212 protein-coding genes, 1 tRNA gene, 2 rRNA genes and 5 pseudogenes (2 of these 220 cut by a window edge) are annotated in these 230,686 nt (G+C 56.5%); 116 read left to right on the forward strand and 104 right to left on the reverse strand.

Annotated elements, in window-relative coordinates:
- The 3 genes from DHN10_RS04470 to DHN10_RS04480 all read left to right on the forward strand — a co-directional run.
- Positions 1–2,267 (forward strand): 23S ribosomal RNA (locus tag DHN10_RS04470) (it extends 564 nt beyond the left edge of the window).
- Positions 2,268–2,388: 121 nt separating this feature from the next.
- Positions 2,389–2,503 (forward strand): 5S ribosomal RNA (gene rrf / locus DHN10_RS04475).
- Positions 2,504–2,571: 68 nt separating this feature from the next.
- A tRNA-Met gene (locus tag DHN10_RS04480) sits at positions 2,572–2,648 on the forward strand.
- A 504-nt stretch (positions 2,649–3,152) separates the two neighbouring features.
- Here the strand turns inward: DHN10_RS04480 and DHN10_RS04485 are convergent.
- Positions 3,153–3,284 (reverse strand): annotated as a pseudogene (locus DHN10_RS04485) (IS5/IS1182 family transposase); the annotation flags it as partial.
- Between the two features lie 162 nt (positions 3,285–3,446).
- On the opposite strand from DHN10_RS04485, the gene DHN10_RS19650 reads away from it, so the two are divergent.
- A complete protein-coding gene (locus DHN10_RS19650; RefSeq protein WP_159086912.1) occupies positions 3,447–3,587 on the forward strand; it encodes a hypothetical protein in 141 nt (46 codons plus the stop codon).
- 316 nt (positions 3,588–3,903) lie between these two features.
- Here DHN10_RS19650 and DHN10_RS04490 read toward each other — a convergent pair whose 3' ends face one another.
- From DHN10_RS04490 to DHN10_RS04500, 3 genes are all read right to left on the reverse strand, one after another.
- On the reverse strand, positions 3,904–5,034 hold the full coding sequence (locus DHN10_RS04490; RefSeq protein WP_159086913.1) for an MFS transporter: 1,131 nt from the start codon (positions 5,032–5,034) through the stop codon (positions 3,904–3,906).
- Between the two features lie 118 nt (positions 5,035–5,152).
- Entirely contained in the window at positions 5,153–5,977 is an 825-nt protein-coding gene (locus DHN10_RS04495) for a hypothetical protein (RefSeq protein ID WP_159086914.1), read from the reverse strand.
- A 55-nt stretch (positions 5,978–6,032) separates the two neighbouring features.
- Positions 6,033–6,893: a helix-turn-helix domain-containing protein gene (locus DHN10_RS04500; protein WP_108814058.1), complete on the reverse strand. Its 861-nt coding sequence runs from the start codon at positions 6,891–6,893 to the stop codon at positions 6,033–6,035.
- A 1,202-nt stretch (positions 6,894–8,095) separates the two neighbouring features.
- On the opposite strand from DHN10_RS04500, the gene glgB reads away from it, so the two are divergent.
- The 6 genes from glgB (at position 8,096) to DHN10_RS04535 (ending at position 19,237) form a co-directional block, all read left to right on the forward strand.
- Positions 8,096–10,330, forward strand: a complete 2,235-nt coding sequence (gene glgB / locus DHN10_RS04510) for a 1,4-alpha-glucan branching protein GlgB (RefSeq protein WP_108814060.1) — start codon at positions 8,096–8,098, stop codon at positions 10,328–10,330.
- Between the two features lie 13 nt (positions 10,331–10,343).
- Complete coding sequence (glgC, locus tag DHN10_RS04515; RefSeq protein ID WP_108814061.1) at positions 10,344–11,600, forward strand: glucose-1-phosphate adenylyltransferase; 1,257 nt, start codon at positions 10,344–10,346, stop codon at positions 11,598–11,600.
- Complete coding sequence (gene glgA / locus DHN10_RS04520) at positions 11,597–13,030, forward strand: glycogen synthase GlgA (protein ID WP_108814062.1); 1,434 nt, start codon at positions 11,597–11,599, stop codon at positions 13,028–13,030. Before glgC ends, glgA begins: the two co-directional genes overlap by 4 nt.
- Positions 13,031–13,032: 2 nt before the next feature.
- Entirely contained in the window at positions 13,033–15,123 is a 2,091-nt protein-coding gene (gene glgX, locus DHN10_RS04525; protein ID WP_108814063.1) for a glycogen debranching protein GlgX, read from the forward strand.
- A 13-nt stretch (positions 15,124–15,136) separates the two neighbouring features.
- Complete coding sequence (locus tag DHN10_RS04530) at positions 15,137–16,765, forward strand: alpha-D-glucose phosphate-specific phosphoglucomutase (protein WP_108814064.1); 1,629 nt, start codon at positions 15,137–15,139, stop codon at positions 16,763–16,765.
- 78 nt (positions 16,766–16,843) lie between these two features.
- Positions 16,844–19,237 carry a glycogen/starch/alpha-glucan phosphorylase gene (locus DHN10_RS04535; RefSeq protein ID WP_108814065.1) on the forward strand — a complete coding sequence of 798 codons (2,394 nt, stop codon included), beginning with the start codon at positions 16,844–16,846 and terminating at the stop codon, positions 19,235–19,237.
- Here the strand turns inward: DHN10_RS04535 and DHN10_RS04540 are convergent.
- Positions 19,234–20,100 carry a LysR family transcriptional regulator gene (locus tag DHN10_RS04540; RefSeq protein ID WP_234417009.1) on the reverse strand — a complete coding sequence of 289 codons (867 nt, stop codon included), beginning with the start codon at positions 20,098–20,100 and terminating at the stop codon, positions 19,234–19,236. The genes DHN10_RS04535 and DHN10_RS04540 overlap by 4 nt on opposite strands.
- Positions 20,101–20,195: 95 nt before the next feature.
- Between DHN10_RS04540 and DHN10_RS04545 the strand changes: the two genes are divergently transcribed.
- Positions 20,196–21,752: a trimethylamine methyltransferase family protein gene (locus DHN10_RS04545; protein ID WP_234417011.1), complete on the forward strand. Its 1,557-nt coding sequence runs from the start codon at positions 20,196–20,198 to the stop codon at positions 21,750–21,752.
- A gap of 19 nt (positions 21,753–21,771) precedes the next feature.
- On the opposite strand, the gene DHN10_RS04550 is transcribed toward DHN10_RS04545, so the two are convergent.
- From DHN10_RS04550 to DHN10_RS04590, 9 genes are all read right to left on the reverse strand, one after another.
- Positions 21,772–22,656, reverse strand: coding sequence for an alpha/beta fold hydrolase (locus tag DHN10_RS04550; RefSeq protein WP_234417013.1), 885 nt, complete (start codon positions 22,654–22,656; stop codon positions 21,772–21,774).
- A 26-nt stretch (positions 22,657–22,682) separates the two neighbouring features.
- Positions 22,683–23,441, reverse strand: coding sequence for a hypothetical protein (locus tag DHN10_RS04555; RefSeq protein WP_108814068.1), 759 nt, complete (start codon positions 23,439–23,441; stop codon positions 22,683–22,685).
- A 29-nt stretch (positions 23,442–23,470) separates the two neighbouring features.
- On the reverse strand, positions 23,471–23,782 hold the full coding sequence (locus DHN10_RS04560; RefSeq protein WP_234417015.1) for a hypothetical protein: 312 nt from the start codon (positions 23,780–23,782) through the stop codon (positions 23,471–23,473).
- Positions 23,783–23,915: 133 nt separating this feature from the next.
- The gene (locus tag DHN10_RS04565; RefSeq protein ID WP_108814070.1) at positions 23,916–24,788 is read right to left on the reverse strand and encodes a dynamin family protein; all 873 of its coding nucleotides are present in this window, start codon (positions 24,786–24,788) and stop codon (positions 23,916–23,918) included.
- Positions 24,785–26,878, reverse strand: coding sequence for a dynamin family protein (locus tag DHN10_RS04570; protein ID WP_108814071.1), 2,094 nt, complete (start codon positions 26,876–26,878; stop codon positions 24,785–24,787). Before DHN10_RS04570 ends, DHN10_RS04565 begins: the two co-directional genes overlap by 4 nt.
- Before the next feature lie 157 nt (positions 26,879–27,035).
- On the reverse strand, positions 27,036–28,517 hold the full coding sequence (locus tag DHN10_RS04575) for a hypothetical protein (protein ID WP_108814072.1): 1,482 nt from the start codon (positions 28,515–28,517) through the stop codon (positions 27,036–27,038).
- Positions 28,517–29,545 (reverse strand): PP2C family protein-serine/threonine phosphatase, encoded by a 1,029-nt coding sequence (locus tag DHN10_RS04580; RefSeq protein WP_108814073.1) that lies wholly within the window; start codon positions 29,543–29,545, stop codon positions 28,517–28,519. Before DHN10_RS04580 ends, DHN10_RS04575 begins: the two co-directional genes overlap by 1 nt.
- Positions 29,529–30,383, reverse strand: a complete 855-nt coding sequence (locus DHN10_RS04585; RefSeq protein ID WP_108814074.1) for an FHA domain-containing protein — start codon at positions 30,381–30,383, stop codon at positions 29,529–29,531. Before DHN10_RS04585 ends, DHN10_RS04580 begins: the two co-directional genes overlap by 17 nt.
- 58 nt (positions 30,384–30,441) lie before the next feature.
- On the reverse strand, positions 30,442–32,730 hold the full coding sequence (locus tag DHN10_RS04590; protein ID WP_108814075.1) for a serine/threonine-protein kinase: 2,289 nt from the start codon (positions 32,728–32,730) through the stop codon (positions 30,442–30,444).
- A 541-nt stretch (positions 32,731–33,271) separates the two neighbouring features.
- Between DHN10_RS04590 and DHN10_RS04595 the strand changes: the two genes are divergently transcribed.
- The 6 genes from DHN10_RS04595 (at position 33,272) to uvrC (ending at position 38,880) form a co-directional block, all read left to right on the forward strand.
- On the forward strand, positions 33,272–34,198 hold the full coding sequence (locus tag DHN10_RS04595; RefSeq protein ID WP_108814076.1) for an ABC transporter ATP-binding protein: 927 nt from the start codon (positions 33,272–33,274) through the stop codon (positions 34,196–34,198).
- On the forward strand, positions 34,195–34,956 hold the full coding sequence (locus DHN10_RS04600) for an ABC transporter permease (protein WP_108814077.1): 762 nt from the start codon (positions 34,195–34,197) through the stop codon (positions 34,954–34,956). The genes DHN10_RS04595 and DHN10_RS04600 overlap by 4 nt, the downstream gene beginning before the upstream one ends.
- A gap of 38 nt (positions 34,957–34,994) precedes the next feature.
- The gene (locus DHN10_RS04605; protein WP_108814078.1) at positions 34,995–35,789 is read left to right on the forward strand and encodes a S49 family peptidase; all 795 of its coding nucleotides are present in this window, start codon (positions 34,995–34,997) and stop codon (positions 35,787–35,789) included.
- Positions 35,786–35,953 (forward strand): hypothetical protein, encoded by a 168-nt coding sequence (locus tag DHN10_RS19655; protein WP_159086916.1) that lies wholly within the window; start codon positions 35,786–35,788, stop codon positions 35,951–35,953. The genes DHN10_RS04605 and DHN10_RS19655 overlap by 4 nt, the downstream gene beginning before the upstream one ends.
- Positions 35,950–36,726 (forward strand): SDR family oxidoreductase, encoded by a 777-nt coding sequence (locus tag DHN10_RS04610; protein ID WP_234417064.1) that lies wholly within the window; start codon positions 35,950–35,952, stop codon positions 36,724–36,726. Before DHN10_RS19655 ends, DHN10_RS04610 begins: the two co-directional genes overlap by 4 nt.
- A 285-nt stretch (positions 36,727–37,011) precedes the next feature.
- Positions 37,012–38,880, forward strand: a complete 1,869-nt coding sequence (gene uvrC / locus DHN10_RS04615; protein WP_108814080.1) for an excinuclease ABC subunit UvrC — start codon at positions 37,012–37,014, stop codon at positions 38,878–38,880.
- Positions 38,881–38,894: 14 nt separating this feature from the next.
- Here uvrC and DHN10_RS04620 read toward each other — a convergent pair whose 3' ends face one another.
- Positions 38,895–39,731 carry a hypothetical protein gene (locus tag DHN10_RS04620; RefSeq protein ID WP_159086917.1) on the reverse strand — a complete coding sequence of 279 codons (837 nt, stop codon included), beginning with the start codon at positions 39,729–39,731 and terminating at the stop codon, positions 38,895–38,897.
- Between the two features lie 509 nt (positions 39,732–40,240).
- Here DHN10_RS04620 and DHN10_RS04625 point away from each other — a divergent pair.
- From DHN10_RS04625 to DHN10_RS04640, 4 genes are read left to right on the forward strand one after another with little or no spacing between them, the layout of a single operon-like run.
- Positions 40,241–40,999, forward strand: a complete 759-nt coding sequence (locus tag DHN10_RS04625) for an HpcH/HpaI aldolase family protein (RefSeq protein WP_108814082.1) — start codon at positions 40,241–40,243, stop codon at positions 40,997–40,999.
- A gap of 56 nt (positions 41,000–41,055) precedes the next feature.
- The gene (gene pgsA / locus DHN10_RS04630) at positions 41,056–41,724 is read left to right on the forward strand and encodes a CDP-diacylglycerol--glycerol-3-phosphate 3-phosphatidyltransferase (protein WP_108814083.1); all 669 of its coding nucleotides are present in this window, start codon (positions 41,056–41,058) and stop codon (positions 41,722–41,724) included.
- Entirely contained in the window at positions 41,721–41,966 is a 246-nt protein-coding gene (moaD, locus tag DHN10_RS04635; protein WP_108814084.1) for a molybdopterin converting factor subunit 1, read from the forward strand. Before pgsA ends, moaD begins: the two co-directional genes overlap by 4 nt.
- Positions 41,966–42,406, forward strand: coding sequence for a molybdenum cofactor biosynthesis protein MoaE (locus DHN10_RS04640; RefSeq protein WP_108814085.1), 441 nt, complete (start codon positions 41,966–41,968; stop codon positions 42,404–42,406). The genes moaD and DHN10_RS04640 overlap by 1 nt, the downstream gene beginning before the upstream one ends.
- Before the next feature lie 18 nt (positions 42,407–42,424).
- On the opposite strand, the gene DHN10_RS04645 is transcribed toward DHN10_RS04640, so the two are convergent.
- Positions 42,425–43,021, reverse strand: a complete 597-nt coding sequence (locus DHN10_RS04645) for a DNA-3-methyladenine glycosylase I (RefSeq protein WP_108814086.1) — start codon at positions 43,019–43,021, stop codon at positions 42,425–42,427.
- Positions 43,022–43,088: 67 nt separating this feature from the next.
- Between DHN10_RS04645 and DHN10_RS04650 the strand changes: the two genes are divergently transcribed.
- The 4 genes from DHN10_RS04650 (at position 43,089) to DHN10_RS19845 (ending at position 46,362) form a co-directional block, all read left to right on the forward strand.
- Entirely contained in the window at positions 43,089–43,895 is an 807-nt protein-coding gene (locus DHN10_RS04650) for an EAL domain-containing protein (protein ID WP_108814087.1), read from the forward strand.
- Positions 43,896–44,049: 154 nt separating this feature from the next.
- Entirely contained in the window at positions 44,050–45,225 is a 1,176-nt protein-coding gene (locus DHN10_RS04655) for an acetyl-CoA C-acetyltransferase (RefSeq protein WP_108814088.1), read from the forward strand.
- 79 nt (positions 45,226–45,304) lie between these two features.
- Positions 45,305–46,030 carry an acetoacetyl-CoA reductase gene (phbB, locus tag DHN10_RS04660; protein WP_108814089.1) on the forward strand — a complete coding sequence of 242 codons (726 nt, stop codon included), beginning with the start codon at positions 45,305–45,307 and terminating at the stop codon, positions 46,028–46,030.
- Between the two features lie 101 nt (positions 46,031–46,131).
- A complete protein-coding gene (locus tag DHN10_RS19845) occupies positions 46,132–46,362 on the forward strand; it encodes a hypothetical protein (RefSeq protein ID WP_199910632.1) in 231 nt (76 codons plus the stop codon).
- Between the two features lie 35 nt (positions 46,363–46,397).
- On the opposite strand, the gene DHN10_RS04670 is transcribed toward DHN10_RS19845, so the two are convergent.
- From DHN10_RS04670 to DHN10_RS04680, 3 genes are all read right to left on the reverse strand, one after another.
- The gene (locus tag DHN10_RS04670) at positions 46,398–46,565 is read right to left on the reverse strand and encodes a YdcH family protein (RefSeq protein ID WP_108814090.1); all 168 of its coding nucleotides are present in this window, start codon (positions 46,563–46,565) and stop codon (positions 46,398–46,400) included.
- Positions 46,566–46,684: 119 nt separating this feature from the next.
- Positions 46,685–47,398 carry a tRNA1(Val) (adenine(37)-N6)-methyltransferase gene (locus DHN10_RS04675; protein ID WP_234417065.1) on the reverse strand — a complete coding sequence of 238 codons (714 nt, stop codon included), beginning with the start codon at positions 47,396–47,398 and terminating at the stop codon, positions 46,685–46,687.
- A 34-nt stretch (positions 47,399–47,432) separates the two neighbouring features.
- Entirely contained in the window at positions 47,433–47,651 is a 219-nt protein-coding gene (locus tag DHN10_RS04680; protein ID WP_108814091.1) for a putative signal transducing protein, read from the reverse strand.
- Between the two features lie 55 nt (positions 47,652–47,706).
- Between DHN10_RS04680 and DHN10_RS04685 the strand changes: the two genes are divergently transcribed.
- Positions 47,707–48,705, forward strand: coding sequence for a polyprenyl synthetase family protein (locus DHN10_RS04685; protein WP_108814507.1), 999 nt, complete (start codon positions 47,707–47,709; stop codon positions 48,703–48,705).
- A gap of 36 nt (positions 48,706–48,741) precedes the next feature.
- Here DHN10_RS04685 and DHN10_RS04690 read toward each other — a convergent pair whose 3' ends face one another.
- The 4 genes and pseudogenes from DHN10_RS04690 to DHN10_RS19975 form a co-directional block, all read right to left on the reverse strand.
- Entirely contained in the window at positions 48,742–49,785 is a 1,044-nt protein-coding gene (locus tag DHN10_RS04690; protein ID WP_373456664.1) for a TRAP transporter substrate-binding protein, read from the reverse strand.
- 123 nt (positions 49,786–49,908) lie between these two features.
- Positions 49,909–50,721: a type I methionyl aminopeptidase gene (map, locus tag DHN10_RS04695; protein ID WP_234417018.1), complete on the reverse strand. Its 813-nt coding sequence runs from the start codon at positions 50,719–50,721 to the stop codon at positions 49,909–49,911.
- Positions 50,722–50,775: 54 nt separating this feature from the next.
- A pseudogene (locus DHN10_RS04700) lies at positions 50,776–51,085 on the reverse strand (DNA/RNA nuclease SfsA); the annotation flags it as partial.
- Positions 51,085–51,252 (reverse strand): annotated as a pseudogene (locus tag DHN10_RS19975) (transposase); the annotation flags it as partial. The pseudogenes DHN10_RS19975 and DHN10_RS04700, both read right to left, overlap by 1 nt.
- Positions 51,253–51,390: 138 nt before the next feature.
- Here DHN10_RS19975 and DHN10_RS04710 point away from each other — a divergent pair.
- The 10 genes and pseudogenes from DHN10_RS04710 (at position 51,391) to DHN10_RS04755 (ending at position 63,899) form a co-directional block, all read left to right on the forward strand.
- Complete coding sequence (locus tag DHN10_RS04710; RefSeq protein WP_108814094.1) at positions 51,391–51,984, forward strand: alginate O-acetyltransferase AlgF; 594 nt, start codon at positions 51,391–51,393, stop codon at positions 51,982–51,984.
- A gap of 136 nt (positions 51,985–52,120) precedes the next feature.
- A complete protein-coding gene (locus tag DHN10_RS04715) occupies positions 52,121–53,386 on the forward strand; it encodes an MBOAT family O-acyltransferase (protein WP_234417020.1) in 1,266 nt (421 codons plus the stop codon).
- A gap of 10 nt (positions 53,387–53,396) precedes the next feature.
- Positions 53,397–54,428, forward strand: coding sequence for an alginate O-acetyltransferase AlgX-related protein (locus DHN10_RS04720; protein WP_159086918.1), 1,032 nt, complete (start codon positions 53,397–53,399; stop codon positions 54,426–54,428).
- The gene (locus DHN10_RS04725; protein ID WP_108814097.1) at positions 54,425–55,756 is read left to right on the forward strand and encodes an alginate O-acetyltransferase AlgX-related protein; all 1,332 of its coding nucleotides are present in this window, start codon (positions 54,425–54,427) and stop codon (positions 55,754–55,756) included. Before DHN10_RS04720 ends, DHN10_RS04725 begins: the two co-directional genes overlap by 4 nt.
- 161 nt (positions 55,757–55,917) lie before the next feature.
- On the forward strand, positions 55,918–57,309 hold the full coding sequence (locus DHN10_RS04730) for an HlyD family secretion protein (RefSeq protein WP_108814098.1): 1,392 nt from the start codon (positions 55,918–55,920) through the stop codon (positions 57,307–57,309).
- A 356-nt stretch (positions 57,310–57,665) separates the two neighbouring features.
- On the forward strand, positions 57,666–58,901 hold the full coding sequence (locus DHN10_RS04735) for a glycosyltransferase (protein WP_234417066.1): 1,236 nt from the start codon (positions 57,666–57,668) through the stop codon (positions 58,899–58,901).
- A gap of 227 nt (positions 58,902–59,128) precedes the next feature.
- A pseudogene (locus tag DHN10_RS04740) lies at positions 59,129–59,464 on the forward strand (cupin domain-containing protein); the annotation flags it as partial.
- Between the two features lie 266 nt (positions 59,465–59,730).
- Positions 59,731–61,122 (forward strand): nucleotide sugar dehydrogenase, encoded by a 1,392-nt coding sequence (locus DHN10_RS04745; RefSeq protein ID WP_234417022.1) that lies wholly within the window; start codon positions 59,731–59,733, stop codon positions 61,120–61,122.
- Positions 61,123–61,162: 40 nt separating this feature from the next.
- Complete coding sequence (locus DHN10_RS04750; RefSeq protein ID WP_108814101.1) at positions 61,163–61,348, forward strand: hypothetical protein; 186 nt, start codon at positions 61,163–61,165, stop codon at positions 61,346–61,348.
- Between the two features lie 76 nt (positions 61,349–61,424).
- Entirely contained in the window at positions 61,425–63,899 is a 2,475-nt protein-coding gene (locus DHN10_RS04755) for a calcium-binding protein (RefSeq protein ID WP_108814102.1), read from the forward strand.
- 19 nt (positions 63,900–63,918) lie between these two features.
- Here the strand turns inward: DHN10_RS04755 and DHN10_RS04760 are convergent, their stop codons facing one another.
- The 3 genes from DHN10_RS04760 to DHN10_RS04770 all read right to left on the reverse strand — a co-directional run bounded on the left by DHN10_RS04760 (position 63,919) and on the right by DHN10_RS04770 (position 67,630).
- The gene (locus DHN10_RS04760; RefSeq protein ID WP_108814103.1) at positions 63,919–64,533 is read right to left on the reverse strand and encodes a response regulator transcription factor; all 615 of its coding nucleotides are present in this window, start codon (positions 64,531–64,533) and stop codon (positions 63,919–63,921) included.
- Between the two features lie 96 nt (positions 64,534–64,629).
- Entirely contained in the window at positions 64,630–67,062 is a 2,433-nt protein-coding gene (locus DHN10_RS04765) for a PAS domain-containing hybrid sensor histidine kinase/response regulator (RefSeq protein WP_159086919.1), read from the reverse strand.
- Between the two features lie 82 nt (positions 67,063–67,144).
- Complete coding sequence (locus DHN10_RS04770; RefSeq protein WP_108814105.1) at positions 67,145–67,630, reverse strand: molybdopterin-dependent oxidoreductase; 486 nt, start codon at positions 67,628–67,630, stop codon at positions 67,145–67,147.
- Between the two features lie 242 nt (positions 67,631–67,872).
- On the opposite strand from DHN10_RS04770, the gene DHN10_RS04775 reads away from it, so the two are divergent.
- From DHN10_RS04775 to DHN10_RS04790, 4 genes are read left to right on the forward strand one after another with little or no spacing between them, the layout of a single operon-like run.
- Positions 67,873–68,595 (forward strand): competence/damage-inducible protein A, encoded by a 723-nt coding sequence (locus DHN10_RS04775; RefSeq protein WP_108814106.1) that lies wholly within the window; start codon positions 67,873–67,875, stop codon positions 68,593–68,595.
- Positions 68,592–69,317, forward strand: coding sequence for a GNAT family N-acetyltransferase (locus DHN10_RS04780; protein WP_108814107.1), 726 nt, complete (start codon positions 68,592–68,594; stop codon positions 69,315–69,317). Before DHN10_RS04775 ends, DHN10_RS04780 begins: the two co-directional genes overlap by 4 nt.
- Positions 69,318–69,321: 4 nt before the next feature.
- Positions 69,322–69,888 (forward strand): peroxidase-related enzyme, encoded by a 567-nt coding sequence (locus DHN10_RS04785; protein WP_108814108.1) that lies wholly within the window; start codon positions 69,322–69,324, stop codon positions 69,886–69,888.
- Positions 69,885–70,823 (forward strand): OmpA family protein, encoded by a 939-nt coding sequence (locus DHN10_RS04790; protein WP_108814109.1) that lies wholly within the window; start codon positions 69,885–69,887, stop codon positions 70,821–70,823. The genes DHN10_RS04785 and DHN10_RS04790 overlap by 4 nt, the downstream gene beginning before the upstream one ends.
- 4 nt (positions 70,824–70,827) lie before the next feature.
- On the opposite strand, the gene DHN10_RS04795 is transcribed toward DHN10_RS04790, so the two are convergent.
- The 3 genes from DHN10_RS04795 to DHN10_RS04805 all read right to left on the reverse strand — a co-directional run bounded on the left by DHN10_RS04795 (position 70,828) and on the right by DHN10_RS04805 (position 74,840).
- Complete coding sequence (locus DHN10_RS04795; protein ID WP_234417023.1) at positions 70,828–71,499, reverse strand: GGDEF domain-containing protein; 672 nt, start codon at positions 71,497–71,499, stop codon at positions 70,828–70,830.
- Positions 71,500–71,705: 206 nt separating this feature from the next.
- Positions 71,706–72,611: a LysR family transcriptional regulator gene (locus DHN10_RS04800; protein ID WP_108814110.1), complete on the reverse strand. Its 906-nt coding sequence runs from the start codon at positions 72,609–72,611 to the stop codon at positions 71,706–71,708.
- A 201-nt stretch (positions 72,612–72,812) separates the two neighbouring features.
- Positions 72,813–74,840, reverse strand: coding sequence for an NADPH-dependent 2,4-dienoyl-CoA reductase (locus tag DHN10_RS04805; RefSeq protein ID WP_108814111.1), 2,028 nt, complete (start codon positions 74,838–74,840; stop codon positions 72,813–72,815).
- Between the two features lie 160 nt (positions 74,841–75,000).
- Here DHN10_RS04805 and DHN10_RS04810 point away from each other — a divergent pair, with 160 nt between their 5' ends.
- The 3 genes from DHN10_RS04810 to DHN10_RS04820 all read left to right on the forward strand — a co-directional run bounded on the left by DHN10_RS04810 (position 75,001) and on the right by DHN10_RS04820 (position 77,260).
- Positions 75,001–75,984 carry a fatty acid desaturase gene (locus DHN10_RS04810; protein ID WP_108814112.1) on the forward strand — a complete coding sequence of 328 codons (984 nt, stop codon included), beginning with the start codon at positions 75,001–75,003 and terminating at the stop codon, positions 75,982–75,984.
- On the forward strand, positions 75,981–76,823 hold the full coding sequence (locus tag DHN10_RS04815; RefSeq protein WP_234417025.1) for a sugar phosphate isomerase/epimerase family protein: 843 nt from the start codon (positions 75,981–75,983) through the stop codon (positions 76,821–76,823). The genes DHN10_RS04810 and DHN10_RS04815 overlap by 4 nt, the downstream gene beginning before the upstream one ends.
- A 230-nt stretch (positions 76,824–77,053) precedes the next feature.
- Entirely contained in the window at positions 77,054–77,260 is a 207-nt protein-coding gene (locus DHN10_RS04820) for a hypothetical protein (RefSeq protein WP_108814114.1), read from the forward strand.
- 497 nt (positions 77,261–77,757) lie between these two features.
- On the opposite strand, the gene DHN10_RS04825 is transcribed toward DHN10_RS04820, so the two are convergent.
- From DHN10_RS04825 to DHN10_RS04850, 6 genes are all read right to left on the reverse strand, one after another.
- Complete coding sequence (locus DHN10_RS04825; protein WP_108814115.1) at positions 77,758–78,567, reverse strand: NAD-dependent epimerase/dehydratase family protein; 810 nt, start codon at positions 78,565–78,567, stop codon at positions 77,758–77,760.
- Positions 78,555–79,445 (reverse strand): hypothetical protein, encoded by an 891-nt coding sequence (locus tag DHN10_RS04830; protein WP_108814116.1) that lies wholly within the window; start codon positions 79,443–79,445, stop codon positions 78,555–78,557. Before DHN10_RS04830 ends, DHN10_RS04825 begins: the two co-directional genes overlap by 13 nt.
- Before the next feature lie 53 nt (positions 79,446–79,498).
- The gene (locus DHN10_RS04835; RefSeq protein WP_108814117.1) at positions 79,499–80,494 is read right to left on the reverse strand and encodes a substrate-binding domain-containing protein; all 996 of its coding nucleotides are present in this window, start codon (positions 80,492–80,494) and stop codon (positions 79,499–79,501) included.
- A gap of 58 nt (positions 80,495–80,552) precedes the next feature.
- The gene (locus tag DHN10_RS04840; protein WP_108814118.1) at positions 80,553–81,545 is read right to left on the reverse strand and encodes an ABC transporter permease; all 993 of its coding nucleotides are present in this window, start codon (positions 81,543–81,545) and stop codon (positions 80,553–80,555) included.
- Positions 81,542–83,044, reverse strand: a complete 1,503-nt coding sequence (locus DHN10_RS04845) for a sugar ABC transporter ATP-binding protein (RefSeq protein WP_234417027.1) — start codon at positions 83,042–83,044, stop codon at positions 81,542–81,544. The genes DHN10_RS04840 and DHN10_RS04845 overlap by 4 nt, the downstream gene beginning before the upstream one ends.
- A gap of 186 nt (positions 83,045–83,230) precedes the next feature.
- A complete protein-coding gene (locus tag DHN10_RS04850; RefSeq protein WP_108814120.1) occupies positions 83,231–83,902 on the reverse strand; it encodes a GntR family transcriptional regulator in 672 nt (223 codons plus the stop codon).
- Positions 83,903–84,011: 109 nt separating this feature from the next.
- Between DHN10_RS04850 and DHN10_RS04855 the strand changes: the two genes are divergently transcribed.
- The 13 genes from DHN10_RS04855 (at position 84,012) to DHN10_RS04915 (ending at position 94,717) form a co-directional block, all read left to right on the forward strand.
- Positions 84,012–84,881: an SMP-30/gluconolactonase/LRE family protein gene (locus DHN10_RS04855; protein ID WP_108814121.1), complete on the forward strand. Its 870-nt coding sequence runs from the start codon at positions 84,012–84,014 to the stop codon at positions 84,879–84,881.
- 25 nt (positions 84,882–84,906) lie between these two features.
- Positions 84,907–85,941 carry a sugar ABC transporter substrate-binding protein gene (locus tag DHN10_RS04860; protein ID WP_108814122.1) on the forward strand — a complete coding sequence of 345 codons (1,035 nt, stop codon included), beginning with the start codon at positions 84,907–84,909 and terminating at the stop codon, positions 85,939–85,941.
- A gap of 87 nt (positions 85,942–86,028) precedes the next feature.
- Positions 86,029–87,552 carry a sugar ABC transporter ATP-binding protein gene (locus DHN10_RS04865; RefSeq protein WP_108814123.1) on the forward strand — a complete coding sequence of 508 codons (1,524 nt, stop codon included), beginning with the start codon at positions 86,029–86,031 and terminating at the stop codon, positions 87,550–87,552.
- Positions 87,549–88,535 carry an ABC transporter permease gene (locus DHN10_RS04870; protein ID WP_108814124.1) on the forward strand — a complete coding sequence of 329 codons (987 nt, stop codon included), beginning with the start codon at positions 87,549–87,551 and terminating at the stop codon, positions 88,533–88,535. Before DHN10_RS04865 ends, DHN10_RS04870 begins: the two co-directional genes overlap by 4 nt.
- Before the next feature lie 15 nt (positions 88,536–88,550).
- Entirely contained in the window at positions 88,551–89,339 is a 789-nt protein-coding gene (locus DHN10_RS04875; protein WP_108814125.1) for an SDR family NAD(P)-dependent oxidoreductase, read from the forward strand.
- 24 nt (positions 89,340–89,363) lie between these two features.
- Positions 89,364–89,858, forward strand: a complete 495-nt coding sequence (locus tag DHN10_RS04880; RefSeq protein ID WP_108814126.1) for a lactoylglutathione lyase family protein — start codon at positions 89,364–89,366, stop codon at positions 89,856–89,858.
- A gap of 40 nt (positions 89,859–89,898) precedes the next feature.
- Positions 89,899–90,882 (forward strand): C-terminal binding protein, encoded by a 984-nt coding sequence (locus tag DHN10_RS04885; RefSeq protein WP_234417029.1) that lies wholly within the window; start codon positions 89,899–89,901, stop codon positions 90,880–90,882.
- A 12-nt stretch (positions 90,883–90,894) separates the two neighbouring features.
- The gene (locus DHN10_RS04890; protein WP_108814128.1) at positions 90,895–91,584 is read left to right on the forward strand and encodes an RraA family protein; all 690 of its coding nucleotides are present in this window, start codon (positions 90,895–90,897) and stop codon (positions 91,582–91,584) included.
- The gene (locus tag DHN10_RS04895; RefSeq protein ID WP_108814129.1) at positions 91,565–92,485 is read left to right on the forward strand and encodes a 2-dehydro-3-deoxygalactonokinase; all 921 of its coding nucleotides are present in this window, start codon (positions 91,565–91,567) and stop codon (positions 92,483–92,485) included. The genes DHN10_RS04890 and DHN10_RS04895 overlap by 20 nt, the downstream gene beginning before the upstream one ends.
- On the forward strand, positions 92,482–93,108 hold the full coding sequence (locus DHN10_RS04900) for a 2-dehydro-3-deoxy-6-phosphogalactonate aldolase (protein WP_108814130.1): 627 nt from the start codon (positions 92,482–92,484) through the stop codon (positions 93,106–93,108). Before DHN10_RS04895 ends, DHN10_RS04900 begins: the two co-directional genes overlap by 4 nt.
- Positions 93,105–93,806, forward strand: coding sequence for an SDR family NAD(P)-dependent oxidoreductase (locus DHN10_RS04905; RefSeq protein WP_108814131.1), 702 nt, complete (start codon positions 93,105–93,107; stop codon positions 93,804–93,806). The genes DHN10_RS04900 and DHN10_RS04905 overlap by 4 nt, the downstream gene beginning before the upstream one ends.
- A gap of 10 nt (positions 93,807–93,816) precedes the next feature.
- The gene (locus DHN10_RS04910; protein ID WP_108814132.1) at positions 93,817–94,332 is read left to right on the forward strand and encodes a 2,4'-dihydroxyacetophenone dioxygenase family protein; all 516 of its coding nucleotides are present in this window, start codon (positions 93,817–93,819) and stop codon (positions 94,330–94,332) included.
- Positions 94,333–94,336: 4 nt separating this feature from the next.
- Positions 94,337–94,717: a methylglyoxal synthase gene (locus DHN10_RS04915; protein WP_306419255.1), complete on the forward strand. Its 381-nt coding sequence runs from the start codon at positions 94,337–94,339 to the stop codon at positions 94,715–94,717.
- A 33-nt stretch (positions 94,718–94,750) separates the two neighbouring features.
- Here the strand turns inward: DHN10_RS04915 and DHN10_RS04920 are convergent, their stop codons facing one another.
- The 4 genes from DHN10_RS04920 to DHN10_RS04935 form a co-directional block, all read right to left on the reverse strand.
- The gene (locus DHN10_RS04920) at positions 94,751–95,896 is read right to left on the reverse strand and encodes an alpha-hydroxy acid oxidase (protein ID WP_108814134.1); all 1,146 of its coding nucleotides are present in this window, start codon (positions 95,894–95,896) and stop codon (positions 94,751–94,753) included.
- Positions 95,897–95,921: 25 nt separating this feature from the next.
- The gene (locus DHN10_RS04925) at positions 95,922–97,205 is read right to left on the reverse strand and encodes a TRAP transporter large permease (RefSeq protein WP_108814135.1); all 1,284 of its coding nucleotides are present in this window, start codon (positions 97,203–97,205) and stop codon (positions 95,922–95,924) included.
- A gap of 10 nt (positions 97,206–97,215) precedes the next feature.
- Positions 97,216–97,701: a TRAP transporter small permease gene (locus tag DHN10_RS04930; protein WP_108814136.1), complete on the reverse strand. Its 486-nt coding sequence runs from the start codon at positions 97,699–97,701 to the stop codon at positions 97,216–97,218.
- Between the two features lie 75 nt (positions 97,702–97,776).
- Positions 97,777–98,775: a TRAP transporter substrate-binding protein gene (locus DHN10_RS04935; RefSeq protein ID WP_108814137.1), complete on the reverse strand. Its 999-nt coding sequence runs from the start codon at positions 98,773–98,775 to the stop codon at positions 97,777–97,779.
- An 80-nt stretch (positions 98,776–98,855) separates the two neighbouring features.
- Here DHN10_RS04935 and DHN10_RS04940 point away from each other — a divergent pair, with 80 nt between their 5' ends.
- The gene (locus DHN10_RS04940; protein WP_234417032.1) at positions 98,856–99,566 is read left to right on the forward strand and encodes a GntR family transcriptional regulator; all 711 of its coding nucleotides are present in this window, start codon (positions 98,856–98,858) and stop codon (positions 99,564–99,566) included.
- A gap of 313 nt (positions 99,567–99,879) precedes the next feature.
- On the opposite strand, the gene DHN10_RS04945 is transcribed toward DHN10_RS04940, so the two are convergent.
- Positions 99,880–100,179 (reverse strand): response regulator, encoded by a 300-nt coding sequence (locus DHN10_RS04945; RefSeq protein ID WP_159086920.1) that lies wholly within the window; start codon positions 100,177–100,179, stop codon positions 99,880–99,882.
- An 85-nt stretch (positions 100,180–100,264) separates the two neighbouring features.
- Here DHN10_RS04945 and DHN10_RS04950 point away from each other — a divergent pair, with 85 nt between their 5' ends.
- Complete coding sequence (locus tag DHN10_RS04950; protein WP_159086921.1) at positions 100,265–100,687, forward strand: hypothetical protein; 423 nt, start codon at positions 100,265–100,267, stop codon at positions 100,685–100,687.
- On the opposite strand, the pseudogene DHN10_RS04955 reads toward DHN10_RS04950, so the two are convergent.
- The 12 genes and pseudogenes from DHN10_RS04955 to hydA form a co-directional block, all read right to left on the reverse strand.
- Positions 100,630–101,747 (reverse strand): annotated as a pseudogene (locus tag DHN10_RS04955) (IS3 family transposase). The gene DHN10_RS04950 and the pseudogene DHN10_RS04955 sit on opposite strands and share 58 nt — an antisense overlap.
- 108 nt (positions 101,748–101,855) lie before the next feature.
- Positions 101,856–102,365: a DUF3299 domain-containing protein gene (locus DHN10_RS04960; protein WP_108814140.1), complete on the reverse strand. Its 510-nt coding sequence runs from the start codon at positions 102,363–102,365 to the stop codon at positions 101,856–101,858.
- Positions 102,359–102,883 carry a DUF3299 domain-containing protein gene (locus DHN10_RS04965; RefSeq protein ID WP_108814141.1) on the reverse strand — a complete coding sequence of 175 codons (525 nt, stop codon included), beginning with the start codon at positions 102,881–102,883 and terminating at the stop codon, positions 102,359–102,361. Before DHN10_RS04965 ends, DHN10_RS04960 begins: the two co-directional genes overlap by 7 nt.
- A complete protein-coding gene (locus tag DHN10_RS04970) occupies positions 102,880–104,130 on the reverse strand; it encodes an ABC transporter permease (RefSeq protein ID WP_108814142.1) in 1,251 nt (416 codons plus the stop codon). Before DHN10_RS04970 ends, DHN10_RS04965 begins: the two co-directional genes overlap by 4 nt.
- Complete coding sequence (locus DHN10_RS04975; protein WP_108814143.1) at positions 104,127–104,822, reverse strand: ABC transporter ATP-binding protein; 696 nt, start codon at positions 104,820–104,822, stop codon at positions 104,127–104,129. The genes DHN10_RS04970 and DHN10_RS04975 overlap by 4 nt, the downstream gene beginning before the upstream one ends.
- 6 nt (positions 104,823–104,828) lie before the next feature.
- Positions 104,829–105,452, reverse strand: coding sequence for a zinc uptake protein ZrgA (gene zrgA / locus DHN10_RS04980; RefSeq protein ID WP_108814144.1), 624 nt, complete (start codon positions 105,450–105,452; stop codon positions 104,829–104,831).
- Between the two features lie 31 nt (positions 105,453–105,483).
- Positions 105,484–105,870, reverse strand: a complete 387-nt coding sequence (locus tag DHN10_RS04985) for a Fur family transcriptional regulator (protein WP_108814145.1) — start codon at positions 105,868–105,870, stop codon at positions 105,484–105,486.
- Positions 105,871–106,058: 188 nt separating this feature from the next.
- The gene (locus DHN10_RS04990) at positions 106,059–106,331 is read right to left on the reverse strand and encodes a hypothetical protein (RefSeq protein ID WP_108814146.1); all 273 of its coding nucleotides are present in this window, start codon (positions 106,329–106,331) and stop codon (positions 106,059–106,061) included.
- Between the two features lie 657 nt (positions 106,332–106,988).
- Positions 106,989–107,906, reverse strand: a complete 918-nt coding sequence (locus DHN10_RS04995) for a dihydrodipicolinate synthase family protein (protein WP_108814147.1) — start codon at positions 107,904–107,906, stop codon at positions 106,989–106,991.
- Positions 107,899–108,576 (reverse strand): aspartate/glutamate racemase family protein, encoded by a 678-nt coding sequence (locus tag DHN10_RS05000; RefSeq protein ID WP_108814148.1) that lies wholly within the window; start codon positions 108,574–108,576, stop codon positions 107,899–107,901. Before DHN10_RS05000 ends, DHN10_RS04995 begins: the two co-directional genes overlap by 8 nt.
- Positions 108,573–108,962 (reverse strand): VOC family protein, encoded by a 390-nt coding sequence (locus tag DHN10_RS05005; protein WP_108814149.1) that lies wholly within the window; start codon positions 108,960–108,962, stop codon positions 108,573–108,575. The genes DHN10_RS05000 and DHN10_RS05005 overlap by 4 nt, the downstream gene beginning before the upstream one ends.
- Positions 108,963–108,971: 9 nt before the next feature.
- A complete protein-coding gene (gene hydA / locus DHN10_RS05010; protein WP_108814150.1) occupies positions 108,972–110,387 on the reverse strand; it encodes a dihydropyrimidinase in 1,416 nt (471 codons plus the stop codon).
- A 209-nt stretch (positions 110,388–110,596) separates the two neighbouring features.
- Between hydA and DHN10_RS05015 the strand changes: the two genes are divergently transcribed.
- Positions 110,597–111,538 carry a hydrogen peroxide-inducible genes activator gene (locus DHN10_RS05015; protein WP_108814151.1) on the forward strand — a complete coding sequence of 314 codons (942 nt, stop codon included), beginning with the start codon at positions 110,597–110,599 and terminating at the stop codon, positions 111,536–111,538.
- A 53-nt stretch (positions 111,539–111,591) separates the two neighbouring features.
- Here the strand turns inward: DHN10_RS05015 and DHN10_RS05020 are convergent, their stop codons facing one another.
- Positions 111,592–112,161: a YcbK family protein gene (locus DHN10_RS05020; protein WP_108814513.1), complete on the reverse strand. Its 570-nt coding sequence runs from the start codon at positions 112,159–112,161 to the stop codon at positions 111,592–111,594.
- Between the two features lie 346 nt (positions 112,162–112,507).
- On the opposite strand from DHN10_RS05020, the gene DHN10_RS05025 reads away from it, so the two are divergent.
- From DHN10_RS05025 to DHN10_RS05040, 4 genes are all read left to right on the forward strand, one after another.
- On the forward strand, positions 112,508–114,109 hold the full coding sequence (locus DHN10_RS05025; RefSeq protein ID WP_108814152.1) for a L,D-transpeptidase family protein: 1,602 nt from the start codon (positions 112,508–112,510) through the stop codon (positions 114,107–114,109).
- Positions 114,110–114,140: 31 nt separating this feature from the next.
- Positions 114,141–115,202: a UDP-3-O-(3-hydroxymyristoyl)glucosamine N-acyltransferase gene (lpxD, locus tag DHN10_RS05030; protein WP_108814153.1), complete on the forward strand. Its 1,062-nt coding sequence runs from the start codon at positions 114,141–114,143 to the stop codon at positions 115,200–115,202.
- A gap of 69 nt (positions 115,203–115,271) precedes the next feature.
- A complete protein-coding gene (locus tag DHN10_RS05035) occupies positions 115,272–115,532 on the forward strand; it encodes an acyl carrier protein (protein WP_108814154.1) in 261 nt (86 codons plus the stop codon).
- Positions 115,533–116,741 carry a beta-ketoacyl-[acyl-carrier-protein] synthase family protein gene (locus DHN10_RS05040; RefSeq protein WP_108814155.1) on the forward strand — a complete coding sequence of 403 codons (1,209 nt, stop codon included), beginning with the start codon at positions 115,533–115,535 and terminating at the stop codon, positions 116,739–116,741. It begins immediately after the preceding gene.
- Here the strand turns inward: DHN10_RS05040 and DHN10_RS05045 are convergent.
- The 3 genes from DHN10_RS05045 to DHN10_RS05055 all read right to left on the reverse strand — a co-directional run bounded on the left by DHN10_RS05045 (position 116,719) and on the right by DHN10_RS05055 (position 119,466).
- Positions 116,719–117,810, reverse strand: a complete 1,092-nt coding sequence (locus DHN10_RS05045; protein ID WP_108814156.1) for an acyltransferase family protein — start codon at positions 117,808–117,810, stop codon at positions 116,719–116,721. The genes DHN10_RS05040 and DHN10_RS05045 overlap by 23 nt on opposite strands.
- Positions 117,807–118,787 carry a sterol desaturase family protein gene (locus DHN10_RS05050; RefSeq protein ID WP_108814157.1) on the reverse strand — a complete coding sequence of 327 codons (981 nt, stop codon included), beginning with the start codon at positions 118,785–118,787 and terminating at the stop codon, positions 117,807–117,809. Before DHN10_RS05050 ends, DHN10_RS05045 begins: the two co-directional genes overlap by 4 nt.
- A gap of 70 nt (positions 118,788–118,857) precedes the next feature.
- Positions 118,858–119,466 (reverse strand): invasion associated locus B family protein, encoded by a 609-nt coding sequence (locus DHN10_RS05055; RefSeq protein WP_108814158.1) that lies wholly within the window; start codon positions 119,464–119,466, stop codon positions 118,858–118,860.
- A 391-nt stretch (positions 119,467–119,857) separates the two neighbouring features.
- On the opposite strand from DHN10_RS05055, the gene DHN10_RS05060 reads away from it, so the two are divergent.
- Positions 119,858–121,402: a helicase HerA-like domain-containing protein gene (locus DHN10_RS05060; protein WP_108814159.1), complete on the forward strand. Its 1,545-nt coding sequence runs from the start codon at positions 119,858–119,860 to the stop codon at positions 121,400–121,402.
- Positions 121,403–121,585: 183 nt separating this feature from the next.
- Here DHN10_RS05060 and DHN10_RS05065 read toward each other — a convergent pair whose 3' ends face one another.
- The gene (locus DHN10_RS05065; RefSeq protein ID WP_234417034.1) at positions 121,586–122,227 is read right to left on the reverse strand and encodes a hypothetical protein; all 642 of its coding nucleotides are present in this window, start codon (positions 122,225–122,227) and stop codon (positions 121,586–121,588) included.
- Between the two features lie 46 nt (positions 122,228–122,273).
- Between DHN10_RS05065 and DHN10_RS05070 the strand changes: the two genes are divergently transcribed.
- Positions 122,274–123,017, forward strand: a complete 744-nt coding sequence (locus DHN10_RS05070) for an endonuclease/exonuclease/phosphatase family protein (RefSeq protein ID WP_108814515.1) — start codon at positions 122,274–122,276, stop codon at positions 123,015–123,017.
- Between the two features lie 86 nt (positions 123,018–123,103).
- On the opposite strand, the gene DHN10_RS05075 is transcribed toward DHN10_RS05070, so the two are convergent.
- The 4 genes from DHN10_RS05075 to DHN10_RS19850 all read right to left on the reverse strand — a co-directional run bounded on the left by DHN10_RS05075 (position 123,104) and on the right by DHN10_RS19850 (position 127,067).
- Positions 123,104–124,405, reverse strand: coding sequence for an HlyC/CorC family transporter (locus DHN10_RS05075; protein WP_108814160.1), 1,302 nt, complete (start codon positions 124,403–124,405; stop codon positions 123,104–123,106).
- Between the two features lie 52 nt (positions 124,406–124,457).
- A complete protein-coding gene (locus DHN10_RS05080; protein WP_108814161.1) occupies positions 124,458–125,399 on the reverse strand; it encodes a site-specific tyrosine recombinase XerD in 942 nt (313 codons plus the stop codon).
- Entirely contained in the window at positions 125,396–126,844 is a 1,449-nt protein-coding gene (locus DHN10_RS05085; RefSeq protein ID WP_108814162.1) for a hypothetical protein, read from the reverse strand. The genes DHN10_RS05080 and DHN10_RS05085 overlap by 4 nt, the downstream gene beginning before the upstream one ends.
- 70 nt (positions 126,845–126,914) lie before the next feature.
- Complete coding sequence (locus DHN10_RS19850; RefSeq protein ID WP_199910633.1) at positions 126,915–127,067, reverse strand: hypothetical protein; 153 nt, start codon at positions 127,065–127,067, stop codon at positions 126,915–126,917.
- A 151-nt stretch (positions 127,068–127,218) separates the two neighbouring features.
- Here DHN10_RS19850 and DHN10_RS05090 point away from each other — a divergent pair, with 151 nt between their 5' ends.
- Positions 127,219–127,773: a shikimate kinase gene (locus tag DHN10_RS05090; protein WP_108814163.1), complete on the forward strand. Its 555-nt coding sequence runs from the start codon at positions 127,219–127,221 to the stop codon at positions 127,771–127,773.
- A gap of 3 nt (positions 127,774–127,776) precedes the next feature.
- On the forward strand, positions 127,777–128,886 hold the full coding sequence (aroB, locus tag DHN10_RS05095; RefSeq protein ID WP_108814164.1) for a 3-dehydroquinate synthase: 1,110 nt from the start codon (positions 127,777–127,779) through the stop codon (positions 128,884–128,886).
- An 85-nt stretch (positions 128,887–128,971) separates the two neighbouring features.
- Here aroB and DHN10_RS05100 read toward each other — a convergent pair whose 3' ends face one another.
- Positions 128,972–129,295, reverse strand: coding sequence for a hypothetical protein (locus DHN10_RS05100; protein WP_108814165.1), 324 nt, complete (start codon positions 129,293–129,295; stop codon positions 128,972–128,974).
- A 5-nt stretch (positions 129,296–129,300) separates the two neighbouring features.
- The gene (ssb, locus tag DHN10_RS05105; RefSeq protein ID WP_108814166.1) at positions 129,301–129,825 is read right to left on the reverse strand and encodes a single-stranded DNA-binding protein; all 525 of its coding nucleotides are present in this window, start codon (positions 129,823–129,825) and stop codon (positions 129,301–129,303) included.
- Positions 129,826–129,974: 149 nt separating this feature from the next.
- On the opposite strand from ssb, the gene DHN10_RS05110 reads away from it, so the two are divergent.
- Positions 129,975–130,556, forward strand: a complete 582-nt coding sequence (locus DHN10_RS05110) for a lytic transglycosylase domain-containing protein (RefSeq protein WP_373456666.1) — start codon at positions 129,975–129,977, stop codon at positions 130,554–130,556.
- A gap of 42 nt (positions 130,557–130,598) precedes the next feature.
- Here DHN10_RS05110 and DHN10_RS05115 read toward each other — a convergent pair whose 3' ends face one another.
- The 6 genes from DHN10_RS05115 to miaA form a co-directional block, all read right to left on the reverse strand.
- A complete protein-coding gene (locus DHN10_RS05115) occupies positions 130,599–132,671 on the reverse strand; it encodes a dipeptide ABC transporter ATP-binding protein (RefSeq protein ID WP_108814167.1) in 2,073 nt (690 codons plus the stop codon).
- A 4-nt stretch (positions 132,672–132,675) separates the two neighbouring features.
- A complete protein-coding gene (locus DHN10_RS05120; protein ID WP_108814168.1) occupies positions 132,676–134,121 on the reverse strand; it encodes an ABC transporter permease in 1,446 nt (481 codons plus the stop codon).
- Between the two features lie 15 nt (positions 134,122–134,136).
- Positions 134,137–135,183 (reverse strand): ABC transporter permease, encoded by a 1,047-nt coding sequence (locus tag DHN10_RS05125; protein ID WP_108814169.1) that lies wholly within the window; start codon positions 135,181–135,183, stop codon positions 134,137–134,139.
- Positions 135,184–135,311: 128 nt separating this feature from the next.
- Positions 135,312–136,970, reverse strand: coding sequence for an ABC transporter substrate-binding protein (locus tag DHN10_RS05130; RefSeq protein WP_108814170.1), 1,659 nt, complete (start codon positions 136,968–136,970; stop codon positions 135,312–135,314).
- A 235-nt stretch (positions 136,971–137,205) separates the two neighbouring features.
- Complete coding sequence (locus DHN10_RS05135) at positions 137,206–138,015, reverse strand: helix-turn-helix transcriptional regulator (protein WP_108814171.1); 810 nt, start codon at positions 138,013–138,015, stop codon at positions 137,206–137,208.
- Positions 138,016–138,074: 59 nt separating this feature from the next.
- Positions 138,075–138,977 carry a tRNA (adenosine(37)-N6)-dimethylallyltransferase MiaA gene (gene miaA, locus DHN10_RS05140; protein ID WP_108814172.1) on the reverse strand — a complete coding sequence of 301 codons (903 nt, stop codon included), beginning with the start codon at positions 138,975–138,977 and terminating at the stop codon, positions 138,075–138,077.
- A 104-nt stretch (positions 138,978–139,081) separates the two neighbouring features.
- Between miaA and pyrH the strand changes: the two genes are divergently transcribed.
- From pyrH to lpxB, 12 genes are all read left to right on the forward strand, one after another.
- Entirely contained in the window at positions 139,082–139,807 is a 726-nt protein-coding gene (gene pyrH / locus DHN10_RS05145) for a UMP kinase (RefSeq protein WP_108814173.1), read from the forward strand.
- A gap of 199 nt (positions 139,808–140,006) precedes the next feature.
- Entirely contained in the window at positions 140,007–140,570 is a 564-nt protein-coding gene (gene frr / locus DHN10_RS05150; protein WP_108814517.1) for a ribosome recycling factor, read from the forward strand.
- Positions 140,571–140,603: 33 nt separating this feature from the next.
- Entirely contained in the window at positions 140,604–141,335 is a 732-nt protein-coding gene (gene uppS / locus DHN10_RS05155) for a polyprenyl diphosphate synthase (protein ID WP_108814174.1), read from the forward strand.
- Positions 141,332–142,135 carry a phosphatidate cytidylyltransferase gene (locus DHN10_RS05160; RefSeq protein ID WP_108814175.1) on the forward strand — a complete coding sequence of 268 codons (804 nt, stop codon included), beginning with the start codon at positions 141,332–141,334 and terminating at the stop codon, positions 142,133–142,135. Before uppS ends, DHN10_RS05160 begins: the two co-directional genes overlap by 4 nt.
- A complete protein-coding gene (gene dxr, locus DHN10_RS05165) occupies positions 142,132–143,301 on the forward strand; it encodes a 1-deoxy-D-xylulose-5-phosphate reductoisomerase (protein ID WP_108814176.1) in 1,170 nt (389 codons plus the stop codon). Before DHN10_RS05160 ends, dxr begins: the two co-directional genes overlap by 4 nt.
- Before the next feature lie 4 nt (positions 143,302–143,305).
- Positions 143,306–144,640 (forward strand): RIP metalloprotease RseP, encoded by a 1,335-nt coding sequence (gene rseP / locus DHN10_RS05170; RefSeq protein WP_234417035.1) that lies wholly within the window; start codon positions 143,306–143,308, stop codon positions 144,638–144,640.
- 95 nt (positions 144,641–144,735) lie between these two features.
- Positions 144,736–147,042 carry an outer membrane protein assembly factor BamA gene (gene bamA / locus DHN10_RS05175; protein ID WP_108814178.1) on the forward strand — a complete coding sequence of 769 codons (2,307 nt, stop codon included), beginning with the start codon at positions 144,736–144,738 and terminating at the stop codon, positions 147,040–147,042.
- Positions 147,042–147,563 carry an OmpH family outer membrane protein gene (locus DHN10_RS05180; protein ID WP_108814179.1) on the forward strand — a complete coding sequence of 174 codons (522 nt, stop codon included), beginning with the start codon at positions 147,042–147,044 and terminating at the stop codon, positions 147,561–147,563. Before bamA ends, DHN10_RS05180 begins: the two co-directional genes overlap by 1 nt.
- A gap of 122 nt (positions 147,564–147,685) precedes the next feature.
- The gene (gene fabZ / locus DHN10_RS05185; protein ID WP_108814180.1) at positions 147,686–148,147 is read left to right on the forward strand and encodes a 3-hydroxyacyl-ACP dehydratase FabZ; all 462 of its coding nucleotides are present in this window, start codon (positions 147,686–147,688) and stop codon (positions 148,145–148,147) included.
- A complete protein-coding gene (gene lpxA / locus DHN10_RS05190) occupies positions 148,147–148,929 on the forward strand; it encodes an acyl-ACP--UDP-N-acetylglucosamine O-acyltransferase (RefSeq protein WP_108814181.1) in 783 nt (260 codons plus the stop codon). Before fabZ ends, lpxA begins: the two co-directional genes overlap by 1 nt.
- Positions 148,929–149,720 (forward strand): LpxI family protein, encoded by a 792-nt coding sequence (locus tag DHN10_RS05195; RefSeq protein WP_108814182.1) that lies wholly within the window; start codon positions 148,929–148,931, stop codon positions 149,718–149,720. Before lpxA ends, DHN10_RS05195 begins: the two co-directional genes overlap by 1 nt.
- Positions 149,717–150,868 (forward strand): lipid-A-disaccharide synthase, encoded by a 1,152-nt coding sequence (gene lpxB / locus DHN10_RS05200; protein ID WP_108814183.1) that lies wholly within the window; start codon positions 149,717–149,719, stop codon positions 150,866–150,868. Before DHN10_RS05195 ends, lpxB begins: the two co-directional genes overlap by 4 nt.
- Here lpxB and DHN10_RS05205 read toward each other — a convergent pair.
- From DHN10_RS05205 to DHN10_RS05215, 3 genes are all read right to left on the reverse strand, one after another.
- Positions 150,794–151,717 carry a DMT family transporter gene (locus DHN10_RS05205; RefSeq protein WP_108814184.1) on the reverse strand — a complete coding sequence of 308 codons (924 nt, stop codon included), beginning with the start codon at positions 151,715–151,717 and terminating at the stop codon, positions 150,794–150,796. The genes lpxB and DHN10_RS05205 overlap by 75 nt on opposite strands.
- A gap of 114 nt (positions 151,718–151,831) precedes the next feature.
- A complete protein-coding gene (locus DHN10_RS05210) occupies positions 151,832–152,875 on the reverse strand; it encodes an OmpP1/FadL family transporter (RefSeq protein ID WP_108814185.1) in 1,044 nt (347 codons plus the stop codon).
- Positions 152,876–153,032: 157 nt separating this feature from the next.
- Entirely contained in the window at positions 153,033–153,899 is an 867-nt protein-coding gene (locus tag DHN10_RS05215; RefSeq protein WP_108814186.1) for a DMT family transporter, read from the reverse strand.
- An 81-nt stretch (positions 153,900–153,980) separates the two neighbouring features.
- Between DHN10_RS05215 and DHN10_RS05220 the strand changes: the two genes are divergently transcribed.
- Positions 153,981–154,589, forward strand: a complete 609-nt coding sequence (locus DHN10_RS05220) for a hypothetical protein (RefSeq protein ID WP_159086922.1) — start codon at positions 153,981–153,983, stop codon at positions 154,587–154,589.
- Here the strand turns inward: DHN10_RS05220 and DHN10_RS05225 are convergent.
- Together DHN10_RS05225 and guaA are read right to left on the reverse strand one after the other, a co-directional pair.
- Positions 154,586–155,275, reverse strand: a complete 690-nt coding sequence (locus tag DHN10_RS05225; protein ID WP_159086923.1) for an FkbM family methyltransferase — start codon at positions 155,273–155,275, stop codon at positions 154,586–154,588. The genes DHN10_RS05220 and DHN10_RS05225 overlap by 4 nt on opposite strands.
- Positions 155,276–155,523: 248 nt before the next feature.
- Complete coding sequence (guaA, locus tag DHN10_RS05230) at positions 155,524–157,083, reverse strand: glutamine-hydrolyzing GMP synthase (protein ID WP_108814189.1); 1,560 nt, start codon at positions 157,081–157,083, stop codon at positions 155,524–155,526.
- Between the two features lie 115 nt (positions 157,084–157,198).
- On the opposite strand from guaA, the gene DHN10_RS05235 reads away from it, so the two are divergent.
- Both DHN10_RS05235 and DHN10_RS05240 read left to right on the forward strand, forming a co-directional pair.
- Positions 157,199–157,999 carry a GMP synthase gene (locus DHN10_RS05235; RefSeq protein ID WP_108814518.1) on the forward strand — a complete coding sequence of 267 codons (801 nt, stop codon included), beginning with the start codon at positions 157,199–157,201 and terminating at the stop codon, positions 157,997–157,999.
- Positions 158,000–158,103: 104 nt separating this feature from the next.
- Complete coding sequence (locus tag DHN10_RS05240; protein WP_108814190.1) at positions 158,104–159,654, forward strand: trimethylamine methyltransferase family protein; 1,551 nt, start codon at positions 158,104–158,106, stop codon at positions 159,652–159,654.
- 24 nt (positions 159,655–159,678) lie between these two features.
- Here the strand turns inward: DHN10_RS05240 and DHN10_RS05245 are convergent, their stop codons facing one another.
- Positions 159,679–159,975 (reverse strand): DUF6477 family protein, encoded by a 297-nt coding sequence (locus DHN10_RS05245; protein ID WP_108814191.1) that lies wholly within the window; start codon positions 159,973–159,975, stop codon positions 159,679–159,681.
- A gap of 251 nt (positions 159,976–160,226) precedes the next feature.
- Here DHN10_RS05245 and DHN10_RS05250 point away from each other — a divergent pair, with 251 nt between their 5' ends.
- The 3 genes from DHN10_RS05250 to DHN10_RS05260 all read left to right on the forward strand — a co-directional run bounded on the left by DHN10_RS05250 (position 160,227) and on the right by DHN10_RS05260 (position 163,776).
- The gene (locus DHN10_RS05250) at positions 160,227–161,348 is read left to right on the forward strand and encodes a DUF6456 domain-containing protein (RefSeq protein WP_108814519.1); all 1,122 of its coding nucleotides are present in this window, start codon (positions 160,227–160,229) and stop codon (positions 161,346–161,348) included.
- 107 nt (positions 161,349–161,455) lie between these two features.
- A complete protein-coding gene (gene lipA / locus DHN10_RS05255) occupies positions 161,456–162,415 on the forward strand; it encodes a lipoyl synthase (RefSeq protein ID WP_108814192.1) in 960 nt (319 codons plus the stop codon).
- 314 nt (positions 162,416–162,729) lie between these two features.
- A complete protein-coding gene (locus DHN10_RS05260) occupies positions 162,730–163,776 on the forward strand; it encodes a hypothetical protein (protein ID WP_159086924.1) in 1,047 nt (348 codons plus the stop codon).
- 27 nt (positions 163,777–163,803) lie between these two features.
- Here the strand turns inward: DHN10_RS05260 and hpt are convergent, their stop codons facing one another.
- Positions 163,804–164,355 carry a hypoxanthine phosphoribosyltransferase gene (hpt, locus tag DHN10_RS05265; RefSeq protein ID WP_108814520.1) on the reverse strand — a complete coding sequence of 184 codons (552 nt, stop codon included), beginning with the start codon at positions 164,353–164,355 and terminating at the stop codon, positions 163,804–163,806.
- Positions 164,356–164,440: 85 nt separating this feature from the next.
- Between hpt and DHN10_RS05270 the strand changes: the two genes are divergently transcribed.
- Positions 164,441–164,884 carry a type II toxin-antitoxin system RatA family toxin gene (locus tag DHN10_RS05270; RefSeq protein WP_108814194.1) on the forward strand — a complete coding sequence of 148 codons (444 nt, stop codon included), beginning with the start codon at positions 164,441–164,443 and terminating at the stop codon, positions 164,882–164,884.
- Between the two features lie 148 nt (positions 164,885–165,032).
- On the opposite strand, the gene DHN10_RS05275 is transcribed toward DHN10_RS05270, so the two are convergent.
- The 4 genes from DHN10_RS05275 to DHN10_RS05290 form a co-directional block, all read right to left on the reverse strand.
- Positions 165,033–166,214 (reverse strand): ammonium transporter, encoded by a 1,182-nt coding sequence (locus tag DHN10_RS05275; protein ID WP_108814195.1) that lies wholly within the window; start codon positions 166,212–166,214, stop codon positions 165,033–165,035.
- A gap of 143 nt (positions 166,215–166,357) precedes the next feature.
- Complete coding sequence (locus DHN10_RS05280) at positions 166,358–166,840, reverse strand: CinA family protein (RefSeq protein ID WP_108814196.1); 483 nt, start codon at positions 166,838–166,840, stop codon at positions 166,358–166,360.
- Entirely contained in the window at positions 166,837–167,325 is a 489-nt protein-coding gene (locus DHN10_RS05285; protein WP_108814197.1) for a phosphatidylglycerophosphatase A family protein, read from the reverse strand. Before DHN10_RS05285 ends, DHN10_RS05280 begins: the two co-directional genes overlap by 4 nt.
- Complete coding sequence (locus tag DHN10_RS05290) at positions 167,322–168,455, reverse strand: bifunctional 2-C-methyl-D-erythritol 4-phosphate cytidylyltransferase/2-C-methyl-D-erythritol 2,4-cyclodiphosphate synthase (protein WP_108814198.1); 1,134 nt, start codon at positions 168,453–168,455, stop codon at positions 167,322–167,324. Before DHN10_RS05290 ends, DHN10_RS05285 begins: the two co-directional genes overlap by 4 nt.
- A gap of 188 nt (positions 168,456–168,643) precedes the next feature.
- Between DHN10_RS05290 and dusB the strand changes: the two genes are divergently transcribed.
- The 10 genes from dusB to DHN10_RS05340 all read left to right on the forward strand — a co-directional run bounded on the left by dusB (position 168,644) and on the right by DHN10_RS05340 (position 180,933).
- Entirely contained in the window at positions 168,644–169,642 is a 999-nt protein-coding gene (dusB, locus tag DHN10_RS05295) for a tRNA dihydrouridine synthase DusB (protein ID WP_234417036.1), read from the forward strand.
- Complete coding sequence (locus tag DHN10_RS05300) at positions 169,639–170,715, forward strand: two-component system sensor histidine kinase NtrB (RefSeq protein ID WP_108814200.1); 1,077 nt, start codon at positions 169,639–169,641, stop codon at positions 170,713–170,715. Before dusB ends, DHN10_RS05300 begins: the two co-directional genes overlap by 4 nt.
- Positions 170,715–172,088 carry a response regulator gene (locus DHN10_RS05305; RefSeq protein WP_108814201.1) on the forward strand — a complete coding sequence of 458 codons (1,374 nt, stop codon included), beginning with the start codon at positions 170,715–170,717 and terminating at the stop codon, positions 172,086–172,088. Before DHN10_RS05300 ends, DHN10_RS05305 begins: the two co-directional genes overlap by 1 nt.
- A 103-nt stretch (positions 172,089–172,191) precedes the next feature.
- The gene (locus DHN10_RS05310) at positions 172,192–174,441 is read left to right on the forward strand and encodes a sensor histidine kinase (RefSeq protein ID WP_234417037.1); all 2,250 of its coding nucleotides are present in this window, start codon (positions 172,192–172,194) and stop codon (positions 174,439–174,441) included.
- A 7-nt stretch (positions 174,442–174,448) separates the two neighbouring features.
- On the forward strand, positions 174,449–175,852 hold the full coding sequence (ntrX, locus tag DHN10_RS05315) for a nitrogen assimilation response regulator NtrX (RefSeq protein ID WP_108814202.1): 1,404 nt from the start codon (positions 174,449–174,451) through the stop codon (positions 175,850–175,852).
- Positions 175,849–177,225 carry a Trk system potassium transporter TrkA gene (gene trkA, locus DHN10_RS05320; RefSeq protein ID WP_108814203.1) on the forward strand — a complete coding sequence of 459 codons (1,377 nt, stop codon included), beginning with the start codon at positions 175,849–175,851 and terminating at the stop codon, positions 177,223–177,225. Before ntrX ends, trkA begins: the two co-directional genes overlap by 4 nt.
- On the forward strand, positions 177,225–178,745 hold the full coding sequence (locus DHN10_RS05325) for a TrkH family potassium uptake protein (RefSeq protein WP_108814204.1): 1,521 nt from the start codon (positions 177,225–177,227) through the stop codon (positions 178,743–178,745). Before trkA ends, DHN10_RS05325 begins: the two co-directional genes overlap by 1 nt.
- Positions 178,746–178,862: 117 nt before the next feature.
- Complete coding sequence (gene hfq / locus DHN10_RS05330; RefSeq protein WP_007204924.1) at positions 178,863–179,096, forward strand: RNA chaperone Hfq; 234 nt, start codon at positions 178,863–178,865, stop codon at positions 179,094–179,096.
- Positions 179,097–179,098: 2 nt separating this feature from the next.
- Complete coding sequence (hflX, locus tag DHN10_RS05335) at positions 179,099–180,373, forward strand: GTPase HflX (protein WP_108814205.1); 1,275 nt, start codon at positions 179,099–179,101, stop codon at positions 180,371–180,373.
- A 155-nt stretch (positions 180,374–180,528) separates the two neighbouring features.
- The gene (locus tag DHN10_RS05340; RefSeq protein ID WP_108814206.1) at positions 180,529–180,933 is read left to right on the forward strand and encodes a hypothetical protein; all 405 of its coding nucleotides are present in this window, start codon (positions 180,529–180,531) and stop codon (positions 180,931–180,933) included.
- A 409-nt stretch (positions 180,934–181,342) separates the two neighbouring features.
- Here the strand turns inward: DHN10_RS05340 and DHN10_RS05350 are convergent, their stop codons facing one another.
- The 10 genes from DHN10_RS05350 to DHN10_RS05390 all read right to left on the reverse strand — a co-directional run bounded on the left by DHN10_RS05350 (position 181,343) and on the right by DHN10_RS05390 (position 192,445).
- Positions 181,343–183,805, reverse strand: a complete 2,463-nt coding sequence (locus DHN10_RS05350) for a penicillin acylase family protein (RefSeq protein ID WP_108814207.1) — start codon at positions 183,803–183,805, stop codon at positions 181,343–181,345.
- A 57-nt stretch (positions 183,806–183,862) separates the two neighbouring features.
- On the reverse strand, positions 183,863–185,164 hold the full coding sequence (locus DHN10_RS05355) for a branched-chain amino acid ABC transporter permease (RefSeq protein WP_108814208.1): 1,302 nt from the start codon (positions 185,162–185,164) through the stop codon (positions 183,863–183,865).
- Positions 185,161–186,171: a branched-chain amino acid ABC transporter permease gene (locus tag DHN10_RS05360; RefSeq protein ID WP_108814209.1), complete on the reverse strand. Its 1,011-nt coding sequence runs from the start codon at positions 186,169–186,171 to the stop codon at positions 185,161–185,163. The genes DHN10_RS05355 and DHN10_RS05360 overlap by 4 nt, the downstream gene beginning before the upstream one ends.
- A gap of 32 nt (positions 186,172–186,203) precedes the next feature.
- Complete coding sequence (locus DHN10_RS05365; RefSeq protein ID WP_159086925.1) at positions 186,204–186,542, reverse strand: hypothetical protein; 339 nt, start codon at positions 186,540–186,542, stop codon at positions 186,204–186,206.
- A gap of 2 nt (positions 186,543–186,544) precedes the next feature.
- Entirely contained in the window at positions 186,545–187,372 is an 828-nt protein-coding gene (locus DHN10_RS05370) for an ABC transporter ATP-binding protein (RefSeq protein ID WP_199910634.1), read from the reverse strand.
- Positions 187,369–187,527: a hypothetical protein gene (locus tag DHN10_RS19855; RefSeq protein ID WP_199910635.1), complete on the reverse strand. Its 159-nt coding sequence runs from the start codon at positions 187,525–187,527 to the stop codon at positions 187,369–187,371. The genes DHN10_RS05370 and DHN10_RS19855 overlap by 4 nt, the downstream gene beginning before the upstream one ends.
- Before the next feature lie 79 nt (positions 187,528–187,606).
- Positions 187,607–188,386, reverse strand: coding sequence for an ABC transporter ATP-binding protein (locus DHN10_RS05375; protein WP_108814523.1), 780 nt, complete (start codon positions 188,384–188,386; stop codon positions 187,607–187,609).
- A 100-nt stretch (positions 188,387–188,486) separates the two neighbouring features.
- Positions 188,487–189,680, reverse strand: coding sequence for an ABC transporter substrate-binding protein (locus DHN10_RS05380; RefSeq protein ID WP_108814211.1), 1,194 nt, complete (start codon positions 189,678–189,680; stop codon positions 188,487–188,489).
- 160 nt (positions 189,681–189,840) lie between these two features.
- Positions 189,841–191,466 (reverse strand): DUF1963 domain-containing protein, encoded by a 1,626-nt coding sequence (locus DHN10_RS05385; RefSeq protein WP_108814212.1) that lies wholly within the window; start codon positions 191,464–191,466, stop codon positions 189,841–189,843.
- Positions 191,444–192,445: a GlxA family transcriptional regulator gene (locus DHN10_RS05390; protein WP_108814213.1), complete on the reverse strand. Its 1,002-nt coding sequence runs from the start codon at positions 192,443–192,445 to the stop codon at positions 191,444–191,446. The genes DHN10_RS05385 and DHN10_RS05390 overlap by 23 nt, the downstream gene beginning before the upstream one ends.
- A 193-nt stretch (positions 192,446–192,638) precedes the next feature.
- Here DHN10_RS05390 and DHN10_RS05395 point away from each other — a divergent pair, with 193 nt between their 5' ends.
- Positions 192,639–194,009 (forward strand): class II 3-deoxy-7-phosphoheptulonate synthase, encoded by a 1,371-nt coding sequence (locus DHN10_RS05395; protein ID WP_108814214.1) that lies wholly within the window; start codon positions 192,639–192,641, stop codon positions 194,007–194,009.
- Here DHN10_RS05395 and DHN10_RS05400 read toward each other — a convergent pair whose 3' ends face one another.
- Positions 194,010–194,639 carry a PAS domain-containing protein gene (locus tag DHN10_RS05400; protein WP_108814215.1) on the reverse strand — a complete coding sequence of 210 codons (630 nt, stop codon included), beginning with the start codon at positions 194,637–194,639 and terminating at the stop codon, positions 194,010–194,012.
- A 184-nt stretch (positions 194,640–194,823) separates the two neighbouring features.
- On the opposite strand from DHN10_RS05400, the gene DHN10_RS05405 reads away from it, so the two are divergent.
- Genes DHN10_RS05405 through DHN10_RS05415 form a run of 3 tightly spaced genes read left to right on the forward strand, consistent with a single transcriptional unit; the run spans position 194,824 to position 196,874 of the window.
- A complete protein-coding gene (locus DHN10_RS05405; protein WP_108814216.1) occupies positions 194,824–195,714 on the forward strand; it encodes a YicC/YloC family endoribonuclease in 891 nt (296 codons plus the stop codon).
- A gap of 3 nt (positions 195,715–195,717) precedes the next feature.
- On the forward strand, positions 195,718–196,356 hold the full coding sequence (gene gmk, locus DHN10_RS05410) for a guanylate kinase (RefSeq protein ID WP_108814217.1): 639 nt from the start codon (positions 195,718–195,720) through the stop codon (positions 196,354–196,356).
- Positions 196,353–196,874, forward strand: a complete 522-nt coding sequence (locus DHN10_RS05415) for a gamma carbonic anhydrase family protein (RefSeq protein ID WP_108814218.1) — start codon at positions 196,353–196,355, stop codon at positions 196,872–196,874. The genes gmk and DHN10_RS05415 overlap by 4 nt, the downstream gene beginning before the upstream one ends.
- Here DHN10_RS05415 and DHN10_RS19660 read toward each other — a convergent pair.
- On the reverse strand, positions 196,798–197,274 hold the full coding sequence (locus DHN10_RS19660) for a hypothetical protein (protein WP_159086926.1): 477 nt from the start codon (positions 197,272–197,274) through the stop codon (positions 196,798–196,800). The two genes, DHN10_RS05415 and DHN10_RS19660, sit on opposite strands and share 77 nt — an antisense overlap.
- A 148-nt stretch (positions 197,275–197,422) precedes the next feature.
- Here DHN10_RS19660 and DHN10_RS05420 point away from each other — a divergent pair, with 148 nt between their 5' ends.
- From DHN10_RS05420 to phoB, 7 genes are all read left to right on the forward strand, one after another.
- The gene (locus DHN10_RS05420) at positions 197,423–198,460 is read left to right on the forward strand and encodes a sensor histidine kinase (RefSeq protein ID WP_108814219.1); all 1,038 of its coding nucleotides are present in this window, start codon (positions 197,423–197,425) and stop codon (positions 198,458–198,460) included.
- Between the two features lie 105 nt (positions 198,461–198,565).
- The gene (locus DHN10_RS05425) at positions 198,566–199,591 is read left to right on the forward strand and encodes a substrate-binding domain-containing protein (protein WP_108814524.1); all 1,026 of its coding nucleotides are present in this window, start codon (positions 198,566–198,568) and stop codon (positions 199,589–199,591) included.
- 123 nt (positions 199,592–199,714) lie between these two features.
- Positions 199,715–201,196: a phosphate ABC transporter permease subunit PstC gene (pstC, locus tag DHN10_RS05430; RefSeq protein ID WP_108814220.1), complete on the forward strand. Its 1,482-nt coding sequence runs from the start codon at positions 199,715–199,717 to the stop codon at positions 201,194–201,196.
- Positions 201,196–202,545, forward strand: a complete 1,350-nt coding sequence (gene pstA, locus DHN10_RS05435) for a phosphate ABC transporter permease PstA (RefSeq protein ID WP_108814221.1) — start codon at positions 201,196–201,198, stop codon at positions 202,543–202,545. Before pstC ends, pstA begins: the two co-directional genes overlap by 1 nt.
- Positions 202,546–202,589: 44 nt before the next feature.
- On the forward strand, positions 202,590–203,360 hold the full coding sequence (gene pstB, locus DHN10_RS05440; RefSeq protein ID WP_373456669.1) for a phosphate ABC transporter ATP-binding protein PstB: 771 nt from the start codon (positions 202,590–202,592) through the stop codon (positions 203,358–203,360).
- Positions 203,361–203,372: 12 nt separating this feature from the next.
- On the forward strand, positions 203,373–204,080 hold the full coding sequence (phoU, locus tag DHN10_RS05445; protein WP_108814223.1) for a phosphate signaling complex protein PhoU: 708 nt from the start codon (positions 203,373–203,375) through the stop codon (positions 204,078–204,080).
- Between the two features lie 4 nt (positions 204,081–204,084).
- The gene (gene phoB / locus DHN10_RS05450) at positions 204,085–204,771 is read left to right on the forward strand and encodes a phosphate regulon transcriptional regulator PhoB (RefSeq protein WP_108814224.1); all 687 of its coding nucleotides are present in this window, start codon (positions 204,085–204,087) and stop codon (positions 204,769–204,771) included.
- Between the two features lie 64 nt (positions 204,772–204,835).
- Here phoB and gndA read toward each other — a convergent pair whose 3' ends face one another.
- Positions 204,836–206,236, reverse strand: coding sequence for an NADP-dependent phosphogluconate dehydrogenase (gene gndA, locus DHN10_RS05455; protein WP_108814225.1), 1,401 nt, complete (start codon positions 206,234–206,236; stop codon positions 204,836–204,838).
- 151 nt (positions 206,237–206,387) lie between these two features.
- On the opposite strand from gndA, the gene DHN10_RS05460 reads away from it, so the two are divergent.
- The 4 genes from DHN10_RS05460 to DHN10_RS05475 are packed head-to-tail and all read left to right on the forward strand — an operon-like array spanning position 206,388 to position 210,373.
- Entirely contained in the window at positions 206,388–207,356 is a 969-nt protein-coding gene (locus tag DHN10_RS05460; RefSeq protein WP_108814226.1) for a 3-oxoacyl-[acyl-carrier-protein] synthase III C-terminal domain-containing protein, read from the forward strand.
- The gene (locus tag DHN10_RS05465; protein WP_108814227.1) at positions 207,356–208,342 is read left to right on the forward strand and encodes an NAD-dependent epimerase/dehydratase family protein; all 987 of its coding nucleotides are present in this window, start codon (positions 207,356–207,358) and stop codon (positions 208,340–208,342) included. The genes DHN10_RS05460 and DHN10_RS05465 overlap by 1 nt, the downstream gene beginning before the upstream one ends.
- A complete protein-coding gene (locus DHN10_RS05470) occupies positions 208,339–209,130 on the forward strand; it encodes an MBL fold metallo-hydrolase (RefSeq protein ID WP_108814228.1) in 792 nt (263 codons plus the stop codon). The genes DHN10_RS05465 and DHN10_RS05470 overlap by 4 nt, the downstream gene beginning before the upstream one ends.
- Positions 209,087–210,373: a CoF synthetase gene (locus DHN10_RS05475; protein ID WP_159086927.1), complete on the forward strand. Its 1,287-nt coding sequence runs from the start codon at positions 209,087–209,089 to the stop codon at positions 210,371–210,373. The genes DHN10_RS05470 and DHN10_RS05475 overlap by 44 nt, the downstream gene beginning before the upstream one ends.
- Here the strand turns inward: DHN10_RS05475 and DHN10_RS05480 are convergent.
- The 5 genes from DHN10_RS05480 to DHN10_RS05500 form a co-directional block, all read right to left on the reverse strand.
- Entirely contained in the window at positions 210,348–211,316 is a 969-nt protein-coding gene (locus DHN10_RS05480) for a calcium/sodium antiporter (protein ID WP_108814525.1), read from the reverse strand. The genes DHN10_RS05475 and DHN10_RS05480 overlap by 26 nt on opposite strands.
- A gap of 171 nt (positions 211,317–211,487) precedes the next feature.
- Entirely contained in the window at positions 211,488–213,707 is a 2,220-nt protein-coding gene (locus DHN10_RS05485; RefSeq protein WP_108814526.1) for a TRAP transporter permease, read from the reverse strand.
- A 115-nt stretch (positions 213,708–213,822) separates the two neighbouring features.
- Positions 213,823–214,803: a TAXI family TRAP transporter solute-binding subunit gene (locus DHN10_RS05490; protein WP_108814230.1), complete on the reverse strand. Its 981-nt coding sequence runs from the start codon at positions 214,801–214,803 to the stop codon at positions 213,823–213,825.
- 220 nt (positions 214,804–215,023) lie between these two features.
- Positions 215,024–216,352 carry a sigma-54-dependent transcriptional regulator gene (locus DHN10_RS05495; protein ID WP_108814231.1) on the reverse strand — a complete coding sequence of 443 codons (1,329 nt, stop codon included), beginning with the start codon at positions 216,350–216,352 and terminating at the stop codon, positions 215,024–215,026.
- On the reverse strand, positions 216,349–218,127 hold the full coding sequence (locus DHN10_RS05500) for a sensor histidine kinase (RefSeq protein WP_108814232.1): 1,779 nt from the start codon (positions 218,125–218,127) through the stop codon (positions 216,349–216,351). Before DHN10_RS05500 ends, DHN10_RS05495 begins: the two co-directional genes overlap by 4 nt.
- 494 nt (positions 218,128–218,621) lie before the next feature.
- On the opposite strand from DHN10_RS05500, the gene DHN10_RS05515 reads away from it, so the two are divergent.
- Entirely contained in the window at positions 218,622–219,689 is a 1,068-nt protein-coding gene (locus DHN10_RS05515; RefSeq protein ID WP_159086928.1) for a glycosyltransferase family 2 protein, read from the forward strand.
- Between the two features lie 9 nt (positions 219,690–219,698).
- On the opposite strand, the gene DHN10_RS05520 is transcribed toward DHN10_RS05515, so the two are convergent.
- Positions 219,699–222,011 carry a glycosyltransferase family 2 protein gene (locus DHN10_RS05520; RefSeq protein WP_234417038.1) on the reverse strand — a complete coding sequence of 771 codons (2,313 nt, stop codon included), beginning with the start codon at positions 222,009–222,011 and terminating at the stop codon, positions 219,699–219,701.
- A 93-nt stretch (positions 222,012–222,104) separates the two neighbouring features.
- Between DHN10_RS05520 and DHN10_RS05525 the strand changes: the two genes are divergently transcribed.
- Entirely contained in the window at positions 222,105–224,318 is a 2,214-nt protein-coding gene (locus tag DHN10_RS05525) for a hypothetical protein (RefSeq protein ID WP_108814528.1), read from the forward strand.
- A gap of 10 nt (positions 224,319–224,328) precedes the next feature.
- On the opposite strand, the gene DHN10_RS05530 is transcribed toward DHN10_RS05525, so the two are convergent.
- Together DHN10_RS05530 and DHN10_RS05535 are read right to left on the reverse strand one after the other, a co-directional pair.
- Positions 224,329–224,835 carry a hypothetical protein gene (locus tag DHN10_RS05530; protein WP_159086929.1) on the reverse strand — a complete coding sequence of 169 codons (507 nt, stop codon included), beginning with the start codon at positions 224,833–224,835 and terminating at the stop codon, positions 224,329–224,331.
- 215 nt (positions 224,836–225,050) lie between these two features.
- Complete coding sequence (locus DHN10_RS05535; protein ID WP_159086930.1) at positions 225,051–225,689, reverse strand: class I SAM-dependent methyltransferase; 639 nt, start codon at positions 225,687–225,689, stop codon at positions 225,051–225,053.
- Between the two features lie 250 nt (positions 225,690–225,939).
- On the opposite strand from DHN10_RS05535, the gene aroQ reads away from it, so the two are divergent.
- Together aroQ and DHN10_RS05545 are read left to right on the forward strand one after the other, a co-directional pair.
- The gene (aroQ, locus tag DHN10_RS05540; RefSeq protein WP_108814237.1) at positions 225,940–226,383 is read left to right on the forward strand and encodes a type II 3-dehydroquinate dehydratase; all 444 of its coding nucleotides are present in this window, start codon (positions 225,940–225,942) and stop codon (positions 226,381–226,383) included.
- On the forward strand, positions 226,383–227,144 hold the full coding sequence (locus DHN10_RS05545) for a helix-turn-helix transcriptional regulator (RefSeq protein WP_108814238.1): 762 nt from the start codon (positions 226,383–226,385) through the stop codon (positions 227,142–227,144). Before aroQ ends, DHN10_RS05545 begins: the two co-directional genes overlap by 1 nt.
- Before the next feature lie 383 nt (positions 227,145–227,527).
- Here DHN10_RS05545 and tsf read toward each other — a convergent pair whose 3' ends face one another.
- The 3 genes from tsf to DHN10_RS05560 form a co-directional block, all read right to left on the reverse strand.
- Positions 227,528–228,400: a translation elongation factor Ts gene (tsf, locus tag DHN10_RS05550; RefSeq protein ID WP_108814239.1), complete on the reverse strand. Its 873-nt coding sequence runs from the start codon at positions 228,398–228,400 to the stop codon at positions 227,528–227,530.
- 74 nt (positions 228,401–228,474) lie between these two features.
- Positions 228,475–229,266 carry a 30S ribosomal protein S2 gene (gene rpsB, locus DHN10_RS05555; RefSeq protein ID WP_108814240.1) on the reverse strand — a complete coding sequence of 264 codons (792 nt, stop codon included), beginning with the start codon at positions 229,264–229,266 and terminating at the stop codon, positions 228,475–228,477.
- Positions 229,267–229,439: 173 nt separating this feature from the next.
- Positions 229,440–230,686: the 3' portion of a HupE/UreJ family protein gene (locus DHN10_RS05560; protein ID WP_234417039.1), read on the reverse strand. 82 nt of this gene lie beyond the right edge of the window; only the last 1,247 of its 1,329 coding nucleotides appear in the window; the start codon falls outside the window, past its right edge; it ends in the stop codon at positions 229,440–229,442.

The following is a 230,686-nucleotide window of genomic DNA, read 5'->3' on the forward strand; positions in this document are numbered from 1 at the left end:
ACCCTTGAGGTCTGACAGCGTACCTTTTGTATAATGGGTCATCGACTTAGTGTATCTAGCAAGCTTAAGCCGTTAGGTGTAGGCGCAGCGAAAGCGAGTCTTAATAGGGCGACTGAGTTAGATGCATTAGACCCGAAACCGAGTGATCTAGGCATGTCCAGGATGAAGGTAAGGTAACACTTACTGGAGGTCCGAACCCACACCTGTTGAAAAAGGTCGGGATGAGGTGTGCCTAGGGGTGAAAGGCCAATCAAACTCGGAGATAGCTGGTTCTCTGCGAAATCTATTTAGGTAGAGCGTCGGACGAATACCCTCGGGGGTAGAGCACTGAATGGGTAATGGGGGCCCACAGCCTTACTGATCCTAATCAAACTCCGAATACCGAGGAGTAATATCCGGCAGACACACAGCGGGTGCTAACGTCCGTTGTGGAGAGGGAAACAACCCTGACCTACGACTAAGGCCCCTAATTCATGGCTAAGTGGGAAAGCAGGTGGGACGACCAAAACAACCAGGAGGTTGGCTTAGAAGCAGCCATCCTTTAAAGATAGCGTAACAGCTCACTGGTCTAAATAAGTTGTCCTGCGGCGAAGATGTAACGGGGCTCAAGCCATGAGCCGAAGTCTAGGATGCACATAGTGCATGGTAGCAGAGCGTAGTGTGACATAATTCCATGCGTCCTTAGTGCCTTCGGGTACATTGGACGCAAGGAATTTTCTGTGAAGCCGGCGTGTGAGCGATCCGGTGGAGAGATCACTAGTGAGAATGATGACATGAGTAGCGACAAAGGGAGTGAGAGACTCCCTCGCCGAAAGTCCAAGGGTTCCTGCTTAAAGCTAATCTGAGCAGGGTAAGCCGACCCCTAAGGCGAGGCCGAAAGGCGTAGTCGATGGGAACCAGGTTAATATTCCTGGGCCAGGAGGATGTGACGGATCTCGAAGGTTGTTTTCCCTTATCGGATTGGGAAGGCTGCTTAGAGGTTCCTGGAAATAGCCCTCCATGAGATCGTACCCTAAACCGACACAGGTGGACTGGTAGAGAATACCAAGGCGCTTGAGAGAACCACATTTAAGGAACTCGGCAAAATACCTCCGTAAGTTCGCGAGAAGGAGGCCCGTTCAGAAGGCAACTTTTGGGCGGGGGCACAAACCAGGGGGTGGCGACTGTTTACTAAAAACACAGGGCTCTGCGAAGTCGCAAGACGACGTATAGGGTCTGACGCCTGCCCGGTGCCTGAAGGTTAAAAGGAGGAGTGCAAGCTCCGAATTGAAGCCCAGGTAAACGGCGGCCGTAACTATAACGGTCCTAAGGTAGCGAAATTCCTTGTCGGGTAAGTTCCGACCTGCACGAATGGCGTAACGACTTCCCCGCTGTCTCAAATGTGGACTCAGCGAAATTGAATTTCCTGTCAAGATGCAGGATACCCGCGGTTAGACGGAAAGACCCCATGCACCTTTACTATAGCTTCGCATTGGCATCAGGCACAGTATGTGCAGGATAGGTGGTGGGCTTTGAAGCAGTGACGCTAGTCATTGTGGAGCCTCCCTTGAGATACCACCCTTATTCTGCTTGATGTCTAACCGCGGCCCGTTATCCGGGTCCGGGACCCTGCGTGGTGGGTAGTTTGACTGGGGCGGTCGCCTCCCAAATTGTAACGGAGGCGCGCGAAGGTTGGCTCAGAGCGGTCGGAAATCGCTCGTTGAGTGCAATGGCAGAAGCCAGCCTGACTGCGAGACTGACAAGTCGAGCAGAGTCGAAAGACGGCCATAGTGATCCGGTGGTCCCGAGTGGAAGGGCCATCGCTCAACGGATAAAAGGTACGCTGGGGATAACAGGCTGATGGTGCCCAAGAGTCCATATCGACGGCACCGTTTGGCACCTCGATGTCGGCTCATCTCATCCTGGGGCTGGAGCAGGTCCCAAGGGTACGGCTGTTCGCCGTTTAAAGAGGTACGTGAGCTGGGTTTAGAACGTCGTGAGACAGTTCGGTCCCTATCTTCCGTGGGTGTAGGATATTTGAGAAGAGTTGCCCCTAGTACGAGAGGACCGGGGTGAACGATCCACTGGTGGATCAGTTGTCGTGCCAACGGCAGTGCTGAGTAGCTATGATCGGACAGGATAACCGCTGAAGGCATCTAAGCGGGAAGCCCCCTTCAAAACAAGATATCCCTGAGAGCCGAGGTAGACCACCTCGTCGATAGGCCAGAGATGTAAGCGCTGTAAGGCGTTCAGTTGACTGGTACTAATTGCTCGATAGGCTTGATTTGATCCAGTAATAGTAAGACTGGCAAATCAAAGTTCATACACACACAATCATCAGTATACGATGATCAAGGAACAACGCGGTTCACAGCGTGAACCAGCTGATGTTTTGTACTTCTTTTTTGGTTTGGTGATCATAGCGCGAGCAAAACACCCGATCCCATCCCGAACTCGGCAGTTAAGTGCCGCAGCGCTGATGGTACTGCGTCTTAAGGCGTGGGAGAGTAAGTCATTGCCAAACCTAATAAGAAGTACAAGTTATCTCTCTATCGATGCACCTCATATCTATACATTGAGGTGCGCTTTTGGCGCGGGATGGAGCAGCCCGGTAGCTCGTCAGGCTCATAACCTGAAGGTCGTAGGTTCAAATCCTACTCCCGCAACCAAAATAACGGAATAATATCAGTATGTTAAGCGCCGCCCTCGGGTGGCTCTTTGCGTTCCCGTTCCCGCGCTGGAAGCACTGTGGAAGCAAGCGGAGCGCATTCAGGACTGTGGCGACAGCGCAACGCGTGGACAGATTACAGCTCGGCTCCGTCACGCCTCACCAGTGATTAGCCGTTCAAACGGTGAAAATCCGTCACCCATCGCATACCAGCGAAAACAACGTAGATTCTCCAACCGTTCGAATCCCCTATCCTGATCGTCCAGAACCGTTCAACCAAACCGTTGCAAACGGTTCGAGAAAAGTCACAAATGAAAAGGGATACGAAAATGAACGATACAGCAAAACTCGGGCTGACATTGCCCGCGCTTCTCAATCCAGCAACAGCGACTGTCGTTGGTCTCGGGCTAGGACTGCTCTGGTTGCTGCGTGACGACGAAGAAGAAACAACCGTTGAACCCGTGAAGATCAAGCGCCTTCCGCCGCCTGTGCCAACCGCAGTGAAGCCGTTGCGATTGATGAAGGTATCGCCGCTTGATACACGCCCATCATCAACGCGTGGTCGACCTCGGCTCTTTGAAAAGAACGGTCGAAGCCGCACCATCTGCGCTTCAGTCAGCCAATAGAGATTACTCATCTGTCTCCAATTCATTGGGGTTCGTGGATCATCCCAACAACCCAGCATCAAGCCGAATATTGGGTCCTGACCCAAGTGTTTGAGAGTTCATGATGCCTGTTTCCTTTTGGATGCATCATAGACTTCTAGGCGGCTTCGAGTCAGGCGCGATTTCAGGCCCAGATGCAACGCTTACGGTGCTACTGTGGTGGGACGTCCAGTAATGCCGGCCGTGACATGCGCCTCATCGACACCAAGGAAACGCTGGAGATGGCATTGGACGCCGGGCCCGAAGAGAACGTGGCAGTAGATCGTTTTCTGTGATGATGAGATTCGAATCTCTTGCACCGGTTTGGTGCGTTGGAGGCGAGGGGTAAGGCGCAGCTGCGTCCTTCCTGCCGCAACGTTAAGCGAACTAAGGCAGGTATCAGCGACAAAAAGTCTTGGGCCGCAGAAATTGGGCGCAGTTTTCGCAAATTTTGGCCACATTCAAGTGTTGTTTTGGACTAAATCGCGACACACCCGGTTTACACTCACCCCCTGACCATCCCAGCAAGGCGCCGCTTTTTCGAAAGCGGCGCCTATCCTGTTCAGGACGTATGGCTGCCGACTCTGTGCCGCAAGACACCGTTGGCGATGATCAGTTGCTGATCATTTCGCGTTCTTGATTGTCGATCTGATGGAGCTTCTTTGTTGCCCTATAGGCAAAGAGGAGGGCCAAAGCGGACAGGATGCTGACGCCGGTGACCGCTAGAAGTGGCATAGATTGAGCCAGAGTAAGGATCGTAACAACACCACCTACACGCGCAAATGAGATATCAAGGCTTGCAGAAAGGGCGGATGTCCCCTTGGGGGCAAATTTCAAAACCAGCATGGTCGAGGGGGCGTTGCTGCAGGCCAAGCCAGCCCCCACCAGCATGGATGACACCGCCCACAGGACAAAGGTGTCGGCGTAGTAGGCAAGACCAAAGCCTACAGCGATGAAGACCGGTGCAATTGTCAGGATGCTGCGAATATGCGGTTCATCCACGGCATTTCTTAGCAGCGCGCTCGCGGTGGAGAATGTCAACCACATGATCGACAGTGCAAACCCGATGCTCACGACCGAGACATCGCTTTGTGCCAATCGAATAGGGATACAAAAGAGGTAAAAGGAGATCGCGCCATATGTGCAGAAGATATAGCCAAACATCAGCCATAGATCAGGGGTGCGCAGGGCTTTTACCTGGTTCTTGCGGGCTGCGGGCCTAGCTCGGGTTTCAGTCGGGATGCGGGCGCTTTGAACAACGGCGAGCGCTGCCAGAGAGACGACAGCAAAAATTCCGAAGGCAAAGCCCCAGCCAAATCCTACAAGAACACGGCTGTAAAGCAGTGGTGCAAGGGCAGCTGCATAGCCGGCTACACTCCCCCAGAGAATAAGTATCTTTCCCGGTTTGTCCGGCGACGCCCGTGTCAAAAGGACGGGCACCAAAGGCGAGAACATCCCACCCCCAAACCCCTGCAGTGCTCGCGCACTGATCACGTGCTGATAGCTCTCTGCCAAAGCGACAAATGCCGATCCCAATGCAAAGCAAAGCACGCCCACGGCAAAGACCATCTTGGCTTCAAGCTGATCACCGAGCCATCCACCCAGAAGCACCCCAACAGCCACGGCAATGCCGTAGGAGTTGAAGAACCAGGTCAGTTCACGGATTGTCAGCCCGAATTCAGCCTGGATCGTCGGCAGAAACAACGGAACCAGTGTGAGCTCCATCACGAATGCGATGCTCACAGCAATGGATCCGATTATTGTTCTGCGGGATGACACTAAAGACCGGCCAATCGAAGTGGTTTCAATAAAATAATAGGGGTCTTGTTACACGCTCAACCTAAGGTTGAAAGCCAAAAAGCTAACCTTTTGAATCTACAGGTGTCAAAGTTGCACGAATGGCTGCCACTTGGGCGCCTTCCTGAAGTGTTTCTGCTTCATGTGACAGTGCGTTTGCCATGTCGTTGGCATTCATCCAGATCAAGTAATCTTCATCTGTGACCTGCTGATCTGGGCCGATCCATTTACCGGGCTCACAATGACTATAGCCATAGCGCAAATGCGCACCCTTCGCCGCCAACTGTTTGGGCACAAGCGCAAACATGTAATCTGGCGTCCAGGTCTGCTGCACAATCTCAAACAGCAGGCGCGACAACAGATTTGTTGCACCACGGCTGCGCGGCCCACCCAACCCACGGTTCGGCAACCAGAAATCGCCTTGATAGCAAACCCGACCGGTGACGGATTTTAGCGCCTCTGGCCCGCGGTAGAATGTCAGGTCAGGATCCGGCGTTGTGTCAGGTGTAATATATTTGTGGCGATGCACCTCGAAATGCTTGCCTAGCGAGATGCCCGGCAGGTCCAGCAGGCGCACGGCTTGCGTGTGGATCACCTCGTTGGCGTCATTGAAACCACAGATCCAGAACCCGTTGGTTTCATCAATGAAAGAGCTGGCGGTATCAAAGATTGGATACAAGCCACCGCGATCAATCTGAGAGTTCCGATGGGACCGGTACACTGAAAAATCACCGCCAACCTCGACCCGCATTCCTGCGTCTTCGAGTTCACGGAGAATACCGGATACGTTCTTGATCATGCCAAAAATACTGCGCGCTGACATCTCTGGTTCCTTCATCGCCTCGTGCGAGTTGAGCAACACTACTATCAGATCGTAAATATTGTGCACTACTTTTTGGCGAAATTACCGAAATTATTGGACAATTTCGCCATGAACGGTGCAGTTAGGACACCTCGTCCGCGAATTCGGGTAGCGAATCCATCACGATGTGATCCGGCAAGACCGGCGGTGCGATGTCTTTGACTGCATCAATTTCGACTTGATTGGTGATGGCGGCAAGCACGGTCAGGCCAGGCGTGCCATCTGGAAACACGCACCCAAGAAGCAAACGTTGGAACGTGACGGGCAACGGCTCTCCACCATCTTTGGCAAGATAGGCGTAGATGTGGTCAAGGCGCACGCCGCCTTCTTCATAGATGCGGGAATAGGCGCCAGCGATGAATTCGTTATATTCGTCGCCGACGTCATCTTCGTTCATCAACTTGCCGATGGCACTTCTGGACCATGTCCAGCCGAACCATCTCGCATAGGCCGATTCCGATCCAACATCGACAAAGACCCAACCCGCCGGGCTCATCCGGTAAAGGAGCGAATAAGGTCGAATGACCTCCATTTGTTCATGTTCGATACGGGTTTCCGCATTGCCCCATGCCACAAAGGCCCTGCGCATCAGTGGCAAACCTTTCAGCGCAACCTGCGAAACCGAATGCTGCTGCGAGAAAAACATCAGACCATTTTCGTCGGTGTACTGGAACTTTTCGAGGCCATGTGAAGAGTTCTTCTTCAACGAAGATTGGCCAGCCCACAAATCCAGCTGCAAAAGCAGCGACTTGGCATCGTCGAGCGAGCCTAGGCCTTCGGGTGTCAGGTGGTAGTGGCGATCCACTACTTCAAACAACTTCTCGCCTCGGATCGTCTCCAGATCAGTGATGTGACGTCGCACGGTTTGACGGGTGGCACCAAGCTCGGCACAGGTCTTGGACAGGTTGAGGTTCTTACTCATGCACACAAACGCGCGCAGCATGGCTACCGTAACACCGCCGTTGTTTTTCGATTGGTACAACTTGTCTCCAAGGTATTCGCAGGACTTAAACGCAGTGGATCAACAAAATCGGATCCGGCGACAAGCGTATCGTAGGTTGGGATAATTAATAGGGGCTGAAACAATGCATTTGCGACAGCTTGGCCATTTTGTTACACGAAGGCACCGATTTTTTGTAATATTTTTCCACACGTACCATTCAAACGAACACCATTCAACCGACCGCTCCTTACTCTTGATGTCCGAAATCGACAGACAGGCAGAGATTCTTCAAACTGTCGCCATCGTTTGAACACTTTGCTTTGGAGTATCGAGCAGCGAAAGGAGTTGCCATGAATATCATTAATTTTCTTAGTAAATCTGCAACGCTCTCAAGTCCACCACCTGGGTCCATCAACGTTCTTTTGGGAACCAAGATCGATGGACCGGGCGGAAAATGGATCCCATGTGCCACGAAAACGGTTGATGGATCCTATTATTCGGGGTTGTTTCAAGTAGGGCCCGGCAAACGGCAGGTCTGTGCGGCCAGCGTGCCATTGCGTTGCCCAAGGGAAGCCCTGTCTCGTGCGATCGAGTTGGCATCCTCAGCCGCCGCATAAGCCGTTACCGAAAGTCTTTCGTCACATAGTGCGGCTCTACCGCAATTTTGTTGTGCGCATCTGTACAAAGCAGAAGAACAGTGCCCCCAGCAGGGCACTGTTCTCATGATACGATCTAGCGATGCCGCAACGGGCGCCAAACGCAAAACACTTTCAATCGTCACCTTAGACCTGACAGCTCCCGCAGACTCACACAACTGTGGGTCCCATCAAATCAACACTCTTGCCCACTGGCAAAAACTACACTCGTACAACAAATCGCTAAACCACGATCACTCACTACGTTCACTCGTTATACTATCGGACACACCACTCCCGTCCGATGATTCAGTTTTGAAGAAAATCCAGCTTCATAACAATTCTCCAAATTTGTAACTTCGCTGGGTTAATTTTCATCCATCTATGGATGATTTTTCATACATCAAGTCGATCGTTTCAAACCTTCGGTCGCCCTCGACCAAGCGGCCGATCAAAGCCCAAGCCTTGTTCCCTTATTGCCTTGCGTCGATTTGGCATAGTGCATCGAATGCGTTTAGGGTGAAGCGACCGGGCACTTGCAGCGCCCGCAAGTTAGGGAGCGCGTCGATGGCAACAGATCCAAAGACGGATCAATCAAGACCAAAGCCAACGGGCGCAGCCCAACCTGAGCATCTATCGACAGAAACACTGAGCGCGCTGAACGCGGGTACCCATCAAAGCCCCTTTGATGTGCTGGGGCCGCATAAATCAGGCAATCGCCGCTGGGTCGTGACACTACAACCTGGCGCACAGTCGGTCTCTGCGCGCGTCGGCACGAAGGAAACGCCGCTTGCGCGCATATCTGGTGATGTCTTTGCCGCCGTTGTGCCCGGAAAAACCTATCAGCTTGTCGTGGTTTACCCCGATGGGAACATGATCACGCTGCAAGATCCCTATGCCCTTGGTCCGGTGTTGGGCGATATTGACGCCTACCTGCTGGGTGAGGGCACCCACAAGCAGCTTTGGCGTGCGCTTGGGGCGCATGTCATAAAACACCAAGGTGCGAAGGGCGTGCATTTTGCGGTCTGGGCGCCCAATGCCCAGCGGGTCTCGGTTGTTGGAGACTTCAACCTTTGGGATGGCCGCCGACATGTGATGCGACCGGTCGGCGAGACCGGGGTTTGGGAAATCTTCTTGCCCGGACTGACTGAGGGTACGCTCTACAAATACGAGGTTATTGGGCAGGACGGCGCTGCGCGCCTCAAGGCAGACCCTGTGGGGTTCGGTTCGCAGCATCCCCCCGAGAAAGCCTCGGTTGTGCGCGATATCGAGGGCTACGGCTGGAAAGACAGCGGATGGATGCAGGGCCGAAAGGCTGCGAGTGGTGTCGCGGCACCGGTCTCTATCTACGAAGTCCATCTTGGGTCTTGGCGGCGCAGGTGGGACGAGGCGGGGCGTCCGCTTTCGTACAAAGAACTAGCACAAGAGTTGATCGACTACGTCAACGACATGGGCTTTACCCATATTGAACTTCTGCCGATCTCTGAATTCCCGTTTGATGGGTCCTGGGGGTATCAGCCGGTTGGGCTATATGCGCCTACGATCCGTTTTGGCCTGCCACACGAGTTTCGGGACCTGATTGACGCCGCCCATGGCGCAGGCATCGGAGTGCTGCTGGATTGGGTGCCGGGGCATTTCCCTAACGATGACCACGGTTTAGCGCAGTTTGATGGCACCCCGCTTTATGAACACGCCGACCCGCGCGAGGGGTTTCATCAGGACTGGAACACGCTGATCTACAACTACGGGCGCACCGAGGTGAAGAACTATCTGGTGTCCAACGCGTTGTACTGGATCGAAGAATACCACCTTGACGGGCTGCGCGTCGATGCTGTGGCATCAATGCTTTACCGCGACTATTCGCGCGATGAGGGACAATGGGTGCCCAACAAGGATGGCGGACGCGAAAACTACGAGGCAATCGATTTCCTCAAGGAAATGAACACCGCCGTCTACGCAGCCCACCCCGATGCGATGACCGTAGCCGAGGAAAGCACGTCTTTTCCAGGTGTGTCGCGGCCTGTTGATCACGGCGGGCTGGGCTTTGGCTACAAGTGGAATATGGGTTGGATGAACGACACGTTGTCCTACATGCAGCACGATCCGATCCACCGCCAGTATCACCATGACAACATGACCTTTGGCATCCACTATGCCTTTTCCGAGAACTTTATCCTGCCCATCAGTCATGATGAGGTGGTGCATGGCAAAGGGTCGATGTTGACCAAGATGTCAGGGGACGATGAAGAGAAGTTCGCGAACCTGCGCGCTTACTATGCTTTCATGTGGACCCACCCGGGCAAGAAGTTGCTGTTCATGGGGTGCGAATTTGCCCAACCCGAGGAATGGAATCACGATGCTGCGCTAAATTGGGAGGCGGCCGATCAACCCGCCCACAAGGGCGTGCAAAATCTGGTCCGTGATCTGAACCGGCTTTATCGCGAAACGCCTGCATTGCATGTGATGGATTGCGAGGCAGACGGCTTCCAGTGGCTGAATGGTGATGCCGCGCAATCCACGATGGGGTACATGCGCATGGGTGCGAAGGGTGATCCGCCTGTGATTGTCATGTGCAACTTCACACCAGTCACGCGGTCCGAATTCCGCGTAGGAGTTCCCTTGGCCGGACATTGGGAAGAAGTGCTGAACACTGACGCTGCTGCCTATGGCGGTGGCAATAGGGGCAATCTTGGCGGTGTGGACAGTGTGCCAGAGGCAGCCGACGGTCAGGAGCAATCTGTTCAACTTGTGCTGCCGCCGCTTTCTGTGGTGGTGCTGCGCTTGCGGACAAAAGAGACTTAAGGGGAGAGAGACGATGGAAACCAAACGGCTTTCACAACGCGCAATGGTGTTCGTGCTGGCAGGTGGACGCGGCAGCCGCCTGAAAGAACTGACGGACAGACGGGTGAAACCGGCGGTCTATTTTGGAGGCAAGGCGCGGATCATCGACTTTGCTCTGTCTAACGCACTCAATTCTGGTATTCGCCGTATGGCGATTGCCACGCAATACAAGGCGCACAGCCTGATCCGACACATGCAGCGCGGTTGGAGCTTTTTCCGGGCCGAACGCAACGAGTACCTTGATATCCTGCCCGCCTCGCAACGCACGGGCAATGAAAACTGGTATCTGGGCACGGCAGATGCAGTAACCCAGAACATTGATATCGTCGACAGTTACGGCATGGATTATGTGATCATCCTTGCGGGCGACCACATTTATAAAATGGACTATGAGATTATGCTGCGCCAGCATGTAGAAAGCGGCGCAGACGTGACCGTTGGCTGCTTGACAGTGCCCCGGATGGAGGCGACGGCCTTTGGTGTCATGGCCACTGACAAATCCGGGCAAATCACCTCGTTTCTGGAAAAGCCCGCCGATCCCCCCGCCACCCCAGAGGATCCCGATCAGGCGCTGGCCTCGATGGGGATCTACGTCTTTAAATGGTCGTTCCTGCGGGACCTTTTGTTGAAAGACGCCGAAGACCCCAATTCATCACACGATTTTGGCGGTGACCTGATCCCCGAGATTGTGAAGAACGGCAAAGCGGTAGCACATCGATTTACCGATAGCTGCGTGCGTGCCGAAGGTGCGCCAGCCTATTGGAAAGATGTGGGCACGGTTGATGCCTTCTGGGAAAGCAACATCGACCTGACAGACTTTACACCGGAGCTGGACCTCTGGGACAAGCAATGGCCGATCTGGACATACTCAGAAAGCGTGCCGCCGGCGAAGTTCATCCATGATGAACGCGACCGGCGCGGCATGGCGATTTCATCGATGGTGTCGGGTGGGTGCATCATTTCGGGGACGGAGGTACGCAATTCGGTGCTCTTTACCAATGTGCATACAAACTCTTACGCTGTCCTCGATCATGCTGTGGTCATGCCGAACGTCGTTGTGAACCGCTCCGCGCGCCTGCGGCAGGTTGTCATCGACAGTGGTGTGACGATCCCCGAGGGGCTGGTGGTTGGTGAGGATCCGGCAGAAGATAACAAGTGGTTCCGGGTGACCGAACGCGGTACGACACTGATTACGCAAGATATGCTGAACAAACGAGCTGCAGGAAAATGACACGTGTTCTGTCGGTTGCATCGGAATGTGTGCCACTGGTGAAAACTGGTGGGCTGGCGGATGTCGTGGGGGCCTTGCCTGCGGCAATGGCGCAGTTGGGTTACGAGATGCGCGCGCTCATTCCGGGCTACCGATCGGTGATGAAGCAGGTCAAAACATCCAAAGCGGTTGTCGCCTTTGATGATCTTTTTGGTGGTCCGGCGCGTGTGGTTGCCGCCAAAGTGGCTGGATTGAATTTGCTGGTGCTGGATGCACCACATCTATTCGACCGTGCCGGATCGCCGTACTTGGATGATAGCGGCGCAGATTGGGAAGACAATGCAGAACGCTTTGCAGCGCTCAGCTATGCGGCCGCGCATATCGCCCAGAACGGTGCCGATGGCTGGCAGCCTGACATTGTGCATGGCCATGATTGGCAGGCCGGATTTGTGCCCGAATTCATGCACCGATTGGCCGACGGGCAACCGACGGCACCTTTTGTCTTTACCGTCCACAACATCGCGTTTCATGGCAATTGCGCGGCGGACCGGCGCGCGGCGCTTTTACTGGATGAAGGGCGTTTCAACGCGGATCATTTCGAGTTCTGGGGGCAAATCTCTGCGCTCAAGGCTGGATTGACCGGGGCGCAGCGGATCACAACCGTGTCGCAGACCTATGCGGAAGAATTGATGACGCCCGAGTTCGGCATGGGGATGGATGGGGTCTTGCGGGCAAGGCGCGGTGATCTGTCAGGGATCGTCAACGGTATTGATCTGGATGTCTGGAACTCAGAAACGGACGCGGAGATCACCCCCTACAAAACCCCTCGTGGCAAGGCCGCCAACAAAGCGGCATTGCAGGCAGAGTTCGGATTGGGGCAGTCAGATGGCCCACTGTGCGTTCTGGTGTCACGACTGACCGAGCAGAAGGGCATCGACCTTTTGATTAAGGCCGTGCCGACGCTGCTGGGCCGGGGTGGGCAGCTGGCGCTGCTTGGTTCGGGTGCAGCGCAATTAGAAGTGGCCTTACACGCGTTGGCGGCACAGAATGAAAACGTCGCGGTCAAAATCGGCTATGACGAGGCTTTGGCCCACCGCATGATCGCGGGTGGTGATGCCATTCTTGTGCCATCGCGGTTTGAACCTTGCGGGCTGACCCAGCTTTATGGGCTGCGCTATGGGACCGTCCCTTTGGTGGCGCTGACGGGTGGTTTGGCGGATACGGTGATCAACGCTAGCCCGGCGGCATTGGCCAAGAACGCCGCCACTGGCGTGCAGTTCTTCCCGATCACGGCAGAGGCGCTATCAAATGCGTTCACCCGGCTTTGCGACCTTTATCACGCGCCAAGAACCTGGGGCGTTCTGCAACGCAACGCCATGAAGCAACCCGTCGGATGGGAGACGTCGGCCAAGGCCTATGGCCAGCTTTACAGTGATCTGACACAAGGCTGACAATGGCAGGCAGTTTCCCCATCCGACCGGGCACATCGTCGCCTCTTGGTGCGACGTTTGATGGCGACGGCGTCAATTTCGCCGTCTACTCGCGCCATGCGACGCGGGTGTCGCTGTGTCTGTTTGACGACAATGGGATTGAGACGCAGATCGTCATTCTGCCTGAACGCGAAGGTCATGTCTGGCACGGCTATATTCCGGGGATGCATCCCGGCCAGCAATATGGGTTTCGGATGCATGGACCTTATGCGCCAGAAGAGGGGCACAGGTTCAACCACAATAAGCTGCTGATCGATCCATACGCCAAGAAGCTGACCGGCCATCCTGTCTGGCATGATGCGCTTTTTGGCTATGAGGCGGATCACAAGGACCGCGACCTCAGCTTTGACGCACGCGACAGCGCGCCGTATATGCCACGCTCTGTCGTCGTGGATCCCGCGTTTACGTGGGGTAGCAGCACCCCACCCAAGACCCCGCTGGATGACACGATTTTCTATGAAGGCCATGTCAAAGGCCTGACTGCCGGGCGGCGCGATGTGGAATTCCCCGGCACATACCGTGGTCTTGCGTCAGAGCCGATGCTGGATCACCTGACCGATCTTGGCGTTACCGCGATCGAGTTGCTACCGGTGCAGGCCTTTCTGAATGACCAGTTCCTTGTCCGAAAAGGGTTGAGCAACTATTGGGGCTATATGACCTACGGGTTTTTCGCGCCTGATCCGCGGTATATGCAAGGCAGCGAAATCACCGAATTTCAGCAGATGGTTGCCCGTTTTCACAGCGCCGGGATCGAAGTGATTTTGGACGTGGTCTATAACCATACCGCCGAAGGATCCGAGATGGGTCCCACATTGGCCTTCCGAGGTCTTGATAACGCGAGCTATTATCGGCTGGCTGACAACCCGCGCTTTTATCAAGACACGACGGGCTGTGGCAATGCGCTCGATTTCGACAATCCGTTTGTACTGCGTCTGGTGTTGGACTCACTGCGTTATTGGGTTGAGGTCATGGGGGTTGATGGATTCCGGTTCGATCTGTGTTCGACACTGGGGCGTACCGATGGCGTCTTTGACCGCACTGGCCCATTTTTCAGCGCGATCCGGCAGGACCCTGTGCTGAACCGGACCAAGCTGATTGCAGAGCCTTGGGACTTGGGGCCCGATGGTTATCAATTGGGTGCCTACCCTGCGCCATTCGCCGAATGGAACGACAAGTTTCGTGACGACACCCGCCAGTTCTGGCGCGGCGATAAGGGCATGGTGGCCGGGATCGCGGCGCGGTTGGCAGGGTCTGCGCAGTTCTTTGACCACGATGGGCGCGCACCCAATGCATCAGTGAATTTCCTGACAGCGCATGACGGTTTCACGATGACCGATACGGTCAGCTATGCCGAAAAGCACAATGAGGCGAATGGCGAAGGCAATCGCGATGGGCATTCCGAAAACCACGCGGATAACATGGGCGTTGAAGGGCCAACGGATGATCCCGACATCAACGCCGCCCGCGCGCGACGGCGGCGCAATTTGATGGCAACATTGCTGTTCTCGCAGGGCACACCGATGATCCTTGCGGGGGATGAGATCGGGAACTCGCAACAGGGTAACAACAACGCCTATTGTCAGGATAACGAGATTGGCTGGCTTGATTGGGCTAACAAGGACACGGATTTTCTGGCTTTCACCAAACAGGCCATCGCCTTTCGCAAGGCCCACCCGATCCTGCGCCAACGGCGGTTCTTGCACTCGCAGGCGCGGCTTGTCGATGGCGCGCCTGATTTGTTCTGGCGCCGCGCCGATGGGCAGGCCATGGCGCAAAAAGACTGGGACGACCCCGATCTGCGCACCATCGTGGCCGAGATGCGCATGGCCTCGGGCACACCGGAATATGTCGAACGCGAAGGCGCGCTGCTAATTGTGCTGAATGCCGGGCCAGAGGTGGATATCACCTTGAGCGCACCAACGCCGGGCAGTCACTGGTTACGTGCATTTGACACTGCGCAGCCTGATGCCTGGGGCCACCACGAGGGCGCCCAAATTGCGGCTACATCTGTTGTTGTCTTTGTTGAAAAGCGCGACAGCACACCATCACCATAGGGGGAGACGGACCATGTCTGAGACAGTCACCACACAACCGATCGAAGGGCAAAAACCCGGCACCAGCGGTTTGCGCAAGAAGACCAAGGTCTTCATGCAACCCCACTACCTTGAGAACTACGTGCAGGCGATCTTTGATGGCACCGGTGGTGTCATCGGCAAGACCCTGGTGGTTGGTGGCGACGGGCGCTATTTCAATGACCGCGCCATTCAGGTGATCCTGCGCATGGCTGCGGCAGGCGGTGCTATGCGCTGTATCTTGGGGCAGGGTGGTTTGCTGTCGACACCTGCGGCCTCTCATCTGATCCGCAAACGCAGTGCGGATGGCGGGCTGATCCTGTCGGCCAGCCATAATCCAGGTGGACCGGATGCCGATTTCGGATTGAAATACAACGGGCATAACGGAGGCCCGGCGAGCGAGGCAGTGACCGCCAGGATATTTGCCCGCACGCAGGATATTTCTGCATATCAGATCATGACCGCCGCAGACGCTGATCTTGGATCATTGGGCGAGACATCTCTGGGCGACATGGTGGTCGAGATTGTTGATCCGGTGACCGATTATGCGGCACTGATGGAAGAGTTGTTTGACTTTGACGCCATCGCTGGGCTGTTCCAATCGGGCTTTCGCATGCGTTTTGATGCGATGCATGCTGTGACCGGCCCTTATGCCACAGCGATCCTCGAAGAGCGATTGGGCGCATCCGCTGGAACCGTGATGAACGGCATCCCAAGTCCTGATTTTGGCAAGGGTCACCCTGATCCCAACCCGATCTGGGCCAAGGACCTGATGGACACCATGTATGCCGAGGATGCCCCGGACTTTGGCGCAGCCTCTGACGGGGACGGGGACCGCAATATGATCGTAGGCAAGGGGGCGTATGTCACGCCCTCTGACAGTCTGGCGCTGCTGGCGGCCAAGGCGCATCTCGCGCCGGGATACCGTAATGGGCTTGCCGGTGTCGCACGTTCCATGCCGACCTCGGGTGCCGTGGACCGCGTGGCCAAAGGGCTGGGGATTGCGTGCTATGAAACCCCGACCGGGTGGAAATTCTTTGGCACACTATTGGACGCGGGCAAGGCCACGTTGTGTGGCGAAGAAAGTGCGGGCACCGGCAGCGACCATGTGCGCGAAAAGGATGGTCTTTGGGCGGTGCTCTTGTGGTTGAACATACTCGCGGCCTCTGGGAAATCAGTGCAGGAACTGATGACCGATCTTTGGTCAGAGTACGGGCGCTGCTATTATTCGCGCCACGATTACGAAGATGTAGATGCGGGTAAGGCCAATGCGATGATGGACGCCCTGCGCGCGCGGCTTGTTACGCTGCCGGGGCAGGTGTTCGCTTGGCAAACGGTGGCTTGGGCGGATGAGTTTGCCTATGACGATCCGGTAGACGGGAGCCATGCAGCTGCCCAAGGTCTGCGCATCGGATTTGAAGGCGGCGCGCGCGCCGTGTTCCGGCTTTCTGGCACAGGCACGGTTGGGGCAACGATCCGCCTGTACCTTGAAAACCCTGAAACGAACCCGGCGCGCTTTGCACTTTCGCCCGAGGATGTGCTAGCCCCGATCAATGCTGCAGCGCTGGCATTGTCGGATATTAAGGCCATGACGGGACGTGAAGCGCCGAATGTAATCACCTGACCACGTCTGAGGCTTTTCAAGTCCTCTCAGGAATGGCAACAGTTCAGGGCCAAACCCGCCCCGAGAAAGAAAAGCCATATGAACGCTGTCACACCAATTGCTGCAGATGCCCTGCGCGACCAAATCCAGCGGCATCTGACCTATACGATCGGCAAAGACAAAGGCCACGCCAGCCATTTTGATTGGCGTATGGCGGTCAGCTATGCCGTGCGCGATCTGATTGTGGACAGCTGGTTTGCAGCCACCCGTAAGACCTATGAGGCGAAGGGCAAGCGTGTCTACTACCTGTCGATGGAGTTTCTGATCGGCCGCATTCTGGATGATGCGGTTGTGAACCTTGGACTGCATGATCAGATTAAGGCGGTGCTTGCCGAGGATGGCATCGCCCTGGATGATGTGATCGCGGATGAACCTGACGCGGCGCTGGGCAACGGTGGATTGGGGCGGTTGGCGGCCTGTTTTCTGGAAAGCCTGTCCACCCTGGGCTGCCCCGCACATGGCTATGGCATCCGCTACGAACACGGGCTCTTCCGCCAGCGGTTTTCGGGCGGGCAACAGGTTGAATCTCCAGAAGATTGGCTGAACCAACCTCACCCGTGGGAATTCGAACGGCCAGAGGCCAGCTATACCATCCCTTTCAACGGCTATGTGACCGATGAAGATGGGCAGAGCGTCTGGCACCCGGCAGAAACGGTTCATGCCCGCGCCTATGACACCCCAGTTGTTGGTTGGCAGGGGCGGTGGTCCAATACCTTGCGCCTGTGGGGTGCGCATCCCACAGAATTGTTCGATCTGGAGCGTTTCAACTCGGGCGACCACACCGCCGCCGCCGCACCAGAGGCGCTCGCGCGGACGTTGTCGCGGGTGCTCTACCCAGAAGATACGACGGATAGCGGGAAGGAATTGCGTCTCAAACAGGAATTCTTTCTGACCTCTGCTGCTTTGCAGGATATCCTGCGTCGCTTCCTGTCGGAATATGATGACCTATCGTTGCTGCCTGAAAAGGTAGCGATCCAGATGAACGACACCCACCCAGCGCTGGCCGGGCCAGAGCTGATCCGGCTATTGGTCGATGTGCATGGGCTGGATTGGGCGCGCGCGCGCGACATTGCGGGGCGGACGCTGAACTACACCAACCACACGCTTTTGCCTGAAGCACTGGAACGGTGGTCGACTTGGCTGATGGGGCGGGTGCTGCCGCGCCATATGCAGATTATCGAACGGATTGATGCCGAACATGCGCAGGCGACTGGCTGTGCGCCACATCTACGGATCGTGTGGCAGGATCAGGTGCTGATGGGCACGCTGGCCTTTGTCATGGCGCAGCATGTGAACGGGGTCTCGGCGCTGCACACGGAATTGATGAAAGATACCGTTTTTGCCGATCTGCACATGCTTTATCCGGGGCGCATACTGAACCAAACCAACGGGGTTACGCCCCGCCGTTGGATGCGGCTGTCAAACCCTGCGTTGTCTCGCGTCATCACCGACCGGATTGGATCTGGCTGGGAAAGCGATTTGGGGCGGCTTAGCGCGTTGGTCGATCACGCCGAGGATGCAGGATTGCATGGCGATATCCGTGCCGCCAAGACAGCAAACAAACAGGCCTTTGCCACATGGTTACAAAACACGACCGGCCAGATCATCAATCCAGATGCGATGTTCGATGTGCAGGTCAAACGCATCCACGAATACAAACGTCAGTTGATGAATATCTTCGAGACGATTGCACGCTGGAGCGCCATCCGCAGCAACCCGGATGCAAACTGGACACCACGGGTTAAGATTTTTGGGGGCAAGGCCGCGCCGGGGTATTTCACGGCCAAGGATGTCATCAGACTGATCAATGATGTGGCGAACGTCGTGAACAACGATCCAGCGACGGCGCACCTGTTACAGATTGTCTATCCGGCCAACTATAACGTCTCCATGGCACAGCGGTTGATCCCGGCGGCTGATCTGTCTGAGCAGATATCGACCGCTGGTAAAGAGGCGTCGGGCACAGGGAATATGAAGCTGACCATGAATGGTGCGCTGACCATCGGCACGCTTGACGGGGCCAACGTGGAAATTCTTGAGCACGTCGGCGCAGAAAACTTCTTCCTATTTGGTATGACCGCGCAGCAAGCCGCCGCAAGAGGCGCAAACCCCGGCCACGCACGCAGCGCGATCCTGGCCAGCAAACCATTGCAGGATGTTTTGCAGATGATCGCAGAGGGACGATTCAGCCCCGAAGATCCATCGCGCTATCATGGTCTGGTTGACCATACCTGGAACCATGATCCGTTTCTGGTGACCTCTGATTTCGATGCCTATTTGCAATGCCAAAAACAGGTTGATGTCGCCTACCGCGATACCACCCGCTGGGATCAGATGGTGTTGCGCAACATCGCAGGGTCAGGGTTCTTTTCCTCTGATCGGACGATCAAGGGCTATATGAACGACATCTGGCATACGCAGAGTTTACTCTAACGGCCACGCCGGGGCCCGCTGCGGTTTCCGTAGTGGGCGCGCAGAATGCTGACCAGTTTGCGATAGGCCGCGCGGTGCCGGTTACGCAGGTTGAGCCCGACAAAGACCGGCTGTGCGATCACCGGGGCATCGGCGACATGCCTGCATGTACCAGCATCAACCAGCGTCTGTGCGGAATGTCGCAGCACATAGGCCGTGCCTGACAAAGACGTCAGCAAATCCACCATCGCCGCGTTCTGCCCGATGGAAAGCGAAACATTGGCAAGCTGTGGGAGTAACGCCGCGTGGTTCGCCGAAAAGGCAGGGGCATAATTTGCAAGGATATAGGTGTCTGGGTCGACGTCGCTTAGGCGGGTGCTGTTGGTCGACACCATGACATAGCTGACCTCACCCAGCGTTTCAAAATGAAGATCGGGTTGTGTTTTAGGGGTATACAATACAGCCACATCTTGCGCGCCAGACATCAAATCAACACACATTTGTTCGGAGTAATCCGCTTCGAACAGAAACGCTGTATCAGGCATGGCGCCACGAAACTGGCTAATCAACCTGTCGATTGCGAGGCTCACCAAATCATGCTGTAGGCCGACACGCATCGTCACACCGACAATCGCTGAATCGCGCGTGGCATTGAGTGCGGTCACCCAGTTGTGGCGTAGACTGCGGGCGTGCGGTTCAAACCGCAAACCTTCTGTCGTGAGTGCCGTGCCAGACCGTGAGCGTTGAAAAAGGCGTACGCCCATCGTTGTTTCCAACGATCGGATTCGGCCAGAAACCGTCGATTGTGTAACCTCCAGACGCTCTGCCGTCTGGTTAAAACTCCGTGTTTCGCACAGGTCGAGGAAAGTTTCGATCAATTCCATCTGCATCGCAATACTTTGCACTAATCGGAAATCGCGATCAATAATAAGCGGCCTGCCTGATTGAAGCGATGCCGACACGGATCAATACTGAGCATATGCAGGAGGGTTCAGCGATGATCGAGGAAAAGCCGAAACAACGACGCAGCGGTGGGCGCGCGGCAAGGGTTGCCTTGCGCAACGCACCTTTGGCCGAAGACCTGCGACCCATTCGGCCCGGCCTGCCCGGTGGGCAGTATAAACCCCTGTCCGATGCGGATGTGCTGCGCATTCACCACGCGGCCCTTGATGCGCTGGAACAAATCGGGCTGTCACAGGCCCCGCCATCGGGCATTGAGGCGATGACGAAAGCCGGGGCGATCCTTGGTGATGACGGGCGCCTGCGGTTCCCCCGCGCGCTGGTCGAAGACATGTTGGCCAAGGCGGCGCGTGACATTACGCTTTGCGGACGCGACGAAAAATATGACCTGCACCTTACCGGATCAAACGTGCATTTCGGCACGGCGGGCGCCGCTGTGCATGTGGTTGATCTGGAAACCAACATCTATCGCGACAGCACTGCGCAAGACCTGCACGATGCCGCACGGATCACACAGACGCTCGACAACATTCATTTTTTCCAACGCGCGATGGTCGCGCGCGATGTGGCCGATAGCCGCGAGCTGGACCTGAACACGATCTATGCCAGCTGTGCCGGCACAACCAAGCATATCGGCACGTCATTCAGTGAACCGGAAAACGTGCCGTCGGGGATCGATATGCTGCACCGCATCGCAGGCGGCGAAGAGGCGTGGCGCGCGCGCCCCTTCATGTCGAATTCGAACTGCTTTGTCGTTCCACCAATGAAATTCGCCGAAGAAAGTTGCCTTGTGATGGAGGCCTGCATTCGTGCGGGTATGCCAGTGCTGCTTTTGTCGGCCGGGCAGGCGGGTGCTACGGCACCTGCGCCTATCGCCCTGACCATCGTACAGGCGGTTGCAGAGTGCCTGGCCGGTGTCGTCTACGTTAACGCCATCGCGCCGGGGCACACGGCGGTCTTTGGCACATGGCCGTTTGTATCTGATCTGCGGACCGGAGCGATGTCAGGCGGGTCGGCAGAACAGGCGTTGCTTACTGCGGGATGCGCCCAGATGCACCGCTTCTACAATCTGCCGGGTGGCGCCGCTGGTGGGATTTCTGATTCCAAGCTGCCTGACATGCAGGCCGGATGGGAACAGGGCATCACCAATGTTCTGGCGGGATTGTCAGGGCTGAATATGGTCTACGAGGCCGCCGGGATGCACGCCTCACTGTTGGGCTTTTGCCTAGAGTCGCTTGTTTTGGGCGATGATATCATCGGGCAGGTGTTGCGCACCGTGCGCGGGATCGATGTGACCGAGGACAGCACATCAATTGAGGCGATGAAGGCCGTTTGCCTGGATGGACCCGGTCATTACTTAGGGTCGGATCAAACGCTCCAACTGATGCAAACCGAATATGTCTATCCAACACTTGGCAACCGGATGAGCCCCAAGGAATGGAACGAGGCGGACCGTCCGTTGCTGATCGACAAGGCGATTGAGCGCAAGAATGAGATTCTCAAGAATGCCAAGATCACCTTTGATCCGGGCTTTGATGCGGCGATCCGCGAGGATTACAAAATCTACTTCAAGTGACGGAGTAGTGCTGGCGACCCTAGTTTGCCGCAAAGAACGCAAGCCACGCCGCCAGCACTGCATCGGGGTTTTCTTCGGCCAGATAGTGCCCGCCTTGCAAGGCGCGACCTTCAACATGTGCAGCCCGTTCACGCCACAGTGCAAGGCAGTCGAAATGCGCGGCAATCACCCCATTCGAACCCCACAGCGCAAGCAAAGGCATCTGTAGTTTTGCCGTCTCAGCATGGTCATGGGCGATGTCGATTGTCGCGGCGGCACGGTAGTCTTCGCAGGCACCATGGATGGCGTCCGGCTTTGAAAAGGCGGTTAGGTATTCGTCGAGCGCCGGTTGGACAAAGGGCGACAGTCCCGCGCTGCCTGCCCCGCATTTGCTGAGCCAGAAAAACGCAGGATCCGCACCAATCATCGTTTCGGGGAATGGGTGCGGCAGCGTCAGCCAATACCAATGCCAATAGGCATGGGCAAAGTCGCTTTTCGCCTCGCGGTACATTTCGCGGGTGGGGGCGATATCCAGAACAGAAAGAGAGGTCACCCTCTCTGGATGATCAGCCGCCAAACGGTGTGCGACACGCCCGCCGCGATCATGCGCGCCGATCCTAAAGCGATCATGGCCCAGATGATCCATCAGCGCGATGATGTCACCCGCCATGGCACGTTTGGAATAGGGGGCATGTGCAGCATCAGTCTTTGGCTTGAGCGATCTGCCATAGCCGCGCAAATCGGGGCAGATCACTTGATAAGTCTTTGCCAGTTCTGGCGCAGTGGCATGCCACATAGCAGAGGTTTGCGGGTAGCCATGCAACAAGACTAGCGGTGGCCCATTGCCGCCGATGCGATAAAAGACCGGGCCGTTCGGCGTGTGAAAGACCCGCTCTTCAAACCCCGCAAAGAAGTGTGGCGCCATCGGAGCAGAGTGCGCCGCGGGATGCATCAGCCCAATATGGCGCGCCAGGACGCGTGCAATGCACCCAGGTGGTCGGGCTGATAGGCAATCAGGGCGACGTCGTCTTCGTGAATAGCCAAGGCAGCGGCCGAACCATCGGACAGTGCGCCTTCGAGGCAGATCAACTGCGCACCACCACCAAGAGTTTGCAAACCGCGGAAATCGGCCAACTGCGTGTCCAAAATGGATTGCAGGGCGGTTACATCGCCCGCGCTCGATTGCATCTCACCATCGGTCATATGGATCATGGCGATAGCGGCGCTGCGATTGGTGCTCAGGAACCGCTCCATCGGAGGTTTGGGGACCTCATCAAGATCAATCTTCCAAAGCGCGGCCAACCCTTTGGCAGAGATACCCCGTTCGCCGCCTTTGCCAAATGGTTGTGGCGCCAGATAGCGGACGGTCAACCGTTGGGCCCGACCGCACAACTCAGAAAGCAGCACGAATGCGGCGGCAACCATATCGGGTTCTTCGCGGGACAGGACATGCCCCACAACATCGTCCGCGCCCGATGATGCAGCCGCGATACCACGCAGACGCCGGCCCGAGACGATCAAATTGACGATTGCGCCATCAGCCTGGATTTCAAGATCACGTTCCAGAATGGTGTCATCGATTTCATTGAGGATCGCAACGATTGGGCTCGGCTCGCCGCCAGTTGAAATCACCCGCGCGCCGGTCTCAAAAACCGTGTCTTTTGCTGCAAGAGCCGAGATTTTTTGCGCCAGTTCGGCAAGGTCGCTCATTCAGTTTGTTCCAGCTTCGTCTTCGTCTTTTAGGCACCACTGCTGATGCGGTTCAATCTTTCCCGAGCGTCAGCGACAAATGCTTCCACGTCGAGTTCGGGTGCGCAAACACAGCAAAGAACGTCATTTGGTTCATCTGCTGCACGCAAGAACACGCGCACCCCTTTTGAATTGGCCACAAGAGCGGTTGTGCTGGGTTCTTCACCCAAAACCACTTTGCGACCAGCACCAAGCATCATCACCGCTTCATTGCACAACCGATCAAGCGTTTCGCGCGGGGCATTTGCAGCGGTATCAGTCACCAGAATCATCTGGGTCGACAAATCTGCAAAAGCCAGCATTTCACAGCCCTGATTAGCATCTCGCAATGCGTCCAACTCATCAACAACCATCTGCGGCCTACTTTTCTGCTACTGATGAAACCATTACGCCAATTCGCAAGGGCTGTAAAACACGACTGTAGCGTACACCCGGTTAAGAAGTGCGAATGATCCTGCCCGAGGCGTCCGTTTGGGCACCTTCTGGCGTTGTTGGTCGCGCAGGTCTTTCGTTGCCCTCTGCATTGCGCTGCACGCGGCGCGGCACAACAGGGGCAACCACAGCTTCGGGAATTGCCGTGTCATTTCCATAATTATACAGCGGCAGTTCTGTGCGTGCGGCCAGTTTGGTCAATACGTCGATAGTGTCGATCAGGTGTTGCGTGAACGGGCCCGCGCCGCTGGCGTCCCACAGGTCATAGTCTTCGCCCGCCTGAATAGCCTTGAGCAACGACACTGGGAACACCGCGCCAAACTGCCCTTTCGTTTCGCGGTTGACGCGCTTGAGCACGCGCAAACGGTCCCGGTCCGTGATCAGCTTGTCGTAGCGAGTGATCAGCAGGATCGAGTTTTCGCGCACGGCATCGGGCATCGTTTCCCAGACCGCCGCCTCTGACTGTCGCCAGGCTTGGGTGGCGTGGGTACACCAGATCACAGCGTCGACCTCAGTCAGCATCCGTTCCCACACCTCTGACGACATATTGGGATCCGAAATGCCGGGAAAGTCGATCAGGTCGCAGACCTCAAGAATATCGCATTCCATGAAAAGACGGATGACGCGGGTTTCCTGAACCGGGATGTCTTCAAGGTTTTCGAGCGACACAGGTTCAGCCGTGCCATCAACATCAATCCGGTATGGATCGCCGGTGCCCATCGAAATCCAAACCGGTGACAGACGCGTCGCTGTGACCTTTTCGGGCAAAGGACGCGCGCCCATCAGCAGGTTGGACAGGGTACTTTTGCCAGCGCTAAATTCCCCCATCAGGGCAACGCGGGGCTTGCGGGGCGCTGCGGCGCTTTCGTCGGTCATTCAGCCTGTCCTTCGGATGCGTCTTCGATGGCTGCGTTGTCGCTGAGTTCATCGAAGATGTAGTCGAACAATTCGTCCCGCTCTTGCTGGGCCTTGATCCCGAAAATGCTTTCGAGGTCATCCATGTCAATTTCTGTCTTGGTGCTGATATCGCCCAAAAGTGCGCGTTGATCGGTGATGAATTCCTGCAATTCATGCACGGCTTTGGCGCGGATATCTTCGGCCTGGCGAATTTTCAGCTCATCGACAATCGGCGCTGTTTCAGCTTCGATCAGGTCATAGAACCCGCTGGCAAAGGCGCGATAGCCTTTGCGGCGCTTCCACCAGCCCTTCCACCAGGATGACTGCAGGTCGAGCGCGATAGTCTGACCCAATGAAACAGGTGCAGGGATTTCAGGTGCGGCGGGTGGCGTAATGGTGAAGTTTTCGACAGCAACGCCAAAGGCGGCGCGATAAGTCTCAGCCAAATCAGCCGCAGTTGCGCCATAGGCTTGCTGGCAGGTCGATGTCACGTTGCGGCGCATCACCTGATAGCTGGTGCGCAACAGCATGCGCAGGCCATCCGGGCTATATTGCCAAATCTCGTCTTCACCGTTGCTTTCCAGGTGTTGCAGCAGCGATTCCAGCGCGCGATCAAGGAAACGTTTGTGCGACTGGTCAACGCGCGATCCAAATTGCTGGAACACAATATCCAACCGATCGTTGAGGAACTTGAGGTTTTCTGTTTCCAGCTTTGCAAGATGCTCGCCCAACTCGGCCGGGGGCATCATCTCAAGCGTGTCGCCGTCAAGACGCATTGTCACCACGGCGTTGGATGCACGCACGCCGCCAACAAGGTTCAATGCGCGCTTACGTGACGCAGACAGAATCTCTGCGCCGGGGCCTTCGGAAATCCGTTCTGATATCGCACGGTAAAGCTGCGGCATGCCAGACAAATGCCAAACCATTTCATTGGTTTCCATCGTCGCTGTTTCGGCGCTCAGCGCGACTTCGGCCCAGTTGAACATGGCCTCGGCGCTGTCATCGACGATATCATCCATGTCTTCGCCAAGGGCGATATTGGCCCAATAAGCGCTGCCAAAGATCACTTCGGGGTTTTCGGGGCCATTGTTGTCAGCCAGCGTCTGCAGAATGCTGTCGCGGATTTCCGGGACTTGCTCTGCTGGGTTCGACAACTCGTCGATCCGGTTCACGAAAATGATGACTTCGCGCGCCTTCACGTTCGAGATCAGGCGGATCAGACCCATATCCATGGAGCTAAGCGCCTGGTGGGCCGACAGAACCACCACACAGTTGCGGCTGTCGCGCAGCGCATTGATGGTGATCTGTTCGCGCATCATGAAGGTATCGTTCACACCGGGTGTGTCACGGATACACAACGGCATCGGAACGGCCTTCGCCTCTAGATACAGATCAGCGGACTTTGTAATATCGGCAAAGCGACCCTGCTGGTCCTCTTCTTCGAGGTCCTCAAAATCGTCGCCCATGCAGACATAACGCTGCACCAGATCATCGGTCAGGTCGGCGTAGTTGTGTTTTTGGCCCAGCAACAACTCAAACTTGCGGCCAAGACGCATTTTGGTTTTGTCGCGCATCTCGTTGATTTGCTGTCGGACTTTTTCAAGCTCATCGTCAGCGCCGGCACGCGCAGAAAGCTCACCGATTCGCCCGCCATTCTCAACAAGGTGATCCCATTCGCCTTGGCTGAAAAACTGGAAACTCGCGGTCGGGGCATCCTCGGCCAGTGGCGTGTTGAGGTGCAAAGAAGTAACCACAGAGGTCCACGGATTGACGTCAGCGGGCAGCAGTTCAGGCCGGCCCACCATCGCATTCACCAGCGAGGTCTTACCTGCCTTGATCTGTCCGATCATCGTGATGCTAGGTTCAAATGTGCGTAACTGCTTGATAAGTTTTGTTGATTTCTTTTCGGCATCCTGGCCGCCAAGCTTCACGACGTCGGCAAGCGTCGCTTCCAGATCGGTCGCATCGTCATGGAAACCTTCAAGTTTTTCCAGGCCAAGTCGCATGAACGGGTGGTGTGCTGCCGGGACTTTATAACCGTCCCCTTTCGCCAGCTCTTCCATCTTCATTCTTGTCCGTCCTCAATTCCTATCCGAACCACCCTTATCAGGTGTTCGGCTCGCCGCCAAATCACGAGCATAACACTGTTTTATTGCCATAACGGAAACAGACCCAAGGGGCAAAAAAGTGACACTATTTACAACAACATTGCACCTGCTGCGCCACTCAGGCGGCGAGGTCTGCCTGCAACTCTTTCTTTATTTGGAGCATTAAGCTCACGGCTTCAAGGGCTGCGCTGTCGCGTTTTTCCATCTGCATCAGCTGAACCATATCGGCGGCATCAAATGCAGTGTCGCGAGCCCTTAGCAAGGACGGGTCCGAGTCGTCACCATTCTCATTAAGATAGTCTGTAAGCCATTGAATTTGCTCAACTGTCAGCGCCATGATCGCAGATGGGGCGTTTTTGCCGCTGGTTTCAATGGTCTGCGCCAACACATCGCCTTGTTCCTCAAGGTAAGCGACAACATGCTCGTAGGCATCGCGGGTCGCGTCAGAGAGAATGACTTGCACCGGGGCTGGAGCAGCAGCAGGTGCGGCGGGGGCTGGTTCCGGCTCAGGATCGGTTGCCGCTTGCTTGGCCGCAGTTTTCTTCTCGGCGATGGCTCGCAAACGGGTCATGGCCGGGCTCTCACCCGGCGTTGCACGGTCTTGTGGCGGGGCAACCGATTCTGGGGTTGGCGCCGGCTCTGGCTTTGGTTCTGCGGCCGGTTCTGGCGCAGGTGCTGCAGCTTCTGGTTCAGGCGGCGCCAGCGTTTCTTCCTCTGGTGCGCTGGCGGGTTCTGGTATGGGTTCGGGCGTTTTTTCTGCAGTTTTCAGTGCAGCCAAGTCGTCAGCGTGTTGGTGCAAGAGTACATCGGCCATATCAACGACGGATTGTCGGCCCATCTCAACCTGTTTCAATACGGCCGAGATCAGTGCAAGCCCGCCGCTTCCGCGCATTTTGTCTTTGTTGACGCTGCCATCTGCCTGTCTTGAGGCAATTGCGCTCAACGTGGCGATGGGCAGGATTTGATTGAATTCATCCTTCGCCATTGACTGCACAGAGGCCACTGTGGCGTCGAGAACACCCTCATCCTGCAGCTCATCGGCCTTTGTGATCATCAGGAACGCATGATCCTTCAGCGTATCTGGCATAGCGGCCCAGATACCGCGCTCAACATCGCCAAAGCCTTGGGTGCACCAAAGAGCCACATCACTGCGTTTGGCAGCCCATTGGCTGGCTTTATGGACAGCGGTGGGATCATCAGGGGCCACGACCTCGAGCACGGTGATCTTGGCCAAGGCGGGCAGCGGCAGTTGCATATCCACAAAAACCGGCGTCAGCGCGGCGATGGCATGGGGATCCGCACCCGCAACAACTTGTTTGCTGCCATCGGGCAAGGTGCAGGTCGCGCTGGGCGTCTCACCATGAGAAAGCTGCATCGTTGGCAGGGAAAGCCCTTCGAGCAGCACGTCACTGCCCACCAAAAGGTTCAGAACAGCCGACTTTCCCGACTTTGGCATGCCCATAATGGCAAGGCGCACCGGCTTTTGCAGGCGCGCCAAAAGCGTTTCCGCTTTTCCATGAACATCATCTGGAAGCAGGCCGCTTTCCACGGCCAACTTCAATTCGGCCTGGACCCGGTTCCCCAGTGATTGATTCGACATTACTTACCTCCGGCGGCGAGTTTAGCCGGCGGCTCTGCCGCTTCAACCTCCTGTGTGCTGTCTGGTTTATTTCCGGTGACTTTGACGGTCTTGATCGGGCGCACTTCCTTGATCGCGGGGGTGTCCGCCTTGGCGGCAACCTTTTCTACTCCATCAAGTTCAACAACGCGGGTGATGGTTGCTGTGTGGCTGTCCACATGGCCGACAGGCTTGGCGCGGATGGCGCGGATAACCGGCTTGTTGTGGTTTAGTTTGATGACAGAGAACGTGCAGTTGTCCTGATCAGGATCGGCCAGAGCCTCAATCGCTTCAAGAAGATGTCCTGCAATCTCTGCTGCCTTCTTGCGGCGGTAGCGTTGCAGGATCTTCTGGATCTGCGCTTCTTCCAGATATTGCAAGCCATCGCTTGAGACGACGACGATATCACCAACCTGAAGTTCAAATGGTGTCTTTGGGCAATCCGATTTTGCAACGCGATCACCTAGAATCACCGAAGTAAGACAGTTGCGATCTGGGTGGTTGCGCCCGGCCTCTTCATCCAGAAGGCCCGATTGCACCATGAAATCAATCTGAGGAGCCATCGAATGGTCCTCATTGAGTTGCTTCATCTTGCCGCCACGGAAATGGTACAGCGGGCTGTCACCAATCGACATCCAGTACATGCGGTTTTCCACCAACACGAGCGAAACAAGGGTTGCACCCATGCCGCGTGTATCGGGGTGCCGCTTGACGTGATCACGCACAACTTCGTTGGCGTTGCGTGCGGCGGTTGTCAGATACTGTGGGATTTCGCCTTCAAAGTCACCAAAGTTTGCACTTTCAAACTTCAGCTCACTAAAGACTTCGGTCACGACGATCTTACTCGCCACATCACCTGCGGCATGGCCGCCCATACCGTCAGCAAGAACGACGACCCCACTATCCGCCCCAAAGGGGAAGTCAGCAACAATTGCGTCTTCTTGGTAGTCTCGTCCGCCTTGGCAAATAGCCGAGGCTACATCAAAACGAGGTTCAGGCGATCGCCACATCTTCGTCCTCCCCGGCAGCGCCGTCGGTCCAATTAAATGATTTTCCACACAATCCAATAAAGCGAAGCGTTGTTTCACCGATACGGATCACGTCGCCTGTTTTCAGCGTTTCATTGCTGATCAAGGGCTTGTTGTTCAAGCGCACGATATTTGATTTACCACCATGGCCCAGCAGGAATTCCTTGCTGTCTTCGTCGTAAACGATTGCCGCATGGTTCATGCGTGAAATGGAGTTGTCGCCAAAATCAAGCTGCACGGCCTGATCCTCGCCACGTCCAATCTGTGACATGCCTGACATCAACGAAAAACTCTCACCGCGGCCTGGGCCATCAGCCACAACAATCCAGCCAACAGGAAACTTTACGCTTTTGGTGGGGGCTGCTTTCGGCGCGTCATTGAACAGATCAACAACCTCGCCGTCGGATTTATCAAAGCCGATCAATCGGGTCTTTGTGCGGCGCGACCGGGCAGGCGAGCGTGACGCGGCGGCGGATGCCGCTGCGGACGCAGGTGTAGGTACTGCGGGGGCTTCCACCACTGGTGCAGCAGGTGCCGGTGCAGGCGTTGCAGCCGCGGGCGCCACATCATCGTCTTCAAGATCCCAAATGTTTACGGCAGGCTGTGCTGGTGCGCTCTTGGGTTCTTCGACCTCAACAACGCGTACCTCGGATTTGACCCGATCGGTCACATCTGCCAGATCAGCATTTGCGGCGTCGGCCTCACTGACCATGGATCCGATGGTCTCTCGGTAGGATTGCTCAAGGGATTCAACGCCTTGCGCGCGCCGTTTTGCGGGCTCGTTGCGCTTCTTTCCGAGCAGATCACGAATGAATTTCATCTTACCAACCTTCCAAATTACGTCGCTGTCGGGATGCTTACACAAACCGCCTGCGAATTTACTCTGCCGCGCCCTCATAGGCGAATGATGCAACCCACAGGCTGCCTTCGCGTTGAACCGCGAACATAAACTGCTCTGTCCCTCCACCGATTTCACGGTCGAGGATCGTCATAAGTGTATCACGTTCATCCACTGTTTCGCCTGTTGGGATGTATGATGTGATCACGTCACCAATGCGCAGGCCGCCTTCTTGCTCGCTTGGCAAAGATGCAACCTTGGTCAACCAGCCAGAACCAGCAAAGACCGTTTCAAATTCCGTACCATCGGTCAGGGCAACTTCCTGAATGACAGGAAGGAACCATGCATGCTGCGCTGTTTCGCCAGATGATGGGTTCAGCGTGTCGAATGTCACGCTGACAGTCGGTGACAGTTCTTCAGCAGGAGTTTGAGCGCGCAGTACGTCCGCAATATCTGCAATTGCGTCAACGGAGATCCCGTTCACGCCGGTAATCACCAGGCCGGGTTCAACCCAGATAGGGGAGACAGGTCCAGCCTCGGCAATAATGTTGGATTGCTGGCCTGCCGCAACAAATGGCAGTTGCACAGTCCAGTCGGCGGAAACATCGCTGACTTCGGGGAGGATTTCATTGCCTGGTGTAACAGCCGCGATCTCAACCTCTGGACCTGCGCCAATTTCGGCCACTGTGTTTGGCGTAGCGGGCAGGGTCATCGCTGCAGTGTCGGCATCAGCGACAGGACGATTTGCCGTCTGATCAGGGAATTCAGCGTTCGCAACAGGCTCTGTCGCCGCAGGGCGCGGTGTTTCGACCGGCTCTGGCAGCGGTTCTGGCGCTGGAACGGTTGCCAGCTCTACGCTTTCAGGGCGTGCGGATGGGCGCACAACAGGTGTCGGCGCATCCGCAATTTCAGGGCCTTCAACAACAGCCGGAGTTTCTGCAACCGGATCAGTTTCGGCCTGTGTTTCAGCAGGGGCCGCAGGTGGTTCGACAGCGACCTCTGGGGCAGCTGCTACGATTTCTTCCTCAGCGGGCAGCACTGCCACAAACGAATTCTCGGGCACTTCAACAACCTCAGGCTCCGCAGGCGTTTCGGCCACAACTGGGTCCGCAGGTGTTTCAGCAACAACTGGTGCTTCTGGCGTTTCGACGACGGTTGTTTCAGGTGCCGGTGTCTCAACAACAGGCGTTGCAGCCTGCTCAACCACAGGAGCGGCTTCTTCGCCACCGCCCATGACAAATACGCCAACGCCAACCAGCAGAGCAACAGCCGCAGCAGAGCCAAGCAGAATAGGCATTTTCGACTTCTGCTCGGACGCAGTGGCCGGGGCAGCGGCGGCAGGTGCTGCGGCTGTTTCAACAGCAGCAGCGGTGGCAACCTTCAGCGGAGTAACATTGCCTTGCGCCCCGTCAATCATTGCAACCCACTCTTTGGCGGATTGAACGCGGTTCTTTGGCAGAACGGCAAGCGCCTTGTCCATAGCGGCGAGGAAATCGTTCTCATAGTCAGCGAAGCGACCTGAAAGCGGCTCATATGGATCGGCTTCACCAGAGGCGATAGCGGCCAGGCGAGCTTGCGAGTTTGGTGGCACATCGCCGGAAATCAGGTGGTAGAACGATGCACCCAGTGCATAAAGGTCACTGCTTGGGCTTTGCTCTGACCCGGCAATGTAGAATTCCTGTGGCGAATAGCCGTCTTTGACAACGCGCAGTGCGGAAAGGACACGGCTTTGCTTCGTCGCTTCTTCGCGGGCAGCACCAAAATCGATCAGAACAGGGTGGAATTCCTTGTTGATCAGAATGTTGTCGGGCGAAATGTCGCGGTGCAGGATGCCCTGGTCGTGGATAAAGCCAACAGCGCCCAGAACTTCCTTGAGGATCGATTTGATCTGTACCGGTGTCAGACCGTGGTTGGGATCTTCGATTGTATCAAGCAGGTCGCGACCTTCAACAAAGTCGAGCGCCATATAAGCTGTGTCGTTGTCCTCAAATACCTGATGGACGCCAACGATATTGGGGTGATCCAGCTTTGCCAGGCTACGGGCCTCTTGCACGAACAGACGGACAATTGACTTCAACTCATTCTGGTGCGCACGCGAACGGGCTTGCACCACGTAGCGGCTGCGACGGCAGAAAGCGCCGGGGAAACACTCTTTGATGACGATCTTCCGATCAAGGCTGTCATGGGCCAGATAGGTAATGCCGAACCCGCCAGCATTCAGGAAGCTCTCGATGGTGTACTGGCCGTGCATCAACTTGGTGCCGGGCTTCAGTTCATCGACAAAGTTGTCCTTGTCGTCAGAGTTCTCTTTTTCTTGCGCCTTCGCCATTCTTACATCCAGCTCTCAACATCCCATGGCCAATAAGACTCACCTATTGGCCGCTATTTTTAGGTCTCACTCAAATTAGGCCAAAAAGTGACGCTAACTTGTTGTTTCGTGGTTCTTAATCGACGTATTTCGCGGTCATTACAGCCCGCATTTGAAACAGTGACCGGCAAGTTTTCGCCGATTCACCCCTATTTTAACTGAAAACTCACCATTTCTATGTCGATGGTGTGTTCGAAAAAAAATGACTTGGAAACATACGCTCTTCTCATGCTCTCTCCCGGTTTGGTCCGGGTTTTGTCTGTGCTTTGCACATTTGTCAGGCACGGGTGTCACGCTTTGTTGAGTCTTTTCACCCGATTCGATCCGTTGAGTATAGCCGCGGGAATGTTGCAGATGCAGCATCAGTGCTACGGAATGTCTCATACTGTTGCATAGGCTCCCCTGACGGATTTCTGCCCTCCAATGTCAGCAGCCTGACTGCGCACCCTTTTCCTTCCGGCATCGCCACACTAGGTTCGTCTGACCAAATAAAGGTCATCCCATGTCCACAATCGTATCTGTCCAAAATCTGCGCAAGGCATACGCCGGTGGGTTTGAGGCGCTCAAGTCAGTCAACCTTGATATCGAGGAGGGTGAAATCCTCGCTCTGCTGGGGCCAAATGGTGCGGGCAAAACGACATTGATCTCAACCATCTGCGGGATCACATTGCCCACGTCGGGTAGCATCACCGTAGGCGGGCATGACACGATCACTGATTTTCGCGCGGCCCGCGCGCTGATCGGGTTGGTCCCACAAGAGATCAACCTTGAACCGTTTGAGACGGTGATGAACACCGTCAGCTTTTCGCGCGGACTGTTTGGCAAGTCGCGCGACGATGCCTTTGTTGAGAAACTGTTGGGGCAGCTTTCGTTGGCCGATAAGAAGAACAACAAGGTCATGACGCTGTCGGGCGGTATGAAACGCCGGGTGCTGATCGCCAAAGCGCTGGCCCATGAACCGCGAGTGCTGTTCCTTGATGAACCGACCGCTGGTGTGGACGTCGAGTTGCGTAAAGACATGTGGGACGTGGTGGCGGACCTGAAGGCCTCTGGCGTCACGATCATCCTGACGACCCACTATATCGAAGAGGCGGAAGCCATCGCTGATCGCGTTGGCGTTATCAACAAGGGTGAGATTCTGTTGGTACAGGACAAAGCAGACCTGATGGCGCAGATGGGCAAGAAGCAGTTGCGCATCGAGCTGGCCACACCTGCCGCCGAAATCCCGGCGGCACTTGGCAACTACGATCTTGTCCGCGCTGAAGATGGCCTGAGCATCACCTATTCCTACGACAGCACCGGCGAGCGGACCGGGATCACAACGCTGCTGAATGATTTGCAAAAGGCGGGGTTGCAGATGACAGACATCCAGACCCAACAAAGCAGCCTTGAGGATATCTTTGTCGGCCTCGTAAAGGAAACAGCATGAACCTGAACGCCGTCCTGACCATCTATGTCTTCGAGATGAAGCGCTTCTTCCGCACCCTGACGCAAAGCTTTATCTCGCCTGTACTGTCGACCTCGCTCTACTTTGTCGTCTTCGGCGCCGCCATCGGCAGCCGCATCGAAACGGTTGAAGACGTCAGCTATGGCGCGTTCATTGTGCCGGGGTTGATCATGCTGTCTGTGATGACGCAGGCAACCGCGAACGCAAGCTTTGGCATCTACTTCCCAAAATTCATCGGGACGATCTATGAGTTGCTGTCGGCACCTGTCAGCTTTCTTGAGATTGTCGCAGGTTACGTTGGTGCAGCTGCGACCAAGGCGCTGTTCATCGGGGTGATCATTCTTGTGACGGCTTTCTTCTTTGTCGATATCCAGATTGCGCACCCGTTGGCGATGATTGCATTCCTCGTGCTGACCTGTGTCAGCTTTGCCCTACTGGGCTTTATCATCGGCATCTGGGCGGGCAATTTCGAACAACTACAACTGATCCCATTGCTGGTGATCACACCGCTCGTTTTCCTGGGTGGGTCGTTTTATTCGATCACCATGTTGCCTCCGATCTGGCAGAAGGTGACGCTGTTCAATCCGGTGGTTTATCTGATCAGCGGGTTCCGCTGGTCGTTCTTCGGCACTGCTGATGTCAGCATAGGTGTCTCACTCTTAGCCATTGCGCTGTTTACCGGCGCGTGCCTTGCCTTCATCTGGTGGATTTTCCGTACCGGCTGGCGGATCAGGCAGTGAGACTTGTGCGGGAACAATGAAAGTCTAAATACTCAGATATGAAAAGATTTATCCCCTTCATGAAATCAGATCCTTTTGTCGCCGTCATTCGGCTGCAGGGGGCTATCGCCAATTCCGGACGCGGGCTGGACAATCCCAGCCTTGGACCGGTCATTGAAAAAGCCTTCTCCAAGGGCAAACCCTCTGCCGTCGCGCTTGAGATCAACTGCCCCGGTGGTTCGCCAGTGCAGTCGTCGCTGATCGCCTCGCGTATCCGGCGGCTGGCGGATGAGAAAAAGATCCCGGTCTTCGCCTTTGTCGAAGATGTCGCGGCCTCTGGTGGCTATTGGCTGGCCTGTGCTGCGGATGAGATTTTCATCGACAGCTGTTCCATCACGGGTTCAATCGGTGTGATCAGTGCGGGTTTCGGCGCGCAGGACGCGATTGAAAAACTCGGTGTGCAGCGCCGGGTGCATACCGCTGGCAAATCGAAGTCGATGATGGATCCGTTCAAACCCGAAAAGCCTGCGGATGTGAAAAAACTCAAAGGCTGGCTGGAAGACCTGCACGCGACCTTCATCGACTATGTGAAATCGCGGCGCGGAACAAAGCTGTCTGACAATCCTGACCTGTTCACCGGCGAAGTCTATATCGGTCAGAAGGGAATTGATGAGGGGCTTGTTGACGGTATCGGCCACTTGGCGCCCGTGATGAAAGACCGCTTTGGCGACAAAGTGCAATTCCGCCGCTACGGTCAGAAAAAACCCCTGCTGGCTTGTTTCGGCGCGCAGATTGTGGATGATGCCGTCGCGGGCATCGAAGAACGCGCAGCTTTTGCGAGGTTCGGTCTTTGATCATCAAAGCCATCTTTTTCTTTCTGGCTTTCATGCTGGTGCTGGCGATGTTCGGCAAATGGCGGTTTCCGGGTCAAGAACGTCTGGCGCAGGCCAAATGCCCCAAATGCCTGCGCTATCGCATCGGCAAAGGACCATGCCAATGCGAGAAACCTCGCAAATGAGGGCGCTGGTGACAGGTGCAGGCGCGCGGCTTGGTCAGGCGATGGCGCTCTATCTGGGGCAACGCGGTTATGATGTGGCTATACACTACGCAGGTTCTGAGGCAGGCGCGCGGGATACTGTGGCTGGGCTCGAAGCGTTGGGTCGTTCCGGCGTCGCCTTGCAGGCGGACCTGTTGGACGAAGATGCTACTCAGGCTTTGGTCGACAGTGCGGCAGATGCGCTGGGCGGTCCGCTGACATGTTTGGTGAACAACGCGTCAATCTTTGAATATGACAGCCTTGAGAGCGCCAGTCGCCAAAGCTGGGACCGGCATATGGAATCCAATCTGCGCGCGCCTTTCGTCCTGACGCAGAATTTTGCAGCACAAGTGCCTGATCCGGTGATTGATGACATGGGCGAGCCGGTGGCGCAGGGGCTCATCGTCAACATGCTGGATCAGCGCATCCACAAACTGACCCCCGAATTCATGAGCTACACCATCGCCAAGATGGGTCTCTGGACGATGACCCGCACAACGGCACAGGCGTTGGCGCCAAAGGTCCGGGTCAATGGTATCGGGCCGGGGCCAACCTTGCAGGGCCACAGACAAAGCAAGAGTCACTTTGACAGACAGCGGGCTGCAACGATCCTCAAGCGCGGTGCAAACCCTGCGGATATCACCGCAGCCTTGGGATACTTCCTTGATGCACCCGGTGTGACAGGTCAAATGCTGGCCGTTGATGGCGGTCAACACCTCGCATGGGAGACCCCGGATGTCCTTGGCGTGGAGTAGCAGCCGCAGCAAGTTGTACACGGCCTAGCTCATGCATTCACGAAACTGTCACAAAGCGCCTATTTTTCAATGCTTTAAGCATATATCAATAAAAATATTGTTGATTATCAATTATTTACAAAACTGCCTATTTTTTAGGCAATTCGTGGAAACCTGCCAAATACAACGGAAAAATCACGCTCGTGGGGATTTGCCCACGGAGTTATCCACAGAAACCGTGGATGCCTTTTCTCTTGTCCTAGCCGCGTTACCATTGCAGCCAATGAAGAATCACAGAAAAATCTCATGACAGTCTCGCAAACCCCACCAACCAAGTCTGGATACGACGTGATCCAGGGATACTTGCGGACGCTGGACGCGTCGCCGGGTGTTTACCGGATGCTCGATGCGGATAGTCGTGTGCTCTACGTTGGTAAGGCGCGAAACCTCAAGGCGCGCGTGTCGAACTATGCGCGCCCTGGCCAGCATTCGCCGCGGATTACACGGATGATCCGCGAAACTGCCAGTATGATGTTCCTGACTACCCGGACCGAGACAGAGGCGCTGTTGCTTGAACAGAACCTGATCAAACAACTCAAACCGCGTTACAACGTCCTGCTGCGCGACGACAAATCATTCCCCAATATTCTGGTCACCAAGGATCACTCCTTTCCGATGATCAAGAAGCATCGCGGCGCAAAGAAGCAGAAGGGCGATTACTACGGCCCCTTTGCTGGGGCGGGCGCGGTCAACCGCACGCTGAACCAGTTGCAGCGTGTGTTTCTGCTGCGCAACTGCACTGACAGCGATTTTGAAACGCGGACGCGACCATGTCTGCAATATCAGATCAAGCGGTGCTCTGGTCCTTGCTGCGGGTTGATCTCGGCGGAGGACTACGCAGCCTCTGTGCAGGACGCGCAGAAATTCCTGCAAGGCCGGACCAAAGGTATTCAGGAAGCGCTCGCCAATCAGATGCAGGCCGCAAGCGCCGAGATGGAGTTCGAGCGTGCCGCTGCCCTGCGCGATCGGATCAAGGCGCTGACGCAGGTGCAATCGGCGCAAGGCATCAATCCGCAAAGCACGCCAGAGGCTGATGTGATTGCCCTGCATACCGACGGTGGCCAAGCGTGCGTGCAGGTATTCTTTATCCGCGCCAACCAGAACTGGGGCAACCACGACTACTATCCGCGTATCTCGGGTGACGAAGATGCGTCCGAGGTGATGGAAGCCTTCGTTGGCCAGTTCTATTCCAACCGCGAGCCGCCAAAGATGCTGATCTTGTCGCATGGTTTGGACAATGACGATCTGATGGCGCAGGCCTTGGCTGAAAAGGCCGCGCGCAAGGTCGAGATCATCGTGCCCCAACGTGGTGAAAAGGCGGAGCTGGTCCATTCCGCCCTGCGCAACGCTCGCGAAAGCCTTGCGCGTAAGATGTCGGAAACGGCCACCCAAGCGCGGTTGCTCAAGGGTGTGGGAGAGGCGTTTGAACTGGACGAGGTGCCGCAGCGGATCGAGGTCTATGACAACTCGCACATTCAAGGCGCCCATGCCGTTGGGGCCATGGTTGTGGCCGGGCCTGATGGTTTCGACAAAAACCAGTACCGCAAGTTCAATATCAAGGACGCAACCCTTACCCCCGGCGATGACTTTGGCATGATGAAAGAGGTCCTGACCCGCCGCTTCCAACGCCTGCTGAAAGAAGACCCCGAGCGCACGCAAGGCACATGGCCTGATCTGCTGCTGATTGATGGGGGGCAAGGGCAGGTGAGTGCTGTGCGCGAAATCATGGACGATCTTGGCGTCAGCGATATCCCAATGGTTGGCGTGGCCAAGGGCGAAGACCGCGACGCAGGCAAAGAAGAGTTCCACCGCACGGGCAAGCCGGTGATGGCGCTGCGGCACAACGACCCTGTGCTCTATTTCATCCAGCGGATGCGGGACGAGGTCCACCGCTTTGCCATTGGCACGCACCGGGCCAAACGATCTAAGGCTATTGGCGCAACACCTCTGGATGATGTGCCTGGCGTCGGGGCCACCCGCAAACGCGCGCTATTGGCGCATTTCGGTTCCGCCAAAGCTGTCGCGCGGGCAAATCTGGCAGATCTCAAAGCAGTGGACGGCGTGTCAGCGAAGCTGGCGCAAACGGTCTATGATTTCTTTCACGAGAATGGGTAGCCTGGGCACCCCGGTCAGCGCCTCGGGTCTGCATCTAGCCTACGATTCCTTTTCTGCGCAGTGTCAATCATTTGCAGAAATGGGCCGACACTCCGTCGGGCAATATCTTCAACTTCCTTGAACCCGGCCAAGAACTCCAGATCGTCAATAACCTCGTCCATCAAATTCCGATAGGCCAAATTGTTAAACTTAAAGCCTGTTTCGGCCATGAAGATTTCCCCGGAATTTGTGTCCAGTAGTATGTCATGAGAATAGAATCCGGGGCCAATCGCCGCGACCACGCCATCCGCAATATTCTGCAGTCGGTCCATGTTTTGTATAACAAATCGCCGAAAAAAGTCATTCAGAAGGTGACTATCTACTGGGGTGTTTTTGCTATGAACACATGGGCTGCCTTCCGACACAGGCCGCGCTCTCATCACTGTATGTGTAATGGTTGCGCCGACGCACATCAAACGAACAGAGATGTAGTACTGCTCACCTTCATATTCGGCGCGTGTGTCGATCAGGCTGGTGTTATATCGGTCGGGGCTAAGGTCCGCGCCAGTTGATACCGTGTAGACGGCCGCACCGGAATCATTGTTGTCATTGGAAAAGACAGCTTCGGTTGCGGTACTTGTTTCAAACAGCTTTGGCATCGGCACGTTGCGTTCGGAAAAAAACGCGTTGGCACGACGCTTGTCGCTGATAATCCGGCCTATTTCTGGGGGATGGCAGACAAGATCCGCCATATCAAGGATATCATCCAATCCCGGCTGTTCTGGAATGAATCCAACCTCGCGATAGATCATAACAACGATAGACTTTTGCGCGTTTTGGATTGCCCTTTGCAGCGCGCTGGGCGTTGTCACAAACACGGTTCCATACCCATGGTCCCGAAGGCCATCGCAGAATGTCGGCAAAAAGCGGTAAGCCGTGACCTTTCCACCATGCGCGAACTTGTTTTTTGAAAGGCCAGCGAAGATTACAGTGGCCGTAGGTGTCTCCGGCTGCGGCGTGCTTATCAGCGCCTCAAGTTGCTTAGCTTCGACAAGGCGCTTTGCTCGTTTGCGTATCTTTGCGCCGATCTTGTTGGTTTTTTGCGGATGAATTTCAGCATTTCAGATTTCTTTTCACAGTCGAATCAATTTTGTAATCGCACATTGCAGTTCAGAACCGCTGTCCGATTATAGCGCTCGTGCGCTATTCAACCACCCAATTCTAGTACGAGATGGGTAGCGATGCTTGAGTGCGACGGACGTCCGCAGACGCAGGGCGAAGTCAGAAATTTCTGGCGCAAACGTCTGTGACTTCTTTCACGAGAATGGTTGACACCATAGCGACCTGACCGCCTACTTGGCGGCATTTCAGGGGGCATACCGTGATAAATCTCAAGCTACGCTTAAACGAAACGGACGCTCTGCTGTCGGCGCATGTTTGCACGATCCCATCGGCAACGGTGACACAAGCCTTGGCGGCCGCGGGTGCAGATGCAGTCATCATCGATATGGAGCATGGTGCGGTGGATTATGGCAGCGCCCATGCGATGATCGCCGCAACGCAAGGCACCAATTGCGCGCCCATTGTCCGGGTTGCTGAGAATGATCCTGTTCAGGTTAAGCGGGTGCTTGATCTGGGCGCGCAGGGTATTTGCTTTCCGATGATCCGTACCGCGGATGACGCGCGCGCAGCTGTTGCGGCCTTGCGTTACCCACCTCTGGGCAACCGGGGATTCGGTCCTTTTGTTGCCCATTCCGGCGCAGGTGTCTCGCTGCTTGACTATAAGGATGCCGTTGACGGCACCCTGACCTGTATCCTTTTGGTCGAAACAGCAGATGCAATCGACAATATAGAAGAAATCGCAACCGTACCCGGCATTGATCTGCTGGTCCCTGCGCAATTCGATCTGTCAACAGATTTGGGCATCTCTGGTCAATTCGAGCACCCAGATTTTCAAGCAGCAATCGCCAAGGTCGAGAAGGCTGCGGCAAGCGCGGGCATCCCGCTGGGCAATGTGGCCCTGTCAGAGGCGCAGGCCGATGGGCTCATTGCGCGCGGCTATCGTGTGATCTGTGGATTTGATCTGTTGTGGCTCAAGGCAAAAACGGCCGAGGCGCAAGCGTGGCTTGGTAAGAAATGATCCGGTGACCCGCATCGCGCTTTCCACTGCCGACACAAGCCGTTAAACCTTCTGTCATGACGCTGAATTTGCCCAATATCCTCACCATTCTGCGGTTGGCCGCAGCACCCGGTGTTGTTGTGATGTTTCTATATTTTGCGCGGCCCTGGGCGGATTGGTTCGCGCTGGTGCTTTTCGTCGTCGCGGCTTTTACTGATTTCCTCGACGGCTATCTTGCACGAGCTTGGAAACAAGAAAGCAAACTGGGTGCGATGCTTGACCCGATTGCCGACAAGGCAATGGTCATTATTGCGCTGGTCGTCATCACCGGCTTTTCCGGCATGAACCCCTGGATTCTGCTGCCGGCGACGTTGATTATTTTCCGCGAGGTCTTTGTTTCTGGCCTGCGCGAGTTTCTTGGCGATACCGCCGGGACGCTTAAGGTGACCAACCTTGCGAAATGGAAAACGACCGCACAGATGGTCGCGATCTCGATGCTTTTTGCGACTGGCGCGTTTGAGCATTACTTTGGCATGCAATCGCTCGCTATGACTTCGGAAATGGTCGAGGACGCAATTTCGGGCGAAGGCCCTGATGAGCTCGGCCTCTATTGGAAGTACCAGGGCATGGTTATCAGTTGGTGGGGCGGTATCATCATGTTGTGGATCGCGGCCTTGCTCACTATCGTGACGGGCTGGGACTACTTCAGTAAATCGCGCCCTTACCTGACGGACAAACCGACATGAATGTGATCTACTTTGCTTGGGTCCGGGAACGTATTGGCATTCCGCAAGAAACCGTGGAAACAGATGCCGTGACCGTCAAAGATCTGATAGCGGAACTGCGCGCCAGAGAGGCGCGCTATGACGCCGCGTTTTCCGACACAACCGCCCTGAGAGTAGCGCTGGATCAGGAACTATCGGATTTTGATGCCCCTCTCGCGGGTGTCCGCGAAGTTGCGTTCTTTCCACCGATGACAGGTGGCTAATGACAGTCCGTGTGCAGTCAGATCACTTTGATGCGGGTGCAGAGCTAAATTGCTTTGCCCAAGGATGTGGCGACATCGGTGCGGTGGTCAGTTTCACAGGGGTGGTGCGCGACACGCAAGGCAACCTGCGCGAAATGCTGATCGAGCATTATCCCGGCATGACCGAAAAGGCGATCAAGACCATTGTGGACGAAGCCAAGAAGCGTTGGGATTTGGCCGATGTTCTAGTGATCCACCGCTACGGTCCGCTTGCAGTGGGCGCGCCAATTATGATGGTGGCAACGGCAGCGGCGCATCGGGCGGCGGCCTTTGCTGCTGCGGATTTCCTGATGGACTACCTCAAATCCCGCGCGCCTTTCTGGAAAAAAGAAGTGACCGAGCAGGCCGAGACATGGGTCGCGGCTAAGGATGCTGACGAAGACGCGCTCAAGCGCTGGTAAGTTGCCCCGCGCCTTCGGTCAGGTCGGCCATACCTCTGCGGGATCACGCGCGGATGCTGCACAAGGTGCATGGCGCGGGCATGTTGTCAGATGATTGTTGATTAACCCTGTCGCCTCCATGAAGGCATAAACAATTGTTGGCCCGCAGAACCGGAAACCCGCTTTCTTGAGATCCTTTGAGATCTGCGCAGAGAGCTTCGACTGGGTAGGCATCGTGGCCCGGTCCGACAGGGTGGTGCGCAGCGGCCTGCCATCCACATAATTCCACAAGAACCGATCAAACCCGACATCTGCTTCGATCTTTTGCCAGGCACGGGCGTTGCCGATGGTGGCCTCAATCTTACCTCTGTGGCGGACGATGCCGGGGTTTTTTAGCAGACGCTGCACGTCTTCTTCATCCCAGGTTGCGATTGTATCCGGATCAAAACCTGCAAAGGCTTCGCGAAAATTGTTGCGCTTCTTGAGGATCGTGATCCAGGACAAACCCGCCTGAAAACCATCCAATATCAGCTTTTCCCACAAGGCACGGCTGTCATACTCGGGCACGCCCCATTCGGTGTCGTGGTAGTCGACATAAATCGGCTCGATCCCGGCCCAGCCACAACGCTCGCTCATTTGCTGTCCTTAACCGTTTGTTAGCCCCGAGTGGGCCATTCTGCTGGGGTCAGTATGGAGCGCCGCAATGCAAAACACCACGCTCAGCCGTGTCGAAATCGAAGATCGGGCGATTGTCGATCCGCTGGTTTACGCCATGGCGTCGCGCGATAGTGACGTGTTGGATATGGTGCGTGATGCGCTGGCTGCGCGGCGCACACAGCTAGCCTTTCTGCCCGTGTTCACCACAAACAACCCGCAGACCACTGCCTTTCACGAAGGGCTTGTGCGGCTCACCGATGAAGAGGGGCGGATCATTCCCGCGGCGCATTTCATGCAGCGGGTTGAAGAAAACGGATTGGGGCGGCAGATCGATTGCGTCATGTTGGAACTGGCGTTTCAATGCCTGCGGTCCCATCCCGAATTGCGGCTTTCGGTGAATGTGTCTGCCCGTTCTATCGGGGATGGTGAATGGCGGCGCATATTGGATCGTGGTTTGCTGGATCGGGGTCAGCCCGGCGACCGATTGATTTTTGAGATTAGTGAGACATCAGCGATGCTGCTGCATGAAAACGTGATCCGCTTCATGGCAGAGATGCAGCCAAAGGGTGTGTGTTTTGCGCTAGATGGGTTCGGGGCGGGGATGACCGCGTTCCGGCATCTCAAGGATTTCTTCTTTGATCTGGTAAAGATCGACAAAAGTTTCGTGCGCGGCATCGACCATGATTCCGACAATCAGGTCCTGGCAGAGGCGTTGATCACGGTCGCCCATCAATTTGAGATGTTCGCGGTGGCCGACGGGGTTGAAACAGCAGGCGAGGCCGCTTTCCTGCGGGGTCTTGGGGTGGATTGCCTGCAAGGCTACCACTTTGGCGTGCCGTCGTTACAGTTGTAGACGGGCCTTTCGTTGCGTCAGGCGTTTGGGGATTTGATTTGCCCTGCATCACCCAACCCCTTATGGACCGGGCCAACGGCGTGAGGGCCGCCTTGCACCATGTAGCTGGGAATGGCACCTTTAGGCCAAGGCTTTAATCCAAAGGGGACTATCCATGACGAACGTTGTTATCGCATCTGCTGCTCGCACAGCTGTCGGCAGCTTTGGCGGTTCATTCGCAAGCACACCTGCCCACGATCTGGGCGCCGCGGTGCTTGAAGCTGTCGTAGAACGCGCCGGTGTCGACAAATCCGAAGTGAGCGAGACAATCCTTGGTCAGGTGCTGACGGCCGCGCAAGGCCAGAACCCAGCGCGTCAGGCCCACATTAATGCCGGTCTGCCACAAGAATCCGCTGCTTGGGGTATCAACCAGGTATGTGGTTCGGGCCTGCGCGCAGTGGCGCTGGGCGCACAGCACATCCAACTGGGTGACGCGTCAATCGTTGCCGCTGGCGGCCAAGAAAACATGACGCTCTCGACACATGCCGCACATCTGCGCGCTGGTCAGAAAATGGGCGATATGAAGTATATCGACACCATGATCCGCGACGGTCTGTGGGATGCGTTCAACAACTACCACATGGGCCAAACTGCTGAAAACGTAGCAGAAAAATTCCAGATCACCCGCGACATGCAAGATGAATTCGCCGTCGCATCTCAGAACAAGGCCGAAGCCGCGCAAAATGCGGGCCGCTTTGATGATGAGATCGCAGCCTATACAGTGAAGACACGCAAGGGCGATATCATCGTCGACAAAGACGAATACATTCGCCACGGCGCCACCATGGAAGCGATGCAAAAATTGCGCCCTGCTTTCACCAAGGAAGGCTCTGTTACAGCCGCTAACGCATCGGGCCTGAACGACGGTGCGGCAGCCACATTGCTGATGTCCGCAGATGAGGCTGAAAAGCGCGGGATTGAACCTTTGGCGCGTATCGCATCCTACGCCACAGCCGGCCTTGACCCGTCCATCATGGGTGTCGGCCCGATCTATGCATCCCAAAAAGCGTTGGACAAAGCAGGCTGGTCCGTTGGCGATCTTGACCTGGTCGAAGCCAACGAAGCTTTCGCCGCACAGGCCTGTGCTGTGAACAAAGAAATGGGTTGGGACCCGGAAATCGTGAACGTGAACGGCGGTGCCATCGCAATTGGCCACCCAATTGGTGCGTCCGGTTGTCGCGTCTTGAACACGCTACTGTTCGAGATGAAGCGTCGCGGTGCGAAAAAAGGCCTTGCCACATTGTGCATCGGTGGCGGCATGGGTGTCGCACTTTGTGTTGAGCGCCCCTAAGTCATTCAGTAATATTGTTGCGTCCAAGGCGGCGCAACGATAACAACATTACCAATGCAATTCCTTGAAGGAGAAACTCATGTCCCGTGTTGCACTTGTAACAGGCGGCTCGCGCGGTATTGGCGCGGCTATTTCCACAGCACTCAAAGACGCGGGCTGCAACGTTGCCGCCACATACGCAGGCAACGATGAAAAGGCCGCGGCCTTTACTGCAGAAACAGGCATCAAGACGTACAAATGGGACGTCGGCAATTACGAAGCATGCCAAGCTGGCATCGGCCAGATCGAAGCGGACCTTGGCCCGGTTGAGATTCTGGTGAACAACGCAGGCATCACTCGCGACGCTCCGTTCCACAAGATGACGCCACAGCAGTGGCACGAATGCATCGATACCAACCTTAACGGTGTGTTCAACATGACGCACAACGTTTGGGGTGGCATGCGTGAACGCAAATTTGGTCGTATCGTGACGATTTCTTCGATCAACGGCCAAAAGGGCCAGTTCGCGCAAGCCAACTATGCCGCGACAAAGGCGGGCGATATCGGCTTTACCAAGTCGCTGGCACAAGAAGGCGCGCGCGCTGGCATCACGGTAAACATCGTGGCCCCCGGCTACATCAACACCGAAATGATGAGCACGATCCCAGAAAAAGTGATGAACGAAGTCATCCTGCCGCAGATCCCCGTAGGCCGCCTTGGTGAAGCCTCTGAGATTGCGCGCGCAGTATGCTTCCTTGCATCCGACGATGCGGGCTTTGTGACAGGGTCAACGCTTTCTGCGAACGGCGGTCAGTACCTGGTCTAAGCCGAGCTGACGGACAGTTAAGTAAGGGCCCCGCTGATCAGGCGTGGCCCTTTTTCGTTCAGCGACAGGTATCGCCCCAGCTAAATTTTCAACGGTAAAGTGTGAACCAACAACAGGCGCATCAGGAAATCGAACTGCGGTTTTTGGCGACCCTGCGAGTTACCGATTTTGGCCGCGATGACGTCGATGTCCCGACCCACTTTGTCTGCCAGCAAGGCAACGTAAAGCGCCCGCATATCGCGGCATTCGAGGCGTGGGTGCTAGAGGAAATCCAGACGTCCAAGAAACTCGCTGAAGGACGGCGCTTGATTCGCGCGGATGATTTGCTCTGACAGCGTCATCCGCCGCCAGAGCGATAGGATCTGTGCTAGTGTGTGCTCAGGCGCGTAATTTCTTCCTTGAGCATCAGCTTTTGCTTCTTAAGTTTCGCAATTTCGATGTCGTCTGATGCGGGGCTCCGCTGCATCACTTCGACATGCTCCGAGAGGGATTGGTGTTTCTTCTTCAGTTCCTGCAAATGCGAACTCAAGCTCATGGTCGTCCTCCTGTCGGTTTTGGATGTTTTTGATTGCACCACATCCGCCCCGTTCTGTCACGCCGCAGGGCAGCAATTCGGTGCGTGACCAATCGTCGCGCGCAGAAGTTGCCAATTCGTTAAGGCCAGATGGGCAATTCGCCGCCGCTGCGCAAAACGGCGCGCACGTCCGGAGTATAGCTTTCCTGATCGTCGCTATGCGCCGCACCTTCGTGCATGATCAGTGTCGGCGCCATCCGAAACGCGGCGCGCCCTTCCTGCCGTGCCTGTAGCAGGAAAAGCTCGGGTGCTTTGCCCGCCCGTCCGGCAATAGGCCGCACGATGACCGCACCTAAGCGCCCCTCAAGTGCGCCCAGCACCTCTGGCAGCCGCTCTATGCGTTGGATCATCGTCAGATAGCCGCGTGGCCCAACGCGGCGCGCACCGATCTGCAACCAATCGGTCAGCGGCGTGTCACCGCCCAATGCCAGATCGCGTCCTTGATTTGTTGCTGCTGTTCCCGCGCTGCGATCAAAGTAAGGGGGGTTCATGATAACGTGTCTAAATCGCTGCTGGCGCAGGTCGGCTGGCAATGTGCGCAGGTCCGAATGGACAACCGTGAAATCGGCACCGTTTTCACGGGCGTTCAGTTCTCCAAGGGCTGCATATTCAGCTTGAAGTTCAACCCCTGTGACCTGAATGTCGGGTACCCGCGCCGCAAGGCACAGTGACGCGACGCCCACACCGCAGCCCAATTCCAGCACTGTATCGCCTTGTTTTGCTGGTGTCGCTGCTGCCAACAACACCGGATCGACGCCGGCGCGATACCCCTTGCGTGGTTGAAACACGCGAATTCTCCCACCGAGAAAGTCATCGCAGGAATAATCGTCAGTCACGGCCCAAATCAATCTCACCGTCGCGCATCACGGCCTCTGCCATGAACAAATCGCGGTCAAGCACCATCAACCGGCGCGGCATTATGCCTATGCTACCTTCAAGGACGCTCATGTTTACGTCGAAGGCGAACCAGTCTATACCCTCGCTGTCCAGCAGGGCGGTTGCAAAGGCAAGGACAGTCGGGTCGTTGGTGCGCAAAAGCTCTTTCATAACCAAGACCTAAGACGCCGCATTCCGGATGTCTATTCACATGACGGAAACTTCAATGAGCCTTGATACCGCAGCGACCAAACCGCACGAGAAACTGGCTGCGGCCTTGGCGGATGATCTGGCAGCGGTGAACGATCTGATTCGCGAAAGGATGGCCTCGGAGCACGCCCCGCGCATCCCCGAAGTGACAGCACATCTGGTCGAGGCAGGTGGCAAACGTCTGCGCCCGATGCTGACTTTGGCTGCGGCACGGATGTGTGGCTATGACGGCCCCTATCATGTGCATCTGGCGGCCACGGTTGAATTTATTCACACGGCGACCTTGCTGCATGATGATGTGGTCGACGAAAGCAGTCAAAGGCGCGGGCGTCCGACGGCGAACCTGCTGTGGGACAACACGTCGAGCGTGCTGGTCGGTGACTATCTGTTCGCCCGGTCCTTTCAGTTGATGGTTGAGACGGGCTCGATGCGCGTGCTTGATATTCTGGCCAATGCGGCGGCGACTATTGCCGAGGGCGAAGTGCTTCAATTGACGGCTGCCAGTGATCTGGCCACGACAGAGGCGATTTATTTGCAAGTTGTGCGCGGTAAGACCGCGGCGTTGTTCTCGGCGGCCATGGAGGTCGGCGGTGAAATTGCAAACCAGGATAGGACGACCAAACAGGCACTTTATGATTATGGGGATGCGCTCGGCATCTCATTCCAGATAGTTGATGACCTGCTGGACTACGGTGGCACGAAGGCCACAGGCAAAAATGTGGGCGATGATTTCCGCGAACGCAAGCTGACCTTGCCAGTGATCCGCGCCATTGCGGCGGCGGATGCAGAAGAACGTGCGTTCTGGGTGCGCACGATTGAAAAAGGTCGGCAAGAGGACGGCGATCTGGACCGCGCGATCAGCCTACTGGCGAAGTATCAAACGATGGAAAGCACGCGCGATAACGCGCTGGCTTGGGCCGAAAAGGCGAAATCAGCGTTGGATGCGGTGCCGGATCACCCGCTTAAGCAAATGCTGATTGATTTGGCGGATTACGTGGTGGCGCGTGTCACCTGATGAAATTGGGCCGCCCAAACGGGCGGCCCAATTCGCTCATTCTGCTGCGCGGTTGTCGGCCACTGCCGTCTGTGCCGCCGCGACCAGTGCCGCACCATCATAGCCTTTGGTATCCATCTCAGCGATCCAGGCGGTGGTCACATCCGCACCTAGCGCCATGATCCGCGCCGTTTCGGCCTCTGACAGCTCGGCAATCTCGTTGCCGTCAGCTGCCATCAGGTCGCGGCCCACTACGTCGCCGGTGTCATGGGCGCTGCCCGCCCATTTGCTGGCCATCATGCCAGAATTGGCATCGATGATGGCGCGCAAATCCTCGGGCATGCCTTCATAAACATCCTTGTTCATCGCCCAAATGAAATACAGGTTATAAAGCGCCTGATCACCGGCCACATCCGTGTGACTGTCCGTCAGTTCATTCAGCTTCAGGGACGGCGACATTTCCCATGTGATCACGCCGCCATCAACAACGCCCTTGGATAAGGCTTCGGGGAATTGTGGGACGGGCATGCCGATGGGTGTCGCACCCAACTCTTCCAGCAGCAGGGTCGCCGGGCGCGATGGACCGCGCAGCTTAAGGCCTGCAAAATCCTCAACGGTTTCCACGGATGCGCCCCGTTTGTGAACAATGCCGGGACCATGCATGTGGGCCGCGATAAGGTGGACATCAGCGAAATCATCCATCAGGAATTCTTGGGTGAATTGCCATGCGGCGGCACTTGCCTCTTCGCCTGACTTGGTTGTCATGAAGGGCAATTCCATCGCTTCGGCTTCCGGGAAACGATTTGGCTGATAACCGGGGATCACCCAGCCGCCGTCGATCGCACCGTCACGGATCAGATCGTATTGGTTGGGTGCCGCACCACCGAGCTGCATGAAGGGGTAAAGCTCGACCTTGATACGGCCCTCGGATTGTTCCTCGATGGCGTCAGCCCAGGGCTGCATGAAATAGGTGGGGTTGGCGCTGGCGGGCGACACAAAATGCTGAAAGCGCAATGTGACCTCTTGGGCCAACGCAGAGGTGGCAGACAAGCCAAAGACAGCCGCAAAGGCGGCAGATTTCAAGATGTGCATAGCAAGCATCCTTTTCGTCGGAAGTTGGGGGGAAAGGCGTCACCGCTAGCGACACATTTGATATAGGGAAGCGCCCGCTTAGTTGCAAGTCATTCGCAAGAGGGGAAATCGCGGGTGAATTTCCCTCCTGAGTTAGACGCCATATGTGGGGTGAAACTTGCCAGTTTGTGACAATGTAAAGACTTCACAGCCATCCGCCGTGATACCTATTGAATGCTCAAACTGGGCAGACAGTGATTTATCACGGGTCACGGCGGTCCAGTCATCGGCCAGAACCTTTGTTTCAGGGCGGCCCAGATTGATCATCGGCTCAATGGTAAAGAACATCCCTTCCTCAAGCCGGGCACCAGTGCCGGGGCGACCGTAGTGCAGCACATTGGGCGGGGCGTGAAATACGCGGCCCAATCCATGCCCGCAGAAATCGCGCACGACTGACATGCGGTGGCTTTCGGCAAACAGCTGAATGGCATGGCCGATATCGCCAAAGGTATTGCCCGGCTTTGCCGCCTCAATCCCCTTCATCAGGGCATCATGGGTGACCTCGATCAACCGCTCTGCCTTGCGCGACGGAGCGCCCGCAACATACATGCGGCTGGTGTCGCCAAACCATCCATCGACAATGACGGTGACATCAATATTCAGGATATCGCCTGACTTGAGCTTTTTGTCGCCCGGAATGCCGTGACAGACCACGTGATTGACCGAAATACAGCTCGCATGCTGATAGCCCTTATAACCAATAGTGGCAGAGGTCGCACCCGCCTCATCAACCATCTGGGTGATCAGACGGTCGATCTCTCCGGTGGATTGGCCGGGAAAGACATGTTCAGCGATACTATCAAGGATCTGCGCGGCCAGCGCGCCCGCTTTCGCCATACCGGCAAAATCGTCTGGTTGATAAAGGCGGATGCCATCTTTGGTCAGGTGGGCTTTGTTCGTTTCCACGGGGCCGTGTCCTTTTGCTGTTAACGGGCACATAGGTGAAAACCGCGATGAGTTCTAGGCCCGGAAAGGGAGTGGTTTGCCCAATGTGATCGCCCGCGGGCTGATCTGACAAGCCTGCGCCAGCACGGTGACACCGGCCGCCGCTGCCTGATCAAAGGCTGCTTTGTAGGTCGGGTCGATATCGCTGGCCAAAGTGAACTCTGCACAATCGGTCCGTTGCACCAGATAGAACATGACCGCGGGATGCCCCTCTGCAACCATCTGCGCCAGTTCGGCCAGATGTTTGGCCCCTCGCGTGGTCACACTGTCGGGGAATTCCGCCAGACCTTTGGTGCCGGGATAGGGTAACACTTTTGACTTCAACTTGGCTTTGTTGCCCTTGCCATCGATCAGAAGATTCCGTGGGTTCTTGGAGCTACAATAAGATAGGCTTACGTTCAGTGATCACTGGCGTCGACACAAGGTACTGAAGTCCGGCACTGCCCAATCCAACCCAACTAACCGCGGCAAGCTCTGGAGGAGCCCGGTTGTATGGCAATTGGTGCAACAAATCCGTTCGAATACACCTATTGGTCTTTAAAAATATCCTTTTGAATACATGACCAACCCTTTGCCACATTAGTCGCTTCGCAGCATTCGGTTACGCCTCTTTATCAAAGGAGTGACCTTATGAAATTTATGTTCCCATCCATTGTTGCTGTTCCAATAGCGTTTTTTGCTAACTACGGCTTGGCGAGCGATGAAGCTCTCTATGGTGCCGAAGCGCCGCAAGATGCTGTCCTAGTTCGTTTCCTCGGCACCCCATCAGAGGGTGGCAATAATGTTTACGGTTGGAATTTTGAAACTGAAGAAGCAGATCCGTCTTATAGCGTGATTTCTGCAGCTCTGTTGTCGAATACACCCGAAACAACTTTCACAACGGTGTTTGTCGATGAACAAGGCCGTGAAGTTGTTTTTCACGAGCCTGATCGCACCTCAAGCTCAAAGGTACATTTGCTGCTTATGAACGCGACAAATGAAAGCGTCAGCCTCGTTGCAAACGATGGTGCACTCGAAGTCATTGGGGATACTGAATTTGCGAAAGTTGGGATGCGGGCTGTAAACCCGATCAGTGTTGAATTGAGTGTGGTTCGAGGCCCAGATCTTGAGGTTGTGGCTAGCTTTGATGTTTCACTAAGACGCGGCGAGGATATCTCCTTTGTTGTAACCGATGACAGCGTTGAAATGGTGCCAACCAGCTACGGCGCTGTGATCACTGATTGATCCAATGGTTTTCTCGTCTCTCATATTTATCTTTGGCTTTCTGCCTGTTTTCCTAAGCGCTTATTATCTGATCCCAAGCAGGTTTCGATCTGCTTGGATCTTGGTCGCGAGTTATGCGTTCTACGGATGGTGGCGGGTGGAATACCTTGCGGTTGTCGTCGGGATTTCGGTCGTTAGCTATTTGGCGGCAGGATGGGCAATCACGGCGAAAACCGAGGCAAACAAACGGTTGGCTGTGCGGGTTGGTGTCAGCATCGATTTGGCGATTCTTGGCTATTTCAAATACACCTATTTCGTTGTCGGAAATGTTAGCGCATTCCTGGCATCAGTTGGCGGAACAGAGTTTGGAGTTGCGCAGATCATCCTGCCAATTGGTATCTCATTCCTGACATTCCAATCCATTAGCTACATTCTCGATGTTGCGCGCAAGGATGCGCCACCAGCGCGCAGTGTTGTTGATTTCCTCGCGTTTTCTTCGTTGTTCCCCCAACTAATCGCTGGGCCAGTACTGCGCTACAAGGACCTAGCGGATCAATTCCAAGATCGTATTCATTCGTTTGCTGTGTTTTCTGCTGGCTGCAAACGCTTCATCCAAGGTCTTGCGATGAAGTTGCTAATTGCGGACACCGTTGCGCCGATGGCGGACAGAATGTTTGCTCTTCAAGCGCCAACGCTGGCCGAGGCGTGGCTGGGTGCAGGAGCATATTCAATCCAGTTGTTGTTTGATTTTGCCGGCTATTCCGCGATGGCAATTGGTTTGGGCCTGATGATTGGTTTCCGCTTTGTCGAGAACTTTGATGCGCCCTACACCAGCAAGTCCATCACAGAGTTTTGGCGCCGCTGGCACATCAGCCTATCCAATTGGCTGCGCGATTATCTTTACATCCCACTTGGCGGCAATCGCGGTGGAACATTCAAAACCTACCGTAACTTGCTGCTGACCATGGCTCTTGGTGGACTTTGGCACGGTGCGAACTGGACATTCATCCTCTGGGGTGCATGGCATGGTTTGCTTTTGTCCGTTGAACGTATGGTTGGTTCAAAATCACGCAGAACAGTATGGCCTGTTGGGTTAGGTTGGCCTCTAACACTGCTTGCGGTCGTTCTTGGCTGGGTCATGTTTCGCGCACCAACGGTTGGCGACGCTTTCACGATGTATGTGGGTATGTCGGGCCGAAACGGCGTTGGGATCAGTTCTGCAACGGTCTACTTCAATCAGCCAATCGAATTCATAGGTCTAATTGTCGGTGCCCTAATCGCTTGCGCGCCTTGGCAAGGTCTTTTGAAGAGATCACGGAGTGCTGCTTTTAACCCGATCCTTGTTTCACCGCTATTATTTGCCTGCTGCACCATCGTGTTGAATGCAAGGTCCCACTCACCCTTTCTTTATTTCCAGTTTTGAGGGTTGTAAGATGTTGATGCAATTCAAAGAGAACTTTGCGCTGACCGGTATGCTTGCCCTGACGGTTTGCGCCGGAACGCTTGCTGCCTCGCGTGTGGATTTTGTCCAGCAGAATAAGGCTGTCTTGGGTGGGTTCTATCAGAAATCGGTTGAAGCGGAGTTTAACGAAACCTTCCCGCTGGGTGAATTCTTACAAGATGTTTGGACAGCTGCTAAGCTGTCAATCTTGAATCAAACGCACAGTGAAGTTGTGCACACCCAAGATGGTTGGTTGTTCACCTCCGAAGAGTTTAGGCAACCAGCCAATGACGTCGACTTAGGTACAGAAGTGGTTCGGGTGTTGGAAACACTCGAGGCAATGGACGTGAAACTGATCCTGGTGATCGTACCGGATAAGGCACGCATTTATGCGGATATACTACCACACGCACGGACACCCGCACTTGAGGCGCGATATGATTTGGTTCTATCCGAACTGAACGGTCTGGGGTTGCCGTCTATCGACTTGCGCGCGGTTCTTTCCGAAGTTCGCGACAACGCTGAACCATTTCTAAAGACCGATACGCATTGGAGTCCCGAGGCTGCAAATCAAGTCGCGGCCACAGTCGCCAGTTTTGCAGATCAGAACATCAATACGGGCGCTGTCTTCACGACCGAATGGCGTGATGCGGTACCATTCCGCGGTGATCTGATGACCTTTGTCGAAACTGGGCCCTTTGAAGCCGTCATTGGCTTTGCTCCTGATGAATTTTCTTTGCCGGTCACAACGGCACAAGACGCCGGTCTGTCATTGTTCGGTGACGTCGAAATCCCGGTGACTTTGGTAGGCACCAGTTACTCCGCCAAGGAAGCGTTCAATTTTGCCGGTTTTCTTAAAGAACACCTTGAGGCCGATGTCCTAAATGCAGCCCAAGTTGGACGCGGGCCATTCAACCCAATGCGGGACTACCTCGCGTCCGACGATTTTCTTAGCTCGCCCCCGAAACTCATCATCTGGGAGATACCAGAAAGATACATCGCGACCGAGGAATTTGATCGATGACCCTCTTTACACCTGCAAACGTCATAATTGGTGCAACCTACATTGCCTGCCACAGCATGGCCTTGGAAGCCGCGCCATTGTGCCCGGAACTTCTCATCGCGGAAGCATTGGAGCCAAAATACCAACGTCTTGCTCCAATCCATAGCGATACAGAATCCGGGTGGATCTTTACGTCCGACCAAATGTCAGAAACATATGAACTTAAAGCCGAAGCAGTTCATCTGATGTCTCAGATTGTTTCTGAATTTGAACACCGGGGCGTTACACTTGCATTGATGATCGCGCCGCCGCGTCCTTTGGTTGCTGGTGGGGATGTCTTGTCTCAGACCCTGACAGAGAACGATGCATTCGATGCAGCTAATGCGGCGGCCAGCTTTAACACAATGATTGGACAGCTGCGCGAAACTGGAGCGGTTGTACCGAACCTGTTGAGCGCCGCAACGCAAGTTGACACAGGCGTTCCATTCTATTTCCGACGCGACACGCATTGGACCCCAGCGGGCGCAGCGGCCAGCGCTCTCGCATTGGCAAAAGAACTAGGTTTTGAAGAAGGCGTCTTTGACATTTCTGCAATTTTGAGCAGCGATATCTATGAAGAAAAAGGGTCCTTGAACGCCATCAGCAAAGCAGTTTGTAATGTTGATAATCCACCTGAACCCACGCCCATCTTGGATTTCTCAGCCGTGACTGCAACGCAGGGTCTTGGGTTATTGGATGAGATATCTGGCGCATCCATTGCCCTGGTGGGTACCAGCTTTAGCGATCGCAACCAACGAGATCAGTATCAAGTTGCTGATGCTCTTGCTGCGAGCACCGGCGCCGAAATTTTCAACTATTCTGTGTCTGGTGGTGGCATGATTGGCCCTATGGAAGCCTTTGTGTCTAGCGATGACCTTGCCACCGCTGGCCATCAAACAGTGATCTGGGAATTTCCCTATACCCAATCACCCAATTCCACCTCTCAGCTGCGTCAATTGCTTGGTGCGCTTCGTGCCGATACTGCAGGCGTTTCACCAATCGCATCCGTTGGTATGACTTCATCGGACACGGTGAATGTAGATCTAAGTAGCTCACCGATCGACGCCAACCTTCTGAGTATCGAGACAGGTACTTCTGAGCTTTTGAAACTCGACGTCGAGATAACGTTTGAAAACGGAACAACCAAAACAGTGAAACTGCGTCGCAAAAACCGCATTCCGCTAGAACGTCGCTCAAGTGACTGGTGGGTTGACCTAAGTGGTTGGAACTATGGTGCAATAATAGAGATATCTTTGAAATTGGATCGGGACGCAGTTGATCCGGAAATCCAAATCTCCTATTTGCGCTGAACGCAGAGCCCATAAGGTCTCTATACTAAAGGATATTGGCTTGGCCTTTTGCGCCTGCTCATAACCAATTGCGAACGCCACTTGCGCAACTCCTAGGGGTATCACTTCGATCAGTGACCAACTTCAGGAGTTTCCTCGTGCGTGTAAGACACGAACGACCGATGTCGGACCTTACTTATAGTGTCCGTGCCCCGCTCAAGCTCTCGCTTGAGAACGGGGAGGTTGCGACCATTGAAGAGTGGTCTTTAAACGGACTGACATTTCCCAATTCAGCAGACATCCTGCCCAAATCGGGGCAACTGGCCATTCCATTTCAGGGCGTCGATATTCAATTCGACGTTCGCTTTACGGATGGATCCAAAAAAGGTGAATTGCTTTTTGAAGATTTAACCGGACGACAGCGCGAAACCTTGGCCGTGTTCTATAGGTCGATCTTATCCGGGAAGATGGCTTCGACCGAACAAATGATCACCAGTTTGGATACACCAGTTGATCTGGTGCCGATGGGTGAGACAGAGGAAGAAGAAACTGCAGGTCGCGCCAAGCAAAGTCCACGAATCTTGCGCGTGATTTGGAACGTCGTTTTCTATTTCGTTTTCGCAGGTGTGGTCTTTGGACTCGTCGGTAATCAAATTTTAAATCGACTGTCGCACGTCAACCTTCAGCATGCCCGTGTGGTTGCCCCAATGGCCGAATTACACACCTCGCAGGCTGCTTTTGTCGACGAGATTTTGGTCGAGGAAGGGGAATATGTCGAACAAGGGGAAGTGCTCGTGCGTCTCAGCAACCCAGAAGGCAATGCCGTAGTCGATGATATTCGCGCCGACGCCGACGAATTCGAGGAACTTGCTGCTCAGGCAGATCAAAGGTTGGCTCTGCACCGCGCTCAGATTGAGCTAACACGCGATGGTTTAAGACAGCGCTTTGTCGCATCTGTAGGTGCCACAGGCAGCAAGAATTTCGCAGCGCAAGGAAACACCGCCGATGCGCAACAGGCATGGAATGCGCTCAATCAATTCGACAACAACGCAGTCACGCGCTTGGGGCCATTGTTTGAAATGGAACGACAGTTAGAAAGAGAAGCAGAGGACCTGCGCACACGCTGGTCACGTTTAAAGCGTGATCTTGGCAACGCAAAAGATGCCACGAGTGCTGGTGACATTGTTGCGCCAACGGATGGGGTCGTCATCTCTGTGGATGTATTTGAGGATCAATTTCTTGACCGTGGCAGGCGGGCGATTGAGTTAGAAGAAGACACACCGCGGTATGTCAAAGCGTGGCTCAATGAAGCGCGCAGTGACGCGATCTACCTTGGTATGGAAACAACCGTTCAGTTTAACGATGGCCCGTCATCGCGAACCGTTGAAGGTCGGATCACTGACATCACAGCGGCCGTTGACGCCGAAATTTCTGACGCCTTTGGTTTAATTGTATCTGTTGAATTGATTGGCATGACAGCGGACGACGCACGCGTCACTTTCCAACAGGATGCTCCGGTTCAATTGCGCGCCAGAAAAGATTGGCGAAATCGCCTGCCTTGGAGGTCGAACTGATGTTGCCACCGGAAACCGAATACGAATTTGATAAAGACCTAACCGTTCGCCTTGGCGAATTGACAACCCCTGTCCGAGACGGGTTTGCGAAATGGCGGCTTTCACAGTTGTTGGGCTTGGCGATGCTCAGCTTGGCCATCGGTTGGCTTTTGGCCTTTGTGCCGAACCGCTTTCTGCAACCAGATGTGATGCATATTTCGATCGTTTTAGGGTCGCTTGGGGTTTGGCGTTTCGGCTGGTGGTTTACGCATGCTGCGCGCGCTGAGGTCTATCAACGGATGGTTTGGCCGGAAATGCGCCAGCGCGCGCAGGATCTCTGGTTGTCAGGCTGGCGTCCTGGTCGATTGCATATCCAAATGACGACCTATTACGAGGAACCCGCAATCACCAAACGGGTTATCGGGTCGATCCTTGGTCAAATTAGGCGCGAAGGCATTCCCACCACGCTCTATATTGGCACCGGGTCTTCTTATGACGAGATGATCATTCGTAGTTTTGTGGAAACGCACTCGACCGATATTCCTGACGATTTGGCCGAACTTGTGTTCATTCGTCAGAACCAACCAGGAAAACGCATGGCGATCGGTTTGATCGTCCGAGCTATCAATCGCGCGGGCGTCGATCCCAATGATCTAGTGATTTTCATGGACGGTGATGCTCTTTATGGCAGTGACGTTCTTGAAAAGGTTTTGCCAATGTTCGGCGCAGATCCTGAACTTCAAGCACTGACAACCGACGAAGAGGTCATTTGCTATGGTCCGCAATGGATCCAAAGCTGGCTGAGCATGCGATTTGCGCAAAGACGTCTGGCCATGCAAAGCCATGCTTTGGCAGGTAAAGTTTTAACGCTGACGGGTCGTATGTCGGTGTTTCGTGCTCAACATATGTTGTCCGAAAAATTCATCCGCACCATCGAGGCGGATCATCTGGATCACTGGCTATGGGGGCGGTTTCGGTTCTTATCTGGTGACGACAAATCGACTTGGTATCACATGCTGACTCGTGACGCGAAAATGACTTATGTGCCAGATGCGACCGTGTACACCATCGAGGTCATCAAAGAGAATGGATTGGGTCGTATGGTCCAAAACTTTCGCCGTTGGTCGGGAAACATGCTCCGCAATGGTAGCCGCGCGATTGCTCTAGGGCCAGTTAAAGTAAACCCTTTCATTTGGTGGTGTCTAGTTGATCAGCGGATTGCGATGTGGACGATGTTGGTCAGCCCCACAATAGCCATCTTGGCAAGCCTGATTGATCCGCTCTATCTTTGGAGTTGTTTGATTTGGGTGATGGCCAGCCGCATTCTGCTGTGCCTTTTCCTGTATCGCTACAGCCGCACCGTTGACCTTAGTTGGCCGTTCATTTTGTACCTCAACCAGATCATCAATGCATCCGTGAAGGTCTTTATGATCTTCCATCTTAGCAAACAGAAGTGGTCTAATCGGGGCAATCAGTCATCGGCTGCCGACGAAGGCCTAATGGCAAAAACCCAAAATGCGGCAGCTAAGTTTCAGCTGATTACGACAGCTGTTGCATTCGTTACAGCACTGGCGATCTACATTGGACTGCTGCAGATGCCAATTCTTTTCTAATGCTATCCTTTTGAGAACATTCATATGCCTCCGCACGTCAAATTAGCCATTCGCGACCAAGAAACGAATGCCACCGCGTGTCAAAAAGACTCCATAAAAAGTGCTTCAAGGAGAGTGACATGACAAGCTTGACGAAGGTTGAATCTAACGCCGCAATGCCGGTTCAGGATTTAGATTTGATCGACGCCGATGTGAGCGTGGGCGTCGAATCGAGCGCCGATGTTGAGCGCTGTGAACGGCCATGGGGTTTTTATGAAACCCTAATGATGGGCAAGCGATTTCAGGTGAAGCGCATTGTAGTACGCCCTGGCGGCAAGCTTAGCTTGCAAAGCCACCTGCACCGTGCCGAGACATGGGTTGTTGTTGCTGGATGCGCCAAGGTGACCGTTGGCGACGACATAAAGTTACTAGGTGAAAACGAATACGTTCGGATTCCCTTGGGTGAAGTTCACCGCATGGAAAACCCAGGTGTGACATCGATGCATTTGATCGAAGTGCAAACGGGTGGCTACCTCGGCGAAGACGACATCATTAGATACGAAGACGTCTACGGGCGTCAGTAACCTACTCCATCTCCTCAGGAGGTTTGCGCGGCCATCGGTCACTCACGGAACGCGCAATCGAAACCCGCGATCACCCACAGACGGCGATCGCGGGTTCACTGTTTTTGCGACAAAGGCAGTTGGGATAGGGGCGACTATCCTTACGAATAATGGGCCCGACCTTTTGCCTGGTTTTCTATCCTTTGTCACAAAACAGCATTTTTTTCAGTTCCTTAAACTGGTCATCAGAAATGAATTACTAAGTGAGAGACCGAAAAATGATGGACATGCAAATAATCAACACCGCAAATGCAATTGCGGTTCCGTTTTATGAAGCTGTCGAAAAAGCCTGCATCAGTGTCGTAGGACTTGGCTATGTTGGGGCTGTTTCCACTGCCTGTTTATCCAGCCTTGGACACCCCGTGATCGGGGTGGATATTGATACGAACAAGACACAGCAAATCGCGTCGGGGGTTTCCCCTATTCATGAAAAAGGTCTCGGGAAACTACTGTCTGAAGGTGTTGAAAAAGGACTAATTTCGGCGACGGCTGATCTGACACAAGCGGTCATTGATTCAGATGTGACCTTTGTTTCAGTCGGCACGCCAACATCGGCAGATGGTGGATGTGATTTCAGCTATATTGATGCAGCTGCCAGATCTATCGGTGCTGGTCTGGCACAGAAAGACGAATTCCACGTTGTTGTAATGCGATGTTCTATCCCACCGGGAACAACCTTGGGCATGATGGCCCCAGTAATTGAAGAAGTGTCAGGCAAAAAGGTTGGAGTGGATTTTGGTGTTTGCTTTAACCCAGAGTTCTTACGCGAAGGCGTGGCAGTCGAAGATTTTTACGCACCACCTAAGACCGTCGTTGGTGTAACCGACAAACGCTCTCAGAACATCATGCACAAGATCTATAGTGCGGTGGATGAAAATGTCATCGTCACCTCGGTCGAAACCGCGGAAATGGTGAAATACATCGATAACGTTTGGCACGCGACAAAAGTGACCTTCGCCAACGAAGTTGGCCGTCTTTGTAAACCGCTTGGCGTTGACAGCCATGATGTAATGGACATTTTCGTTCAGGACACAAAACTGAACCTTGGCCCATACTACCTAAAGCCCGGATTTGCCTTTGGCGGTTCGTGCCTTCCGAAGGAAGTCCGTGCAGTTGCACATATTGCCGAAAACATTGGTGTTGACCTGCCATTGATCCAATCACTGGGTCAATCCAACCGTGCACATATTGGCGCCGCCATCAAAATGGCCCGCGACACAGGCGCAAAGCGTGTGGGCGTCTTGGGTATAGCATTTAAACCAGGAACGGACGACCTGCGTGAAAGCCCGATTTTGGAGGTCATTGCGGCCTTGCAGGAAGAAGGCATCGACGTTGTTGTGAACGACCCAGCAATCACCAAGGAAACGCCGCTGGCCGGTCAACTCAGCTATGTTCGCCACGGTAGCCCTGGACTTAAGGCATTAGCGTCTAGTCTTCCAAAGATGTTGGTGGATGACGCCGCCGACGTTGTTAGTCGCTCTGACGCAATAATCGTGACGCATGCCAATGGCGCATATCGTGACGCGCTTTCCAGTGTATCCCACAAGCCCGTCTTAGACCTTGTTCGTTTGGATAAAGACATGCAGGGACAACCAAATGTAGAAGGCATTGGATGGTGATATGAAAAATAGAATTTCACATCGAAATACAGAAATTGCGATGGAAAAGCGTATCGGCAACGTCCTGCCGCTGGCACTTCTAATCTCGATATCTTTTGCCGTGTACTCCTCGATCGACGCGTACCTCTGCGGGTGTAGCTTGCTTGAAATCCTATGGATTTACTCACGAAACGGAATCGCTGCATTCCTGGCGATGACGATCATGTTCTCTTTGTTTCGCCGCTAATTCTCAACAAGCAATACGGCCAGCAACCCAATCACTGCCATAGGCGGACCGATGAACTTGAAAGGTGCTACATAAGATGAGTGAAATTTTTGGAACAGACGTGAATGAGGTCCTGCAGGGAACCACGGACGCCGATAAGATTGTTGGCCTAGCCGGCAACGATACAATCGAAGGTGCCGCAGGCGCGGACACGATATTTGGTGACTTTGAGCCGTCAAACATTCTGGAGGGTACCGAAGGTGCCAGCAGTTTTGCGGAATTCGGTGAAACCGGCGCATGGCAAGTGCAAACAGACGCTGACGGCACTACATCCATGACGCAAACGGTCGAGACGGCTGCGAATACGACCTATACGGTTTCGTTCGACATCGCCACAAACTATGGTGCGCAGTCTCTTTCGGGCGCTGTTGAGGTGTTATGGAATGGCGAACTCGTCGATAGCTTTGACACCAATAGCGCGGTATTTTCTGCGCATTCTATCGATTTCTCTGGTACTGGCGGCCATGGCGAGCTGACATTCCGTTCCGCCGAAAGCAGCGTACAAGATACTGGTCCTACCATTAACATGGATGGCCCAGCCTATTGGTACGAAAAGACCGTATCTATTGGGACACAGGAAGTCACCGTTAGCGCTTTTGCCGAAGGTCAGGCGCACGTCTACCAAGTCATGAACGGCACGCTAAACGTTTTCGATGTTGAAACGGAAACCTACGCCAAGGCTGGTGTCGACACGAACGTCAAAATTAACGCCATCGGTTTTAACCAAGAAGATGACCTGATCTACGGCATTGCAGTCGGCAACGGGACAGACTCGCTTGGAAACCCGGTAGCTTCCGCTGATCTGATGATGATCGACGCACAAGGCAACAACTATACCCTTGGCAGTACCCCCTATCGGTCTTGGACCGCTGATTTTGACAGCAACGGGAACCTGTGGTCATTCCATTCCAGTGTCGATCGTTTGACCATGATCGACGTTGATCAATTCGATGCTGACGGCAATCCAGTAACTACGACTTTTAAGTTCCCAAAGGACATGGTGACTGATCAGATGTGGGATGTTGCCTTTGACGAGGCAACACAGTCTTTCTATGGCCTTGTACGTCCAAGAGAAGAGGGTGAGCCAGGAAAGCTGTACACAATCGACATCTCTGAAGTTGCCAATGGCGGCACGCCGACGTTCTCTTCAGTACCTGTCACAACAACAGATATTAATGGCACGGTTCAGCAGGGCATGCCCAGTCTGACATTTGGGGCGTTGATGATGGACGCCGATGGGAACCTCTATGCTGGTGGCAATGGCGGTGATCACGACATGGATGACTCCACTGGGACCTCAGGTGGAATCTACAAACTGCAAGTTGATGAAGCGACCGGAGAATACGGCCTCATTTTGGTTGCGGACGCGCCAAAGGCTTATTCCAACGACGGAGCAATGGATCCACGTGCCAGTGACCCGTTCAAAGCCAAGGACACGTCGGTTGGCGTTTTAATCAAATCACCAGAACTCACACCAAAAGTTGATCCTAGCAAAACCTATGATGACGCGATCAACGGCGGCGGCGGTAAAGATATCCTATCTGGGGGTTTTGGATCCGATGAAGTTGTTGGGTCTTCGCTGGGTGACACCATCGATGGTGGTGTCGGTGATGACGCGCTGTATGGGGGCGAAGGGCCGGGTGCAATCAGCAACGGCTTGATCTCGTTTTATGACGAAGGTGGTCTACGCTACGACCAATTCGGTAACCTTTTGCCCGAGGATGATGACACGTTATCTGGTGGTGAAGGGAATGACCTACTTGATGGGTCCGCTGGGCACGACACCCTTTTTGGTGGTGACGGCGACGACACGCTGAATGGTGGCACGGGTGCTGACCAACTTCATGGGGGCGATGGAAACGACGTAATGTCGGGCGGCAAGCAAGACGACATTCTTGTCGGTGGCAATGGCAGCGATGATATCCGCGGTGGGACTGGCAACGATACAATCGATGGCGGTGCTGGCGACGATGTCATCAATGCAGGCTCAGACGACGATGAAATTATCGGTGGTCTTGGCAACGATGTTATCGACGCAGGTAGTGGGAACGACATTGTGTATGCGGGCGAAGGCAACGACCGTATTAAATCTGGATCTGGTGACGACGTTGTCGTCGGTGGTGAAGGAAACGATTACATCAACGCCCACAAGGGCGATGACGTCATCGACGGTGGTGAAGGTCGTGACAAAATCTATGCTGGTGCCGGTGCGGATGACATCACGGGTGGGGCCGGAAGCGACACCTTTGTGTTCCGAACAGATGCACTGGATGGCGAGAAAAACACCATTCAGGATTTCACCCGCTCGAATGGTGAAAATGACCGACTTGACCTGCGGGCTCTAAACTTGCTTGAGAACGGTCAAACCGAAGCACAGTGGGTCGAACAAAACGTCGATCAAAACGCAGACTCTGTTGTAATTAATCTTGGTAGCACGTCGATTGTCATGCTTGATCACCAAGAACTTGGGACAAGTTTCTTAGATGAAATCTCTGACGGTTTCATGTTCTAAAGAAAACGGGTCGGGCTGCTTAAAACAGCCCGGCCTCTTTTGCGATCATTGCCGCGTGAGTGCGATTTTTCGCTTCTAGTTTACGGCTAAGTGTTTTCACGTGCAGCTTTATTGTTACTTCTTGTAAATCCAACTCTCGCGCGATCTCTTTGTTGGCAAAGCCTCGGCACAGACCATTGAGAACATCCAATTCTCGTGAACTTAATCCTTTTGCCAGTGGATTAATGTCCTCAACGACTTCTTCCGTCATGAATTTTACTGGAACAAAGGTTTCTCCAGCAACCATAAACCGAACCGCGTTGACGAGCGATTTCGCCCCCATTGTCTTGGGAAGAAAGCCGATAGCACCGCGATCAAGAGCATCTTGCGCGGTTGCTTTCGGTGCCGTGCCGGACATGACGGCCACGGGACGACCGATGCTTTCTTCGATAGCTTGGTCCAGCCCGGCGAGCCCGTTCATACCCGGCATTGAGTAATCCAGCAGAACAAGGTCAAATCTGATGCCACCTTTGATAGCGGTGATTGCCGCGTCTAAATCTTCGACGGCAGTGACCTCAATATCGTCTTCATTTTCAAGAAAAGCAGCAAGAGTATCTCGGACCAATTCATGGTCGTCGGCTATTAGTATTTTCATCGGTTTGACCTCTCCGGGCGCAACTGCTGCAGCTATCCTAAACTCTAATCTGTTAAGCAGGCAACAACATGGCCTTTGCTCCAAAATTGAATAACTTTATCCGATATCCTGTAAGGTTTTTTGCCAAGCGGCGATCACCTCGGTCTTTCTTTCTTCAATCTTCTCAAGCGTCTCGGATTTCGCCGAATTTTCTAATGACTTTAGGTTTTCATGCAATTGCGTCGCACATAACATCGCCGCACTTCCTGCGAATTTATGGGTTTGCTCAACAAGTTGCTCACCAGTTAACCTTGGCAGAGCATCCAGATACGCATGCCCTTCGTTTTTGAACTTTGACAGTGTTTCTTCAAAACGATCACTGCCCAAAAGTTCCAAAAGTTCTTCCAACTGACCTTCGTCGACGGCTTTCGGGGCAGAAGCTCCAGAAAGTATTTCAGCTAGCTTTGCTTTTGAAATTGGTTTGCTCAAAACGTCATTCATCCCGTCACTTAGGAACGCTTCGCGGTCCGCTCCGACAACATTCGCGGTCAGTGCAACGATGGGTGCATTCGATGATTTTCCCTGGCCCGCGCGGATTGCTCGCGTGGCTTCTCTGCCGTCCATAACCGGCATCGTGATATCCATAAAGATCAGATCAAATGCTTGTCCGTCCGCTGCCTCTACGCCGGCCTTGCCATCGACTGCCTCTGTAACAGAGTGGTTCATCTTGTTGAGCATTTCACGCACGACTTGTCGGTTAATCTCATTGTCCTCAACGACCAAAATATTCATTGGTTCAACTGGTGTCGAATGATCGAAAGTTTCGATAGGGTCCAGTTGTGACATCATCTGGAACGGGGCACGGAATGTGAATGTACTTCCTTTTCCTACTTTACTTTCAACGGTCAAGGTGCCGCCCAGAGCTTGCGCATAGCGCCGTGCAATTCCAAGCCCAAGTCCCGTCCCACCAGAAGACCGATTGAATGAAATATTTCCAGTTACAAAGTCGTCGAAAACCATATCGAGCTTTTCAGGTTCAATACCGACGCCATCGTCGATCACTCGAAATTCCAGCTCTGGTTCATCCTCAGGCCCACCCATCTTTTCAACTTCGACCCGAACCGTTCCGCTCTTGGTAAACTTTACTGCATTGCCAATCAGGTTTAGCAAGACTGGCTGCAACAGATCTGGGTCAGAATTGATCGACCCAACAGGCCTGCCGCGCCAAGTCCATTCCAACTTTGTATTCTGAACTTCGGCCTGACCTGCTTGACTGTCCAACAAGTCCTGCAAGAACGGTTCGACGGACATCGCGCGACGTGATTGTTGCAAGGTGCCAGTGTCATATCGTGTGATATCCAAGACATCCGTCACGTGACTTAGCAGAAGTCGGCCAGACGTCTCCATATTAGCTAAGTATTCGCGCTGGTCTTTTCCTATCTTTGTATCTTTCAGCAAAGACAAGTTTCCCAGCAGGCCATTCAACGGTGTGCGTATCTCATGGCTCATCACGGCCAGAAATTCACCCTTGGCCTTTTCGCCTTCAAGCGCTTTGTCGCGCGCCGCGACGAGCTCGGTTTCTGCCGCGACCTTTTCTGAAATGTCCCGCAAGAAAGCAATAAAGAGTGCGCCATCTTCCGTTTCGGCCGATTGGATGGCCAGTTCAACTGGGAAGATCTCGCCGTTTTTACGCACGGCCTCAAGCTGAACGCGTCCATGACCTACGACGCGTTTCTCTCCGTTTTCTTTCATGCGTTTCATGCCAGCGTCGTGGCCAGACTTAAAGTGCTCGGGCACAATGACTTCGCCAATATTTTTTCCAAAAACGTTTTCTGCTTTATGACCAAATATGTCTTCGGCGGCATTGTTGAACTCAAGAATGTCACCTTCAACGTCAGCTACGATGACCGCGTCCAACGATGTCGAAATGATCGTTTGGATGCGCTCGTTAGTTTCATAGGCTTCACGTTGACGTCGTTGGCCTTGCGCATTGAGCCAGCTGAGGTAAACGATCAATCCACACAGCAAAACAATCAACCCAGAAACGATGTAACCTAGCTTTGACAGCGCGCCAGAGACGGCTGTCCGCTGCCTATCTGCAAGATGTGCAAAGAAATTTAGCCCTGAATTTGCAAGCGAACGCACGTCAGGTCGAATGTCATTTGTCGTTTCCGCAATTGCCGGTAGTGACGCGGCAAGGGCGAGATCGTCTTGGTCCATCAAGGTGGCTGTCGATTGAAGGTATTGATTCACTGACGCCAGCAGGTCAGAAAAACCTTGTTCAGTCCGTAGCCCCGAAAACAGCTGCCCGTTGTTTAGGGTTGAGATGCGGCTGTAGAAAACATCAAACTCACGACGAAGCCGAGAAAACTTAGCATCGTTGGTTTCAGGCGTGGACCGCAGTGCGATCGAGTATTCCAGGAATTCGACTTCGATCTGGCTCAACGTCCATTGGATGTTATCAGATCGTGCTGCTTCGAGGCGGTCAATCTCGTCGCCCACGTCACGCGCAAAGAAAAGAACTGCGGCGATACAAAAAAGGGTCGCCATAATCACAGAGATTTGGCGACCAGATCGTTCCGAATTCTGTCGGCTTGACATATGACGCCCCACTATCGGTTTAAGACAGACTCTAATTAGCGATAGTGATCCTGTCCAACTGCCAAATGCTCCGCGAGTAGATGACTTCGGCTTGATAGTCGGTTTTTGAGTCATAAGGGTAAACAATCCAAAGTGGACCTTTGTCGCGAATGGACATTTCTTCGCCATTCAATCTGTAAGCGATCATTGGGCCATCGTCAGTGGCATCGCTCACCGGGATCTCAACCGTGTAGTCGTTGATCGCACTTGCCAAAATTGTTCCACTTTCAATGCCCTGTGATGCCAAGAAAACATCCAAGGATATGCCGGAGAATGTCTGGGGGCCGGTGGTCCAAATTGTGGTTGTTGTAAATTGTCCTTCGCCAAGGGCCTCCAACTCCACAAGCGTGAACTCAGTCATAACATCGGGTTGTGTTGTTGAGCTAAGAGTCAAAATAACGCCTTGCGCGTCATCTGCCGCAGCGGTGGAAACGGCTGTTGCGAGCAATAGCGTTAGTGTCTTCATGATAGTTTTCATAGGTCGGTCCTCACTCATACCCCGAGCTATCTGATTGAAGGACGGGCTCAACGAACCATGAGAGTAGCTTTCTATTCTTTCGTATAGTTTCGAGCTCCAATCACGAGAATTGTGATCGACAACGATCCGTGTTGCATCAAGTTGTCACTGTAAGGCGTCGGATCAATCGTGCAGGGACAAGAGGCGTGGCAAATTCCATTGCCGCCCCTATAACCTGATTGATAAGACAGGAGATCCACCAGATGCCCAACCCAACCGCCGCAATGCTTGTGATTGGCGATGAGATACTGTCAGGTCGCACGCGCGATGCGAATATGCATTATCTGGCGGGGCAACTGACGGCGATGGGGATCGACCTGCAAGAGGTGCGTGTGGTGAGCGATGACCGCGACGCAATCATCGCAGCGGTTCAGGCATTGTCGGCAAGTTACGATCATATCTTTACCAGTGGCGGCATCGGGCCGACCCATGACGATATCACCGCTGATTGCATCGCGGCCGCCTTTGAAACGCCCATTGACGTGCGTGATGACGCGCGTGCCTTGTTGCAGGCCCATTATGACCGGTCCGGGCAAGAATTGAACGCCGCCCGGCTGCGCATGGCACGCATTCCTGATGGGGCGATCCTCATCGACAATCCGGTCAGCACTGCGCCGGGGTTCACGCTGCGCAATGTGCATGTGATGGCCGGTGTGCCGTCGGTATTTCAGGCGATGGTTGCGAGCGTTTTGCCGCTTTTGACAGGGGGCGAACCGCTGTTGTCACGGACCTTGCGTGTGGTGCGTGGCGAGGGGGACATCGCAGGGCCCTTGGGCACGTTTGCCGCGCAGTTCACAGACCTCTCTGTTGGTTCATACCCTTTCCAGAAAGACGGTGTTTACGGTGCCAATATCGTTGTGCGTGGCAGCGACCGTGCGCGGCTGGAACAAGCTATGGCTGCCCTATCGGATGTCTTCGCCCCATGAGCCTACCCAATGCAAAGAAACTCTACGCCATTATTGATGGGACCTGGCCGGCCTCTGCCAAACAGGTCGTCGGGCCGTGGACGGTCCGCCTTGATGGCAGCGGCAGCAGCCGGGTGAGCGCGGCGACAGCGGAGATGGAAGTGACCGCGGATGACGTTGCAGAGGCCGCAGATGCGATGCGCGAAGCGGGGCAAACTCCGCTTTTCATGATCCGCGAAGGGGATGACGCACTCGATGCGATGCTCGCCGCATGTGGCTATGTGATTAAGGATCCCGTGAATATGTACGCGGCCCCTGCAGCCGAGATTGCAACCGAACGACCTCCGCCGGTGACGTCATTTCAGGTCTGGCCACCGCTGGCCGCTCAGGCCGAGGTTTGGGGCGCAGGCGGGATCGGCCAAGGACGGCTGGACGTCATGGAGCGGGCGCGCGCGCCAAAAACCACTTTGCTGGGCAGACTGAACGACAAGCCAGCAGGTACGGTTTTTGTGGGTGTCGCTGCTGATTATGCGATGATTCATGCGCTAGAAATAGGGAATGCACATCGCAGGCAGGGGTTGGCACGGCATCTGACCCGTGCGGCGGCGTTTTGGGCGCTGGATGCTGGTGCGACTTATCTGACATTGGTGACGACACAGGCAAATGATGGGGCCAATGCGCTCTACACTTCCCTCGGCATGACGCTTGTGGGACAATATCACTATCGCATTTTGACGGAGTGATCCCTTGACTGACCAACCGACAGCCCTTGATCTTCCGATAGTTGATCCGTTGCCCGAAGATACGCAGAAGTACTTTGATATTTGCCAGGAAAAGCTGGGGATGGTGCCAAATGTCCTGCAAGCCTATGCATTTGACGTCGAAAAGCTGAACGCCTTCACAGCGCTATACAACGACGTGATGCTGGCCGAGTCGGGGTTATCCAAGCTGGAACGCGAGATGATCGCGGTCACCGTGTCATCGATCAACAAGTGCTATTATTGCCTAACCGCGCATGGTGCTGCCGTGCGCCAACTTTCCGGTGATCCGAAATTGGGTGAGATGCTGGTGATGAACTGGCGGGTGGCCCCATTGGATGCACGCCAAAAGGCGATGCTGGAATTCGCTGAGGTGATGACCGTCGCTAGCGCCAAGATCGACGAAACCGACCGCGATGCGTTACGGCAGGTCGGGTTTTCGGACCGTGACATCTGGGACATCGCCGCGGTCACCGGGTTCTATAACATGAGCAACCGGATTGCTTCGGCCACGCAGATGGCCCCAAACGACGCCTATCACGCGCAGGCGCGATGATCCGCATTCTGGCAGTCCTGATCGCCTTTTGGGCGGGGGCCGCCGAGGCCCAGACGTTGGATTTCCCCTCGAACGCCAGTTTGCAACGCGAGGTGGTCAGCCCGGTGGACAGCTATGTGCTGCCCATGGGTATCTGGGATCGGGGCGAGATGCCCGTCCAGACGGTCGAAGGGCGCTTGGTGCAGCAGGCATGGCGGATCGAAGCGGCCTCTTTGACCACGCTGCAACTGGTTCGACCCTTGCGCGAACAACTGCGCAATGACCGGTACCGGATCATTTTTGAATGCCAAACCGAGGCTTGCGGCGGTTTTGATTTCCGTTTTGGCGTGGAAACGCTCCCCCCACCGGAAATGCGGATCAACATCGGGGATTTTCGGTTTCTCGCGGCAGAGCGGACCGGCGAGAACGGCCCCGAGTATCTGAGCCTGTTTACCAGCCGAACCGCGCAGGCGGGATTTGTGCAGATCACACATGTTGGTCCGGTGGTTGAAGAACAGCCTCCGCTGGCGGTGGCTGCTGCCCCCGCGATCCGCGCGTCAGGCGCGCCATCGCAAGCCGGCATTGCTGCGCAACTGGACCAGACCGGCAGCGCGATCCTTGGCGATCTGACGTTTGAAACCGGCTCTGCTCAGCTAGGTGCAGCGGGATATGCATCACTGCAGGCCTTGGCGGACTACCTATTGACCTATCCTACGCGTACCGTGGCGCTTGTCGGACACACGGATGCGGCGGGCGGGCTGGAAGGCAATATCGCGCTTTCCAAAAGGCGCGCGGCTTCGGTTCTGGAACGACTCGTGGCAGTTTATGGTGTAGATCGCGGGCAGCTTGAGGCGGAAGGTATGGGTTACCTCGCGCCGGTTGCCACAAACCTGACAGAAGCCGGCCGCGAGGCAAATAGACGGGTCGAAGTGATCGTGACCTCAACCAGTGAATAACACGTCAGGCCGCGCCTTGTTTGAGTGGCTGTGCAGTGGTTTCGTCAAATATGACCATCCGCGCACGCCCGGCCTGCTTTGCCTGATAAAGCGCATGGTCTGCATATCCAAAGATATCATCGATTGAGCACTCTGCACATGTGGTGGCCACCCCGATGGAAAGAGTCACCGACAGTGGTTCGGTTGCATGGGTCCGAAACGAGATGGGTTTTACCAGGCGTTCCCCAATAGCGCGTGCCTGCCGGATCGAGGTGTCGTGCAGGTAGATTGCAAACTCTTCGCCACCGATGCGCCCGACCACGTCGGCCTGCCGGACATTGCGTTTGATCGTATATGCGATGGTTTTGAGGCATTCGTCACCGGCTTGATGGCCATAAGTGTCATTGATGGCTTTGAATCTGTCGGCATCAAGCATCATCAACACCCCTTCTTTCTTGGCGGCTCGCGCGATTGCCGTCTGATCAAAAAAGGAACGCCGGTTGTTCAACCCGGTAAGCCCATCTTCGCGTGACAGACGCCAGAGTTTCTTTTGCAACTGGATTTGGAAATAGGTGACCGCAAGAAAGAAAGTGACCAAAGGGCCGCTGACGAACATTGCATGAAGGATGTGGTACCGAACAGAGCCTAAGCGCTGATCATCAGCGACGTGATGAACGAACACGTTTGCGGCGGTCATGAGCGCGACAAGATACAAAAATCGGAGGCAGAACCCCATTGCAGTTCGCGGTGCTAGCAAACGCATCAATCTGTCCATGCCGTCCCTCATACGATCTGGCAAGACCATATGAGGCATGTGTTGCGATTGGCTTAATGTAGGCCATCATTTGCTGCGACCCGTATTGGGATTGCGCAGTGATGCACCAGGTCACCGTTGCTGAAGGATTACCAAACATCGGGGCCCTTGTCTGCAAACGCATGTGCTAGGAAATCGATGAAGGCGCGGACCTTGGGCTGTGTAAAGCGGCCCGGCGGGTAGACGGCATAAATGCCTTGCGTCTCGGTAGGCAGATCAGGGATCGCCTCTTCGACCAGACCGTCGCGCATGGCGTCGGCGTAAAGGAAACTTGGCAAATAGGCGATACCCAGCCCGCCGATGCAGGCGTTCAGCAGCGATTGCCCATCATTCACGGTTAGCCAGCCAGCAGTGCGTACCTGGCGTTTCTCACCAGACGGCGCGGTCAGTTTCCAAACCGCCGAATTGGCCTGGTTGGAATAGTGCAGCAGCTTATGCTCATTCAGATCATCGATCTTTTCGGGGCGTCCGTATTGCTCAAAATAGGCAGGGGCCGCGATCATGCGTTTGGTTGTGTCGGTCAGTTTGCGGGCGCGCAGGGTGCTGTCTTCCAGCTCTCCGATTCGCACAGCCATATCAAAGCCTTCCGAGATCAGCTCAACATAACGGTTGTTGAGTACCATGTTCACTGTGATGTCGGGGAATTCAGTCAGAAAATCGCCCAGAACAGGTGATAGGTGGTTCACGCCAAAATCAGTGGCGACGCTGATCCGCAGCAGCCCCGACGGGGCCGATTGCATAGAGGTGACCAACGCATCGGCTTCACCGGCGTCGTTCAGGACACGGCGCGCACGGTCATAATAGGCAAGCCCGATTTCCGTTGGGCTGACGCGGCGGGTTGTCCGGTTCAGCAGGCGTGCGCCAAGGCGGGCCTCAAGCGAGGATACGTGTTTGGAAACGGCGGATTTAGAGATACCCATCTTCTTGGCGGCGTCCGTAAACCCACCTTGATCGACAACTGTCGCAAAGGCCTCCATTTCAGTCAGGCGATCCATCAAAATTCCCAATCACATACATTACACCTGCCCACCTATTTGATCTTGAAATCGGGCAGGAATGGGACCAATGCCTGACAATATGGCGGTATGAATCCGCTTTGGTGCCTCATTGGAAACAGCCAAGAGATCAGAATTACTATAAAGCAAAGGGGGTAGCGCCGCCGCTACCCCCTCAATCCTGCCGCAATTAGATGAACGTCAAAGTGCCGCGGCCAATCGCGTTCCCTGATTGATTGCGCGCTTGGCATCCAGTTCGGCGGCCACATCAGCCCCGCCGATCACATGCACATTGCGCCCCAACGCGATCAACGCGTCGGCCAAACTGCGCTCTGGTACCTGGCCTGCGCACAGCACAATCGTGTCGGCTGCGATAACCTGCGGGTTCTCGCGCGCTTCGCCTTGGCTGACGTGTAGCCCTTCGGCGTCGATCTTTTCATAGTTCACGCCGCCGACCATCTGCACATTCTTCATCTGGAGCCCGGCGCGGTGAATCCAGCCCGTTGTCTTGCCCAAACGCTTGCCCAGCTTCTCGGACTTGCGCTGAAGAAGGGTGACTTGCCGCACGGGGGCTTCAGGTTGTGGCCCTTCAGGGCGCAGGCCGCCACGCGTCTGTGCAGGGTCGCCGACGCCCCATTCTTCCAGCCATTCTTCCAGATTTTCTGTCGGGCTGTCATCTGTGACCAGATATTCGGCAACATCAAAGCCGATGCCGCCAGCGCCGATGATGGCAACGTTCTGGCCGACCTTGGCCTTGCCGCGCAACACGTCGATATAGGACAGCACATTGGGACCATCCTGACCGGGGATTGCCGGATCGCGCGGTGCGACGCCTGTGGCGATGATGATTTCATCAAAACCAGTGAGCGTGTCAGGTGTCGCGGTTGTGCCCAGTTGCTGGGTGATGCCAGCCTTAGTGACCATGGTGCGATAGTAATCAACAAGCCCCCAGAATTCTTCTTTGCCGGGCACTTGCTTGGCCATGTTGAGCTGACCACCGATTTCGTCAGATTTGTCGAAGATGGTGACACTATGCCCGCGCTCTGCCGCGCTTAGGGCAGCAGAAAGGCCCGCTGGGCCAGCCCCGACAACGGCAACGGTCTTGGGCGCATCAGTAGTAGGTGCGATTGCCAGCTCGGTTTCGTGACAGGCGCGCGGATTCACGAGGCAGGATGACATCTTGCCGCTAAAGGTGTGGTCCAGGCAGGCCTGATTGCAGGCGATACAAGGTGCGATCTCTGATGCCTTGCCAGCAGCAGCCTTGGCCACGAAATCGGCATCGGCCAGAAACGGGCGGGCCATACTGACCATGTCGGCGCAACCATCGGCCAGCACGCCTTCGGCCACTTCAGGCATATTGATGCGGTTGGAGGTGATGATTGGGATGTTCACCTCGCCCATCAGCTTTTTGGTGACCCAAGTAAAGGCCCGGCGCGGCACGGATGTGGCGATTGTGGGGATGCGCGCCTCATGCCAGCCGATGCCTGTGTTGATGATTGTGGCACCAGCCGCTTCAATAGCTTTGGCCAATTGCACAACCTCTTGCCAGGTTGACCCATTGGGCACCAGATCGATCATGGACAGGCGATAGATCAAGATGAAATCAGTGCCCGCAGCTTCGCGGACACGGCGGACGATCTCAACCGGAAGGCGCATGCGGTTCTCATAAGAACCACCCCAGCGGTCGGTGCGTTTGTTAGTGTGCGTGACAAGGAACTGGTTGATAAAATAGCCTTCGGACCCCATCACCTCGACCCCGTCATACCCGGCCTCTTTCGCCCGGACAGCGGCGGTCACAATGTCACTGATCTGCTTCTCAATACCGTCCTCATCCAGCTCTTGCGGCGGGAAGGGCGAGATGGGGGATTTCACGGGTGACGGCGCCACACAAGTAGGACCATAGGCATAACGCCCTGCATGAAGGATCTGCATAGCGATCTTGCCATCCGCTGCATGCACACGATCAGTGACGATGCGGTGGTTGGCAATATCCTCATCTGTGTAGAGACCGGCGGCCCCCGGAAAAACACCGCCTTCGGGGTTGGGAGCCATACCGCCAGTGACCATCAGCGCGACATCGCCACGGGCACGTTCGGAATAGAATTCGGCCACGCGGTTCCAATCCTTGGTTTCTTCCAGTCCGGTGTGCATCGACCCCATGAGCACACGGTTCTTCAGTGTGGTGAAACCCAGATCGAGGGGGGACAGAAGATTGGGATATTGGGTCATAGCTATGCCTTTCTCTTTGGCGCAAAGCATGGCCAAACTTAGACCCATCGTCACCCCCCAACGCGGCGTCATTGGGCGTCTTATGCAAGGACCGCTACAAGGCAGGAAAACGTTGACCGAGACGCGATTTGCTTACACGCTGCGAAAGAAGGAGAGACAGATGGAAGCTAGCTTTTCCCGCCGTGACCTTTTAACGCCCGCGCAATTGCGCAGCCTGTCCGAACGCTCTGATCTACGCGGGGCGCTGCAAATGGCCAGCCATCTGGGTGCGATTGTGACTGCAGGCATCCTGCATGCGCAAGCCATGGGCACCAGTTGGGTCTGGCTAACGGGTTTGGCGCTGGGCATCTTGCTGAATTTCCTCTACGCGGCCCAGCACGAGCTAAGCCACGCCACCGTGTTCAAGACGCGCAAACTAAACGAAGTATTCGGCCGGATCGTCGGCTTTGTTCAGGTCTTTCCGCGCGACTATGATCAAGTGATGCATTTCGCCCATCACCAATACACTCAGGATTGGGAGCGTGACGGCGAACTGGTGCGCGAGCCGTATACCCTGACGACGTATCTTTTGTGGCTCAGCGGCATTACGTACTGGCGCAATCGCTTCTTTGGTGTCGTGCGGCGCACGCGCGGGATCATTCTTGAGCCATTCATCCGAACCGAAGAAGAAGCCATGATCATCACCGAAAGCCGCCTGCACGTACTGGGCTATGCCGTGATTGCATTGTTGTCAGTGGTGTTCGCGTCTTGGGCGGCACTGAGCTTTTGGTTGATCCCGATGTTTCTGACCAAACCCGTACATCAGTTGCAAAATACGATCGAGCATCTGGGCCTAAGCCATGAGAGCGATATCATGGAAAACACCCGCTCGACCCGTGCTAATGCGCTACAACGCTGGCTGTGCTGGCAGATGCCTTATCACACAGCGCATCACACATTCCCCGCTGTGCCGTTCTGGAAACTACGCGAGTTGAATGACCGGATTGAAGATAAGGCAGGCGAGGTCCACCGCATGGGCTGGCTGGAGTTTCAGGTTCAGGTTATCGGCAAGCTGATGGCCAAGGATGAAAGCCAATACCCCATGGATGAGGTTTGGATCATTCCGCGCAGCGGCGGACGGGTGACGCGGATGCCAGCGGAGTGAGACGGCTTCAGGTCTACACTTCTCTCTGGGCGATGCAGCCGCATGATCAGACGGGGGTGAAACTTCCCCATGATCAGGTTTGTAAGATGGTCGCAGAGGCCGGGTTTGACGGGATGGCGATTGATTTGGGAGCGTCCGATGTGGCCGTCGCCCATGCGGTCAGGCCGCATATGGAGGCCAACGGGTTGACGCCGTTGATCGTGGCTTTTCCCAAGACCATTGAAAGCCTCGAAGACACCCTGCATATGGCCGCTGATTTCGGCGCGCCCTTTGTCGATGTGATCGGGCAGGTGATGCCGATTGCGTTAGATGACATGGTGCCGGTGATTGAAACATGGATGGGTATGGCCGACAGGATTGGGGTTCCTATCCAGTTTGAGACGCATCGAAACTGCATCACGAATGACCTTTATACGACGCTGCAATTGCTCGACCGTATTCCTGACCTGCGGATCTGTGCGGACCTATCGCACTATGTGGTGGACCGAGAGTTTTGGTTTCCGCTGTCAGAGAATGATCTGGGGTTAATGAGCCGCATCTTGCAACGGTCTGACAGTTTTCAAGGGCGGGTCGCCTCGCGCCAGCAAATCCAGTTGCAACTGGATTTTCCCCAGCACCAGAAATGGGTGGAGCTGTTCAAAGGCTGGTGGCGCGAAGGGTTGGCCGATTGGCGGGCACGGAATGCGTCGGGGGATTGCATCTTTGTGTGTGAGCTGGGGCCACCAGAATATGCGATGACCGGACCAGATGGCGTTGAGATGTCAAACCGTTGGGAAGAGGCGCAGGTGATCATGCGTTGGGTGCGCGAGATCTGGGCTGATCTGGGCGGTAACGGTTAGATACGTGGACGTGGCACCATCATCCCAGTAAATTCAGCGCGGTCATTGGCCGCCGTTTTCTACCGCCTCGTGCTCTTTGGCCGTTCCAATAATCCGGGCTTCGCTAAATCGGCTCCTTCGCACCTGTTTGCTCCTTCGAGCGGCTGAGAAAACTCTACATCAAGTAAGGGAAGCTTTGGGGGGCAGGTCACTGGTGACCGAACGCGACGTGGACGATCCCCGCCCAGCGAATGAAAGCAGGCAAAGAACACCGCGCCCCACTTAGCAGGGCGGCCATCGCATTTCTTGGACCGCGTGGGAATGACACGGCACGTGTGTTTGAAAATCAGGCCAATCCAGGCAAACCCGTTTCAGACATGTGCATGACGGCAGAGCTGCGCTGGATGAAGTTCAACGACATCACCGTCCATGGCTTCCGCTCAACATTCCGCGATTGAGCAGGCGAAACAACAGCATTTCCGCGCGAGGTAGTCGAAGCGGCATCTGCTCACGGTGTCAAAGACAAAGCTGAAGCAGCTTACGCTCGCAGCCACTTGTTCGATAAACGCTGCCTGCTCATGGAAGCGTGGGCCAAGTTCGCGACCGCTCAGAACTTAACGTCGAACGTGGTTGCACTTCCCTGACCTGATCAAGCAATGCTGCAACGCTTTTTTCTCCAAGGCGGACATTGATGCAAAGCGCTGCAGCTGCCCGTCATGATGACCGCTTTGCGGGACAAAACCGACTTTGGAGATTATTCATCTAATGGCTGCTTTTCCAAAGCTGCATTTGCAGCGATAAACACCTGCTGGAAAGTCGACCTTCGCTCCATAGAAATAATACCAGGTGGAAGTTCATTCAACTGACTTTGATCTGCACCCAATTTCCTTTTGTTTTTGGCGACTTCAACGGGCGGGAACAATTCCGACTTTTGTTGTCATACTCGCTCCGTTGATCACCAATCCGGAAAGCGGCTTTCGATGGCTTTCACGAGACTGTGGGAAAAGAAGCCTTTCATGGCAGATTTCATTGCGATCAGTGGTGTAATACTCGCTTTGGCGCCATCTTGAGGGGCATACCCGATTGTTCTTTTTGTTTCAGAGATATCCCACCGCATGCCCGGATTGTCCGACATCAGGTTCAGTGCCGCAAACTCGACGTTGTCAGCAACAATCGCTGCGTGCATGCCTTGCAGAAAATCCCGGTCACTTAGCCACATTTCCTGCCCCCACCGGCCCATCGCCATATGGGGGCCGGGTTGGTTGTCATGTGTCCATTGTGTCCATCCGATCCGCATGCAAATGACCGAAAGCCCGTGATGTTTGGCGAAATAGGCACCGGTCCGTTCACAGAAGAGTTTTGACATACCATACGCGTTAACCGGACCCGGTGGTGTACTGCTGTCCAGCCGATCCTGCGCAAACCGCTTGTCACCGTGGACCCAGTTTGAACTCGCCAGCACCACGCGTCTTACGCCCATCGCTGCCGCATGGTGGTAGAGAGAGAGCGCTGCATCCATGTTGTGTTTGATTGCCGAAGACCAACTTGCAGCCGGTTCCCGGTCACCTGCCAGATGGACGATGACATCAACACCCTTAAGCCGTGCAACCCATTTTGGATCGCCTGAGAGATCTTCGGTGTGGATGTTGGGATGGTCCACAGGCCGGATGTCGATCCCAGACACAGTGAATTCAGGGGTCGCTTCGAGCGTATCAAATAGTTTGCGGCCCAGATGCCCGCCAGCACCTGTGATCAGGACATGCATGTGACCAACTCCTTTTGAGTTCGATAGGATGTGGGGGCATCAGCTGAGCCAATTTCAAAGTCCTGCCGATATTGCATTGATTGATCGGGGCCCAAATCCCTTGCCGGTGAATGCCATTCGGCTTCGCAATAGGGGTAGTCACCCGAGTTGAAAATCTCGACCGGCTGACCGTGGGCAAAAACGTCGCCACTGGCGAGCTTTGGAGTGGAGCACATCATCCACGTGCCGGTTTCATCATTTTTGATGAGGGTCTCCCCGTACGGGTTAGCAAGCCCGACCTTGAATTCCTGTTGTTCTGCGCAATTCGCAATGACGCAATTTGTTGTAGCTGAGATTAGGGATTCTGCATGCCCAAATACAGTGTGAGTTGCAGGGTTATCCATCGCCACGCCAATCTTTGCGGGTGTGTTTATCATCATGACCGACCAGATGCCTGTCATGCGAGGCTTGGTGCCGTGGTTAGTCACGGTATGTTCGATGTTCCATCTGGTGGGGGACGCAACAGTGATGCGCCGCGCTGCAGACAGGTGCGAGTGAGGACAGATCGCGCTTTCCAATACGACGTGATCAACATCTTGCGACACCACTTGGTAGGGGCCACTATCCAGCGTCGCAAAGGGACCACCATCTTGCCACGACGTATCAGGGGCAATCCATGTTTTTTCACCGCCCCACAACGGAAAACCGAACTGCGGGGATCGTGTTGGCAACTCAGATAAGGCATCAATATCAAATTGAATTCCGAGCAGGTCAGGGTTCTGAAAGAGCAGCGATTTCCCTTGAAAAACCACATCCCAAATGCGGCCACCTATGCCGGGGAGGATCACCAGTTCCAGATCACCGCTCGCCAGTTGCAAAGATGTCCATTGGTTTGGCATGAGGCGCTTTCAGTTGCGGGCGCCCGGCGCAGTTTCCTGCGCCGGGGCTTCGTTTAGACGTGTTTGAACTGCGCGACGTTTTCGGCCGTGATAGGCATTACGCCAGTCTCGACACGCTCGGGCAGGGGGTTGATGCCAGCGGCTTTCCAGTCCGGCAGCACCTTGAGCCCATCCGTATTTTGCCAATGCATCATATGGAAGGCGAGAAAAACCTCGAGGTATGACTTCTGTGCCACCGCTCCGTGAATTGTTCCGTCTTCGATGTACGGGAGCATGTCATCGTTGCGGTCCATCGCAACGATCTTGATATCAGTACGCCCGGCTTCGTTTACCGCAATTGCAGCCCCTTTGCCGCTGTCACCATCGGTTCCTCCGATGCCGACGATGTCAGGATTGGCCTGAATGGCCTGAAGGTAAGCCGTTGGCGCATAGGATGGGTCGGCGCGGTCATTGACCACGTCGACAACTTCGATCTCCGGGTATTTTTCTTCGAAAATCTGCTTGTAGCCGTCGACACGCTCCAGCGTTGAAGGTGCGGGGAACGTGCCAAGGATGACCTTGCCCTTGCCGCCGATAGCTTGCGCCAGCATTTCGCCTCCGACACGTCCGGCTTGCACGCCGTTGATCCCCAAGAAGGTAGAACGGGGGCTATCAGGGATGTCACCGATACAGCAAGTCACAGGAATTCCGGCTTCAACCGCGCGCTCGACACCAGGTGCCAAAGTGGCTGGGTCGCCTGGGAAGATCAGGATACCAGCCGGACGGCGGGCGATCAGTTCATCGAGCTGACGCGCCTGCGCGGCGGTATCGAAATCAAGTGGGCCGGTGAACGTGGTCTTGATCCCCATCAGCTCTTCGAGATCTTCCATCGCGTTGCGGTAGTCCACCCAGAATGGCACTTGCGTAACGATGGACAAGAAGACGTATTCCTTGTCAGCGTTCTGCGCCATCGCTTCTTTTGAAAGCATAGGCAGACCAAAGGCGGCGGCCAGGCCCGCTGTGGTGCTCGCTGTTAACAGCTTTCTGCGGTTTACTTTGATGTCGTTCATTGTGATCTCCCTTGTTGGATCGTTTGGTTACTGGTTCGTTTGAATTTGGTGTGTTGGCCTAGCCGCGCTTGCTGCGGATCAGCATGTCGAGTGCGACAGCACTGACGAGGACCCCGCCGATGACAATCATCTGCCAGTAGATCGAAACCGCCTGCATGGTCATCGTGTTGTTGATCAGCGCAACGAAGACGACGCCGAGGAATGCGCCAAGGATCGTGCCTTCGCCGCCGCGAAGGGATGCGCCTCCGATGACGGCTGCCGCTAACACTTGCAGTTCAATTCCGCTGCCCGCCGTGGGTGTTCCACTCATCAAACGAGAGGCCAAAAGGACACCAGCCAAGGCGGCTAGAACGCCTGTCAGGGCATAGAGGATGATGCGCACGCGCGTAACATGAATGCCTGACAGCATTGCGGCCTTTTCATTGGCCCCGATGAAATAGACCTGGCGGAAAAACCGCGTATGGCGTACGGCCAGATCGAATAGGATGACGAGCAGCACAGTAAGCAAAACCATCACCGGTAATCCGCCAATGTCGGCTTTGCCGATCCAAGCGAATGCAGGTGGCAGACTGGAAACCGAGAATCCCTCCGTTAGAACCAGCGCGATACCGCGGGCAATCGACATTGTTCCCAGCGTCGCAATAAGCGGATTAATCCCAAGGCCCGTTACGAGTACTCCGTTCACAACTCCGACAACGCCACCCAGGATCAGGCCGCAGACGACGGCAAGTGGAATTGGCATCCCCGTCAAAAGCAACATGGCAACGACTGTCGAGGACAGGGCCATGACGGACCCGACCGAAAGATCAAATCCGCCCGATGCCAGCAGAATAGCCATGCCAATAACGATAATTGCCGTCGGGGCCATGCCTACAGCTACGGCTCGGAAATTCGAGAAACTCAAGAAATATGGGTTAACATTTGCCATCACGATGATGATCGCGGCGATCAGAACGATGAGGGTCAGTTCGCGGATATCAACGAAGGCCTTGAGGATACGCCGCATGAGCGGCAGTTTGGGTGTGGTTTCTGCATGAGCGACCATGGTCATGATGCGGCTCCTGTTAATGTGTTTGACGGTGCGGTTGGCGTGGCTGTCGTCCCCGCGGCCATTTGCAAGACAACGTCCTCGTTTGCTTCATGAGCAGGGATATCGCCGGCAAGTTGGCCATCGTGGACGACCAAAATGCGAGAGGACAACGATAGCAATTCCGGGAAGTCAGAGGACACGACCAGAATGGCCATACCGTCGGCTGCGCGCCGCAACAGTTCAGTGTGAATTTGGAATTTTGCGCCCACGTCGACGCCTTTTGTCGGTTCTTCCACGATTAATAGGTCGGGTGCGCGTTTTAGCCATTTGGCCAGCATGATCTTTTGCTGGTTTCCACCGGACAGAGCGCCCACTTCTTCGAACGCCCCGTTGGCTTTGACGCTAAACGCGTCAATCGCCGTTGTGGCAGCGCCCTTAATCGAAGCTCTGCGCATAACTCCAAGGCGTGTGTGATCAGACAGGCTCGCGGCGATCAGATTGTCGCTGAGCGATTGCTCAAGGAAGAGCCCTTCGGTTTTGCGTTCTTCGGGAACAAAGCCAACGCTGTGCCGCATGGCTTGGCGCAAACAAGTGAATTTGACGGGCTGCCCATGCATATGGATGTTGCCCGTCGCGCCGGGCATGAGCCCCACGAGTGAACGGACGATTTCACTGCGGCGCGCGCCCATCAGCCCGGCCATACCGACAATTTCCCCAGCCTTGATGGAAAAAGAAATGTCATCGAAAACTCCTGGATGCGACAGCTTGTTGACGTCAAGAACCACTTCGCCGGTGGCATCTTCGGATCGGTTAATCTCGTCGGGGTGCGCCCCGCCGATCATTTCAGCAACGACCTGTTCCTGAGACGTTTCTGAAACGGGCAAAGTGCTGATCTTGCGGCCGTCCCGCAGGACCGTGACGCGATCGGAAATCCGGAAAATCTCGGCCATGTGATGGCTTACGTAGACGATCCCAATCCCTTTCTTGGTCAGAGAACGGAGGACATCGAACAAAGCATCGACTTCGTCTGGGGCCAGTGCGGATGTGGGTTCGTCCAGCAACAAAATACGCGAATTGAGGGAAAGTGCTTTGGCAATTTCGACAATCTGGCGGGAACTGATCGGCAGGCTGTCGACGGGTTTTGACACATCAATGTGAAGACCGAATTCAGCCAGAAGCTCTTCGGCGCGGCGGCGCAACTCCGGCCAGTCAACGACACCGAAGTGGGTTGGCGCACGCCCAGCATAGATGTTTTCCGCGACAGAAAGTGCGCCGGCGAGACTCAACTCCTGAAATACGCACCCCACACCGAGTGATTGCGCATGTGAGGGAGTATCGATCCGTTCTTCCTTGTCGTTGAGAAGAACTCGTCCACCAGATGGTTGATGTAGGCCATAGAGAAGCCCCAGGCAGGTGGACTTACCGGCGCCGTTCTCCCCACATAGGGCGTGAACCTCACCAGGGTGCAAATCAAAATCCACGCCGTCCAGAACGACATTCATGCCAAAGCTCTTGCTCACCCGATCCAATCGAATCAGGGGTGGCGAAACGCTTGGATTCCCTAACAAGCTTAACGACATCGTATTCCTCCCAAGTTCTATCTGACATCTGATATCTCAGATGTCAACCGATAACGAAACGGAAGCCTCGGCCATGAAAAAGGCGGCCCCTTTTGGGGGCCGCCCTCAGATAGTCGTTCGTGATCCTTAGGACGTCTTCATGCCTTCCAACACGATGGATGCGCTCTTGTAGGCCTGCCGCGTTCGGTCAATGTGTTCTACCAGGAGTGCCTTGATTTCCGACATGTCTCCTTGGCGCACGGCTTTGGCAATCTTCCTATGCTCGTCGAATGAAAGTTCAGTATGTTGTGGCAACTTCGCTAAATGGGTTCGAAGCGCGGCAATCTTGCCGACGTAGCGTGTATAGCTCGCCGTGAGATAATCATTTCCGGCGTGCTCAAAAATCAACTGATGAAACTGTGTATCAAGTGCCAGATACTCTTTCTCATTGCCGCGCCCGCGTTCGCGCTCCATCGCCTTCACCACTCGCAGCATGCCCTCGGCCAGGCCATCAGGGTCTCTTGCTAGGGCATATTCAAATGCAGCCGTTTCGATTGCTTGTCTGAAGTCGCAGATCTGCGTGACTTCCGAATCAGAAAGCGAAAACACGCGGGCGCCTTTCTGCGGCTCGATGCTAACCAATCCCTCGTCCCGCAACTGTGCAAGCGCTTCGCGCACCGGGGATTTTGAAACGCCCAACTCCTCCGAGATTTTCCGCTCCGATAGGATTTGCCCCATCTTTAGAGAGCCATCAATTATGCTGTTTCGCAAATGTTCCAGCGCTAATTCCCGGAGCGATTTGGGCCGTTCGAGTGCCATAAACAGGCCTCCCTAAAAAATGAGTTGCAAGGGTCAAGATATCTGATACACCAGATAGGGCAAGCTGGAATATCAGATATCAGAATTGCGCCTTGGGAGGAAATTTTTGATGCATGCGGAGCTGGTTCTCGACTGCAAAAACGAGCATGGCGAAGGGATCTTTTGGAACCCCGCAGACGGGCTTGTTTGGTGGACGGATATCGAAGGCCGCGCCTTTTGGTCTTATGACCCTTCGACCTCTTCCAGCGCTTCGCATGAAATGCCCGAGCGGGTTTGCTGCTTTGCCCCACGAGAAGTTGGCGGATTGATCGTAGCCTATGCTGATCGGGTTGTTCTGTTTGATCCAGAAACGAAGTCTGAAACCCTCGTCACGCGATTCGAACCTGAAAACCCCGAAACTCGATTGAACGACGGGCGGACCGATCGGCAGGGACGTCTTGTCGTCGGCGGCATGAACGAAGTGTCGGGTTCGCCGGATTCGTCGGTGATTTGCATCGACAGCGATCTCTCGGTTCGAACTCTGATCGACAAAGTATCCTGCGCCAACTCCACCTGTTTTTCCCCAGCTGGCACCACGATGTATTTCGCCGATACTCCAGACCGCGAAATTGTGGCCTTTGACTACAATACCAACACTGGGTCCGTTTCCAGACGGCGTGTGCACGCATCTTTTAAAGCTGAGCCCGGATTGCCGGATGGATCCTGTGTCGATGCCGAAGGCGGTGTTTGGAATGCCGAATGGGAAGGCCACCGCGTCGTGCGGGTTGGGCCCGACGGCACCATTGATCGCGTCATAAACGTCCCGGTGTGGAAACCAACTTGCTGCGCGTTCGGGGGACCAGACCTCGACACGCTCTTCATTACGACCTCTCGCCTGATGAGCGATGAGGCTGCCTTAAAAAAAGAACCGGACTCCGGCGGATTATTTGCCGTCAAACCCGGCGTTCACGGCGTGATCGACATGCCATTCACTGGATAAGCAACCATTCTCTGGGAGGAGAAAAATGACAAAACGATTGATGAACACAACACTTGCTGCTGGTTTCGCCATGCTGGCAACTGTGACATTTGCGGAAAACTATCCGACACCGGTACCGCTTCAAGATGGTGCACAAGCCCCAATTGACGCCATCACGCCGACGAATGAGGTTTTTCGGATCGCCTACATGCCGCCAGCGACCGAGTTCAACTACTACATCGCTATCGGTGAGGGCATCAAAGCTGTTGCTGCCGAAGCCGGCGTTGAGGTCTTCATGCTCGCCCCGCAGTCGGGCGCGGACATTAACGGCCAGATGGGCATGATCCAGGATGTGCTGACGCAAGACGTTGACGCAATTATCTTCGGAACCCATGACGAGTTCGCCGCGGCCCCCCTGCTTGAGCAGGCTGTCGACGCCGGAATGGCCGTCCTGATGATCAACTCGGACATCCCTAACTTCCCGACGCCGATCCACGGTGTTGTCGGCTATTCACAACGCAATGGCACCCACGCCATCGCAGACTGGGCCATCGAGAACTATGGCGATGAGCCCCTGCAAGTTGGTATCATCGAGGGCCAGCCGGGCTATCACTCCACCGAGCGCGTGGGTGGTTTCCTTGACGGGATCGAAGGCAATGAAAACTTCGAGGTTGTCGTGTCCATTGACGGCAAATGGAACGTCGAGGGCGGCAATACTGCAGGCATGGACATTCTTCAGTCCAACCCTGATCTGGATATGATCTTTGCTGCAAACGACTATATGATCATTGGTGCATCTTTTGCCGCCAAGGCGCTTGGTCGGGACGACATCGTTTTGCTCGGCAACGACGGCGACACTTCTGGACTTGAAGAAATCGCTGCAGGCAACATCACGGCGACCGTCAACACGTCGCCGTTCTTGATGGGCAAAGCCGCGATGCACGCAACTCTTGACGCTCTCAATGGCACTTATCCCGGAGGGTGGATCGAGACACCAACCTCGATCGAGGACATGGAGGGCGCGGTTGGCGTTCTGCAAGAGCCAGAGAAGCTGTTCCCACAGCCGTCCAGAGAATACTAACCTTTCTCCCTGTTTCCCGGCGGCGCAAGAACGTGCCGCCGGGAGGCGCTAGCCAACTCAATGTCACCTTCAAGTCGAGGCAATAGCATGACCAGCGAAACGCCCCTTTGGGAGTTTGTCGACATCAGCAAGGCCTATCCCGGTGTTCTTGCGAACGACAAGGTCTGCATCAAGCTCATGCCAGGTTCTATTCACGGGCTGTTGGGCGAGAATGGCTGCGGCAAATCCACAATGATCAAGACGCTTTCCGGCGTTCAGCAGCCCGATAGTGGCAAAATACTGCATAACGGAACGGAGGTGACGATCAGTGATCCACAAGCTGCCCGTGACAATGGGATCGCCACTGTTTTTCAAGAGTTTTCAATCGTGCCAACCTTGTCGGTGGGTGAAAACATTTTCCTCGGCAATATGCCACGGTCGCGTCTTGGAGTGATCAACTGGAAAAAAGTTCACGATGATGCCGCCCGTGTTCTCGCAGAAATGGACGTTGATGTGTCGCCCAATGCGATCACCGGAACGCTTTCTGTTGGCGAACAACAACTTGTTGAAATCGCCAAAGCCATCGCAATGGACGCCCGAATGATCATTCTGGATGAGCCGACGGCAGCCCTTGGCGAAGAAGAGATCGAACGCCTGCACCAGCTTTTGCGCAACATGCGCAGCCGTGGCACCGCAATTCTTTATGTGTCTCACCGTCTCGACGAGGTCGAACGGATCGTCGATGAGGTGACCATCCTGCGCAATGGCCGCGTGGTGCGGGCCAGCGGCGAAACTGAAATCAATGTTTCTGATATCGTTAGCGCCATGGTCGGCGAAGACATCGGTGAGCACTATCCGAAAGAACACAATGCGTCCGACGACGTCGTACTTGAGGCGCAAGGCCTGGTTACCGAGTTTGGCGTGACTGACGCCTCCTTTACGCTTCACAAAGGTGAGGTTCTTGGTCTGGGTGGCGTGTTGGGCAGCGGTCGGACGGAAATTGCCCGAGCGTTGTTCGGCACCGATGAACTGAGTGCTGGTCAGATCTTGCTAAGCGGCAAGCCGGTCCGTTTTCGGCGTGAAATCGATGCGATCCGTGCGGGTTTGGCTCTGGTTCCAGAGAACCGCAAATATGATGGGTTGTTCTTTAACTTCCGCGCCAGTGGAAACATCACGGCGGCCTCATTGGGTGGTCTCAACCGGTTTGGCGTCTTGAACCTCAAGGCCGAGGCGCAGGCCACCCATGACCTGATACGCGACCTGGAAATCTCGACCCAAGCTGAAGAAAAGACGGTGAATTTCCTGTCCGGTGGAAACCAGCAAAAGATCGTGATCGCGCGCTGGCTGTTCTCTCAATCAGATATCCTGATCCTTGATGAACCCACCCAAGGGATCGACATCGGCGCCAAGATCGCTGTCTACAAACTTATCAACAAACTGACGCGTGCAGGCAAATCCATCATACTGATCAGTTCGGACCACGATGAACTATTGGCGATGAGTGATCGGATTGCGGTCGTTCAGCACGGCGCGATCAAGCGCACTGTGAAGGCATCAGACCTTAACCACGATGATCTTGTGCGGGCATCTGCGGACGCCTTGCATACCAAGCCTGAGGAGGCGTTCGCATGAAGCGAGTTTTTGACACACAGTTGATCGGTCCCTTTGCGGCCATGGTGATTGTCGCGCTTATCGTTGCACTGACCACCGATCGGTTCCTAAATCCCGGCAACCTATCCAACCTGTCGTTGCAGGTAAGTATCGTGGCGTTAATTGCCATCGGGTCCACCATCGTGATTTTTGCAGCCGGCATTGACCTAAGCTCGGGCTCGATGGTGGCCCTGCTGACCATGATCCTTGCTCAGATGCTCAAGTTCATGGGCATTCCGCTTGTCTTAGCACTTCCGCTCATCCTTCTTGTGGGCGGTTTGTTGGGGCTTCTTATTGGTTTGATAACGGCTTACGGGCGAATACCCTCGTTCATCACGACTTTGGCCGCGTTGATTGCATTCCGTGGTCTTGCGCTGACGTTCAATAATGGCTCGCCAATCTTCTCGCTTGATCCGGCGTTGGAGCCAATCTTTTACGGTAAGTTGCTTGGCGTTCCGTTGCCCTTTTTCTACCTCGTGTTCTTTTACGCACTCGCCGCTTTCACGATGAACTTCACAAAGCTGGGCCGCGAGATTTATGCCGTTGGCGGCAACCCTGCGGCTGCCGTTCTGACCGGTATCAACGTGCGTAAAGTTCAGACGACGACGTTTGTCATTGCCGGTTTCATGACGGCGGTAGGGGCAATCCTGATGTCAGCGCGCCTCAACTCCGGTTCACCCAATTACGGTCAAACGCTTGAACTGCAGGCCATTGCGGCCGCCGTCGTGGGCGGGGCCAGCCTTGCAGGCGGGCGGGGCAATATCCTTGCCACGTTGATGGGCGCAATGACGATTGTGATCGTCCAGAATGGGTTGAACCTGAACGCAGCGCCATCCTCAGTGCAGAACATTGTACTGGGTCTGATCATCCTTCTGGCAGTTGGTATCGACATGTGGCGTGCCGAAATCTCCGGCCTGATGGGGCGTGTTTTTGGGCGCAAATCATCTGCGAAGAAAGTCAAGTAGAATAGGGGACGTGACATGGATTTAGGACTGAAAGACAAGCTTGTTCTGGTCACCGGTTCAGGATCAGGTATCGGGAAGGCGACCGCAAAGACCTACTTGCAGGAAGGTGCACGACTGATCGTGCATGGCCTCACAGAGGCAGAGGTCACTGCGTGCGTGAATGACCTGTCATCACTTGGCGATGTCACCGGCATCGCGGCCGACCTGTCTAAGAGCGAAGATGCGACCGCATTGGCAGAGTTTGCCAAAGCGCAGGGCGATGTTGACATTTTGGTCAACAATGTCGGTATCTTCTCGGTCAAGCCGTTCGAAGAGCTGACCGATGAGGACTGGCTGCACTATTTCAACATCAACGTTCTGTCCGCCGTTCGGATGAGCAGGATTTTCTTGCCCGCCATGCTCAAACGTGGCGAGGGATCTGTCATCAACATGGCCAGCGAAGCAGCTGTCAAACCGTTGCCCCAGATGGTGCATTATTCGGTGACCAAAACTGCCATGTTAGGTCTGACCCGTGGCATGGCAGAATTGACCAAAGGCACGAAAGTGCGGGTCAACTCAATCTTGCCGGGCCCAACCTGGACCGAAGGTGTCGAAGCTTACTTTGACGGCCTTGCCGACCAGAAGGGCGAGCCGCTCGACACGATCGTGAATAACTACTTCAAATCCGATGAGCCCACCTCACTGATCCAACGCTTCGTCCAACCTGACGAAGTCGCCCGCATGATCGTCACGATTTCCGCAAGCACCGCCTCGAACGGTGCGGCGCACCGGATCGAAGGTGGCATCGTTCGCAACATTCTTTAACACCCAAGAAAGAAGGAGCCTGTCATGGCTGCACTCACGTTTTCTCACATCGGCATCACGGTTCCGGACCTCGAAAAGGCCGTAGATTTCTACTCCAAGGCGTTTGGTCTTTATGTGCTGATGGAACCGACCGAAATCCTACACGACGACAGCGCCATCGGCGAGATGTGCGATGACGTATTCGGCGAGGGCTGGGGCAAATTCCGCATAGCCCACCTTTCAATGGGCGACGGCGTCGGCATCGAATTGTTCGAATTCCCCAAGACAATCGAAGAAGAACGCCCGTTTGAGTACTGGCGTCGCGGATTGTTCCACTTCTGTGTGCAGGATGAAGATCTCGAGGGCCGCATCAAAGTCATCGAGAGCCTGGGCGGCAAGCAGCGCATGAAACAGGTGCGTAAATATTACCCCGGCGAAAAACCCTATCGAATGGTCTACATGGAAGATCCGTTCGGCAACATCTTCGAGCTCTATAGCCACTCGTATGAGTTGACGTATTCGGCAGGCGCCTATGGCTGATCCCGTCACAATAAAACCCCGCACAGATAGGCCCAAGGTCGTGATCACTGATTACGACTTTGGTAACGTAGACGTTGAGACCGAGATCCTTGAAGCGGCCGGCGCAGAGGTCATCGCGCTTCAGGCCAAGAACCAGGAGGATTTGTTCGAAGTTGCCCCTGATTGTGCGGCGATGATGAACCAGTACGCGCGGATCGGTAGGGACACCATCTTGCGGATGCAAAAATGTGAAGTCATCGCGCGCTATGGCGTCGGTGTTGATATCGTGGATGTGGAAACTGCGACTGACAAAGGCATTCTTGTTACCAACGTCCAAAACTACTGCACCGAGGAAGTCGCCGATCATGCCATTTCTCTTTGGCTGACCCTCGCGCGTAAATTGCCCGACTATGATCGCGCGACCCACGCAGGCATCTGGCAATGGCAAAGCGGTCAGCCAGTCTATCGATTGCGCGGGCGCACAATGGGTATCGTATCTCTGGGCAAGATTGGACAAGCGATCCTGGCGCGGGCGCGGGCCTTTGGAGTCAGGGTCATCGCCTATGATCCTTTCTTGCCTTCAGATGTCGCCGCTAACCTTGGCGTCGAACTTGTGAGCAAACCCGATTTACTGGCCCGTTCCGACTATCTTTTGATGCAGGCGCCGATGACGCCCGACACCCGTCACTTTCTGTCGGATGCCGAGTTTGCGGCGATGAAGCCCGGGGCCATTCTTGTGAATACAGGGCGCGGCCCCACAGTCGATAACGCCGCACTCTTCCGCGCATTGAGCGGGGGGCATTTGGCCGCAGCAGGTCTGGATGATCCGGAAGAAGAACCGGCCAAAAGGGCGAATTGGACTCCCGATGATAACCCGCTTTTCACGCTGCCAAATGTGCTCGTGACGCCCCATGCGGCCTATTACTCAGAAGAATCCATTCTTGCGGCCCGCGTCACCGCAGCGACCCAAGTGGCCAAAGTCCTGACAGGGCAACAGCCAGATTACACCGTCAACGCCGATGCGTTGGCCGCACTCACCGCTTAATAGGAGACAGATATGCCAGACGTGAGCACAGACCTCAGGGTCTTCAACGACTTCGACCGAAACCCAGATTTGCTGAAGAAATTCGACAAGGTGTTGGAGGCTTATTCCGCCGCCGCTATTTTTGCAGATGTGCAGTACCGCACTGGCGTGATGGACAGCGCCATCAAACCGGCTTTTCGCGCAAAGGTGACAGGTCAGGCCGTCACGGTTCAATTGTCCAAGGGGGACCTTGTTGACCCCTTACGAGCGCTTGAGATGGCACAGCCAGGCGACGTTATCGTTGTTGATGCGGGTGGCGATCTGCAAACGTCGGTCTGCGGCGGCCTCATGGGCGGATTGGCTCAGAACCGCGGAATTCGCGGCATGATTGTTGACGGTACGGGTCGCGATACGGATGAGCTGGAAGACATCAACTGGCCGATCTGGACGCGCGCGATCACGCCACGCGGGACGCACACGATGTTTTCAGAACGTAAGGAAGAGCTTTCGATCAATGTTCCCATTGCCTGTGGCGGCGTGGTCGTGAACCCTGGCGATTTCATTGTCGCTGATCTGATGGGGGTCGTCGTGGTTCCGCAGCAAATTGCAGAAGAAACTGTGCGCCTGGCACAAGAACAAGCGGATCGCGAAGAGAAGACACGCGAATGGGTCGCACAAGGCAAAACCGTTGAGGATCTGTTGAATGAATTCGGCCGTATCTGAACCAGCTCTCATCGGTGTTGATTGGGGGACGAGTTCGCTTCGCGCTTTTCTTATCGATACGGATGGCCAGGTTATTGAGGGTGTCTCTTCTCCCGAAGGCATTATGCAGGTGTCTGGAAATACCTTTGAGGCGGTCCTCGACCGCCTCATTGGTCCTTGGGTGTCGCAAACCGATCTTCCAATCCTTGCATCAGGAATGATCACAAGCCGAAACGGCTGGGTTGAAACACCATATGAACAGATGCCGCTCGGGGCGTGCCGCCTCGCGCAGGCCCTTGTACCACATGACACCGAAAGCGGTGTTCGCGTTCACTTCGTGACGGGTGCCTCTGTCGAACATGCTGGTGGACCGGACGTAATGCGCGGAGAGGAGGCCCAGATCATCGGCGCTTCTGCCCTTGGTTTGAGCGAGGGCGCTTTCGTGATGCCGGGCACCCATAGCAAGTGGGTGCAGGTTGCGGATGGCAAGATCGTGGATTTCTCGACCTATATGACGGGTGAGATTTTCGCGGCACTCAAAGGCCATACGATTCTGGGCACCCTGATGACAGACGACACCTTTGACGAAGAGGCGTTTACCATTGGGGCAAAGGCCGGGCTTGAGGGCTCATCAAACCTTTTGCACAGCCTTTTCCACGTCCGAACGTTGCCGCTAATGGGAAAGATCCCCAATGGTGCGACGGCCGACTATATGTCTGGTTTGCTGATTGGCACAGAAATTGCCGCAGCCATCATAGACGAGTCTGAAATGGACGCGGTTACCATCGTGGGGCGGAACGACCTATCAGAGCGATATGAGATCGCTTTGCGCCTTGCGGGGCTTGAATGCCGGCACGCGCCTGATGATATCGTAGCAAAGGGCCATTTCCTGATTGCCCAGGCGGCGGGGTTGGTCGGATGATCGAACTTGCGACAGCTATCTCTCAGAACCCGCTGATTGCGATCCTGAGAGGGTTAGCGGCGGCAGACGCGGCCTCTGTTTCTGACACTCTGGTCGATGCTGGTTTCCGGATTATCGAGGTCCCGCTGAACTCACCAGACCCGCTGGAGTCGATTGCTGCGATTGTGAAGCGGCATGGATCGCAAGCAATTGTCGGCGCAGGGACCGTTTTGACAGTAGATCAGGTCGATGCGGTTGCCGATGCCGGCGGCCGGATCATCGTATCGCCCAATATGAACCCGAATGTCGGCCAAGCCGCCATCGCGCGAGGGTTATATTGGTGCCCTGGCATCGTGACGCCGTCCGAAGCCTTTGCGGCGTTGGAGATTGGCGCGTCAGTACTGAAGGTCTTTCCGGCTGAAATGGCACCGCCCGCTGCTATTGCTGCGATGCGGGCCGTTCTGCCCAAAGACGCGATCATCGCGGCAGTGGGCGGGATTACACCCGAAACAATGCCACCTTATCTTGCAGCGGGTGTGAATGGCTTTGGACTGGGATCAGCCTTGTTCAAACCCGATTATGAAATCGAAGACATCGACAGACGCGCTAGGGCGTTTGTCGAAGCAATAAAGAGGCGAGAATGAAACAAGTCCTTGTCACTGGAGGGACACGCGGGATCGGCGCAGGTGTTGCAAGGTCGCTCGCATCGGCGGGCTGGTCCGTTGTCGCAGCATCGGTTTCGCAGGCAGAGATTGATGCGTTTGATCCACAGGATAGGATCACGACATGGCTTCTGGACGTCACGAGCCAGACGTCTGTTGATGCGACTTTTGGTGAGCTTACCCAACTTGACGCCCTCGTTAACTGCGCCGGCATCCTGTTGCGCGGTGACGAATACGACATCGACGTTTTTGCTCGCGTGCTGGACGTGAACCTGACGGGCACCATGCGATGCTGCCTCGCGGCGCATCCTTTGTTGACGGAAACCGGCGGTGCAATCGTCAACACCGCCTCCATGCTCAGCACCTTTGGCGGCCCACTCGTACCCGCTTATTCGGCCTCAAAAGGCGGCGTCGCACAACTGACCAAGGCGCTGGCTGGAAGATGGGCTGAAGACGGCGTCCGCGTGAACGCGATCGCTCCGGGCTGGATCGAGACAGAGATGACCCAAGGGCTGCGAGACGACCCCGACCGGACCGCAGGCATCATGGCGCGCACGCCAATGAAGCGGTGGGGAAAACCCGAAGAAGTCGGAGCGCTTGTGCACTGGCTACTGAGTGAGAATGCCAGCTTCGTCACCGGATCAGTCTATCCGGTCGACGGCGGTTATCTTGCAATGTGAGGAGAGCAAGATGACTGAAGATACAAGCCGGATGCCGTACCAATTGCCGTTCCCGAAGGATGCGCAGGAAGAGATCGTGATACCCAACGCCATGAGCGAAGATGACAAGCTTTGGGTGCCGCAAGCTGAGAATGTCTGGTTTCGCCCGCTGTGCCTAAACCGCTCGCAAGGCTATTGGATGAACCTGCTGAAAGTCCGCAAAGCTGGTGTCCTGTCGCGCCATCGTCATCCGCAGCCGGTTCATGGGTTTGTCCTGAAAGGCCGCTGGCACTATCTGGAGCACGACTGGGTCGCTGAAGAAGGCGGTTATGTCTACGAGCCACCGGGAGAGACCCATACGCTCGTCGTCCCCGATGAAGTCGAAGAGATGGTGACCTATTTTCAGGTCAACGGTGTGATGTGTTACGTCGATCCCTGGGGCGAAGTCACCGGCTTTGAAGATGTTTTCACCAAGATCGATCTTTGCCGAAAGCACTTTGACGAGGTCGGGCTGGGAGAAGACTACGTTGAACAATTCATCCGCTGAACATTTGTGTTTTGCGCTCGTGGCGCATGACGCAAGAAAAGATGAACTTGTAGAATGGGTGAGGCACAACAAGTCCTACCTATCTGATGTGCGTATCGTATCAACTGGTACGACTGGTGGGCGGATCAGTGAATCATTCCCGAAGCTAGCCGTCACAAGATTAAAAAGCGGCCCATTGGGCGGTGATCAACAGATTGGCGCGCTTATCTGTGAAGAGGAGCTTGATGCGTTGATCTTCTTCGTCGATCCACTCTCCCCGATGCCGCATGACGTTGATGTCAAAGCGCTGACACGTCTTGCGACCGTTTATGATCTGCCCATGGCGTGTTCGCAATCAACGGCAGATCTCATCGTCAGCGGGCTCTGCGGGCAGCCCACAGCTTAACCTGCCCAATCCGTCGGATTTCACCCGTTCAACTCATGCAGCATCCAAAAGGTATTGTGCAAGCTCGTCCAGTCGTTCGGCACCCAGCTGGCTCATATTCGCTGTGATGTCGGCCTGCAAAATGTGCACGAGGTGCTCGATGCCCTTCGCTCCGAATGCCGCGACCGCATATTGAAAAGCTCTGCCCACCATGACGAAATCAGCACCCAAGGCCCGCGCGCGCATAATATCGAGCCCCCAGGCAACGCCGGAATCGTAAATCAGAGGCACGTCTGGGCCAACCGCTGCTCGGACCTTCGGCAACTGGTCGATGACGGCGGGGCCGGCTTCGAACTGGCGGCCAGAATGGTTTGAAACCCAGATGCAATCAGCCCCCATGTCCACCATGCGTTTTGCATCTTCCGGCCGCAGCACACCTTTGACGACCAAATTGCCGTCCCATTCTTCGCGCAGTTCATTAAGGTATTGCCAATCCGGAATGCCTCGAATGAGAGCACCAGCATGGGTAAAGCTCTCGCGGCCTCGCTGGGGAACATAGTCGTCAAAGAACCGCATTCGCGGCATGATCCCTTCCCGCAGATGTGCCAGGCACCACGCGGGACGCGCAGCCATCTCGGTCAGCGTTCGCAGGTCGGCTTTTGGCGGCACGGTCAGGTTGGCGCGGCGCTGCCGCTCGCGCCGACTTTCCTCAGGGACATCCACCGTGATGATGAGCGTGTGAAATCCTGCCGTTTTGATACGCGGCAACATTTTTCGCCGCAGGTCGGCACTGTTTACCGGGTAATGCTGGAACCAGCCATTCTGACCAATGTGCGGCGCGACATCTTCTGGGGAGGCGACGGCCACACTGGACAGTGTAAACGGAATGTTATGCGAGGCGGCGGCTTGTGCCAGCATGCGTTCGGCACCCGCCCACATCAGGCCGGACATGCCAACGGGGGCTATTCCAAACGGCAAGTCGTAAGTATGACCCAGAAGCGCCGTCTGCAGGTCTGCCTTGGTCCGGCCACACAAGACACTGGGCATGAACCCGATCGCGTCAAGTGCGTCCCGGTTTACCTTCAAGCCCAATTCGCGACCTGTTGCGCTGTCGAGATACTCGAAAGCAAACTTTGGTATTCGCTTTCGTGCCGCAAGCCGAAGGTCTTCGATCGAAGGGTGTGATAGATCCAGGTCCATTATGCGCCAGCCCTGTTCGGTTGGACTACCATAGCGATGGTAGTGCCAAGGAAATGGCTGGCACGTAGGTGATCAGCATCAACAGAACCAGCATACCCACAAAGAAGGGCAGGATGGCCTTACTGAGCTGTTCGATTGAAACCTTCGAGATTCCGCTCGCCACAAAAAGGTTCACCCCGAGTGGTGGCGTACAAAAGCCAATGGCGAGGTTTACCGTTAGGATGACACCAAACACGATGGGATCGACGCCAAGCGCGGTCGCGACGGGAAGCAGAATTGGTGTCATGATGATGATCGATGAAATCGTCTCCATGAACATGCCGATAACCAACAAAAGAAGATTGATCAGCAAAAGGATCATGATCGGGTTGTCCGAAAGGCTGGTGATCGAGGCCGCCAGTTCCGTCGGAATGCGTGCCAATGTGATTAGGCGTCCGAATGCCGTTGCCATAATGACCAGCACCAAGATCGTTCCGCTGGTCTTGGCGCTTCCTGCGAGAATTGAGGGCAGATCAGCGAACGTAATGTCGCGATAGACGAATATCCCGATAATGACCGCATAGACGACAGCCACCGCACCCGCCTCAGTTGGCGTGAAGATACCGCTATAGATTCCACCCAAGATAATCCCTGGCACAAGAAGTGCCCAGATTGATGTCCGGAAGCTTTCCCAGACACCGGCACCTGAAAAGGTCGTCGTTGATTCCTGAACAGTCTTGTCGTTGCGTAACAAGACCCGCGCGACCAGCATGAACATCAACGCGAACAAAATGCCGGGCACGACGCCTGCGAGGAAGAGTTTGCCAATAGAGACCTCTGCAGTGACACCATAGATGATGAATGGAATGCTGGGCGGGATCATTACGCCGATCATTCCCGAAGAAGCGGTCAATGCGCCGCTGAAGCGCCGTGTGTAGCCGACTTTTTCCATCTCGGGGATCATATTGGATCCGATGGCCGCGACCGTCGCGGGCGAGGATCCGGAAATCGCCGCGAAAAACACGCAGGCCAAGACATTCACATAAGCCAGACCGCCGCGAATATGCCCGATCAGTGCATTTGCGAAACCGACGATCCGGCGCGACATGCCACCATGCTGCATAAGGTCGCCCGCGAGAATAAACAAAGGGACAGCGATCAGTGGAAAGGAATCCGCTCCAGTCACAACAGACCGAGCAAGCAGGACCATGGGCGGTGTGCCGTCAACAAAGACCATGACAATCATTGTGGCCAGGCCGAGGCAGATCCCGATCGGCACGCTGAACAAAAGCAAGGCGAGTAGGGTTATGAAGAGAATGGTTGCCAGCATGTATTCGCCCTCACGTTTTGGTTTGCGCGATCAGACGCAAGGTGCGCAGCAAATGCTGAACAACGCGGATCGCTGAAAGTGCCGCGCCGACAGGCGCCGAGGCATAAAGAATGGGAATGGGCAGCCCCAGGACGACCGACGACTGACTGGCAACGAAAGGCATCCTGATCAGCTTGATGCATTCAATCGTGAGCATTGTGAGAAAGCCAAGAACCAAAACAGCGACGATTGCATCGACGATCAGTCTGCCCCGGTCGCTCAGGATGTCTCGCAGCACAGTAATGCGCACATGTTCGCCGGTGTGAAACGCGTAGCTGACGCCGATCCAGACGAACCAGACGAAAAGCCAAAGAGTAAGTTCCTCACCCCATGAGAGGGAGGCGTTCATAATGTAACGCATGAACACGTTGCCACTGATCAACAGAACAATCGCAGCCAGCAGCAAACTTGCCAAAGCCCTTTCTGCGTTCTCGTTAAGCCATTTAAGACCTGACATTTCACCCCTCCCAATTGGATGCAGGCGCCCCGGCGTCATCTGCCAGCGCACCTGCGATTGTAGATCAACGGAACCTTAGTTCGCGCTTGCTGCGGCAACCGCTGCAACCCAAGCGTCGTAAGCTTCTGCACCAACTTCATCACGATACTGCAAGCGGACGCTTTCGGTCGCATCGGCAAAAGCCTGACGCTGCTCTGCAGTCAATTCCAGCACCTCAACACCAGCGGCCCGGATCTCTTCCAACTGCGAAGCGTCTTCGGCAGCCACAGTCTCGGCCTGGAACGTGCGCGCTGCAGCCATCGAATCGCGGATAAGCTGTTGATGTTCTGCGGACAGAGAGTCGAAGAATGGCTGGCTGATCACTGGCATGTAGACAGCAAAGACATGGCCGGTCGTGGAGAGGTAGGACTGAACCTCGTAGAACCGCTGCGATGTAATGATGGCCAGCGGGTTTTCCTGCCCGTCGATCACACCCTGCTGCAGAGCGGAGTAGACTTCGCCGAAGTTCATCGGTGTTGGGTTTGCGCCGAGCGCCTGGAACGTTGCCACGTGGGCAGGTACCTGCATTGTACGCAGTTTGACGCCCTCAAGATCAGCAGGAGATGCGATAGGGCGCACGTTGTTCGTCACGTTACGAACACCCAGCTCCAGCCAGCCAAGACCCACAAGGCCCTGCCCTTCGATACGCTCGATCATGCCGTCACCGGCTTCGCTCTCCAAAACGTTGAACGCGATGTCCTTGGACGCATACATGTAGGGCAGTTCGATGACTGCGAAAGCAGGGTCCCAGCCCGCGAAGAAGGACGATGGCGGAATGGCCATTTCCAAAACGCCAGTCTGAACGCCTTCAATCATTTCACGATCAGGACCCATTTGCGAGGACGGGAAGATTTGCACGTCGATCTCACCGTTTGAGCCAGCTTCCACCAACTCTTCGAAATGCAGAAGAGCACGGTGCATATGAAATGACTCAGCCGCTCCATGACCCACTTTGATGACAGTTTCGGCAGACGCAGTGAACGCAAGACCTGCCGACAGGATCGCACCGAGTGCGATGGTTGATTTCTTAGACAAGGTATCCTCCCTAGGATTCAGTAAGTTAGCATTTCAGCTACTATCTGAGATATCAGATATGGTATAGAAATCAAGCTTACATGTGGTATCGTGTGGGTGTGACCATTGGGACCGAAGCGATCATGACTGAGATAATGCAAATTAAGCGGCCGGATTCATTAAGCAAAATTGCTGAAGAGCGTATTCGGAAAGGGATCATTAAAGGCGCGTTTCGCTTGGGCGAGTCGCTGCAAGAAGCGAAGCTTTCGGAAGTATTGGGCATCAGCAAGACCCCGATTCGCGAAGCTTTGGCGGCATTGAAACTGCAAGGACTCGTCGAAATCATACCGCAGCGCGGTGCTTTCGTTTTTTCCCTCTCACAAGATGACGTGGTTGAGCTTTGCCAGTACCGGCTGTTCCTTGAGACTGCAGCTCTCAAACGGGCAATTAATGTAAGTCGCGACGCGTTTCTTGCAGCGCTAGGAGATATCGTCACACAAATGGCGGCGGCTCGCAGCGCAGATAGCTTTGAATTGTATCTGGAACTGGATGCAGAATTTCACGACACATTCTTCAGTTGTTGCGGCAACCATTACCTGCAGGAAGGATATCAGAAGGTCGGCGATATCGTGCGAACCATGAGGACGCATCTTTCAAAGCAATCGGAACGGACAGAAAAATCGTTCGCTGAGCACGAAGCGATCGTGACGCATTTAGACGAGGGAAGGTTCGACACAGCGTTGGCTGTCCTAAAGCGGCAAATCACGCGCGGTGAACGTTCATACTCAGACTTGATTGGTGCGAACCAATAAGACACACGCCGCTCCAAGCTCTTACGCGCAGCGAATGGCTGCAATTCGGTCAGCGGTTACAGTATGAAGAGTGCTTGCTGGATATCGGCCATTGCCCGACTCAACCTCGTACGGATTTCGTCGTTTCCGCGAAGCCGACATTAGCGTCGTTGCAGCATTTCGGTACTTTGGGCTCTCAACGGACTTTAGCTGCGCCAATAACGAACGGCTGGTATAGGAAAGGTGGACGTTCTCTGCGGACCCATTGGACTCACAGAGTGCGGGACAAAGTGAGTTCTCGCTGCGATTAGCCCAAAGTCTGCTACTGGCAAGTTCAGTTTTGCTTTTCCAGATAAAGAACTTCAGCAAGCGTGCTGCTTGTGACCGGTTTTTCGATGAACGCAGTATGATCAGGTACGGCCGTTTTTGCAGATGATTTACCCGACATGATAATTGTCTTCACGTTGTGCGGACCCCGCCAAGCTGCCTTGACGAGATCAAGACCATCAATAGTCCCGCCAAGATCAAGATCGCTAAGCAGCAGGTCAAATCGCTTTTCTTGAAGCAATGTCATCGCATCGTGTCCTGTGTCGCTTGTTGTGACATCATATACTGAGGTAGTGGCCTCCAACAATGCTATCTTGCAAGCGCGCTTTGACCCCAAAGGCAACATTCGCCCTTGGGACCGCACGTTGCAAATCAAGGTTGTCAAAGGCTTTATGAAAGAAGGCGACACGATTACAGTTCGCTTTGGTGTGACCGATCATGGTGGCCCTGGCATGCGCCTGCAAACATTCTGCGAAAGCCAATACAATTTCCGCGTCTTAGTCGACCCAATCGCCACCTACAATTTCCAAACCCTGCCCAAACAACCGGCAAACTCTATTGTGGCCGGCGTACCAGCGACATGGGTCGCTGTAGTCCCGTCGACCATTGCCAGTGGCGTGCCGTTTGCATTGAAAATAAAAGCTGAAGACAAATGGGGCAATCCGACCAACAAAGCGTCGATGGCGCTGACACCTAAAGCAAACCAGCCTGTAAAGAACCTGCCCGACACCATCGACGTTGTTGTCCAGCCCCATTTCTATGGGCCACTTTTGAGCAATGTTTCTGGAATTGGCGGACGCATGTTTAAAGCCTGATGGGGTCGAACACGATTGTACTGTCTGAGCCATGTATTGATGACGATCTGTGCCTGTTTCGTGGTGTGGAACCATTCAGCATTCAGGACTTCTCGGCGCAGCGTGCCATTGAAGCGCTCGTTGTATCCGTTCTCCCAGGGTGACCCCGGGTATATCTGGATCGGCTTAATCCCGACCTTTCTCAGCCAGTCTTGTAGTGCTGTTGCGATGAACTCTGAGCCATTGTCCGAACGAATGTATACGGGTTTCCCGCGCCGCAAAAGCAGTGGGTAGAGCGCATCCAGCACATCCGCGCTGTTCATCTTTGGTTTGACCGCGACACACAGTGCCTCACGGGTATATTCATCCAGCACCGTGAGCATCTTGTAGGGCCGCCCGTTGCTCAGTTTGTCGTGCACAAAATCGACGCTCCAGATGTGATTGGGATGTTGCGGCCGCAGCCGGATGATTGAGCTGTCCTTGTGGTACAGTCGCCTGCGTTTCTTGTGTCGCCTTGGAAGTTGCAGGCCTTCTTCGCGCCACAGGCGTTCGATCTTCTTATGATTGACGGGCCAGCCTTCGACTCGCAGTAGTTCCGCAACCTTACGATAGCCGTAGCGCCCATATTGCTTGGCCAATCGGATCATTGCCAGGCGCAACACCTCATCATCCGTGGAAACCGCTTGGTATTGCAACGTGCTTCGGGCCACGCCCAGAACCCGACATGTGCGCCGTTCAGAGGTTGCCAGCTTTTGTCGGCTGTGCACCACGGCCTGACGAAGCTGGTCTGTCGTCAGGCCTTCGGCTTTAAATAATCAAGGCTCTCTTTGAGGATCAGCTTATCCAACTCAAGCTCCGCCACGATCTTCTTGAGCCGATCATTCTCTTTCTGAAGCGCCTTCAGATTGGCCATCTCCGATCGTCCCATGCCACCAAACCGTTTGCGCCATGTGTAATAGGTCGCGTCGCTGACACCAGCACTTCTGCAGGCCGTCGCTACATCTGAGCCAGACGCTAGGCTCAGTTCAATCTCACGCAAAAGCCGAAGAACATCTTCATCCGAGTACCGTTTCCGTGCCATCAATCCAATCTCCAAAACTAAGCCAACTTTGGCACAGTTTTAGGGGGCCAAGACAGTTCGTCAATCATGACAACAACGCAGCATCAAGCCGATTAGTGGGACCTGAACCTAAGCCCGATACGGCTCAATCCGGTCTGCTGACAAGGCATAGCCGATGTCGCCAAGTTCTGTATAAAGCGATGATACCCCGAACATGCCAATCACGTTGACCGCTTCAAAAAGCCCTTCGTTTTCGTAAGGCTCCGGTGTTGTCACGAAAACCAGTTGGTTGGCGGGCGGGGGGGGGACGTGGACGCAGGCGCCGACGTAAGGCACAAGGATGAAGGCGGTGACACCGGTGCCGGAATAATCGATGGGTACGACAAAACCGGGAAGGCGCACGATTTGTCCGTTCCAATCCGCGCGCACCCCGCTGGACGCAGGCTGCTGGCTGACAAGCGGGGCATCTTCATGGTCAATCAGACCCTGCAAAACGTTGGGGATCGCCGTTTCGTTCTCTGGCAGCAGGTCGTCCCAGTTCAGATCAACATAATCTTCTGCGCGCGCGCCACCGGGCACGATCCCCGCAGCTGCCATCCCCGCAAGAACCGCGCGTCGGTTGGGTGTGCGGGCTACCATGTGAACAGCTCGATCTTGTCCGCTGCCAGCGCATAGCCGGTTTCGGCAATGTCAGTTGACTGAAGCTGTGTGGTCATTGTGCCTGTCACCCAAATGGCATTCCAAGGATCTTCGATCTGCCATGGCGGATCAACGGTTGTGTAGACCAGCTGATTTGGTGGGGGCGGTGGCGTGTGGATGCAGGCCCCGACATAGGGAACCAGAATAAAGGCCGAGGTGCCCGCCGACGAAAGATCAAGCGGCACAATATAGCCGGGCATGCGGATATAGGCCCCGGCAAGCGCTTGGTTCAGCTTGGTGGCGTTGCTGTCATAGATGGGGTTCCAGATGTCGTTCAGCTCATCCATCTCGCCTTCGCCGATGATCTCTGAGTAGGGCACGCCGGGTGGGATCAGCATATCCCATGTGACACGCAGCGGGGCTTCGGCGGTTGCTGCGTGGGGAACGATTGCCGCAGCACCCGCAGCGCCAAGCAACATACGCCGGTTGATCAGGGTAGGGGGTTGGGAATGGGTCATGACTTGACCATCATACCATCCGCCACAGACATGCGATAGGCACGCAAGGCCGGAACCATGCTCACAAATGCGCCAGCGCCGATGACCCCGCAAACGACAAAGACTTCGCGCAAGCTGGGTGCTGTGACAGGCAGCCAAAGGCCAAATGCGTCATCTACGATGGGTTGCGCAATAACCAATCCGGCATAGAGCAAGGCAATACCAATCAAGGCGCCAACGGCTGCCATCAACATGGCTTCAAACACGAGCATGCCAAGGATTGTGCCGGGCCGCGCACCCATCGCCCGAAAGATCGCCATTTCGCGGCGGCGTTCGTTGAGGCTGGAAAAGATTGTGGCCATCATGCCTATCAGCGCGGTGACAACCACCATCGCCGAGACCGCCAGTAGTGCGGTTTCGGCAATGCCGACGATCCCCCAAAGCTCTTGCAAGGCGACACCGGGAAGGATCGCAAGCAGCGGCTCTTGCGGGTATTCGTTTATGGCGCGCTGCAGGGCAAAGGTCTGCAATGGGCTTTCGACGCCGACAAGGGCTGCCGTGATCGCTTTGGGGGTCAGGTCCATCTGCCGGATCTCATCCACAGGTGTGGACTGGCCGGGGATCTGAGCACCGCTTTGCCAATCGACATGGATCGCCTCAATCGCCCTTAAGCTGACGATCACTGTCCGGTCCACAGGCGTGCCTGTCTTTTCCAGAATACCGGACACGCGGAACGGCTGATCCTTGTGTTCTGTAAAGGATGCCAGCCCATGGGCCACCACAATCGGGTCATCAACGCTATAGCCAAGCGTGGCCGCGACATCCGCGCCGATCACCGCGTCAAAAAGATCATCCATGATGGCCCCGTCAGAGACGGCCAGCGATCGGCCTTGCCGGTATTGGTAGTGTTCAAAAAATGCTGGCGTGGTGCCCATGACCCGGAACTGGCGATGGCTGTCGCCCAGTGAGATAGGCACAATCCAGTCAACCTGTGGCCGTGCAGCGATGTCCTGATAGCTTTCCCAGGTGACGTTGTTTGTCGCATTGCCGATACGGAACACGGAATAAAGCAGCAGTTGCACCGAACCCGACCGTGCCCCGACAATCAAATCGGTCCCCGAAATCGTATCTGCGAAACTCGCCTTGGCCCCGGTGCGCACCTTTTCGACACCAAGAAACAGCGCGACCGACAGGGCTATGGCAAGGATCGTCATCCCAACCGTCAATGCGCGCGCAAGAAGCGATGCAATGGCAAGGCGCAATGTCATGCTGTTGCTCTTTCGATTTTGGCGATGTCTTCCATTCGGATCACCCGATCAAAGCGGTCGCCCAGCCTTGGATCATGGCTCACCATCAATAGTGATGTGTCATGCGCGTCTGCTTGCGCAAACAGCAGGTCCAGAAAGGCCGCCTGACTGCTTGCATCAAGTGCCGACGTGGGTTCATCGGCGATAATCAGCGGCGGATGACCGATCAAGGCACGCGCGACGGCGACACGCTGTTGCTGGCCCACGCTGAGTGCATTGGCTTTATGACGCCCGACCCCTTCGGGCAGGCCAAGTGCGGCGCAAAGTGCGTGGGCCTCTGACACTACATCCCCGATACGTTTGCGCCTTTGCGGTGCAAAGCGTAGGGGTAACAGAATGTTATCGGTGACAGTGCCGAAGGGCAGTAGGTTGAACTGCTGAAAGATCACCCCGATCTGTTCCGCCCGAAACCTGTCACGGGCGCCGCCTGACAGTTTGGTGATGTCAGTGTCGTTGATATGCAATGCGCCGCAATCGGGCGAAACCGTTCCACAGATCAGTGACAAAAGCGTCGATTTACCTGACCCGCTTTCGCCCAACAATAGGACCGTTTCACCCTTGCCGACCGTAAGTTCCGGCACACTGAGCGCGAATGCAGCACGCCCCGGCCAGCAGTAGCGCACGTCATCAAGGGCAAGAACCGGTGTCGTCAATTGCGTTCAGCGCCCCAGATTCAGAACGGGCGCATCACGCGGGACTTCAAACGCCTGCGCACCGGATGCCGTGATCATTTGCACTTCAACCTCTTTCGCATTTGGGAAGGCATCAAAATAGGCAAAAGTGATGTCTGTCAAGGCATCGGGGTTGTCGCAGGTCAGCATGTATTCAGCGTGGAATTCGGTGTGGCCTGCCTCGTCAGCATGGTCATCGTCGTGGTCGTGGTCGTGGTCGTCGTGATCATGATCAACGTGGTCCTCGTCTACATGATCTTCGTCATGATCGTCATGATCGTCATGATCGTCATGCATCTCTTCGCCTTCCAGCGCTGCTTGTGCAGCCGTCACCACACAGGCTGCGGCCTGTGGCATCACAAACAGATCAAGGGGCGCACCCAACGCCGTAATTGCTGCGTCAATGGCGGCAAGATCAGCGTCACTTTCGGCGGCATATTCAAACCCGACAATGTCCGCTCCCGGCGCGTGAAGCTCAAGCGCGACGGTTGTCCCATCAATGGCCATATTCAATGCGCTAACGCCGTGCTCGTGGGCATCAAGTTGACGTGTGTCATCGGCAAATGCGGGCATAGCTGCGACCAGAGCGATAAGAGACAGTGTTTGTTTCATGTGGGTTCCAATTTGCTGAATGTAGAAGTGGTCAGGCCGCGCAGGTGCCGCACTGGCCGTGGATTTCGACGATGTGCCGGTCCGCCCGAAAGGCGCTTTGATCGGTCAATTTGGTGAGGGTAGGGAGCAGATCACTGCCATCATGTTCTTCGACCGAACCGCAGTCTTTGCAAATGGCAAGGACGGGCACGCTTTCGACATGGTTGCAGCGACACGGCACAAAGGCCTTGATCGATTCCAGACGATGCGCACGCCCCTGATCGGTCAAAGCCGAAAGGGTTCGATAGACGGTTGGTGGCGCGATGTCGGGTTCGCCGATCTGAAGCCGCTCAAGAATCTGATAGGCAGTCATCGGCCTGTCACAGGCGTTCAACACGCCCAAAACATCATGCTGCCGCGCCGCCGCCTGCTTTCTCATGGCACTCACCTCACAGTTTGAAGTAAGTTATTTTATAAAGTAACAAATGGCAATCAGCGGTACCTTGGATCAGAACAGCCATTGGCGCCAAGGGCGCCACCGGTTGGTCTTGTCATCTTTGCCAATAGTCGCTGCATCGCAACAGTGATCCGCAACGTTCCACAGATTTACTATGCCCCAATCGCGTTTCAGTTTTTGAGGAAGAACACCTGCTGCCCGTCTTCGGCGCGGGGTGCCACAGTAAGGTCGCCGCCGTCGTCGATGAGCTGGCGAATGTATCCCCGCGCTTGTGCCGCCGTGCATTTGGTGAATGTCATCAACTCGTTGATCGTGGCCCCTTGGGATTGACGCAGTAGGATGGCGATCCGTTCCTTTTGTTGAAAGGGACTAAGACCTTTCCACGGGCGGTCTTGTGACGTTGACGCTTCTGCGGGCCAGCCATGGAGTTCGACTTTCGTCATTCTTGTATTTCCCTTGGTATCAGTGTCACCCCTTGTGGGACATTGAGCGCAATTGCGGATCATGTGTCCCCGAGGTCTTTTGGTTGGTTGCAAGGGGCACTTTTACCGGGCCCCTTGAAGGTGCGCTTGTGCGCTTATGAGTTGAACGGCTTGTTCCATTGCAGTTGAAGGTCTGCTGCGACACCATCTGAAAGGGTGCCGCCGGAACTCAGAGCAGGGCGGGCTCGCGCCGGGAGGTTTCCGGCTTTGGATGTCGCGCGGACAATGCCGCTGCTCCGCCTGTGTGTATGATTCCTCACTTGATCACCTATGTTTTGTCTATCAACAGGAGAACAAAGCATGGCTGGGCGGGCCTGACTGAGGATCGGAACACGCGCGACTCGTTCAACGTGCATGATCTAGACGATGAAAATTTGTTATGAATTCTTCACAATTGGGTTTTTGTTTAGGCGATTAGGTGCGGGTAACAAGGATTCGTGCCACATTTTCGTGAACCAAGATGAATGGAGTTAAGGGAAATCGCGCCGTTCGGCCTCTTCAATTGGTGTCATCCCAACCATACGAACAAAGGCAGCGGCGTTTCTGAAGTCACGGCGCCCGCAAGGGTTGCGTCACTGCCAGTAGCACTGACGCTCAACAGCATTCACTCCGCGATATTTACAGATCGAGCACCTTCAACTTTGCCGCTTGCCTTTGCGCAATCGCATCCACTTCCTCCCTTGTCGCCGCACTCAGCGCGCCACCGGGTTTGCGCACCGTGTCATGGGCGATGACCCCGCGTTGCGCCAGCGTGTATTTGCGGATCGCCAGCCCCAGACCCGGCTGCGCCTCGTACCGCACCATGGGCATATAGGCGTCAAAGATGTCGCGGGCATGCGCCAGATCACCCGCCTGTTGGGCGGCCACAACCTGCGCCATCATTTCAGGGTAGGCAAAGCCTGTCATGGCCCCATCGGCCCCGCGCAGCATTTCTTCCAGCAAGAACAAACCGCCATTGCCGCAAAGGATCGAAATCCTTCGCGCGCCCGCGTCAGAGGCCGCCCGCAGCGCGCTAATTTTGTCCAGTCCCGGCCAGTCCTCGTGTTTGAGCATCACGCAGGTCGGGCAATCCGCGACCACCTGCAGGATGACCGACGTCGGCACCACAACATTTGTCACCAGCGGAAAATCCTGTAACACAAACGGCGCATTGCCCAGCACCTCAGCGGTGTTGTGATAATAGCCGAGTATCTGGGTATCCGTTTTGAGACTGCCGGGCGGGGCCACCATGACGCCCGCCGCGCCAATATCCATCGCCGCATCGCTAAGCGTCTTCATCGCGGCAAATCCCGGTGCTGACACGCCGACGACAATGGGAACAGAGCTGCGGGCGACGACGCGTTTGACCACATCGACAGATTCCTGCGCCGTCAGCTTGCCCGCTTCGCCCATCATCCCCAAAATGGTCAGCCCTGTTGCCCCTTGCGCGATATAGAAATCGACCATCCGGTCGATGCTGTCCCAATCAACCGCGCCATCGGGCAGAAAAGGTGTAACAGCGATGGTAAAGACACCGGCGGCGGTTTCATCAAGCATGGGTGGCTCCTTTGTGGGATAGATGCAGGGCAATCTGGCCAAGGGCCATTGCAGCGGCAGCCTGACAGGGTTCGACAACAGGCAGGCCGGTTTCGGCCTCTAATGCGGCGCGGTAATGGGCCATGCCGGCACAGCCCATGATCAGGACATTCGCCCCATCATCGTCGCGCAGGCGTTTGCCGGTGGTGATCATCGCATCAAGGCTTTTGGCGGGATCAGCAAGGTCGGCGACGGTCAGACCCAGCGCGCGGTCCCCGGCAAGCCGGTCAAGCACACCCATCGCGCCAAAGCTGCGCAGATGGCGTGGGACGGACCCCGGCAGAATGGCAATCACACCAAAGCGCTGGCCAAGGGTAAGGGCGGTCATCACTGCGGCTTCCTGAATGCCAACGACGGGCAGGGGCGTTTGGTCGCGCAAGGCATGCAGTCCGGGATCGCCGAAACAGGCGATGACATAACCGGCGGCGTCCTGTTGCGCAGCGGCCAGTCGCAGCATTGGCCCGATGGTCAAATCGGCCTGTTTCTGGCTTTCGATGCCGGGTGGCCCCTCGGTCAAGGTCAGACAGCGGATCGGCGTGCCGAAAGCCCGCAAAGGCCCGAGGGCTGCGTCAATGCCATCCGTCACCCTTTGCGAGGCATTGGGGTTGATCACGATCAAAGACCTGCTCATGCGTGGTCTCGCGTCGCGGTCTGAATTTCGATCTGATAGCCTTCGGGATCATTGAAGACAAAGGCGCGGATGCCGATTTCGTCATTGATAAATAGGTCAGACAAGCCATCCACCGCCTGTTCTTGCGCATAGGCGTACCACGCGACCACATCAGGCACTCTGATGCAAAGTTGCACCGGCTTTGTGGCCTGCCATTTGTTCATGCCCTTGGCCTCGTCCACCAGCCCCACATGCGCACCGGGGCAGATGCGGTAGATTTTGCACCAGCCTTGATCAATGGCGAGCGGCAACCCCATGACGTCTTCGTAAAACCGCATCGCGCGTGGCAGATCACGGTAGTAGAAAAACGTGATGGCCAACATGTTTGGGGCGTCGGGGCGGGGCATGGCGATCCTTTAGCTTTGAGGTGCGGTTGGGGTCACGGCAAGGGCAGGGCGGTCGATCCATTGGCCGCTGCCAGGGGTGGCTTGGAACTGGCCATTCTGCACGATCTGCGCACCGCGCAGCCAGACATCGGTTGGCCAGCCGGTGATCTTGCGCCCGACCCAAGGGTTATAGCCCACATTATCATGCAGATCATTTGCCCCGTAGATGACTGTTTTCTGCGGATCCCAAAGCGTGACGTCAGCATGCATGCCAGGGGCAAGCGCGCCTTTTTGGGGCAGGCCGTAAACCTGTGCCGGGGCGGTCGCCGTCAGCTTTGCAAAGGCTTCTGGCCCGCCTTGGCCCTGACTGACCATGGCATCAAACATCAGCGGCAAACGCGTCTCTAGGCCCGGCAGGCCGTTGGCGATCTCATGGAACCCCGCATCGGGGCCAGCAGAGAGTTTGCCAGTTTCATCAAACCTGTAAGGTGCGTGATCCGAGGACACCATCTGCAAATCGCCCGCATCCAACGCAGCCCAAAGCGCTGCTTGATCGGCCGCATGGCGTTGCGGGGGTGAACACATCCATTTGCCGCCCTCCAATCCGGGCTGGCGTAGGATGTCTTCGGTCATGAACAGGTAATGTGGGCAGGTCTCGGCCCAGATTGGCGCGCCACGCGCGCGGGCGGCTTTGACGGCTGCGGCCCCTTCGGTGGTGGACACATGAAAAACCATCACCGGCTGCCCGGTATACTCGGCAAAGCGGCACATGCGCTCAATTGCTTCAATCTCGGCCATGCGCGGGTGTGACGCCGCATGGTTATGGGGCGCCGTTTTGCCCGCCGCAATCAGCGCGGCCTTGGCCTTGGCCAAAATCGCGTCCGTTTCGGCATGCACACAGACCAATGCTCCATGCGCGCGGGCAATTCCCATGACCGTCAAAATCTGGGTGTCGTCGAGCTTGATGTTGTATGTCGTGAAAACCTTGATCGAGCGATGACCCGCTTTGATCAGCGCGCCCAAATCATCAGCGAATGCAGGCACGTCGGTATCCCGCACGATCATGTGGAACGCATGGTCAATCATCGCTCCGCGCACCGCACGGGCGCGATAATCGGCAACAGCATCGGCCAGACGCTGACCTTGTTCCTGTGCGGCAAAGGAAATAACAGACGTTGTCCCCCCCAAAGCGGCAGAGCGCGTGGCGCTTTCAAACGTATCGGCGTTCATCACGCCCATGCCTGACATCTGCTCAATATGTGCATGTGGGTCGATGCCGCCGGGCATGACCCATTTTCCGTTTGCGTCAATTTCGGTCTTGGCAGGCCCAAGCCCCGCACCAATCGCTGCAATCTCAGGCCCGTTTATTGCCAAGTCGCCCGTGATCACCCCGTCCGTCGTTACAATCTGGCCTCCACGGATGATGGTGTCATAGGGGTTGGTCATGCGCGCACCGGGTTGGGATCATTGCGATCATGTTGCCCGCAGCACCGCGCGTCGCGCAAGGGCCAGTGGTTAATTTTTGTCCTTGGGCTTGCTCTTGGCATCTTGGGCCGTCGTCGCGGGTGTTGTGACTGATATGGTCCGCTATTGCTTTAGGCAAAGCCAATGGGGTAGGGGAAAGCGATAGGAAAGACCTATGAAAGAGTACTCTGATGGCCGATCTGCCAACCATTCGCCAACTGCGCTACCTCGTCGCCCTGTCCGAGGTGCGCCACTTTCGTAAAGCGGCAGAGGCGATGCAGATTTCGCAGCCGTCTTTGTCATTGCAGATCAGCAATCTTGAGGAACTGCTTGGTGTGCGTTTGGTTGAGAGGGGGCGGGGGGCCGTCACGCTGACACCCGAAGGACGAGAGGTTCTTGCACGTGCACGGCGCGCTGTCGACGAGGTCACTGGGATCGTTGATCTGACAGCTGCGTTGAAAACCGGTCTAAGTGGCACGATCCGCCTTGGCACCACACCGACGATTGGCCCCTATCTGATGCCATTTGTCGTAGAACGCCTGCATGCACGATACCCCGATCTGCGGCTTTACATACGCGAGGTTGCCCCGCGCGACCTACGCGGAGAGCTTTTGGCGGGTGGGCTGGACGTGATCCTGACGCAACTGCCCGAAGGCGGGGCCGACCTGACGATCCGGCGGCTCTTTCGCGAGCCGTTGATGCTGGCGATGCCGGATGATCATGAACTGGTAGGCAAGGCCGAGGTGACGCAGTCCGATCTGGCCGGGCACAATGTGCTGACGCTTAGCCCAGATTATGCGCTGCATGATCAGATAGCGGCGATCTGCCACCAATCGGGCGCAATGTTGGCCCGCGACTATGAAGGCACCAGTCTGGACGCAATCCGGCAGATGGTGGGGATGGGCATGGGGCTTGCACTGCTGCCACGGCTCTATGCGCGATCCGAGATTGATGGCCGGTCCAGCAATGTTGTTGTGCGCCCGTTTCGAAACAACGCGATTGTGCGTTCCATTGGGCTGGTTTGGCGCAGGGCAGGGAATGCGGCGACCTACGACCGGTTATCAAACGTGATCAAGGAAGCCACGCGTGTGGACCTGCAATCGGGCACGTCTCCTGTGACGCTATACGATTAGGATTGGCCGCAAAAAAGGCGCCCGCAGGCGCCTGAATGTCATTTGCGATCTGATCAGCGGCGCCAGCTACGGACAGCGCCACAATCCATATGCACGAAGTTCGAGCCGGCATAGCGTCCGACGCCACCCGCACGACAGGCCAATGCGGCATTTGCCATCTGCGTGGTGGACCGGCTTGTCAGGCGCAGGTCAGCGGCCTGACCGCGCATGTGCAACGAATTGCGGGCGACGCCGCGATTGCTGCTGCGAAGCATGTTGTTGGTCTGGGGGGAACGATAGCCGGACAACAGCAGATAGGGTTCATCCGTATCCATCAGATTTTGTGCAGCTGACATGATGTCGATGGTGCGCAGATCCATCTGCACGGCTTCACCAGTGCGCCAGTCGCGCATGTGCATGTTAATTTCGCGCACAGCCTCGGCGATATATTCGCCCTCGATCCAGTAGATAGTCTGAAGACGTTCACCCGTACGGCCCGAATGCATACCAATGCGGCGGATATCACCTGCGCCACGCAAGAAACCTGCGGCATTGGAATACGTTGGAGCTGCTGTAACTGCGGTTGCGGCAAATGCCCCAAGTAAACCGCGCCGGGTGATCCCAGTGGATGTCTTTTTTGTCATGTGCTTTACGCCTGCCCCGTCGCTCGACTTTTCGCTTTGCAGCGAATTTTTGGTGTCCATCATCTCCCCAGATGCGAGAAAAGCTATGCCACATTTCGAATCGAGGACCAAGACCCATATAGGTAATTTTACCTAACAAGGGGGAAATCGGCGAAATTTTGCGCAGATGTGGCGTTGAGGACTCAATGTCACAGTTGCCGTGGCGGCAGGCATGCAACACTCAAAAAATCCTCTGCCTCCTCGCGGATTTGTCAATAGACACCCATGGGGGTAACGATAACCTTACTCGTGAGCTGGAAAAAACTGCCATATTCTGCGCCAGCTTGCCTGAAGGGAACCAAAGACAATGTTGAACCATATCGCGCGCTTGCGCGTTGTTATTAAGTTTGTCGCGACTGCATTCTTGATGGTGAGCCTTGCGCCCACCGCACACGCGCAAAGTATGGAATTTCGTCAAGCCGTTGCAGAGGCCGCGGCCAATGATGCTGATCTTGTGGCGTTTTATCGGGAACGCAACTTTGCTGGCATCTGGGCGACACGTGCCGACCGGAACCGCCGCAATGCGCTGCTAAGTGCGTTTAATGCGGCTGCTGATCATGGATTGCCTGCCGATCAATATGACGCTGACGCGCTGATCAGCCGCCTGCAAGCGGCAAGTACCCCGCAAGAGCAGGGGCGGCTTGAGGTCGAACTGACCCGCCAGTTTCTTGACTATGCCCGCGACGTGCAAACCGGCGTGTTGATCCCATCGCGTATCGATTCAGCAATTCACCGTCAGGTTCCCATTCGGTCACGCGTTGGGACGTTGCGCGCCTTTGCGCAGTCCAATCCGGCGGGTTTCATCCGGTCCTTGCCGCCGCAAACGCCTGAATACACCCGCCTGATGCGCCAAAAGATCGAATTAGAGCGTTTGTTGGCTGATGGGGGCTGGGGGGCAACCGTGCCCGGCGGCAAACTGGAACGTGGTGCAAGTGGTCAACGTGTTGTTGCTTTGCGCAATCGTCTGATCGCTATGGCCTTTCTAGGGCGCACGACAACACAAACTTATGACGACGCCATTTTTTCGGCCGTGCAGCAGTTCCAACTGGCCCACGGTCTGGCCACAGACGGCACCGCTGGTCCTGGCACGCTGGAACAGATCAATGTGTCCCCCGAACGTCGCCTGCAATCCGTTATTGTCGCCATGGAGCGCGAGCGCTGGATCAACCGTCCACGTGGAGAGCGTCACGTCTGGGTCAATATCACTGATTTCACCGCCAAGATCATCGACAATGGGGTTGAAACCTTCTCGACCCGCTCTGTTGTTGGGGCCCGCGCAAGCGATCGCGTGACCCCGGAATTCTCTGATGTGATGGAGTTTATGGTCATCAACCCAAGCTGGTACGTCCCACGCTCGATCATCACCAAGGAATACCTGCCACAATTGCAAGCCAACCCCAATGCCGCGCGCAACCTGCTGATCACCGACAGCCGGGGCCGGGTTGTTGACCGCAGCACCGCCGACTTTAGCGGCTACACTGCGAACAATTTTCCTTATTCCATGCGTGAACCCCCAAGCCAAGGCAACGCACTGGGTCTGGTAAAGTTCATGTTCCCGAACCGTCACAACATCTATCTGCATGACACCCCATCAAAAAGCCTATTTGGCCGCGAGGTCCGGGCTTATAGCCATGGCTGTGTGCGCCTTGCTGATCCGTTTGACTTTGCCTATGCGCTTTTGGCGCGGCAAACGTCAGACCCGCAGGGTTTCTTTCAGAGCCAACTCCGCACAGGCCGTGAACAGCGGGTCGATCTGGCCGATCCAGTGCCGGTCCATCTGATCTACCGCACGGCTTATACGCAGGCCGAGGGGCGCACCCAGTACCGCCGCGACATTTATGGCCGTGACGGACGCATCTGGAATGCGCTGGCCCGCGAGGGGGTGGCTCTTCGCGCCATTCGCGGCTAAATCTGACCCCGGAATATGATCCGGGGGCATAATGGCACAGAGTGTGAAAGATATCGCAGCGGCGCTAGGGGCAGAGGCCTTTGGCGCCGTTGATCTTTTGGTGGATGGTGCGTCAGAACCAGCAGCGGCAGGGCCAGATGACCTCGCGCTGGCAATGACGCCCGCCTATGGCGACGCATTAGCCCAGGGGCGCGCGCGCGTCGCCGTGATCTGGCCCGGTGCCGATTGGCAAGCGTTGGGGCTTGAGGCTGCAATCATCGCGCCCCGTGCGCGACTGGCGATGGCGGGACTGACGCAGATGCTGGACCAGCCGCTGCCCGGCGCAGGGATCAGCCCGCATGCGGCGGTTGATCCAACCGCACTGATTGGCAAGAACGTCACCATCGGGGCCTTCACCGTCGTGGGCCCAAACGCTGTGATCGGCGACAATACATGGATCGCAGATCAGGTCAGCATTGCCGAAGGCGTTCAACTTGGCGCCGACTGTCAGCTTCATGCGGGCGTGCGGCTGCGCCGTGGCGTGCGGCTTGGCGCGCGCGTGATCTTGCAACCAAATGCTGCGATTGGCGGCGATGGGTTTTCCTTTGTAACGGCCGAACCGTCGAACGTGGAGCTGGCGCGCGAAACGTTGGGAGAAGGCGACATAACAATACCGGATGATCCGACATGGCACCGCATTCACTCTCTTGGCGGGGTTGAGATTGGGGATGATGTTGAGGTTGGCGCGAATGCCTGTGTGGATGCGGGCACGATCCGGGCGACCCGTGTGGGGGCGGGCACCAAGATCGATAGCCTTGTGCAAGTGGGGCATAATGTGATCGTGGGTGAACATTGCCTGCTCTGCGCACAAGCAGGGGTTGCCGGGTCCACCGTGCTGGGGGACCGCGTGGTCGTCGGCGGCAAGGCCGGTGTGGCCGATAATCTGATTGTAGGCGATGATGTGGTGCTGGGGGGCGGCAGTGTTGTGCTGTCAAACGTGCCCAAAGGCCGGGTGATGATGGGCTATCCAGCGACGAAAATGCAGACCCATATCGAAGGCTACAAAGCGCTGCGCCGTTTGCCCCGTACCTTGCGTGATCTGGCAAAGCGTTAAACACCTGTTTCAAAGGCGTGCGAAAACCACTACATGCACGCACAACAACAGTCAGCCACGAGACTTCAGATGAGCATCAAAGATCATGTCATCGCCATTATCGCCGATCAAGCAATGTTGGAGCCCTCTGACATCAAGATGGACCACACGCTTGAGGATGTAGGCATCGACAGCCTCGGGTTGGTCGAAAGCATCTTTGCGATTGAAGAAACATTCGATATCTCTGTGCCCTTCAACGCCAACGACCCGCAATCATCAGAGTTTGATATATCTTCCATTGCCGCAATCATTGCCGCCGTTGAACAACTCAAGGCAGAGCAGGCCAGTTAGATGAACCGCGTTGTCATCACCGGGGCAGGGACGATTAACCCTTTGGGCGTGGATGTACCCACCACATTTGCGGCGATGCGCGAAGGGCGTTGTGGGATTGGTGCGCTAGAGATTGATGATGTGGATCGTCTGTCGATCCAGATCGGCGGGCAGATCAAGGGCTACGATGAAGCCGCGCATTTCAACCGGCAGCAAATCTCGCTTTATGATCGGTTCACGCAGTTCACCTTGCTGGCGGCACGGCAGGCGATTGGGCAATCGGGGCTGACGTTTTCGGGCGAGTTGGCAGATCTGTCGGGCGTTGTGTTGGGCACCTCTGGCGGCGGGTTGAATACGCAGGATGAAAACTATCGCGCGGTCTATGAGGCGGGCAAGAACCGGGTGCATCCGTTTATTGTGCCCAAGCTGATGAACAATGCCGCGGCCAGCCATGTCTCGATGGAATGGAACCTGCGCGGGCCTTCTTTTACGGTTGCTACCGCCTGCGCGTCCTCCAATCACGCGATGGGGCAGGCCTTTAATATGGTGCGCTGTGGCATGGCCAAAGTCATAGTCACTGGCGGGTCCGAGGCGATGTTGTGCTTTGGCGGCATCAAGGCTTGGGAAGGGCTGCGGGTGATGTCACGCGATGCCTGCCGCCCGTTTTCAGCCACCCGCAACGGCATGGTGCAGGGCGAAGGGGCAGGGGTCTATGTCTTCGAAAACTACGATCACGCCATGGCACGCGGCGCGGATATCCTGTGCGAAGTGATTGGCTTTGCGATGTCCTCTGACGCGTCCGACATTGTGATGCCGTCCAAACAGGGGGCGGCACGGGCCATTGCCGGGGCGATGAAAGACGCGCGGATCGACAAAGGCGATGTCGGCTATATCAACGCGCATGGCACCGGGACGGCTGCCAACGACAAGACCGAATGCGCGGCGGTGGCAGATGTCTTTGGCGCACATGCCGACCAGCTGATGATATCTTCGACCAAGTCGATGCACGGGCATTTGATCGGCGGCACCGGTGCTGTTGAACTGCTCGCTTGTATCATGGCGCTGCGCGACGGTGTCGTCGCGCCAACGATTGGCTATGAAGAACCGGACCCAGAATGCGCCTTGGATGTGGTGCCAAACGTCGCGCGCGACGCAAAGGTCGACGTGACCTTGTCAAACGCATTTGCCTTTGGTGGGCTGAACGCAGTTATTGCGCTGCGGAAGCATTAGGCCGTAACCTGCCAAAGGCCGCGCGGAAGGCTTTTAGGTTCCTCTCAAAGATGGCCGCAAACAGCAATCCTACGATGAATGGCGCGGTGATCAGGATCACGTAACGGCCCGCCATCGGCTCTGGCAGGATCGCATCCAGCAGGTGCAGGGTCGGGTAATGCGTGACATAGACCGAAAAGCTGGCACCGGCCGCCCATCTGATCCACGCGATATCGCTTGTACGCGACTGACACAGCCGCGCCATGCCAAAAAGATGCATTGAGGTTAGCGCGCCGATGATGGCGTTCCAGATCAGCTCATCGGAAAAGCCGATCAGGCTACGGGTGTCTGGGACATCCAATGCAGCAGCGGTCATTTCACGCAGGGCCATGGGCAGGCCGGTGCCAATCCCCACAGTGTAAAGCAGCGGACCACCCAAGGCCAGGATCAGGGCGAGGAACGCCGACTGCGGGACCAAGCGCCCCTCGCGGACCGCATGCCAGACAAAAACACCCATCAGCCAAGCGGGCATCAACAGCAAGATGGGCACACCGACCAATGCGACAATGGCCCCCAGAACGACATAGCGTTTGATCCCTGACAAATACATCGCCGCAGCAAACAGCGCATAATACGCCGCCTCATAGCTGAGCGACCAAAGCGGGCCGTTGGTGCCAAGGCGCATCCGATCAAACAGCCGGAATTCATTGCTGAAACTGGCCCCGCGCAGCATGAACTCTCCAAAGCCATGGATATGATAGAACTGGGATGGGTATGCATCGGGTCGGATGCCATAGCCGATCCGGTCAAAGAGAAAGGTCAACAGCAAGGCGGGCACCAGAACCGACCACAGGCGCGTCAAGCGGTTGAACGTAAACGTGGTCCCATCCTTATCGCGCCCCGCCGCATAGGCGATCACAAGGCCGGAAATCACGAAAAACACGATAACCGCGTCACTGCCAAGGTTCCATTCGCGGATAAGAATGTAATCACCATTGGTAAAACGCGGATAGGCCCAATGCGAAATCACAACAGTGACCGTCGCCAGCACCCGCAACACATCAAGCCAAAGCGAAAAGCCCCGGTTCATTGCGGCTTGATACGCTGGCTTTGATCCCGGTTGGCTTGGGTTTTCCAGCTTTCCACAAAGGGGTGAAAGAGGGCGGCAAAAAGCGTCGGATGGGGCTGTTCAATCGCGTTGCCCTGACCATCCGCAAGACCAAATTCGAGGATCTCTTGTTCTTTGGGCACATAAAGCGTGCCGAACATCCAATCCCAGAACGCAAAGACTTCGCCATAGTTCTTGTTGTGGTGTTTGACCGCACTTGAATGGTGGATCTGATGCTGCGCAGGCGAGATGAAGATATGCTCTAACACCCGCCCATAGCTAAGCCAGATATGGCTGTGCCGCAGGTTTGATCCCAGCATGTTAAAGATGACATAGCCTGCATTGGCCGATCCGATGGTCACCAGGCTGATTTCACCCATCAAGGCAAAAAGCATCACACCCTGCACAATCCCCACGATGACGCTGTAGATGACATTGCGGACCAACAGGAACACCGGATGGTTGCGGTAGGCGGTCAGGGGGGTCAGCACTTCGGCCGAATGATGCACCGAATGGAATGGCCACAGCAGACGGTTTTCGTGATGGATGTAATGTGCCCAGTATTTGCAGAAATCCAGTGTCAGCACCATGATCAACGTCGCAAGAGCACTGCGCCAAAGTGTTGGATCGGCGGGTAGGTCTGGTTGCGGGAACCAACCGGCCAGCACACCGATCGTGCCATGAGACATCGCCGTGGCGAAACCTATGACCGCAAAGAACCCCAAAACACCGACAACGGTGTTGAACAAGAAGACCTTGATATCAACAAGGTTGGACTTGTGCAGGTAAATCTTGGCAGGGAACACCCAGCGCAAGAAACTGGCGGGCCGGCCGCGATAGACCCAGAGCGCATAGACGATCAGCAAAGTCGCGGCCAGATAGACAAGACCCATGCGCGATTCCCAGCTGAGCAAATGCCCAAGCATGGTAATTCCAAGGTCGTCCAAAAACTCACGCATGATCAGTCTCAGCCCCGTGCCACGGGGGCCTTATATTGACCGAATAGGGAAATTTGATGGCCAAAAATGACTATTGGTTGCCTGTCGTAGAGGAGGCGTCATATCCGGCTGTGAACCCTGTAAGCGACAAGGTCAGGATGACCTCCTCGGTTGGGGCTGCGGCTGGGACAAGGCGCAATGTGGCACTGGCGCCGCGTTTGAACGCGTCAATATCCTCTGGGGTGAAGCCGATGCGGGCGACACAGCCTGCGGCGTTGCAGAATGTGAACGGGTAGCGGCGCGGATTCACACCATCGACGGACACGGTTAGCTGCTGGGTCAGCAGTGTCTCCAATGGAACAACAACATTGGCACCGGCCACGGCACGGTTGCCTTGGGGCAGGCGGAAGAAGTTGAATTCCGCCACAGCCACTCCGGCGTCATTGATCAGCAACTGATAAAGATTGCAGGCATCACGCTGGCCCTCGGGGGCCTTGATGCAGCGCAGAGCCCAATCGCCATAGGTTTCGCGCACGTAAGGCTCACCGGGTTGCGGGCCGACAGGTTCGCCCAGCTCAAGGCTATTGTCGGCTTCTGGCGTTTCGGCATCGGCACTTTCGTCGGTCGCTTCCTGAGCGATGGCCACACCGGCATGCATAAGCAAAGCGGCAAGAAAAACGGGTTTGAGGATACTGCGCATAGGTCTGTCCTTTTGAACTTTGCGGCGGCTTACCACGCGCACCTTGGGCTGTCAGCGCCAAAAATACAGGCGATGGCTGTCTTCCGCTCACAATGTCGCGGGGTGGTAAAAATGAAGAAGGGCCCCCAAAAGGGCCCCGCTCCATGTTCTCCCTGTCGGACTTGGCCGACTAATTGCGGCAGACGCTAGACAAACCCCGACACAGCGTCAACAGCAAAAATCTGACAATCTGGTGTGGGTGGCGGGCGCAGAAAAGCCGTGTCTGGAGGCACGGCAAGTCTAACAGGGGGGAATGTTTAATCCGCGCAATTGCGCGAAATGGGCGCCTTTAAGCTGGCACGAAATGGTTAAGAATGTATCCTGATGCGAACGCACGCGAGGGAAAGACAAGATGTCAGAGACGATTTTCATGGGTGGCGGTGGCGCAGGCTACGCTGATCCGCAGGTTCTGTTGCTGGATAAGGCAAATCGCCACGGACTGATTGCCGGGGCCACAGGCACGGGTAAGACCGTCACCTTGCAGATCATGGCCGAAGGGTTTTCCGCGCAGGGCGTGCCGGTTTTCCTTTCAGACGTGAAGGGGGATTTGTCCGGTCTGGCCGTCAGCGGATCGTCCGACTTCAAGCTGCACGAACCTTTCATGTCGCGCGCTGAAACCATCGGGCTTGATCTGCAATATGATCAGTTCCCAGTGACCTTTTGGGATCTTTTTGGCGAAAAAGGCCATCCGGTCCGCGCCACCGTCGCAGAGATGGGGCCACTGCTGCTGTCGCGTCTGATGGACCTTACCGAGGTACAGGAAGGCGTGCTGAACGTGGCCTTCCGTGTGGCGGACGAAGAAGGTCTGCCATTGCTGGATCTTAAAGATTTGCAGGCCCTGCTGGTCTGGGTTGGGCAGAACGCCAAGGACCTGTCACTGCGCTATGGCAATGTTGCGTCCTCCTCTGTGGGGGCGATCCAGCGGCAATTGCTGGTGTTGGAAAATCAGGGCGGCGCGGCGCTGTTCGGGGAACCCGCCCTTGATCTGGCCGATATGATGCGCACCCGTGACGGGCGGGGCGAGATCAATATTCTGGCCGCCGATCAACTGATGGGCAGCCCGCGCCTATATGCGACATTCCTGTTGTGGCTGCTTTCGGAACTGTTCGAGGAACTGCCCGAGGTCGGCAACCCGGATAAACCCAAGCTGGTGTTCTTTTTTGATGAGGCGCATCTGCTGTTTGACGATGCCCCCAAAGCGCTGGTTGATAAGGTCGAACAGGTGGCGCGCCTGATCCGTTCTAAGGGTGTGGGTATTTACTTTGTCACGCAGAACCCCGCCGATATTCCTGACGATGTGTTGGGCCAGTTGGGTAACCGGGTGCAGCACGCGCTGCGCGCCTTCACCGCCAAGGACCGCAAAGAGCTGAAAACAGCTGCGGAAACCTACCGCGATAACCCCAGCTTTGACACCGCCGCGGCGATCCAGGAAGTAGGCACCGGCGAGGCGGTGACGTCTTTCCTTGATCGCAAGGGCATACCGATGGTTGTTGAACGGACTTTGATCCGCCCGCCGTCATCGCAATTGGGGCCGATTGATGCGCAAACCCGTAAGGCGATCATGCAAGCCTCTGATATGGCCGGGAAATACGATGAAACGCTTGATCGTGACAGCGCCTTTGAGATGCTGGGCAAGCGCGCCGAAGCCGCAGCAAAAGCGGCAGAAGAGGCAGAGGCCGAAGAAGAGCGGTTGGAGCAGGAAGAGCGCGAATTCAAACAGGCACGCCGGTATGAGCGGGGAAGCTCACGTTCCAGCAGCCGGTCACGATCATCGCGCAAATCCTCTGGTGGTGGCTTTGGCGGGGCATTGGCTTCGGTCGTTGCGAAAGAGCTGAAAGGGACAACCGGACGGCGGTTGGTACGCGGGATTTTGGGGAGCTTGTTTAAGGGGCGGTAGCGGTATCGGCCGCGTTTGAGTTGGTGTGGAAGTCGGGTTTGAGTGCAAATTGACCCATGCTGCAGCCCGTCCCTTTGTCAGCGACCGGTGCACGGATGTCATTCGACGACACGGACGCAACGCAACAGCGAAAGCTGACTATCGCCCGTAGACCGTTCTTTCAAAAAAATGAGCCGTCGAACCCTACCGATGCTTGCGAAACAGCCGCTTGTTCAGCGCTACAAACCGGTCAATCGGCCAGGTCCAGAAATTGCGTTCTCTGGCCCGCAGATAGGCGTAGCCCAGCCACGACGCCAACCCTGCACCGATGACATCCACGATCAGGTCACCCATCGTGTCCAGCAGTCCTGATTTCTGCATATTGAAACCAAACGACTGGTCCATAAGAAACTCTAAGAGTTCCCAAAACACGCCGACCGTGACCGCCAACCCAAAAGCCATCAGACACAGCGCCCAGGGTGGCGCGGCGAACCTGTCACCCTCGAACATCATCAATACGAAGACAAAACCGATCAGCCCGAACCCGATGGCCGAGGACCCGTGCAGTGCCATGTCCCACCACCAGACCCGTTCGTAGAAATCAAACGCTTCGCCCATGAAAATCGATGCGATCACAAAGACGGTCGTCGCCGCCACAAAGGGCATGGGCAGGGTGATGTCCAACCGGTTGGCCAGCACAATGGGGGCGAGTGCAAGTGCTAGGGTCGCAAGTGCCACAAAGGTCAGTGACCAGCGCCCCTCAAACGCGGCCGCGCCCGCTGCAACCAGCAACAGCGCCCAAAGGCCGTGCACCAGAATGCCTTGTTGCCGCAACTGATGGATCAAAGATACGCCCCTTTATGCAAAGGCCATTGATCACTATATGGAGCAGATGTCATCTCCGTTCAAGGACCGGCCCTGCCGGATTGCTAGCTACAATATCCGCAAGGCGCATGGCCTCGACGGCCGGCGCGATCCGGGGCGGGTGCTGGATGTGTTGAACGATCTGGATGCGGATGTGATTGCTCTGCAAGAGGCGGATAACCGTCTGGGAGAGCGTCCCGCAGCGCTGCCCAGGGACATGATTGACCGCCATACTGATTTCGACGTCGTCCCCACCGCTGTCAATGACGTCAGCCTTGGCTGGCACGGTAACGCCGTGCTGGTCCGGCGTGGGACACAAGTGGCGGTCACCAGCCGGATTACCTTGCCAGGGTTGGAACCACGCGGGGCGGTTGCCGTAAAACTGGCCAATGAGCTGACGGTTGTCGGTGTGCATTTGGGATTGCTACGCAGTTCACGGCGGCGGCAACTGGCCACGATCGCCGCACGTCTTGGGAACATGGCGCGCGCCATTGTGATTGGCGATATGAACGAATGGGCGCAAACCCGCGGGTTTGAGGCGCTGGCCGAAGATTTCACCCTGCACAGTCCTGGCCGCACCTTTCATGCCGCCCGGCCCATAGCCGCATTGGACCGCGTGGCGCTAACACATGACCTGACGCTACATGATGCCGGGGTGGAGGAAGGGGTGCTGGCCAAGCGGGCATCCGATCATTTGCCGATCTGGGCGGATGTTGGAGTGAATGCACCTTGCAAATCGGTCTTCAGCAAAGAGGCCGAAACTCCGGTTTGAGCGCAAAGCGGGCAGTCGAGGCGTTGATTACGACGGCGGCCTCGTCCTGCAATGCCGACTTCAACATAGAACCAGATTCAACCCGCCTACAACTTGCGTATCTTCAGCGTCGCCAGTCGGTTCTCTTCTTTTGTCAGGACTTCAAACCGGAAGCCATAGAACGAAAACACCTGTCCTTCGACGGGGATCATTTGGGCTTCGTGGATCACCAGACCGGCCACGGTGTTTGCCTCTTCGTCGGGGAGGTTCCAGTCATGCGCGCGGTTGAGGTCGCGGATCGTCATGCCGCCGTCTACCAGATAGGCGCCGTCCTCGGTTGGGGCGATCTGGTTTTCCTCATGGTCGTCAAATTCATCGGCAATCTCGCCCACGATTTCTTCCAGAATATCCTCAAGCGTGATCAGGCCTTGCAGCGCGCCATATTCATCCACCACCAGTGCGAAATGCGTTTTCCGCTTAAGAAAGCTGCGCATCTGATCGTCAAGCGTGGTGGTTTCCGGCACGAAATACGCAGGCATTGAGACCTTCATGACGTCAAATGCGGCAAGCCCTTTGGCAGCCCCAGTGCCACCATCCAGCAATTTGTGCATCGCGCGCAGCAGGTCTTTGGCGTGGACCATGCCGACGATATTCTCAGGCTCATCGCGGTAAAGCGGCAGGCGCGTGTAGGGGCTTTGCAGAATTTGATCGAGGATTTCGCGGGGCGGCAGGGCTGCATCCAGCATTTCAATCCCGGAACGGTGCAGCATGATTTCCTCAACCGTGCGTTCGTTCAGATCAAGCGCGCCAAGGATACGGTCGCGGTCTTCCTTCTGCACGATACCTTCGGAGTGGCCCAGTTGCAGCGCACCCGCAATTTCTTCGCGCACGGCAAGGATGTTGCTGTCCGGATCTGTGCGCACCCCAAAAAGCAGCAGCACACCGCGCACCAAATAGCGCACAGCGGCGACCAGCGGCGAGAAGATGAAGACAACCACTGCAATGGGCCGGGCGACGCGGGACGCAACAGCCTCGGGGTAGGTGATGGCCAGCGTTTTGGGCAGCACCTCGGCAAAGATCAGCACCAGCAAGGTCATGATAAGCGTCGCCGCAGCCACGCCGTTCTGCCCAAAGATCTTGGTCAGCACCGCGGTGGCCAGCGATGTTGCCAGAATATTGACCACGTTGTTGCCCAACAGGACCGAGCCAATCAGCCTTTCATTGTCTTGGGTTACCAGCAAGGCGCGGTCGGCCCCTTTGGAGCCTTTATCGGCCGCCGTGCGCAGCTTGCCGCGTGACGCGGCCGTCAGCGCAGTCTCGGACCCTGAAAAGAAGGCCGAGAGGATAAGCAGAATAACAATAGCGCCGGCGGTAACCCAGAATGCGGCGTCGAGGGTGGTGATATCCATCAGTAGCTTTCAAGCAAAAACATTGGCGTTATGGAGGTTCTCGCGTGGCGCATCAAGCCTTGGTGGCTTTGGCAAGTGGGTGATGATCAAGCACCAGTTCTTTAAGGCGCTCGTCAAGGACATGGGTGTAAATCTCGGTTGTGGCCACATCGGCGTGGCCCAGCATGGTCTGGATCGAGCGCAGATCGGCGCCCCCGGCCAGCAGGTGCGTGGCAAAGGCATGGCGCAGCGTATGCGGTGTGACCTTGGCCGGGGACACGCCAGCGTCGCGTGCAAATTCTTTGATCAACCCAAAGAACCTGTGCCGCGTCAGGTGCCCGGCCTTGCTTCGTGAGGGGAAGAGGAATTTGGATTGTGCTGTGCCTTCGGCGCGCGCCACATCCGCCATCTTGTCACGGTGGATCAGATAGGCGGCCAATGCCGCGCGGGCAGGGGGCGACAGCGGCACCAGCCGTTCTTTGTCGCCTTTGCCCCGCACCAGCAACATGCGGGGATCACCACGCGCCGCTGACACCGGCAGGCTGACCAATTCAGTGACGCGCATGCCCGTGGCGTAAAGCAGTTCCATCAGACAGGTGTTGCGCAGCGCCTCGCGTTTGGTGTTGCGCGCGGCGTCCAGCAGCCGATCCACCTCGGCCACATCAAGCGTTTTGGGCAAACGCTGTGCCCGTCCGGGGCCCTTGATCTGGATCGCGGGATTGTCGTCGCGCCAGCCTTCCTCAAAGGCGAACCGGTACAGTTGTTTGATCGCCGACAGCCTGCGCGCGCGGGTCGATTTGGCTAGCCCCTCGGCCTCGCAATCAATCAGGTAGCCTTCGACGTGGTCGCGGCTTGCGGTGCTGAAATGCTGGGATTTATCCGTCAGCCATTCCGCGAAACTTTGCAAATCACGCGCATAGGCCAGTTGCGTGTTCGTAGCGGCATCAAGTTCGGCGGCCTGCGCCTCAAGAAACACTTGCACCCAACGCATCATGGGGCGTTCGGCATGGGTCATGCGCTGCGATCCAGGATCATCAGTTGCAGCGCCGCCCGGCGTGCAACGTCTTCGAGCCCCACAGCGCGCAACAAGGTCAGCGCGTCGGTCACCGAACGCAGATCACCATCAGCGCCCGCGTCAAACAAGGCCAGCGCGCGCAGCAGCGCCTCGCCCAGCTTGCCATCGATCACAAGGGATTGCAGGCGCGCAGGGGGTGGTGTGCCGGTAAAGGCTGCCTGAATGGCCCTTGCGCGTGGCGACGTGGCACGGGCATCGGACAGTTGACCGCGTGCAATGGCGATCAGGAAGGGGTCAAACCCTGTGTCGGTTTCTGTGGCAGCAATGGCGACCGCTTCGTAATCTGCCGATAGCAGGCCAATCCAAAAGGCGGTGCGTGCGGCGTCACCGCTAAGTGGGAGATCCTGCAACGCCGGACCATAGAGCTTGGCGAACTGGATTTCGGCGCGCGCATCCTGTGCGGCCTGCCATGCGCCCGGTAGGTTGCGGGCGACGCTTTGCGGATCACGTGCGGTCATGGCGACGTCAAACCGCTGGATCGCTTCGGCCCGGTCCCAAATCCCGCCAGAGGCGGCCGGGGTGCGGGCGGTGTAATGTTTAAGCAGGACATTCTCGGACACCGCACCATGCCGGGCGAGCCGTTCAGCGGCTTCCAATTGCGATTTCCAAGCGGTCGTGGCGCGCAGATCGGCGTGCGAAAAGGCCAGCGGTAGGTTTGCGGTGATCAGCGGCTCTCCAATCGCTTCGTGCATACGGAAGGTCAGGGGGCTAACCCGCGCAGGTGCGGTCAGCGGTGGTTCGCCCTCGTACAGCTCCGGGTCGAGGAAGCGCGACAACAGTGCCTCTTCCTGTTCGGTGATGTCGCCCAGAATGCGGTGGGTGTTCAGCGTCAGCGCGGCAGCGGCCCAATCGCCATTGCGCGCAAGGCAGAAGATGCGAGCAGGGTATGTGGGCGCAATCGAAGGGGTCCGGCCCATCGCGGCGCAGGCGTCATCTTCGGTGCCGGTCAGCAGGGCCACATCAAACCAGCGGCGGAAAAGCTGCGGCGTGTCGGGATCGGCCTGTTCGATCATCGATTTGGCAGGTTCCAGGGCACCCAGATCAAGAAGCTTATCAACGCGAGCCAGAAACAGGGCGCCATCGCTGCCGGCGCCTTGGGGCGGATCAGCCTCGGCCAGCAGCAGGACCTTAAGGAAGTCCTGCAATGCAGGCAGCATTTCCACGCTTTCGGCGCGGACAAGATCGACCAGCACGGCCTCTTCACTGCTGGACCAGATGGTGGGTGGTAGGCCGGTGACGGCATTGGGCAACAGGCCTACGGGGTCTTTGGAAGGCGCATCAAGCGCGCTGACGGTGACGCCGGGGGTTTGGGCGTTGTTGGTGACGGGTGGTTCGTAAAGCGGGGCCTCTTCGACGCTGCGCGACAGCCATTCGATGGCCGACATCGGTTCGGACTGCGCCGCATCTTGGGCGGGCAGGGCGCTGCCTGTTAGGCAAAGGGCGGCAATAACTGCCTTACTCTGTTTCAAGCGTAACAGGGCGTATCACCTCTTGGGTCGGTGCTGCAAAATCATTGGGAAAAAAGAGCGGGCCGACATAGGCATAGGCAATCAACCCGATGCCGCCAAGCACGATTAAAAAGAATAGAACCTTGATCAGTCGCCACATTGCCTGCCCCAATCTGTGTTTTCTGCCTCGATATGTGGTCTAAGTGCCACTTTTTCTAGGGATTATATATGGCCTTTCGCCCAAGATCACGGCATTGATTCATTAATTTTCGCGCACGGCGTTCGGATGCCGATGGCAAAGGGATAAATCAATGGCTGCAGGGCCGCATTCCAGATTGCAACATACGGTGGTTTTGGTGGGCATGATGGGCTCTGGCAAGACTGCAATCGGGCGCGCTTTGGCGGCCCGGTTGGATGTGCCCTTTGTCGACAGCGATGCCGCGATCGAAGATGCCGCAGCAGCCAGTATTGCCGAGATATTTGAACGCGACGGCGAGGCGTTCTTTCGCGACCGCGAGGCAGAGGTCATCAAACGGCTGCTGTCGGGTCCTCCCGGCATCGTTTCGACTGGGGGCGGGGCGTTTTTGGCAACGGCCAATCGCGATGCCATTGCCGAAATGGGCGTGGCCGTGTGGCTGGACGCAGACCTTACAACACTTTGGGAACGCGTCCGCCACAAAGACACAAGGCCCTTGCTGCGCACATCTGATCCCAAGGCCACGCTGACCAAGATATTCGAAGACCGCACGCCGATCTATGCGCTGGCCGGTCTACGCATCCCGGTCAAGGCGGACGCCAGCATTGACCAGACCACCCAAACCGTGATCGACACCCTGTCGACCCGCCCCGATATCCTGGAGAGCTAAGTAATGAACGCGACTGTGCATGTGGACCTGCCGGGCCGGGCTTATGACATCGAAATCGGCCCCGGCGTTCTGGGTGAGGCAGGCACACGCGTTGCCGCGATGGGCGGGCGCAAACATATCTGCATTCTGACCGATGAAACTGTGGCGGGACTGCATCTGACAGCGTTGCAAACCGCGCTAAGCGATGCGGGACTAACGTCTGAGGCTTTGGCGTTGCCCCCCGGTGAGGCCACAAAGTGCTGGGCCCAGCTGGAACATTCGGTCGAATGGCTATTGGCCCAGAAGGTAGAGCGCGGCGATATCGTTGTGGCCTTTGGTGGTGGTGTGATTGGTGATCTTGCAGGGTTTGCGGCAGCGGTATTGCGCCGGGGCGTGCGTTTTGTGCAGATCCCAACGTCGCTGCTTGCACAGGTCGATAGCTCTGTTGGGGGCAAGACGGGCATCAATTCTCCGGCGGGCAAGAACCTGATCGGGGCCTTTCACCAGCCAAGCCTTGTGCTGGCGGATACGGCCCTTTTGGGCACACTGACGCCGCGCGATTTTCTGGCGGGGTACGGCGAGGTCGTAAAATACGGGCTGTTGGGTGATGCGGCGTTCTTTGACTGGCTCGAGGCCGAAGGGCCTGCTTTGGCCGCAGGTGATATGGCGGCGCGGGTGCGTGCCGTGACCCGATCCTGCCAGATGAAGGCGGACATCGTGCAACGCGATGAAACCGAGCAGGGCGACCGCGCGCTTTTGAATCTTGGCCATACGTTCTGCCATGCACTTGAGGCTGCAACAGGCTATTCCGACCGCTTGTTGCATGGCGAAGGGGTGGCCATCGGCTGTGCGCTGGCGTTCGAACTGTCGGCGCGGATCGGGCTATGCAGTCAGGAAGAACCCAGCCGCGTGCGTGCGCATTTACGCGATATGGGGATGAAGGTGGATATCCGCGATATTCCCGGCGATTTGCCCGATGCCAACGGCTTGTTGGACTTGATGGGGCAGGACAAGAAAGTACGCGATGGCAAGCTGCGCTTTATTCTGGCACGGGGCATTGGAGAGGCGTTTATCACCTCTGATGTACCTCGGGATGCGGTGTTGGGCGTGCTGGGCGACGCATTGCGCGGCTAAGGCCTGCGGCTTTATAGAACGCAGCCCGGCCCATGCGCGGCGTCACAATTGGCCTTTGTCAGCGCTCTGATATCTGTGCCCGGTGTCATTCCGTGTCATTGTCATCGCGGCCATCAAGCCGGATGCCATGCGCCTTGGCAAAGTGCAAAAACAGCGGGATTTCGATGATGGCGTAGCAGACGATGGTGAAAACAACCCAGTTGACCTCAAAGAAAAGCAGGGTGAATTGCACGCCCGTGCCCCAGAACCATGCGCCGGCGACAATCAGCGCCAGCGCATTCAGGCCGAGGTCAATCTGCATCAGCCTGTTGATGGTCTTTTCCCGCAAGGTGGGAAAGATACCCAGATAGGCAACGGCCAAAATCAAGCCGACAAGGATCAGAATTTGCGCTTCGGGTGAAACGACCATTACTTTTAGAACGGGATTTCGTCGTCCATATCGCCGCCACCGCCGCCTGATGGGGCGCCTCCACCGGAGTTGCCGCCGCCATAACCACCGCCAGAGGACCCGCCGCCGTAGCTTCCGCCACCGCCACCGCCGCCACCGTAGTTGCCACCACCACCACCACCACCGCCGCCGCCATCGTTGCGGCCGTCCAGCATGGTCAGCGTGCCATCAAAACCGTTCAGCACCACTTCTGTGGAATAGCGGTCTTGACCGGATTGATCCTGCCATTTGCGGGTTTGCAGCTTGCCTTCGATATAAACCTTGGAGCCTTTGCGCAGATATTGCTCGGCGATGCGGACCAGACCTTCTTGAAAGATCGCTACAGTGTGCCATTCGGTTTTTTCCCGACGCTCGCCTGTGTTCTTGTCTTTCCAGGTCTCAGACGTGGCGATGCGGATATTGCACACTTTGCCGCCGTTCTGGAATGTGCGCACCTCGGGGTCTGCCCCCAGATTGCCGATAAGGATAACTTTGTTCACTGATCCGGCCATGACGGCACCCCCTACGATTCTGCTTTGCGCTTTTGTGACAGACCACGCATGCAGCAACAAGGTTAACGACAGGTTTCCAGTGGTGGGATTGGCGCGACAGCACAAAAAGACTATGTGTCTGAGGAACCAAGACCGGGAATAGTCGTCACGTGAAGAATTTGCGCACCATCATTGGTCTGACAGTCGCCTGTGTGGCGGGCGATGCGTGGGCGCAGGATCAGGTTTCGACCATGTCGCGCAATGGGCTGTTGCAAAGCCAGATTTCGGTTCTCGATGGTCGTGCAGCAGAGCAGTATCAGAACTCAACCCGGCTGCAGCCACCGCGCGCCGAAGGGTTCACGATCACACCTGCATATCTTGGCGATTATTCGGGCCCTTATCTGCGTATGGCGCAGGCCGCGGCGGGCGCGCAAGGCGTGCCTGCGGGGCTGTTCTTGCGATTGGTTGAGCAGGAAAGCGGTTGGAATGCCTCTGCGCGGTCCGTCAAAGGGGCGCTTGGGTTGGCGCAACTGATGCCGGAAACTGCCCGTGTGCTTGGCGTTGATCCGCTTGATCCAGTGCAGAACCTTGAAGGTGGCGCGCGCTATCTGCGCGCACAGTTTGAGGCATTCGGCAGTTGGGAACTGGCCCTTGCGGCCTATAATGCTGGGCCGGGTGCGGTCACGCGCTATGGCGGGGTGCCGCCTTTTGCAGAGACCCAGAATTACGTGCAGGTGATTTGGGGGCAGTAGTGGATCCCGCCAAAGGCAAAAAGCCCCCGGCGGGTCGTTCTGCTATTCCGCTGCGATCTGAATGACCGGTTCCATATCGGCCAGATCAGCATCGCTCAGGTGACATTTGATCTGGTGACCATCTGCCAGCATCCGCACTGGTGGCACATCTTTTTCGCACAAACCCCCGGCCACTTTGGATTTCCAGTTGCAGCGCGTCTGGAACGGGCAGCCGCTGGGCGGGTTCATGGCTGACGGGATATCGCCCTCTAGCACGATGTGCTTTTTCTCAACCGACGTATCCGCAATAGGCACGGCTGACAGAAGCGCCTCGGTGTAGGGGTGGTAAGGCGGTGCAAACACCTGATCGGTGCTGCCCAGTTCCACCACATGGCCCAGATACATCACCATCACCCGGTCAGACAGATAGCGCACGATAGAAAGGTCATGGCTGATAAAGAGCAGCGTGGTTTTATGTTCACGCTGGATTTCCATCAGCAAATCCGTGACCGCCGCCTGCACCGACACATCAAGCGCTGACACAGGTTCATCCGCCACAACGATGCGTGCGTCACCGGCAAAGGCACGGGCGATACCCACACGTTGCTTTTGCCCACCAGAAAGCTGGCGCGGCATCCGGTCGGCAAAGGCACGGGGGAGTTTCACGAGGTCAAGCAGGTTAAGCATCCTCTCGCGCCGTTCACCATCGTTGTTACCGATGCCAAAGATTTCCAACGCCCGCATGATTTGCCGCCCCACCGTCATTGAGGGGTTCAGCGTGTCAAAGGGGTTCTGGAACACCATCTGAATGTCGGCGATGGTCTTGGTATCGCGGTTTTCGATGGGGGTGTCGCCAATGGCTTTGTTATCCAGCAGGATTTCGCCCTCGGTCGCTGTTTCCAGCCCCATCAACACCTTGGCAAAGGTCGATTTACCGCAACCGGATTCGCCCACAATGGCCAGCGTTTCGCTTTCGCGCGCTTCAAAGCTGAGGGTTTCATTGGCTTTGACAACCTTCGTGTCGCCGCCGCCAAAAAGGGCATTCGCCGCAACCTCGTAGTATTTCTTGAGGTTATCCATTTTCAGAACCACTGGTCCCGGTTCGGGCTTTTCGGTCTGGGCACCGACTTCAATCGGTGCTTGCCAGTCGATTTCCGCGAATTTCAAACAACGGGTCTGGTGCCGGTCATTGCCCGGAACAGCATCCATTGGGATAAAGCCCGCGTCGCAGCGCCCGGCCTCAAAATAATCGCAGCGCGGGCCAAAGTTACACCCTTGCGGGCGTTCGTGCGGCAAGGGGAAGTTGCCGGGGATCGCCACCAAGGGGCGCGCGTTTTTGTCGGCGCCGGGTAGGGGGATCGAACGGAACAGCGCTTGCGTGTAAGGGTGCTGCATCTCGTCAAAGACGTCTTCGATTGACCCACGTTCGACTGCTTCGCCGGAATACATCACACAGATGCGGTCGCAGGTTTCCAGCACCAGCCCAAGGTTGTGACTGATGAACAGCATCGATGTGCCATATTTTTTGCCAAGGTCTTTGACTAGTTCAACAACCGCAGCCTCAACCGTCACGTCAAGTGCGGTTGTCGGCTCATCAAGGATCAGCAGTGATGGTTTCGACATCAGCGCCATCGCGATCACGATACGCTGTTGTTGCCCGCCCGACAGTTGGTGTGGATAGCTTTTCAGCATCCGTTCGGGGTCGGGCAGTTTCACGTCTGTGACAACTTCCAGCGCGCGCGCGTAGGCTTCTTTCTCGCTCACGCCTTCGTGGATCATCGGCACTTCCATCAGCTGCTTGCCGATTTTCATGGCCGGGTTCAGCGACGCCATCGGTTCCTGATAGATCATCGCAATCTCAGAGCCGCGAATATCGCGCAGCTCTTCCGGTGACATCTCGCAAAGGTCGCGGCCTTTGAACTTGATGGAACCACCAACGATGCGCCCATTGACGCCAAGGTCTTGCATGACACCCAAAGCGACGGTGGATTTGCCGCAACCGCTTTCGCCGACAAGGCCAAGCGCCTCTCCGGGCATGACCTTGGCCGAAAAATCCATCACGGCAGGGATTTCACGCAGGCGAGTAAAGAAGGAAATCGAAAGTTTGTCGATCTCAAGGATAGGTTGATCAGTCATTCGTTTAATCCTTCAAGCTTTCTTCGCGCAGGCCGTCGGCCAGTAGGTTCAGACCCAGAACAAGGCTGAGCAGGGCAACCGCCGGTGGCAGAGCAGGGTGGGCGTAGATCAACAGCAGCTTGCGCCCTTCGTTGATCGTTGACCCCCAGTCAGGGCTTTCTGATGACAGGCCCAGACCGAAGAAACCCAAGGTCCCCAAAAGGATGGTGGTGTAGCCAATCCGCAGGCAGAAATCGACGATCAGCGGGCCACGAGCGTTGGGCAGAATTTCCCAGAGCATAATGTACCACGCGCCTTCGCCACGCGTTTGCGCCGCCGCCACATAGTCGCGCGTGCGCAGGTCCAGCGTCAGACCGCGCACGATACGGAAGACGGTGGGCGCGTTTACGAAAACCACCGACACAAAGACCACGAGGATTGAGATATCAAAAAGGTCCATCCACGCAGGCAGGAAGTCGATGACCGTGCCCTTTTGGTTGATGATCGACAGATAGAGCCATCCAAGGATACCCAGCACGGGGATCAGGATCGCGTTTCGCTTGGCCGGTTGTGTGTAGTAACGCGAGTTCAGCAACACGCCGAAAAAGATCAGCGGGAAGACAAAGAGGAACGCGGCCATATAGGATGGGATGCCTGTCTGCACGATTTCCGGTGTGACCAGCAGATAGAACAGCAGGATCACAGGGAAGGCGAGGATCAGGTTGGCGACAAACGACAGGAAAGTATCGAGCTTGCCACCATAGAACCCCGCAGGCAAACCCAGCGTGATCCCCACCATAAAGGCAAAGATCGTGGCCAAAGGCGCGATGGCAATTACAAAGACCGATCCGGTGACCACGCGGCTAAAGATATCGCGGGCCAGATTGTCACCGCCCAGCAGATAATGCGGAATGGCGCCCTCTGTGCCTTCAGGCACCGGCACGCCGGGCACTTTGTTTTTCAGGCCAGAGACTTGGCTGAGGTAATCGTGTGTGCCGATCCAGTCGAACACACCGACAAATAGCGCCGTGAACACCCAGAACATCACCAACGCAAAGCCGATCATGCCAATGGTGCTGTCGAACAGCTTGCCGTAAAGGCCCAGCTTACGCTTGTAGTAGATCGACACAGCAAAAAGCGCGATCAGAGCGACCCAGACCGGCAGGAACCGTTTTGACATCTCGCCGATGATCCCCGCACTGCCATAGGGCATCACAAGCGGGACAATGATGTAGGCGACAACAACGGTAAGTGTTGCAAGGAACAGCCATTTGACGCCGGTTTCTGCCAGACCCAATGGGCCAGCTGTTGCGGCAATTGTACCATCAGGGTTGGCTTGCAGTGTCTGTGGCGGGGCGAAGAACCCCAGCACCATCTGCGCCACCAAGGCAATGATCAGAAGGCCAACCAAGATCATAAAAATCGGGTTAAGATAGCCGCCAAGGCTACCTGTCCAAGTGAGAGCTTCCATGTGTTCAGCCTCCTCTTAAGAAATACGAATGCGTGGGTTCAGGAACACATAGCCGATGTCAGATATCAGCTGTGTGATCAGGACCACGAAGACGGAAACGATGGAAACACCAAGCAACAGCTCAATGTCGTTATTGCCGGCGGCTTGTACCAGCACCCAGCCAAAGCCCTTGTAGTTGAACAAGGTCTCGACGATGACGACGCCGTTCAACAGCCACGGGAATTGCAACATGATCACTGTAAAGGGGGCGATCAAGGCGTTGCGCAGCGCGTGCCTGAGGACGATTTTGGGAAAGCTCACACCTTTCAGACGGGCAGTGCGGATGTACTGTGCCGTCATGACCTCGGTCATTGAGGCCCGCGTCATCCGCGCGATATAGCCCATGCCGTAAAGTGCAATGGTGATCACCGGCAGGAAGAAGTTCTCAAACGTTGCATCATCCATCGCCGATGTCGCGGTGCCCTTGAACCATTGCATCCCGAAGGTTGCGGTCGCAAAGACCGAGATGAAAACAACACCTGACACGTATTCAGGCGTGGCGGTTGAAACGATCGATACAGTTGAAAGGCTGCGGTCGGTCCGTGATCCTTCGCGCATGCCCGCTAGCACGCCGATGATCAGCGCGCCGGGCACCATGACCAACATGACACAAAGCATCAGTTTGCCGGTCAGACCAAGGCGGGTGGCCACGATGCTGCCGACCTCGTCCTTAAAGACTGTTGAATAGCCCCAGTCACCTTGCAGGATACCGCAGAAGGTAGACGCATCCTCGACCGGTTCTCCGGGTAGCTGACATCTTGCGCGCACCTCTCCGTCGGCACCTTCAATGACGTAACCGGGCAAAACCCCCAGCCATTGGCCGTATTTGACAGGCAATGCTTGTGAATATCCCCGGTTTTCCAGCCAACTGACCACAGCTTCGTCCGACATGCGGGCGTTGCCTTGGGTCTTGGCGAGTTTTTCAAGGTTTGGTGCAAGGTTCGTTAGCCAAAACACAATAAATGTCAGGCAAAGTGCCGTGAGGAGCATGACCCCAAGGCGGCGCAGAATAAACAGTCCCATAAAGGCCCCTGTTGGTGAGCAGCGTCAGGACGTTGCCTGACTGGAAATTTATAGTGCAGCCCCGTTTTGCGGTGATCTGCACGCCGTCACGAAAAAGGGCCGCCCAGTTTGGGCGGCCCTTTGGAAGTTTAGGCGGCGAAAGCCACTTTATACATCTGTGGCAGATATGCGATGTGCATGTCCCAACCCACAATGCCAGGCTTGGCGTGGCGGTAGACCGTGCGCCAGTATGGCTGGATGGTCACGCCTTCATCGGTCATGATGCCTTGCAGTTTGGCCATAACCTCACGGCGCTCACCGGCATCCGCCAGAGAGTTGGCTTCAGCAAGCAGCGTATCAAACTCAGCATTGGCAAAGCCCGCTTCGTTCCATGCTTCGCCTGAACGATACGCCAGACCAAGGATCTGCGTATCGATGGGGCGGTGGTTCCAGTTTGTCGAAGAGAACGGGTACTTTGTCCAATCGTTCCAGAAGGTCGAGCCTGGAATGATTGTCCGCTTGATGTTGAAGCCCGCGTCACGCAACTGGGCGGCAACTGCGTCAGTTGTGTTCTTACGCCAGTCATCGTCGATGGATGTGATTTCCATCTCAAAATCTGCCATGCCAGCCTCTGTCAGCAGGGCAAGCGCACCTTCGGGATCGAAGGGCAGACCCGGAACATCGGCCCATGCAGGGTGCATCGGACCCACGTGCTGGTTGCGCGCAACCACACCGCGGTTCGCATAGCCCAGCTCAAGGCAGACAGCATTGTCAACGGCCATTGCAATCGCCTGACGAACGCGTTTGTCCGCGTAGGGCTGCGTGCCATCAACTTCGGCCAATTGGTTGGGACGGATCACGATCGTCGCAGCAGAGGCCACTTCAGATCGTTCCCAACCGATGCCTTCGACAACATCCACAAAATCGCCAACAGTTTCGTAGAACATGTCAACTTCGTCAGCGGCAGCCGCAGCCACCCAAGCGGATGGGTCTGTGCCATAGTCGATGTATTCGATCCGATCGAGGAAGGCGCCGCGGTTTTCGGCATAGCCCCACCACTCAAAGCCTTCGTTGCGGACCAGCACGGCCTTCACACCCACTTCGAGAGTTTCTGGCAGGTAGGGACCTGTTCCAACCGGGTTGCCGGTCATGTTCTCTGGATCGAAATCGGCAGGCACGATAGCGGCCGGATAGTCGGCCATGCCAGCGATCAGCGTGATGTCGGATGCAGGCAGGTTCAAGCGCACGGTGAGATCGTCAACAACCTCAACACTGCCATCAACGGCGGTGCCTGTGGCCTCATCAATCAGGACCGCAAAGCGGCCAGCCATTGAGTTGCCTTCGACGTTCTTGTCACACCAGCCTTCGATGTTGCGAGCAACATCCGCAGCAGTGAAGTCAGAACCGTCGTTCCATTTGACGCCCGGACGCACGTTCAGTGTGTAAACTGTTGCGTCGTCGTTCACTTCCCAGCTGGAAAGCAGCATTGGCGCGAAAGAACCGTCATTGTTGTACTCAACAAGGTACTCCAACCAACCATGTGAGAAGAACGCGATCTGCGTCCAGTCATAGGTGCGCGGGTCTTTGAGCGCACGAACTTCCATCTGCATGCGGATCGTGCCGCCTTGTTGTGCGTGGCCAGCAGCATGGGCTGGGGCAGCAGCGCCGATCAGACCATAGGCAGCTGTCGCTGTGACACCCAATGCAGTCGTACGTGCGAGGAATTCGCGGCGGTCAAGTTTGCCCGCTTTTGCGTCCTCAGCATATACTTTCGCATATGGGTGGATCTTGGTTGTGATGTGCGTCATTCGATTCTCCCTGTGACACAATATTACTTCGTCGCGGCAATACCGCTTATAGACAATCGTCCGTTATCTTTTCAGTGGTCTCCCGTCCGCAGAGCATTCGGCACAATTTTGGACGTCAGGTCAACCGAACCTTTCGTAAATTGCATGACATTTACGACATCTCGAAGTGCCAAAAGCGACATTGCCGCCTGTGCAGCGCTGCATCACCAAATGCGGCGGCGCAGCAAAATCAGGCCTATGCGCGTATCTCGGCCGTGCCGCGTTTGCGAAACCCAGAAGGCGTTTCGCCCGATTTCTCAAGAAAGCTACGCGTGAAATAGGCAGCTGATCGAAAGCTAAGTGATTTGGCGATATCCTGAATGGGGCGGTGGGTTTCGCGCAGCATCACGCAGGCCTCATAATGGATGCGATCATTCAACAGCGCGAGCGCCGAGCGCCCACAGGTTTTCTGACAACAGCGTGTCAGATGGGTGGGGGTGACGTTCAATTGGCTCGCATAGCCCGACACGCCACGATCAGACGAAAACTCATGTGCGATCAGGGCGGTGTAGCGCGCGACCAGCCGCGCCGCCGCGGTATTGCGCCGCTGGTCGGTTGTTGCCGGATCACGGTCGCGCAATTGACGGTCCACAAAAACGGTGAGCAGTCCCAGATAACACTGTGCTGCGCGCAAATCACCGCTGGGTTGGATTTCCCGCTCAATCGATTCCATCAGGCTGATCAGCTCTTTTTGCGGGTCGTTCTGCATCAGGCGCAGATGAAACGGCGCATCTGGCCACTCAGTGACATCAGGCAGGGTCAGGGTCTGCCCAAAGACAGAGGGGCCGACCTCCATGCCATACATCGTGTGAGGTGGCAGATAGATCAGGTTGTTGGGGCCATAGCCGTTGGTCAGACCCGCCACAGTGATCCGGCCTTGCCCACGAGTGATATGGATCAGGCGCCCGGCGGCATGGCTGCGCATCGCCTCTGTCCGCCAGCGCATTGCCGGTCCGGCATGGGTGATTGTGCCCAGCCTGATGCCGGGGTGTGGGTCGATTTGCATGTGGGTCAACTTGCCTCAATGTTGATTTTTCACAAGTCTGCCGAGAAAGCCGTTTGGAATCAATGATCTGGATCAGGGGCGAATCGCAGTGTTGCAGATAAGTCAGCGCCATCTGCTGCGATATGGTGCCAATCCTTTTGTTTTGAGCGGAACCATGTGCGTTGCCGTTTGGCATATTGACGCGAGGCGATGATGGCCGCATCGCGGGCGGCCTCCAGCGTCAGGTGCCCTTGCAGATGAGCGATCAGTTCAGGCGCGCCAATCGCCTTGGAGGATTGAAAGGCCGGGTTCCAATTGGGCAGCATCGCCTGCGCTTCGTCCAGGGCGCCAGCTTGCAGCATCAGATCGAACCGCCGGGTGATCCTGTCATTGAGCCAATCCTTGGTCGCGTCCATCGTGATGCAGATTGCCCGATCCGCAGGCAGCAGCGGCGGCGGTGTTTCATCCTGCCATGCGGCAAGGGATTTGCCGGTCGCCCGCTGCACCTCCCACGCGCGCTGCACGCGCATGCGGTTTTGGGTGTCGATACGCCCGCGCGTCATTGCATCAAGGTCACCCAGAAGATCGGGCAGGGCGATTTGGTTGGCCTTTGCGCGCAATGCATCAGGTGTGGCGGGAATTTCGGCCAACCCCTGCGTCAGCGCGTGAAAATTCAACCCTGTGCCCCCCACAATGATCGGACGTGTGTCGCCTGACAGAAACGGCGTGACATCGCGCAGCCAATGGCCCGCCGAATAGGGCGCCTCAAAGGGCACATGCCCATAAAGCGCATGTGGGGCCAGCGCCAGATCCGCATCATCAGGCCGCGCTGTCAGGATGCGCCAGCCCGCAAAGACCTGCAACGCATCGGCATTCACGATCACACCGCCCTGAGCTTGCGCAATCGCAAGTGCGAGTGCCGATTTGCCCGAGGCCGTGGGCCCGGCAATCAAGACCGGCTGATGAGGGGTGATTGTGATCATGAGACCTTCATGCCGGGTCTGGCTTTTCTGGGCAAGCTGGCATTGAACCTTCGCGCATTTTCCGACATTTTGCACGACGACATATCATTGGCGAGGGCAGCACCATGAGCGACACCGACAAGGCAGCATATAAACGGGTCATGCTGAAGATATCGGGAGAGGCGCTGATGGGCGATACCTCTTTCGGATTGCATCCACCGACGGTGCAGCGCATCGCCAAAGAAGTCAAAACCGTTCATGATCTGGGCGTCGAGATTTGCATGGTAATCGGCGGCGGCAACATCTTTCGCGGGCTACAAGGTTCTGCGCAGGGGATGGAGCGCACAACCGCCGACTATATGGGCATGCTGGCCACGGTGATGAACGCGCTGGCGATGCAATCGGCTCTGGAAGAACTGGGGATCCACACGCGGGTGATTTCGGCCATCACGATGAACGAGGTGGCCGAGCCCTACATCCGCCGCCGTGCTGTCCGCCACCTAGAGAAAAAGCGGGTCTGCATTTTTGCGGCAGGCACTGGCAATCCTTATTTCACCACCGACACTGCCGCGACCCTGCGGGCCAGCGAAATGAACTGCGAGGCGATATTCAAAGGCACCAAGGTGGATGGTGTCTATGACAAGGATCCTGCCAAACACGATGATGCCACGCGCTATGAGGTGGTGAGCTATGATGAGGTGCTGCAAAAGCATCTGGGTGTGATGGACGCCAGTGCCATTGCCTTGGCGCGCGACAATGATTTGCCGATCATCGTATTTTCGCTGGATGATAAGGGCGGGTTCCGCGGTATCCTTGCAGGCGAAGGCACACATACCATCGTGAGGGATTAAAAGGGGCGGCTGCGCCGCATGCCATTTGTTTGGATGAGGGGCGCTGCCCCTCAAACACCCCGAGATATTTTCAAACAAAAGAAACGGACTGCGGATAAACTGCACGAAACCTACCGGTTTGCCTGACTATACAAGTCCAAGGCTTTGGCCTAAAACGATGAAAAGCCGGGCAAAGCCCGATGGAGAAGAGCAGAACGATATGGCAGACGATTTTGAAATTGACACCGATGACCTGACCCGCCGCATGGAGGGAGCCATCGCCAATCTACGGGTTGAGCTGGCCTCATTGCGCACCGGTCGTGCCTCTGGCTCCATGCTGGAACCTGTGATGGTTGATGCATATGGCTCGATGACGCCGATCAACCAGGTGGGCACGGTGAACGTGCCGGAACCACGCATGGTGACCATCAACGTCTGGGACAAGGGCCTTGTTGGAAAAGTAGAAAAAGCCATTCGTGAGAGCGGCTTAGGCATCAATCCTCAACTGAATGGTACAATCATCATGCTGCCCATTCCAGAGCTGAACGAAGAGCGCCGCCGCGAGCTGACCAAAGTGGCAGGGCAATATGCCGAAAGCGCGCGGGTCTCGATCCGCAATCTACGTCGCGACGGGATGGACCAGATTAAAAAGGCCAAATCCGATGGCATGTCCGAGGATGATCAGAAGTTCTGGGAAGGTGCCGTGCAAGAAGTGACGGACGCGCATATCAAGGTGGTCGATCAGACCGTTGAAACGAAACAAGCCGAAATTATGCAGGTCTAACTCACCAGATTTAAGCAACGAGAGGGGCTTTTGATGCCCAAAGATGCAGATGCCAAGGCCGGCCCGGCCCATGTTGCCATCATTATGGATGGCAATGGCCGTTGGGCGCAGAAACGTGGCCGCCCACGCCTGTTCGGGCATCATGCCGGTGCGCGCAGGGTCCGCGAGATTGTAGAGGCATGTCCGCAGCTTGGTGTTAAGTATCTGACAATATTTGCGTTTTCGACCGAGAATTGGAAACGTACCCAATCCGAAGTTGCCGGATTGATGAGCCTGTTTCGCAAGTACCTGAAGCGAGAGGCTGACGATCTTTATCAAAATGGTGTCTGCGTGCGTTTCATCGGCGACCGCATTCGGCTGGATGACAAGCTGGTTGCCCTTATGGATGATCTGGAACTGCGCACCGCTGAAAATGACCGGGTTCATTTGACTGTGGCCCTCAACTATGGCGGCCGTGATGAGGTGACGCGCGCGGCCAAACGGCTGGCCTTTGAAATTGAACAGGGCCGCCTGACCCATCAGGATGTCGATGCCGAAACCCTTGCGGGCTTTCTAGACACCCATGTGCTGCCTGATCCTGATCTGGTGATCCGCACCAGTGGCGAGGCACGCATTTCCAACTTTCTGCTATGGCAGTCGGCCTATGCGGAATATGAGTTTGTTGATACGCTATGGCCTGATTTCACCGCAGAGGAATTCGCCAGCGTGTTGAATTCATACGCGAAACGTGACCGCCGTTTTGGTGCGGCACGGGTCTGTGAATGACAACGCCGTCCCCGAACCCCACTAAATGGGATGATCTGACCGTCCGAATGGCGTCCAGTGCCGTGATGGTGGTTGTCGGGGCCTTTGGGGTCATTATGGGCGGCGTCTGGTTTCAGATGCTGGTGGTTTTTGTAACCGCTGTGATGGTCTGGGAATTGTGGATGATGATCCGTCCCGACGAGCCGACCAAGGGCATGTTGCTGGCGGCTTTGGTGGCTTCGGTGATGTCGGGGCAGTTGGCTGATGGCACGCTTTGGGGCATGCTTTTGTTCCTTGTGGTGCCGGCGATTGGTGCGACCCAACTGAAGACTGAGATTAAGACCTTCTTTGTCTTTGCCGTTGGCATTCAGCTTGCGGGCTGGGGGTTGGTGCATTTCCGCATGGATTATGGGTTTTTCTGGCTGCTTTGGCTGATGTCCGTGGTCATTGTAACGGATATCTTTGGTTATTTTGCCGGTAAATCCTTGGGCGGGCCCAAGTTCTGGCCAGCGATCAGCCCCAAGAAAACCTGGAGCGGCACGATTGCCGGTTGGGTCGGGGCAGCACTGGTCGGCTTTGTCTTTACGCTGTTCACCGATGCTGGGCTGTGGATCATTGTGATTTCCATGGTGTTGAGCTTTGCTGGACAGATGGGCGATATCGCGGAAAGTTCGCTGAAACGGCGGATGGGCGTTAAGGACAGTTCCACCCTGATCCCCGGCCATGGCGGGCTTTTTGACCGCTTTGATGCGCTTTTGGGGGCGTCGCTGTTTTTGATCGTCGTTGCGGATATATTTGACGTGCCCGGGGTTGTCTTTTGAGGCGGATTTCGGTGTTCGGGGCAACCGGATCGGTGGGGCAAAGCGCGCTTGATCTGGTGGCGCGTGATGCGGGCGCATATGATGTTGTGGCGCTCACCGGTGGGCGCAATGTGGTGCAATTGGCCAAGGATGCGCAAGCATTGGGCGCTGATCTGGCAGTGACCTGCTACCCGGAGTGTTATCAGGACCTCAAGGATTTGTTGGCCGGAACGGGCATTGCGGTTGCCGCAGGGCCAGCGGCCGTGGCAGAGGCCGCAGCGCGCGAAGCTGACTGGGCCTTGTCGGCGATTGTGGGCGCTGCAGGGCTGGTACCGGGGCTGACCGCACTTGCGCAGGGCAACACGCTGGCATTGGCCAATAAGGAATCGCTGGTGACCGCTGGTCCTTTGCTTTTGGGTGAGGCCAAGGCGCATGGCGCAACGGTTTTGCCGGTCGACAGTGAGCATTCAGCGGTGTTTCAGGCGCTGGTCGGCGAAGATATGACAGCGGTAGAACGGGTGATTATCACCGCATCGGGGGGGGCATTCCGGGATTGGCCGGTAGAAAAACTGGCCACAGCGACACTGGCCGAAGCCTCAAACCACCCGAATTGGGACATGGGCCAGCGCATCACGATTGACAGCGCATCCATGTTTAACAAAGCGATGGAGCTGATTGAAACAAAAGAGTTTTTTAACGTATCTTCGGATATGATCGAGGTGTTGGTGCATCGCGAAAGCCTGATCCACGCGATGGTAGGTTTCAACGACGGGGCGCTGATGGCCCATGTCGGGCCGCCGGATATGCGGCACGCGATTGGCTATGCTCTGCATTGGCCAGAACGAAGGACCCTGCCGGTGGAACGCCTTGACCTAGCGAAAATCGGCAAACTGACGTTTGAGGCGCCCGATGCCGCGCGCTACCCCGCGCTGGCGCTTGCGACGCGCGTGATGGAGCAGGGCGGTCTGTCCGGTGCGGCGTTCAACGCCGCCAAGGAACGCGCGCTGGATGGGTTTATCGCTGGTGAAATTGGTTTCTTGGATATGTCGCGGGTTGTTGCCGCCACGCTCGACAAAATGTCATCGCAGACGGGGGTGCAAACCGCAGATATTACGCTAGATAGCGTGTTAGAGACCGACAGGCTGGCCCGCATTTACGCGGGCGAGGCCTTTGGCCAGCTAGGATAGCGCTTTGGACCTGACACAATTCGTACCGATGTTTGGCAGTTTTGCCTTTATGATTGTGGCTTTTGTTGTGGCACTTTCCGTCATCGTGGCGATCCACGAGTACGGCCATTACATCGTCGGGCGCTGGTGCGGCATTCATGCTGATGTGTTTTCATTGGGCTTTGGACCGGTGGTTTATAGCCGTGTTGATAAACGCGGCACCCAGTGGCAGGTCGCGGCACTGCCCCTTGGTGGATATGTAAAATTCATGGGTGATGCCAATGCGGCCAGCGTGGGCAGTGACGGTGAAGTGGCAGAGGCCGATTTGCGGCACACGATGCTGGGCGCGCCTTTGTGGGCGCGCACGGCGACAGTGGCGGCAGGGCCGGTTTTCAACTTTATTCTGGCGATTGCGATCTTTACCGGCTCGATCATGTATCAGGGCCGGTCAGTTGATCCGCTGACCTTTGAAGAGTTGCGGCCATTGCCAGCAAGTTTTGAAAGCGACCTGCAATCCGGCGATATCTTTGTGGCGGTTGAGGGCTTTGCCTTTGATGATCCAACGCGTGAAGTGTCGCTTGTTGATCTGGTGCCGGTGCAAGAACGTCTGGATTACACTGTCATCCGTGACGGGCGTGAAATTACTGTGGATGGCCCGTATTATTTCCCCGCCGCGGTGTCCAGCGTTAGCCCGCGCTCTGCTGCCGATGATGCAGATATCAAAGTGAACGACGTGATCACCGCGATTGACGGCGTGCGCATCTACGCGTTTTCGCAGGTGCAAAAGATGGTTCTGGCCGCTGAAGGGGCCGCGATGGATTTCACGATCTGGCGTGAAGGCGAAACGCTGGTCAAGACGATTGCCCCGCGCCGGGTTGATCTGCCCAACCCCGAAGGTGGGTTTGAAACACGCTGGCTGATCGGGATTACGGGTACGATCTTTTTTGAAGAGATGCGCGGTTCTGTTGGTGCCTGGGAGGCTTTGACCATCGGGGTTGAAGGGCTGTGGGACACGATGACCACGTCGCTTTCGGCGCTGCAACATATTATTTTTGGCAAGATATCGACCTGTAATCTGTCCGGGCCGGTTGGCATCGCCGAAACCAGCGGATCAATGGCCGAGCAGGGCGCGCAGAGCTTTATCTGGTTCATTGGTGCCTTGTCGGCTGCCGTTGGCCTGATCAATCTTTTCCCGATCCCTGTCCTGGATGGTGGCCATCTGGTGTTTTATGCCTATGAGGCCATCGCCCGGCGCAAGCCAAGTGATCGCGCCGTGCAGGTCTTTATGTTTGTGGGCCTGTCGCTGATCCTGACGATGATGATGTTCACGATTTTGAACGACACGATCCTCTGCCCATAAACGGGCTGCGTGAATTTCACCGTTTGCCGTTTTGACATCGCCCCCCAATCCCGCTACTCCAAACCCCAAGAGAAACGTTGGTTAAGGCGGGCAAAATGGCGACAGGTGTGGGGCGCGCAATCGCGCAGGGCGTAGGGGCAATGCGGATCGCATTGGCAGCGTCGGTTTTGACGGTTTTGATGGCAGGCATAGCCGCCGCGCAGAGCTTTTCATTCAACAGTTTCGTCATTGAAGGCAACCAGCGGGTTGCCGATGGCACGATCCTGACCTTTGGTGATCTTGAACCGGGCGCCGCTTTGTCGACGGCTGGCTTGAATGACGCCGGGCAGAACATCCGTGGGTCAGGCCTATTTGAAAGCGTGGAACTTATCCCGCAAGGCCGCACCCTCGTCATCCGGGTTGTCGAATACCCCACGATCAACCGCATCAATATCGAAGGTAACACCCGCGTGCGTGACGCGGAATTGCTGCCTTTGTTGCAATCCCAGCCGCGCCGCGTCTTCACCCCAGAACAGGCAGAGACCGACACCGCCATCCTGACGGAAGTTTACGCACGCGAGGGGCGCATCAACGCCTCTGTGACGCCGCGCATCATTCGCCAAAGCGAAAACCGCGTCGATCTGGTGTTTGAAGTTGTCGAATCTGCCGTGACCGAGATTGAGCGGATCAGCTTTATCGGCAACCGCACATATTCCGAAGGCCGCCTGCGCCGGGTGCTTGAATCCAAACAGGCAGGGCTGCTGCGGGCGATCATTTCCCGCGACACATTCTCGCCCGAGCGCGTTGAACAGGACCGGCAAGTTCTTACTGATTTCTATCAATCGCGTGGCCATGTGGATTTTGTGATCCAGAACGTCGACGTGGCGCTGACGCGTGAACGCGACGCCTATCTGGTGACGTATAACCTGCGCGAAGGGCAGAAATTTGAATTCGGCGATGTCACTGTCACCAGCGAAATCACTGGCGTGAGTGCGGCGGATTTTCAGGGTGTCGTCAAAGCGCGCATGGGTGCCACATATTCACCGGTGCCAATTGACGACGACATCACCCGCCTGGAGGCACGGGCCGATGATCTGGGCCTGCGCTTTGTGCGGATTGACCCACGCATCAGCCGCGATGCCCGTGGTCTGATGATCAACGTCAACTACGTGCTGGTGCCCGGCCCACGTGTGTTTGTTGAACGCATTGATATCGAGGGCAATGGCACAACGCTGGACCGTGTCATCCGTAACCAGTTCCGGCTGGTGGAGGGTGACCCCTTGAACCCCCGCGAGATTGAAGCCAGCGCCCGCCGCATCCGTGGCCTTGGCTTTTTCCAGAACGTTGCTGTCGATACCCGCCGCGGCACCGCAGACGATCAGGTGATCGTTGATGTGGATGTGACAGAAGGGCCAACAGGGACCCTGTCTTTTGGGGCAAACTACAACTCAGATGCAGGCCTTGGGCTGTTGGCATCTTACCGGCAAAGCAACTTTCAAGGTCGCGGCCAACGGTTGGATTTCGATATCTCAACAGCGGAATCAAACCGCCGCTTGAGTTTCGCCTTCACCGAACCGCAGCTTTTGGGCCGGCAACTTGCCGGGAGCGTCAACCTCTCCTACGCAACGACCGACAACGAGAACGCACTTTATGACACTGAAAAGCTCCGGTTTAGTCCTGCCATCACATTCCCAGTGAGCGAGCAGGGCCGTCTGCGGCTGTTCTACGCGCTGGAGTATAATGACCTTACAGATGTTTCCAGTTCCGCCAGTCAGATCATCCGGAATGAAGCGGCCGAAGAAGGCGTTTGGACCAATGCCATCGGCTATACCTATAGTTTCGATAACCGACGTTCTGGGCTGAACCCCAACGCAGGCATTGTGCTGCGGTTCGGGCAGGAGTTCGGATTTGGCGACAGCCAGTTTATCAAAACCACCGCCCTTGCCGGCGCAGAGACGAAAATCCTGAACGAAGAGGTTACGCTGCGCGCCACCGTGGAAGGCGGGTTGCTTAGCTATCAGGACGGCTCAAGCCGTGTCACGGATCGCTTTTTTCTGGGCAGCCGTGTGATGCGCGGTTTCACTGCGGGCGGTGTCGGCCCGCGTGATGACGCAACTGACGATGCCTTGGGCGGCAACGCCTTTTCCGTGCTGCGCCTTGAAACCGAATTCCCGCTGGGTCTGCCCAGCGAATACGGCATCAGCGGCGGTGCGTTCATCGACTACGGCTCGGTCTGGGATGTTGGCGAAACATTCGGTGAGGCAGTCATCTATGATGATTTCACGCCGCGTGCAGTGGCTGGCCTTTCGATCTTTTGGACCACTCCCCTTGGGCCATTACGGTTCAACTTTACCGAACCTCTGGAAGTGGAAGATCGGGACGAGACGCGGAGTTTTGACCTGACAATTTCCACGAGCTTTTGATGCTTTGGCTGCGCGCATGTCTTGTTTGGCTTGTGCTGGCGATCCCTGCGGCGGCACAGCAAAGCTCGCCGCAGATCCTGATCATCGACAGCGAGCGGCTGTTCTTCGAAACCCTCTATGGGCGGCGGATCGCGGAAGATTTGGCAAAGCGAACCGCCGAACTCCAGGCCGAAAACGACCGGATCGTGGAAACACTCACGCAGGAAGAGCGTAGCCTCACCCTGCGCCGCCCGGAGATGACGCCGGAAGAATTCCGCGCGGAATCAGAGGCATTTGATGCCAAGGTGCAGGATGTGCGCCGGGTGCGCGATTCTAAGAATGTGGAACTTCAGGTTGCCTCGGCCGAGGCCCGTGCCCGGTTTGAAGAACGCGTTCAGGGGATCGTCGCCAACATTATGCTCGAACGTGGTGCGGCCATGGTCATGGAACAACGCAATGTGGTTCTTTCTGTGCGTGCGGCCAATATCACCGATGATGCAATCGTGCGGATCGACGCTGAATTGGGTAATGGTGACAGGTAGCGCGCGCTTGCCCGTGCTGATCTGCCTTGCTAGTGATGGGATTGAGCGCTGCGTGAAGAAACCTGAATCACCTACCGCTATAGGCGGCCCAAAACCGCAGTAATATCAAGGAGCCGCCCGCGATGACTGAACCTGTCACGACCGCAGATATCCAACTGATCCAGAAAATTCTGCCACATCGTTACCCGTTTCTGCTGGTTGATAAGGTCCATAGCATCAATGGCACGACCTCTGCCGTGGGCATCAAGAATGTCACCATGAACGAACCGCATTTTCAGGGCCATTTCCCCGGCAATCCCATCATGCCCGGCGTGACCATTGTTGAAGCAATGGCGCAAACGACCGCCGTGATGGTGGGCGCGTCATTGGGCCTGACCGAGGGCAATCTTCTGGTCTATTTCATGGCCATTGATGGCTGCAAGTTCCGTCGCAAAGTGGTGCCCGGTGACGTGCTTGAGATGCACGTAGAAACCACGCGCGGCAAACCCGGTGGCAAGGTCTGGCGCTTTAAAGGGACCGCCCTTGTCGAAGGTGAAATGGCTGCCGAAGCAGAATTCACAGCGATGATGGATATGCAAGACTGATGGCGGGTATCCACCCCTCTGCCATCATTGCCGATGGCGCGCAGATCGCTGACAGCTGTACGGTCGGCCCGTTTTGCGTCGTAGGTGCCAGTGTGGTGCTTTCTGAAGGGGTCGAGCTGAAAAGCCACGTGGTGGTAGAGGGCGATACACATGTCGGCCCTGATACGATCATCTTTCCCTTCGCGGTGATTGGCGAAATCCCTCAGGATCTGAAATTCGACGGTGAGTTGACACGGCTGCGCATCGGCGCACGCAATCGCATTCGCGAACATGTCACAATGAACACAGGCACCACACAAGGCGGCGGTGAAACCCGGATCGGCGATGATGGGCTGTTCATGGCAGGCTGCCATATCGCCCATGATGCCCAGATCGGTGACCGCGTGATTGTAGTTAATTCCTCCGCCGTTGCAGGGCACTGCGTGATCGAAGATGACGTGATTATTGGCGGTTTGTCCGGTGTCCACCAATGGGTGCGCATTGGTCAGGGGGCCATCATCGGTGCCGTGACCATGGTGACCAAGGATGTGGTCCCTCATGGTCTGGTACAAGGGCCGCGTGGCGCGTTGGATGGGTTAAACCTTGTGGGGCTCAAGCGCAAAGGCGTGGACCGTGCTGATATCACAGCGATGCGAGCGTCGTTCCAGATGCTGAAAGATGGTGAGGGCACATTTCAGGACCGCGCCCGTCGTCTGGCCGAAGAAAGCGACAGCGCTTACGTCCAGCAGATGGTTGCGTTTATTCTGGGCGAAACCGACCGCAATTTCCTGACGCCGGGCTGATGCTGGCGCTGATTGCAGGCACAGGGGCATTGCCCCCGGCTTTGGTCGCGTGCCTGCCAGCGCGGCCGCTGATCTGCGCTATGGCGGGGTTTGCGCCTGCGCTCACCCCTGATGTGACCTTTCGGATCGAACATCTGGGCAGCTTTTTGGCGAACCTCAAAGCACGTGGCGTGGACGAGGTTTGCATGGCAGGGGCCGTGCGCCGCCCTGACATTGATCAAACAAAGATTGATGCCGCGACTTTGCCGTTGGTGCCCCGCATCGCTAGCGCCATTGCCAAGGGCGACGATGGGGCCTTGCGTGAAATCATCGGGATTTTCGAAGAGGCAGGGTTGGCGGTAAGGGCCGCCCACCAGATTGCACCGGGATTATTGCCGGACGCAGGCGTGCCCACAAAAACCATCATCACCGATCAAACACGCGATGACGCGGCTTTGGCCGAGCAGATCATTGCGCAGATGGGTGCCGCGGATGCAGGGCAGGCCTGTCTGGTGCGCGGTGGGCACGTGCTGGCGCGTGAAGATCAATCCGGGACGGATGCGATGATTGCCAAATTCGCGCCGGTGGATGCCAAACAGGCAGAGCTTTTTAAGGCGCCAAAGCCCACGCAGGATCGCCGTGCTGATCTGCCGGTGATTGGCCCGGATACCGCCCGCAACGCGGCGGCCGCCGGGTTGGCTGGTATCGTGATTGAGGCGGGCGGCGTGATGGTTCTGGACCAGCCCAAGGTGCTGGCAACACTCGATGCGGCGGGGCTCTTTCTTTGGGTGCGGCCTAAGGGGGGCGCATGAAGGTTTTCCTGATTGCGGGCGAGGCCTCTGGCGACAAGCTGGGCGCGGCCTTGATGGCAGGCCTCAAAGAGCTGCGGCCCGATGTACAGTTTGAAGGTGTCGCCGGGCCCCTGATGCAGGCCGAAGGGATGCAAAGCCGCTTTCCCATGGATGAACTCAGCGTCATGGGGCTGGCGGAAATTCTACCGAAGTACCGCGCGCTCAAGGCGCGGATCCGGCAGATGGCCGAAGCGATCATCGCAGCCAAGCCTGACGTGCTGATCACCATCGACAGTCCCGATTTTTGCCTGCGGGTCGCGCGGCTGGTCAAAGCGGCCAGCAGTATTCGCACGGTGCATTATGTGGCGCCCACGGTCTGGGCTTGGCGTCCGGGGCGTGCGGCCAAAATGGCGCATCACATTGACCATGTGCTGGCGCTGTTCCCGTTTGAGCCGCCATTGATGCGGGCGGCAGGCATGGCCTGCGATTTCGTCGGCCACCCAGTGGTGGCAGAGCCTGTGGCCAGCGACGCGGATGCTGCCCGTCTGGGCGAGGGCACGGTCGTGCTGGTGCTGCCCGGAAGCCGCAAAGGCGAAGTATCGCGATTGGCTGATCGCTTTGGCGCGGCTGCAGCACAGATCGCAGCCAAAGTCCCTGACGCCCGATTTGTGATCCCCACAACAAGCGGCGTGCATGATCTGGTGCAAGACCGCGTGGCCCATTGGGCCGTGCCTGTCACAGTGTTGCCGCCCGGCACGCCGGACAAGGGCGCCTGGTTCAAACGGGCCGACGTGGCGCTTGCGGCCTCTGGCACGGTGTCGCTGGAATTGGCGGCGGCCGATACGCCGATGGTGATTGCCTATGATATGGCATGGCTTAGCCGGATCATCATTGGCCGGATGTTGATGGTGGATACAGTCACACTGGTGAACCTTGTCAGCGAAACCCGCACGGTGCCCGAATTTATCGGCAATGATTGTGTCGCAGGGCCAATTGCCGATGCGGTGCTGGATGTACTGGCAAAGCCTGACGCACAGCACGCAGCCATGGCGCTGACGATGGAACGGCTGGGGCAGGGCGGTGAGCCGCCCGGCCTACGTGCGGCGCGCGCGGTTTTGGCGGGTCTTGAACAGGCGACCGTCAAGGATCAGCAGCCCGGCTGCGAGTAGAACAAAGCCCACATAGGCCCGCAGCGGCAGCGTCTCGCCCAGAACCAGTGCGCCCAAGACAATCGCCACAGGTGCAACAAGCAGCGTGCACAGCATCAGATTGCCACTGCCCGCCATAGCCAGCACGCGATAGTAAAGCATATAGGCAATCGCGGTCGCCACGATGGCGTAATAGATGATAGCGGCCCATGTCTGGGGTTGCAGGTCCAGCGTCAGCGGTCCTTCGATCAACCATGCGGCGGGTAGGGTGACCAACGACGCCCCGGTCAGCATGCCTGCTGCGGCGACCTGCGGTGACAGGCCGCTTAGCATCTTGCGCGCCCAAACACCTGCCAGCGCATAGCTGACCGTGCCGCCAATGACCGCCAGTTGCCCCAAAGAGCCTACGTCAAAGTCCTTGAAGGCCGATAGGCCAATCGCCGTTGCAACACCAAAAAACCCGAGGCTCACGCCCAGTGCCTTGCGCGGGGTCAAACGTTCGTCTGCAAAAAACAAGGCTGCGGCGATAACCCCGAAAATGGCCGTAGCAGCGTTGAGGATTGATGTCAGGCCGGTGGAAATATGCAGCTGTCCCCAGGCCATCAGGCTGAAGGGAATGACGTTGTTGAGAAACCCCATAACAAGGAAAGCACCCCAAATACGCGGGTCCGCTGGCACCGGCAGACGGCGTAACAGGATATAGGCCCAAAGGAACAGCATCGCCCAGCCGGTGCGATGCGCGACAGAGCTGAGCGGGCCGATTTCATTGAGCGCGATGCGGATCGACAAGAACGAGCCGCCCCAAATGAAAGAGAGCAACAAAAGCTCTGCCCAGGCGCGCGAAGAGATGGTTTTTTGAACAGGTGCCATGGCTGCGAGTTGATCGATTTGGCGCGGCTGGCGCAACCCGGATCATGCGCATGGACAACGAAAAAGCCCCGCCGGATTGGGCGGGGCTTTGAGGTGATTATTGTGGTGTCCGATTTAGAAGTTGTAGGCAACTTTCATTCCGACAGCGAGCGCCGAGTTGTCTTCGAATTCAGCCCCGATAACTGATGTTGTAGCATCGCCAAGTTTCGCGTAACGCACGCCACCAGAGATTTCGACGCCACTATCCAGTGTATAGGCAGCACCAAGTTGCGCGCTCAGGTAACCGTCAGTCGGTCCAAGGTTGCCGGTGATCTCACCGGTCTCCTTTTCGTATCCGACGCTTAGGGATGCCGACAGTTGATCGTTGATACGACGGCCAACACCAATGTTGTAGGTGATGACATCATCATCATATGCGAGGATATCGCCAGCAAGACTGTCGGACAGTGCAAAGCCATCCCATCCGACCCAGCGCACCGAGCCGAACACAAGCGTATCCGCGGCAACACCAGTCTGGAAATCCAGGTTGACCGACTCTGGCAATGTAGTCGACAAATCGCCAGCGGTACCGTCAAGCTCCAAGTCAACTTCGCTATTGTAGGTCAGCGCGACACGCAGTGCGATGTCCTTGCGCTCATACGCGCCGCCAAGAACAAAACCGAGACCGCTGTCGCTTGAGTAGGTGGAGGTGTAGGCTGCTGGTGCGGTCACATCGTAAACGCCTTCGGCCGTTGTGTGGCGAAGGCCGCCATGGACGCTGAAGTTATCATTGACGGCATAGCGCCCGAGAGCAGTGATCCCAAAGGTTTTCACTTGGGCATTCGAACCCGCCAGCGGATAGCCTGCATCGGTGTCGTCGTAATCGACATCTGCGCCATAAGGCTGATCAATAATCACAGCAAACGATAGCTGATCAGTCGCCTGCGTTTTCAACGCGGCACCAAGCTGCGAGTAGGATGGTGCGATATTGCCGGAACCAACTGCGCCGCCAGCAACTGAGCCGGATAGATCAGGCGTCACCTGCCCAAAGCTAAACTCGACATAATCGCCATCTTCGAAAATTGCACCGATGCCTTGCCCAGAGCGGTCAAGTCCCCCTGCGTTGGCCATGCTGGTCGTGAGCAGCAAAGCCGCCCCTGCTGTTGTGATGTTTTTCATGTCCTCATCCCTGTCATGAATATAATGTGTGCTATCAACCCTAAGGAATGCCTAACCTTTGCGTCAATTCTTGACGCCACGTCACAACCAGGTGAAGGCCGCAGCGTCACAAAATTGCATGGATCGCATCTAAAAGATTGGCCGAGGCGCTGCCCGCTCACAAAGGTGAACGCCGGATTGCGTTTGAGATATTGAGGTAGTTTGCCGCAAAAATCAACGCCGCACCCACAAAGATCCACGGATCAAGAGGTTCGGCGTAAAGCAGCATACCAACCACCGCAATCGTCGGCAGGCGCGCAAAATCGATCGGCATCACGACACTAGCCGGTGCAATCCGTAGCGCGTTGGTCAGGCAAAAATGCGCGAGCAAACCTGCGCAGCCAATCACCACCACCCAAGGCAAGGCCGCCAGCGATGGTATCGCCAGATCGCCATCATATCCCGCACAAATCAGCCCAAAGACAGCCTGCATCGTGGTGAGGTAGAACAGGATCGTTGTAATCGTTTCGGTCCGTGTCAGCATCCGGGTAAAGATTGCCGTGAGCGCAAAAAACACAGCACAGCTGGCCGCCGCAATCAGGCCAAGGCTGATTTCGCTGGGATTGGGCCGTGCGACGATCAGAATCCCGACAAAACCAATGGCCGCACAAAGCAACCCAATCCCGGTAAGCTTTTCTTTGATCAGCAGCGGCGACAGCAGGATCACCCAGATCGGTGTTGTGAACTCCAACGCAAAGACCTGCGCGAGTGGGATCAGCGTGATTGCCAGAAACCACAGGTTTTGCCCTGCAAAATGGCACAGATTACGTGTTGCATGCAGCCCTAATCGGTCGCGGCTGATCTGCCCCAGCGTGCCTGCAGCCCAACCCACAGTGACCACAATCACAATGCCCGTCAGGCTACGAAACAGCATGATCTCGAAGGTATCAAGTTCAAGGCTGACCGCCCGCCCTGCAACTGCCATCAGTGTAAAAGAGGTGATCGCGCCGATCATCCAAAGGCCGGCTTGCAGGGTTGTGCTCATGGGGGCAGTTGTCACTGAAGCGGGCAGTTTTGCAAGGCCCGTTGCGATGTGTTTGTGTAAGGGCAAAGAGGAGGCATGCGGATGCGTTGGATTTTGGCGACGCTTGTTGCCGCAGGTGCGGCGCAGGCGGATGCAGTTGACGATGTAGCGGCGGCGGCGCTGCGCAGTTTTGCGGCGATGCCTGTCGTCAAACATGTCGAAACGATTGCAGGCCGATGCGGCGCGGATATGACGGTGAATGCGCAGGTCGTCTATTGTACAACGCGCAATGAAATCCTGATCACGCCTGCGGCCAGCACACTTCCCCAAGCGCCCTATCTGGTGGCACATGCTTTTGGGCATGCGGTGCAAGTGCGCCACGGTGTTGCCGATTTTGCGCTCTCGCAAATCCGCAATCGCCGCAGTGAAGAACAGATGCTACGTGGGCTCGTTGCCCGGCAGGTGGATTGTATCGCAGGTTTTCTGGTCGCGCGGGCGGGGATACCGCCTGTTTCCTTGCAAGATTGGATGGCAGAGGAACCCTTTGCAGGCACCCATTGGGGCCGTGATCCCCTCCATTTAGGTCCATCCGTAAGCGTCGGCTTGACGGCCCGTGACGCATGGTTCCAGCGCGGGCAGGGTGGTGATCTGGCCCAATGCGCGCCGGGAGAGTTTACGGCTGATCTACTGCTGGATGCTTTGAACGGCTAGTGGTTGTCGCGCGTTGCAAAGACGCTTTCTGTCACGCCCACGAGCGAGGTGAGCAGTTGGCCCTCTGGCGTGCGCAAGGCAAATCCCGCTTTTTCCAGCAGGTCATAGACGGCCTTGTGGTTCTTTGTGACGGTCAGCATCAGTACCCGCAATGTGCGAAGCGTTGTTGTTGCCGCGTGCAGCACCTCAAGTTCTGCACCTTCGGCATCAATGCAAAGCGCATCGACACGCAACCCGTGCTGGGTTGCATAGTGGTCGATGGTGACGGTGTGGACATCGCGCACAGCAACCTCAGCCAAGGCGCTTTTGCGCGACAGACGCGCGCGCATCTGTGCGAAATCAGAGTTCAACGCGCTGTGGAAACCGCCGGCGCGTTCTTCGTAAAAGGGTGCCTTGCCAATGCAGCCGCTGACGGCGGCATTGATATGGGTGGCGTTGGCGCTGGTGCGGATATTGGTGCACAGGAAATCGCGATTTTGCTGTCCGGGTTCAAAGGCATGGACCTGACCATGCCCACCAACCCGTGTCGCCAGAAACTGCGTGGTAAAACCGATGTGCCCGCCGACCTCTAGCACAGTGTCGCCGGCACGTAGCAGGCCCCCAAGATGGTTCAGCACAGCAAGCTGGGGTTGTTTGCGTTGCAGCCAGAGCCGTTTGTGCGTTAGCGTCAAATACTTGAATGGCATGCCCGTCAACGGGTGGGACATGGTGACTGGAAAGTCGCATCCCCTTACGATCGGGCGCGCAAGCGCGCGCAGCACCCGGTTTGATCTCAGCGATGTGCGTAAAGACGGAATGGCAGTTTTTGACAGTGTCGATTGCATAAAAGGTTACTCGTTACTTCGCTGCGTGCAATGTCACACGTTAAGGTTGATAAACCTTTAACGTTCCAGCGGTGCTAAAACAAAATACAACTCTTGAGAAAACGGGTGGTCTATTCCCACTCGATCGTGCCGGGCGGCTTGCTGGTGATATCATAGGTCACACGGTTGATACCGGGTACTTCGTTGATGATCCGCGTCGCTGTCTCGCCTAGAAATTCATGGCTGAAGGGATAGTAGTCCGCGGTCATTCCATCAACGGATGTCACGGCCCGCAACGCGCAGGCGAAATCATAGGTCCGTCCGTCACCCATTACACCCACAGTGCGCACCGGCAGGATAGCGCAGAAGGCCTGCCAGATCTCATCGTACAGCCCGTGCTTGCGAATCTGGTCGATGTAAACCGCGTCGGCCTTGCGCAGAATTTCCAGTTTCTCACGCGTGATCTCTCCCGGACAACGAATGGCCAGACCGGGGCCGGGGAACGGGTGCCGCCCGATAAACGACTTGGGCAGGCCCAGTTCAACACCCAAGGCGCGCACTTCGTCCTTGAACAATTCGCGCAGAGGTTCGACGAGTTTCAGACCCATCTTTTCAGGCAGGCCGCCGACGTTGTGGTGCGACTTAATCGTGACGGAGGGACCGCCGGAAAAGCTCACACTTTCAATCACATCGGGGTAGAGCGTGCCTTGGGCAAGAAAGGCCGCATCTTCGATCTGATCGGCGTATTTCTGGAACACGTCGATAAACAGCTTGCCGATGATCTTGCGTTTGGTTTCAGGGTCGGATTGGCCTTCAAGTTCACCTAAGAACAGCTCTGTTTCATCTGCGTGGATGACTTTCAGGTTCATATGATCGCGGAACATGCCCACAACTTCTTCGGCCTCATTGAGGCGCAGCAAGCCGTGATCGACGAATACGCAGGTCAACTGATCGCCAATGGCTTCGTGCAGCAAGGCTGCGGCGACTGACGAATCAACACCGCCGGAGAGCGCGCAAATCACATGCGCATTGCCCACTTGTTCCTTGATCGCCGCAATCGCCTGCTCACGGTAGGCGCCCATGGTCCAGTCACCGGTGAAACCAGCCAGACGGACAAAGTTTTCATACAGCTTCGCCCCGTTGGGTGTGTGATGCACTTCGGGGTGGAATTGCACAGCATAGAAGTTGCGTGCGACATCGGCTGTGATGGCATAAGGCGCATTGGGCGAGGTGCCGTAAACCGCAAAACCCGGAGCGATTTCAGAGACATGATCGCCGTGGCTCATCCAGACTTGTTCTTTATCCGCAGCGAACCAACCGTCAAGAAGCGACAGCTTGCTTTCAGGTGTGACATAGGCGCGGCCAAATTCAGCGGTGCCTTCGCCGCTGATCACCTTGCCGCCCAATTGGGTCATCATCGTTTGCTGGCCATAGCAGATGCCAAGCACAGGGATGCCCATGTCAAAAAGCGACTGAGGCGCGCGAGGTGATCCTTCACGGGTCACGCTATCCGGCCCACCAGAGAGGATCACCGCCCGTGGGGCGAAATCAGCCAAAAAGGCGTCTGTGACATTCTGATAAGGGTGGATTTCGCAGTAGACGTTTAATTCGCGCAGGCGACGGGCAATAAGCTGCGTCACCTGACTGCCAAAATCGATGATAAGAAGGCGTTCGTGCGTGATGTTTTCCATGGCGCGTCGGTAAACGCAGGCCCGGATTTGTGCAAGGGGGAGGATGCCAAATTGAACCGGGCAAAATTTGCCGAAATGTGATATCTTTGGTGGTATTATAGACGGAGATATTACGATGCAGATATTTGAACACACGCTGGCGCGCGTGGCCGTATGGAATTTGGCAGGGTTTGGCGGCATTGGTAGCGACCGGATGAAACGGCAGGCCGAGGGGCTTGCCTTGCTGGACGCCGAACTGGTGACGTTGGTTGAGGTCAATCCAGTCAGCTATATTGATGCGCTGGCCGCAGAGATTGGCACCTATGGCCTGCACTATGACACAACGATTCTGCCGCAACCGGGTGGGTTGCATATCGGGTTCCTGCACAAAAAAGGTGTTGAAGTGAAAAACGCCACGCTGATCCCCGGATCGCAAGGCGATTATGCCAATGGACGCCGGGCCATTGCGGTTGACGTCAAGATGGGCCGATTTTCGGCGCATGTGCTGGGCGTGCATTTGAAATCGGGGCGCGACAAGGCAGAACAAAGGTTGCGTGATACGCAATGCGTCGCCATCGGCAACTATCTGACGAACCTGCGCAATACCCCCGGTTTCATGCGTAAGACATTGCTGCTGATGGGAGATTTCAACATGATCCCCGGTCAGGACGTCAGCAATTTCCACCATCTGGGGGGTGATGACCTGATGGATTTCGTCTCAAGCTGGGATTTGCAGGATCGGTTCAGCCATATCCTTGATAAGGGTCGGGCCAACTTGTTGGATGGGTTTGCCGTCTCACGGACCTACGCGACCGACTATGTGCGCGGCTCGCTCCGCCTGTTTCCGATGCATTGGACGATGGATATGGGCCGGGAGCGATTTAAGGATGAAGTGTCCGACCACCTGCCATTTGTCGCGAGTTTCCGTGTGTTCTGAGCGCACATGTCGGTTTTCCCCCTGAGGGGCCGCAAAATCGGCAGGGTTGGGCGGTGGCACATTGTATCACATGCGCAACTGCTACCTCTGACGGGAGAACCGAAATGTCTGATGCACCTGCAAAAACCACACGTCGTGGTCGTGGCGGAGGTGGCGCCGCGCGCCGGGCAGAGCGGACAGCAGTCAGTGTTGAAACCGCCAAGTATATTCAGCGGAATGTGCCCAACTACGAAGTGCTGACCGAAGAGGCACTGGACGTGATCGAAGCGAATGCCGAGACCGTTTTGGCCGAGATCGGCGTGAACTTTGTTGATAACCCCAAAGCACTGGCCCGCTGGAAAGAAGCCGGTGCCGAAATTGACGGCGAGCGCGTGCGGATCCCGCGTGGTCTGGCGCGAAAGCTATGTGCCCTGGCTCCTTCCGAATACACCCAGCATGCCCGGAACCCTGAACGCAGCGTTGTCGTTGGCGGCAAGAACCTTGTGCTGGCCCCGGTCTATGGCCCGCCATTCGTGCGTGATGCGGAAGGCGGCCGCCGCTATGCGACCATGGCGGATTTCGAGAAATTCGTGAAGCTGGGCTATATGTCGAAATGGCTGCACCACTCCGGCGGGACAGTTTGCGAACCGACAGACGTGCCGGTCAACAAGCGCCACCTTGATATGCTGCTTACGCATATGGTCTATAGCGATAAGCCTTTCATGGGCTCCGTGACCGAACCCAGCCGCGCCCAAGATAGCCTTGAGATGTGCGAAATCCTGTTTGGCAAGGAATTCGTGCAAGACAACACGGTGATGACCTCGCTCATCAACATCAACTCGCCCCTGACATTCGACAGCATCATGATGGGCGCGCTAGAGATTTTTGCGAAAAACAATCAGGCCTCGATCATCAGCCCGTTTATTGTGGGTGGGGCAATGGCGCCGGTCTCTGTCGCTGGCACGCTGACGCAGGTGCTTGCTGAAGTGCTGGCAGGCGTGGCTTACAGCCAGATTATCCGCCCCGGATCGCCTGTGGTGATGGGCACATTTGTGACCTCAATCGATATGAACTCCGGCGCGCCGACGTTTGGCACGCCTGAGGCATCGCACATCACATATGGGGCAGGGCAGTTGGCCCGCCGTCTGGGTCTGCCTTATCGTTCTGCTGGGTCTTTCTGCGGGTCGAAATTGCCGGATGCGCAGGCCGCCTATGAGACTGCGAACTCATTGAATATGGGCCTGTTGGCGGGTGTGAACTTTATGTTGCACAGCTGTGGCTGGCTTGAGGGTGGGCTTGTCGCATCATTTGAAAAATTCGTCATGGACGCCGATATGCTGGGAACGCTGCACCACTTTGCCCAAGGTGTAGACATGTCCGAGAACGGACAAGCGATGGGCGCGATTGCAGAGGTTGGCCCCGGCGGCCACTATCTTGGGTGCGAGCACACGCAGGCGAACTTTAAGACGGCCTTTTGGCGGTCCGATCTGTTCGACTACAAACCCTTTGAGACATGGGACGAAGAAGGCGCGCGCGATACGCAGACCTTGGCAACGGCACGCGTTGCCAAGCTGCTGGACACCTATCAGCAGCCCATGCTCGACCCAGCGATCGAATCCCAGCTACGTGCTTATGTGGCCGAAAAGAAGGCCAGCATGCCGGACGCCTTTACCTAGTGTCAGAACCCTAGGGTCAGGGCCCTAGGCAATATAGGGGGTGGTGGCGCGCATCAGTTGCGCCTCACCCAGAATGGCAATCAATGTGTCGACATGCCGGGCAGGGCTATAGCCGCCGGAATGGGTCACGCGTTGCCCGTCAAGCTCTGCTTCCAGCTCAAGCAACTGCATGATCGCCTGACCATGCCGGGGCAGTCGTTCGCCCTTTAACAGCCGTGGCAGATGCACATTGCGGCGGTAGTCATCAACACCAAAGCGGGCCGCACGGGCGAGCAGGGGTGGGCGCTTGAGTGTGGCGATCCGTGTTTGAATATCCAGCATCTGTCTATTTCTCCTTACAGCATTTGAAGTCACCTTTAGCTTACACAACTCAAGCGGGTGTTGCGGATTTCGCGGCACCTCAGAACGCTCCGGTTACAATTGTTTATGTTTTATAAATAATGGTTGATGAGCCGGTACTCACGTTAACCAATCAGTAACCATACACGCTCAGGTAGTATTGGCGCCGTGCGGTTTCTGGGGGTGGGGAAGCCGGGATCGTGTTGATGAAAATGGGCGAAAGGATGCAAAATATGACAATAGCGATTGGGTCCTCTTCACAGCCGCATTTTCCACAGTGGGTGCCGGATGCAGCCCGGAATTATCTTGTTCACACAGAATCTGGCCTGTCGATCCGTGCGCTGGCGCGCGCCAGCGACTGCCATCCATCAACAGTTCTTCGGCAGGTTCGCCGGTTGGAGGGACGTCGTGATGATCCGCTAATTGACGCGGCATTACGGGCGCTCTCTGCGCAGCATGTTGCGCATTTTGTAGCCAAAAAAAGGGAAACGAAGACGATGAATTTGGAGTGCTTAAAAAGTGAGCCAGCACGGCCAGCAGGCCTGACACAGGCCCGTATTGATCGGGAAGCAAAACGTATTTTGCGCCGCCTTTGCGAGCAGGGCGCGGTCTTGGCCGTCGCCCGCGAGATGGAGACAGCCGTTGTTGTGCGCATGTCGCCCGAAGGCGAGCAGGTTCGCACAGCAGTGGTGGAGCGTGAGATCGCACAGGCCATGGCACTCAAGGACTGGATCACCTGCCCGGATCCCGACGGGCGCATCGCGCGCTATTTCATCACTAATCCGGGCCGTGCCGCACTGCGCCGCCTGACTGCCGAAGATGATAATCGCGCCAGCGGTTTTGCCGAAAGGCACACCGATCCCGAAAGTGATGCGGCCTGGGATATTGCCGCCATCGAAGGCACGACACGCCCCCAGCATCGCCATTTTGCCACCGAAAGCCCCTTGATCGGGCTGGCCCGCCGCAAGGATCGCGACGGCAAACCGTTTCTTGCCCGTGATCTGGTGGCCGTCGGCGAGCGCTTGCGCGAGGACTTTGAACTGGTCGAGGTGGGTATCGGTGGTCCGGCCACGTGGGAAAACCTGATGGACGATGACACACCTCTGGCCATCGCCACTGGGCCCAAGGGGGCGCTGGCTGCTTACAACCGCATTAATGCTGCCTTGGCAGATCTTGGCCCCGGTCTGGGGGATGTGGTGTTGCGATGTTGTTGCTTTCTGGAAGGATTGGAACAAACCGAAAAGCAGATGGGTTGGTCGGCGCGCTCGGGCAAAATCGTGCTGCGCATCGCGCTGCAACGGCTGCAACGGCACTACGAAGAAACCCACGGGCGTTATGGTCCGATGATCGGCTAGCTAGCTTTGCCATGCATCAAAAGCAGCCCCGCCATGTTGTGTACTCTGTCTCATGGACATCATGAGGGGCCGACGCTAGGTAAGTGTTAGCAATGACGGAGCCTTGCATGTCCACACGTGACCTGAAAATCCCGGCACAGCGCCATCCGGAAAAGCAACGCCGCCCGGATGCCGCCCAGCCTAAAAAGCCGAACTGGATCAGGGTCAAAGCCCCAACGTCGGACGGCTATAAGCAAACGCGCGACATCATGCGCGAGCACAAGCTGGTTACGGTGTGTGAAGAGGCGGGCTGCCCCAACGTGGGGGAATGCTGGTCGCAAGGCCACGCCACGATGATGATCATGGGCGAGGTCTGCACGCGGGCCTGTACGTTCTGTAATATCGCAACAGGCAAACCGCCCGAGGCTTTGGATGTGTTCGAGCCGGGGCGTGTTGCCGACGCGGTCAAGAAATTGGGACTGAACCACGTTGTTATCACCTCGGTGGACCGGGATGATGTCGAGGATGGCGGTGCCGAGCATTTTGCGCAGACTATCCGCGCGGTGCGGCGCCAATCGCCCGGCACCACCATTGAAATTCTCACACCTGACTTTATTCGATGTGATCCCAGTGTGTTAGAGGTCGTTGTTGAAGCCCGCCCCGATGTCTTCAACCACAACCTCGAAACCGTGCCTGGCCTTTATCCGCAGGTTCGCCCCGGCGCGCGCTATTTCCATTCCTTGCGCCTGTTGCAGCGCGTTAAAGAGCTTGACCCGACTATGTTCACCAAGTCGGGCATTATGGTTGGTCTGGGCGAGGACAAACAGGCCGTTACGCAAGTGATGGAAGATATGCGCGCGGCCGACATCGATTTTCTGACGATTGGCCAGTACCTGCAGCCTACACCAAAGCACCACAAGGTGGATCGGTTTGTGACGCCAGAGGAATTCGCTGCTTACGAAAAGGCAGCCTTTGGCAAAGGGTTCCTGATGGTGTCGGCGACGCCGCTGACGCGGTCATCCTATCACGCAGGCGATGATTTCGCGCGATTGCGGGATGCGCGGAACAAAAAGCTGGGGCGGGGCTAGCCCAACAGCACGTGGAGATCGGGGACGGGCAGTATTTGTTGCCGTGGCTCAGTCTTGATTTGACGCCGATGCCGGTTGCCACTGCAGTTCGTCAGCCCATTTGCTAGGGTCCTAGCCCTACAAAGGCTATCACGTGAAGTGGCCCATTTCACGAACACATGGGTATTCAGACAGGCGCTTTTCTGATTTTCTGTCGAATAGATTTAAAAATAAATATTTGATGGAGGTGATTTATGAACTTCATTCTTGAAAAATCCACGGATGTATTCCGGCTTGTTCTGGCAGTGGGGTTACTTTGCTGTGTGATCCTCGTTGTGATCGAGGTGGTCTATGCACAGGGCGCCGATGCGTCGGCAATTGCACTAATGAATACCCGATTGACTCCGGTGCTCCTGTTAACGGGGGTGATCATCACCGCGTTTTTGGTTGTGCGGATTGAAAATGCACTGGCAATCAGCATCTCGGTTCTGATTATCGGGACGGTTGTTGCTGGCGATCGGTTTCTGCTTAGCATTACCGCGCTTCTTACGGATAATGGTGGTGAGGCAGGAACTTTTGTGCGTGATATCTATGCGTCGCAGCCAAATGGGCAATTCACGTCACTCAGTGATCCTGGAAACCTGGAAACCTTTGCCGCTGAAATCGTCCGCGCGATCGAGGAAACGCAAAGCAAGGAACTCGGGGAAGATGCGGCTGTCGGTGTTGTGCAAGAGTATATTTCGCGCGCAAGGGTATCGCAGCTTGCGTCGGATGTGACAAGTAACGGAGCGCAGCAACCGATGTTGGTACTGCTGCGGCCAACCGACGATGCGGCGGCATTCTTTCAGCTTAACCAGGCAAATGGCGTCTTGCGCGATCAGATGCTTTATCTGCGGCAAAACGGTTTGGTCTCATTTTCACTGTTGGATTACAGCGATGCAGCCCTCACGGAAATTGGTCTTGAAGTAGCAACCGCACTCAATCGCCCTTTCGAAGTCATTGAGACGCCAATTGTCGTGGAAGACCCGATGATAGAAGATTTTTTTGACACGATTGATCCAGACAACCTGGAAACCATTGCCCTCGGCACACAGGAAGTTGCAGTGCCGTTAGAATGGACCGATCAAGCAGGGTGGTTCATTGCGCTGGACGTATCCGAGCGAGACATTTTTGTTTTCGAAACAACGGACCCGGGTCCAGCCGATCTCGACACCATTCTTACGTTGTTCACGAACGAGGGTGAGGTTTTGGACATCAATGACGACGATGGAACAAACGCCTTGTCACGCGTCACTGCCGAGCTTGATGTGGGGCGTTATGTCCTCAATGTGCGCGAATTTGGCGGGGGCGGCGGGCGTGTATCTGTACGAATGCGCAACTAGGGTCAAAGCACCGCGACGCGTTGTCACCTACGATTTGTCCGGTTCCTCAAACCGTACCTTGCCGATGAACGGCAGGTTCCGGTTGCGTTGCGCAAAATCGATGCCGTAGCCGACAACAAATTCATCGGGGATTTCAAAGCCGGTCCAGCTGGCCTTGAGATCCACCTCGCGCCGCGCAGGTTTATCCAGCAATGCGATGGTCTTGAGCCGGGCTGGTTTACGCGACATCAGGTATTTCGTCACATGGGCCAGCGTGTGCCCAGTATCAACGATATCTTCGACCACCAGCACGTCACGGCCTTCAATCTGGCCACGCAAATCCTTGAGAATGCGTACTTCCCGGCTGCTTTCCATGCCATCGCCATAGGATGAGGCTTCGAGAAAATCGACCTCGACAGGCAAGTCCAGTTCGCGCACTAGATCGGCGATAAATACAAACGACCCGCGCAACAGCCCCACAACAACTAGCTTGTCGGTTGTCTTGAACTCTTTGCGGATTTCGCGGGCGAGGTCTTCAATCCTTGCAGCAATCGCTTTGGCACTGATCATTTCGTCAATCACGTAATTTTGGTGCGGCATAGGGGCCTCAATCTGGGGAAATGGGTTGATTTTCGTGCCCAAGAATACGACATCCAGTGCCGAAGTCACCCGCGAAAGACCCCGCATGCCAAGTCATTCTGAAACGAAATTCCTGCCCTATACCGCGCGGCAGATGTATGACCTTGTGGCAGATGTGGGCAGCTATCCCAAGTTTCTGCCCTGGACGGCGGCGGCGCGCGTGCGCAGCGTTACCGAAAAGGACGATCACGATGTGATGTTGGCCGATCTGGTAATATCGTTCAAAGTCTTCCGCGAGAAGTTTGGCAGTCGGGTCACCCTGTGGCCTGAGGCGTTGAAAATCGACACCGAATACCTGGACGGCCCTGTGCGGCATCTGGAAAGCCAGTGGAGCTTTCGAGACGTTGAAGGCGGCTGTGAAGTGTCTTTTGCTGTTGATTTTGAATTCAAGAGCCGCCTGCTGCAAGGTGCGGCGGGCATGTTCTTTAACGAAGCGATGCAGCGTGTGGTGCGGTCGTTTGAACGGCGCGCAGTAGAGCTTTACGACTGATCTACAAATGCCTGCAATTTTGTCTGGCTGTGTGTGTCGAGGTGGCTTCCGCGCGACGCATCATCTGAACGGCGGGTACAATCAGCCCTGACATACAAACGCCCGTGTCGTTTCCGATACGGGCGTTTGTGATCTGCTTAGAAGGGCTTTAGCTGTTGAACTCGTAAGCCCGTTCGCCATGCACTGATAGGTCCAGCCCGTTCACTTCGGTCTCATGATCCACACGCAGCGGGGTGATCGCCTTGCAGATATAGATCAGCGCGATTGTCACCACAGCTGTGTAGCCGCCCACAATCACAAGGCCGCCCAATTGTGCCGCCCATGCGCCGGCACCAAAGACCGCAATCATGATGGTCCCAAAGATCCCGCCAACTCCGTGAACGGCAAAGACGTCCAACGTGTCGTCGATCTTTACCTTGTTGCGGATCATATTCACCGCTTCCTGGCACAGGATACCGGCCACGCCGCCAATGATCAGCGCCTCAACCGGCCCGACAAAGCCCGACGCAGGGGTGATAGACGCAAGACCTGCGATTGTGCCTGTCACCATGCCAACCAAGGAGGCTTTGCCGAACTTGATCCGTTCCCACAACGCCCATGTGAGGGACGCCGCCGCGGCCGAGATATGTGTCACTGTCAGCGCCATTGCGGCACCGCCATCAGCGGCCAATTGGGACCCACCGTTGAACCCAAACCAGCCAACCCAAAGCATCGCAGCCCCGATCATGACCATGCCGGGGTTATGTGGTGGCTTGGACGGGTCCCGCCGTGCGCCCAGAAAGACTGCAAGGATCAGGGCCGCCAGACCTGCGGTTTCATGCACTACGATGCCGCCTGCAAAGTCACGTACGCCGACATCACCAAAGATGCCGCCATCCGCCAGCATGCCGCCACCCCAAATCCAATGCACAACAGGCGCGTAGCACAGCAGCATCCACAGAGCGGAGAACAGCAGCACAAAGCCAAAGCCGATCCGTTCCACATAGGCGCCGACGATCAGCGCTGGGGTGATGATTGCGAATGTCATCTGAAAGGCAAAGAACAGGACCTCGGGCAGGGTGCCCGACAGAGTGTCAGCGGTGATACCGGACAAGAACATCTTGTCCAACCCGCCCCAGTAGCCGCTGGTCCCAGAGCCAAATGCGATGGAATAGCCGAAGGCGAACCAAAGAATGCTCATCAAACAGGCAATGGCATAGCAGTGCATAAACACGCTTAACACATTGCGCGCCCGCACCAGCCCGCCGTAAAACAGTGCCAGCCCCGGCAGTGTCATGAATAAAACAAGCGCCGTGGCCACGATGATCCACGCTGTATCCGCTCCGTTCATTGTCCTCTCCTTTAGGTCTTTTTGTTGGAGGGGGTTAGGGCGGAATTGCGCTGCTTGTTAAATGTGCGACGCGCCGTGACATGGCTTAAAACAGGGGCTATTTGTGAAGTGATGAAGAATTAGGCGGAATGGGTGGCGGGCGATTACGTTTTGTGCGCAATTGAATCGACAGCATATCCGAACAGGGCCAGCCCATGAACCCGTGCCGCTGCCCGTACTGCATCCCGGCCCAGCGCCCCAAACTCAACCGTTTCGGTGGTTACACCCTTGGGGCTGGCCAGCCCGAAACACACACGCCCTTCGGGTTTGTGTTCTGATCCGCCCGGTCCAGCGATACCTGTGATCGCAACGGCGATATCGGCGTCTGAATGCGCGCGCGTGCCGGTTGCCATTTCAGCGGCGACCTCTTCGGACACTGCGCCATGCGCATCCAACGTTGCTTGTGCGACGCCCAGCATCTGCATCTTGGCAGCATTGGTATAGGTCACAAACCCCCGATCAAAGATCGCTGAACTGCCGGGGATATCGGTGATTGCCGCACTCAACATCCCGCCCGTGCAGCTTTCGGCGGTGGCCAGTAGTACACCTTTGGCCTTGGCGGCCTGCAGCAGGTCGGCGGCGGTCATATCAAAACGATATGATAAAGTGCTGCCAATGCAATCACGCCAATGGCGGCAAAGATCCCCGCAATCACATCGTCCAGCATCACACCTGTGGGCCCATGCATTCGGTCCGCCCAACCCACTGGGCCCCATTTGGTGATGTCAAACAGTCGAAACAGCGCAAAGGCCGCGATCCAGCCGGGCCAGAGGGCAAGGATATCCGCGTCTTGTCGCGCCGCGCCAAAGGCAAGTGGCAGCAAGGCGATCCATTGGCCACAGACTTCGTCAATCACGATCTCGGATGGGTCGTGGTTGTCCTTGCCCTTGGTCTCGATCCCTGTGGCCCAGACGCCCAGCGCATAAGACAGCACAACGCCCGCGAGCAGGCCCCAAGGGCCGAACAGCATATAGATCGCCCATCCAGCGGGCAGGGCGGCCAGCGACCCCCATGTGCCGGGGGCCGGGCGGATGTGGCCGACATAAAAGAAGGTGGCGATCAGATGTGTCATGGTTTGACCAATGTGACTGTGGCGAGGGCGGCAATGCCTTCCTCGCGTCCGGCAAAACCCAGTTTTTCCGACGTTGTGGCCTTCACACTGATCCGGTCACTTTCCAGCCCCATATAGGCCCCCATCACGGCTTTCATCGCATCCTGATGTGGGCCGATTTTGGGGTGTTCGCAGACCATGGTGCAATCGACATTACTGATGCCGAACCCGTCCGCTGCGGCCAAAGCCACAGCATGTTCCAGAAAGATATGGCTCGCGGCCCCTTTCCATTGGGGGTCGGAAGGCGGGAAATGCTGGCCGATATCACCTTTGCCCAGCGCGCCATAAATCGCGTCCGTGACCGCATGCATGCCCACATCGGCATCGGAATGACCTTGCAGGCTGCGGGTGTGCGGGATTTGCACGCCGCAAAGCCAGACATGATCACCCGGCCCAAAGCGGTGAACGTCAAAGCCATTGCCACAGCGAATATCCATTTCGGACCTCATCAGTTTCGCCGCCCGTGCGAAATCGGCGGGCGTGGTAATTTTGATGTTGTCTTCATCGCCCGGCACGATGGCAACGTCCAGCCCTGCTGCACGGGCGACGGCGACATCGTCGGTTTCTTGCCCGGTGCTTGCGGCATGCGCGGCCAAAAGCGGGGCAAGGCGAAACCCCTGCGGGGTCTGCGCACGGTATAGCCCATCGCGGTCTTGCACAGCGTCCACCAAACCCTGCCCACCACGCCAAAGCGTGTCCGTCACGGCGACCGCAGGGGCTGCACCTTGGTGATTGTTCAGCGCCGCCAGAACCCGGTCGATGACCTGTGCCGTCACCAACGGGCGGGCGGCGTCGTGGATCAGGACTTGGGTGGTTGTATCATCCAGCGCTTTCAAACCGGCCTGCACCGATGCGGCACGCGTGGCACCACCGGTTACAATAGTGGCCTGCGGTGCGCGCGGCCAATGGTCGGTTTCTACATCATCGGGATGCAGCACCAGCACCAGCTGTGCGATTGCCGGATGGGCCGCGAAACAGGCCATTGCGTGGGCCGCAACGGGCCGCCCGCCAAGCGATTGCCATTGCTTTGGCAGATCACCCCCGGCGCGGGTGCCGCGCCCTGCGGCGACGATGATGGCGGCTGTTGTCATGGGGTATCCATTGGTTTGCATCACAGGTTTAGGCCGCGGCGGTTGCTGACGCAATTCGACAATTCACCGCGCAGAATGCACAAAAAATAGGCACATGCCACTAAAGCAGGACAAATTGAGCCTCGTTTCGTTGTGCCAAGGGCCAATCCACCCTATTCCAGCAGCAACGCATAACCTTTGAACGAATGATGGTTCCTTTGGCAAACCTCGATTCCTTGTCTCTGAATGATGTGGCGCTTGCGCCGCCGGTCGCACTTGCACCTTTGGCAGGCATCACCGATTTGCCGTTTCGCCAGTTGGTGGCCTCTTTCGGGGCCGGCTGGGTAGTGAGCGAGATGGTCGCCAGTCAGGAAATGGTGCAGGCCAAACCGGGTGTGCGCGAGCGGGCAGAGCTTGGGTATGATCAGGCGGGCACTGCGGTGCAAATCGCCGGGCGTGACGCCTATTGGATGGCAGAGGCCGCCCGCATGGTCGCGGGCAATGGTGCCGCTTTCATCGATATCAACATGGGGTGCCCCGCCAAGAAGGTCACAAACGGCTATTCCGGTTCTGCCTTGCTGCGCACGCCTGATCACGCGCTTAGCCTGATCGAGGCGGTGGTGAATGCCGTGGATGTTCCTGTGACGTTGAAAACCCGGTTGGGCTGGGATGATGACAGCCTCAATGCCGCCGATGTCGCCCGGCGGGCAGAGGGGGCGGGCATCAAGCTGGTCACGATCCACGGGCGCACCCGCTGTCAGTTCTACAAAGGGAATGCGGATTGGACGGCGATCCGTCAGATCAAGGATGCGGTGTCGATCCCGGTGATTGCCAATGGTGATATTGTTGACGCCGGTACGGCGCGAGAGGCGCTGCGTCTTTCAGGCGCTGACGGCGTTATGATCGGGCGCGGCGCGCAAGGGCGGCCTTGGTTGCTCGCACAAGTGGCCGCAGAGCTTTACGGGCTGCCCGCACCACAACTCCCGCAAGGTGACGCGCTGACACAGATGATCTGCACCCACTACGAGGCGATGCTGTCGTTCTACGGGGCTGAGATGGGCCGCAAAGTCTCTCGCAAGCATCTGGGCTGGTATATGGATGATGCCCGCACAGAGCCAGCCTTGCGCAAGGCGATCCTGACCCATGCTGATCCTAGGGATGTGTTGCGCGATTTGCCCGACGCCATGGCAATGCAGGTGGCGGCATGATCCTCGAGGCGCGTCTTTGGGCATCGCTGCCGGTGCCGTCACTGATGCTGGACGGGCAGGATGTCATCACGATGAGCAACCCTGCGGCGGAAAACTTCCTCAACATGTCAGCCAAGGCGTTGGAAGGGCAACGGTTGTGGGAAAAGGTGATGATTGATGCACCACTCGAAGGGCCGTTTCAGCGCGCGCGCATCAACCGCACATCGCTGTTCGTCAATGATGTCGATGTGGGCAGCGGTGAGCGCGCGCCGATGCTGTGCAACATCCAGTTCGCGCCATTACAGGGCAGTGAAGACACAATGATCGTGATGATCAGCCCGCGCGAGATTGCCAGCCGGATCAACCAGAACCACTCTACCGGTAAGGCCGCGAAATCTGCCATTGGCATGGCCGAAATGCTGGCCCATGAGATCAAGAACCCGCTTGCGGGTATCACCGGCGCGGCCCAGCTTCTTTCAATGGGGTTGACGCCGGAAGATCAGGAAATGACGGATCTGATTGTTGCCGAAAGCCGCCGCATTGTGAAACTGCTCGAGCAGGTCGAACAGTTTGGCAACCTGCGCCCGCCCGAACTGAAACCAGTGAACATCCACGATGTGTTGGACCGCGCGCGGCAATCAGCCGCCGTAGGGTTTGGTGCACATATGCTCTTTGTGGAACAATACGACCCGTCATTGCCGCAGACGATGGCGGACGCTGATCAGCTTTTGCAGGTGTTCCTGAACTTGCTCAAGAATGCCTCGGAGGCTTGCAAGGACGCGGGCACGCTGCGCTTGCGCACCTTCTATGACACCTCGCTGCGTGTGCGCCGGTCTGACGGCACGCAGGCCAGATTGCCCTTGCAGGTCGAGATTATCGACGATGGACCGGGCCTGCCGCGCGAGATTGCTGATGATATTTTCGAGCCCTTCGTGTCAGGCCGCGAAAATGGCACCGGGCTGGGGCTGGCGTTGGTGTCCAAACTAATCGGCGATGCTGGCGGCTGGATCTCTGTCGAGAGCGTGCCGGGGCGCACGGTGTTCCGTGTTTCACTGCCCGTAGCCCCCAATGACAACGCATTAGGAGAAACGTAATGGACGGGACAGTTCTTGTTGCTGATGACGACCGGACGATCCGAACGGTGCTTACGCAGGCGCTGACCCGCGCGGGCTGCAAGGTGCATGCCACGTCGTCGCTGGTCACGCTGATGCGCTGGGTGGACGAAGGTAAGGGCGATCTGGTGATCTCGGATGTGGTTATGCCCGATGGCAACGGGTTGGACCAACTGCCCAAGATTGCAGATGCGCGCCCCGGCTTGCCCGTCATCGTCATTTCGGCGCAGAACACGATCATGACGGCCATTCAGGCGGCAGAGGCGGACGCCTATGACTATCTGCCCAAACCGTTTGATCTGCCTGATCTGATGAAACGCGCCGCCCGCGCGTTAGAGGTCAAACGCCGTGCGCCCGTCACCCGCAACCCTGATATTGCCGCGACCGAGCAGGGCGGTGATCTGCCACTTGTGGGTCGCACGGCAGTGATGCAAGAACTTTACCGTCTTGTGGCGCGGGTCATGAATACGCAATTACCGGTGCTGATCACCGGCGAAAGCGGGACAGGAAAATCCCTGATTGCGCGCGCCGTGCATGATTTCTCGGACCGGCGCAGCCTGCCGTTTGTTGTGGTGTCGGCCTCTGATCTGGAAGGGATGGATGGTCCGTCAACCGTGCTGAACCGGGCCATGGGCGGGTCTATCCTGTTTGATGAAGTCAGCGACCTGTCAGAGCCCGCGCAAGCGCGCATTGTGCGGATGCTGGACAGTTTGGGCGACAATGCGCCACGGATCATGGCGACGTCTCAGTCCGATCTCATGGTGCGGATGGAAGACGGGCACTTCCGCGAGGATCTGTTTTATCGTTTGGGTGGTGTCACGGTTGCCGTGCCGTCCTTGCGAGAACGCGTCGATGATATCCCGCTGCTGGCCGACCATTTTCTGGCCCGCGCAGAACGGGACGGCGGGCCGGTCCGGCGCTTTGGCGACGCGGCCATTGATCTTGTGCGCGCCTATAGCTGGCCGGGCAATGTGCGGCAGTTAGAGAACGCTGTGCGTCGTCTGGTCTTTACCGCCGCCGAAGAAGAAATCACGCGTGGCGAGGTTGAGATGGTGTTGGGCAATCAGCCAGCCATTGAGCCGCTGCGGTCAGGTGGCGAAGGCGAAAAACTGAGCGCCAGTGTCGCAAAGCATCTGCGTCGGTACTTTGATCTGCATGGGGGGGTGTTGCCGCCACCGGGGCTCTACAATCGGATTCTCAAAGAAGTTGAAGGGCCATTGATCGAAATTGCCCTCGATTCAACAGGTGGAAATCAGGCCAAATGTGCTGATTTACTTGGGATAAACCGCAATACACTGCGCAAGAAGATCACCGATCTCGATATCCGCGTGACTCGCCGCCGCAAGTTGATGTAAAACCGCAACATAACCGTGGCCTTGGCGCGTCAGCGTCACTGAAAGGTCACATATCAACAGCGGCATCGTGAGGGCGACCTCACCACAGTATTGGGCTCTGCACGTGCAGCGAACCCTTCCAGGACTGAACTTTTCGCGGCTGAACCGGTGGTTCCGTCAGCGGCAGGTTCAAAGTGCGCTCACAACGGGGCTTGTGATTGCGGCGCCAATTTTGGCGGCGCTGACCTATTTTGTTGTTGGTCCTTACGAACAAAGTGCGGCGTCCAACGCGCTGCGGCTCGTGCTGCTGCTTGACCTGATTTATGTGCTGGTCGTGGCGGCGCTGGTGTTGCGGCAGGTCGCGCGGATGGTGGCGGCACGGCGCGCACGTTCGGCGGGTTCGCAACTTGCGGTGCGCTTGACCGGGGTTTTTGCGATCACGGCATTGGTGCCCATCGTGCTGGTTGCTGTGTTTTCGGTTGTCCTGATTTCCATTGCGCTGGAGGGGTTGTTTTCAGAGCCTGTTGGCAACGTGCTGCGCACCTCTCTGACGACAGCACAGGCCTATGAGGAAGAGCACCGCAAAGAGCTGACCCGCGACGGGCAGGGCCTGGCGGCCTATCTGGACCGCGAGCGGCAGGGCAATCTGTTCATGGATGATGGCGAGGTGCGGCGCGCTTTGGGCGAAGTGCAAGCGCAGATTGAACGCGGCCTGACAGAGGCCTTTGTCATCGACGGTCTGGGTAATATCACGGCACGCGGTGCGCGGTCTTATGAGTTCGGCTACGAGCGCCCCGATGCCACAGATTTTCTGCTGGCCGAGAACAACGGGTTGGCGATCATTGAGGATCTGGAGAGCAACGAATTCCGTGCGCTGATCCCGCTAAGTGCCTTTCGCGACCGTTATCTATACGTGACCCGCGCGGTGGATGGCACGGTCTTGTCCTTGCTGGATGACACCACCGAAACGGTCGAGCAATACGAAGAACTGGCCAATGAACGGGGGCAACTCCTGTTCCAGTTTGGCCTGCTTTATCTGGGCTTTGCCGTGATCCTGATCCTTGGTGCAATCTGGGGTGGTCTGTGGTTTGCCGAACGGTTGTCGCGGCCCGTCGGCCGTCTGGTGTCTGCGTCACAGCGGGTGGGCTCGGGCGATCTGGATGTACGTGTGATCGAAGACGATGGCGAAGATGAGATTTCGCAATTGGGCCATTACTTCAACCAGATGACCAGCCGGCTCAAGTTCCAGCGCGATGAGCTGCTTGAGACCAACCACGCAACAGAGCGGCGGCGGCGGCTGTTCGATTCCGTGCTCAGCTCGGTCACCTCGGGCGTTGTGGGGTTGGACCCGCACGGGCGCGTGACATTCGTGAACCCCTCAGCGCAACGTCTGCTGTCGGTGTCGGACCGGTCCGAAGCAACAGCGCTTTCTGTTGCAGTGCCAGAGTTTTCGGACCTTTTCGCGCGGGTGCGTGCCACGGATAAGGAAAGTGTGCAGGATCAGATCAATCTGGTGCGCAAAGGCCAACAAGAGAGCCTGCTGGTGCGCATGTCGCAGCGCCGCAATGATGATGGCACGCTTGAAGGCTATGTTGTGGCCTTTGACGATGTGACCGATCTGGTCAGCGCGCAGCGTATGGCGGCCTGGGGTGATGTGGCGCGTCGCATCGCGCATGAGATCAAGAACCCACTGACGCCTATTCAACTGTCTGCCGAACGGATCAAGCGTAAGTTCCACAATCAGGTTGGCATGGACGCTGACAAGCTGGAACAGATGACTGATGTGATTGTCAGGCAAACCAATGACTTGCGGCGCATTGTTGATGAATTTTCCAAATTTGCCCGGATGCCAGAACCTGAACTGGCGCTGAACGATCTGACGCAGCTGATCCACGATTCCCTGTCGCTGCAGATGGCGGGGCAACCGGACGTGTTCTTTGCGGCCAGCATCCCAGACGAGCCGGTTTTGATCGATATGGACGACACGATGATCGGTCAGGCGCTAACCAATCTGCTCAAGAACGCAGGCGAGGCGACCGAGACTTACATAGAAAAACATGGCGCCGAAGGTTACCGCCGGGAAATCCAGTTGCGGATGATCCGTGAACCGGGTCAGGTGGTGATCAAGATCTCGGACAATGGCATTGGCCTGCCAGAAAACCGCTCGCGACTGTTTGAGCCTTATGTCTCAAGCCGTGACAAGGGCACGGGCCTTGGCCTGCCGATCGTCAAGAAGATCATTGAAGAACATGGCGGAACACTCACGCTGACTGACGCCGATGTCTTTCAGGGGCAGGACCATTCCGGTGCCTGCGCCATCATTCAATTACCTGCCGTCTCAGCCGAGGCGCAGGCCGCAAAGATACCAGCATGAGGGTAACATGGGCGATATTCTAATCACTGACGACGAACGCGACATTCGCGAGCTGATTTCGGAAATCCTGATTGATGAAGGGTTTACGACGCGGCTGGCGGGCACGTCTGACGAATGCATGGCGCAAATCGCAGCAGAGACGCCCGCATTGATGATCCTCGATATCTGGCTGAAAGACAGCAACATGGATGGGATCGACATTCTGAAGTCGGTCAAACGCGATCATCCCGATGTACCCATTGTCATCATTTCCGGGCATGGCAATATCGAAATTGCGGTCGCGGCGATCAAACAGGGGGCTTACGACTTTATCGAAAAGCCCTTCAATATTGACCAATTGCTGGTGGTTATTCGTCGGGCCATGGAGACCTCACGCCTGCGTCGCGAGAATGTAGAGCTGAAACGCGGCGAGACCTTCAGCGCTGACATGCTCGGCGACAGCGCGGCTTTCCGTAACCTCAAATCGCAATTGGACAAAGTCACCAAATCCAACGGCCGCGTCATGCTAACCGGCCCTGCGGGGGCCGGTAAAGAGATCGCCGCGCGCTATGTCCACGCGAATTCCAGCCGTGCTGGCGCGCCTTTTGTGACAGTGAATTCCGCATCCATTGAGCCGGAGCGCATGGAAGAGGTGTTGTTTGGCCGCGAAGACAGCGGACGCGGGATTGAACCGGGCCTGCTGGAAGAAGCAAACGGCGGTGTCGTCTACTTTGACGAGATCGCTGATATGCCTTTGGGCACGCAGTCCAAAATCCTGCGTGTACTGGTCGAACAGCGCTTTCAGCGCGTGGGCGGCGGCGACAAGGTGCAGGTGGATCTGCGCGTCGTCTCAAGCACCAACCGTGATCTGAACACGGCAATTGCAGATGGCGCCTTCCGCGAAGAACTTTATCACCGTCTGAACGTTGTGCCGATTGCGGTACCGTCGCTGGAAGAACGGCGCGAGGATATTCCCGTACTGGCCGAGCACTTCATAGATATCTTCAACAAAGCCCAAGGCCTGCCGTTGCGCAAACTGGCCGATGATGCCCGCGCATTGCTGCAAACGATGCATTGGCCCGGTAATGTGCGCCAGTTGAAGAACGTCGTGGAACGTGTTCTGATCCTTGGTGAAAATGCGGATGAGATTACAGCACGTGAACTGCCCAGCGGCGAAGAAGGCGGCAGTGACGAAGGGCGCATCGTCCTTGCGGGCGGATTGGCGACATTGCCATTGCGTGAAGCGCGCGAACTTTTTGAGCGGGAATACCTGCTGACCCAGATCAACCGCTTTGGCGGTAACATCAGCCGCACAGCGTCGTTTGTGGGCATGGAACGCTCGGCCTTGCACCGCAAGCTGAAGTCCTTGGGGGTGGTGACAACAAACAAGGCCGGGGGCCGTGTGGCCTATGTTGAGGATGACGCCGAATGAAGGTGATCATTTGCGGCGCGGGGCAGGTGGGTTGGCAAATCGCCCGCCATTTGTCGGGTGAAAACAACGATGTGACCGTCGTTGACAACAATCCCGAACTGGTGCGCCGGGCAACCGATACGCTGGACGTGCAAGGGATCGCGGGCTTTGCAAGCTATCCTGACATCCTCGACCGGGCGGGTGCGCGCGACGCCGATATGGTCATTGCTGCAACACATTCGGATGAGGTGAACATGGTCACCTGTCAGGTGGCCCATTCGGTTTTCGCAGTACAGCGCAAGATTGCGCGCCTGCGGGCGCAAAACTATTTGGAACAGGGGTATTCCGACCTTTATCGCCGGGATCACCTGCCGATTGATGTGGTGATCTCGCCCGAGCGTGAAGTAGCCGAGGCTGCGTTGCAGCGCCTTGCCGCACCCGCAGCGTTTGACACCGAGAGCTTTCTAGAAGGTCGCGCCCAGCTATTGGGCATCACGATTGACGAAGACTGCCCGGTAATCAACACGCCTTTGCGGCAGTTGACCGACCTGTTTTCCACATTGCGCGCTGTCGTCGTTGGCATCAGGCGCGAGGGCGCGCTGTTTGTACCATCCGCGGGCGATCAGATATTCCCAGAGGACGACGTTTACGTCTTCAGCATGACCGAGGATATGCCCCGCACGCTAGAGATTTTCGGGAAAACACAGTCAAAACAAGAGCGTATCGTCATTATCGGTGGCGGCAATGTGGGTCTTGGCGTTGCAAAGGCCCTCGAAGCACGCACCGAACGCGTGCGCGTCAAGGTCATCGAGAAAGACCGTGAATGCGCCGAACTGGCGGCAGATGCGCTGGACCGCACGATTGTGTTGCATGGTGACGGGCTGGACAGCGCCTTGCTGGAAGAGGCCAACATCAGTTCCGCCGATGCGGTGCTTGCGGTGACAGATGATGACAAAACCAATTTGCTGGCCTCGGTACGCGCGAAAGAATTGGGTTGTGAGATGGCGATCACGCTGATCAATGACCCAACGCTGGTGCCTTTGATGGGGCCGCTGGATATTGACGCTTACATCAACCCACGCGCTACGACCGTCAGTTCAATCCTGCGCCATATCCGCCATGGCCGTGTGCGCGGTGTGTATTCCATCGGCGACGCCGAGGCTGAGGTAATCGAAGCGCAGGTGTTGGGCACTTCACCGATGGCCGGGCAACGGATCAAGGATATCTCATTCCCGGAAGGGACGTTGATTGGGGCCGTCATGAAGGAACACAAATTCGTCAGGCCAACGGGTGAAACCCGCGTCGAAGAAGGCGATGTCGTCGCGATCTTTGCCATGGCCGACGACGTGCCAGAAGTGGAACGGCTCTTACAGGTCTCGATCGACTTTTTCTGATGGGATGGATTGTCCGCCTGCCGTTCTTTGTGGTCCTCATGGGGCTGGGTGCGATTGCGATGATCGTGCCCGCAGTGCATGGCGCGGTGATGGAAGATTTCAACACCATGCGGGTGTTCTTCTACGGCTTTATCCTGTTTTCCGTGCTGACCTTGCTGATCGGGCTGGCCACGGCAGGTTACAGCCCCAGAAGCGTGGCGCGCAGCCAGTTGATCGGGCTTTTGTCGGCTTTCAGCGTGCTGCCGATCATGTTTGCGATCCCTTTCTACGAAGCGGTCGGGAACACGACATTCCTGAACGCATGGTTCGAAATGGTGTCGAGCTTTACCACCACAGGGGCCACTGTCTATGACAACGCGGGGCGGTTGACGCCGTCACAGCACCTGTGGCGGGCCTTGGTCGGTTGGCTGGGCGGGTTGCTGGTCTGGGTGACGGCAGTGTCGATCTTTGCGCCCATGAACCTTGGTGGGTTTGAGGTGCGCGCCGCTGCCTTTACCGGAAAGGGGGCGGTTGGATCGTTTACGCAGATTGGCCGGATTGTTGACCCATCCGAGCGGCTTGTGCGCTATACGCTGTCGCTGACACCAATTTACATTGGGTTGACCGGCGCGCTCTGGATTGGCCTCGTGATCGCGGGTGAATTTCCATACATCGCGCTGACCCATGCAATGTCGACGCTTTCGACATCCGGCATTACGCCGATAGGTGGGCTTTACTTTGCGGCGTCCCGGTTTTGGGGCGAATTGCTGATCTTCTGTTTCTTTGCCTTTGCCTTGTCGCGCCTGACCTTCAGCAGGGCGCTAACTGGCGAGGGTGACCAGGGGGTGCGGCGGGACCCGGAGTTTGTCACCGCATTGATCTTGATTGGCACTGTGACGGGCACGCTGTTTCTGCGCCATTTCATTGGGGCGGCAGAAGAAGGTGACGCGGCCAGTTTGACCGACATGGCGTCGGCTCTGTGGGGCACGTTGTTTACAGTGACGTCATTTCTGACGACGACCGGGTTTGAATCCTACTACTGGGACGGTGCGCGCATCTGGTCCGGGTTAAGCACACCGGGGCTGTTTTTGATGGGCATGGCATTGATCGGGGGCGGCGTGGCAACGACCGCCGGGGGCATCAAGCTGCTGCGCATCTACGCGTTGTTCCGGCATGGCGAGCGCGAGCAGGAACGCCTGCTGCATCCGTCCTCTATCGGTGGCGGGGGCAGGGATGCGCGCCGCATCCGCAAGCAGGGGGCGTTTATCTCTTGGGTGTTCTTTATGCTATTCGCGATCAGCATTTCGGTGGTCATGCTGATGTTGTCACTGACAGGCGTGCAGTTTGAAACCTCAATGGTGCTGGCGGTCTCGGCGCTTTCTACCACCGGGCCGCTGGCATCGGTCGCTGCTGAAACGCCGATTTCCTATGCTGGCATCCCGGATGCGGCCAAGGCCATTCTGGCCTTTGCGATGGTGTTGGGGCGGCTTGAGGCGTTGGCGATCATCGCTCTTTTCAACCCTGAAATCTGGCAACGTTAACGGGTTGACCCAAAATGATTTTTGGGGGTGGAAACTCTGGAAATGCCACGACATACTGCCACGCAAGAACGAGGGGGGCCGGGTTGCGGCCGTAAGAACAAGAAAAAGGGTGTCGCAATGGCTGCCGACAAAGCAAATCTGCAAGATGCGTTTCTTAACCATGTCCGCAAAACCAAGGTTCCGGTCACGATCTTTCTGGTCAATGGCGTGAAGTTGCAAGGTGTAATCACCTGGTTTGACAGCTTCTGCGTGTTGTTACGCCGTGATGGGCAATCACAGCTTGTCTATAAAAGCGCCATTTCCACGATCATGCCTGCCCAGCCGATCAGCCTTTATGAAGGCGAAGAGTAACTTTGCTTGAACACGACCGGCCCGTCACACGGGCTTGGGTGCTGCACCCTGATCTGAAAAGCGATCACCAACGCCGTGATGCTGAACCTGCTTTGGAAGAAGCAGTTTCACTGGCCGCCGCCTTGCCTGATTTGCAGGTTGTGGGGGCGGATGTTGTGCGCTTGCCGAAAATTCATCCGGGCAAGCTGTTTGGCAAAGGCAAGATTGCAGAGCTGAAATCGGTGCTGGCCGCCAATGAGGTGGAACTGGTTTTGATCGACGGTCCGGTCACGCCTGTCCAGCAGCGCAATCTGGAAAAGGAATGGGGCGTTAAGCTGCTTGATCGTACTGGGCTGATATTAGAGATTTTCAGCGACCGCGCGCGCACCTCTGAAGGGGTGCTTCAGGTCGAGATGGCCGCGCTGTCCTATCAACGCACGCGGCTGGTCCGCGCCTGGACCCACTTGGAACGGCAACGTGGTGGTTTGGGCTTTGTCGGCGGTCCGGGTGAGACCCAGATTGAGGCGGACAGGCGCGCCATTGACGAACAACTCAACCGCCTGCGCAAACAATTGGCGAAAGTGGTGAAAACCCGCGAATTGCACCGTGCGTCCCGCGCCAAGGTGCCATTCCCGATCGTGGCCTTGGTGGGCTATACCAACGCGGGCAAATCGACGCTGTTCAACCATTTGACGGGTGCAGAGGTTTTGGCGAAAGACATGCTCTTTGCGACGCTTGACCCGACCATGCGGAAAATCGTGTTGCCGACGGGGGATGAGGTGATCATGTCCGACACGGTGGGTTTCATCAGCGATCTGCCGACCGAACTGGTCGCTGCCTTCCGTGCCACTTTGGAAGAAGTGCTAGACGCAGACCTGATCGTGCATGTGCGCGACATCAGCCATGCGCAGACAGAAGAGCAGGCGCAGGATGTGCAAGCGATCCTGCAAAGCCTTGGTGTAGCCGAAGAGGCCCCGACGATTGAGGTCTGGAACAAGGTGGACCTGCTGGAAGGGGACGCCCGCGACGCGGTGATCACACAGGCCGAGCGGATGGACGACCTTTATGCGATTTCTGCGGTCACAGGCGAGGGGCTGGAGGCGCTACTGGCGGCCATCCCCGACAAGCTGAAAGATCCACGCAGCGAGGCAGACCTGTCACTGGAGTTTGCCGAAGGCCGCAAACGGGCGTGGCTGTTTGAGGCGGGCGTAGTGACCGAAGAAGTGCAGACCGAGACGGGGTATGACCTGACGGTATTCTGGACGGCGCTGCAAAAGGAACGGTTTGCGCGGTTGTGAGGTCTGCTTTGCGGACCTAACTGGCTTTCGCTACAACTAAGTCAATGTCCGGTCTGGCGAACCGTTCAACAAACGGTCCTATTGGGAATTATTTGGTGCATACCGCTTAGTACTGTATATGAACCCAACATTAGGCAGCAGCAGGTTTGAAGCAAATGCGAGCATTGGCTTTGGGAAGTGATTTGGTGGCACAAACCTTGTCCAACTTTCATGTTGAACTGCATGAATATCCTTCCGGCAGTGGCAATTTATCAGATTTTCCGATCCGAATTTGGGTGCTCCCGTTGGAAGGAAAGCAGGCCATCGAAATATCAGTCGGCCCAAGTGGCGACAGTATCCAAATGCACTTCGGAAATCCCGAACCAGTGGACATGGGAGAGTTTGGCCGCACGCTAATTTTGCCGCAGTTTTCGGATGCCAATGATTGTGAACAAAGCATATTGGATTGGCGAATTGAGCCATCCGATGAGGGACAAAAACTGATATTGGCATTGTCAAGCGGTTCTGCACTAACATTGGCCTGTCATGGTGATGACGAGCTGCGCCCGATGATTTCCTGATCTTAAAATACATTCTAAAAGCTCTCGTTTTTGGTACGGGTGCAAAACACTTGGTTTGCGGCTGCCACAAACCCCGTTCAACATGAGCCAATTAGTCTATCGAGTTAGCCGACCAAGACTGCTCTGTGTAGCGCAGCACGCCCACGAAATCGTACACGACCGCACTGCTCTTTTTCGTCATCAGGAGCGTCATCGTCGCAGCTGCAATGCAGTGACAACTACAATAAATCATTGGGGTCTAACCATAGCGCTATCCGACCTTGTGCGCGTTCAGAATCTTCGTCAGTGGGAACTGTCTTTGAGGACATCACTCTACCAATTTATGTTATTCAATGCATGCTACATGCTTACCCTCATGACAGCGATGGGCTCAAACCCGCCATTCGCTGCACTGAAGATACAAACTATCTTACTCCACCGGCCGCAAGACCGTCACCCCCACAGCCGCCGCTCTTGCCAAATCGGGATCAAGCGACATCGGGATATATTCGCCGCGCCGCCATAACTCGCCCAGATTGTCGTAGTGCCGCGATAGCGGATGCCCCGATTGCCCTGTTGAGATGATAAAGACTGAACTGTCTGGATCGGCAAAGTCATAGACCCCCCGGTAAGCCCCTGCATGCACATTCTGGAACGGATGCGGGTCAACCCCCGAGGTCTTGGCCCGTTGCAGCGTATGGTCGCCACCGCTGGTGGATTGCCGGATGTTCACCACCCATTCCAACCCCGGTGTCTTGCCCAGAACAGGGTGGTCATGTGTTGCCACATGGGCATCCCCCCAGCGCACGGTCTCTATCGCGTTGCCGTGGTTTTCGGCGATCCAGATCAGCGCATCATCCAGTGACTGCCGCGCGATGTCGGTGCAGGTCTCAACCGGGGCGGATTGCAACACGTCGCACCAGACAGATGCCCCATCAATGTCGCGCATGACCCGTTCGATAAACACAGCGTCCACATGGGTGAATTCAGCCGCAAGCGGCCCCAGTTCGTCCCGGATCAACCGTTGCTGGAACGCGCGTGTCCATGCCGCGTAGATCAGCGGCTCTGGTAGGTGTTCGTTCATCTCTCCGTTCCACGACGACAGCAGGTTCAGCGCAATCTGACGCCGCCGTTCTGGTGTGCCATCGGGGGCGGCATCGCCGGTGAACCATAGATCAGCCCCCATCAGTGTTGAGAGCGTGCGCGCAGTGAAACTGACGGTGTCGAGCTGCGCCTCGATAAAGCTGTCACGGGTATGCACTTCGCGCGCCTGCATCAGGCGTCGCCAGCGGTAGATCCGCTGCGTGTCACCCCAGTCAAAGGCCACGTGATTTGGGAAGGGCCGGTCGACGGTCTTATTGTTGGTATTGCCGATGATCCCGCCGCGCGGGTCGATGAATTCGGGGTTGTCGTCATAGGGGAAACGCCCCAGCCAGCGGTTTTCGGGCAAATAGCCAAAGGATGGATAGCGCCCCTGGCTTTGGTGGCGTGCATCACGGGCGGGCAGGGCGCCGACGGTTTTCATCGCGATCCGGTTGCGGTCGGCCAACGTCATGTTCTGGGCGGGGGCGATATGGTTTTCGCCCGCTGCAATCGCCTCTTCGACGGTGCGTGATTGCATGATCTCCATTGCCGCCGACATTGATGTGTCGCGGTCCGATAGCGCTGTCCAGGCAACGGTGGTCACATGGCCGGGCGGTGTGATTGTACCAAGGTCAAACTGGTCACGCGGGATCACCGGGCCATTGGCCGTCCAGCGCAGGCGCAGCGTCACAGCAGGCGCATCTTTGATGGTCACAATGCTGTCGCGTGTCCGAAACGGCACCCAGCCATTGGGGCTGCGGTATTCGTCCGGGTTGTCGGGGTTCAATTCTTCGATAAACACATCCTGATCGTCAACCGTGGCCGTGGTCACACCCCAGCCCAATGTGTCGCCGCGCCCTGACAAGACAACTGGCATGCCCGGAATGGTGCCACCAATGACGCCGCCCGACGTCAGCTCTAACCGGGCGAGATACCAGATCGACGGGGCCGTCAGCCCCAGATGCGGGTCATTGGCCAATAGGGTTGACCCCGTGGCAGAGCGTGACGGGCTGGCGGCCCAAGCGTTGGAGGCACCAGCCAGTGGCGCAGGTGCGATTGGCGACAACGGGTCAAAGGCCATCCGCGTGTTGGGGGTGAAGGTGGGCACATGCGGCACCAGCGCGGCATATTCCGGCAATGCCGCAATGCCGCCGGTGGGATCGTCCGGCAGGATGTCGGCCAGCCGCTCATTGCTGAGCAGTAGCGACGCGCGCGCGCGCAGCACCTCGTCCTCAATCCCGGATGTCAGTTGGATCGCCATCAGTTTCAGGATCGCCAGCGAATCTGCTGGTTGCCAAGGTGCGACGGGATGACTGAACAGCCACATTTCGGGGGCACCACGGCCGCGTGCGCCGGCGTTGACCTCATTCAACCAGGCGTTCACACCTGCGGAATATGCGACCAACCCGGCCTTGGTTTCATCCGTCTGGGCATCAACGGACGCCACCGAGAGGTTATAAAGATCAAAGCGGCGCATGACTTCATCGATGCGCAGTGTCCGTTCGCCAAACAGCTCTGACAGCCGCCCCTGAACGGTGCGGCGCAGCATCGTCATTTGCCACAGACGGTCTTGCGCATGGGCATACCCGAGGGCGAAATAGACGTCCTCATTTGTCTGACCAAAGATATGGGGCACATTGGCGTTGTCGCGCACAATCTCAACCGGGGCCGAGATGCCCGCCAGCGTCACCTCTGCGTCGTAGTTGGGCAGCGAGCGCGACGCAAAATAATAGGCGAGCGCGATTACCGCGACGGTCAGGACGATCAATGCGGTGGCAAGCCGGATAAGCCAGCGAAAAATCAGCGCCATTGGGTCCTCTGCGTTAACGGTCTGCCCTGTTTTAGCAGGGCAGACGCCAAGGACAAGCTAGCGTTCCGGGATCAATCCGCGTGGGCTGAACCGCAGCACCAAAAGCAGGATCACACCCATGGTCAGCAGACGCATATGGGCGGCTGATTCGATCAGCCGTTCTTTTAGGCCGCTGCCATCTTCCAATCCGGAGCTGAGGATGTTCATCAGGCCCAACCCCAGTGGTTCCACCTGTACCCACAGCCACCAGATCAGCATCCCGCCCAGCACTGCGCCGAAGTTATTGCCGGATCCGCCGACGATCACCATCACCCAGACAAGGAAGGTAAAGCGCAACGGTTGATAAGTGCCGGGGGTCAATTGCCCATCTAGTGTTGTCATCATCGCCCCTGCAATGCCGCAGATCGCAGAACCGAGAATGAAGATTTGCAGGTGACGGGCGGTGACGTCTTTGCCCATCGCCTCGGCTGCGACTTCGTTGTCGCGGATGGCGCGCATCATGCGGCCCCATGGGCTTTTGAGCGCCGTTTGCGCCAACCAGAGCAGGATCAGCAGCACGATTGTAAACAGGATCGCGTAGCCCAGCTTGGTGTATAGCGTCGAGGCTGTGACCGGGTCCAAGCCAAGGCTGGCCGCCCGTTCCACAAAGCCGGGATCATTTTGCAGGTCAATCTCGTAGGGTACCGGGCGATCCAGACCGATCACGTTTTTGACACCGCGCGCCAGCCAGTCTTCGTTTTTCATGATCGCAATGATGATCTCGGCAATGCCCAAGGTCGCAATAGCCAGATAGTCAGAGCGCAGGCCAAGCGCCGTCTTGCCAATGATCCATGCCGCACCAGCGGCCAGCAAACCACCGACTGGCCAGCTTAGCAGAATGGGCAGGTTCAGACCGCCAAGATTGCCCGTTGACGCGGGATTGACCGCTTCAACCGCGATCTTGCCGGGATCAAACACAGCCCGATAAAGAAAGAAGCCGCCGATGAGGATCACAAGCGTTGCAATCGTCTTGGTGCGGCCTTCCAATCGCTTTTGCGCCTGAACCGCGGCCACAACTGTCAACGCCCCCAACGCAAGCCCAGCAAAAATGCGCAGACCGCCGGCCTGCCACGCCTCTGGCACCGGATCAGCAGAGATCAGCACAGTAGCCAAGCCGCCCAAGGCCACAAAGCCCATGACCCCGATGTTAAACAGCCCCGCAAAGCCCCATTGCAGGTTCACACCCAGCGCCATAATGGCCGAAATCAGGCCCATGTTCAGGATCAGCAAAGCGGAGTTCCAACCTTGGATCATCCCGGTGCCGATCAGCAGAATGGCGACAATGCCGAACAGCGCGGTATCTCTGACGGTGGTGCTCATACGGATTGTCCTTTGAAAAGGCCCGTGGGCTTGAACAGCAGCACGATAATCAAGATCGCAAAGCTGACGGCAAATTTGTAGTCGGTGGAAAGAAGCTGCACGAGGCCATCCGGCTCAAGGCTATCCGGCATCAGATAGACCAGCACTTTTTTCCAAGCGTAGGTGATTGTGACCTCGCTGAAGGCGATCACAAAACCACCTGCTATAGCCCCAATCGGGTTGCCCAGACCGCCGACAATGGCGGCGGCAAAGATGGGCAACAGCAGTTGGAAATAGGTGAAGGCCTTGAAGGATTTATCGAGACCGTAAAGCACACCAGCGGTGGTCGCCAAAGCGGCGACGATCATCCACGTTACCTTGACCACCCAATCGGGGTTGATGCCCGACAGCAGGGCAAGGTCTTCGTTATCAGAGAACGCGCGCATGGATTTACCTGTGCGGGTCTTGTTGAGGAACCAAAAGAGCAGGGCCATCACAACGAATGCCACAACCAATGTGATGGCTTGGGTAGTTTTGATCGCCAGACCTTCGTTCAAGCCGGTTGCCTCTTTGAAACCACGGGCCGTGATGATGAACCGTTCCCCATCGGCAAAGCGGATATCACGGACGCCGATAATAAAACGCACGATACCATTCATCACGAACATCACCCCCATGGACACAATCACAAGGATCACGGGCGACGCCTTTTGCTGGCGATAGAATTTATAGATGCCCCAATCGGTACCCAGCAGCAGCAGGATAGTTGCGCCAATGCCAAAGGGCAGGGCAAGCAATGCTGTGGGCAGCGGGCCAAAGGTAATGCCGATGCTGGTCAGAAGCGTTGTGAACAAAATGGTAATCGCGGTGCCAAAGGCCATCGTGTCGCCATGGGCGAAGTTGGAAAAGCGCAGAATGCCATAGATCATCGTGACACCCAGCGCCCCGATGGCCAATTGTGCGCCATAGGCGAGGCCGGGGACAATGACGAAGTTCGCCAGTGCAACGATTGCGTTTAGAAAATCCATTTAGAGATCACCTTTGGAAATCAAAGAGTTATTCACTGTACCACCTCACATGTTCCGCTCAGGTGCTCTCCGGCGCGCGCATTTGCAAACACAGCGGATCCGTCGGCCTGCATGATCATCATTAATTCCGTACCGCCCAAGCCTTCAGCCCAGAAACCCACAGTATTTCCGATCATAATCGGTTCAGCCGGGAACCTTGCGTCGCCCATCTGCACGGTCGTGACCCGGCGGCGTGCCGGTTCTTGGGCGTCCAATGCAGGGGCAAACTGGGTGCGGTCGATCTCGAACCGGACCGGCGTGCCGGACAGGTCGCAGGCAATGACATCGGCCATCGCGGGGCCGGGCAGCGTTGCACAGAGGAGGGTCGCCATCTTCATCCGCCCAAGAAACTCCGCCTGACTTCTTCGTCAGCGAGCAGTTCCTTGCCGGTGCCGGTGTGGGCATTGCGGCCCTGCACCAGAACATAGGCTTTATCTGCAATTTCAAGAGCTTGACGGGCGTTCTGTTCCACCATCAGGATCGGAATACCCGTGCGTGCAACCTCAATGATCCGGTCAAACAACTCGTCCATGACGATGGGTGAAACCCCAGCCGTTGGCTCATCCAGCATCAACACCTTGGGCTGTGTCATCAGCGCCCGACCCACGGCGACTTGCTGGCGCTGGCCACCCGACAATTCACCCGCAGGCTGGTTGCGCTTGTCTTTGAGGATCGGAAACAGGTCATAGACCTGCGTCATGGTATCGCTGAAATCATCGCGGCGGATAAAGGCACCCATCTCTAGGTTTTCTTCAACGGTCATGGAGGTAAAGATATTGGCGACCTGGGGGACAAACCCCATGCCTTTGACCACACGTTCTTGCGGGGACAGATGGGTGATATCCTCGCCATCCAGCCGCACCGCACCTTCATTGACGTTGAGCATGCCAAAGACGGCCTTCATTGCGGTTGATTTGCCCGCGCCATTGGGCCCGACGATCACAGCGATTTCGCCCTTTTCGGCGGCGATGGTGCAAGAATGCAGGATATCGGGGCCTTTGCCATAGCCACCGGTCATCGCATCGCCGATCAGAAACGGCTCTCCGCCCTTGGCGGTGCTGCCACCGGCACGATAAGTCACGGTGTCTTTGTTGCCGCCACTGTCTTTGGTGATGGAACGATCCTTGTTGCCGCGATCGTTCTGGTAGGGATTGTCATTCACGGATTAACATACTCTTCGAGGAATGGGGCATAGGTCGTCAACGTGTCGCGCATCTGCGCTTGCTCGGCGGCGTCAGCGTGGTTGACGTAGATGTAATAGAATGTCGCAGCAGAGCCTAAGATGGCTCCGAAAAGAACGGTTAACAGGAATTTCATGTTGGTCTTCCCTTTCGTTGGCGTGTGTCCCCCCACGCAGTTTGGTTGGGCTTTGCGGGTGCTTTGACTGTCACGCGCATCAACCGACCATTTCCTTATTTTTCAGGCCCGTGCCAAGGTAGGCCTCGATCACCTGTTCGTTGGCCTTGATCTCGTCCAGCGTGCCTTCGGCAAGCACATGACCCTCGGCCATGCAGATAACCGGGTCACAAAGGCGGCCAATGAAATCCATGTCATGTTCAATCACGACGAATGTATAGTTGCGTTCCTTGTTCAGGCGCAGGATCGCATCACCGATGGTGTTGAGCAGGGTACGGTTCACACCTGCGCCGACCTCATCAAGAAACACAATCCGGGCGTCAACCATCATGGTCCGCCCCAATTCGAGCAGTTTCTTCTGCCCGCCAGAGAGGTTGCCTGCCTTTTCTTCCTTGAGGTGCTCAATCGTCAGAAATTCGATCACTTCGTCGGCTTTGGCCTGCAATGCGCGTTCTTCATCGGCGATCCGCTTGCGGCCAAACCATGCGTTCCACAGTGTCTCGCCAGATTGGTCGCCGGGGACCATCATCAGGTTTTCACGGACCGTCATGGATGAGAATTCATGTGCGATTTGGAAGGTGCGCAGCAGTCCCTTATGGAATAATTCATGTGGGGGCAGACCGGTGATATCCTCACCATGCATCGTCACCTTGCCAGAGGTTGGTTTAAGAACGCCCGCGATCACATTGAAAAGCGTAGTTTTTCCAGCACCGTTAGGGCCGATCAGCCCAGTTATGGTGCCTTCATTGATGGTCAGTGACGCGCCATCGACAGCTTTGAAGCCGCCAAAATTTTTGACCAGATCCTCAACGACGATCATTGCATCCGTTCCCTTCGCGCGTGCGCTTGTCGGCACGTCATTTGTGGTAAAGGCGGCGCGAGGGACATCCCCCGCGCCGCCTTTTTCTTGTCAGAACCGCTTAGCGGTAACCAATGGTAGAGTAGACACCGTCGGCGAACTCGATTTCCTGATAGTTGCCAGCGGATTCGCCGGGGCCGATCAGCTCAACCGCGGAGGCACCAACGTAATCCACGTCTTGGCCTGCTGCGATCAGCTCAAGCGCTTTTTGCAATTCGCCGGGGAAGATCTGTTCACCGGGTGCGTTGGCCACATCAAAGACGTGATCTTTGAAGTCAGCGGAATCGGTGGACCCGGCTGCCTGCATCGCCAACATGATCAGCGCTGCTGCATCATAGCTTTCAGGTGAAAACGCGCCTGTGCCGTCAAAACCGGCCGCAGTGGCCATTTCAACGTATTTCGCTGCACCAGGGCTGTCTGTGCCAGGGTAGGCGCCGTAGGAACCGTTGAGTTCTGAGCCGAAGTTTTCATTCAGCTTCACACCAACCATGCCGTCAGGCACATAGAACGTATCAAACGCACCTGTGTCGAGCGCAGAGCGGATGATGCCGGAACCACCTTGGTCAACATAGCCGGCAACAACCAGTACTTCGCCACCAGCAGAGGCAAGTGCGCCAACTTCAGCAGAATAGTCTGCCTTGCCGTCTTCGTGGGCCGCAGAGATTGTCACTGTGCCGCCAGCCGCTTCGAATTCAGCCTGGAACGCATCAGCAAGACCTTTGCCGTAGTCGTTGTTGGTATAGGTCAAAGCCACTTCGCCGACACCGCGATCCTGCAGGATATTGGTGATGATCACGCCCTGACGCGCATCAGATGGGGCTGTGCGGAAGAACAGGCCGTCATCTTCGGCTGTGGACAGGCCGGGGGATGTGGCGGATGGTGAAATCATCACAACGCCGTTGGCGCGTGCGACGTTCTGCAGGATGGCACCTGTGACGCCGGAACAATCAGCGCCCATGATGGCGGCAACGCCATCGGATGTGACCAGACGTTCCGCCGCAGCAGTTGCTGCACCTGCGTCAATACATGTGCTGTCACCGCGTACGGATGTCACAGTCATACCGTCCAACAGCGCACCGGATGTGGTGACTTCCGCCATTGCCAGTTCAGCACCGTCACCCATGGCGGGTGTGATGGATTCCAGTGGGCCCGTGAAGCCCAGAATTACGCCGATTTTTACTTCGCTGTGGCCGTCGGCATAGGCGCCGCCCGCCATCATCGCGACAGCAGATGTCGCCAAAAGTAGTTTTTTCATTTTTTGTCTCCCTATTGGACGTCTTATCCTGCAGCGCAGATTAGCAGGCAGTTTCCAAAAGGAAAGTCGGAACCAAAGGTCGATGTGCCTTAAGCGGGCGCTGAAACAGGCGATTTGGCTTTTTGCCCAGCCCCCAACCGGAAAATAGCCGTTTTTGGCCTTAGCGCCCCTCGATCGTGGCTTCCACGCTGTCCCAATCACCTGCTGCAAGGGCTGCATCGCTGATCCAGAACTGGATCACTCCGGCGTCGCCCCACATCCAATAGTGCAGACTGTCTGATTGTAGCTGCAAAAGCAGGTGGTCATGGGCATGTTCATCTACGGCCGTTTGCACAGCCGTGCCCAACCCGAACATCTGATGGCGTCTGTTGTTGGCGGGCAGGCGCCAATGCGCCTCGATATCGTCCCGCACGGCTGCGGGCAGATTGTGATAGGCTTGAAAATCACCCGTTGCCGCCGCAATCAGCGTGGCGTCTGCGGCATCACCAAGGCTGTGCAATTCGCCGGGGGAATATCTGTAGAAAGGTTGAAATGGTGCAACCTGACCCTGCATCGGCCGGATCAGACCAAAGTAATGCTGTAGCTGTGCGATGTCAGTGCCTTGCAGGCGGTCCCATGCATCCTGTTCCAACGCCCAGCCGGTGATCTCGTCCACGATTCCGGCAAAATCTTCTTTCCGGTCGATCAGCGTATCAAGGTCGTTCTGATAGCGTTCGCCATAGTCAGCGACGCGCTGTTGCGTCACCGTCAAAATCTGGTCGTAGGCGATCAATGCAACCTGCAGTGAATTCGCAAACCGCTGGGCTGTGTCCCAAAAGAATGCGCCGCCAAAACCGGGCACGGATTTGGCATACTTCGCGGTTGAAATGGCGCCAGTTTCCTGATCGGGAAACTTCATCGTCAAATAGGCATTGGCCATGGCCGCGTCATGAGGATCGGGAACGGGCGTTGCCAAGGGCACAATCGGCCAGCGCGGAAAGACGCGCGGTGCGGTTTGTCGCGTATGACCTTTGATGTGATGGCCCCAGCGTTCGCCTGCGTAAAGGGGCGGCAGATCATCGGGAAGTGGCGACGGCCCTGTGGTGCTGTCGGCAATATATACGACCTTGGCGGGCAGCATGGGGTCAGCGGTGGTGGGGACAAAGAACGACAGTGCCCCGGTGCGAGGCATCTGTGCGGGGACAGCGTCTTGCGGCAGCGATGCAAGGTCAACCTGGGCAAGATGATGCAATGGTTTGCCGTCGGCGGTGCGTGGCCAGGGTGTATCTCCAAGGGCAGGGGCACCCCCCAACCAACTTGTGCCTTCGGTGGCGAGGTCGATCGTGGACCGCGCGCTGCGCACCAGCGTGATCTCGGCAGAACGATGGAATGCCTTTACCTTGGCCTGAATTTCATCAATCACGTTGGCCAGCCGTTTGATGTCTTTGCGCTTTAGCGGCTTCAGGCCGGAATCCTTACACAGCCTTGCCGCTTCGGCCTTGAACTGAGCACCAGTCAGAATGTTGCTGGCTTCGGCATGGCTCAGATAGACCTCATCCGGTGTTGCCTGCGAAGATGCGTCCCCGTCTGCGTCAGCCGTGTCGCTTTCAGGGCGCAAGAGGCCAAGGAATGCGGCAATCGGCAACAGCAGCAACAGACCAAACGCCACCGTTGTCTGCATCTGGGCATCATCGGTAGCCTTGGCGTAAAAGGCCGCCGCGATGGTGGGAACTGCAACGGCCGCAAAAAACAGTTTGATCAGGATGCGTTGCATCGGGTGCCGGTCAGACCGACAATCGCGCGGCATGGCTCCCACGCTCGCGGTAGGGCGTCGTGTCGTAATGCGATCGGTAGCATTTCGAGAAATGCGAGGGTGAGGCAAAGCCACATGCAAGTGCCACATTAATCACTGTCATATCCGTTTGCATCAGCAGGTTGCGCGCCTTTTGCAGGCGCAGTTCCATGTAGTACCGCTTGGGGCTGCGGGACAGGTAGCGCCGAAACAGTCGTTCCAACTGACGTGTCGACATGCCGACCTCTTTGGCAAGGATCGCGGGGCTGATCGGCTCTTCGATGTTTTGTTCCATCATCTGGATTACCCGGCTCAATTTGGGATGGCGCACGCCGATACGTGTGGGGATCGACAGGCGCTGCGTATCCTGATCGGTACGGATGGATGAATAGATCAGAATATCCGCGACCGCATTGGCAAGGTCTTCGCCGTGCTGATCGGCAATCAGTTTGATCATCAGATCGATAGAAGCGGTGCCGCCCGCGGTTGTTATCCGATTGCCGTCTATCACAAAGACCGATTTGGTCAGTTCGACTTCATCAAATTCCTCGGTAAAACTATCCTGGTTTTCCCAATGGATCGTGGCCTTTTTGCCGTCCAGCAACCCGGCCTTGGCCATCGTGTATCCGGCGGTACAAAGTCCCGCGATGGTCACACCGCGCCGCGCTTCGCGCCGCAGCCAATTTAACGTGCGCTTGGTTGTGGCCTGTTGTACGTTGACGCCGCCACACAGCATAACAGTGTCATCGCGCTCCAGCTCTGTCAGATCATTGTTGACCTGAAAGGCACAGCCGTTCGAGCAGACAGCATCCTCGGCGCCTTCTGCCATAATGTCCCACGTATAAAGCTCTTTCCCTGCCGTGCGATTGGCAATGCGCAGGCTTTCCACCGCTGCCGCGAAACACAGCATGGTAAAGTCTTTCATAAGCACAAAAATAAAGCGGCGCGGCTTGCCTGCGTGATCCACATCAACGATTTGAGGTTCTATCGACATATGAGACTTTCTGTGCCGGCTGTTGCGTCCGAAACCTGAGCAGGTTTGCGCGGGGCGTTCAAGATCAAAAAGCCGTAACCTACCTAAAGAATGAGCACCATTGGTGCCACGCATTTTGCCATTGGCGTGCACCGGGCGGCGCGCTATACGCAAGCGGTGATAACGCTAACTTATCTTGAAATGGAGCAAGACGATGACTGACTGGCAAAAATCTGACTGGCGCAATAAGCCCCGGATCCAGATGCCTGAGTATACGGACGCAGCCGCGCTTGGCGCAGTTGAGGCCCGTCTTGCCAGCTATCCCCCCTTGGTCTTTGCTGGTGAAGCCCGCAATCTACGCAGCGAATTGGCCGCCGTCAGCAGGGGCGAGGCGTTCCTGATGCAAGGTGGCGATTGCGCCGAGAGCTTTGCAGAGTTTTCAGCGGATGCGATCCGCGACACGTTCAAAGTGATGCTGCAGATGGCGATGGTGCTGACCTATGGTGCGAAAGTGCCTGTGGTAAAGGTCGGCCGCATGGCTGGTCAGATGGCTAAGCCGCGCTCTGCGCCGACAGAAACTGTCGATGGGATCGAACTGCCAAGCTACCGTGGTGACATCATCAACGGTTTTGATTTCACCGAGAAAAGCCGCGTGCCCGATCCAGAGCGGATGTTGCAGGCCTATCTGCAGGCTGCTGCGACGCTGAACCTGCTGCGCGCATTTTCCACTGGTGGTTTTGCCAATGTCCACGAGGTCCACAAGTGGACCCTTGGCTTTACCGACGGCAACGAAGTGCAAAAATACAGCGATATGGCCGCCCGTATCAGCGACACGCTGGACTTCATGGAAGCCGCCGGTCTGACCACGGACACCAACCACGAACTGCAAACGGTTGATTTCTACACCAGCCACGAGGCGCTGCTGCTTGAGTATGAAGAGGCGCTTTGCCGTTTGGATTCGACCTCCGGCAAATGGCTTGCTGGCTCTGGTCATATGATCTGGATCGGTGATCGGACACGTCAGCCTGATGGCGCGCATGTAGAATTCTGCAAAGGCGTGCAGAACCCCATTGGCCTTAAATGTGGTCCGTCAATGACCTCTGGTCATCTGAAGGCGCTGATGGCGTCCCTCAACCCCGACAACGAAGCCGGGCGCCTGACCCTGATCGCGCGCTTTGGTGCGGGTTCTGTTGGCGAGCACTTGCCGCGTCTGGTCAAGGCTGTGCAGGAAGAAGGTGCCAACGTCGTCTGGACCTGTGATGCGATGCATGGCAACACGATCAAATCTTCCACCGGCTACAAGACGCGCCCCTTTGAAAGCGTCCTGCGTGAGGTGAAGGAATTCTTTGCCGTGCATAACGCCGAAGGGACAATCCCCGGCGGTGTGCATTTTGAGATGACCGGCAAGGACGTGACCGAATGCACCGGCGGCGTACGCGCTGTGACCGACGAGGACCTTTCAGATCGTTACCACACGGCCTGCGATCCGCGGCTGAACGCGTCACAATCGCTGGAGCTGGCGTTTCTGGTTTCCGAAGAACTGTCAGCGCGCCGCACAAAGATCGGCCAAGCCAAAGCCGGCTGATCAGGCGTTATTAACCACAAGTTTAAGGGCCGGGCGTGCAGCGTCCGGCCTTTGTTGTTGGGGCCGCGGCATCAGTTGTGTCGCTGCCAGTCGGACGCCTAGGTTCTCGCGCCGCATGGGGCGATCCTGCGCAATCAGAAAACGCTGCGGGCGCGTGCCCGTGACTGGTTCGGTGACAATGGCCCCCAATATCCGTGACGTGTCGTTGTGTTGGTCTCGCATTGGCAAAAGCAGCATCGTGCCATTGATTTCAGGGCGAAGCAGGCCGGATTCCGAACGCAGTGGCAGGGCAACGATGGCCGGGTCCATAAAGGCGGCTTCGACCAGCTCTTGCAGTTGATCGTGTGCTTGCGGTGCGAAAAGCGTGCTAAAGGGCATGCCACGCGCATCTATCCGTAGCAGGTCATGCAAGCGCTGCCCGGCGACCCGGAACCGGGCGGTGCCGGGGGCCACACGCTGTAGAATGAAGGCATGCGGCAGCACCTGATCGATTTGATCAGGTGCGATATCGCTGCGCGCTGGCAGGCGGTCGGCATGGCGCAGGGTTTGCCAGTAATCCTCTAGGCTTTGCAGCACGGCTGTGTCTGCCTTGCGGTCAAGATGCGGGCGGGGAAACTCGATTGTACTCATAACTATCTCCAACATGGATCTGAGCGCGGCATGAAGTGGGTGTGCACGCTGTAAAAAAAGTCTAACAAATTTCAGGGCAATGGGCACTTAACAAAGTGTTAAATGGTTAATCGAACCTGCGCCGCACTTGCCCCGGCCTGCGGTTTCCATTTAGGTGCGCATGACAAAACGACAGGCGGACCTAATGACCCATTCGATGACAGCATTTGCCAGCCGGACAGGGGCGTTTGGCACCGTCAGCTGGACGTGGGAGATGCGCGGCGTGAACGCGCGCGGGCTGGATTTGCGCCTACGTTTGCCTGACAGCATCGAGGGATTGGAACCTGCGTTGCGCGCTGCTTTGACCAAGGCCTTGGCCCGCGGCAACGTTACTGTGAACCTGCGCCTTTCGCGCGAGGATAGCCAGGGTGAGCTGACACTTGACCCCACGCAACTTGATAGCGTGCTCAAGGCGCTGGACATGGTGCAGGAACGTGCGTTCGAGATGGGCGTGACACTGGGCCAACCGACGGCGGCGGATGTTCTGGCGCAAAGGGGGGTGCTGGTTTCGGCACAATCTGACGCACATTCGCAAGAACTGGCCACGGCATTGCTGGCAGACATTTCACCGCTGGTGGCAGATTTTGTCGAAATGCGCGCCAACGAAGGGGCGGCCCTGCACAGTGTAATCGCAGGGCAACTTGACCAGATCGACACATTGACCGCCGCCGCCGCCGAACAAGCCGCCGCCCGCGCCCCGCGGGTCCGCGAGAACCTGACCACGGCATTGCGCCGTGTTCTGGAAGACGTCAGCGAGATGGATGAAGGACGTATCGCGCAGGAACTGGCGGTGTTGGCTGTCAAATCTGACGTAACCGAAGAAATTGACCGCCTCAAGGCGCATGTTGCTGCGGCGCGAGAATTGTTGGCTGCTGACAAACCGGCGGGCCGGAAATTTGATTTTCTTGCACAGGAATTTAACCGCGAGGCCAATACACTCTGTGCCAAGGCGCAGGCAACGGCGCTGACGGCGATCGGGCTTGAGCTGAAGGCGGTGATCGATCAGATGCGCGAACAAATCCAGAATGTGGAGTAAGGAATGCCAAGACGCGGCCTATTGATTATTCTGTCGTCACCGTCAGGTGCGGGAAAGTCGACTTTGGCGAAACGGCTGCGGGCCTGGGATGACACATTGCGGTTCTCTGTTTCGGCCACAACACGCGCCCCACGCGCGGGCGAAGTGGACGGACAGGATTACTATTTTGTCAGCCACGACGGGTTTGATGAGATTGTCACCAAAGGCGAGATGCTCGAACACGCGGAAGTTTTTGGTAACAAATACGGATCACCTCAGGCACCTGTGCAACAGGCGATAGAAAGCGGTCGCGACGTGCTGTTTGACATTGATTGGCAGGGTGCGTTGCAGATCAACAATTCATCTTTGGCCGAAAATGTTCTGTCGATCTTTATTTTGCCGCCCTCGATGACTGAATTGAAACGCCGCCTGATCTCGCGCGGGCAAGATGGTGAGGACGTGATCGCAGGGCGAATGCAAAAAAGCATGGATGAGATCAACCACTGGGGTGAGTATGATTTTGTGCTGATCAATGATGATGTGGATGCCACTGCCGAGGATCTTAAGACGATCATCAGCGCAGAGCGTCTGCGCCGCAATCGCCAGCCGCATTTGCTGGAACATGTGCGCAATCTGCAATCCCAATTTGGAGAGCTGTCATGAGCATATATGCACTGGGTGACGTCACGCCCGATGTTGCTGATGAGGCTTGGGTGGCGCCGGGTTGCTATGTGATTGGCAATGTCGTGCTAGAGGCGAAATCTTCGATCTGGTTTGGGTGTACCCTGCGCGGGGACAACGAACGCATCACCATTGGGGTCGGCAGCAATGTGCAAGAAAACTGCGTGCTGCACACCGACATAGGCTACCCACTGCAGGTCGGTGCGGGCTGCACTATTGGGCACAAGGCCATGCTGCATGGTTGTGTTATCGGTGAAAATACATTGATCGGCATGGGAGCCACGGTACTGAATGGGGCTGTGATCGGTAAGAACTGCCTGATCGGGGCAGGTGCGCTGATCACAGAAGGCAAGCAAATCCCCGATGGCTCACTTGTGATGGGCGCACCGGGGAAAGTTGTACGTCAGCTGGACGCTGACGCGATTAAAGCTTTGACCTTTTCTGCCTGGCATTATCAAGAGAATGCGGCGCGTTTTGCGCGTGATCTGACACCTCTCTGAGGGCCCGCTCGGCCGGATCGCGCGGCATCAAGAGCACGTCAAAATCCAGATCAGTAGCCTGTTCAGAGACCTCTTTTCGGATCATTTCAGCGTTGGGCAGGCGTTCAGCAATCGCGCGATATCGGCCAGAGAATGCCAATGTGGCGAGTTGTTGAGCGATCTCGATGACATCAAAATCATCACCGACGAGTGGCGACAAGATGATGTCGGGTGTGTGCGCTTTTAGTGCTTCGGCGCTTAGTTCGCCAAAGTTGAGAAAGGTGAAATCGCGCAAGGACGATGTCAGGCGCCCTTCGGCGACCCAACGACGCATGTTTCCGATCACAAGCGTCCGGTCCGCGGGGTCCCGTTCGCTCAGCGGTCGAACTGTGGGATATTCGCGAATAAGTTGTTCAGACATTCCGTTGAACCCTGTATTGGTGGGTGGTTGATTTGTTAAATACTGAAATTTTTAAATGTGGCGTCTATTTATTGCTGTAATATCTGTTGGCTGGTGGGGCAATTGCTCTAATGCGTGAATTTTGGAATATGTCGGCGAAGGTACTAAAATGATTGCGGAAAATATAGTCCTGTTAGTCGATGCAATACCGATACCAATCATAGTGATCGGACAAAATGACCGCATTAAGGCCATCAATGGGCCTGGCGAATCTATATTCGGTCCGCACCTTACCGGACGGCCTCACGTGTCGGTAGTGCGCCAGCCGGCTTTGGTTTCCGCAATCGCCAAAGTCAGAGCGCAGGGCGATCGTCAAGTTACCCGGTACGTCAATCGCGATGGCGCCACGGACATTCGCTATCGTGTTGCTGTCGCTGCTGCCGGGCAAGACATCGTCGTCACTTTTGAGGACCAGACGGCCTCTGAGGAGGCAGGCCAGATGCGCCGCGATTTTGTGGCTAACGTTAGCCACGAGTTGCGCACGCCGCTGACGGCGCTGCTGGGTTTTATTGAGACGTTGGGCGGTGCCGCCCGTGATGATCCTGCCGCGCGGGACCGGTTTCTGGAGATCATGGCCCATGAGGCCAACCGCATGACGCGGCTGGTTGATGATCTGTTGTCGCTCAGCCGTGTCGAAGAGGACGAGCGGGTGCGCCCGAAAGAAGATGTCGACCTTCGCGCGTTGCTGCCCTCTGTCATCAAGGGGTTAGAGCCGCAGGCCAAGGCTGCTGAGGTTACCGTGGCCCTCGACATTCAAGTGCCCGACGCGATGGTGGCCGGTGACGCTGGGCAACTGGTGCAAGTCTTCGCAAATATCGTTGAGAACGCGATCAAATACGGGGCCTCGGGCAAGCAAGTGAAGGTAACGTTGGTGGGGCGCACAGTGGATGCACGACTGCGGGCCGAAGTGGTCGAAATTTCGGTCGCGGATCAGGGCGAAGGCATTGCATCGCACCACATCGCGCGTCTGACAGAACGGTTTTACCGGGTCGACAGCCACCGGTCGCGACAGGTTGGGGGCACCGGGCTTGGGCTTGCCATCGTCAAGCACATCATCAACCGGCACCGGGGCCGCATGCAGATCGAAAGTGAAGAAGGGCAGGGCACAAAAATCTCTGTTTTTCTGCCAACCTCGCAACTGTCATAATACTTTTACACAAACGTCACAAAAGCTTCGGGCAGGCCTCTTAGACGGGCCGCAATGGTGGGGCGGTTCGCGCGCCACCTTTGTTTGACTGACTGGAGTGATTTGATGTCGATCATGAAACTGACTGCGACAACCGCAGCCATCGCCCTTACTGCCACATCTTCATTTGCACGTGACAACGTGCAGGTTGCCGGGTCTTCGACCGTGCTGCCATATGCATCCATCGTCGCCGAGGCATTCGGAGAGAATTTTGAATTTCCGACACCCGTTGTCGAATCTGGTGGGTCTTCGTCCGGCCTAAAGCGTTTCTGCGAAGGCGTGGGTGAAAACACCATCGACATCGCCAACGCATCCCGTGCCATCCGTGAATCCGAAGTGGCCGCCTGCGCCGAAAACGGTGTGACCGACATTATCGAAGTCCGCATCGGCTATGACGGCATCGTCTTTGCATCCCAGTTGGACGGCCCCGATTACACCGCCTTTGAACCTGCTGATATCTTCAACGCCTTGGCCCCAAAGGTCATGGTGGATGGCGCGCTGGTCGATAACCCGCACACGATGTGGTCGGATTTCAACGCCGATCTGCCAAGCGAAGACATTCTGGCCTTCATCCCCGGTACAAAGCACGGCACACGTGAAGTGTTCGAAGAGAAAGTCGTCGCGGCAGGTTGTGAAGCCACAGGCGCATTTGAAGCGATGATCGCATCCGGCATGTCCGAAGATGACGCAGAAGATGCATGTCTGGCTGTGCGCACTGATGGCCGTTCCGTGGATATCGACGGCGACTATACAGAAACGCTGGCCCGTATCGACGCCAACACAAATGCCATCGGCGTGTTTGGTCTGGCCTTTTATGAAAACAACACTGACAAGCTGAAAGTGGCTACAATGTCCGGTGTTGAGCCAACAACCGAAACGATCTCAACCGGTGACTACCCTGTGTCGCGCCCGCTGTTCTTCTACATCAAAGCAGCGCATGTCGGCGTTATCCCCGGACTGAAAGAATTCGCAGAATTCTTCGTGGCTGACGAGGTGGCAGGCCCAGACGGCCCATTGGCCGCTTACGGTCTGGTGTCTGACCCAGCACTGGCTGACACGCAGACCATGATCGCTGACGAAAAGACCATGTAAACCGCACGACGGACTGCGCGGCCCGGCTTTGCGTCGGGCCGCGCATCCTTGCCTAAGAATATGAATGCGCGTCTTCAGAGCCAGTGTTAATGCAGCGCAAAGGCTTCGCACTTGAGGGATCACATGTCTAACCTTCTTATCATCGCGATCATTCTGGGACTTGGCGTCGCTGGCTTTGTCCTTGGCCGCCAGCGTGCGCTGGTCTCGGCTGGTGGTGACAAGCGGAACCTGCATTCACTTCCAATCTACTACGGTGCCAATGTCGCATTGTCGGCCATTCTGCCTGCTACTGGCCTGTTGGCGATCTGGCTGATTGTGCAACCGATGGCGATCAATAGCGCCGTTTCCGATCTGATCTCTGACGACAGCATCAGTGAAACCGGCACGCGCGATCTGGTCATGGCCGATGTGCGCCGCGTGGCCGAAGGGCTGGACCGTGCTGTGCAGACCGGCGCGATGGGCGCTGACACGAGTTTTGCCTTGGATGCGGGTACCGATGATGTGCGCGACACGCTGGCCAGCTTGGGTGTTGCACTGGGGTCTGATGTGACCCCTGAAACGCTGGCTGCCGGACAGCGTTACCGTGAACTTCTGGGCACCGGCAACCTGTTGAAAACGCTTGCCGTGATCGCAACGGGTCTGCTTGGGCTTTGTGTCACCTATCTGCGCACCCACAAGGATTTTCGCGCGCGCAACACCGTTGAAAACGGTGTTTTGCTGCTGCTGATCGGGGCGGCCAGCATTGCGGTATTAACTACCGTTGGCATTGTCTTATCACTTGTTTTCAACACGATAGAGTTCTTCCGCCTGTATCAGGCCAGCGATTTTTTCTTTGGCACAAACTGGAGCCCCAGTTTCTCGGGCCGCGGCCAAACCTCTGAGCTGGGCATTCTTCCGTTGTTGTGGGGCACGCTCTATATCTCATTCGTGGCGTTGGTGGTTGCCGTCCCCTTGGGCCTTTTTGCGGCGATTTACCTGTCTGAATACGCCTCCAAGGGTGTGCGTTCGGTTGCCAAACCGCTGCTAGAGCTGCTGGCCGGTATCCCCACAATTGTTTACGGTCTCTTTGCCTTGCTGACTGTCGGCCCGCTTTTGGTAGAGGCGTTTGGCGATGGGGGCCTTTTTGGGGTCAGCTGGATGGCGGGTGGTACGGCTGTGATGACGGCGGGGTTGGTTATGGGGATCATGCTAATCCCCTTTGTCAGTTCGCTGTCCGATGACATTATCAACGCCGTGCCCCAAGCGATGCGCGACGGGTCTTACGGGTTGGGTGCGACCAAATCCGAAACTGTGCGTCAGGTCATCCTGCCCGCGGCCTTGCCCGGCATTGTGGGCGCCGTCCTGCTGGCCGCGTCACGCGCTATCGGAGAGACGATGATCGTGGTTCTTGGGGCAGGGGCCGCCGCACGGCTGAGCCTGAACCCTTTTGATGCCATGACAACCGTGACCGCCAAGATCGTCAGCCAGTTGACCGGTGACAGTGACTTTGCCTCGCCCGAAGCACTTGTCGCCTTTGCCCTTGGGATCACGCTGTTTGTGATCACTTTGGGCCTGAATGTCTTTGCCCTCTATATCGTCCGCAAATACCGGGAGCAGTACGACTGATGACTGATGCACCCGCACCATCCACGCCCGCAGTTCCCCCCAAGGGCAAGTCACTGCTAGCGCAGGACGACCGCACCAAGCGCCGCAATGCCGCCGAAAAGCGGTTCCGCGCCTATGGAATTGCTGCCATCAGCGTGGGGCTGTTGTTCCTTGCCTCGCTGCTGTGGGCCATCGTCCAGAATGGCACGCCTGCTTTCACACAAACCTTCGTCAATCTTGAAGTTGCTCTGTTGGAAGAGAAGCTCGACAAAAACGGTAACCGCGACATCGACGATATCAGAAAGGTGTCCACCTTTGGCTACAACCCACTGATCAATGAGGCCCTGATCGTGGCAACGGCGGATATCGAAACCGAGGTTGAAGATGGCGATCTGAAAAAGATACTCTCTGCATCGGCTGCTGCCATTGTCCGTGATTTTGTGATCGAAAACCCTGACCGGATTGGCGAAACCGTTGAATTTCGTTTGCTGACCTCGTCCCGTGTGGATGGCTACCTCAAGGGTCGGGTGACACGCGAAGACCTTGCACGCGACAAAAACCTTGATGCCGCCCACCTTGATCTGATCGACGTGATGGTAGCCGCAGGTGCGGTCGAGCGGGTCTTTAACTGGGATTTTATCCTGGGTGCTGATGCCTCTGAAAGCCGGCCAGAGCAGGCAGGCATCGGTGTTTCGATGCTGGGGTCGTTTTTCATGATGCTGGTGGTGCTGGTGCTGGCGTTGCCCATCGGGGTGGCCGCGTCGATCTATCTAGAAGAATTCGCGCCGCAGAATAAATTCACTGACCTGATCGAAGTGAACATCTCAAACCTCGCGGCGGTGCCGTCGATTGTGTTTGGTATCCTTGGTCTGGCGGTGTTCATCCAGTTTGCGCATTTGCCGCAGTCGGCCCCGCTGGTGGGTGGTCTGACGCTGACCCTGATGACATTGCCCACCATCGTGATTTCGACCCGCGCGTCGCTTAAGGCGGTGCCGCCATCAATTCGTGATGCGGCCTTGGGCGTGGGTGCATCCAAGATGCAATCGGTGTTCCACCATGTGCTGCCCTTGGCAATGCCGGGCATCCTGACGGGCACAATCATTGGGCTGGCGCAGGCCTTGGGTGAAACGGCTCCGCTGCTGCTGATCGGGATGGTGGGCTATATCGCGTCGAACTATCCCGATGGTATTGCGTCTGGTTTTCTTGACCCCAACTCGGCCATGCCGGCTCAGATCTATGAATGGGCCAAACGCGCAGACCCCGCCTATTATGAACGGGCTTGGGGCGGTATTATCGTGCTGTTGGTGTTCCTTCTGACGATGAACATCATCGCCATCATTCTACGGCGCCGGTTCGAGCGGCGCTGGTAGAGGAAAGCAGACAAATGGAAGATATGATACAAGTGGACCGCGCAATGAGTACGCAGCAAGGCACCAAGATCAGCGCCAAAGGCGTGCAGGTCTACTATGGCGATAACCACGCCATCAAGGATGTGAACGTAGAGATCGACGACAAGACGGTCACCGCTTTCATCGGCCCGTCAGGCTGTGGTAAATCCACCTTCCTGCGCTGCCTGAACCGGATGAACGACACAATTGATGTGGCTCGTGTGGCGGGTGATATCCTGATTGATGGCGAAGATATCTATGATCCCAAGGTTGATCCGGTACAGCTGCGCGCCAAGGTCGGCATGGTGTTCCAAAAGCCGAACCCGTTCCCCAAGTCGATCTATGACAATGTGGCTTATGGCCCAAAGATCCACGGGCTTGCCCGTAACAAAGCAGAGCTTGACGCGATTGTGGAAAGCTCGCTGCGCAAGGCCGCCCTGTGGAATGAAGCCAAAGACCGGCTGGATGCCCCCGGCACCGGTCTTTCTGGTGGTCAACAGCAGCGTTTGTGTATTGCGCGCGCGATTGCCACGGCGCCTGAGGTTCTGCTGATGGACGAACCCTGTTCGGCGCTTGATCCGATTGCGACAGCGCAGGTGGAAGAACTGATCGACGAATTGCGACAGAGCTTTTCGGTAGTGATCGTAACCCACTCGATGCAGCAGGCCGCCCGTGTCAGCCAGAAAACGGCGTTTTTCCACCTTGGTAACTTGGTTGAGTATGACGACACCGACAAGATTTTCACCAACCCGCAGGACAGCCGCACCGAAAGCTATATTTCGGGCCGGATCGGGTAAGGAGCAAAAACAATGAACGAGCATATCTCATCGGCTTATGACCGTGACCTTGAGGGGATAACGACACTGATCATGCGCATGGGCGGACTGGTTGAAGAGGCCATCTTGAAAGCCGTGCAATCACTTGCGGATCGTGACGTGGAACTGGCAGAGGAAGTGCGCAAGGGTGACAAAGTTATCGACGCGCTAGAGCTGCAAATCAACGAAGAAGCGGCGCGCACGATTGCGCTACGCGCCCCTGTTTCCAAAGACTTACGGTCCATTCTTACAGTGTTTCGGCTGGCTGCGTCATTGGAACGGATCGGCGATTATTCCAAAAACATCGCCAAGCGCACCAGCGTATTGGTCGAGATGGGTCCGGTGCATGGATCAGACGCCGCATTGCGCCGGATGGCGCGCGAGGTCGAAGCCATGCTCAAGGACACGCTGGACGCCTATATGCGCGGCGACGAAAAGCTCGCTGAAAGCGTGCGCCAGCGCGACCACGAAGTTGACCAGATGTACAACGCGCTATTCCGCGAATTCCTGACCTTCATGATGGAAGACCCGCGCAACATCACCGCCTGTATGCATCTTCATTTCATGGCCAAGAACATCGAACGCATGGGCGATCTGACCACCAATATGGCCGAACAGGTCATCTATCTGGTGACTGGCGAAATGCCCGACGAGGCGCGACCCAAGGGCGATAAGACAGCTTTTGTAACGGATCCGGGCTAATCCGATGGCGCAGCAACCCCATGTTCTGATTATCGAAGATGAGGCCGCCCAGCGGGAAATGCTGGCCTACAATCTTGAAGCCGAAGGGTTCCGTGTCACCCGTGCCGAAGACGGCGAAGAGGGGCTTTTGTCCGTCCAAGAAGAAGCACCCGATGTCATCGTGCTTGACTGGATGATGCCCAATTTGTCGGGGATTGAAGTATGTCGCAGGCTCAAGATCAGATCGGATACCCAACTGATCCCCATCATCATGCTGTCGGCGCGCTCTGAAGATGTCGATAAGGTGCGCGGCTTGGAAACGGGTGCTGATGACTATGTCGTCAAACCCTATTCGGTGTCAGAACTGATGGCGCGCGTGCGCACGCAGTTGCGCCGGGTGCGCCCGGCGACGGTGGGGCAGGTCCTCACCTATGATGATATTGTGCTGGATTCCGAAACGCACCGTGTCACACGTGGCGACAATGCCCTGAAACTTGGCCCGACAGAGTTTCGCCTGCTGACCACATTTATGGAAAAACCGGGCCGTGTTTGGTCACGTGACATGCTTTTGGACCGGGTTTGGGGGCGCGATATCTATGTTGATACCCGTACGGTTGACGTGCATGTCGGGCGGCTGCGCAAGGTGCTGACCCAACATGGGGGCAGCGATCCGGTACGCACCGTCCGAGGGGCCGGCTACGCTCTGGGTTAGCCGCTAGCAAATCCTTTGCAGGATTTGCCGTCAGACTTTTGTCATAAGTTTGTTTGCCGCCCGATTAAGCGCCCCATGGCCCGTGGTGCCCTTCGCCGCCATCAACCCGCGCAAACCCATGCGCGCCGAAGAAATCACGCTGTCCTTGGATCATATTCGCGGTCCCGCGTGCGGTACGCATAGCATCGAAATAGGCCAATCCGGATGAAAGCGCTGGCAAGGCCAGCCCGTGCAGTGCCGCCTGCGCCACCACCTGCCGCAACGCGCCGTGGGTGTCCTTCAAGGCGTTGGCGAACTTTGGAGCCATCATCAGGTTCTGGTCGGCATTGTCGCGCAAGGCAGAGGCCATATCATCGAGCATATCGGAACGGATAATGCAGCCCGCGCGCCAAACCTCGGCAATGGCAGGTAGGGGCAGGGACCAGCCGAAGGCCTCGGAGGCCTTGGCGATCATTCCGAACCCTTGGGCGTAACACAGGATTTTACCCGCAATCAGCGCCTGCTCCAATGTGTCAAGCGACAGCATGTCATGGGGCAGGTGCCGTGGGGCCGCGCCAAAGAGGTCTTCACCGGCTGCACGGGCCGCTTTCTGCGATGACAGGTTGCGCGCAACCACAGCGGCCTCGATGGCGGGGATCGGCGCGGCAAGGTGCTGTGCCTCGATCACGGTCCAGCGTCCGGTGCCTTTTTGACCTGCCGCGTCAACAATAACATCCAGCATCGGCTGATCGGTCTCAGGATCAGTGGCGGCCGCCACTTTGCCTGATATTTCAATCAGATAGCTGCGCAACGGGCCCTTATCCCAGGCAGCAAAGGTTTCGGCGATTTTACCGTGATCAAGGCCCAGACCATCGCGCATGATGCCGTAAACCTCGGCGATCATTTGCATGTCGGCATATTCGATCCCGTTGTGAACGGCCTTGACGAAATGCCCGGCCCCTTCCTCGCCCATCCATGTGGCGCAGGGTGCGTCCTTATGCTTGGCCGAGATTGCGGTCAGGATATGCGCCACCCGGTCCCAATACGCGCGCTTGCCACCGCCCATGATCGATGGACCAAACCGCGCGCCTTCTTCGCCGCCAGAGACGCCAATGCCAAGGAACGCCAGTTTGCCGGCCTCTTTGACGCGTCGGTTGGTGTCGTGAAAGTTGGCGTTGCCAGCGTCGATGATCATATCATCGTCGTTCAGCAAGGGCCGCAGGGCCGCGATCTGATCATCCACCGCCTGCCCGGCAGGGACCATCAAGATGATGGTGCGGGGCGATTTCAGGGCGCTGACCAATTCCTCAAGCGTATCTGTTGGGGTGATCCGCGCTGCCAGATCACCGGCTGTGGCGTGGAATTCCTTGGTTGTCGCGGTTGTCCGGTTCCAGACTGCCACGTCAAACCCGTTGTCTGCGATATTCAATGCAAGGGCAGCGCCCATCGTGCCAAGGCCAATCAGGCCGATGTCCGCGTTACTCATTTATGTTCCCTCGCCTTTATGGTCTGACACCGACATAAGCCTTCGAAGAGGTAAGGAAAACCCGACACAGAAAAATGTTCTGTGAGCTTACTCTTGTATTTCGCACATTCATGAGCAATGTTCATAAAATGATTGACGAAAGACCAAACCAATGAAAATCGCAGGCATCGGCACAGCGCTGCCTAAGCGGAGAGACACGTCAGCAGCGCTTGATCGCCAACTGGGATTGGTCGCAGGCCGGATCGCGGCCCTGACAGGCGTGCAGACGCGTTACGTCTGTTCCGGCGAAGAGAGCCAGATCACACTCGGCACGGCGGCGGCACAGGCCGCATTGAGCGATGCAGGGCTACTGCCGCGTGACATTGACCTGATCATAAGTGCGGCCGCCGTGCCCTACCAGTTGATCCCGGCCACTGCGCCTGCCTATCAGGCGGCACTGGGTATCCCCGATGGCGCTGCCTTCGGTTTTGACGTGAACGCCACCTGTCTGGGCTTTGTCACCGCACTTGAGGCTTGCGCGGGTATGCTCGCATCGGGCCGTTTCAAACGCGCGCTGATTATCTCGTCCGAGGTGGCATCACGCGGACTGCCTTGGGACAGCAAACCCGCAGTGGCGGGCCTGTTTGGTGATGGTGCGGCAGCGGCGGTGGTCGAGGACAGCGACGCCCCCTTTGTGACGCGCTTTCGCAGCTATCCCAGCGGCTATGACATCTGTAAAATCGGGGCCGGGGGCACGCGATACGATTTCCGGGCAGAGCCCGAGGCCTTTGCCGCCAATACGTTTTTTGACATGGACGGAAAGGCGCTCTTTCGTCTGACCTCCAAGTATTTCGGCGGGTTTGTGGATGATCTGCTTGCAGATGCAGGCTGGACCAAGGCAGAGGTTGATCTGATTGTCCCGCATCAGGCCAGCCCGATGGCGCTGCAACATATGATCCGCCACTGCGGGTTTGATGCAGGCAAAGTCGTGGATATCTGCGCCGACTATGGCAACCAGATCGCGGCCTCGATTCCCTTTGCACTGGGCCATGCCCGCGATCGTTTGCAGACGGGCCGCAAAGTCTTGTTGCTGGGCACATCGGCTGGCGTATCATTTGGCGGTGCCGCGGTGACGTTCTGATGGCGGTTCTGGTGACAGGAGCGACGGGGTTTCTGGGTGCACATCTGGCGCTTGCCTTGTGTGATCAGGGAGTGATTGCAACAGGGCGGGATCGCGCCAAGCTGGCGCGGCTCAAGGCGCTGGGGTTGCGCAGCGTCGCGCTTGATCTGGCGCATCCGGTGCCCGCCGCAGACCGCGACCGGATTGGCGCGGTTGATGCGGTTGTGCATTGCGCCGCTTTGTCGTCGCCTTGGGGGCGTGATGCCGCCTTTGAAACGGCGAATGTCACAGCCACAAAAAACCTGCTGCATCTGTCCCGCGCATTGCGCGCGCGCCGCTTTGTCTTTGTGTCGACGGCAAGTGTGTATTTCCAATTCTGTGATCAGGACGGGCTGGGCGAGGCGCAGACAGCCCCGAAGTTTGTGAATGCCTATGCGCGGACAAAATATGCCGCAGAGCGGGAAGTGTTGAAGTTCAATGATCTGCACCCCATCGTGCTGCGCCCAAGGGGGATCTATGGGGCCGGTGATACCGCCCTTTTGCCGCGTCTGATGCGGGTCGCCCGTTCGCGAGCGGTGCCGCGGTTCTCGCCTGCGGGTGCGACGGATATCACCCACGTCGATGATGTGGTTAGCGCCTGTCAGCGCGCCATTGCCGCCGATCCTGTTGTCAGTGGCGAAGTATTCAATATCTCAGGCGGGCAGGGTGTCGCTTTGCCCGATATCGTTGCGGCGGCCTGTGCGCAATGTGATGTGCCGCTGCGGTGGCGCGACCTGCCGTTTGGCCCGGCTTTGGCGGCTGTGCGCGTGATGGAACGAATGGCCAAGACATTGCCCGGACAACCGGAACCACCAGCGACTGCCTATGCCCTTGGTATCCTGCGCTACCGGCAAACCATGAGCCTTGCGCATGCGCAAACCGCCTTGGGCTGGCAACCACAGGTCAATTTCGAAGAAGGGCTGCGCCGCACCTTTGCTAACGGTGCGATGCGGCAGGGTGTCCTGTGATCCGACCTATTTTCACCAACACTGCCAGCATTCGGACCCGCGCGCGTTGGGTTCTCAACGGTGGGCGTGGACCCGTTGATCTGCAAGTGCGCGTGGGGCTGATCATCCACCCTACTTTTGGCCCGGTTTTGATTGATGCAGGTTATGGTCCGCAAGTCACCCAAGCACCGGGGCGCAGTTGGGCGTTGCGCGCCTATGACCGGGTGCTTGGCCCCAAGCTGCAAGCGTTACAAAGCCCATTGGCCTTGTTGGCCGCGCATGGGTTCGACCCCGAAGACGTTAACTTGATCTTTGTCACCCATCTGCATGCTGATCATGTGGCCTACCTGCCTGCGTTTCCCAATGCCCGGTTTGTCACTGATGATCAGGTTACAGATGCGTTGCGGCACGGCGTGTTTAAGGAATTGCTGCCCAAGGATTTCGTAGAACGGCAGATCGATTTGCGGTCCTATCGTCTGGCGGCACTGCCGTTTGGGCTGGGGCAGGGGTATGATCTGTTAGGGGATGGCAGCGTGATTGGGGTGCCTCTGCCGGGCCATGCGCCGGGGCATTTTGGTTTGTGTTTTACAGGGAAAACACCGCTGCTTTATGCCGTTGATACGCAATGGGTGCTGGCGGCCATTCACGAGGATCGCTGTCCGGGGCTGCCCGCATCCCTGATTGCCGATGATGGGCAGGCGGCTGCCCGGTCTGTGGCGCTGGTGTGCGCCTTTGCCCAAGCGGGGGGTGATGTGATGCTTTGCCATGATCCGGCCCCAACCCAGTGGGACTGGGCGCCAGATGTTTGAGGTGCGCCATGCTTTGCTGGCCTATTGGCTTGCGCGGCGGATCAAAACACGCGCACAGCTAAAGGGGCGGACAGCAGCAAAGCTGCACAACTGGTTGCAACGCGATGTGCCGCAGGTGCCGTTCTATGCGGGGCGCAAGGTGACGACACTGGATGATCTGCCGATCATCGACAAAGCCACGCTGATGGCTGATTTCGCGGCGTTCAATACCGCAGGCATCACCGCCGAAATGGGATGGCAGGCATTTGCCGGGTCAAAGCAGATCGGCAAACTGGTTGTGGGGGCCAGCACCGGCACCAGCGGCAATCGGGGCCTGTTTGTGATTTCTCAGGCTGAACGGTTTCGCTGGCTGGGTTCAATCCTTGCCAAAGCGCTACCGGGGTTCTGGCGTAAGCGCCACAGGGTTGCGGTGCTCTTGCCTCTGAATACGCCGCTTTATGACAGTGCCAACCGGATGCAGCGCCTGAAACTGCGGTTTTTCGATATCGGGCAACCGTGGGAGGATGATCTGGCAGCGTTTCAGCCGACCGTGATTATTGCCCCGCCAAAAGTCCTGCGTCAGATAGCCATGCAGGCGATGCCGCTTGCGCCAGAGCATGTTTTTGCTGCGGCAGAGACGCTCGACCCTGTCGATGCGGCCTTTATTGCCGCCCATTTCAATCGGCCCCTTCGCCAGATTTATATGGCGACTGAAGGATTGTTTGCGGTGTCTTGCGAACAAGGCACGCTGCACCTTTGCGAAGATACGATGCATTTTGAACTGCCGCAGGTTGGCGACGATCCCGATCTGCGCGCGGTGATTGTCAGCGACTTCAGCCGCCGCACCCAGATCATGGCGCGCTACCGGATGAATGATCTGATCCGGCTTGGGCCGCCCTGTGCCTGTGGGCTACCGCATCAGACCGTGGCAGAAGTTGTGGGCCGGGTAGACGATTGTTTTACGTTGGCCGGTATGACGATCACACCTGACGTCATGCGCAATGCCGTTGTCGATGCGGATCGCAAGATCACTGATTTTCGGATCATTCAAACAGGTGCAACAGAGATTGAGGTTTTGGTGCCATATGGCGTTGACTGCGACGCAGTTCTGCAAGCGGTCATGGGCGCCCTTAGGGCGTGGTCGGCGACCGCCCGTGTTATCGTCAGGGCCGCTGATTTGAAACCGGATATGTCACGCAAGCTGCGGCGGGTCGAAAACCGCTGGCGGGGCGGTGTGCCTATTGCAGGTATTGATAGGCAATAAAGACCACATAACCGGCGAGCATTGCCGTGCCCATCGGCTTGGTCAGTTTGCCAACCGTCAACATCCAAAGGCTGAACACAACGGCCACGGCGACCGTCGCCCAGAGTTCAAACCCAAGCAGGACAGGATCGACATCAAGTGGTTTGATGATCGCGGTCAAAGCGACGATCGACATGATATTGAACGTGTTCGAACCAATGATATTGCCAAGGATCAGGCCAACGGATTGTTTGCGTGCGGCAGCGATACAGGTGGACAATTCCGGCAGTGATGTGCCGAAGGCCACAACGGTCATGCCGATCACCGCCTCTGGTACGCCGATGGCGGTCCCTGTTTGCACCGCACCCTGCACCAAAAGCTCTGACCCGATGGCAAGGGCTGCAAGCCCGGCAAGCAGCACCAAAGCCGCGCCCTTCATCGTGGTGATGGCGGGCCCCGCATCTTCGTCATCATCATCGTCTTCAAGTTGGATGCAGTCGGTCTTGTATTGAAAGAACACAAACGCCACGAGAATGGCGAACATGATCAGACCGAACACCTGGCTAAAGCTACCGATCATCATCCCGTAGGCCAGAATGGCGGTCGAGACCAACATCATCGCGAGGTCTTTCCACAGGTCCTTCGGCTTGGCCGAGACGTGAAAAACAAAGGCCGTTGCCCCCAGAACCAGCAGGATATTGGCGACGTTAGAGCCCAGTACATTACCCAATGAGATGCCGGGAAAGCCCGAAAGGTTGGCGTTCACAGAAGTGAAAAGTTCCGGCACCGAAGTCCCGAAAGAAATAATCGTCGCGCCGATGAACAGCGGGGAAAGGCCCGTGCGTTCGGCTACAAAAACGGCGGCGTCCACCGTCCAGTCGCCGCCTTTGATTAAAAGGAAAAGGCCAAAGGCCATAGCACCAGCCGACAAGACAAAAAGCTCGTAAGTTGTCAATTCAAACAAGATGTGTGTCCCGATCACTGGTCTTTGCGAATGGCGTTTCCGCGGGCTTACCCGATTTTTTGCACGAGTGTAATAGCCTTTTGCCCCAGTTAGCACCGTGCCGCAGCGTTACAAGCCCACAGCAAAAAGGCAGCCCCCGCAAGGGCTGCCTTTCTTTGGTTTCTCAGATGCTTAGGCTGCAACCTTTGGTCGAGTCATCTGTGCCAGTGCAAAGAGGGCCACCGCGCCGCCAATTCCAATCAGATCAGAGATCCAGCCGCCTTCAATCATGAAAAGAGCCACGACCAAAAGCCCGATCCGTATCGGCCATGCCGCCCGGTCACCGACCCACCAACCTTGCACGCCAGAGGACAGCAGGAACACACCAAAAACTGCCGTCGCCCCTGCGCGGATGACTTCGAACCAGGTGCCATCCATCAAGATCGCCCCGTTGTAGAAGAACATGAACGGCACAATGAAGGCCGAGATGCCAATCTTGAACGATGCCACAGAGGTGGCCATTGGGTTCGCCCCCGATATCCCTGCCGCGGCATAACTCGCCAACGCCACAGGTGGTGTGATGGCCGAGACGACGGCGAAGTAGAAGACAAAGAAATGTGCAGTCAGCATTGGGATACCAAGCTGCACCAGACCGGGGGCCACAACCGACGCCGCAACGGCATAGGCCGCCGTTGTCGGCATGCCCATGCCCAGCAGGATCGCGATGCACATCGCAAAGAACAGGGCGAGCAACTGGTTCGCCTCGGCGATGTTCAACAGCACGGATGAGAACCGCGCGCCAACACCTGTCAGCGAGATGACACCAACGATAATACCTGCACAGGCACAAACAGCGATGATCTGGATTGACATGATCCCGGCCAGCTCAAACGCCTTGGCGACAGAGCCGAGCCCCATGCGGTAGGGCGTGAACCAGCTGACAACAGCCGCCGCCACTGTGGCCAGCGTCCCCGCGCGGATCACTGAATACCCCATAAAGAGTGCGCCAATCAGAATGATGATCGGCAGAAACAAGAAGACCCGGCGCACCATGTCTTTGAACTTTGGCAGTTCATCCTCGCGCATGCCGCGCATCCCCAATTTCGCCGCCTCAAAATCAACCATGAAGTAGATAGAGACGAAATACAGCACCGCGGGGATGATCGCTGCGATGGCAATCTCGGTGTAGGGAATGCCTGTAATTTCGGCCATGATAAAGGCACCAGCCCCCATGATCGGCGGCATGATTTGCCCACCGGTCGATGCTGCGGCCTCAACCGCGCCGGACGTCGTGGGCTTGTAGCCCACCTTTTTCATCAACGGGATGGTAAGCGAGCCAGTTGCCACCACGTTACCAGCAGAGGTGCCGTTGATCATACCCATCAAGCCGGATGCAAAGATGGCCACCTTGGCGGGGCCACCACGGGCGCGCCCGGCTGCCGCAAAGGCAAAGTTGACGAAGTAGTCGCCAACTTTTGAGGCCTGAAGGAACGCTGCAAAGATGATGAACAGGATGATGTAAGTGGACGACACTGCCGTTGTTGGCCCAAGAATACCTGCATCGGTGTAGACCTGACTGAAAAAGCGCTGCCACGTGATGTCGGGCGCGTTCAGAAAGCCGGGCAACAGATCGCCGACAAAGACATAGATCAGAAACACGCCCGCAATGATAATCAGGGCAAGGCCTGCAACGCGGCGGGTCAGTTCCATGATCAGGGCGGTACCCGCGACAGCAGCAAGGCTCATCCCGATTGGGGCGAAGGGTGTGCCGGTGGAGTTGCGCATCAGCGTGCCAAAGATTGTGATCAAGTAGATCGCGACGCCAATGCCGCAAACGCTTAGCACGATATCAGCGGGGGCAATCGTGCCACGCACGCGGGGGCGCAGCCAGCCAATGACGATGCCAAGGGCGGTGGCAGCGATTAGCGGATAACCATAGTGATAGGTTTCTGCTGCTTTGATGCCTTCATCAATGCCGTTCCACATCACGCCGCCCCGAATTTGGGCCGCAAAACTGATGGCGGTGTAACAGGCATAAAGGGCAGGGAGCAGCGCCAGCATAGCCAGATAGTCAAGCGGGTGCTTACCGCTGCTGTCCTTTTCAGGAAAAGCGCGCGCGGAATAAAGCGTGAAGCCAAGGATCAGTGCACCTGCAATGTGTACGATGCGAAAATTCCATGTCTCCATCGGGAATACAGGCAAGAATGGGATATCAATGTCAGTCCATCTTTCAATCGACCACCCATTCAGGGCCGCCATGTGAAAGAGCGCGTAGAAGCCCGACAGTGCCGCGATGGCCATATAGGTGCGGCCCGTAAAGACGCGGCGGTTGTGTTCAACAGGCTCATCATCCACGCCATCTGCAATGACAGGGCCCTCAGTCTGATCTTCTTTTTGGGTGTCGGTGATCATGGCATGGCCCTCGCATATCAGCAGACACCCCATCAGGGTTTGCTGGCGGCATTCATAGCTTAAGAATAGTAAATCGCCCAAGGCCGCGTCTCGCGCGGCCTTGGGTCAGGTGATCTTAGTTACCGAAGATCTGGTCGGCAGGAATGTCTGCGCCTGCGTTCTCGATGAACCACTCGGCCGCACCAGGGTGCCATGGCAGCACGCCTGCATTCTTTGTGTAATTCTCTGGCAGGGTGGACCGTGCCGCACGGTGAATATTCACCATCCGCTCGTTATCGGACATCACCACATCTACTGCGGCTTTTACAAAGGACGCAGGCAGATCGCAGTTGGCAATCGCAAAGTTCCACATAGAGACAGAACGCGCATCGCTTTCCAGCGTGGTGTAAGTGTCAGCGGCGATGTCAAACTGGGCCACAGGGAAGGCGGCCATGATGGTTGCCTGCTCGTCTTCGGTGAACTCGATGATGTTCACGTCCGTTTGCACTTCCAACTGGCTGACCGCAGGTACAGGCACACCGGCGGCAAATGCGATCACGTCCAGCAGACCATCCTGCAACTGACCACCAAGGTCAGTCCAGCCGCCGTTGCGGCGTTCAAAGTTCACGCCAAGCTCTTCCATCATACGTGGGAAGTAGGTGTCAGAGGTTGAACCCGCAGGGCCAAAGCCGATACGCGCGCCATCAGGAATATCCGCGACGGATGTGATGCCCGATGAGGACAGCGCCGTGACCGAAAACGGCGTCTGATACATTGGGAACATTGCACATGCGTTGGTCATTTCCAGACCGGGTGCGATGGGGTTGGTGCCGGCAAGGGATTCCGCCGCAGGGCCCATGGTTGTCATGCCAAACTGCGCGTCGCCTGTGTGGACCAGCGCCATGTTCTGCATCGGGCCGCCTGTGACTTCGCCACCACCTGTCAGGCCCAGTTCTTCGGCGACAAGGTTTGCCCAGCCGGAGCCATAGGCAAAGTAGGTGCCGCCCTGCGATGCCGTACCCACGGTAAAGCTCTCTGGCCAGTCAGCCGTGTGGCCATCTGCGAATGCTGTTGTTGCTGTCAAAGCAGTTGTCGCGATAAGTGCTGCGATTTTCATATTTGTTGTCCTCCACAAAAATCACCGATCTCTCCCGGATCGGATCGTGACCTAATCACGCTTTGCAACTAGGCCGGATGGCGTTGTGGTCCATCACCGGGTCGCCTTGGCACAAGGGATCGTTCACCATGTTTGCGGTAACAGCTGGCAATTAATCCGGCAGATGGGTCGGGAAGGGGACAAACCGGGGTTTTGCTGTGTCGCCAAAGGGACAAAGCCGTCAGCTTGCCGCGTCTGCCTTGGAAATCCCATGCTTTTGCATTTTCTCGTAAAGCGCTTTGCGCGACAGTCCCAGCGCTTCATACGTCTGTTTCAGGCTGCCACCCTGCGCGGTCAATGCGGCCAGAACCAGCGCCTTTTCATGGGCCGCCATGCGGGCGGCAAGCGTGGTGTCGTCTACTGGTGACGTCACATTGGCGGGATCAAGCCCCAGCACAAAGCGGTCGGCTGCATTGCGCAACTCGCGTACATTGCCGTGCCAGTCTTGCGTGGCCAACTGTGCAAGCAAGGATGCAGGCACATCGCCCAATTGCCTTGAATATCGCGCTGCTGCCTGTGCGGCGAGGTTCAGAAACAGCGATGGCACATCATCGCGCCGCGCGCTTAGCGGCGGCACATGCAGGGTCACAACATTCAACCGATACAGAAGATCCGCTCGAAACCCAGCTTTGGCAACGGCCTGTGCAAGATCCGTTTTGGACGCAGCAATCACCCGGATATCAAGCGCCACCGGATCATTGGACCCAAGCCGCGTGATCTGGCGATCCTGAATGGCGTGCAGCAGTTTGGCCTGTACAGCAACGGGCAAGCTGTCGATCTCATCGAGAAACACCGTGCCTTGGCGGGCAAACTCGAACTTGCCAAACCGGGCGCGCATGGCCCCGGGAAAGGCGCCAGCCTCATGGCCGAACAGCTCTGATTCAACCAGATCAACGGGCAGTGCGGCGCAGTTGATATGGACAAAAGGGTGCGGGCCACGGGCGGACAGATCATGCAGCGCATGCGCGGTCAGGTCTTTGCCAACGCCAGTGTCACCGGTGATCAGCACATCCGCATCGGTTTCCGCAATCGTGCGAACCTGCTTGCGTAGGGTAACCATCGCATCAGAACGCCCAATCAGTCGTGCCTCCAGCTTGTCGCGCCCGCCAACTTCGCGTTTCAACGCACGGTTTTCGACCGTCAGGCGGCGCTTGTCCAAAGCACGCTGGATCGTTGTCACCAGCCGGGCAGGGGCAAAGGGTTTTTCGATGAAATCATATGCCCCTTCGCGCATCGATTGCACGGCAAGGTTCACATCGCCATGTCCGGTCACCAGAATGACCGGAAACTCTGGGTCAATCTCAAGCACCTTGCGCATCAGCCACAGCCCATCATGGCCCTTCATCCGAATATCGGTGACCAGAACACCCGCAAACCCACGGCTGACCTTGGCCAGCGCTGTATCGGCATTGTCAAAAACATCGGCCGGGATATCCGCCAGCATCAGGGTTTGGGCCGTTGCGTTGCGGAGCTCTTCTTCATCGTCCACAAAAATGACAGATTGCTTCATTGGGCGGCGACCTTAATGGGGGTGGCAGGTTGCAGATGGACTGAAAAAACAGCGCCACCATCAGGATGGTTCTCGGCACTCAACGTGCCGCCAAAATCCGAGACGATGTTGAATGAAATCGACAGGCCAAGCCCCAAACCCTTGCCGGGGGGTTTGGTAGTAAAGAACGGATCAAAGATGTGCGATACGGCCTCTGGGTCCAATCCCGGACCAGTATCACGCACATGAACGGTTGTGCCGCTGACGCTGAGCAGGACAACCGGGTTTGGCTGATCGTCCATCGCATCAAGCGCGTTATTAATCAGATTAACGATGACCTGTTGTAGGCGCACATGACCACCCGTCACCCAAACCTCCTGCGCGAGGGGGGGATAATCAACCACGCCGCTGCCAGAGCGGAGGCGCATATCAATCACGGCAAGCGCGTCTTGAATAACTGTATTCAGCAACAGCGGCCCGGTGGCTTGCTGCGGTCTGCGCGCGAAATTGCGCAGATGGGCCGAGATTGTCGCCATGCGGTCCGCCATCTTGGAAATCCGCCCGATGTTCTCTTTGGCGTGTGCAATCTGATCGCGGGCAAGGAATGCATCGGCGTTGTCAGCATAGGATTTGACCGCGGCAAGCGGTTGATTGAACTCATGGCTAAGGGCGGCTGACATTTGCCCAAGGGCAGACAGCTTGCCCGCCTGAATAAGATCGGTCTGTGTCTGGCGCAGATCGGACAGGGCCGTTTCCAGATCAGCGGTACGCTCTGCCACGGCCACCTCAAGCGCGCGTTTGCTGCGCTTCTCATGGGCAAAGGCCTCGGCCTGACGGGCCTGACGCAGCAATAAGGCGAGCAGGGCAGCCAAGGCCAGACCCGTGGTCAGCCCGGCGATGAGCAGGGTTGTCAGCGCCTGCAAGGTCGCTGGCCGGGTCGGGGTCAGCGAGGCCATGGTCCAATCAAGATCAGGCAGGCTTTGCGAGGTCAGCGCGAAACTTTCGCGCGGCGTACCTTCGATATAGACCAGCTCTGCCTCGGCGTTCAATTCTGTGCGGGTGATCGGCAAAAGGTCAATACGATCAATGGGATACTGCAGGTTTTGGGCGATAACGCGCAATGTGGCATCGCTGAGCGGACGAATGGCGCGAAAATGCCAATCCGGGCGCGATGACATGAACACAAAGTCATTGCGATCACTGACAATAAAGGCGCTGTCAGCACCACGCCAGATGCTTTCAAAGGCGGCAATATTGAACTTGATGGCCAGAACGCCAACGATCCGTTCACCGTCCTCAACGGGGGCGGCGTAGAAATACCCGCGTTCACCGGTTGTCGTGCCGTAGATCGAAAAACTCGACAGATCGCCGTTCAACGCCTGGGTGAAATAGCTCTGATAGCTGAAGTTGCGATCAAGATAACTGCCAGCGTCGCGATAAGATGCCGCCGCGAGGGTGCGGCCAGAGATATCCATCAGATATACATCGGATGCCTTCACGGTGGCAGCCGTTTGCCGCAAATCCTCATTCACGGCAGCTTGCAAACTGCCGTTGCCAGGGTCGTCCAGCAGCGCGGCAAGCCGGGGCCGTTCAGCAATCAACGCGGGCAGGGGGGCGTATCGTTCCAACGCAGCGCGCAGTCCGGCCACTGCTAGCGTCAATGACACAGCATCACGCGCCGCTTGCTGGCGCATCTCGTGCCGCTCTAACGCGGGAAATGACGCCGCGCCGATCAGCAGCGTCACCACGCCAAGCGCTGAAATCAGACCAAAGATGCGTTTGCGGGACAGAGTCATGGTGCAAACTATGCGTGAGACGCGTGCGGTTGGACAGATGGAAAATGTGAAGTGGGTGTGCAATGGAAACAGCATCACTCGCCATCATGGAACCGACAAGTTCTCTGACATGCGGCTGGGGCTTGTTGAAATCGTCCACGTATTCAGGAGCACAAGGAACACCAACCTGATAGGCAATTGCTTTGGCAATATGATAGGCGGGACGTATGCGTAGTCTTAAGGTGGTGTATATCGCATAATCAGTATTATGTAATATTAACGGCAACCAAACACCAATAAACTAACGCTATGCGACAATCGGCTTCTGCACACCTAGCCCCTCGATGCCCGGCCGCAATGACTGACCCGCACGCAGATAGACCAGTTCAGGCCGTTGCCCCAATATCACGCCCGGCGGTATGCAGCAGCCCCGGTTGTTCGTAATCCTTTTTGACTGCCCAACCGGTGCATGTTTGACCCGGTCCAGCCATTGGCCTAAGCAAGCTATGCAATCAATGAGGCCCGTTTTGCGCATTCTCGCGATCACAACCATGCGCAACGAGGCCCCGTTCATCCTTGAATGGATTGCGTACCACCGACATATTGGTGTCACGGATTTCCTTGTTTTTAGCAACGATTGTGACGATGGCACGGATGCGTTGCTGGACCGGCTTGATGCGATGGGCGTTCTGAGCCACGTGCGCAATCATTCCGGTGGCAAGAAAACCGTGCAATGGCGTGCGCTGACCAAGGCGCAGCGGCATCCGCTAACGCGCGATGCTGATTGGATCTATGTCACTGATGTGGATGAGTTTTTATGCATTCATGCGGGCGACGGTAAGATCGCTGATCTGATGGCGGCGGTACCTGAAGCAGAAGGCTTTGCCATTCCATGGCGCATGTTTGGTAATGCCAGTGTGCAAGTGTTTAACGATACGCCGGTCACTGACCAATTCACCAAGGCAGCCCCCAAAGCATTGGTTTGGCCGTGGCGTGCGGTGCAGTATAAATCGCTTTATAAACAAACCGGTACATATGAAAAATTGGGCATTCATCACCCGAAAGCATCAAGCGCTGACGCAATGACCCATTGGGTTGATGGCAACGGCAAACCCCTGCCCCGGCACCTGGGTACTGTCGTTCCAACGACCGATCCGCGCTATGGCCTGGCGCAGATCAACCATTACGCGCTCGGTTCCGCTGAGAGTTTTCTGGTCAAGGCCGCCCGCGGCAAGCCCAATCACACCTCTGATCCGATTGATTTGGCCTATTGGTCAGATCGCAACTTCAACACGGTCACCGACACCCGCATCCAGCGGCACGGCAAGGCCATTCGCGATGGAATTGCGGCGTTGATGCAGGACCAAACCGTGGCAGAGCTGCATGCGGCTGGCGTCTCCTGGCGCAAGGCAAAGATCAAGGCACTTTTGCGTACCTCGGACTATTTCTATCTGATGGCCCGGATCAGGCAGATGCCCGAGACGCGGGTGCTGGATATGGGTGAGCAGGTTTCACTGCTTAAGCAGTTATTCGCAATCCGGCGCGAGATTGCACAGCGTAAACGCGCAGAAAAAAATCAATAATATCAGTATCTAATGCTTGGTTGTCTCAGGCAAATCGACGGTAAAGAACCACTCCGCGTCGGGGTCTTTGTCGGTGATGTCGTTGGGCAAAGAGTCAGGCCCAGCCAAATACACATGGGCCCCAAAATGCCCATGCAGACGCGAGAGCTTTTGCAATCTGTCGCCAGTAAGTTGGCCATAGAAATGCGCATAGGCCGGTGTATCGCGCAGCTCTGTGATCTTGGTCCGATGTGCCGTAACGGCTGACGCGTGGGCTGCGGCAATCTCTGGATCGGACATGAGTTTAGCCAACGTGCCCCGCATCAGCGGAAGGTTTTTCCTAATGGAATCATCTGTTTCCACGTTGTTATTCATCCGAAACCAATATGCCAAACCCTGATCCCGATCGACATGGTTCACGCGCCCGCGGTCACGCTTTACCAGAAAACTCTCGGCGGAGCGTACCGCGTAATGGTTCAGCTGCACGAGATCATACCCATAGGTCGCCGCCGTCGAGCGCCAGCCGTTGCGGAACATGTTGCGGGGCATCACCTGCCCTGATCCGTTCACCCAAGTGATCTTGTCCCAAAGCTGCGGGTTCAGCCCTTTGGGGCGATGCACACCAAGTTTGCGGAATATCCCATTGTTTAAAAACAATGTTTTGAAACCCCATGCTTGATGCGGCTTGCGGGTGTCTTCATGGGCGCAAGACTGGAACTGTTCGGTGATCGGTGCATCGTTGAACCCAGCCACATCGCCGTTCCCGAACAAACGCCATGTCATGGAAATTAGGTTCGCATCTGGCACTGCCGCAAACAGCGCATCCAGCGTGCCGTCGCCTACTTTGATGTTCACATATTCATCGACGTCGATGCAGGTCACCCATTTTGCCTTTTGAATGATTGGCTCATCCTCGGCCATTTGCAGTGCCGCATGTTGCGGGCGCAGCCTCATTTGCTGAAACTTGTTGTCCCGATGGGTCACGATGCCCTTGTCCATCAACAAATCAAGCATCGTATCGGTGCCGTCAGTGCAATCATTGGTATAAACAAGGATATCGTCAAACCCGATGGCCCGGTGATAGGCCAGCCATTCAAGGATAAACGGCCCCTCATTCTTCATCGTCGTGATAATCGCCCGGCGGCCCCTGCCCTTAGGCACATTCCTAAGCTTCACCTTGGGCGCGCGGAGGGCCTTGTGGCCAAAGGCGTCTTTGGCCTGCCGTCGCAGCGCGTCATCTTCGATCAAGGAACTTTTGGGCACGATGGTTGAAACACTGTCGGTGGGATGCCGCAGCGCCATATGCCGATGAAAACGCTGGATCTGTCGTGGGTCGGCCAGCGCGTTTCCGATCCGCAGAAGCCGCCAAGTGGCGTCTTCGGGCGCTTTGGACGGGGCGATGCACCAGCGTTTGCGCCCCCGGTCTGCATCGAACTGCGTGCAGATATGGTCGCCAAAATGGATCTCGCGCGCGTTGCGCAGGCGCCAAGGATAACAATGCTGTCCAATCAGCGCCACAACACCGTTTTGGGCGGCAATCGATTTGTCAAATACGGTGTCACCTTCGGGTACAAGCAGGTCATGCACTTCGACGTTGGCTGCGGCGCGCGCTTGCCCCAGAAAGCGGTCCTTGGCGATCTCGAACCAGTTGAGCGCACCAAGTGGTGCCGCCCAAGGGGCTGGCGGCGGGATTTTCATACGGTCTTTGCCGGGCGCACCGGGCGCACAGAATGGGTGCGCTTCGGCTGGCAAATTGGGTTTGCCAAGTGGTGTATCACTGCGCAGGACCATCACCGTGCAAGGCTGGTCCAGCGCCGCAAGGCCCTGCTCCAGCTCTGCGTCAAACGATGGGTCGCTGTCGGGCATGGCGCGGTCAAGAAGCACCACCCCTTGCAGGTCTTGGGTGCGGATATGGAATTGCAGCCAGTCCCGCACGATCCGGGCGGGTTCACCGTTTCGGATGGCAACAAAGGCGTTGCGCCCTTCAAAGATATCCTGTTCTGGTGGGCTTGGCGTGACCTGAACCGGCTGTTCACTAATGAAAAACACAGGCGCGTCGCCCGCAGGACATTGATAGCTGAGAACCACAGACCCACCGATGCTCTTGGCATCAACAAGTGCCCCACCTTGCGGAGCCGTGATGGCGGCAGGGTCCGCCCCATCCAAAAAATATAGCGTCACCCGGCACCGGTCGCCCGACTGCTGCATGACCATATCAATCAAGTGGTGGTCGCCCAGCACCTGCCCCGTCAGGCGGCGATGGATCACTGTGCCAGCCATCACTGGCCGATTTGCAGGCTGCGGGTCTTCATAGCTGATCTTATTGGGGCAATTGCGGATCAACACAAGTCTGCATCATGCCCGACCATGGGGGCATTTAGCAGTTGACGCTGACCTGCGTGATTTGAAACAACCCAAGTCGCAAAAGGGGACATGATGGCACGGGTACGCGAAGTTGGAACGCTCTGGATTGGCGGTGCCCTTAGCTGGATGGAGCAGCTTTGCCTGAAGTCCTTTGTCGATCAGGGCCAGAAGATCACCCTGTTTTCCTACGAAGATATCCCCAATGTGCCCGACGGTGTGATCCGCCGTGACGGGCGCGAGATCATCGATACTGACGATTTTATCAAATACGAGCAAAAGAACAGCTTTGCGCTTTTTGCTGATTGGTTCCGCCTGCATATGATCCACCAGAACCCCGGCATGATCTGGGTTGATACGGATGTCTATTGTCACCGGCCTATGGATTACGCCAGCGACTATGTCTTTGGGTTTGAGTTGCCGGGCGAAAAGCGTGTGAACAACGCGGTGTTGGGCCTGCCTGCCGACAGTGAGATGCTGACGCAGATGTTGGCGTTCACGTCGGACCGCACATCGATTGCCCCGTTTCTGCCGCGTGGCAAACGGCGCGACATGCAGGCACGCGCGGATGCGGGCGATCCGGTACATATCACCCAGCAGCCTTGGGGTGTGTGGGGGCCATTGATGGTGACCCATTATGTGCATGCGTTGGGTTTGCAGGACCATGTGCAGCCGCTCAACGCCTTTTACCCGCTGACGTTTCGGGATCGGACCAAGTTTCTGCGCCGTGCTGAACTGGCAGAGGGTCTCATCACGGATGAAACAACCGCGCTGCATCTCTGGGCCTCCAACAAACGGCAATTAGGCAATATTCACAGCGGCCTGCCCCCCAAAGGCAGCTATCTGGACATGCTTGTGCGCAAGCATGGGATCGTCCCGCATCAGGCCCCGATCAAGGGGCGTGGTGTTGCGGTCTTTGATGGCGCATTGGTGGATGATGTGGACCTACGCGATGTGCAGTCAGTCGCCGACATCAGCGGTGGGGCCAAAGGGCTTTGCCTTGCTATGCACCACAAATTCGATTGCGATGTGCATCTGGTGAACGTGGACAAGCGTGGCGCGTTTCAGGGTGATAACGCCGATTGGATCGCCCCATACATCACCTTCCTGACCGACAATGACGTGGAACCAGAGCGGATCAAGGTGATCCGGCAAGCCGACGCGCTGCGCCCCGTCGATGTTGTGCTGAACCTCGCGGGGTTTGGCGACCGGCACAAGGTCAAGTTCCTTGCCCCCCTTCTTGATGGCTTACTGCATTCGGACAGCCGGTTGTTCACGGATATCCGCAAAGGGTCCGGGGCGTTCCCCTTCCTGCGCGGCTATGGTGATAACATTGTGCTTTCGACCCATGACAGCGACGGTAAACCTGTCTCGCGGATCCGGTTGACGCCGATTGTAAAAGAGGCCCCGGCAAGCAACGCCGCCGCGTGGTCGGCTATTGCGCAAAAACTTGCAGGGAAAGACGGATGGTATCTGGATGGGCCGCATGGCCATAGTTTTCTGTATGCGCCGCAAAGCACAGACACTTTGGTTGTGACCTTCGATAACCTCGACATTACCATGACGAAACGCGATGACCGCCGCCCCTGGGGCTATGATCTGATCACGCAGCAAGGTTGGTCAATGCTGGGCGTGCTGGCTGGGGGGTGGACCTGGTACCGCGATCCTTGGGTCTGCGCCCAATTCGACCGGTTGCGGGATGAGGGGTTTTTCAAGCAATTCAAACGGGTTGTGTTCTATGGCGCATCCATGGGCGGTTATGCGGCCTGCGCCTTTGCGCCCGCGGCACCGGGGTGCGATGTGGTGGCGATCTCGCCCCAATCCACGGTGGATAAGACGGTTGTGCCTTGGGAAACGCGCTACAAAGTGGTCTGGGACCGGGATTTCACCGGCCCCTACGGCGATGCCGCCGAAGTGAGTAAAGCCGCGCGGCAAGTGTCGTTGATCTATGATCCTTATGAGCCGCTGGATGCCCAGCATGCGGCACGGTTCACGCATGACAATGTGCAGCGGCTGCGCGCGCCGTTGCTCGGGCACCGTTTGGGCAGTTCGTTGAACCAGATGGGGATCCTCAAACCGATCATTCTGGGGGCATTGGATGGCACGCTGACCTCTGCGGATTACTATCAATTGCTGCGACAACGGCGCAGTTCGCCGCGCTATCAGCGAGAGCTGTTCAAGCGCGCAGTGGCCAAGGGACATATCGATCTGGCCAAGGCGTTGGCCGCCTATGTGCTGCAGCGCAATCCCAACCCCGGTGTACGGCGTGGACTGCGCGACCTCGGCTAGGATCGAGACCCTAGGGCTGCATACGAATTCTATCCAATTCAGCGATTGCTTGCGCGCGGACCTCGGCCACTGGCGCGAGGGCATCAAGCTGGATCACATGCGCGCCTCGCCCTGCCATATGCTTTGCGGCCTGCTGCATGACAGATCGCCTGTGTTCGAATGTTGTTACGTCACCATGCGCCTTTTTTACCCGCGTCAGGATTTGCGCTTGGGTTTTCTTGGCTTTGACACGCTGCGACAAACGCGCGACGGCGCGTTCAAAGGCCTGTTTGGCTGGTAGATCAACAAAAATAACAGCGTCAGGCACTGGTATGGCATGACAGTAAGCATCTAACTGATCTGCCAGCTCTGGTCTTTTGGCCAGACCATAGACCCCGCGATGCAGGAAGCCTTCATCGACGACAGCAATGTCACTGAGCGCGCGATTTGCTGTATACGTCTGAAAATCAATCGCAGTGGCGACCAGCAATGCCTTTTGCGCCAGTTCCGCATCGAAAATCATGTCAATGAGCGGCATGCAATCGGAATAAGATGCGCGAAACTGCTCTAGACGATAGATTGCCCTTGGCACTGTATTTCGGCGAACAAAGCCTGGAAGACCTGGATCCTGATCCGCAATGCTACCGATGGATTTCAGCACAACATCCAAGTTGCCGTAGTGCTGTGATATCTGCGTCGTCAACGTTGATTTGCCGCTGGCCGGTAGGCCCAGCAATTCAACAAACACCGCCTCTAGACCCGTTCGCAGAGGATGTGGCGGATCTCTGATGTTTTGTCGGCGACATCCTTGACCTTGCGGGCATCAATTTCCTTAAAACCGTATTCGGACAGCATGTCGCGCGTTTGATCAACCGACATGCGGCTGCCCATCCGTTCATCATCCGGTGGGATGACATAGGGTTCGGTCAATTTCACGCCAAGCTGAAGAATAGCGAACTTGCGGGTCACGCGGGCGAACTCTGCAAGGGTTTTCTTCACATCGCGGTACAGGATGATATCGCGCAAGAACCGGGTGCTGACTAACAAGTCAAATTGCCCGTCCTCGTAAGGAAGCTCGTGAGATAGCCCGGTGGTGGTGGTGCATTTGTCAAATTCAACGCCAAGCAGTTCCTGCGCCGAACCGATCATATCCTTCGAGGCATCCAAGCCAAAAACGTCATATCCCCGTTCAAGATAATATGGCACGAAACGCCCTGTCCCAAAGGGGATATCAACGACGCTAAGATCACGTGGCAAGCCGGCAAGCAGGTTTTTCATCTCGTCTTGTTCGATGGTCCACCAGGGTTGCTTGGTCCTGACCGCTTCATAATCGGCGGCCATTTTGCCGTAGTAGCGGTCCCCCTTGACCTTTTGCATCCGTGTTTTTGCCATCTTTTCGTCCTTCGCTTGCGGCATGCCGCACAAATTCATGCATTTTGAAATGTCTACAGACCCACGCAGACAAATGGTAGTCCCCAGAACCAGCACCGGATTGAATTGCTGGTATCTGGCGCGCGTTGACCCGTTTCAAACGGCTGTGGGATGGGTGCTTGGGGCAACTAAGTGTTGCAACGCACCACGGTTTATGGTCCGCATCCAAATACCGTTTTAACCAATAGCTAAAAGCTGTTAGAGACACCGCATGACCCGTTCCATTCTGATCCTCAACGGCCCGAACCTGAACATGCTTGGCACCCGCCAACCAGAAGTTTACGGGCCGACGTCGCTTGCCGATATCGAAGCGCTATGCGTTGCAAAGGCGAAAGAGATGGGTGTCACCATCGATTTTCGTCAAAGCAACCACGAAGGCGCATTGATCGATGCGATCCATGCCGCGCGTGGCGTTCACGCCGGGATCATTTTAAATGCCGGGGCCTATACGCACACCTCCGTTGCGCTGATGGATGCGATAGCGAGCGTGGCCTTGCCTGCGGTCGAATTGCACCTGTCCAATATTCATGCGCGTGAAGAGTTCCGCAAAACCTCTTATATCTCGCGCGTTGTTGTGGGGCAGATCTGCGGGTTTGGCGCGGCTGGTTATCCCCTCGCGATGGAAGCACTTATTTCATACATCGGGGATAGTTGATGACCGCAGTTGTGAAGGCGCTTGAAAAGCTGACAAACGCGAGCACGGTTGAAGAACTGTGGGATATCCACACCCGTCAGATGGCGGCCTATGGGTTTGATCGTCTGATGTACGGCTACACGCGTTACCGCACATCCACCGGGCTGGGTGATCCGCAGGACTGGGTGCTACTGTCGACACAAAGCCGCGAGTATATGAAGGTGTTCTTTGATGAAGGCCTGTATTACCACGCCCCGATGCTCCGGTGGGCATTGGCCAACAACGGTGCCTGTAGCTGGCGCTGGATGATGGATATGAACCGCGTTGATAACCTGACCGCCAGTGAACTGCGCGTAATGGACTTCAACAAATCGATGGATGTCACCGCCGGTTACACGGTTAGCTTTCGATCCATCTCTGAGCGGACCAAGGGTGCCATTGCCCTGACCGCCAAGGCCGGGATGACGCAGGACGCGGTTGAGCAGGTCTGGGCGAAACATGGCGACGATATCATCGTGATGAACAACGTCATGCATCTCAAGCTGCTGACCCTGCCCTATTCGGGTGAACGGCGCCTGACAAAACGCCAGCGCGAGGTGTTGCAATGGGTCGGCGATGGCAAGACGACGCAGGATATCGCTCTTTTGCTTGGACTGACTGCTGCGACTGTGGAAAAGCACTTGCGATTGGCGCGCGAAGCGCTAGACGTCGAAACAACAGCGCAAGCCGTTCTAAAGGCTGCGTTTTATAACCAGATGTTTGTGATCGACGCCGATCTTTGATGACATCTTGTTGCGTTTGACGCCGCGGCAAAAGACACAAGATTTTCCAAATGGTCAGGTTTCCCTGACTTTCTTAACGTTAGGTAAACGGGCATTCTGAACATGTTCCGTGAGTGGTGGCCTAAGGCCTGGGAACGGCAGCTCATAAACCCTGTGATTTCAGGGCCCTGTGATTTGCATGTTGGCGCTGCGGGTTTGCCCGTTTGCGTCAGCGCCCACGATGGCGCCGGTCCTCGTCCCGAAATGGCCCGGTGTGATTACCGTTGCGGCTCTGCATCGTCTTCCCGTAGCAGAGTCGCACTTTTCTCCCCAGAAAAGGGAAACGGCCCGCGCGTATGTATTGTATGCGGGCCGTTTTTGCATTTTCAGGGTCTTAGGGTCGTTTAGCCGTTCAGCTTGGCCACTTCTGCGGCAAAGTCTTCTTCGACTTTTTCGATGCCTTCGCCGACTTCGAGGCGAACAAAGCCTGTGACTTCTACGCCTGCTTCAGCCGCAGCCGCTGCAACCGTAAGGTCAGGGTTCACGACGAACTGCTGGTTCAGCAACGTCACTTCGGCCATGTATTTTTTCATACGGCCTACGATCATCTTTTCGATCACAGCTTCTGGCTTGCCGCTTTCGCGTGCAATGTCCATCTGGACCTGCTTTTCCTTCTCAACCACGGCCGCATCAAGGTCAGCTTCGGACAAGGATGCAGGGTTGGCAGCCGCAATGTGCATTGCGACCTGACGGCCAAACGCTTCGTTGTCGCCGGTCATTGCGACCAGAACGCCGATGCTGCCCATGCCGGGTGCCGCTGCATTGTGGACGTAGTTCACAACAGACGCACCTTCGAGTGCTGCCATACGGCGCACGGACATGTTTTCGCCGATCACGGCAACCGCGTCAGTCACTGTCTGTTCCACGGACTTGCCGCCCATGTCGGCGGCTTTCAGACCGTCGATGTCAGATGTGCCCAAAGCCACATCAGCGATGCCAGCAACCATTTTCTGGAAGTCGGCGTTTTTCGCAACAAAGTCGGTCTCGGAGTTCACTTCGACCGCAACACCTTTGCCGCCCTTCACTGCGACAGCCACAAGGCCCTCAGCAGCGGTACGGCCGGATTTCTTTGCAGCCTTTGCAAGGCCCTTGGTGCGCAGCCAGTCAACAGCGGCTTCCATGTCGCCGTCGTTTTCGGTCAGCGCCTTTTTGGCGTCCATCATGCCTGCGCCTGTGCTGTCGCGCAGCTCTTTCACCATTGCAGCGGTGATTGCCATGTTACTTTCTCCTTAAGAGGTATAATGCGTTGCAGGCGGGGCCGATGGCCCCTGCCCGACTAATTTAGTGACGCTTACTCAGCGGTGGCTTCGGCTGGTGCTTCTGCGGCAGCTTCTTCAGCAACCGCTTCCTCAACCAGTTCTTCCATCTCGCCCATGTCGATGCCAGCGGCACCCATCTGTGCGGTCATACCGTCAAGGGCAGCACGTGCAGCCAGATCGGTATAAAGTGCGATGGCGCGGGCCGCGTCGTCGTTGCCGGGGATCACATAGTCAACGCCTGCGGGTGAGCAGTTGGTGTCAACAATTGCCACAACTGGGATGCCCAGTTTGTTGGCTTCTGCGATGGCCAGATCTTCTTTGTTGCAGTCGATGACGAACAACAGATCAGGCACGCCGCCCATTTCGCGGATACCGCCCAAGGACGCTTCCAGTTTGCCCTGCTCACGCTCCATGCCAAGACGCTCTTTCTTGGTCAGACCGGCAAAACCGTTTGCGGAGGCTTCATCAATTGCCTTTAGGCGGTTGATGGACTGCGAAACAGTTTTCCAGTTGGTCAGTGTGCCGCCCAGCCAGCGGTGGTTCATGTAGAACTGCGCTGACTTCTCGGCAGCATCCATGATTGGTTTGGCTGCTTGGCGCTTGGTGCCGACGAACAGAACGCGGCCGCCTTTTGCGACTGTGTCACGGATGACTTGCAGCGCCTGATCCAGCATCGGAACCGTCTGTGTGAGGTCCATGATGTGGATGCCGTTGCGTGATCCGTAGATGTATTGATCCATCTTTGGGTTCCAGCGCGCTGTCTGGTGGCCAAAGTGTACGCCTGCTTCAAGCAGCTGACGCATGGAGAACTCGGGAAGAGCCATGTCGTTTTCCTTTTCCGGTTTCAAGCCTCAGCGGGGGATCAGCGTTGTGCCAACCGGTGGATGTCTTGGGATTTCTCCCCAACACACCCGCCCCCGCCTGCGGGATTAAGTGAGCGCCCTATAGCTGGCGTTCACAGGTGGTGCAAGCCCATGGGCGGTCCCAAGGCAGTATTTCAAAGAATTGTCCGCTCAATGAACCAATAGGCGCCGACAAATGCGATAGCGAGCGAGCATGGCACGGCCACAAGACGGCGGTAAGCCTCTTGTTGGTCGCGCAGCCCGATGGACGCCATGCAAAGTACAAAGACCGCGGCCAACGGCCCCGCAAAGAGCCAGACAGGGTTTTCCAGCAGCGTAGAAAGCCCCGCAGGATCAAGTGCGATCAAGGCCAATGCGACAGCAAGCAAGACGCCATAAAGCACAAAGCCCCGTGCGGCCTCGTTTGCGCCGCGATCAATCCGCAGTGCTTGCCAGACGCAAAGGAACATCACGGCAATCACGAACAACTGGCCCACTTCGACGCCGACGTTAAAGCCGATCAATGCAGGCACAAATGTGGCCTCTGGCAGGCCAAATTCGGCCAAAACCGACGCAAAGCCCAGCCCGTGCAGTAGGCCAAAGATAAAGATCACGAAGGGCCGCCAGGGGCTGATCCCTTTCATGAAGATGTTTTCAACCGCCACATAAACGATAGAGAGCGCGATCAGCGGCTCAACCACGGCGATGAACTCAATCCCGAACGTGCCGAGAAAGAAATCATCCATGAACGCCGTGTAACCAAGAGCGGCAAGCGCGAGCGTGATCGTATGAGCCACGGTAAACAGCGACACCTGCAACAGCAGCGGACGGAACCGTGCGGCCAGAAAGAACAGGCCAAGCACAAACAAGATGTGATCAAGACCCTTTGGCACGATGTGGTCAAAACCCACGGGGATATAATCAACAAAGGTTTCCCAGCCGGTCGACTGGTTGCCGCCGCGCAGGCCAAACTCTTCGGACAACGCGCCTGCTTCCAGATAGCCGTCATAGGGTTCAGGTACATCCATTTGCCGCAGAACCAGCACGCCAAATTCCGACGCCCAGCCTATTTGCAATGTCTCGGCACCGTCAGGCAATTTCGCGTTGAAGGTGATAGTAGAGGGTCGCGCAGCCTCGACGTTCCCAACGGGGCCCACGTCAACCTGCACCAATTCAGGGATCAGCGGCTGGCCATCGGCGGTCAGGGTGATTCCCTGCGCCATCTGCGGCCAGAAGGCTTCGAATCGCTGTTGCAGGTCGGCGGGCGGCAGCGCGCGCAGCTCATCATAGGTGGCAGCGGCTTCGCTTTCATTGGTGTCGGCCACTTCGGTCAGGTCAATGCCCGCCACAAAGCTTTCTAGGTCGGCCCGGACTTCAACCGTAACGGTATCATCATCGGCCC

Source organism: Loktanella sp. Alg231-35 (assembly GCF_900143545.1).
In the GTDB taxonomy this organism is placed as follows: domain Bacteria; phylum Pseudomonadota; class Alphaproteobacteria; order Rhodobacterales; family Rhodobacteraceae; genus Yoonia.

Bases quoted from the DNA above. Each gene is read 5' to 3' on its own strand.
- DHN10_RS04755 (WP_108814102.1), top strand. From the start codon at position 61,425: ATGAGTGAAATTTTTGGAACAGACGTGAATGAGGTCCTGCAGGGAACC.
- DHN10_RS04890 (WP_108814128.1), top strand. From the start codon at position 90,895: ATGCCAGACGTGAGCACAGACCTCAGGGTCTTCAACGACTTCGACCGA.
- DHN10_RS04835 (WP_108814117.1), bottom strand. From the start codon at position 80,494: ATGAACGACATCAAAGTAAACCGCAGAAAGCTGTTAACAGCGAGCACC.
- DHN10_RS05325 (WP_108814204.1), top strand. From the start codon at position 177,225: ATGGGATGGATTGTCCGCCTGCCGTTCTTTGTGGTCCTCATGGGGCTG.
- DHN10_RS04710 (WP_108814094.1), top strand. From the start codon at position 51,391: ATGAAATTTATGTTCCCATCCATTGTTGCTGTTCCAATAGCGTTTTTT.
- DHN10_RS05485 (WP_108814526.1), bottom strand. From the start codon at position 213,707: ATGATCACCGACACCCAAAAAGAAGATCAGACTGAGGGCCCTGTCATT.
- DHN10_RS05425 (WP_108814524.1), top strand. From the start codon at position 198,566: ATGTCGATCATGAAACTGACTGCGACAACCGCAGCCATCGCCCTTACT.
- DHN10_RS05210 (WP_108814185.1), bottom strand. From the start codon at position 152,875: ATGAAAAACATCACAACAGCAGGGGCGGCTTTGCTGCTCACGACCAGC.
- glgB (WP_108814060.1), top strand. From the start codon at position 8,096: ATGGCAACAGATCCAAAGACGGATCAATCAAGACCAAAGCCAACGGGC.
- DHN10_RS05055 (WP_108814158.1), bottom strand. From the start codon at position 119,466: ATGCGCAGTATCCTCAAACCCGTTTTTCTTGCCGCTTTGCTTATGCAT.
- DHN10_RS04990 (WP_108814146.1), bottom strand. From the start codon at position 106,331: ATGACGAAAGTCGAACTCCATGGCTGGCCCGCAGAAGCGTCAACGTCA.
- DHN10_RS05025 (WP_108814152.1), top strand. From the start codon at position 112,508: ATGTTGAACCATATCGCGCGCTTGCGCGTTGTTATTAAGTTTGTCGCG.
- DHN10_RS04585 (WP_108814074.1), bottom strand. From the start codon at position 30,383: ATGAAATTCATTCGTGATCTGCTCGGAAAGAAGCGCAACGAGCCCGCA.
- DHN10_RS04790 (WP_108814109.1), top strand. From the start codon at position 69,885: ATGATCCGCATTCTGGCAGTCCTGATCGCCTTTTGGGCGGGGGCCGCC.
- DHN10_RS04560 (WP_234417015.1), bottom strand. From the start codon at position 23,782: ATGCTGGCTTTTGCAGATTTGTCGACCCAGATGATTCTGGTGACTGAT.
- DHN10_RS05060 (WP_108814159.1), top strand. From the start codon at position 119,858: ATGTCAGAGACGATTTTCATGGGTGGCGGTGGCGCAGGCTACGCTGAT.
- trkA (WP_108814203.1), top strand. From the start codon at position 175,849: ATGAAGGTGATCATTTGCGGCGCGGGGCAGGTGGGTTGGCAAATCGCC.
- bamA (WP_108814178.1), top strand. From the start codon at position 144,736: ATGGCGACAGGTGTGGGGCGCGCAATCGCGCAGGGCGTAGGGGCAATG.
- DHN10_RS05385 (WP_108814212.1), bottom strand. From the start codon at position 191,466: ATGCCGCGCGATTGTCGGTCTGACCGGCACCCGATGCAACGCATCCTG.
- uvrC (WP_108814080.1), top strand. From the start codon at position 37,012: ATGACAGTCTCGCAAACCCCACCAACCAAGTCTGGATACGACGTGATC.
- DHN10_RS05130 (WP_108814170.1), bottom strand. From the start codon at position 136,970: ATGACGCACATCACAACCAAGATCCACCCATATGCGAAAGTATATGCT.
- DHN10_RS05300 (WP_108814200.1), top strand. From the start codon at position 169,639: ATGATCCTCGAGGCGCGTCTTTGGGCATCGCTGCCGGTGCCGTCACTG.
- DHN10_RS04930 (WP_108814136.1), bottom strand. From the start codon at position 97,701: ATGTCAGGTCTTAAATGGCTTAACGAGAACGCAGAAAGGGCTTTGGCA.
- DHN10_RS05195 (WP_108814182.1), top strand. From the start codon at position 148,929: ATGCTGGCGCTGATTGCAGGCACAGGGGCATTGCCCCCGGCTTTGGTC.
- DHN10_RS05220 (WP_159086922.1), top strand. From the start codon at position 153,981: ATGCGTTGGATTTTGGCGACGCTTGTTGCCGCAGGTGCGGCGCAGGCG.
- lpxA (WP_108814181.1), top strand. From the start codon at position 148,147: ATGGCGGGTATCCACCCCTCTGCCATCATTGCCGATGGCGCGCAGATC.
- frr (WP_108814517.1), top strand. From the start codon at position 140,007: ATGGCAGACGATTTTGAAATTGACACCGATGACCTGACCCGCCGCATG.
- lpxB (WP_108814183.1), top strand. From the start codon at position 149,717: ATGAAGGTTTTCCTGATTGCGGGCGAGGCCTCTGGCGACAAGCTGGGC.
- DHN10_RS05500 (WP_108814232.1), bottom strand. From the start codon at position 218,127: ATGACTCTGTCCCGCAAACGCATCTTTGGTCTGATTTCAGCGCTTGGC.
- DHN10_RS05075 (WP_108814160.1), bottom strand. From the start codon at position 124,405: ATGGATATCACCACCCTCGACGCCGCATTCTGGGTTACCGCCGGCGCT.
- DHN10_RS04725 (WP_108814097.1), top strand. From the start codon at position 54,425: ATGACCCTCTTTACACCTGCAAACGTCATAATTGGTGCAACCTACATT.
- DHN10_RS05250 (WP_108814519.1), top strand. From the start codon at position 160,227: ATGACAATAGCGATTGGGTCCTCTTCACAGCCGCATTTTCCACAGTGG.
- phoU (WP_108814223.1), top strand. From the start codon at position 203,373: ATGAACGAGCATATCTCATCGGCTTATGACCGTGACCTTGAGGGGATA.
- glgX (WP_108814063.1), top strand. From the start codon at position 13,033: ATGGCAGGCAGTTTCCCCATCCGACCGGGCACATCGTCGCCTCTTGGT.
- DHN10_RS05545 (WP_108814238.1), top strand. From the start codon at position 226,383: ATGACCGCAGTTGTGAAGGCGCTTGAAAAGCTGACAAACGCGAGCACG.
- pstA (WP_108814221.1), top strand. From the start codon at position 201,196: ATGACTGATGCACCCGCACCATCCACGCCCGCAGTTCCCCCCAAGGGC.
- DHN10_RS05180 (WP_108814179.1), top strand. From the start codon at position 147,042: ATGCTTTGGCTGCGCGCATGTCTTGTTTGGCTTGTGCTGGCGATCCCT.
- dusB (WP_234417036.1), top strand. From the start codon at position 168,644: ATGGTTCCTTTGGCAAACCTCGATTCCTTGTCTCTGAATGATGTGGCG.
- DHN10_RS05495 (WP_108814231.1), bottom strand. From the start codon at position 216,352: ATGAAGCAATCTGTCATTTTTGTGGACGATGAAGAAGAGCTCCGCAAC.
- miaA (WP_108814172.1), bottom strand. From the start codon at position 138,977: ATGATCACAATCACCCCTCATCAGCCGGTCTTGATTGCCGGGCCCACG.
- DHN10_RS05285 (WP_108814197.1), bottom strand. From the start codon at position 167,325: ATGACACATCTGATCGCCACCTTCTTTTATGTCGGCCACATCCGCCCG.
- DHN10_RS04690 (WP_373456664.1), bottom strand. From the start codon at position 49,785: ATGCTTGCTATGCACATCTTGAAATCTGCCGCCTTTGCGGCTGTCTTT.
- DHN10_RS05080 (WP_108814161.1), bottom strand. From the start codon at position 125,399: ATGACCCATGCCGAACGCCCCATGATGCGTTGGGTGCAAGTGTTTCTT.
- DHN10_RS04960 (WP_108814140.1), bottom strand. From the start codon at position 102,365: ATGGTAGCCCGCACACCCAACCGACGCGCGGTTCTTGCGGGGATGGCA.
- DHN10_RS04865 (WP_108814123.1), top strand. From the start codon at position 86,029: ATGACCAGCGAAACGCCCCTTTGGGAGTTTGTCGACATCAGCAAGGCC.
- DHN10_RS04535 (WP_108814065.1), top strand. From the start codon at position 16,844: ATGAACGCTGTCACACCAATTGCTGCAGATGCCCTGCGCGACCAAATC.
- DHN10_RS05005 (WP_108814149.1), bottom strand. From the start codon at position 108,962: ATGCCCCGCCCCGACGCCCCAAACATGTTGGCCATCACGTTTTTCTAC.
- ssb (WP_108814166.1), bottom strand. From the start codon at position 129,825: ATGGCCGGATCAGTGAACAAAGTTATCCTTATCGGCAATCTGGGGGCA.
- uppS (WP_108814174.1), top strand. From the start codon at position 140,604: ATGCCCAAAGATGCAGATGCCAAGGCCGGCCCGGCCCATGTTGCCATC.
- aroB (WP_108814164.1), top strand. From the start codon at position 127,777: ATGAACGCGACTGTGCATGTGGACCTGCCGGGCCGGGCTTATGACATC.
- DHN10_RS04900 (WP_108814130.1), top strand. From the start codon at position 92,482: ATGATCGAACTTGCGACAGCTATCTCTCAGAACCCGCTGATTGCGATC.
- DHN10_RS04760 (WP_108814103.1), bottom strand. From the start codon at position 64,533: ATGAAAATACTAATAGCCGACGACCATGAATTGGTCCGAGATACTCTT.
- DHN10_RS04650 (WP_108814087.1), top strand. From the start codon at position 43,089: ATGCAAAACACCACGCTCAGCCGTGTCGAAATCGAAGATCGGGCGATT.
- DHN10_RS04995 (WP_108814147.1), bottom strand. From the start codon at position 107,906: ATGCTTGATGAAACCGCCGCCGGTGTCTTTACCATCGCTGTTACACCT.
- DHN10_RS04830 (WP_108814116.1), bottom strand. From the start codon at position 79,445: ATGCCAAACCAATGGACATCTTTGCAACTGGCGAGCGGTGATCTGGAA.
- DHN10_RS04860 (WP_108814122.1), top strand. From the start codon at position 84,907: ATGACAAAACGATTGATGAACACAACACTTGCTGCTGGTTTCGCCATG.
- DHN10_RS05305 (WP_108814201.1), top strand. From the start codon at position 170,715: ATGGACGGGACAGTTCTTGTTGCTGATGACGACCGGACGATCCGAACG.
- DHN10_RS04870 (WP_108814124.1), top strand. From the start codon at position 87,549: ATGAAGCGAGTTTTTGACACACAGTTGATCGGTCCCTTTGCGGCCATG.
- DHN10_RS04595 (WP_108814076.1), top strand. From the start codon at position 33,272: ATGTCCACAATCGTATCTGTCCAAAATCTGCGCAAGGCATACGCCGGT.
- DHN10_RS05340 (WP_108814206.1), top strand. From the start codon at position 180,529: ATGCGAGCATTGGCTTTGGGAAGTGATTTGGTGGCACAAACCTTGTCC.
- DHN10_RS04840 (WP_108814118.1), bottom strand. From the start codon at position 81,545: ATGACCATGGTCGCTCATGCAGAAACCACACCCAAACTGCCGCTCATG.
- DHN10_RS05040 (WP_108814155.1), top strand. From the start codon at position 115,533: ATGAACCGCGTTGTCATCACCGGGGCAGGGACGATTAACCCTTTGGGC.
- DHN10_RS05525 (WP_108814528.1), top strand. From the start codon at position 222,105: ATGGCACGGGTACGCGAAGTTGGAACGCTCTGGATTGGCGGTGCCCTT.
- DHN10_RS04850 (WP_108814120.1), bottom strand. From the start codon at position 83,902: ATGGCACTCGAACGGCCCAAATCGCTCCGGGAATTAGCGCTGGAACAT.
- DHN10_RS05100 (WP_108814165.1), bottom strand. From the start codon at position 129,295: ATGGTCGTTTCACCCGAAGCGCAAATTCTGATCCTTGTCGGCTTGATT.
- DHN10_RS05270 (WP_108814194.1), top strand. From the start codon at position 164,441: ATGCCAAGTCATTCTGAAACGAAATTCCTGCCCTATACCGCGCGGCAG.
- DHN10_RS05515 (WP_159086928.1), top strand. From the start codon at position 218,622: ATGAGGCCCGTTTTGCGCATTCTCGCGATCACAACCATGCGCAACGAG.
- DHN10_RS04880 (WP_108814126.1), top strand. From the start codon at position 89,364: ATGGCTGCACTCACGTTTTCTCACATCGGCATCACGGTTCCGGACCTC.
- DHN10_RS05125 (WP_108814169.1), bottom strand. From the start codon at position 135,183: ATGGGACTGTTTATTCTGCGCCGCCTTGGGGTCATGCTCCTCACGGCA.
- DHN10_RS05160 (WP_108814175.1), top strand. From the start codon at position 141,332: ATGACAACGCCGTCCCCGAACCCCACTAAATGGGATGATCTGACCGTC.
- DHN10_RS05235 (WP_108814518.1), top strand. From the start codon at position 157,199: ATGCAGATATTTGAACACACGCTGGCGCGCGTGGCCGTATGGAATTTG.
- DHN10_RS05245 (WP_108814191.1), bottom strand. From the start codon at position 159,975: ATGCTGGATATTCAAACACGGATCGCCACACTCAAGCGCCCACCCCTG.
- rpsB (WP_108814240.1), bottom strand. From the start codon at position 229,266: ATGGCTCTTCCCGAGTTCTCCATGCGTCAGCTGCTTGAAGCAGGCGTA.
- DHN10_RS05475 (WP_159086927.1), top strand. From the start codon at position 209,087: ATGATCCGGCCCCAACCCAGTGGGACTGGGCGCCAGATGTTTGAGGTG.
- DHN10_RS19850 (WP_199910633.1), bottom strand. From the start codon at position 127,067: ATGTGGCGACTGATCAAGGTTCTATTCTTTTTAATCGTGCTTGGCGGC.
- DHN10_RS04775 (WP_108814106.1), top strand. From the start codon at position 67,873: ATGCCCAACCCAACCGCCGCAATGCTTGTGATTGGCGATGAGATACTG.
- DHN10_RS19855 (WP_199910635.1), bottom strand. From the start codon at position 187,527: ATGAAATTCCTGTTAACCGTTCTTTTCGGAGCCATCTTAGGCTCTGCT.
- DHN10_RS05205 (WP_108814184.1), bottom strand. From the start codon at position 151,717: ATGGCACCTGTTCAAAAAACCATCTCTTCGCGCGCCTGGGCAGAGCTT.
- DHN10_RS04920 (WP_108814134.1), bottom strand. From the start codon at position 95,896: ATGGACCTGGATCTATCACACCCTTCGATCGAAGACCTTCGGCTTGCG.
- DHN10_RS04680 (WP_108814091.1), bottom strand. From the start codon at position 47,651: ATGAAAGAGCTTTTGCGCACCAACGACCCGACTGTCCTTGCCTTTGCA.
- DHN10_RS04735 (WP_234417066.1), top strand. From the start codon at position 57,666: ATGACGACCTATTACGAGGAACCCGCAATCACCAAACGGGTTATCGGG.
- DHN10_RS05020 (WP_108814513.1), bottom strand. From the start codon at position 112,161: ATGACAAAAAAGACATCCACTGGGATCACCCGGCGCGGTTTACTTGGG.
- DHN10_RS04810 (WP_108814112.1), top strand. From the start codon at position 75,001: ATGGAAGCTAGCTTTTCCCGCCGTGACCTTTTAACGCCCGCGCAATTG.
- DHN10_RS04765 (WP_159086919.1), bottom strand. From the start codon at position 67,062: ATGGCGACCCTTTTTTGTATCGCCGCAGTTCTTTTCTTTGCGCGTGAC.
- DHN10_RS04805 (WP_108814111.1), bottom strand. From the start codon at position 74,840: ATGACCCAATATCCCAATCTTCTGTCCCCCCTCGATCTGGGTTTCACC.
- DHN10_RS05015 (WP_108814151.1), top strand. From the start codon at position 110,597: ATGGCCGATCTGCCAACCATTCGCCAACTGCGCTACCTCGTCGCCCTG.
- DHN10_RS05280 (WP_108814196.1), bottom strand. From the start codon at position 166,840: ATGACCGCCGCCGACCTGCTGCAGGCCGCCAAGGCCAAAGGTGTACTA.
- DHN10_RS04820 (WP_108814114.1), top strand. From the start codon at position 77,054: ATGAAAGCAGGCAAAGAACACCGCGCCCCACTTAGCAGGGCGGCCATC.
- DHN10_RS04800 (WP_108814110.1), bottom strand. From the start codon at position 72,611: ATGGATCGCCTGACTGAAATGGAGGCCTTTGCGACAGTTGTCGATCAA.
- DHN10_RS04605 (WP_108814078.1), top strand. From the start codon at position 34,995: ATGAAAAGATTTATCCCCTTCATGAAATCAGATCCTTTTGTCGCCGTC.
- DHN10_RS04530 (WP_108814064.1), top strand. From the start codon at position 15,137: ATGTCTGAGACAGTCACCACACAACCGATCGAAGGGCAAAAACCCGGC.
- DHN10_RS05225 (WP_159086923.1), bottom strand. From the start codon at position 155,275: ATGCCATTCAAGTATTTGACGCTAACGCACAAACGGCTCTGGCTGCAA.
- hpt (WP_108814520.1), bottom strand. From the start codon at position 164,355: ATGCCGCACCAAAATTACGTGATTGACGAAATGATCAGTGCCAAAGCG.
- DHN10_RS05460 (WP_108814226.1), top strand. From the start codon at position 206,388: ATGAAAATCGCAGGCATCGGCACAGCGCTGCCTAAGCGGAGAGACACG.
- ntrX (WP_108814202.1), top strand. From the start codon at position 174,449: ATGGGCGATATTCTAATCACTGACGACGAACGCGACATTCGCGAGCTG.
- glgA (WP_108814062.1), top strand. From the start codon at position 11,597: ATGACACGTGTTCTGTCGGTTGCATCGGAATGTGTGCCACTGGTGAAA.
- DHN10_RS04940 (WP_234417032.1), top strand. From the start codon at position 98,856: ATGTGGTATCGTGTGGGTGTGACCATTGGGACCGAAGCGATCATGACT.
- DHN10_RS04610 (WP_234417064.1), top strand. From the start codon at position 35,950: ATGAGGGCGCTGGTGACAGGTGCAGGCGCGCGGCTTGGTCAGGCGATG.
- DHN10_RS04670 (WP_108814090.1), bottom strand. From the start codon at position 46,565: ATGAGCTTGAGTTCGCATTTGCAGGAACTGAAGAAGAAACACCAATCC.
- DHN10_RS05050 (WP_108814157.1), bottom strand. From the start codon at position 118,787: ATGCGTGAGTTTTTGGACGACCTTGGAATTACCATGCTTGGGCATTTG.
- DHN10_RS05530 (WP_159086929.1), bottom strand. From the start codon at position 224,835: ATGCCGCTCATTGACATGATTTTCGATGCGGAACTGGCGCAAAAGGCA.
- DHN10_RS04770 (WP_108814105.1), bottom strand. From the start codon at position 67,630: ATGAAAACTATCATGAAGACACTAACGCTATTGCTCGCAACAGCCGTT.
- DHN10_RS05090 (WP_108814163.1), top strand. From the start codon at position 127,219: ATGGCTGCAGGGCCGCATTCCAGATTGCAACATACGGTGGTTTTGGTG.
- DHN10_RS04590 (WP_108814075.1), bottom strand. From the start codon at position 32,730: ATGGCGAAGGCGCAAGAAAAAGAGAACTCTGACGACAAGGACAACTTT.
- DHN10_RS04895 (WP_108814129.1), top strand. From the start codon at position 91,565: ATGAATTCGGCCGTATCTGAACCAGCTCTCATCGGTGTTGATTGGGGG.
- DHN10_RS04825 (WP_108814115.1), bottom strand. From the start codon at position 78,567: ATGCATGTCCTGATCACAGGTGCTGGCGGGCATCTGGGCCGCAAACTA.
- gmk (WP_108814217.1), top strand. From the start codon at position 195,718: ATGCCAAGACGCGGCCTATTGATTATTCTGTCGTCACCGTCAGGTGCG.
- DHN10_RS05240 (WP_108814190.1), top strand. From the start codon at position 158,104: ATGTCTGATGCACCTGCAAAAACCACACGTCGTGGTCGTGGCGGAGGT.
- DHN10_RS04780 (WP_108814107.1), top strand. From the start codon at position 68,592: ATGAGCCTACCCAATGCAAAGAAACTCTACGCCATTATTGATGGGACC.
- pyrH (WP_108814173.1), top strand. From the start codon at position 139,082: ATGAGCGACACCGACAAGGCAGCATATAAACGGGTCATGCTGAAGATA.
- DHN10_RS04925 (WP_108814135.1), bottom strand. From the start codon at position 97,205: ATGCTGGCAACCATTCTCTTCATAACCCTACTCGCCTTGCTTTTGTTC.
- DHN10_RS19650 (WP_159086912.1), top strand. From the start codon at position 3,447: ATGCAACGCTTACGGTGCTACTGTGGTGGGACGTCCAGTAATGCCGGC.
- DHN10_RS04655 (WP_108814088.1), top strand. From the start codon at position 44,050: ATGACGAACGTTGTTATCGCATCTGCTGCTCGCACAGCTGTCGGCAGC.
- moaD (WP_108814084.1), top strand. From the start codon at position 41,721: ATGAATGTGATCTACTTTGCTTGGGTCCGGGAACGTATTGGCATTCCG.
- DHN10_RS05465 (WP_108814227.1), top strand. From the start codon at position 207,356: ATGGCGGTTCTGGTGACAGGAGCGACGGGGTTTCTGGGTGCACATCTG.
- DHN10_RS04950 (WP_159086921.1), top strand. From the start codon at position 100,265: ATGAAAGAAGGCGACACGATTACAGTTCGCTTTGGTGTGACCGATCAT.
- DHN10_RS05360 (WP_108814209.1), bottom strand. From the start codon at position 186,171: ATGGATTTTCTAAACGCAATCGTTGCACTGGCGAACTTCGTCATTGTC.
- phoB (WP_108814224.1), top strand. From the start codon at position 204,085: ATGGCGCAGCAACCCCATGTTCTGATTATCGAAGATGAGGCCGCCCAG.
- DHN10_RS05070 (WP_108814515.1), top strand. From the start codon at position 122,274: ATGTCATCTCCGTTCAAGGACCGGCCCTGCCGGATTGCTAGCTACAAT.
- hydA (WP_108814150.1), bottom strand. From the start codon at position 110,387: ATGACCAACCCCTATGACACCATCATCCGTGGAGGCCAGATTGTAACG.
- phbB (WP_108814089.1), top strand. From the start codon at position 45,305: ATGTCCCGTGTTGCACTTGTAACAGGCGGCTCGCGCGGTATTGGCGCG.
- DHN10_RS05275 (WP_108814195.1), bottom strand. From the start codon at position 166,214: ATGAACGGAGCGGATACAGCGTGGATCATCGTGGCCACGGCGCTTGTT.
- DHN10_RS05400 (WP_108814215.1), bottom strand. From the start codon at position 194,639: ATGAGTACAATCGAGTTTCCCCGCCCGCATCTTGACCGCAAGGCAGAC.
- DHN10_RS04720 (WP_159086918.1), top strand. From the start codon at position 53,397: ATGTTGATGCAATTCAAAGAGAACTTTGCGCTGACCGGTATGCTTGCC.
- DHN10_RS04855 (WP_108814121.1), top strand. From the start codon at position 84,012: ATGCATGCGGAGCTGGTTCTCGACTGCAAAAACGAGCATGGCGAAGGG.
- zrgA (WP_108814144.1), bottom strand. From the start codon at position 105,452: ATGAAACAAACACTGTCTCTTATCGCTCTGGTCGCAGCTATGCCCGCA.
- DHN10_RS05365 (WP_159086925.1), bottom strand. From the start codon at position 186,542: ATGGCGACCCTCCTCTGTGCAACGCTGCCCGGCCCCGCGATGGCCGAT.
- DHN10_RS05405 (WP_108814216.1), top strand. From the start codon at position 194,824: ATGACCCATTCGATGACAGCATTTGCCAGCCGGACAGGGGCGTTTGGC.
- DHN10_RS04545 (WP_234417011.1), top strand. From the start codon at position 20,196: ATGCAGGAGGGTTCAGCGATGATCGAGGAAAAGCCGAAACAACGACGC.
- glgC (WP_108814061.1), top strand. From the start codon at position 10,344: ATGGAAACCAAACGGCTTTCACAACGCGCAATGGTGTTCGTGCTGGCA.
- DHN10_RS04965 (WP_108814141.1), bottom strand. From the start codon at position 102,883: ATGACCCATTCCCAACCCCCTACCCTGATCAACCGGCGTATGTTGCTT.
- DHN10_RS04580 (WP_108814073.1), bottom strand. From the start codon at position 29,545: ATGTGGCGATCGCCTGAACCTCGTTTTGATGTAGCCTCGGCTATTTGC.
- DHN10_RS04570 (WP_108814071.1), bottom strand. From the start codon at position 26,878: ATGAAGATGGAAGAGCTGGCGAAAGGGGACGGTTATAAAGTCCCGGCA.
- hfq (WP_007204924.1), top strand. From the start codon at position 178,863: ATGGCTGCCGACAAAGCAAATCTGCAAGATGCGTTTCTTAACCATGTC.
- DHN10_RS04555 (WP_108814068.1), bottom strand. From the start codon at position 23,441: ATGAGCGACCTTGCCGAACTGGCGCAAAAAATCTCGGCTCTTGCAGCA.
- DHN10_RS05535 (WP_159086930.1), bottom strand. From the start codon at position 225,689: ATGGCAAAAACACGGATGCAAAAGGTCAAGGGGGACCGCTACTACGGC.
- DHN10_RS05035 (WP_108814154.1), top strand. From the start codon at position 115,272: ATGAGCATCAAAGATCATGTCATCGCCATTATCGCCGATCAAGCAATG.
- DHN10_RS04750 (WP_108814101.1), top strand. From the start codon at position 61,163: ATGGAAAAGCGTATCGGCAACGTCCTGCCGCTGGCACTTCTAATCTCG.
- DHN10_RS04745 (WP_234417022.1), top strand. From the start codon at position 59,731: ATGCAAATAATCAACACCGCAAATGCAATTGCGGTTCCGTTTTATGAA.
- DHN10_RS05355 (WP_108814208.1), bottom strand. From the start codon at position 185,164: ATGAGCACCACCGTCAGAGATACCGCGCTGTTCGGCATTGTCGCCATT.
- tsf (WP_108814239.1), bottom strand. From the start codon at position 228,400: ATGGCAATCACCGCTGCAATGGTGAAAGAGCTGCGCGACAGCACAGGC.
- lpxD (WP_108814153.1), top strand. From the start codon at position 114,141: ATGGCACAGAGTGTGAAAGATATCGCAGCGGCGCTAGGGGCAGAGGCC.
- DHN10_RS05490 (WP_108814230.1), bottom strand. From the start codon at position 214,803: ATGAAAATCGCAGCACTTATCGCGACAACTGCTTTGACAGCAACAACA.
- aroQ (WP_108814237.1), top strand. From the start codon at position 225,940: ATGACCCGTTCCATTCTGATCCTCAACGGCCCGAACCTGAACATGCTT.
- DHN10_RS04730 (WP_108814098.1), top strand. From the start codon at position 55,918: ATGTCGGACCTTACTTATAGTGTCCGTGCCCCGCTCAAGCTCTCGCTT.
- DHN10_RS05375 (WP_108814523.1), bottom strand. From the start codon at position 188,386: ATGATCGTCGTTGAGGATCTGGTCAAAAATTTTGGCGGCTTCAAAGCT.
- DHN10_RS05390 (WP_108814213.1), bottom strand. From the start codon at position 192,445: ATGTCGATAGAACCTCAAATCGTTGATGTGGATCACGCAGGCAAGCCG.
- DHN10_RS04575 (WP_108814072.1), bottom strand. From the start codon at position 28,517: ATGTCGAATCAATCACTGGGGAACCGGGTCCAGGCCGAATTGAAGTTG.
- fabZ (WP_108814180.1), top strand. From the start codon at position 147,686: ATGACTGAACCTGTCACGACCGCAGATATCCAACTGATCCAGAAAATT.
- DHN10_RS05215 (WP_108814186.1), bottom strand. From the start codon at position 153,899: ATGAGCACAACCCTGCAAGCCGGCCTTTGGATGATCGGCGCGATCACC.
- DHN10_RS04565 (WP_108814070.1), bottom strand. From the start codon at position 24,788: ATGACCGACGAAAGCGCCGCAGCGCCCCGCAAGCCCCGCGTTGCCCTG.
- DHN10_RS05395 (WP_108814214.1), top strand. From the start codon at position 192,639: ATGACTGACTGGCAAAAATCTGACTGGCGCAATAAGCCCCGGATCCAG.
- DHN10_RS05290 (WP_108814198.1), bottom strand. From the start codon at position 168,455: ATGACAACAGCCGCCATCATCGTCGCCGCAGGGCGCGGCACCCGCGCC.
- DHN10_RS04910 (WP_108814132.1), top strand. From the start codon at position 93,817: ATGACTGAAGATACAAGCCGGATGCCGTACCAATTGCCGTTCCCGAAG.
- DHN10_RS04905 (WP_108814131.1), top strand. From the start codon at position 93,105: ATGAAACAAGTCCTTGTCACTGGAGGGACACGCGGGATCGGCGCAGGT.
- DHN10_RS05350 (WP_108814207.1), bottom strand. From the start codon at position 183,805: ATGGCGCTGATTTTTCGCTGGCTTATCCGGCTTGCCACCGCATTGATC.
- DHN10_RS05420 (WP_108814219.1), top strand. From the start codon at position 197,423: ATGATTGCGGAAAATATAGTCCTGTTAGTCGATGCAATACCGATACCA.
- lipA (WP_108814192.1), top strand. From the start codon at position 161,456: ATGTCCACACGTGACCTGAAAATCCCGGCACAGCGCCATCCGGAAAAG.
- DHN10_RS04540 (WP_234417009.1), bottom strand. From the start codon at position 20,100: ATGGAATTGATCGAAACTTTCCTCGACCTGTGCGAAACACGGAGTTTT.
- DHN10_RS04640 (WP_108814085.1), top strand. From the start codon at position 41,966: ATGACAGTCCGTGTGCAGTCAGATCACTTTGATGCGGGTGCAGAGCTA.
- guaA (WP_108814189.1), bottom strand. From the start codon at position 157,083: ATGGAAAACATCACGCACGAACGCCTTCTTATCATCGATTTTGGCAGT.
- DHN10_RS04875 (WP_108814125.1), top strand. From the start codon at position 88,551: ATGGATTTAGGACTGAAAGACAAGCTTGTTCTGGTCACCGGTTCAGGA.
- DHN10_RS04500 (WP_108814058.1), bottom strand. From the start codon at position 6,893: ATGCTGCGCGCGTTTGTGTGCATGAGTAAGAACCTCAACCTGTCCAAG.
- DHN10_RS04985 (WP_108814145.1), bottom strand. From the start codon at position 105,870: ATGAGAAAGCAGGCGGCGGCGCGGCAGCATGATGTTTTGGGCGTGTTG.
- DHN10_RS19660 (WP_159086926.1), bottom strand. From the start codon at position 197,274: ATGTCTGAACAACTTATTCGCGAATATCCCACAGTTCGACCGCTGAGC.
- DHN10_RS05380 (WP_108814211.1), bottom strand. From the start codon at position 189,680: ATGAAAAAACTACTTTTGGCGACATCTGCTGTCGCGATGATGGCGGGC.
- pstC (WP_108814220.1), top strand. From the start codon at position 199,715: ATGTCTAACCTTCTTATCATCGCGATCATTCTGGGACTTGGCGTCGCT.
- DHN10_RS05045 (WP_108814156.1), bottom strand. From the start codon at position 117,810: ATGAACCGGGGCTTTTCGCTTTGGCTTGATGTGTTGCGGGTGCTGGCG.
- DHN10_RS05000 (WP_108814148.1), bottom strand. From the start codon at position 108,576: ATGAGCAGGTCTTTGATCGTGATCAACCCCAATGCCTCGCAAAGGGTG.
- DHN10_RS05115 (WP_108814167.1), bottom strand. From the start codon at position 132,671: ATGACTGATCAACCTATCCTTGAGATCGACAAACTTTCGATTTCCTTC.
- DHN10_RS05085 (WP_108814162.1), bottom strand. From the start codon at position 126,844: ATGTCGGCCATCGAATGGCTGTCGCGCAGCGTCGAAGAGGCCCCGCTT.
- DHN10_RS04550 (WP_234417013.1), bottom strand. From the start codon at position 22,656: ATGGCGCCACACTTCTTTGCGGGGTTTGAAGAGCGGGTCTTTCACACG.
- DHN10_RS05120 (WP_108814168.1), bottom strand. From the start codon at position 134,121: ATGGAAGCTCTCACTTGGACAGGTAGCCTTGGCGGCTATCTTAACCCG.
- DHN10_RS04685 (WP_108814507.1), top strand. From the start codon at position 47,707: ATGAGCCTTGATACCGCAGCGACCAAACCGCACGAGAAACTGGCTGCG.
- DHN10_RS04645 (WP_108814086.1), bottom strand. From the start codon at position 43,021: ATGAGCGAGCGTTGTGGCTGGGCCGGGATCGAGCCGATTTATGTCGAC.
- DHN10_RS05415 (WP_108814218.1), top strand. From the start codon at position 196,353: ATGAGCATATATGCACTGGGTGACGTCACGCCCGATGTTGCTGATGAG.
- DHN10_RS05135 (WP_108814171.1), bottom strand. From the start codon at position 138,015: ATGCAAATCGACCCACACCCCGGCATCAGGCTGGGCACAATCACCCAT.
- DHN10_RS04795 (WP_234417023.1), bottom strand. From the start codon at position 71,499: ATGACCGCCGCAAACGTGTTCGTTCATCACGTCGCTGATGATCAGCGC.
- DHN10_RS04600 (WP_108814077.1), top strand. From the start codon at position 34,195: ATGAACCTGAACGCCGTCCTGACCATCTATGTCTTCGAGATGAAGCGC.
- pgsA (WP_108814083.1), top strand. From the start codon at position 41,056: ATGACGCTGAATTTGCCCAATATCCTCACCATTCTGCGGTTGGCCGCA.
- gndA (WP_108814225.1), bottom strand. From the start codon at position 206,236: ATGAGTAACGCGGACATCGGCCTGATTGGCCTTGGCACGATGGGCGCT.
- DHN10_RS04970 (WP_108814142.1), bottom strand. From the start codon at position 104,130: ATGACATTGCGCCTTGCCATTGCATCGCTTCTTGCGCGCGCATTGACG.
- pstB (WP_373456669.1), top strand. From the start codon at position 202,590: ATGAGTACGCAGCAAGGCACCAAGATCAGCGCCAAAGGCGTGCAGGTC.